Raw genomic sequence first — 230,686 nt, 5'->3', positions numbered from 1 at the left:
CACGCCCCGGCCGGGGACGGGCACCGGAGTGGTGACGACCTCGGCCGCCCCCACCGTCCAGGGCACCTCACGCCCCCGCAGCCTGCCGCCAGGCGCCCGGGTCGAGGCGGGCGGGTTCGCCTGGGTGACGCCTCGGGGGTGGCAGCGGGACGTGAAGACGGGGGCCGAGGTGCACTACACCTCGCCCGACGGCACCCAGGAGCTGGTCGCCAAGTCCTCGCTCGCGCGCGGCGACCTGATGGACACCTGGGAGACCTCCGAGCACAACGCCCGCCAGGGGCAGGACTACGTGAAGATCCGGCTGGAGGAGACGACGTTCAGGGGACGGCCCGCGGTCGTCTGGGAGTACACCTTCACCCTGCGCGGCACCCCCTGGCACGCCCGGCTGCTCGGCTTCGACGAGCGAGGGAAGTCGTACCAGATCAACACCTGGTACCAGCCGGGCGTGGAGGGTGACGCGCTCCGCACCTACGAGAGGGTCAAGGACGGCTTCACCGTGCTGTGAGCTACCGCTCGGCGGCCTCCGGCGCCGGACTCCGCGGCGCCACCCGCTGCTTCACGAAGGCCACGGCGACCACGAGCGCCGCGACGAGCAGCGACAGCAGGACGGTCGTACGGCCGCTGCTCTCGCCCTCGGTGTCGGTCAGCATGTAGCCGAGGACGAACACGATCAGCGCGGCCGCGGCCCAGGTCAGATACGGGTACAGCCACATCCGCACGACCAGCTTCTCCGGCGCCTCCCGCTGGATGATCTTCCGCATCCGCAGTTGCGAGAAGCAGATGACCAGCCACACGAACAGGGCGACCGCACCGCTGGAGTTGACGAGGAAGAGGAAGACCGAGTCGGGGAACTTGTAGTTGAAGAACACGGCCACGAACCCGAACACGACCGACGCGACGATCGCCGTCATCGGCACCCCGCGGGACGTCGTCCGGGCGAACGCCTTGGGCGCGTCACCGCGCTCACCGAGCGAGAAGGCCATCCGCGAGGCGGTGTAGAGGCCGGAGTTCAGACAGGACAGCACCGAGGTCAGCACGATGAAGTTCATGATCTGGCCGGCGTGCGCGATACCGAGGGAGTCGAGGGCGGCGACGTACGAGCCGTCCTTCTTGATCGAGGGGTCGTTCCACGGCAGCAGCGTCACGACGACGAAGATCGAGCCGAGGTAGAAGACACCGATCCGCCAGATGATGCTGTTGGTGGACTTGGTCACGGCCCGCTGCGGGTTCTCGGACTCGCCGGCCGCCAGCGTCGCGATCTCGCTGCCCATGAAGGAGAAGACGACGAGCAGCACGCCGGTCAGGATGGCGCCGGGCCCGTGGGGCAGGAACCCGCCCTCGCCCGTGAGGTTGGCCAGGCCCGCCTTGTCGCTGTCCACACCGGGCAGCACACCGAACACGGCCAGCCCGCCGACGACGATGAACGCGCCGATCGCCACGACCTTGATCCCGGCGAACCAGAACTCGAACTCGCCGTAGGAGCCCACGGAGACCAGGTTGGTGGCGGTCAGCACCACCATCACGATGAGCGCCCACGCCCACTGCGGTACGGCCGGGATCCACCCTTCGAGGATCGCGGCGCCGGCGGTGGCCTCCACGGCCAGCACGACGACCCAGAAGAACCAGTACAGCCAGCCGATGGAGAAGCCGGCCCACGGGCCGAGCGCACGGTCGGCGTGGGCGGAGAAGGAGCCCGAGGTGGGGTTGGCCGCGGACATCTCGCCCAGCATCCGCATCACCAGCACCACGAGCGTGCCGACGAGGGCGTACGAGAGCAGGATGCCGGGGCCCGCGGTGGCGATGCCGGAGCTGGATCCGACGAACAGCCCGGCGCCGATGACACCGCCGATGGCGATCATCGACAGATGACGGTTCTTCAGGCCCGCGTGGAGGCCTGAGCCGCCGGACGCCCCGGGGTCTCCGGGTCCGGCGGGGCCTTCAGGGCCGCGGTCGGCCTTCGTGAGGGTCGGCTGCGAAGTCATGGGGGTGGTTTTCCTTTGCGCCGTACAACAAGACGGTCCAGTGAAACGGAGGTAATTGGATTCGTGAACCTCTGAATCCAGATCGTTACTTGAGGTTTTCCTGAGGTTCCATGGTTCTGGCGTAGTTTCTATGGGTCGTCCACCCCGCGCTGCTGCCCCACGCCGCCCATGTCACACTCATCCCATGCGCGTGTATCTCGGCTCGGACCATGCCGGCTTCGAACTCAAGAACCACCTCGTCGAATGGCTGAAGGAGGCGGGCCACGAGCCCGTCGACTGCGGCCCCCACCTCTACGACGCCCAGGACGACTACCCGCCCTTCTGCCTCCGCGCGGCGGAGCGCACGGCCGCCGACCCCGAGGCCCTCGGCATCGTGATCGGCGGCTCCGGCAACGGCGAGCAGATCGCGGCGAACAAGGTGAAGGGCGTGCGCGCGGCCCTGGCGTGGAGCGAGGAGACCGCGTCCCTCGGCCGCCAGCACAACAACGCCAACGTCGTCGCCGTCGGCGCCCGGATGCACACCGCCGAGGAGGCGACGAAGTTCGTCGAGACCTTCCTCGGCACCCCGTTCTCGGGCGACGAGCGCCACATCCGCCGGATCGACATGCTGGCCGACTACGAGACGACCGGCGACCTCCCGCCGATCCCGGCCCACCACCCGCAGCAGGACTGACCCACCCCACCCGGCCCGGGCCGGAAGTCCCCGGCGGGACCGGCCGGAAGTCCCCGGCGGGACCGGCCGGAAGTCCCCGGCGGGACCGGAAAGGACACACTCGCCGTGCCAGAAGGGCACACCATCCACCGGCTGGCGCAGGACTACGCCGAGCGCTTCGCCGGCACCGCGCCCCGGGTGACCAGCCCCCAGGGGAAGTTCTCCGACGCCGCCCAGCTCCTGGACGGCGTCGGACTCACCCGCACCGAGGCCCACGGCAAGCACCTCTTCCTGGGCTTCCGGGACGGCGAGTGGGTCCACATCCACCTCGGCCTGTTCGGCAAGGTCGCCTTCGGCGACGCCCCGGCGCCCCCGCCCACCGACACCGTCCGGCTCCGCCTCGCCGGCCCCACCGGATACGTCGACCTGCGCGGCCCCACCACCTGCGCCCTGATCACGGACGCCGAGAAGCAGGCCGTGCACGCCCGCCTCGGCCCCGACCCGCTGCGCGCCGACGCCGACCCCGCCCGCGCCTGGGCCCGCATATCCCGCAGCCGGACCACGATCGCCGCGCTCCTGATGGACCAGAAGGTCATCGCCGGCGTCGGCAACGTCTACCGCGCCGAGGTCCTCTTCCGGCACGGCATCGACCCCTACCGCGCGGGCCGAGATATCACCGCCGCCGAGTGGGACGCGATCTGGCAGGACCTCGTCGCCCTCATGCGCGACGGCGTCCGCGACAACCGCATCGACACGGTCCGCCCCCAGCACACCCCCGAGGCCATGGGCCGCCCGCCCCGCGTCGACGACCACGGCGGCGAGGTGTACGTCTACCGGCGCGCCCACCAGCCCTGCCATCTGTGCGGCGGCGAGATCCGCACCGCCGAACTCGCCGCCCGCAACCTCTTCTGGTGCCCCTCCTGCCAACCGCCCGCCGGAGCCTAGAGGTTCAGAACCCGTGCGGCAGCCAGGGCGCCGCCGCCGACCCGAAGCCCACGGCCGCCGCCGCCAGCGCGCCCGGCCGCAGTTCCCGCACCCGGCCCGCCGCGGCCAGCGCCGTGAGGCTCACACCGCCGAGATAGGCCGACCCCAACTCCCGCACCGACAGGGCGAGATCGGGCGCGTCCGCGGTACGCGAGCACACCGCGCCCCGGCTGTCCCCGGCCAGCCGCCAACGCCCCTCGTTCCAGGGGCAGAAGGCGTCCTCCACCTCCAGCACCACGTCCACCGGCGCCTGGTAGGTGCGCGCCTCCAGCGCCGCGCCCACCTCCACCAGCCGTACGTGCAACGAGTCCCGCACCCGGAGCTGACAGCGCCGCACGTCCGACACCAGGTGCTGCCACGCCTCGTCCAGCGGCCGCCCCCGCAGCTTCAGCGAGGTCGTCAGATCGATCCCGAACAGGAACCGCCACAGCGCCGCCTCCGTCACCGGATCGACGCCCGCCAGATCCTGGAGCAGCACCCCGCCGTTGTGCCCGGAGTCGGTCCACTCCGGCCGCACCCGGAACCGGGCGTACCCGGTGACATCGCCGTCCCGCTCGGCGACCACGCACTGGAGCGCCGACGCGCCGTCCCGCTCCACCGTCGCCTCCAGCACCCCGAGCCCCTCCCAGCCCGGCCGCCGCGCCAGCATCCCGGGCCGCCCGGACACCGTCCGCGCGTACACCGCCTCGCAGGCGGCCAGCTCCTCGACGGGATCGGCGTACCGCAGCCGTACGCCGTCCGTCCCCTCCGGCACGGACAGCCGGACCCGGCTCGTGTCGATCTCGGCGTGCAGTCCGAACGTCGCCGCGCCGTACCCGAACCGCCCGTAGATCATGGGCTCGGAGGCGGTGAGGACCGCCAACGGCTCGCCCCACGCGCGTACGTCGTCCAGTTGCCGCCGCATCATCGCCGTGAGCAGCCCGCGCCGCCGGTGCGTCGCGCTCACCGAGACCATCGTCACCCCCGCCGCCGGCACGGACGCCCCGCCCGGCACCGTCAGCCGGAAGTCGAACGCCCCGGCGGTGCCCACGATCCGCTCGCCGTCCCACGCGCCGACCGACCGCCCGCAGGGGGTCAGCGTCCGCCACAGCTCCCGCTCCGCCGCGGACTCCGCGACGCCGCCGAAGGCCCGCAGCAGGGTGTCGTACCAGACGTCCCAGTCGTCCTGCCGCAGCGTCCGCACCTCGGCCCCGGGGACGGCCGCCCGTCCCGCCACCCGCTCCGCCGGCCGTACCGCCGGCCCCGTCGTCGTCGCACCAGTCGTCATGGATCCATGCCTAGCAGCACATTGCGGGACGAGCCAGCAAATTTCTCTCTCTCGGCGGCGCGAGCGCTTTCCTTGAAGTTCACTGAGAAGTCGAAGCTCCGAGGGGGGACAAGTGGGACCTCCCGTGCCAAGCGGCGGGTTGGATGGATAGGGTCCCGGACTAATGGCATCAGGACGACAGCGGCGCGCGGAAGCCGAGACGTCTACGGCCCGGTTGAAGCACTGGCTGCACCGGGTCCGCACCGGCCTGCGCAGAAGCGCCGTGGACTACTTCCGCGGCGACGGCTCGGACTGGATCGCGCTGGCCCTGCTGCTGCTCACCGTGCCGCTGATCGCCGCCACCACCCTCGCCAACTCGGTGTGGTGCTCCCCGGCCGCCCTGGTCCTGCCCATCGTCGCCGGCGGGCTGCTGCTGCGCCCGTCGAGCCTGCTCGGCCTGTACGCGGCGGCGGCCACCGCCCTGATCGTGGAGTCGGTGCAACTCGGCCCGTACACCGAAGGACCGTCGCGGGTGACACCCGGTGTCGTCCTGGTCGTCGCGGCATGCGGTTTCTTCGGTCTGCTCATCGCCCAGTTCCGCAGCCGGGTCGGCGTGCCCTGGCGGCGCGGCGGCACCATGCTCTTCGACCTGCGCGAGCGGATCCGGGTGCAGAGCAAGCTGCCCAAGCTGCCGCCGGGCTGGCACCGCGAGATGGCGCTGCGGCCCGCCGGCGGCCAGTCCTTCTCCGGTGACTTCGTCGTCGCGGCCCGCACCAACGGCGGACGCACCATGGAGGTCGTCCTCACCGACGTCTCCGGCAAGGGCATGGACGCGGGCTCCCGCGCCCTGCTGCTGTCCGGCGCCTTCGGCGGCCTGCTCGGCTCGCTCCCGCCGCACGCCTTCCTGCCCGCCGCCAACGGCTATCTGCTCCGCCAGGACTGGGACGAGGGCTTCGCGACCTCCATCCACCTCGTCCTCGACCTCGACTCCGGGGACTACGAGCTGTACTCCGCGGGCCATCCGCCGGGCCTCCAGCTCAGCGCCGGCAGCGGCCGGTGGGAGGAGAAGGCCGCCGAGGGCCCGCTGCTCGGGGTGTACGAGGGCGCGCAGTTCGACCCGGTGAAGGGCTCCCTACGCCCCGGTGACGTGCTGATGCTGTTCACCGACGGCCTGGTGGAGACCTCCGACCGGGACATCGTCGAGGGCATCGACCGGCTCACCGGCGAGGCCGACCGCTATGTCGCCGGCGGCTTCCAGGGCGCCGCCTGGCATCTCATCGAGGCCGTCGCCAAGGACGTCAACGACGACCGGGCCCTGCTGCTGGTCTGCCGCGAGGGCCCGACGTCCCAGCCGGCCCCGCTCGTCTGACTCCCGAGGGGACTGCGCATGCTCACCCTGCCCGAGGTCGAGGCCCTCGCCCGCACCGCCCACGAGGGCCAGACCGACAAGGCCGGCCGCCCCTACGCCGAGCACCTGCGGGCGGTCGCCGAGGGCGTACGGTCCCGGGGCGGCGACGACGACCAGATCGCCGCGGCCTGGCTGCACGACGCCGTCGAGGACGACGCCCTGAGCGCCGCCCGGCTGCGCGACGCGGCGCTGAGCGACCGTACGAAGGCGATCGTGCTGGCGGTCACCAAACGGGCCGGGGAGCCGCCCGAGGCGTACGCGGCGCGGATCCTGGCGACGCCGGGCGCCCTGCTGGTGAAGGAGGCCGACCTCGCCCACAACGCGGACCCGGCCCGCCTCGCGGTCCTGGACGAGCCGACCAGGAACCGGCTGACCGAGAAGTACGCCGGGATGCGCGCACTTCTCGGTCTGACGGGCTGAGCCGGGGCCGCGGGGATCAGGCGTCGACCTTGGCGCGCCGCTCCCGCTGTGTCCGCTCGTCCGCTCGCTCGCCTGCCCGTTCGCCGGCCCGTTCGCGTTCCCGGGCCAGCTCGGCCGCGTCCCGCCGGAAGGCCCACTTCATCCTCGGCTCCATGACGAACCGGAAGGCCCGCTGGACGGGCGGGGTGCACAGCAGGGTGACGGCGACGGCCACGGCGAGGCTCACCGCGATCTCACCGAGCGGCCCGTGCAGCCGCTCCTGGTCGAACCAGCCGCGGTAGTCGGCGCCCTTGAGCAGGAAGCCGTGCAGCAGATAGCCGTACAGGGTGCCCGCGCCGAGGGCCGTGCACCACAGGGTGCGGCCCGGGATCCAGGAGAAGAAGCAGGCGGTCAGCACCAGGGAGCAGCCGAACAGCGCGAGCTGCATGACAGGACCGGCCCACCAGGGCGCGCCCAGCTCCTGCGCGGAGTCGCGGTGGTAGAACCAGCCGCCGTTCATCCGCGGCACCGCCCAATAGGCGAAGGCCAGCGCGAAGGCGAACACCGGCACCGCCGCGATCCGCACCGAGCGGCGGCGCACCAGCCGGAAGTGCTCGGGCTTCAGGCACAGGCCGAGCACGAAGAACGGCAGGAACTGAAGGACGCGCTGGAGGTCGAGGTCGTCGCCGATGTCGGGGCTGACCGACGCCAGCATGGCGATGCCCATGGCCAGCGGCAGCGGATGCCGGACGGCCTTCCACACGGGCGTGGTGAGCCGCCAGATGAACAGCGCGATCAGGAACCAGGTCAGGTAGTACGGGTCCAGGAGGCTGAGTTCCTGGTCGGGGGAGTGGTCGACATAGCGCTTGAAGAGCGAGTAGCCGACCTCGAAGACCACGTACGGGACGGCGATCCCGGTCACCAGCCGTCTGATCCTGCCGGGGCTCGCGTCGAAACCGCGGGAGAAGAAGCCCGAGATGACGATGAACGCCGGCATGTGGAACGCGTAGACGAGCATGTACGCGGCCTGGAGGGCCCGGCTGTCGCCCTTGAGCGGCTCCCAGGAGTGGGCCACGGCCACCAGCACGATCGCCACGTACTTGGCGTTGTCGAAGAACGCGTCACGGCGCGGGCGGGGCAGGGGGGACGGAGCGGCGTGGAACATTTGAGGCACCCTAGCGTCGTCTGTGGCTATGCGTAAAACAGCCGAGGTCATTCCTGCTTTTGGGTGCGACTACCCCGGGATTAAAGGAAGTTGCCATCCTGTATGTCCGGATTCATCCAGACTAAAAGGTACATAACGGCCTCTGTGGAGGGGGTGTTCGTGAGCCCGCGACCGTAATTCGAATTCCCTGCGGGCACGTTGTGTGGAGATGGAAACGATCTCTCCCAATTTCCAGGCCGGGCCCGGTTTCGAATTGCCGTGCGGGGTACGCGTGCGCGTCACGGGACGCAATCATGTGTCAGGGGCCGCATAGGGAGGCCGTGTTGGTGGCACGATGGTCTCTGGCGGGGGTGCGCGGACTTGCGCCCCCGGGCCGGGAGTGCGGACCGACCGAGGGTGTGTGATCAGTGTGGCCATTTCACTGTCAGTGGTGCTGCTGTTGGCGATCATCCTGGTGGTCCTGATCCGGGGCGGGAGCATCAAGGCCGGCCCGGCCATCGTCGCCATCCTGTTCGGCTTCTTCCTCGCCTCGACCGGCATGGCCCCGTCGATCAACCGCTTCCTCGACTCCCTCGCGGACACGATCAACTCGATCAGCTTCTGACCGCGCCCGGGGACACCGTCCCGAGGAACGCCGTCCCGAGGAACGCCGAAGGCCCGAGCGGAGAAGACCTCCGCCCGGGCCCGGGCCATGGAGCGGGCGACGGGAATCGAACCCGCGTAGCTAGTTTGGAAGACTAGGGCTCTACCATTGAGCTACGCCCGCACAGGACGCGCCACGCGTCGGAGGACCGCGGCACTGCACGCATCGTAGCGGGTCGGCACCCCCGCCCGCACACCCCGTTTCGGCGCGCCCCCGCGTGCCCCCGTGCGCTGGTGGAAAGCGGCGGTCGGGCAGGGCCGCGAGCCTGTACCCTTCGTGTCGCACCAGACGGGGTGTGGCGCAGCTTGGTAGCGCGTCCGCTTTGGGAGCGGAAGGCCGTGGGTTCAAATCCCGCCACCCCGACCACCTGCGCGATCACACCGTGCGCCTGGCCGGTGATCGTCTTTGGGCGGCTCGTCGGCTGCGGTTACTATGCAAGCTGCGCGCCCGTGTGTCCGTGTCCGGCCTGATCGCCCCACGAACACCGGCGGGCGGCGAATCACCGGGCCTGTCAGGCTCCGGCGAACACCAAGATGTCAGCCACCAAGGAGACCGAACCGTGAAGAGCGCCGTGGAGACCCTGAACCCGACCCGGGTTCGGCTCACTGTCGAGGTGCCCTTCGAGGAGCTCAAGGACAGCCTCGACGCGGCGTACAAGAAGATCAACCAGCAGGTCACGGTGAAGGGCTTCCGCAAGGGCAAGATCCCCGCCCGGGTCATCGACCAGCGGTTCGGCCGCGGTGCGGTCCTGGAGGAGGCGGTCAACGACGCGCTTCCGAAGTTCTACACGGAGGCTGTCAACGAGGCGTCGATCGACGTCCTCGGCCAGCCCGAGGTCGACATCACCGAGCTGAAGGACGGCGAGACGCTGAACTTCACCGCCGAGGTCGACGTCCGCCCCGCCCTGGAGCTCCCGGAGGACTTCTCCTCCATCGAGGTCGAGGTCGACGCCGTGGAGGTGACCGACGAGGACATCGCGAAGTCGGTCGAGCAGCTCCGTGAGCGCTTCGCCTCCACCTCCCCGGTCGAGCGCGCCGCCGAGGACGGCGACGTCGTGACCGTGGACCTGGAGGCCAAGGTCGAGGGCGAGGTCCTGGAGGACGGCGTCGCCAGCGGCGTCTCCTACACCATCGGCTCCGGCGAGCTGCTCGACGGCATCGACGACGCCGTGAAGGGCCTGGAGGCCGGTGGCGAGGCCACCTTCACCTCCGAGCTGAAGGGCGGCTCCGCGGCGGGCAAGGAGGCCGAGGTCTCCGTCAAGGTCACCCAGGTCGCCGCGCGCGAACTGCCCGAGCTGGACGACGAGTTCGCGCAGCTCGCCTCCGAGTTCGACACCCTCGACGAGCTGAAGGCCGACAGCCGCAAGCGCCTCGAGAACATGAAGCAGTACGACCAGGCCACGCAGGCCCAGGAGCGCGTCCTGGAGAAGCTGCTGGAGCTCGTCGAGGTGCCCGTCCCCGAGAAGCTCCTCGAGGACGAGATCAACACCCGCAAGCACAACCTGGAGCACCACCAGCTCGGTCAGATGGGCCTGACGCTCGACAAGTACCTGGAGATCCAGGGCAAGTCGGCCGAGGAGTTCGAGACCGAGACCCGTGAGGCCGCGGTCAAGGGCATCAAGACCCAGTTCGTCCTCGACGAGCTGGTCAAGCGCGAGAAGCTGAACGTCAACCAGGAGGAGCTCACCGAGCACCTCATGCGCCGCGCCGCTTCCTCGGGCATGTCCCCCGACCAGTTCGCCCAGGCCGTCGTCGAGGGCGGCCAGGTTCCGCTGCTCGTCGGCGAGGTCGCCCGCGGCAAGGCGCTGGCGACCGTTGTCGAGGCCGCCACGGTCAAGGACACCAACGGCGAGATCGTCGACCTGGACGACGAGGAGGAGACGGAGGAGGCCGCCGAGGCCGCCACCGAGTCCGCCGACGCCGCCGAGGCCGGCTCGGCCGAGGAGAAGAACGAGGGCTGAGCCCTCGTATCCGACGCTTGTGCGACGGGCCCCGGAACCCAGTGTTCCGGGGCCCGTTCCCGTCCCCGGGCGCTACGCCCCCGGCGAACACCCACCTCTCCGGGATTCTCGGGAGGGACCCGCGCGTTAGGGTCCATGAGTACGAGGGCAGGGGAGTCCCCGTTGCCCCCGGCAGTACACGTGAGACGGCCCGGCGCCGTCGTAAGACGAGCAGGTGGATACGTGACGAATCTGATGCCCTCCGCCGCCGGCGAGCCTTCCATCGGTGGTGGCCTCGGCGACCAGGTCTACAACCGGCTGCTTGGCGAGCGGATCATCTTCCTCGGCCAGCCGGTCGACGACGACATCGCTAACAAGATCACCGCACAGCTTCTGCTCCTTGCCGCGGACCCGGACAAGGACATCTACCTGTACATCAACAGCCCCGGCGGTTCGATCACGGCCGGTATGGCGATCTACGACACCATGCAGTTCATCAAGAACGACGTGGTGACCATCGCCATGGGCCTCGCGGCCTCGATGGGTCAGTTCCTGCTCAGCGCGGGCACCCCCGGCAAGCGGTTCGCCCTGCCGAACGCCGAGATCCTGATCCACCAGCCGTCCGCCGGCCTGGCCGGCTCGGCCTCCGACATCAAGATCCACGCCGAGCGGCTGCTGCACACCAAGAAGCGCATGGCCGAGCTGACCTCGCAGCACACGGGTCAGTCGGTCGAGCAGATCACCCGCGACTCGGACCGCGACCGCTGGTTCGACGCGTTCGAGGCCAAGGAGTACGGCCTCATCGACGACGTCATCCCGACGGCCGCAGGCATGCCGGGCGGCGGCGGCACGGGCGCGGCGTAGCCCGACCGACGGCGCGGGTCCCTGCCGGGTGCGGGTGCGGGTGCGGGTGCCGCGGACGGGGCTGTGGCTCCGACCGGGTCCGTGGTTCCGACGGGGGTCACGGTTCCGACCGGGTCTGCGGTTCCGGCCGGGCCGACGGTCCCGACCGGGGTCATGCTCCGACCGGGCCGGCCAGGGCGACCGGGCTTGCGGTTCCTACGGGGCCGGCTGGGCCGACCGGTTCGGCCGGGCGACCCGGTTCCGGGCCGGATGCTCGGGTCGGGTCCTGGTGGGAACCACGTGGTTCCGGCAAGGGGCGGCGACGGCCCCGGCAGGCACTCGGTCCGGGAGCGAAGGCTCTCCTCAGGGTCTCGGCCCCCGGAAGCCGCGGCAGCCCGTAGGGCGACGCGGTCACCGGAAGCCGTACCGGTCCCGTCAGGGCCCGGCAGCCCCCGCCGGACCCGCCGGACCCCGCGAACCCCGTGAGGCCGCCGCAGGCGTCCGTCAGGGCCTTCAGGGCCCTCGTCGGAACCCGCGGGCCCCACAGGGCTCACGAGGCCCGGCAGAGGCCGCGAGGCCCCTACGGAGGTCCTACGGCCCTGGAGGCTCCACGGCCCCGGCGGAGCCGGACGCGATCCCGCGGAGGCCACGAGGCCGGCGGGGTTCGTCAGGGCTCCCGGAGCCGGACGGACCGGAAGTCGCGTGGGCCCGACCGACTGACCCCGTACCGCCGTCCGCCCCCGCCGTCGACCCGCCGCCCGCCCGTGATCGCAATCTCAAGCAGCCACCGCCCAGCCCTTCTCCAGGAGACACCGTGAACGACTTCCCCGGCAGCGGCCTCAACGCCCGTGCGGCGGCCGAGTACACCGGCCCCCGTGCCGAGTCCCGCTACGTCATCCCCCGCTTCGTCGAGCGCACCTCGCAGGGCATCCGTGAGTACGACCCGTACGCGAAGCTCTTCGAGGAGCGCGTGATCTTCCTCGGCGTGCAGATCGACGACGCCTCCGCCAACGACGTCATGGCACAGCTCCTGTGCCTGGAGTCGATGGACCCCGACCGGGACATCTCGGTCTACATCAACAGCCCCGGCGGCTCCTTCACGGCGCTGACCGCGATCTACGACACGATGCAGTTCGTGAAGCCCGACATCCAGACGGTCTGCATGGGCCAGGCGGCCTCCGCCGCCGCGATCCTGCTGGCCGCCGGTACGCCGGGCAAGCGCATGGCCCTGCCGAACGCGCGTGTGCTGATCCACCAGCCGTACAGCGAGACCGGCCGCGGTCAGGTCTCGGACCTGGAGATCGCCGCCAACGAGATCCTCCGGATGCGTGCCCAGCTCGAGGAGATGCTGGCCAAGCACTCCACCACGCCGATCGAGAAGATCCGCGAGGACATCGAGCGCGACAAGATCCTCACGGCCGAGGACGCGCTGTCGTACGGCCTGATCGACCAGATCATCTCCACCCGGAAGTTGAACAACGACTCTCTGCGTTGACGCGCGGGGCACTCTCGTCCGTACCCCTTGGCACGGTGTGACACGGTCCACGTGGAAGTGAACCGTGCCAAGGGGGGCCCGAACGGGGGTCCCGGCAAGGTACCGTCGGAATAAGGCAGCACCAGGAGCCGCTGGATTCGAAAGCGTCCAGTCGTCTCCCAGGCGAAGGGGAAGCACACCGTGGCACGCATCGGTGACGGCGGCGATCTGCTCAAGTGCTCGTTCTGCGGCAAGAGCCAGAAGCAGGTCAAGAAGCTCATCGCAGGGCCCGGTGTGTACATCTGCGACGAGTGCATCGATCTCTGTAACGAGATCATCGAGGAAGAACTCGCGGAGACCAGCGAGGTCCGCTGGGAGGAACTCCCGAAGCCGCGCGAGATCTACGAGTTCCTCGAGGGCTACGTGGTCGGCCAGGAGGCCGCCAAGAAGGCCCTGTCGGTGGCGGTGTACAACCACTACAAGCGCGTCCAGGCCGGCGAGAACGGCGGCGGCCAAAGCCGTGAGGACGCCATCGAGTTGGCCAAGTCCAACATCCTGCTGCTGGGCCCCACGGGCTCCGGCAAGACGCTCCTCGCGCAGACCCTCGCCCGCATGCTGAACGTGCCGTTCGCCATCGCGGACGCCACCGCCCTCACCGAGGCGGGGTACGTCGGCGAGGACGTCGAGAACATCCTGCTGAAGCTGATCCAGGCCGCCGACTACGACGTCAAGAAGGCCGAGACCGGGATCATCTACATCGACGAGATCGACAAGGTCGCCCGCAAGAGCGAGAACCCGTCGATCACGCGTGACGTGTCCGGCGAGGGTGTGCAGCAGGCGCTGCTGAAGATCCTTGAGGGCACCACGGCCTCCGTCCCGCCGCAGGGCGGCCGCAAGCACCCGCACCAGGAGTTCATCCAGATCGACACGACGAACGTGCTGTTCATCGTGGGCGGTGCGTTCTCCGGCCTGGAGAAGATCATCGAGACGCGGGCCGGCGCCAAGGGCATCGGCTTCGGCGCGACGATCCGCTCCAAGCGCGAGCTGGAGGCCAAGGACCAGTTCGAGGACGTCATGCCCGAGGACCTGGTCAAGTTCGGCATGATCCCCGAGTTCATCGGCCGGCTCCCGGTCATCACCTCGGTGCACAACCTGGACCGCGAGGCCCTGCTCCAGATCCTGATCGAGCCGCGCAACGCGCTGGTCAAGCAGTACCAGCGCCTCTTCGAACTCGACGGTGTGGAGCTGGACTTCGAGCGCGAGGCCCTGGAGGCCATCGCCGACCAGGCCATCCTCCGCCAGACCGGCGCGCGGGGTCTGCGCGCCATCATGGAGGAGGTGCTGATGTCGGTGATGTACGAGGTCCCGTCCCGCAAGGACGTGGCCCGGGTCGTCATCACGGCGGACGTCGTCCACTCCAACGTCAACCCGACCCTGATCCCCCGCGAACAGCGCGGCGGCCGCGGCCCGGGCGAGCAGAAGACGGCCTGATCGAAAAGCGGAACAGAGCACGACGGAGCGGAACAGAGCGAAGGGGCCCCGGTCGGACGACGACCGGGGCCCCTTCGTCACACCGGACGACGGAGTGTCACGCCTTGACGCGGACCTCGTCGCGGAGCTTCGCCGCGATCTCGGCGCTGGCCTCCAAGTCGACGGACTTGCCGGACAGTGCGTCGGCCATGTCGATGTGCATCACGATGCCCAGCGTGCTGTGGTCGCCCCAGATGCACACAGGAATGCTGATCTCGTTCGGCCCGGCCGGGGAGTCGGAGGACGACGGGGAGTCGTTCTTGATCTTCGTCTCTTGGCACTTGAGGATCGCGCCGTCGAGGCTGCTCGGGGTGTAAGCCTTGGGAGTGCCGACGAGTTCGCCCTCCTCCGGTTCCTCGGCGGCGCTCCGCTTCATCTCGGCGAACATCGCGTCGACGACCTTCTCGGGGTCCTCGATCTCGCCGTAGACGCCCATGAAGTTCAACATCTTCAAGGCGAGCGGGTTGTTCTTGTCACCGGCCTGGTAGCCCGCGTTGACGTCCTGGGGGTTCTTGACGCCGTGCTTCTCGGCGTCCTTGATGTCGTCCTGGTCGAAGCCGCCGCTGTCGGCACTGTCGGACTTCGTGTACTCGCCGAGCACCGTCGCCGGAGTCGTCAGCTTGTGCGGGCCGTCGTCCTTGAGGCTGCTTGCGCCCGTGCCGCCGGTGCCGCCGTTGAGGAGGAAGTAGCCGCCGACCGCGATCGCGGCGACGACCGCGACCGAGCCGAGGATGATGCCGGTCTTCTTCTTGCCGCCGCCCGGTGCCGGGGGCTGGGGCATGCCGTAGGGGGCCTGGCCGTACGGAGGCTGCTGGCCGTACGGGGGCTGCTGGCCGTAGGGGGCCTGCGGCGGGACGCCCTGCGGGGGCTGCTGCGGGTAGCCGTAGCCGGGCTGCGGGGCGGGAGGCTGCTGGGGGTAGCCGTAGCCGGGCTGCGGGGCCTGCGGCGGCTGGCCGTACGGGCCCGGCTGGCCGTACGGTCCGGGCTGCTGGGGCTGCCCGCCGTACGGGCCCGGCTGGTTGTGACTCATTTCTGGGTTCCCCTCCAGTGCTTATGTGATTTTCACATCCTGACCCAAGGGCAACGCCCCTGGAGCGGCGGGGCCCCTACCGTTACAGAGCAAACACGTTTCGGGACGGCGCCGTGACACCCCTAAACTGGGCCCGTGACCGAGAACGCTCAGCAGCAGCCATCAGCGCCCCACACCGAACTGCCGACCCAGTACGCGCCGGCCGACGTAGAGGGGCCGCTGTACGAGCGCTGGGTGGAGCGGGGTTACTTCGAGGCGGACGCGAAGAGCGACAAGCCTCCGTACACCATCGTCATCCCGCCGCCGAACGTCACGGGCAGCCTGCACCTGGGCCACGCCTTCGAGCACACCCTCATCGACGCCCTGACCCGCCGTAAGCGCATGCAGGGCTTCGAGACGCTCTGGCAGCCCGGCATGGACCACGCCGGCATCGCCACGCAGAACGTCGTCGAGCGCGAACTGGGCAAGGAGGGCAAGTCCCGCCACGACCTGGGCCGCGAGGCGTTCGTCGAGCGCGTCTGGCAGTGGAAGGGCGAGTCCGGCGGCCAGATCAGCGGCCAGATGCGCCGCCTCGGCGACGGCGTCGCCTGGTCCCGCGAGCGCTTCACCATGGACGAGGGCCTCTCCCAGGCCGTCCAGACCATCTTCAAGCGGCTCTACGACGACGAGTTGATCTACCGCGCCGAGCGCATCATCAACTGGTGCCCGCGCTGTCTCACCGCGATCTCGGACATCGAGGTCGAGTACCAGGACGACGACGGCGAGCTCGTCTCGATGAAGTACGGCGAGGGGGACGACACCATCGTCGTCGCCACCACCCGCGCCGAGACGATGCTCGGTGACACCGCCGTCGCCGTCCACCCCGACGACGAGCGCTACAAGCACCTGGTCGGCAAGGAGATCCGCCTCCCGCTGACCGACCGCTTCATCCCGGTCGTCGCCGACACGCACGTCGACCCCGAGTTCGGCACCGGCGCCGTCAAGGTGACCCCGGCCCACGACCCGAACGACTTCGAGATCGGCCAGCGCCACAACCTGCCGTCCCTCACCGTCATGGACGAGCACGCCGTCATCACCGCCCACGGCCCCTTCCAGGGCCTGGACCGGCTGGAGGCCCGCTCCGCCATCGTCGCCGCGCTGCGCGCCGAGGGCCGGATCGTCGCCGAGAAGCGGCCCTACGTCCACTCCGTCGGCCACTGCTCGCGCTGCAAGACCACCATCGAGCCGCGCCTGTCCATGCAGTGGTGGGTCAAGGTCGGCCCGCTGGCCAAGGCCGCCGGTGACGCCGTCCGCGACGGCCGGGTCAAGATCCACCCGCAGGAGATGGAGAAGCGGTACTTCGACTGGGTCGACAACCTCCACGACTGGTGCATCTCACGGCAGTTGTGGTGGGGCCACCGCATCCCCGTCTGGTACGGCCCGAACGGCGAGGTCGTCTGCGTCGGCCCCGACGACGAGGTCCCCACCGGCGAGGGCTGGCACCAGGACACCGACGTCCTCGACACCTGGTTCTCCTCCGGCCTGTGGCCGTTCTCCACGCTCGGCTGGCCCGAACAGACCGAGTCGCTCGCGAAGTTCTACCCGAACTCCGTCCTGGTCACCGGCTACGACATCCTCTTCTTCTGGGTCGCCCGGATGATGATGTTCGGCCTGTACGCGATGGACGGCACCCCGCCGTTCCACACCATCGCCCTGCACGGCATGGTCCGCGACCAGTTCGGCAAGAAGATGTCCAAGTCCTTCGGCAACGCGGTCAATCCGCTGGACTGGATGGACAAGTACGGCTCCGACGCGCTCCGTTTCACCCTTGCGCGCGGCGCCAACCCGGGCGTCGACGTCCCGATCGGCGAAGACTGGGTCCAGGGGTCCCGCAACTTTGCCAACAAGATCTGGAACGCCACCCGCTTCGCGCTGATGAACGGCGCGACGGTCGAGGGCCCGCTTCCGGAGCCGTCGGCGATGTCCGCCACGGACCGCTGGATCCTCTCCCGCCTCAACTCCGTCGTCGCCGAAGTCGACGCGCTCTACGAGGACTTCCAGTTCGCGAAGCTCTCCGACGCGCTGTTCCACTTCGCGTGGGACGAGGTCTTCGACTGGTACGTCGAGCTGTCCAAGACCACCTTCCAGGCGGGCGGCCCGGCGGCCGAGGTCAGCAAGCGCGTCCTGGGCGAGGTCCTCGACGTCACGCTGAAGCTGCTGCACCCGGTGGTCCCGTTCGTCACGGAGACGCTCTGGACGACCCTGACCGGCGGCGAGTCGATCGTCGTCGCCGAGTGGCCGACCGACTCGGGCTTCCGCGACACCGCCGCCGAGCGCGAGATCGAGAGCCTCCAGGCCGTCGTCACCGAGGTCCGCCGCTTCCGCGCCGACCAGGGCCTCCAGCCCGGCCAGCGGGTCCCGGCCCGCCTGGAGCTGGACGGCACGCCGTTCGCGGCGCACGAGGCGGCGATCCGCCAGCTCCTGCGCCTCCAGCCGGAGGGCGAGGCGTTCTCCGCCACCGCCACCCTGCCGGTCGCGGGCGCCACGGTCGCCCTCGACCTGTCCGGCACGATCGACGTCGCCGCGGAACGCAAGCGCCTGGCGAAGGACCTCGCGGCCGCCCAGAAGGAACGCCAGCAGGCCGAGGCCAAGCTCGGCAACGAGGCGTTCCTCGCCAAGGCCCCGGACAACGTGGTGGACAAGATCCGCGGCCGCCTGGCCAAGGCGGACGAGGACATCACCCGCATCGAAGCCCAACTGGACCGCCTGCCCCAGGCGTAACGGGCACTGACGCCTGACACGGCAAGTCGACAGCCGCCCGGCCGCGATCACGCGACCGGGCGGCTGCGCCCGTCCGAGGGAGGGAACGCATGCCGAGGCTGCTCGGCTTCTTCGACGACTTCGGTCACCCGGCCGAGTTGGCCACGGGCCCGCTGCGGTCCCACGTGCGGGCGTCCGGCGAACCGGACGAGGCGCGCATCGTGGAGTACCTGGACACGGGCCACCGCCTCACGCACTTCATGGAGGCGGGGTTCGACGTCCTCACGGGCGAGGCGCACCGGCACACCTCCGGCTGCTCGTCGCTCGTCACCGACGGCCTGTGGGTCTGGCGCGCGGACTTCGCGCACTATCTGGAGACGTACCACGTGCCCCTGCCCGCGGCCTTCACCGCCCGGGTCCGGCGGCTGGACCACCGGATGCCGGACCTGGTCGGCGCGGACTTCGCGCCGGTCCACGACGAACTCGTCCGGGCCTTCGGATGGACGGGGGTGGAGCCGTGGGACGTGACATCGGTGCGGCGACCGGAGCCGCGGGTCGTGGCGACGCGGGCCGAGTTCGTCGCGCGGGTCCGGCGGGAGCGGCCCGCCGGGCCTTGGGGGAAGGCGCCGCGCAAGCCCCGTAGGTGACGGGTTCCGGGGGCCTTTGACTACGTCTGTCGGTTCGGCTCCGTAGACTGGGGGCCGTGAGTGACAGCGACCCCTTCGACGAGATCGTCGCCGCCGAGACCGACCGTGATCCCGACCTCGCGGTGATCGAGGCCGGCAGCCGTACTCTGCGCACCCAGGGTGCCGGGCCGAGCGCGGAGGTTCCCGCGCGGCCCGCGGACCCCGAGGTGGACAAGGCCCTGCGCGAGGTCGAGACGGAGCTGGCCACCCGCTGGGGCGAGACCAAGCTGGAGCCCTCCGTCAGCCGGATCTCCGCGCTGATGGACGTCCTGGGCGACCCGCAGCGCTCGTACCCCTCCATCCACATCACCGGGACCAACGGCAAGACGTCCACGGCCCGCATGATCGAGGCCCTGCTCGGCGCCTTCGAGCTGCGCACCGGCCGGTACACCAGCCCGCACGTCCAGTCCGTCACCGAGCGCATCAGCCTGGACGGCGCCCCGATCTCCGCCGAGCGCTTCATCGAGACGTACCAGGACATCAAGCCGTACGTCGAGATGGTCGACGCGCAGCAGGAGTACCGGCTGTCGTTCTTCGAGGTGCTCACCGGCATGGCGTACGCCGCGTTCGCGGACGCCCCGGTGGACGTGGCCGTCGTGGAAGTCGGCATGGGCGGCTCCTGGGACGCCACCAACGTCATCGACGGCGACGTCGCCGTCGTCACGCCCATCGATCTCGACCACACCGACCGGCTGGGGGAGACCCCCGCCGAGATCGCGGGCGAGAAGGGCGGCGTCATCAAGCAGGGCGCGACCGTCATCCTGGCCCAGCAGCCGGTCGACGCGGCGCAGGTCCTGCTGAAGAAGGCCGTCGAGGTCGACGCCACCGTGGCCCGGGAGGGCCTGGAGTTCGGTGTGGTCGCCCGGCAGGTCGCCGTCGGCGGCCAGCTCGTCACCCTGCGCGGCCTCGGCGGCGAGTACCCCGAGGTGTATCTCCCCCTGCACGGCGCCCACCAGGCGCACAACGCGGCCGTCGCGCTGGCCGCCGTCGAGGCGTTCTTCGGCGTCGGCGCCCAGCGGGCCGAGCCGCTCGACCTCGACACCGTCCGCAAGGCGTTCGCGGCCGTGTCCTCGCCGGGCCGCCTGGAGGTCGTGCGCCGCTCGCCGACGATCGTGCTGGACGCCGCCCACAACCCGGCGGGCGCCCGGGTCACCGCCGACGCGGTGGGCGAGGCGTTCGATTTCAGCCGGCTGATCGGCGTGGTCGGCGCGAGCGGCGACAAGAACGTCCGAGGGCTCCTCGAAGCCTTCGAGCCGATCTTCGCGGAGGTCGTCGTCACCCAGAATTCCAGCCACCGCGCCATGGACGCGGACGAACTGGCCGCGATCGCCGTCGAGGTGTTCGGCGACGAGCGGGTCCAGGTCGAGCCGCGGCTGCCCGACGCTCTGGAGGCGGCGATCACGCTCGCCGAGGAGGAGGGCGAGTTCACCGGCGGCGGTGTGCTGGTCACCGGTTCCGTCATCACGGTCGGCGAGGCCCGGCTGCTCCTCGGGAAGGGCTGAGGCCCCGTCATGCGTACGCTCTGCTCCTCGACCCTGATCGGCGAGTTCTTCATCGTCGGCTTCGCCGGACTGGTCGCCATGAAGGACCCCGACCTCGCCATGTCCACGGTGTGGACGGTGTGCGGGATCGCGATGTTCGCCTGTGTGGTGCTGTGCGGGCTGGTCACCCGGCCCGGGGGCGTCGCCCTCGGCTGGGCGCTCCAGATCGCGCTGGTCGCGGCCGGGTTCTTCGTCCCGATGATGTTCATCGTGGGGCTGCTGTTCGCGGGCCTGTGGTGGGCGTCGGTGCACTACGGACGCAAGGTGGACGAGGCGAAGGCCCGCTTCGCGGCCCAGGCGGACACCGCGGACGCGGTGTGACGGAGGGCCCACCCGCCCGGTAGTCCGCCGGGGTTCCGCCCGGGTCCCGCCCGAGCCCTGCCCTGTGCTCCCGCCCGAGCCCTGCCCTGTGCTCCCGCCCGTGATCACGCCCTGTAATCTCGTCCCACCGCACCCCGGCAGTAGTGCACAACAGCAGTCGTAAGGAGCCCCTCGTGAGCCAGCGCACCCTCGTCCTCCTCAAGCCCGACGCCGTCCGTCGTGGCCTGACCGGCGAGATCATCAGCCGTATCGAGCGCAAGGCCGACTGGCGGATCACCGCGCTGGAACTGCGGACGCTGGACCAGGACACGCTGGAGCAGCACTACGGCGAGCACAAGGGCAAGCCCTTCTACGACCCGCTGGTGGAGTTCATGGCCTCCGGCCCCGTCGTCGCCCTGATCGTCGAGGGCGAGCGGGTCATCGAGGGCGTGCGCGCGCTGGCCGGTCCGACCGACCCGATCGCCGCCGCGCCGGGCTCGATCCGCGGCGACTTCGGTGTCATCGTCCGGGAGAACCTGATCCACGCCTCCGACTCCGAGGAGTCCGCCGAGCGCGAGGTCAAGATCTTCTTCCCGGGCCGCGCGTAGCCGACCGCGTGCCGCCGGGGCGCGGTGGGCAAAGTTTTCGTGGAGAATTCTGAGCCGTCGTCAGCTCGATCGTCCGCCTGACCAGGGACGGCCGTACCTTTTCGGCCGTCCTTCGGCATATGCGTGGCGATCGGGGGAACGCGTGCCCCCGATGGACCGTCTCCACAAGCGAGCCGGTGCCGCATCTGCTGACAATGGCGAAGACCCTCGCGCAGTGTTCGGGAAGGCGCGTCTACGATGTAACCCTTCACGTCACAGCACCCACCTCGCCGTCCTGAAAAAGCCGTCACACGCTCATGGGAAGGCCAGTCGAATCCTGATGGGGAACTCAATGTCGTTCATCGGCCGTGACATGGCTGTCGACCTCGGGACCGCCAACACGCTGGTGTACGTCAGGGGTCGCGGGATCGTACTCAACGAGCCGTCCGTCGTCGCGATCAACACCAACACCGGTGGCATCCTCGCGGTCGGCGCGGAGGCGAAGAAGATGATCGGGCGGACGCCGGGCAACATCGTCGCCGTGCGTCCGCTGAAGGACGGCGTCATCGCCGACTTCGAGATCACCGAGCGGATGCTCCGCTACTTCATTCTGAAGATCCACAAGCGGCGGTATCTCGCCCGGCCGCGGGTCGTCGTCTGTGTGCCCTCGGGCATCACGGGTGTCGAGCGCCGTGCCGTCATCGAGGCGTCGACCCAGGCCGGCGCCCGTCAGGTGCACATCATCGAGGAGCCCATGGCCGCGGCCATCGGCTCCGGCCTGCCGGTCCACGAGGCCACGGGCAACATGGTGGTGGACATCGGCGGCGGCACCACGGAGGTCGCGGTCATCTCGCTCGGCGGCATCGTGACCGCGCAGTCCATCCGCGTCGCGGGCGACGAACTGGACAACGCGATCATCCAGCACATCAAGAAGGAGTACAGCCTCCTTCTCGGTGAGCGGACGGCCGAGCAGATCAAGATCACGATCGGTTCGGCGTACGACCTCGACTCCGACGAGCACACCGAAATCCGCGGCCGGGACCTGGTCTCCGGACTGCCCAAGACGGTCGTGATCTCGGCCGCCGAGGTACGCAAGGCGATCGAGGAACCGGTCAACGCGATCGTCGACGCGGTGAAGACCACCCTCGACAAGTGCCCGCCGGAGCTGTCCGGCGACATCATGGACCGCGGAATCGTTCTGACCGGCGGCGGAGCCCTGCTGCGCGGACTGGACGAGCGGCTGCGCCGGGAGACCGGTATGCCGATCCACATCGCCGAGGACCCGCTGGACAGCGTGGCGCTCGGCTCCGGCAAGTGCGTCGAGGAGTTCGAGGCGCTCCAGCAGGTCCTGGACGCCGCGCCCCGCAGATGACGTAACACTTCGATTCCGCCGTACGGGACGATCTCCTCTCGTGCGGCGGATCGTCGATATCGAGGCATAAGCTCCGACAAAGCGCCCTTGGCCTTTCTGGCCAGGGGCTACCCGAATTCCACAGTCTGGTTCCTGTTTTCCTATCGAGGAAGGGCACGGCCGCCGCACGTGAGGGACACACGAGAGAGCCGGCTGCTCCTGGTGCTGCTGGTCGCCGTCGCGTTCGCGCTGATCACGGTCGACATCCGGGGCGGTGAGGACTCCCCGGTCGACGGCGCCCGCCAGGCCGCGGCCACCGTCTTCGGCCCGATCGAGGACGGAGTGGCCTCGGCGGTGAACCCCGTCGGCAACGCCGTCTCCGCCGTCCGCGAGTCCGGCGAGCGCCACGACCGGCTCGCCGCACTGGAGAAGGAGAACGCGGCCCTCAAGGCGAAGCTCGGCAGCGACGACCGCAACCGCAGCCGCCTCGCCCAGCTCGACAAGATGCTCAAGACCGCCGGCGCGGGCCAGTACGGCATCAAGGGCGCGCAGGTCATCGCGATAGGAGCGGCCCAGGGCTTCTCCTGGACGATCACCGTCGACGTCGGCGCCCGGGACGGCGTCAAGCGCGACATGACGGTCCTCAACGGCGACGGACTGGTCGGCCGGGTCACCACGGTCGGCCCGAACACCGCGACCGTACTGCTCGCCAACGACCCGGACTTCACCGTCGGCACCCGGATGGAGGGCTCCGACGAACTGGGCTTCGCCTCCGGCCAGGGCGACCAGCCGCTGCGGGTCGAACTGCTCAACGGCAAGGCGGACGTGAAGAAGGGCGACCGGCTCGTCACCTTCGGCTCGCAGGCCGACAAGCCGTTCGTGCCCGGCGTCCCGGTCGGCGTGGTCTCCCGGGTCGACCCCTCCGGCGGCGACCTCACCCGGACCCTCTACGTCACGCCGTACGTCAGCTTCACCAAGCTCGACGTCGTCGGGGTGGTCGTCCAGGCGCCCAAGAAGGACCCGCGTGACACCGTGCTCCCGGCCAAGCCCAAGCCGGTGCCCACCCCGACGGTCACCGTCACGGTGACCCCGAACGCCGACGGCCCGCAGCAGTAGGAGCTGACACACCCCATGCGCGTCAACCGGATCCTGCTCTCCGTCCCGTTGGTCGTCGTCGCCCTGGTGATCCAGGTGAGCGTGCTCGCCCGCCTCCATCTGCCCGGCGCCGTCCCCGACCTGCTGCTCCTCACCGTCCTCGGCCTCGCCATGGTCTACGGCCATGTCGGCGGCGCCCTCATCGGCTTCGGCGCCGGACTCCTCGCCGACCTCGCCCCGCCCGCCGACCACGCGGCCGGCCGCTACGCCCTGGTGCTCTGCGTCATCGGCTACCTCGCCGGGCTGATCAAACCGGAGAACGGCCAGATCAAGTCGGCCACCGGACCGATGCTGGTCGTGGTCGGCGCCGCCCTCGGCTCCACCCTGCTCTACGCGGGCGTGGGCGCCCTCGTCGGCGACACAGCCGCCCGCCATGTCGGCCTGACCGGGCTGCTGTTCACGGCCGCCCTGTACGACCTGCTGCTCGCCCCGTTCGTGGTGCCCGTCGTGATGTTCCTGGCCCGGCGCGCGGAGAACGACCCGCTCGCCGAGACCGGCTCCGCGTCCAAGGCGTCCGACCTCTCCTCCGGCTGGCTCTCCGCGGGCACCGGCCTGCGGATCGGCGGCCAGCGCGGCGGACTGAAGATGAAGGTCACCAAGGCGCGGGTGGCCCGGGCCGGCCGCATCAAGGGGGTCAAGCGGCTGTGACCGTACCGCGGCCGGACCTCACAGGTCCGTCGGATATGACACCTGAACAGATCCGAGAGGGGGAGACAGCCACACCATGACCAATATTCCCGAGACCGGAAGGACCCCAAGGGTCCAGACCCGGCTCGTCGTCATCCAGATCCTCGTCCTCTCCCTCCTCGGCACCCTGGGCGGACGCCTGTGGTACCTCCAGATCCGGGAGGGCGCGGAGTACGCCAAGGAGGCGTCGGGCAACCACGTCCAGCAGGTCGTCGAGCCCGCCGTGCGCGGCTCCATCCTGGACGCGCGCGGGGTGCCCCTCGCGGACAACGAGACGCGTCTGGTGGTCTCCGCCTCCCGCACCGACCTGCTGAAGCAGAAGGACGACGGCAAGGGCGTCCTGACCAAGCTCGCGGGCGTCCTCGGCATGGATCCGGACGAGGTGCTCCAGAAGGTCCGGCTGTGCGACGCCCAGACGCCCCAGCCCTGCTGGAACGGCTCGCCCTACCAGCCCATCCCCATCACCGACGAGGCCACCGCCAAGCAGGCCCTCCAGATCCGCGAGCGCGCCGAGGACTTCCCCGGCATCACCGCCGAACCGGAGGCCGTGCGCCGCTACACCGCCCCCGGCAAGTCCAACACCGCCCAGGTCCTCGGCTACCTCTCCCCGGTCACCGACGAGGAACTCACCAAGGCCCAGGACACCGACTCGCCCTATCTGCGCTCCGACCAGGTCGGCCGCTCCGGCCTGGAGCGCCAGTACGACAAGGAACTGCGCGGCAAGGCCGGCGTCACCCGCTACGAGGTCGACAACCTCGGCCGCGTCATCGGCCAGGCCGAGGCGGACGCCGCCGAGCCCGGCTCCAACCTCGTCACCAGCATCGACTCCCGCGTCCAGCGCGTCGCCGAGTACGAGCTGAACGAGGCGATGAAGGAAGCCCGCAAGCAGTGGGACCGCAACACCCACGAGAACTACAAGGCCGACTCCGGCGCCGTCGTCGTGATGGAGGCCAGGACCGGCCGGGTCGTCGCCATGGCGTCCAACCCGTCGTACGACCCCAACGCCTGGGTCGGCGGCATCTCCGCCAAGGACTACAAGAAGCTCACCGGCAAGAACTCCAACTACCCGCTGCTCAACCGGGCCATACAGGGTCAGGCCGCGCCCGGCTCGATCTTCAAGGTGGTCTCCACGGCCGCCGCGGTCGAGGCGGGGTACGAGTTCGACGGCCGCTACGACTGCTCCAGCTCCTACAGCGTCGGCGGCCAGGTCTTCAAGAACTTCGAGTCGGCGAACTACGGCCCGATCAGCCTCGGCCGCGCCCTGGAGGTCTCCTGCGACACCGTCTTCTACAGCCTCGCCCACCAGCAGTGGCAGAAGGACGGCGGCATCGACCCCAAGAAGAAGCCCAAGGACTACTTCTACAAGGCGGCCCACCAGTTCGGCCTCGGCAAGGAGACCGGCATCGACCTGCCCAACGAGGTCACCGGCCGGGTCCCCGACCGCGCCTGGAAGCAGTCGTACTGGAAGGCCAACAAGGACGCCTGGTGCAAGACCGGCAAGAAGGACGGCTCGTACGTCGAGCGGATCTCGTACGAGAACTGCCTCGAGGGCAACAAGATGCGCGCCGGTGACGAGATCAACTACTCCATCGGCCAGGGCGACACCCTGGTGACGCCGATCCAGATGGCCACCATCTACGCCGCCATCTCCAACGGCGGCACCCTGTACGACCCGACGGTCGGCAAGGCCGTCCTGAGCCCCGACGGCACGTCGGTCCGCGAGATCGCGCCCAAGGCGCACGGCAAACTGCCCGTCAGCAAGCAGACCCTGGCCAAGATGGACGAGGCCCTGGAGGGCGTGGCCACCCGCGGTACGGCCGCCTGGCGGTTCGGCGGCTGGCCGCAGGACAAGATCCCCATGCACGCCAAGACCGGTACCGCCGAGGTCTACGGCAAGCAGACGACGTCCTGGTTCGCCACGTACACCAAGGACTACGCGATCGTGATGACGATCTCCCAGGGCGGCACCGGATCCGGCGCCTCGGGCCCGGCCGTGCGCAACATCTACGACGCGCTGTACGGCATCGCCGACGACGGCACGATCGACAAGAAGAACGCCCTGCTGCCCACCCCCCAGAAGGGCCTGCCGAAGGTCCAGACGGACGGCACCATCAAGGCGCCCAAGGTCACCAAGGACCCGGCCAAGGAGCAGCGCCTCAGCCAGGAGGGCGTGCCCGACCCGGGCGCCTCGCAGCCCGCCGGGACCGTGGAGCAGACCGGCACCAGCAACCGCGACACCCGCCGCAGGCAGCGGCGCGGACGGCGGCAGCGGGACCGGGGAAGCCGGAGGATGTGCACATGACCGGCGCGAACGGCTTCTCCGTCTCCGGATACGGGCCCGAACGGGCCGGCTGGACCCGGGTCTTCGCCCGTGACTCGCTGGCCCGGCGGCTGGACTGGCCGATACTGCTGTCGGCGATCGCCCTGTCGCTGATCGGCTCGGTGCTGGTCTTCTCCGCGACCCGCAACCGCACCGAGATCAACCAGGGCGACCCGTACTTCTTCCTGGTACGGCATCTGCTGAACACCGGCATCGGCTTCGCCCTGATGATCGGCACCGTCTGGCTCGGCCACCGCACCCTGCGCAACGCGGTCCCGGTGCTGTACGGCCTGTCGGTGCTGCTGATCCTGCTGGTGCTCACCCCGCTCGGCTCCACCGTCAACGGCGCGCACTCCTGGATCCAGCTCGGCGGCGGCTTCTCGCTCCAGCCCTCCGAGTTCGTGAAGATCACGATCATCCTGGGCATGGCGATGCTGCTGGCCGCCCGGGTCGACGCGGGCGACAAGCCCTACCCGGACCACCGCACGGTCGTCCAGGCGCTCGGCCTCGCCGCCGTCCCCATGCTGATCGTGATGCTCATGCCCGACCTCGGGTCGGTCATGGTCATGGTGATGATCGTGCTGGGCGTGCTGCTGGCCTCCGGCGCCTCCAACCGCTGGATCTTCGGGCTCATCGGCGCGGGCGCGGCCGGCGCGGTCGCCGTCTGGCAGCTCCACATCCTGGACGACTACCAGATCGCCCGGTTCGCCGCCTTCGCCAACCCCAGCCTCGACCCGGCGGGCGTCGGCTACAACACCAACCAGGCGCGCATCGCGATCGGCTCCGGCGGGCTGACCGGCGCCGGCCTCTTCCACGGTTCGCAGACCACCGGCCAGTTCGTCCCCGAGCAGCAGACCGACTTCGTGTTCACGGTCGCGGGCGAGGAACTGGGCTTCGTCGGCGCGGGACTGATCGTCGTCCTGCTCGGCGTGGTCCTGTGGCGCGCCTGCCGGATCGCCCGCGAGACGACCGAGCTGTACGGCACGATCGTGGCCGCAGGCATCGTGGCGTGGTTCGCGTTCCAGTCGTTCGAGAACATCGGCATGACCCTCGGCATCATGCCGGTGACCGGTCTGCCGCTGCCGTTCGTCTCCTACGGCGGCTCGTCGATGTTCGCGGTGTGGGTGGCGGTGGGGCTGTTGCAGTCGATCCGCGTACAGCGGCCGATGTCGGCGTAGCGCCCGGGGCGCGGCGCGCGGACACAGCGAATAGTGGTCATTCGGGCCCGGCGGGCACTGCCCTCCGGGCCCGAGTGCGACTAGATTTTGTTCATGGCGGAGACGAAACGCGAGATCGAGCGCAAGTACGAATCCGAAGACAGCGGACTGCCCGACCTCACCGGAGTCCCCGGGGTCGCCGATGTCCTCGACAAGGGCACCGCGGAACTCGACGCGACCTACTACGACACCTCTGACCTGCGCCTGGCGGCGGCCTCCGTCACCCTGCGCCGCAGAACCGGCGGCTCCGACGCCGGCTGGCATCTGAAACTGCCCGTCGGACCCGGCGTCCGCGACGAGATCCGGGTCCCCCTCCAGGACGACCTGCCCGGGGAACTCGCCGGGCTCGTCCGCGCCCGGGTCCGCGAAGGACAGCTCGTGCCCGTGGTGCGCCTGCGCTCCGCACGGGACATCCACGACCTCGTGGACGCCGAGGGCCGCCCGCTCGCCGAGATCGGCGTCGACCGCGTCCACGCCGAACGCCTCTTCGGCGGCAAGGGCTCCACCCAGTGGACCGAGATCGAGGTCGAGCTGGCCGACGACCGTGACCCCGCCTTCCTCGACAAGGTCGAGAAACGCCTGCGGAAGGCCGGCGTACGCCCCTCGAAGTCCACCTCCAAGCTGGCGCGGGCGCTCGCCGAGACCAAGGGCGGCCACCCCAAGCGCCGGAAGGCGTCCCCCGGCGAGCCCGTCACCGCCGGCGACCACGTCCTCGCCTACATCCGCGCCCAGCGCGACGCGATCGTGGCCCTGGACCCCGCCGTACGCCTCGACACCGAGGAGTCCGTCCACGACATGCGGGTCGCCACCCGGCGGCTGCGCAGCACCTTCCGCTCCTTCCGCACGGTCCTCGACCGCGAGGTCACCGACCCGATCGCCGACGAACTGAAGTGGCTCGCCGGGGAACTGGGCGTCGGCCGCGACCAGGAGGTCCTGGCCGAACGCCTCGGCGCCGCCCTCGCCGACCTGCCCGGAGGGCTGGTCGACGGCCCGGTGACCGAGCGGCTGCACACCTGGGCCACGGCCGGCCTCGACGGCTCGCGCCGCCGGATGCTCGGCGCCCTGGACTCCCCGCGCTACCTCACCCTCCTGGACACCCTGGACGCGGTCGTCACCGCCCCGCCGCTGCGCAAGGCGGCCGCCGGGAAACCCGGCAAGGTGCTCCCCAAGGCCGTACGCAAGGACTTCGCGAAGGTGTCCGCGCTGGTCGAGGAGGCGATCGAGCAGCCGCCGGGAGCCGACCGCGACCTCGCCCTGCACGAGGCCCGCAAGAAGGCAAAGCGCACCCGCTACGCGGCCGAGGCCGCCACGCCCGCGCTCGGCGGCCCGGCCAAGGACCTGACCAAGTCCATGAAGTCGCTCCAGAGCCTCCTCGGCGACCACCAGGACAGCGTCATGGCCCGCACGACCCTGCGCGAACTCTCCGCGGTGGCCCACGCGGCGGGCGAGAACACCTTCACCTACGGACTGCTCTACGGCCGGGAGGAGCGCAGGTCGGCGGCGGTGGAGACCGACGTCCCGGACACCTGGAAGACGATCCGCGCGTCCATGGCGGTCTAGCCTTTCGGTGACCCGGCCGGGGGAGTGCTCCGGCCGGGTTAGGCTAGATGGTCACCCCTGTCAGCTCACGAAGGTAACGCCGCGATGTCTGTCGAGTCGGTCTTCCCGCAGCTCGAAGCCTTGCTCCCGCATGTGCAGAAGCCGATCCAGTACGTGGGCGGCGAGCTGAACTCCACGGTCAAGCCCTGGGAGTCCAGCGACGTCCGCTGGGCGCTGATGTACCCGGACGCCTACGAGGTCGGTCTGCCCAACCAGGGCGTCATGATCCTCTACGAGGTCCTCAACGAGCAGGAGGGCGTCCTCGCCGAGCGCACCTACAGCGTGTGGCCGGACCTGGAGGCGCTGATGCGGGAGCACGGCGTCCCGCAGTTCACGGTCGACAGCCACCGCCCGGTCAAGGCGTTCGACGTGTTCGGCCTGTCCTTCTCCACGGAGCTGGGCTACACCAACATGCTCACCGCCCTGGACCTGGCCGGCATCCCGCTGGAGTCCAAGGACCGCGGTCTGGACGACCCGATCGTCCTCGCCGGCGGCCACGCGGCCTTCAACCCGGAGCCGATCGCCGACTTCATCGACGCGGCGGTCATCGGCGACGGCGAGCAGGCCGTCCTCGACATGACCCGCATCATCAAGGAGTGGAAGGCCGAGGGCCGCCCCGGCGGCCGCGAGGAGGTGCTCCTGCGCCTCGCCAAGACGGGCGCGGTGTACATCCCCGCCTTCTACGACGTCGAGTACCTCCCCGACGGCCGGATCGCCCGTGTGGTCCCCAACCGCTCGGGCGTGCCGTGGCGGGTGTCCAAGCACACCGTCATGGACCTCGACGAATGGCCCTACCCCAAGCAGCCCCTCGTCCCGCTCGCCGAGACCGTCCACGAGCGCATGTCGGTGGAGATCTTCCGCGGCTGCACCCGCGGCTGCCGCTTCTGCCAGGCCGGCATGATCACCCGCCCGGTGCGCGAGCGGTCGATCACCGGCATCGGCGACATGGTCGACAAGGGCCTCAAGGCGACCGGCTTCGAGGAGGTCGGCCTGCTCTCCCTGTCCTCGGCGGACCACTCCGAGATCGGCGACATCGCCAAGGGCCTCGCGGACCGCTACACCGAGGACAAGATCGGCCTCTCGCTCCCCTCCACCCGCGTGGACGCCTTCAACGTCGACCTGGCGAACGAACTCACGCGCAACGGCCGCCGCTCCGGACTCACCTTCGCCCCCGAGGGCGGCTCCGAGCGCATGCGCAAGGTCATCAACAAGATGGTCTCCGAGGAGGACCTGATCCGCACGGTCGCCACCGCCTATGGCAACGGCTGGCGCCAGGTGAAGCTGTACTTCATGTGCGGTCTGCCGACCGAGACCGACGACGACGTCCTCCAGATCGCCGACATGGCGATGAACGTCATCCAGAAGGGCCGCGAGGTCTCCCGCTCCAACGACATCCGCTGCACGGTGTCGATCGGCGGCTTCGTGCCCAAGCCGCACACCCCCTTCCAGTGGGCGCCCCAGCTCTCCGCCGAGGAGACCGACGCCCGCCTGGAGAAGCTCCGCGACAAGATCCGCGGCGACAAGAAGTACGGCCGCTCCATCGGCTTCCGCTACCACGACGGCAAGCCCGGCATCGTCGAGGGCCTGCTCTCCCGCGGCGACCGCCGCATCGGCGCCGTCATCCGCGCGGTCTACGAGGACGGCGGCCGCTTCGACGGCTGGCGCGAGCACTTCTCCTACGACCGCTGGATGAGCTGCGCCGACAAGGCGCTGGCCGAGTTCGGCGTCGACGTCGACTGGTACACCACCCGTGAGCGCGGCTACGAGGAGGTCCTGCCCTGGGACCACCTGGACTCCGGCCTCGACAAGGACTGGCTCTGGGAGGACTGGCAGGACGCCCTCGACGAGACCGAGGTCGAGGACTGCCGCTGGACGCCGTGCTTCGACTGCGGGGTGTGCCCGGCGATGGACACCAGCATCCAGATCGGCCCCACGGGCAAGAAGCTGCTGCCGCTGACGGTGAAGCAGCCGGCGGGGAGCGGCGCGCACAGTCACTGAGGCGCACGGTCGTTGAGCTGATATCGAGCCCTCTTTCCCCGGATTCCGGTCGGGAAGGGGGCTCGGTGCATCCATCCGGGGTGGACCGGCGTCCTTACCGGCATGGACCTGGAGAAACGTCCCGTCGCCCCGGCGCAGCCGGAGGGGTGTCTCGTCGTGGCGATCCGGCTGCCGGTGCGGATCGTGGCGCTCGTGCTGGTGCTGCCCGTGCGGATGGCCTGGGACGCGCTCGTCGTCGCGGGCCGCTTCCTGCTGGACACGCTGCTGCGGCCGGTGGGCCGTGGGCTGCTGTGGCTGGGACTGTGGCTGGGGCGCGTGCTGTTCGTGTGGCCGCTGGTGGGGCTGTGGCGGTACGTCGTCGTCCCCGTCGGCACGGCGCTCGGCTGGCTCGGGAAGGTGCTGGTCGTCGTCCCTGCGGTCTGGCTCTACCGGGCCGTCCTGACCCCGCTCGGGCACGGGCTCGTCTGGCTCGGGCGGACCGGCTGGGCCGGCCTCGAATGGCTGGGCCTCGGCCTCTGGGCCGGGGTGCTCCGGCTGGCGCGCGGGATCGGGGCCGGACTCGCGTGGGTGTACGCGCGGCTGATGACGCCCTGCGGCCACGCCGTGCTCCGGCTGCTGCGGTACCTGGTCGTCGTACCGGCCGGATGGCTGTACGGCCGGGTCCTCGCGCCCGTCGGACGCGCGGCCGTGTGGTGTGTGGCGGCACTGGTGACCGGGGTCGGGCTGGCCCTGTACTGGACCTGCCGGGTGCTGTTCGTCCTGCCCGCGCTCGGCCTGTGGCGATGGGTGCTGGTGCCGGTCGGCCGGGCGGTCGTGGTCTGTGTGGGGGCGCTGGTCACGGGGGTGGGGCTGGCCCTGTACTGGACGTGCCGGGTGGTGTTCGTGTGGCCGGCGGTCGGGTTGTGGCGGTGGGTGCTGGTGCCCGTCGGGCGGGTTCTGGCGGTCGTCGTCCATGAGGTGGGGCAGGCGCTGGGGCACGCGTGGCGGATCGCCGGGCGGATCTCGCTCGCCTTCGGGCGGTTCCTCGCGACCCTCTTCCGGTGGCTCTTCGTGGACCCCGCGCGCTGGGTGTACCGCACGGTCCTCACGCCCGTCGGACACGTGGTGCGCGACGCCGTCCTGCGGCCCGCCGCCGAGGCCGCCCGGGCCGTGGGACGGGGCACCCGGCAGGCCCTGGCCACCGCCCGCGAAACGGTCCGGCAGGCCCGCGCCGACGTGCGACGGGCCCTCTTCGGAACACCCCGGGAGAGGGAGACCGTCGCCCGGCGGGAACTGGTGGACGCGCAAACGCGTACTCTAGAAAAGAGGACCGGGCGCGAAGCCTCCCCGCCGATGCGGGGGTGATCCCGACTGCACGACCCTGGGAAGGCGTCGGCGGGACTGCTCCCCGCCACCGCGGGGATCCGCGCCACTGTCCCGACCGCCGTAACACAAGGAGAAGTCCCCTGGGCAAGCGACAGCCCGAAGGCCCGCCGCCCGCACCCGCGGTGCAGCGCATCCGACTGCGCTACACCAAGCGCGGCCGCCTCCGGTTCACCAGCCACCGTGACTTCCAGCGTGCCTTCGAGCGCGCGTTGCGCCGTGCCGAGGTGCCGATGGCCTACTCGGCGGGGTTCACACCGCACCCGAAGGTGTCGTACGCCAATGCCGCACCCACCGGCACGGGCAGTGAGGCGGAGTACCTGGAGATCGCGCTCACCGCGGCGCGGGATCCGGAGAAGCTGAGAGCCCTGCTCGACGAGTCGCTGCCGACCGGGCTCGACATCGTGGACGCGGTCGAGGCCCGCACCTCGGGCCTCGCCGACCGGCTCACGGCCTCGGTGTGGGAGCTGCGGCTCGACGGGGTGGAGGCGGCCGACGCCGAGCGCGCCGTCCAGGCCTTCAACTCCGCCGAGTCCGTCGAGGTCCAGCGCATGACCAAGAACGGCGTGCGCACCTTCGACGCCCGCCCGGCGGTCGTCCGACTCGAAGCACGAACCGAAACACAGAGTGAAACGGCTGATAGGCCGACCGACCGGCCCTGTGCGATACTGCGGCTGGTTGTTCGGCACGTGACGCCTGCCGTACGACCCGACGACGTCCTGTCCGGTCTCCGCGCCGTGGCCGACCTGGCGCCGCCGGTCCCCGCAGCGGTGACCAGGCTGGCGCAGGGGCTGTTCGATGAAGAGACCGGCGCGGTGACCGACCCGCTCGCGCCCGACCGCGAGGCAGCCGGGGCCCCATCGGCCGATCCGACTGCCGCCGCGAAGGCGTCGGCGTAAGGAAGGCCCGCACCGGGACGGACGTCGTAGCGCCGCCCTCGTACTCGGGAGCCACCTGGGTCGGGCAGCGCACCCACCAGAAGACTTTCGCCAGGCCGTAGGCAACACGGCGTACGGAACCGGCGAGACAAGACACAGAGAGCTCCCGTGCGGCGGCCGCGCCCCGGACGGCGGCAGCGCGCAGGGCGCGCGAGCCGCGGACGTCAGCGGTGACCGATCCCCAGTGATCGGCACCGGACCAGCGCGGCGCCCGGGAGCCTGACGGGAGACACACCCGCATGCTCGAGCCGACCGAACCCGCCCAGGGTTCCGCAGACCAGAACGACACCCCCAGCGACACCCTGCCGCCGCGTCGCCGGCGCCGTGCCGCTTCCCGGCCCGCCGGCCCGCCGGCCGCCGGTGCCGAGGCGTCGACGGAGATCACCGCGCCGGCCATACCGGCCGCGGAGTCCGTCGAGGCCCTGGCGGAGGAGGACGCCGACCTCGCCGAGGGCGTCGAGGAAACCAAGATCGACGAGACCGTCGCCGACGCCGTCGAGGAGCCCGCGCCGCGTACCCGCCGTCGGGCCACCCGCCGGGCGTCCGCGCCGGCCGGGGCCCCCGCGGCGGCCGAGGCCGCCGAGACCGTCGTAGCGGCCGCCGCGCCCGTCGAGGCGAGCGCCGGGAGCCCGGCCGCCGAGGTGACCGACGAGGCCGAGGCCCCCGCCGAGGACGCCGCGCCGCGCCGTACCCGCCGCCGCGCCACCCGCCGCGTGTCCGCGCCGGCCGGGGCGCCCGAGGCCGCCGAGAGCGCCGAGGCCCCTGAGACCGCCGAGACCGTGGAGCCCGCGGCCGTCGAGGCCGTGGAGGCCGTCGAAGAGGCGCCCGCGCCGCGGACCCGTCGCCGGGCCACCCGCCGGGTGACCGCGGCCGCCGCCGAGGAGACCGCCGAGGCCGTGACGCCGGTGAGCATGGACGACACCGAGCAGACCGCCGCCGTCGAGGCCGTGCCGGCTGCCGAGGCCGTCGCCGACGAGCCCGCGCCGCGTACCCGCCGTCGCGCCAGCCGCCGGGCCTCCGCCCCCGCCGGTGCGCCCGCGGAGACCGAGGCCGCCGAGGCGCCCGCCGTCGCCGTGGAGCAGGCCCCCGAGACCCCCGAGGCCGCCGACGACGAGGACTCCGGTTCCCGCCGTCCGCGCCGCCGTGTCGTGCGCCGCGCCGCCGGCGGGTTCTCCGAGCCCGCGCGCGCCAAGGGCGGTGACGAGGGCGACTCCCCGCGTCGCCCGGCGCGTCCCGCCGTCGCCGTGTTCCAGGCGCCCGTGTTCGCCGAGCCGCAGTTCCAGACGCCGCAGCGGGCCGCCGCCGAGGCCGCGGCCGCCGTGGCCGAGGAGCCCGAGGAGCCCACCGAGGTCGAGGAGACCGAGGAGCCCGTGGCGGAGGAGCCGTCCGGCTCGCGCCGTCGCCGTCGCCGCCGGGGCGCCCCCGCCGCCGAGGAGACCGAGGCCCCCCGCCCCGCCGCTGCCGCGCCCGTCGCGGAGGAGGAGCCCGAGGCGGAGGAGGAGGCCGACGAGGCCGCCGAGGACGCCGTCGAGGGTGACGACGACGGCGAGGAGACCGGCTCGCGCCGCCGTCGCCGCCGCGGTGGCCGTCGCCGCCGCCGGGGCGAGTCCGCCGACGGTGACGCCGGGGACGACACCGACGAACTGGCCGCCGAGCAGGCGGAGCAGGACGCCGAGGACACCGCCGAGCAGGAGGACGAGGACGCCGAGGAGGAGGCGGCCGGCTCCACCGCGGGCAGCCGTCGTCGCCGGCGCCGTCGCCGCCGTGCCGGGGACGGTTCCACCGACGCCGAGGCCGGTGACGGCGACCCCGAGCGCACGGTCGTCAAGGTCCGTGAGCCGCGCAAGCCCTCCGAGCCGTCCGACGAGGTGCAGTCCATCAAGGGCTCGACCCGTCTGGAGGCCAAGAAGCAGCGCCGCCGCGAAGGCCGTGAGCAGGGCCGCCGGCGCGTCCCGATCATCACCGAGGCCGAGTTCCTGGCCCGCCGCGAGGCCGTCGAGCGGGTGATGGTCGTCCGCCAGAGCGGCGAGCGCACCCAGATCGGCGTCCTGGAGGACGGCGTGCTCGTCGAGCACTACGTCAACAAGGAGCAGTCGACCTCGTACGTCGGCAACGTCTACCTGGGCAAGGTCCAGAACGTGCTGCCGTCGATGGAGGCCGCGTTCATCGACATCGGCAAGGGGCGCAACGCCGTCCTGTACGCCGGTGAGGTCAACTTCGAGGCGCTCGGCATGGCCAACGGGCCGCGCCGTATCGAGTCCGCGCTGAAGTCCGGCCAGTCGGTGCTCGTCCAGGTCACCAAGGACCCCATCGGTCACAAGGGCGCCCGTCTGACCAGCCAGGTCTCCCTGCCGGGCCGCTACCTCGTGTACGTGCCCGAGGGCTCGATGACCGGCATCAGCCGCAAGCTGCCCGACACCGAGCGGGCCCGGCTGAAGACGATCCTCAAGAAGATCGTCCCCGAGGACGCGGGCGTCATCGTGCGCACCGCCGCCGAGGGCGCGAGCGAGGACGAGCTGCGCCGTGACGTCGAGCGGCTCCAGGCGCAGTGGGAGGAGATCCAGAAGAAGGCCAAGAGCGGCAACGCCCCGACGCTGCTCTACGGCGAGCCGGACATGACCGTCCGGGTGGTCCGCGACATCTTCAACGAGGACTTCTCCAAGGTCGTCGTCAGCGGCGACGAGGCGTGGTCGACCATCCACGGGTACGTCGCGCATGTCGCCCCCGACCTGGCCGAGCGGCTGTCGCGGTGGACCTCCGAGGTCGACGTCTTCGCCACCTACCGGATCGACGAGCAGCTCGCCAAGGCGCTGGACCGCAAGGTCTGGCTGCCGAGCGGCGGTTCGCTGGTGATCGACCGGACCGAGGCGATGGTCGTGGTCGACGTCAACACCGGCAAGTTCACCGGTCAGGGCGGCAACCTCGAGGAGACGGTCACCAGGAACAACCTGGAGGCGGCCGAGGAGATCGTGCGCCAGCTCCGGCTGCGCGACCTCGGCGGCATCATCGTCATCGACTTCATCGACATGGTCCTGGAGTCCAACCGCGATCTGGTGCTGCGGCGTCTGCTGGAGTGCCTGGGCCGGGACCGTACGAAGCACCAGGTGGCCGAGGTGACCTCGCTGGGCCTCGTGCAGATGACCCGCAAGCGGGTCGGCCAGGGTCTGCTGGAGTCGTTCTCCGAGACCTGTGTGCACTGCAACGGCCGTGGTGTCATCGTCCACATGGAGCAGCCGACGTCCCCCGGTGGCGGCGGCAAGCGCAAGAAGCGGGGCCGTGGCGGCGACGCGTCCGGCCACGACCACGAGCACGAGACGGTGACCGCCGACGTGACCGAGGCGGCCGTGGCCGTCGAGGACACCGACGCCGAGACCGAGGCGGAGGTCGCCGCGGAGGTGGCCGAGCCGGTCGCGCTCTCCGCGCCCGACTTCGCCCTGGACGAGGAGCTGTTCAGCAGCGTCGCCGAGGCGGAGGCCGCGGCCTCGCGCGGGCGGAGCCGTCGCCGGTCCGGCCGACGGGCGTCCGCTCCGGCGGGCGCGCCGCGGAGCGGCGGGTCGCGGCGGCAGAGCGGCGCCGAGGCGGCCACGGCCCAAGGGGTCGGCGCCGAGGCGGAGTCCGAGCGGCCGGTGCAGCCGGCCGACGCGGTCGCCGCGCACGCGGAGCCGGTCGCGGTGGAGGACCCGGTCGTCGAGGCGCCGGTCGCGTCCGAGGAGACGGCCGCCGTGGTCGAGGCCCCGGCCGTCGACGAGGCCGCCGCGCCCAAGGGGCGGACGCGTCGGCGTGCCACCCGGAAGGTGTCCGCGCCGGCCGGTTCGCCCGCCGGGGCGGAGGCCGCCGTCGTGACGGTCACCGAGCCCGTGGCCGCTCCGGTCGAGCAGGCCGAGGCCGCGCCCGAGCCGGTGGCCGTGGAGCCGGTCGCCGCCGAGCCGGTCGCCGAGAGCGCGGCCCCGGCCCGCCCGCGGCGCCGCGCCGTGCGCAAGGCCACCGCGCCGACCGCGTCGGAGGAGACGGCCGTCGTGGTCGTCCCGTCGGCGGAGGCGTCCGAGGCGTCCGAAGCACCGGTGGCCGACGTGGCCGAGGCACCCGAGGCCGAGGCACCGGTCGCCGACGAGCCGGAGGCCGCCGCTCCCGCCAAGAAGACCGCCGCGCGCAAGACGGCCAAGAAGGCCACGGCGAAGAAGGCCGCCACCAAGAAGACGGCGGCCAAGAAGACGACCGCGACCGCCGCGAAGAAGACCGTCGCCAAGAAGACGACGGCCAAGAAGGCGGCCAAGGCCACCACGGCGAAGAAGACGGTGGCGGCACAGCAGAGCGCGCCGTCCGTGTCGGCCTCCACGGAGGACTGACCCGGTCTCACCCCGACGGCGGCGCGGGCACCCGGATCCCACCGGGCGCCCGCGCCGCCGTCTGCGTGGGCCTGTGCCGGCTGCCACCCCCACGTACCCGCGTCGCCGTGCGTTCATCGTGGAGTTACTCTGTGTCTTGCTTGTGATGGAGCGCACCAGAGCCCTGGGTTTCTCTGTGGTAACACCCGCGAAAAATGCCGTCCCCGTGCTGGTAACGTGCAGTCTGGTCCCGGTGGCCAAAGACATGCACACCGTGACCACAGCCGATGAGCACCTCCGGCCCTCCGGACCGGGTACGGCTGACTTCCCGCCAGGAACCCTCGGGGGGCGGGCTCCTGCGTACAACCCGTCCACTCGCCCACAGGCGCCGGTGGACACAGGGATGCGGCCGTGCTGAGCATCGACATGGCCCTTCCCGACCCTGCATGACGTGGTGCGCCTTCGAGGTCGCCGTAGAGGAGGGGATGTCGATGACCGACGCCCATGAGTTCATACCGGCCGCCAGACCAGTGATCGCCGAGGAGGAGATCGAGGCCGCGGTGCGCGTGCTGCGCAGCGGCATGGTCGTCCAGGGCCCCGAGGTGGCCGCCTTCGAGGAGGAGTTCTCGGAGCTGGTCGACGGGCGCCACTGTGTCGCGGTCAACTCCGGCACCTCCGCCCTGCACCTGGCCCTGATGGCGCTGGACATCGGCCCGGGCGACGAGGTCATCGTGCCGTCGTTCTCCTTCGCCGCCTCCGCGAACGTCGTCCGGCTGGTCGGCGCCGACGTGGTCTTCGCCGACATCGATGCCGACACCTTCTGTCTGGACCCCGCCGCGGTCGAGGCGGCCATCACGCCGCGCACCGCCGCGATCATGCCGGTCCACCTCTACGGCCACCCGGCCGCGATGGACCGCATCATGGCCATCGCCGCCAAGCACGGGCTCGCCGTCGTCGAGGACGCCTGCCAGGCCCACGCGGCCGCGCTCAACGGCACCCCGGTCGGCGCCTTCGGTGCCGCCGGCACCTTCAGCTTCTACCCGACGAAGAACATGCACAGCCTCGAGGGCGGCATGATCTCCACCGGTGACGCCGAGGTCGCCCGCACCCTGCGCCTGCTGCGCAACCAGGGCATGGAGCAGCGCTACGCCAACGAGATCGTCGGCGCCAACGTCCGCATGACGGACGTCTCCGCCGCGATCGGCCGCGTCCAGCGCCGCAAGCTCGACGGCTGGACCGAGCAGCGCATCGCCAACGCCGCCTACCTCACCGAGCACATCAGCGCGCCGAACGTGGTCACGCCGAAGGTCGCCGAGGGCGCCCGGCACATCTACCACCAGTACACCGTGCGCATCCGCGGCGACCGCGACGCCGCCATGGCCCGCCTCACCGAGGCCGGCGTGGGCAACGCCGTGTACTACCCGACCCCCATCCACCGGCTGAAGCCGTACTGGGAGCCGGACCAGAAGGCCGGCCGCACCTGGGACCTGCCCGAGACGGAGCGCGCCGCCGCCGAGGTCGTGTCGCTGCCCGTCCACCCGGCGCTGTCCGCGCGGGACCTGGAGCGGATCGTCGCCGCCGTGAACGCGCTGGGGGAGCTGTGAGCACCGGTAAGCCGCTGCGGGCCGGACTCGTCGGCCTCGGTTCGATGGGGCGTCACCACGCCCGTGTCCTGTCGGGTCTGGAGGGCGTCGACCTGGTCGGCGTCGTCGACCCGATGGGCGACAAGTTCGGCGCCGCCCAGGGCGCGCCGATCCTGGACACCGTCGAGGAGCTGATCGCGCTCGGCGTGGACTACGCCGTCGTGGCCTGCCCCACCCATCTGCACGAGCAGGTCGGTCTGGCGCTCGCCGAGGCCGGCGTGTGCGCGCTCATCGAGAAGCCCGTCGCCGAGACCGTGGACGGCGCCCGCCGGCTCGTCGAGGCGTTCGAATCGCGTTCGCTGGTGGCCGGCGTCGGTCACATCGAGCGCTGCAACCCGGCGCTGCGCTCGCTGCGCACCCGGCTGGAGGCCGGTGAGCTGGGCGACGTCTACCAGGTCGTCACCCGCCGCCAGGGCCCCTTCCCGCACCGCATCGCGGACGTCGGCGTGGTCAAGGACCTCGCCACCCACGACATCGACCTCACCGGCTGGGTGACGGGCCGTGAGTACGTGTCCATCGCCGCGCACACCGTCTCCAAGAGCGGCCGCGTCCACGAGGACATGGTCTCCGCGGTCGGCCGCCTCGACGACGGCACCATGGTCAACCACCTGGTGAACTGGCTGAGCCCGCTCAAGGAGCGGTTCACCTCGGTCACCGGTGAGCGCGGCTGCTTCATCGCCGACACCCTCACCGCCGACCTGACCTTCCACTCCAACTCCGCGGTGACCACCGAGTGGGAGGCCCTCCAGGCGTTCCGCGGGGTCTCCGAGGGCGACATGATCCGCTACGCCATACCGAAGCGCGAGCCGCTGCTGGTCGAGCACGAACTGTTCCGGGACGCGGTGCTCGGCAAGGACGCCGACATCTGCACCCTGCGCCAGGGGATGCGTACGGTTCAGGTGGCGGCCGCTGTGCTGGAGTCGGCGACCCAGAACCGTAGCGTTTCCCTTCAGGTGGAGGATCTGGCAACTCATGGCTCTTGAGAACACGTCGGCGCGGAAGTCGGTGCGGGGACGCATCGTCATGCTGGTCGACAACGGGGTGAACGGCGACTCGCGCGTGCAGAAGGAAGCACGTTCGGCCGCCGCCGCCGGGTGGGACGTCGTCCTGCTCGGCAAGGCACGGGGGAAGCAGGAGACGACCTGGCAGATCGGTGAGGCGCAGGTGCGTCTGCTGCCGGTCCCCGGTCCGCTGCACCGCCGTCGCCACGAGTACCGCCGGGCCGTGCTGCGCTCGCCGCTGGCCTACAAGCCCGGCCCGCTGGCCGCGTACCGCCGGCAGAAGATCAAGGCGTGGCGTGCCGATCTCAACATCCGGCTGATCCTCGCCCAGCAGGAAGGCTCCTTCCTCACCAAGCTGCGGCTGGTGCTGCCCCGGCTGGCGTCCCGCTTCATCCAGAACTGGGTGAACCTGCGGGCCCGCAAGACCGCGAAGCTGGAGAAGAGCCGCAAGGAGATGGAAGGCCCGCTGGACCGGTTCACCACCGCGTTCTGGCACCGCACCATGGGCACCCGTAGCTGGCGCAGGCTCGACCCGCACCTGTGGGACATGGAGCTGGCGTACGGCAAGGTCATCGACGAGCTGGACCCGGACCTCATCCACGCCAACGACTTCCGGATGCTCGGCGTCGGCGCCCGCGCGACCCTGCGCGCCCGGGCCTGCGGCCGCAACGTGAAGCTGGTCTGGGACGCGCACGAGTTCCTGCCCGGCATCAAGCCGTGGAACCCGCACCCGCGCTGGCACCTCGCGCAGTGCGCGCACGAGCTGGAGTACTCGCGGTTCGCCGACGCCGTGACCACGGTGTCCGACACCCTCGCCGGGATGCTCCAGGAGCGGCACTCGCTCACGGAGCGCCCCGCCGTCGTGCTGAACGCGCCCGACGCCGAGGTCTCCCCGGAGCAGGCCGCCGAGCCGGTCCCGGACCTGCGCGAACTGTGCGGCATCGGCGCGGACGTGCCGCTGACCGTGTACAGCGGCGCCGCCGCCCCGCAGCGCGGCCTCGACATCATGGTCGAGTCGCTGCCGCAGCTCCCGGACGTGCACACCGCGTTCGTCGTGCTCAACACCGAGTCCGAGTACATGCGGACCCTGAGCGAGCGCGCCGAGGAACTGGGCGTCTCCGACCGGCTGCACATCCTGCCGTACGTGCCGCACTACCAGGTGGTGCGGTTCCTGGCGGCGGCGGACCTCGGGGTCATCCCGATCCACCACTGGCCGAACCACGAGATCGCCCTGATCACCAAGTTCTTCGAGTACTCGCACGCGCGGCTGCCGCTGATCGTCAGCGATGTGAAGACGATGGGCGAGATGGTCCAGCGCACCGGCCAGGGCGAGGTCTTCCGCGCCGAGGACGTCGAGGACTACGTACGGGCCGTGAAGTCGGTGCTCGGCGACGCCGACCGCTACCGCGGCGTCTACGACCGCGACGGACTGCTCGACGAGTGGACCTGGGAGGCCCAGGCCGAGCTGCTCGACAAGGTGTACACCCGGCTGGTTCCCGGCAGCGCGGTCCGTCCGGCCGAGCGCAGACCGGTGGAGGCGGGCGCATGAGCACCGCGCCGGACGTCAGCGTCGTCGTCGCGGTGTACAACACGATGCCCTACCTGACGGAGTGCCTGAACTCCCTGATCGGGCAGAGCATCGGCAGAGAGCGCCTGGAGGTCGTCGCGGTCGACGACGGCTCCACGGACGACAGCGGCCGCGAACTGGACCGGTTCGCGGCGCTGTACCCGGACACCGTCAAGGTGATCCACCAGCCCAACTCCGGCGGCCCGGCCGCGCCCAGCAACCGTGCGCTGGACGTGGCCACCGGCCGTTACGTGTACTTCATCGGCTCCGACGACTACCTCGGCGAGGAAGCGCTGGAGCGCATGGTGAAGTGCGCCGACGACAACGACGCGGACGTCGTCGTCGGCAAGATGGCCGGCACCAACGGCCGGTACGTGCACCAGGCGCTCTACAAGGAGAACGCCGAGCACGTCGGGCTGACCGACTCGGCGCTGCCCTTCACCCTCGCCAACACCAAGCTGTTCCGGCGCGAGCTGGTGGAGAAGCACCATCTGCGGTTCCCCGAGCATCTGCCGGTGGGCAGCGACCAGCCGTTCACCATCGAGGCGATCGTGCGCGCCCGGAAGGTGTCGGTGGTCGCCGACTACACCTGCTACTACGCGGTCAAGCGGGGCGACGCCAGCAACATCACCTACCGCGCCGACCATCTGGCGCGGCTGGCGGCGGCGGCCGAGATCATGGACTTCACGGCCGGTCTCATCGAGGCGGGCCCGGAGCGCGACGCGGTGCTGCGCCGGCACTTCACCTGGGAGCTGGCCAAGCTCGTCCAGGACGACTTCCCGTCCCTGGACCGGGAGTTGCAGCGCCAGTTGTGCGCGGGCATCGCCCGGCTGGCCGACCAGTACTTCACGGACGGCATCCGGGACGCCATGGACGTCAAGCGCCGGGTGCGGATCGCCCTCGCGCGCGCGGGCGCGATCGACGAGCTGGCCGAGGCGATCTCGTCGGAGAAGGAGTACGGGGCGCCCCCGTTCGTCCTCGACGGCGAGCGCGCCTACGCCCGTTACCCCGGCTTCCGTGACGCGCTCGTCGGGGTTCCCGACCGGGTGTACGAGCTGGTCGGGGAGAAGGTCCCGGGCCGTCTCGCGGCCGGCACCGAGCTGGTGGCGTCCGGCTGGGACCAGGAGGGCGAGGCCCTCGCCTACACCGCGTCCGTACGGCTGCCCGTCCTCGGTGACGTCGGCAGCGCGGTGCTGCGCCTCGCCAAGGGCGCGATGCCCGGTTCCGCGGACAAGGCGGGCGCGCGCCGGCTGAAGGACGATCACGAACTGCCTCCCGTGGTGGGCGAGATGACCCGGGAGACGGCACCCGACGGCACCGCGACCCTGCTGCACGCCCGGGTCCCGCTGGACCTCGTCACCGGCAAGCGGGGCGTGCGCGTGTACGTCGACGTGGCGGGTGAGACGTACGAGATACCCGTGCGCGGCAAGGGCCTGCCCATGCCGCTGGCCCGTCGGTGGGGCCGGGACGGCGACCCGTACCGGGCGTCGGCCGTGGTCAACCCGAAGGGGCGTGTGGTGATCGACACCGCCCGGCTGAATCCCCCGAAGAGGACGTTCGTCCGGCGGGCACTGGGGAGCCTCGCCCGGAAACTGAAGTCCCGTTCCAAAAGGAAGAAGTAGCGACCCTCCATGAACATCTGTGTAGTAGCGCTCGGCAAGATCGGGCTCCCGCTGGCGGTTCAGTTCGCCTCCAAGGGCCACCGGGTCATCGGCGCGGACGTGAACGAGAAGGTCGTCGAGCTGGTCAACGCCGGTGTCGAGCCGTTCCCCGGTGAGCACGACCTGGACGTCAAGCTGAAGCAGGCCGTCGACGCCGGTCTGCTCAGCGCGACCACGGACACCGCGTCCGCGGTCGCCGAGTCCGAGGCCGTCGTCGTGGTCGTCCCGCTGTTCGTGGACGCCGAGGGCACCCCCGACTTCGGCTGGATGGACGCCGCGACCAAGGCGATCGCCCAGGGCCTCAAGCCCGGCACGCTGGTCTCGTACGAGACGACGCTGCCGGTCGGCACCACCCGCACCCGCTGGGCGCCGATGCTGGCCGAGGGCTCCGGTCTGACCGCGGGCGAGGACTTCCACCTGGTGTTCTCCCCGGAGCGTGTCCTCACCGGCCGGGTCTTCGCCGACCTGCGCCGCTACCCCAAGCTGGTCGGCGGCGTCGACGAGGCGTCCACCGCCCGCGGTGTGGAGTTCTACGAGCAGGTCCTCGACTTCGACGAGCGCCCCGACCTGCCGCAGGCCAACGGTGTCTGGGACCTGGGCACGGCGGAGGCATCCGAGCTGGCCAAGCTCGCCGAGACCACCTACCGGGACGTCAACATCGGCCTGGCGAACCAGTTCGCCCGCTTCGCCGACCAGAACGACATCGACGTCAAGAAGGTCATCGAGGCCTGCAACTCGCAGCCGTACAGCCACATCCACCAGCCGGGCATCGCCGTCGGCGGGCACTGCATCCCGATCTACCCGCGGATGTACCTGTGGAACGACCCGGCGGCCACCGTCGTGCGCTCCGCCCGTGAGGCGAACGCCGCGATGCCGGAGTACGCGGTGGACCTGCTCGCCGCTGCCTACGGCGACCTGACCGGCGTCAACGTCCTGGTGCTGGGCGCCGCCTACCGCGGCGGCGTGAAGGAGACGGCGTTCTCGGGCGTCTTCCCGACCGTCGAGGCGCTCCGGGCGCGCGGCGCGGTGCCGTTCGTCTCCGACCCGATGTACACGGCCGAGGAGCTGGCCGCGCACGGCCTGCCGCCGCACGCCGGTGAGAAGGTCTCCGCGGCGATCCTCCAGGCCGACCACGCCGAGTACCGCACCCTGACCCCGGCGGACCTGCCGGACGTCACGGTCCTCGTCGACGGCCGCCGCACCACCGACCCGGAGGCATGGAAGGGCGTCCGGCGGGTGGTCATCGGCGGCTGACGCGGTATGACGTCGTAGGATGCGGCCCCGGCCTTCTCGGCCGGGGCCGTAGTCCGTTGTCCACCGTCCGTTGTCCGCCGTCCGTCACCGGGGGAGCCGCACGTGTCCGCTGCCGGAGCGCGCCGGGTGCGGGTCGCGCTGCCCCTGCTGGTCTGTGTCCTGTACGCCGTCCTCCAGTCGGCCTCCGGCGACCGGTGGACGCTGTTCCCGGACTCCTACCGGTACGCCCGCGCCGCCGAGCAGTACCTGGGCGCGTCCCGGGCGGAGGCGCACCGTACGGCGCTCGCCGCGTTCTGTGTGAGCCGGGCGCGGAAGGAGGCGCACGAGGCGCGGCTGCGGCCCACGGTGGTGACGACGAGCGGACGCTGGAGGCCGAGGCGGACCGCTCGTGCGTGCGCCGGTGGGCGGACGCCGAGGACATCACCACGGCCGACCCCCGCTACCAGGCCATCTTCTCCGCCCGCCCCGGCTATCCGCTGCTCGCGGTGCCCTTCGTCGGCGTGCTGGGCGTGCTGGACGGCCTGCGGCTGCTCGGCCTGCTCACGGCGGCGGGCGGCTCCCTGCTGGTCTTCGGCCTGCTGCGCCGGGGCGCCGGACTGACCCCTGCCGCCGCCCTCACCGGCCAGGTGGCCTTCCTCGTCACCCCGCTGGGCTGGTGGAGCGCGCAGGCCCTGGGCGAGGGGCTGTTCACGGTGTGCGTGCTCGGGGTGCTGTGGGGCGGCCTGGCGCTGCTGCGGGGCCGGGTCGGGCCCGGGGCCGTCGCCGGTGTGGCGCTCGCCTACGCGGTGGCCGCGGTGACCCGTTACTCGTCGGCCCTGGTGTTCGCCGCGTTCATGGCGGCAGCCGTGACGGGAACGCTGTGCCTCTCCCGCCACCGACGGCATCGGGGCGCGGCCGTGCTCGCGGGCCTCTCGGCGCTGACCGCGGTCCTGGTGGGGGTGGCGATGCGGGTCCTGTCCCTGCCGTCCTCGCAGACCACGCTCCAGGACACCTTCACACGCCACTTCACCGCCCCGGCGGTGCCCAACCCCTGGTCCCGGCTCTTCGGTCTGGCCGCCCGCTTCTGGCAGGACTGGTTCGCCCAGCAGGCGGCCATGCCGTACTTCCTGGCCCTCACCGCCGTCGCGGCCTGGACCCTGACCCGCCACGGCGACGGCCTCGGCCCCCTCGCCACGGCCACGGCCCTCACCGGAGCCTTCGTCCTCACCAACCACCCCCTCCCCTAGGAGGCGGACCGCCTCGGCGTCCTGATGTGGACACCGGTGATCCTGGGGGTGCCGGTGCTGGTGGAGCGGTACAGGGCCCAGCACCCGACGCCGGCAGCGGCAGGCACAGCGGCACCGGCCCCGGAACCACGCCCCGCCGACTAGGGCGGCGTCACGACACCGGCAGGGCCTCGTCCTTACGGTGCCGCGGCCGTTCGGGCACGCGGGGGCCCACGCGGCGCAGGAAGCGCTCCAGCGGATGCTCCACGCAGTGGTAGGCGAGACCCGCCAGCGCCAGGCTCACCCCCAGCACGAGCGCCCAGAAGACCGCCGTGTCGACGGTGCTGCCGGGGCGGCCGGTCACCTCCAGCAGAACCCGCAGCACGATCTCGTGGATCAGGTACCAGGCGAACGACCAGTTGCCGAGCCGGATCATCCACGAACCGCCGAGACCGGTGGTCCGGCGCTGGAGGTCGCTGTACGCGGCCGCGGAGACCAGCGCGGCGAAGAGCGGCGCCGACAGCAGGTGCGAAGCGCTGTACGCGCTGTTCCAGGCGGAGTCCGGGACGGCACGCGACCACGGGATGAGCGCCACCTGGAAGGCCACCACGAGCGCCACCGCGACCGGCAGGTTGACCGGCGGACGCCAGCCCCGCTTGACGGCGAGTCCGGCGGCGACACCGAGCACGAACTGGAGCATCCGGACCGGCGGGAAGTAGTCGAGGAACCAGCGGCGGGTCAGCAGGTCGGTGATCTCCGAGCCGGCCAGCCACACGGCGAGCGAGGCGGCGCACACGGTGATCGCCACCCACAGCCGACGGCGCGAGGTGCGCAGCAGCGGCAGCGCCATGAGCAGCGGGAACGTGGCGTAGAACCACGCCTCGTCACTGAGCGACCAGGCCGCCGGATTGCCGCCCTTCAGCAGCGCCTGCTCCGGGACCCAGGCGTTGACCAGCAGCAGCGTCGCGACGACGCCCTTGCGGGACCACTCCGTGCCCAGGGCGTGCCAGGCGGCGACGGAGGCGACCACCGACACGGCGAGCATCGGCCAGATCCGGGCGAAGCGACGCCACATGAACACCTTCGCGGGCACGCTCTTCCCGTCGTACGTCCACGCCAGGACGAACCCGGACAGGACGAAGAAGAACGTCACACCGCTGCGGCCGTACCAGGCCAGGTCGCTCAGCACCGGCAGGCGCCCGGCCTGACGGGAGAGGTGGTACAGGACGACGACCAGGGCCGCCCAGAACCGCAACCCGGTCAGCGACGGCAGACGGCCACGACCGGCCAGGCTCCCGGACGGCTCACCTGACTGACGGGCTATGCCCACTGCTCATCCATTCTTCGTGGTCCTCGGCGTGTGGTGCGGTGCCGGTCAGACGGCGCGTTCCGTCAGGACGCCGTCCTTCTCGTCGTACAGCTCGCCCGTCTGGGGGCATTCCCAGACGCCGGGCTCGTCGGTGTGCTCGGTGAGGCGGACGCCGGCGCGGCCGACCCAGCCGATGCGGCGGGCGGGGACGCCGACGACGAGGGCGAAGTCGGGGACGTCCTTGGTGACGACGGCGCCCGCGGCGATCATCGCCCAGCGGCCGATGGTGATCGGCGCGACGCACACGGCGCGGGCGCCGATCGACGCCCCGTCGGAGATCTTGACGCCGACGGCCTCCCAGTCGCCGCCGCGCTTCTGCTTGCCGTCGGGGTCCACGGAACGCGGGTTGTGGTCGTTGGTGAGGACGACCGCCGGGCCGATGAAGACACCGTCACCCAGCTCGGCGGGCTCGTAGACGAGCGCGTAGTTCTGGAGCTTGCAGTTGTCGCCCATCCGCACGCCCGAGCCGACGTACGCACCCCGGCCGATCACACACCCCTCACCGAGGCGCGCGCCCTCACGGATCTGCGCGAGGTCCCAGACACTGCTGCCGGCACCGATCTCGGCACTCCCGTCGACCTGCGCGCTGGGCTGGACCCTGTAGTTCACTTCTTCGCCTTCCGGTGTCTGGGTTCGCCCGGTGAGCATACGGGGCCCGGGGAATCGCGCGGAGGGGTGGCGGGGCGGAGGGGAATGCGGTGCGCGGCGCGGCGGCTGGGGCGGCTCGGGAACTTCGTCAACTGTCCATATCTGTGCGCCCGTTGTGGCGAATCTGTGATCCATGTCATGGGTTCCCAGTTGAACAATCTCTTGCATGTACGCGTCACCGTCGAGATGATCTTTGGCGTTTGTTTGTCGGTTCTTTCTTGACCAACGGGGCGAGGCTGAGTTCACGGTGGGGAAAACTTGGCGTTGGCGGCACAGTGCTGCCGCGGTGGTGTCGGGGGCGTTGATCGCCTGGGGGATCGGGGCCGGGGTCACGCCGGCCGCGGCCGCCGTGGCGTGTCCCTCGGGTGTCGAGTCGGACTTCAACGGTGACGGCTTACGCGACACCGTGATCGCCGACCCGGAGGCGGCCGACGCCGGCGTCGCCGAGGCGGGTGCCGTGTACGTCGTCTACGGCGGCGGCAAGGGACAGGTGACGCTCACCCAGTCCCTGGAGAACATCCCCGGCGTCCCCGAGCCGGGCGACCGGTACGGCTACGCGATGGCCGTCTACGACGCCGACCTCGACGGGTGCAGCGACCTCGTCCTCGGCTCGCCGTACGAGGACATCGGCACCAATCCCGACTCCGGCGCCGTCCATGTCGTCTTCGGCTCCACCAGCGGGATCAACGCGGGCACCAAGCCGGTCCGCGAGTTCTACCAGGGCGAGGGCAAGGCCCTCGGCGGCGGCCCCGAGGCCGACGACTGGGTCGGCTACGCCGTCGCGGCCGGCAAGACCTCGGCCGGTCAGCCGTACCTCATCATCGGCAGCCCCGGCGAGTCCCTCGGCACCATCGACGACGCGGGCGCCTTCTACTACGTCAGCGGCACCGCGATGACGGTGACCATGAACGGCCAGGACACCGAGACCGCGGGTGCCATCCCCGGCGCGGCCGAGCAGGACGACCGCTTCGGCTCCACCATCGCCGCCACCCCGACCCACTTCGCGGTCGGCGCCCCCGGCGAGGCCGTCGGCACCGTCCCGTTCGCGGGCGGCGTGGCCCTGTTCACCCACGCCCTCACCTCCGGCTACCCCAAGCCCACGGCCGGGATGGCGCAGGACCAGGACGTGATCGGCGGCGCCGAGGAGGTCGGCGACCAGTTCGGCGCCGCCCTCGCGATGGTCCCGTACCGCGCCTCCGGCGCCACCTCCACCACCGAGTCGCTCCTCGCCGTCGGCGTTCCCGGCGAGGACCTCTCGACCACCGTCGACGCGGGCGCCGTCCAGGTCTTCCGCGTCTCGGCCGCGGGCTCGTTCACCGAGACCGCCTGGATCGACCAGAACTCCGCCGACGTCGACCAGGAGTCCGATCCCGGCGACTTCTTCGGCAAGCGGCTCGCCGCCGTCAACACCTCCCCGAACGCCGTCTCCACGGGCACCACGACACGGCTCGCCATCGGCGTCCCCGGCGAGGAGTCCTCCGAGGAGCACGCGGAGAAGGGCGGCGTCCAGATCGTCCCGCTGGTCGGCCCGGCCGGCGCCTCCGACCAGTGGATCGACCCCGGCTACGGCGTCCCGGGCGTCCCGGCGCCGCGCCAGCTCGCCGGTCTCTCCCTGGCCGCGACCCCGTCCGTCCTCTACGTCGGCATGCCCTACGGCCCCGCCGAGGGCCGCGCGGTCCACGGCTTCCCGTGGAACGTCGCCTCCGGCGGCGCCCCGACGGTGACGTTCAAGCCCGGCGAGGGCGGCATCCCGGCGACCGGCGTCGCCTTCGGCGCGACCGTCCGCTGACGGACCGGACCCCGTACGGCATCGGCATCGGCCCGGCCCCCGACAAGAGGGGGCCGGTGGCCGTGCCGTGCCCCCGCCCTCGTGAGACAGACATGAACCGACTGGAGAGTGGACCCGTGTCCGCAGACAGACACAGACCGATACGGCGACCGATCCGGCGCGGCCTCGTGCTGCGTGCCGCCGTCGCCGCGGTCGTCACCGGCGCGGTGGTGGCCGGTGCGGCGGCCCTCCCGTACGGCGCCGGCCAGGACGGCCCCGCGCCGGTCGCCGCCGATCAGCCGCTGGTGACCGAGCAGCAGGCCCTCGCCGCCGCCAAGGACAGCGGCAAGCGCAAGGAGGTCGTCGGACTGCGCACCGAGCGCAGGGAGATCTTCGCCGAGCCCGACGGCACCTTCACCGCCCGCGAGTACACCGAACCCGTCCGTACCGTGCGGTCCGGCAAGTGGGTCGACGTGGACGCCACGCTGGTCGAGCACCCCGACGGCAGTTGGGGCCCGAAGGCCGCGACCGTCGACCTCGCCTTCTCCGGCGGTGAGGCGGGCGAGCCGTTCGTGACGATGCGGCGGGCGGGCCGGGAGTTCGCGCTGACCTGGCCGTACGGGGACCTGCCCGCACCGAAGGTCGACGGCGACACCGCCACCTACGCCGAGGTCCTGCCCGGCGTCGATCTGACCGTCCGTGCGGAGGCGGACGGGTTCGGTCATCTGCTGGTGGTCAAGACGCCCGAGGCGGCGGCGGATTCGCGGCTGGCCAAGGTCGATCTGGGGATGAATACGGACGGTCTGAAGGTCGCCGAGGATGCCACGGGCGCGATCGTCGCGGAGGACGCGGTGGTCGGCGGCACGGTGTTCGAGGCGGGCAAGCCGGCGATGTGGGACTCGGCCGCGGTCGAGGAGTCCGCTTCGAGGAAGCAGGGTCCGAAGGCCGTCGCCAAGGCGCTGAAGTCCGCCGCCGTCTCCACGACTTCCGGTCCCCAGGCCGCTCCGGAACCCGCCCTCGAAGGCCCGGGCGGCGGCGGCCGCGTGGCCCCCCTCGGCGTCGAGGTCGGCAAGGACAAGCTCACCCTCGTCCCCGATCAGAAGCTGCTCCAGGGCGAGGGCACGGTCTTCCCCGTCGTCATCGACCCGATCCAGCGCACCACTTCGCGTACTTCGTGGACCGGCGTCATGTCGGGGATGCCGAGCGAGCAGGACTGGAAGTACTCGGGCAGCGCGGGCGTCGGTAAGTGCCCGACGGACTACAACCCGGTGTCCTGCAATGGTGTCGGCGTGCGTCGCGTGATGTTCACGATGCCGCTGTCCTTCTACAAGGGGAAGCAGATCCTGGGCGCGACGTTCTCGGCGCGCGTCGAGCACATCTACAGCGCCTCCCCGACCGCCGAGCCCATCCAGCTCTACCGGATCGGCGGCGCCAACTACAGCCTCTCGTCGTCCAGCAACTGGTCGAACACCAAGGACGACTGGGACGACTACCTCCAGACCGTCGACAAGGCGATCTCGCCGACCTCCTGCTCCAGCCAGGCCAACCTGCACTTCGAGAGCGGCGCGAGCGGTGAGCTGACCAGTGAGATCAAGACGGCCGCGTCGGGCGGCTGGAACAGCATGACGCTGGGTCTGCGCGCCGCCGACGAGTCGCGGTTCGCGGAGTGGAAGCGGATCTGCGGCAACGCGTATCTGTCGGTGAAGTACAACAACCTCCCGCGCCAGATCAAGACGTCGGACATGTCCACGGACCCCGGCGGCGTCTGCAAGTGGGGCGCCAACCGGGCCACCACCGACGTGCCGCCGAAGCTCCAGGCCATCGCGAGCGACCCCGATCACGGCAACGGCCAGACCGACAAGGTCAAGGTCGAGTTCAAGGTCGAGTGGGGCGGGACCAAACCCGGTTCGTACACGTATCTCACCCCCGACTGGCTCTCCCCGACGACCGGCACCAAGTTCACGCACACCGTGAAGTCGTCGATCCCGCAGAACACCACCATCTACTGGAGCGCCCGCGCCTACGACGGTGACGGCTACGGCCCATGGAGCTACGACGGCGACACCCCGCAGCGCTGCGAGTTCACCTACGACAAGACCTGGCCGGGCAAGCCGCTCGTCCTGTCGAAGCAGTACCCGTCGGACACCGTCTACCACGACGGCGTCGGCACCTACGGCACCTTCTCCATCGCGCCGAACCCGAACGACTCCATCCCGGACACCGACGTCGTGAAGTACCAGTACTCCTTCAACGGCGCCGCGATGACCACCCTCACCCCGTCCAAGCCGGGCGGTTCGGTCTCCGTGCAGTGGATGCCGACCCGTGCCGGGCGCCAGGTGCTCGAAGTCGTCGCGATCGACAAGGCCACCCACGCCAGCAGCACCCTCTACGACTTCCTGGTCAGCGAGGGCAAGCCGGTCGTCGCCCAGTGGAACCTGGCCGACCCGGCCGGGGACACCGAGGCGCACGACGAGGGCGGCCAGTTCTCGGCGACCGCCGGTACCGCCGTCACCTTCGGTGCGGAGGGACCCGGCGGCAAGGTCGACAAGGCGGCGCGTTTCGACGGCAGTTCGGAGTCCTACCTCGACGCGAGCGAGACCGTGCTCGACACGTCGAAGAGCTTCAGCGTCAGCGCCTGGGTGCGGCCCACCTCGCTGGGCAGGAACATGGCGGTCGTCAGTCAGGACGGCACCGGCGAGCCCGGTTTCACCCTCGGCTACGACGCGTCCGCGGGGACCTGGAAGTTCTCCGTCCCGGTCGACGACGTGGACTCGCTCGGTGAGTGGAAGGCTGTCTCCACCGGCGTCACCCCGGTCAAGGACCAGTGGGTGCTGCTGACCGGCGTCTACGACGCCCAGAAGGCCGGCGGCCCGCAGCTCCAGCTCTACGTCAACAAGGACCTGAAGGGCTCGTCCGCCCGGCGTTCGGCCTGGAAGTCGTACGGTCCGCTCCAGATCGGCCGGTCCACGGCCAAGAGCGGCTACCGCGACCACTTCACCGGTGACCTCGCCGAGGTCCGCGTCTTCGACCGGGTCCTGCCGTCCACCCAGGTGGCCGAGCTGATGACGGTCAAGCCGCTGCGCAAGGGCTACTGGCAGCTCGACGACGCCACCGGCGGCGCCTCGGCGGACACCGGCGGCGGGCAGGCGCTGACCCTCGCGGGCAACGCCTCCATCTACCGCCCTGCCGACCCGCTGTTCGACACCGCCGCCCTGGTCGGCGACGGCAACCTGGTCCTGGACGGCGACGGGGACTACGCGTCCACCGCCACCGCCCCGGTCCCCGGCAACAGCAGCTTCACGGTGACCGCCCGCGCCCAGCTCACCTCGCTGGACCCGGAGAAGTCGCAGACGGTGCTGTCCCTGCCGGGCGCCAACGCCAACCGTCTCCAGGTGCGTTACCAGGCCGCCACCGGCCAGTGGGAGCTGGCGGTCGCCAAGACGGACGTCGCTGCACCCGAGATCGTCACCTTCACCGACGACCAGGCACTGCCCGACACCGGCGGCTCCGGGCAGCACCTCGCGGTGGTCTACGACGCCTTCGCCAACTCCCTCCGGCTGTACGTCGAGGGGCAGCTCGTCGCCGGTGCCTACGGCAAGGACACGACCCTGTGGTCCGCCACGGGCGGTCTCCAGGTGGGCCGTTCGCTGCGCGGCGCGAGCGAGTACTTCGCCGGCGCCATCGACGAGGTCCGCGTCTACAGCGGTGCGGCGGACGCGATCGCGGTGCAGCAGATGGCCGCACTGACGGCCGTACCGGACATGTGACGGATCGTCAATGAACAGGTGTGCCGGGCCCCTTCAAGGCCCGGCACATCTGTCCCCGCTCTCTCCCTCCCTCTCCTCACCTCCTCACCTCCTCTCCTCATCTCCTCCCTACGATCAGGAAGTTGACGGATGTTCCTCCGTGGCCGCTCATTGAGCCGCCGCATGCCCCGACCGGCGTTGGCCGCGACAGTGCTCGGGCTCACGCTCGCGCTGTCCGCGTCCTCGGTCCAGGCATTGGCGCTCGACGACGGGAACCGGGGCCGCACCAGCCGCCCCGGTGTCCAGGACGACGGGGATCCTGCCAAGGGGTCCTCGGCGAAAGCGAAGTCCCGCCCCTCCGACCCGGCGCGCAAGGCCGCGGTCAAGGGCCTCGACAAGGCGGTGTGGCCCAGGCAAGGCGGCACCGAACTGAAGATCGGCGCCACCGCGGAGGCCGGCGGCCTGCCGGTCACGGTCACCGAGGCTCAGACGAAGACGAAGACGAAGACGAAGGCAGGGACCAAGGCAAAGGCGGAGGCCAAGGCCGCGCAGCCGGTCGGCAAGGTCCGGGTCGACGTCCTCGACCCGGCCCGCGCCGCGAAGCTCGGCGCCGGCGCACTCCTCGGTGTCCAGCGCGCGGACGGCGCGGACCGGGCCGGCACGGTACGCCTGACCGTCGACTACTCGGAGTTCGCCGAGGGCTTCGGCGGCTCCTACGGCTCCCGTCTGCGGCTGGTCCGGCTCCCCGCCTGTGCCACGATCGCCCAGCCCGGCAGCAAGGACTGCCCCGAGCAGCCCAAGGTGCTGCCGACGGTCAACGACGTCGAGACGGGCACCCTCTCCGCCGACGTGACCGCCGCCCCGGCCTCCGCCGAGGGCGTCTCCACCATGGCGGGCGCCACGGCCTCCCTGGTCGCGGTCGCGGCCGGACCGTCCGGCGCGCAGGGCACCTACAAGGCGACGGCGCTCGCCCCCTCCTCCAGTTGGAGCGTCGCCACCTCCTCCGGCGCCTTCAACTGGAACTATCCTTTCCGTTCGGTGCCGACGCCGGGCGGTCTGACGCCGACCGTCGGCCTCGGCTACTCCTCCCAGTCGGCGGACGGCCGCACGTCGGCCACCAACAACCAGGGCTCCTGGATCGGTGAGGGCTTCTCCTACGACCCTGGTTACATCGAGCGCCGCTACAAGCCCTGTTCGGACGACGGCCACGACAACTCCGGTGAGCAATGCTGGGCGTTCGAGAACGCCACCGTCATGCTCAACGGCTCGGCCGGCGAACTGGTCAAGGACGACACCACCGGCAAATGGCACATGTCCTCCGACGACGGCTCCAAGGTCGAGCGGCTGACCGGTGCCACGAACGGCGACGAGGGCAGCGCCGACGACAAGGGCGAGCACTGGAAGATCACCACGTCCGACGGCACCGAGTACTGGTTCGGTCTCAACCGCCTCCCGGGCTGGGCGTCGGGCAACGAGGAGACCAACTCGGTCTGGACCGCCCCCGTGTTCGGCGACGACTCGGGCGAGCCCTGCTACAACTCGACCTTCACCAGCGCGCATTGCAAGCAGGCGTGGCGCTGGAGTCTGGACTACGTCAAGGACACGCACGGCAACGTGATGTCCTACTTCTACGACCGTGAGACCAACTTCTATGCCCTGAACGGCAAGACGGACGTCAACGGGACGTCGTACGACCGTGGCGGCTGGCTGAAGCGGATCGACTACGGTCAGCGTGACGGTCAGGTGTACGCGGCGAAGGCGCCGGCGCGGATCGTGTTCGACACGGCCGAACGCTGCCTGCCCACCGCGGACTTCGACTGTGCGGAGAGCAAGCGCACGAAGGCGAACGCCGCGAAGTGGCCGGACGTCCCGGTCGACCAGGAGTGCAAGTCCGGCACGAAGTGCACGTCGCCGGTGCAGACGTTCTTCACCACCAAGCGCCTCACCTCGGTCGTGACGCAGATGCGCAAGGACGCGACGTCCTACTCGGACGTGGACGCGTGGCTGTTCACACATCTCTTCACCGACAACGGCGACGACTCCAAGACGCTGTGGCTGTCGAAGATCGAGCACGAGGGCCGCGCGGGAACGCCGGCGGTGAAGCTGCCGTCCGTGGACCTGTTCGGCGAGCAGCTCGCCAACCGGGTCGACGCGATCGGCGACAACATCGCGCCGTTCCACCGCTTCCGTCTCTCGATGGTGCTCAGCGAGACGGGCGCGCAACTCGATGTCACGTACGCGGCCACCGACTGCACGAAGGCGAGCCTGCCCAAGCCGGGTGAGTCGACCAAGCGCTGCTATCCGGTGAAGTGGGCCCCGCCGGGCTATGTCGAGCCGATCACGGACTGGTTCCACAAGTACGTGGTGTCCGCGGTCATCGAGACGGACCGCACGGGCGGCAGCGACTCGATGGTCACCCGCTACGACTATCAGGGTGACGCGGCCTGGCGGAAGGCGAAGCCGGACGGCATCACCGACGCCAAGTACCTGACCTGGGGCGGCTGGCAGGGCTACGGCAAGGTCAAGGTCACCAGCGGCACCTCGGACGTCCAGAAGACCCGTGTCGACTACACGTTCATGCAGGGCATGGACGGCGACAAGGACCCCGACGGCGGCACCCGTTCGGTGAAGGTCAAGGACTCCACGGGCGCCGAGTACACCGACGACGAGGAGTTCACGGGGCACCAGCTCGAAGCCGCCACCTACGACGGCACCAAGCTGATCTCCAAGAGCATCCAGACCCCGTGGAAGCACTACTCCGCGACCCAGACGCGCAGTTGGGGCACCACCCGTGCGGTGATCGTCCGGGGCCAGACCGGCCGCGGCTTCAACCTCCAGTCGGACGGCAGTTGGCTGGAGACGAAGTCCACGACGTCGTACGACACGTCCAACGGCACCGGCCGGGTGCTGACGGTGGACGACCTGGGCGATGTCTCCACCGCCAAGGACGACACCTGCACCCGCACCACCTACGCGGACAACACGGCGAAGAACATCCTGTCGCTGCCCGCGCGCAGTGAGGCCGTGTCGGTCAAGTGCTCGGCCACGCCGGACCGCAAGACACAGGTCCTGGCGGACGAGCGCACCTCGTACGACAACCTCGCCTTCGGCGCCGCGCCCACCAAGGGTGACGCGACGAAGACCGAGCGGCTGACCTCGCACAACGGGACGACGGGCACGTACCAGGTCACCGGCGCCACCACGTACGACGCGTACGGCCGTCCGCTGACGCAGAAGGACGCCAAGCAGATCGGCACGACGGACGAGACCAAGACCGTCTACGCCGAGACCAACGGTCTGCTGACGAAGACGACGGTCACCAACGCCCTCGGCCACGCGACCGTCACCGACTACGCCCCCGCCTGGGGCATGTCCAAGGGCCAGACCGATCCGAACGGCAAGCGCACCGACCTCGCCTACGACGCGATGGGCCGCCTGACCTCGGTCTGGCTCCCGGACCGCGCGTCCACGCAGACGCCGAGCATCAAGTACGGGTACACCGTCCGCAAGGACAAGGTCACCTCGATCAAGACCGAGAAGATCGAGAACGACGGCTCCTACGGCGCCGAGTACCAGCTCTACGACAGCATGCTGCGCGCCCGCCAGATCCAGACCGAGGGCCCGGACGGCACCCGGATGGTCGCGGACACCTGGTACGACGGGACGGGCAACGTCCGCAAGACCAACGCCACGTACAACGCCTCCGGCGCGGCCTCGGACGAACTGCTGCTCGTCAGCAACGGCCAGGTCGGCGCGCAGAGTCTGCTGGAGTACGACGGCCTGGGCCGCACGACGGCCCAGATCTTCGCGGTCTCGGGCGCCGAGCAGTGGCGCACGAAGACCTCGTACGACGGTGAACTGACCCATGTCGACCCGCCGGTGGGCGGCGTGCCCACCACGACGGTCACGAACGGGCAGGGCAACGTCGCGGAGATCCGCCACTACCGCGGCTCCGCACCGGGCGTGGGCGTGCCCTACGACGCCACGAAGTACACGTACACCACCCGGGGCCTGCTGGAGACGGTCACCGACGCCAAGAACAACGTGTGGCGCTACGAGTACGACCAACTGGGCCGGCAGCGGAAGGCGGTCGATCCGGACGCGGGCACGTCACGCACCGAGTACGACGAGCTGGACCGCCCCGTCGCCGTGTGGGACGGCCGTGACAAGAAGACGTCCACGGTCTACGACAAGCTCGGCCGCGTGGTCTCCACCTGGCAGGGCGACGCAGGCACCGGCACCAGGCTGACCGAGACCCGGTACGACAAGGCGGGCTGGCTCGGCCAGGCGTACGGCTTCCTGAGCTACCTCTCGCCGACGGAGTACTTCGCCACCGCCGTCCAGTCGATGGACGAGTTCTACCGCCCGCTCAAGACCGCCTACCAGATCCCCGCCTCGCAGGGCTCCCTCGCCGGCACGCACGTCTACACCACGACGTACAACCGTGACGGCACCGTCCAGAGCGCCGGTCTGCCCGCGGTGGGGGGTCTGCCGGCGGAGGCCCTGACCTACACCTACGACGGCCTCCAGCGGCCGATGACGATGACGGGCTCCACGCCGTACGTCACGAACACCGTGTACTCCGGCAAGAGCCTCGTGCAGCAGCTCGAACTGTCCACGGGCAGCGGCAAGAAGGTCTGGCAGACCTACAACTACGAGAAGGGCACCGACCGGCTGACCCGTTCGGTGACCGACGTCTACGGCGCCACCGCCCCGGCGAAGGACGCGCGTTACTCCTACGACCAGGCGGGCAATGTCCTGTCTATCGCGGACACGGCGAACTCCGCCGTCCCGGACGTGCAGTGCTTCGCCTACGACGCCCGGCAGCGGCTCCAGGACGCCTGGACGCCGACCGCCACCGCGGCCGGTGCGGCCGGATCGGGTACTCGTGGCTCGACCGTGCCGGTGGAGGGCGGCGGTCCCACAGCCTGTGACTCCGCCGCCGGGACTAGCGCGCTCGGCGGACCGGCGCCGTACTGGAAGTCGTACGAGACGGACGCCATCGGCAATCGGGTCTCCGAGACCGTCCACGACACCGGCCTCGACACGGCGAAGAACATCACCCGCGGTTACGAGTACGGCGGTGCGGGCGTCAAGGGCGACGGCCCGCACCAGGTCACCAAGGTCACGGAGAAGACGCCCACCGGTGATCGGCAGTCGGCGTACGAGTACGACGACGCCGGGAACACCACCCGGCGCACGATCGGAGGCGACGCCCAGGACCTGCTCTGGAACGACCAGGGCAAGCTCAGCGAGGTCACCGAGGCGAGCGGCTCGAAGACGACGTACCTCTACGACGGCTCCGGCAACCGGCTCGTCCGCAAGGACCCCACCGGAACGACGGTCTACCTGCCCGGCACCGAGCTGAAACTGTCGGCCGACGGCACCAAGACGGAGGCGACCCGGTACTACGACTACGCCGGGCAGGCCGTCGCCGTCCGCACCACGGGCAAGGTCTCCTTCATCGCCTCCGACCACCACGGCACCGGCGAGCTGGCGATCGACTCCGCGACCGGCGCGGTCAGTCAGCGCCGCTTCGATCCCTTCGGAGTCGAGCGGGGCGCGAAGACCGGCGTCTGGCCGGGGGAGAAGGGCTACGTCGGCGGCACCGTCGACGCTTCCACCGGGCTGATCCATCTCGGGGCGCGTGAGTACGACGCCGCGATCGGCAAGTTCATCTCGGTCGACCCGGTCATCGACTACACCCAGCCCCAGCAGATCAACGGGTACGCGTACGCCAACAACTCCCCAGTCACGCACGCTGACCCGAGCGGCATGATCATTCCGGAGTGCCGGGAGGGGTTGATCGAGTGCCGCGGGGGTGTGCCGTACTTCCCGAAGACCGAGACCGAGAAGGCCCAGTCGGACGTCGATCAGGCATCCCGGAACGTCACCCAGGCTCAGGGCCAGCAGTCGGCGGCCAAGCAGCGCATCAAGTCGGCGGGTAAGGCCCTCGTCAAGATCGCCCGGGACATCCTCGGCGTGGACGCGGCCCTGGACTGCATCTCCACCGGTGACGTCGGTGCCTGCGGCGAGACCCTGCTCAACATCGCGGGCAGCTTCGCGGGCGGCCTGGCCGGCAAGATCCTCGCCAAGTACGGCGCCCCGTGGAACTGGGCCAAGGGCATCAAGCTGGCCAAGCGGGTCACCGGCCTGGTCGGGGATCTCATCGGCGGGGCCAAGTCCCTCTGGAAGGCGAACAAGGCGGTCGGCAAGGCCAGAGCCGGGCTCGCCAAGGCCACGGACAAACTGGCGGACGCCCGGAAGAAGGCGGCCGAGGCCCTCAAGAAACGCAAGAAGACCGCTGAGGAACCCGAGTGCCACAGCTTCCTGCCCGGCACGAAGGTCCTGCTCGCCGACGGCACCACCAAGCCCATCGAGAAGGTGAAGCCGGGCGACAAGGTCGTCACGACCGCCCGGAAGAGTTCCAAGACGACGGTCCGCGAGGTCGCCGGGACCATCGTCACCGAGGACGACAAGCACTTCTCGGACCTGACGGTGAAGGTCGCCTCGGGGCAGAAGGACACGCTCGTCGCCACGGTCACGCACCCCTTCTGGGTGGAGTCCGAGCAGGCGTGGATCAAGGCCGGTGACCTGAAGCCGGGCATGACCCTGCACACCCCGTCGGGCACCGAGGTCGAACTGGTCGCCAACCGCCACTTCGACCGGCACCAGCGCACCCACGACCTGACGATCACCGGGATCCACGCGTACTACGTCCTGGCCGGCGCCACGCCGCTGCTCGTGCACAACTGCGACGGCACCGCGACCGTCACCTGGGACGACGACGCCGGGCACGCCACGATCAAGGTGGAGCTGGACGACGGCCGCGCCCCGCTGGAGACCGAGCAGGTCATCGACGCCCCCGCGGGCGTGGAGGACTACACCGGCTACGACACGTCGGCGCAGGTGGTGAGCGAGGCGGCGGGGCCGAACACCAAGCAGCTCACGTTCCGGCTGCCCAACGCCCGTGGCGCCATCAAGGCCCAGCTCAAGTCCCTCAACGCGGATCTCGGTCCGTACAGCTACGGTTCCAACAGCTGTGTGACGTACTGCGTCGGCATTCTGCGGGAGGGCGGGGTCGACATACCCGCGGGCCGGGCCGGAGCTGCGAGACTCGCCCGTATGGCGAGAGAGATGGGGGGCTGATGCTCGACGGTGAGGAGCACGCCAACGCCGTGCTGGCCGAGATCCTGCTGAGCCGGAAGATCGGCGCGGCCCACGTGAAGCTCGTGGGCGACCTGATCTCGGTCACCGCTCAGCTCGACCTGGCCGCGCGGAGCCGCCGGCCCGGCCTCACGCTCGACGGGATCGTCGACTACGACGAGCGGGTCGGTCCGCTGGAGGAGGCGTACCGCGCCGCCTGGCGGGCGGTGGAAGCCGCGCCCGACCGGGAGCGGCGCGTGCCGGAGCTGGACCGGCTGGCCGGCGCGCTGAAGGCCGCGGTCGAGGGCGTCGCCGACTTCGCCCGGCAGCGCGGCGTGGAGGTGGGCCTGTACCGCTTCGGCGACCCCGAGCGGTAGGCAGGTCAGGCAGGTGCGCAGGGCCCGGTTTGATTCATCGAGCCGGGCCCCGTAGCCTTGACCGTCGGCGTGTTTCCTAGGCACGCCACATCCCCGTAAACCTCTTCCTCCTGGATGCCGGTTCCCGGTGACCGGGAGAGGTTGCCCGTGTTCGTCCCGGGTGACTGGACTGCGGGGGTGCCGTTCCCGAGCGAGAGAGTGAGATCCGCGTGTACGCCATCGTGCGCAGCGGTGGTCGCCAGCACAAGGTTGCTGTCGGCGACATCGTTGAGGTTGACAAGATTTCCACCGCCAAGGTTGGCGACACGGTCGAGCTCTCGACCCTGCTCGTTGTCGACGGCGACGCTGTGACCAGCGACCCGTGGGTGCTGGCCGGCATCAAGGTCCAGGCCGAGGTCGTGGACCACCACAAGGGTGTGAAGATCGACATCCTTCGCTACAAGAACAAGACCGGCTACCGCCGTCGTCAGGGCCACCGCCAGCAGTACACGGCGATCAAGGTCACTGAGATCCCCGCGGCTGCGAAGTAAGGGACTGAGGAGACATGGCACACAAGAAGGGCGCATCGTCCACCCGGAACGGTCGCGACTCGAATGCCCAGCGGCTCGGCGTGAAGCGCTTCGGCGGTCAGGTCGTCAACGCGGGTGAGATCCTGGTCCGCCAGCGTGGCACCCACTTCCACCCGGGCGCCGGCGTCGGCCGTGGCGGCGACGACACGCTGTTCGCGCTGCTGCCGGGCGCGGTGGAGTTCGGTACCCACCGTGGCCGCAAGGTCGTGAACATCGTTCCGGTCGCCTGAATCATCTGATTCACGGCTCGACCGAACACTTCGCGAGGCGGACCTCACTTCCCTTCCGGGAAGGCGGGTCCGCCTTTCGCGTGTTACGCAAGAGACAGTTCCATACATTTCGCAGTGCTGGAGGCACCCACCATGACCACCTTCGTGGACCGCGTCGAACTGCATGTCGCCGCGGGTAACGGAGGTCACGGCTGTGCCTCCGTCCACCGTGAGAAGTTCAAGCCGCTCGGCGGCCCCGACGGGGGCAACGGCGGCCGCGGCGGCGATGTGATCCTCACCGTCGACCAGTCGGTCACCACTCTGCTCGAGTACCACCACTCCCCGCACCGCAAGGCCACCAACGGCAAGCCGGGCGAGGGCGGCAACCGCTCCGGCAAGGACGGCCAGGACCTGGTGCTGCCCGTGCCGGACGGCACCGTCGTCCTGGACAGGGCCGGCAACGTGCTCGCCGACCTCGTCGGACACGGCACCTCCTTCGTCGCCGCCCAGGGCGGCCGCGGCGGTCTGGGCAACGCCGCGCTCGCCTCCGCCCGCCGCAAGGCGCCCGGTTTCGCGCTGCTCGGTGTGCCGGGCGACCTCCAGGACATCGTGCTGGAGCTGAAGACCGTCGCCGACGTGGCGCTGGTCGGATACCCGAGCGCCGGGAAGTCCTCCCTGATCTCGGTCCTCTCGGCCGCCAAGCCGAAGATCGCCGACTATCCGTTCACCACCCTCGTCCCCAACCTCGGCGTGGTCACCGCGGGCTCCACCGTCTACACCATCGCCGACGTCCCCGGGCTCATCCCGGGCGCCAGCCAGGGCAAGGGCCTCGGCCTGGAGTTCCTGCGGCACGTCGAGCGGTGCAGCGTCCTCGTGCACGTCCTGGACACCGCGACCCTGGAGTCCGACCGCGACCCCCTCTCCGACCTCGACATCATCGAGGCCGAGCTGCGCGAGTACGGCGGCCTCGACAACCGTCCCCGCATCGTCGTCCTGAACAAGATCGACGTGCCGGACGGCAAGGACCTCGCGGAGATGGTCCGCCCGGACCTGGAGGCCCGCGGCTACCGCGTCTTCGAGGTGTCCGCCGTGGCCCACACCGGGCTCAAGGAGCTGTCCTTCGCACTCGCCGACCTGGTCGCGAAGGCGCGGGCGGCCAAGCCCAAGGAGGAGGCGACCCGGATCGTCATCCGGCCCAAGGCCGTGGACGACGCCGGGTTCACCGTCACCCTGGAGGAGGACGGCCTGTTCCGGGTGCGGGGCGAGAAGCCCGAACGCTGGGTGCGCCAGACCGACTTCAACAACGACGAGGCCGTCGGCTATCTCGCCGACCGGCTCAACCGCCTCGGTGTGGAGGAGGAGTTGATGAAGGCGGGCGCCCGGGCCGGCGACGGCGTCGCGATCGGTCCCGAGGACAACGCGGTCGTCTTCGACTGGGAGCCGACCGTGATGGCCGGCGCCGAGATGCTCGGCCGCCGCGGTGAGGACCACCGCTTCGACGCCCCGCGCCCCGCGACCCAGCGGCGCCGCGACAAGCAGGCCGAACGCGACGAGGCGGCCCAGGAGTTCGAGGGCTTCGAGCCCTTCTGACCCGCCTCCACCGGTGCACTGAAGGACCCGTCGCGGGACCCCCGCGGCGGGTCCTTCTCCGATGTCCTCTTCCTTGTCATGTATGCGCGGCTCTGCGTTCAGCACCCTGACCGGATGCCCATGCCACCTTTCTTGCGTCCGAGTCGCTTGCGACGCAAGGGAGTTCACCGATGGCCGCCGGATCGAACCGCACCGCGTCCCCCGACCGCCGCCGTCTGCTCACCACCGGTGCCGCCGTGCTCGGTGCCGCCGCCTCCGCCCAGCTCTGGCTGCCCGCCACCGCCCGCGCCGCCGAAACCCCGCTGCCCGACGGCCTGTTCACGCTCGGCGTGGCATCCGGCGACCCGCTGCACGACGGGGTCGTGCTCTGGACCCGGCTGGCCCCCGACCCGCTGAACGGCGGCGGCATGCCCCACCGGACCGTGCCGGTCGAGTGGGAGGTCGCCATCGACTCCCGCTTCAGCACCGTGGTCCGCCGGGGCGTCGCCCAGGCCCGGCCCGAGTACGGGCACAGCGTCCATGTGGATGTACGGGGACTGCGCCCCGGCCGTGTCCACTGGTACCGCTTCCGGGCCGGCGGCCAGCTTTCCCGGGTGGGCCGCACCCGCACCGCGCCCCTGCCCCTCGGTATCCAGTCCCCGGTGCGGATCGCGCTCGCCTCCTGCCAGAACTGGCAGCACGGCCACTTCACCCCGTACGCCGACATGTACGCCCAGGACCCGGACGTCGTCGTCTTCGTCGGGGACTACGTCTACGAGTCGGCACCCTCCGCGACGGCCGTGCGCCGGCACGAGGGCCGCGGGGAGCCGTACACGCTCACCCAGTACCGCAACCGGTACGCGCAGTACCGCACCGACCCCGATCTCCAGCGGATGCACGCCCACGCCCCCTGGGTGGTCACCTTCGACGACCACGAGGTGGACAACGACTTCGCCGGCGAGATCCCGCAGGACCCGGGCAGCCAGCCGCACGACGCCTTCACTGCCCGGCTGACCGCGGCCTACCAGGCGTACTACGAGCACATGCCGGTGAGGGCGGCGCAGATCCCGAACGGTCCGCACATCCAGATGTACCGCAGATTCCGGTTCGGGCAGCTCGCCATGCTGAACGTGCTGGACACCCGGCAGTACCGCAGCGACCAGGCGGTGAGCCAGGAGGGCGCCCAGGAGCCCGGGCGCACCATGCTCGGCGCCCGGCAGAAGCGCTGGCTGCTCGACTCGCTGCACGGCTCGGGCACCCGCTGGAACCTGATCGCCTCCCAGATCATGATGGCCGAGACCGATCTGCTGCCCGGCCCGGGCAAGCGCTGGTACTACGACGCCTGGGACGGCTACCAGGCCGAGCGCAACGCGCTGCTCGGCGAGCTGGCCCGGGTCCGCAACCCCGTCGTCCTCAGCGGCGACCGGCATCTGACGATGATCAGCGATCTGAAGCGCGACTTCGCCGACCCCGCCTCCCGGGCCGTCGGCGCCGAGTTCGTCGGCACCTCGGTCTCCAGCGGCGGCGACCGGGACCAGGCCGCCTTCCACGCCCAGTGGGACCCGCTGAAGGCCGACAACCCGCACTGGAAGCTGATCGACGCCCACTGCGGCTACCACCTCTTCGACGTCCGCGAGGACGCCGTCGACGCGCGGGTACGGGTCGTGGACACCGTCCTGAAACCGCATGCGACCGCGCGCACGCTCGCGAGGCTGCGGGTGACGGACGGGAAACCCGGTGTCCGCAGGGTGTGAGGGTGCTGCGAAATTCTCGTAGGGAATTCAGAGGCCATTCCCAGGCCATTCCCAGCGTCCTCTGATTCTTATTCGAAACTTATCCGCAACGGCGTCGACATGCATTCGAGCGGTCGGCGCCGGGGGCCGGGACCCGGGCGGACCGGGGGCGATTCACCGGGACGGGGGCACAGGACCCCGCCGATCACGTGCGGTACGGGGCGTACCGTGACGCTCAGGCGTCACCCGTTCGCTGTGGAGTAACTCACAACAAGGTGAATGGGCGGTGGCGCCCACATATGCGGCGAAGGGCGCTCACCTTGCATCGCGGTAACCGCAAGTGGGACCATTTCCCCGTTCCCTGTCGCCCCAAGGTAGGTCTTCTGGTGTCCCAGCACATAGCCAAGCCCCGTACGACCGCAGTGATCCTGGCCGGCGGTACCGGTCAGCGTGTGGGTCTGTCGATCCCCAAGCAACTGCTGAAGATCGCAGGCAAGGCAGTCATCGAGCACACCCTGACCACCTTCGAGAAGGCCGACTCGGTCGACGACGTCATCGTCCTGATGGCCCCGGGCTATGTGCCCGACATCGAGAAGATCGTCGCCAAGGCGGGGTTCACCAAGGTCTCCCGGATCATCGAGGGCGGCACCACCCGGAACGAGACGACCGAGCGCGCCATCAGCGCGCTGGGCGAGGGCCTGGCCGAGGGCGAGGACCTCAACGTCCTCTTCCACGACGCCGTACGGCCCCTGCTGTCCCAGCGCGTCATCGACGACTGCGTGGCCGCGCTGGAGCGCTACGAGGCCGTCGACGTCGCCATTCCGTCCGCCGACACCATCATCGTCACCCGGACGCACGGCGGGGACGGTGAGTTCATCACCGAGATCCCGGACCGCTCCCGGCTGCGCCGCGGCCAGACCCCGCAGGCGTTCAAGCTGTCGACGATCCGCCGGGCCTACGAGGTCGCGGCCGGCGACCCCAACTTCCAGGCCACCGACGACTGCTCGGTCGTCCTCAGGTACCTGCCGGACGTCCCGATCCACGTGGTCGCGGGCGACGAGTACAACATGAAGGTCACCCAGCCGGTCGACGTCTTCATCGCCGACAAGCTGTTCCAGCTCGCCTCCACCGCCACCCCCGAGCCCTACGGCGAGGAGGTCTACCGCGAGCTGCTGACCGGCAAGACCGTCGTCGTCTTCGGCGGCTCCTACGGCATCGGCAAGGACATCGCCGAGCTGGCCGAGTCCTACGGCGCCACTGTCTACGCGCTGGGCCGCTCCACCACCGGCACGCACGTCGAGAACCCCGAGGAGGTCGACGACGCGCTGTCCAAGGCGTACAGCGAGACCGGCCGTATCGACTACGTCGTCAACACCGCCGGGGTGCTGCGCATCGGCAAGCTCGCCGAGACGGACAACGCGACCATCGAGGAAGCGCTGAAGGTCAATTACCTCGCGCCGGTGCAAATCGCCCGTTCGGCCTACAAGTACCTCGCCGAGACCAAGGGCCAGCTCCTGCTGTACACCTCCAGCAGCTACACCCGCGGCCGCGCCGAGTACAGCCTCTACTCCTCCACCAAGGCCGCCATGGTGAATCTCACCCAGGCGCTCTCCGACGAATGGGCCGGGGACGGCGTCCGGGTGAACTGCGTGAACCCGGAGCGCACCGCGACACCCATGCGGACCAAGGCGTTCGGACAGGAACCCGCGGGCAGCCTGCTCTCCTCCGAGGCGGTCGCCCGGACCTCCCTCGACGTGCTGCTCTCCGAGCTGACGGGCCATGTCATCGACGTCCGCCAGCAGGACCCGACCGCGCCCGCGGGCAAGGCCTCCGGCTTCGAGCAGGCGCTGGCCTCGGTGCTCGACCGTCAGGATGGCATGGCATAATCAACCTCAAAGGCCATTGAAATTCAGGCCCCTGTGGCTCCCTGTTTACGGAGAATTCACAGGGGCCTGAATCCGTAAAACTCCAGAAACCTTCACAAAGGATTTTCCGGACTTTTGGGCTTCTATGACCGGCACCCCTCCCAGAGCAGGTTTCTCCGTGATATCCACCGCTATTCGCGTGGCCCGGGTGGGCAGCGCGGCCGAGCTGGCCGCGGCGGTTCTCATGATGCTGGGCTACCCCTGCCTCATGCTGGCCGCGCTCGTCCCGAGCATCCCCGCCTTCGCCGCCGCGGCCGCCGTGACGTACCTGGCGGACCTCTACCTCCACCGCAAGGGCACCTACCTCCTCAGCCTGCTCAGCCGGCTCCGGGTCGGGCTGCCCATCCGGTTCCTGGTCCGTGAGCTGCTGCTGATCCTGCTCCTCGCCAGACTCGAACTCTCGGACGAGCCGGTCTTCTACGCGGCGATCGCCTGCTTCGCGCTGTTCTTCGGCCTCCAGGCCCCGCACGGCGCCCTGGTCACGCTGATCGGCAAGCGCCGCCAGATGCCGGTCGTCACCCGCAACGTCGACCTGGTCTCCCGGCTCACCGTGCCCGACGCCCCGCCGCGCCGGCTGATGACCCGGGCCGCCCTGAAGATGCTGCACCTGGACCTCGCCGCGGTGGTCGGCCTGCTCGTCTACGCGGCCACCGGCTCCGACGCCGCCGGCTACGCGGGCACGGCCGTCACCGTCGTCCTGGGCCTGCTCTACGTCGCCGCCCTGGTGCCGTACCTGCGCGCCCGCCGGCTGCCGCCCAGGCCCGACAAGGTGCTGGCCGTCGTGAGCACCTGGCTGCGCGAGTACCGCCCCGAGACCGTGCTCTACTTCTCCGGCTCCAAGGACTCCGCCTACCAGGTCAACATGTGGCTGGAGACGATGGAGCAGATCGACTCCCGGCCGCTGATCATCCTGCGCGAGCGCGCCGTCCTGGAGCGCATGGCCCCCACCACGGTCCCCGTCATCTGCGTGCCCGGAGGGGTGCACCTGATGAACATGGACCTGTCCACGGTGCGGGTCGCGCTGTACGCCGCGAACGTCGGCAAGAACATCCACCTGCTGCGCGTCCCCACCATGAAGCACGTCTTCATCGGCCACGGCGACAGCGACAAGCTCGCCAGCGTCAACCCGTTCAGCAAGGCGTACGACGAGGTGTGGACCGCCGGCCGGGCCGGCCGCGACCGCTACGCCATCGCCGACGTCGGTATCCGCGACGAGGACATCGTCGAGGTCGGCCGCCCCCAGCTCGCGCCGATCGAGACCTGGAGCGGCGCCCCCGGGGACCGCATCCCCACGATCCTGTACGCGCCCACCTGGGAGGGCTGGGACGACAACCCGGGCAACACCTCGATCCTGCTGGCCGGCGAGAACATCGTGAAGAAGCTGGTCGCCGCCGAGCCCCCGGTGCGGGTGCTCTACAAGCCGCACCCCTTCACCGGCACCCGCAGCGCCAAGGCCGGCGCCGCGCACCGCCGGATCACCGCCCTGATCAAGAAGGCCGCCGAGCAGCGCGCCGCCGACCCCCGCTTCACGGCCGACCCGGCCGGCCAGGCGAAGGCGGCGGCCGAGCTGACCCGGCTCAAGGCCCGCCTCGAAGAGCTGTCGCTGTCCTTCGACGAGAAGGCCGACGAAGCGGTGACCAGCCGCGACGGCATCGTCGACATGCGCAAGCACGAGGAGGCCGCCCGGCTGCGCGCCGAGTGGAACGCGGCGTACTGGCGGAGCTTCCCGTCCTTCGAGCACCGGGTGATCACCGGCGCCGAACCGCGGCTGTACGACTGCTTCAACGCCTCCGAGGGCATGGTCTCGGACATCTCCAGCGTGGTCTCCGACTTCATCGCCAGCGGCAAGCCGTACGCGGTCACCGACTCGGCGGAGCTGGGCGCGGAGGAGTTCCGGCGGCAGAACACCGCGGTGCGCGCGGCCGTGATCCTCGACAACACCGCCGAGGGGCTCGACCGGCTGCTGGACGCGGTGCGCGACCCGGCCGCCGACACGCTGGCCGAGGACCGCAGGGCGCTGAAGCAGTACCTGCTCGGCCCCGACGAGCCGACCTCCCTCCAGCAGTTCGACACCGCGATCGCCGACCTCGCGCTCAAGGCCGAGGCCCGCAACGTCGGCCAGGAGTCCCGGATCGCCGCCGCGGCGGAAGGCGCCCCCGAGAGCGCCCCCGAAGGCGGTACCGAAGGCGGCGCGGCGCTGGCGAACGAGGTGACGGCCGGCTGACCGGATGCTGACCGGATGACGGTCGCGTTACCGTCGCATTACCAAAGATTTGGCCCCCGGAGAATGCTCTCCGGGGGTCGAATCATTGGCGCACACTGTGATGTGCAACACGTGCGGCGGCCAGGGCAACCCGCTCAGGACCTCGACCGTCTGACCGGGTATCAAGAAACTTTCCTAGGGGGAAACGTTGCGTGCTGAGGGGGAGAAATGACCCTTGCGCAGCCTGACGTCACGGTCGTCATCGGGGCGTACGAAGCGATGCCGTACCTGGTCGAGTGCCTGGCCTCGATCGAGGCGCAGAGCATGGACCCGGACCGCATCGAGGTCATCGCCGTGGACGACGGCTCGCAGGACGGCACGGGGGAGTACCTGGAGGAGTTCGCCGCCCGCGCCCCCATGGCCGTCACCGTCATCCGCCAGGAGAACAGCGGCGGCCCCAGCGGCCCGCGCAACGTCGGCCTGGGCAAGGCCACGGGCCGTTTCGTCTTCTTCCTCGACGCCGACGACCGGCTCGGCCCCGAGGCCCTGGAGCGGATGGTCGCCATGGCCGACCGCAACGGCACGGACGTCGTCCTCGGCAAGGTGGAGGGCGTCAACCGCAACGCGCCCAAGTCCATGTGGGGCCGCAACCGCGAGCGTACGGACGTCTTCTCCTCCAACATCAAATTCACCCTGAGCGCCCAGAAGTTGTTCCGCCGGGAGCTGCTGGAGCGGCACGGCATGCGCTTCGACGAGTCGCTGTGGACCGGCGAGGACGCCCTGTTCACGATGGAGGCGTATCTGCGGGCCGACGGCGTCTCCATCGTCGCCGACCACACCTGCTACTACCTCGTCGGCCGTGACGACGGCAAGCATGTGACGAAGAGCGGCAGTTACACCCTGCGCTTCGACTCCGCGCGCGCCCTGATGGGGCTGCTGGAGCGGATGCTGCCGCCGGGACCCAAGCGGGACGTCCTGATGGTCCGTCCGTTCCTGGTCACCCTGCTGCCGCAGTTCGGGCCGGTCTTCCTCCGCCAGGACGAGACGATCCGGCGCACCAAGCTCGAACTGGCCGGGCCCCTGATGGACGCCCACTGGAACGAGGGCGTGGCCCAGCGGCTCAAGGTCCACGAACGGCTGCGGCTGGAACTGGTCGCGATGCAGCGTCCGGATCTGCTGGAGGACGTCATCCGGTTCATCGCGGACAAGCGGGAGCCCAAGCCCGTCCTCAAGAAGGGCGCCACCAAGCTCTACTTGGCCTACCCGCACTACCGCTCCCGCAAGGCGGGCGTCCCCGACCGCGTCTACCTCGCCGAACCCCGCGAGGCCAAGGCGTACCCGGGCTGGCGCGAGACCCCGGCGGAGACCTTCCTGCGCGCCGCGAACCGCAAGGTGCGGCGCAAGCTGCGCCGCATCAAGAAGCGCTTCACGGGGCCGCGCGGGACGGCGACCGTCTAGCCGTACAGCCGTCGGGCTCGGCTGTACGGCCGTCGGTCAGCTCACTTGGTGGGCTTCAGCGCCCGGCGGATCGGACCGCCCACCACGCGCCGGGCCCGGCGGTAGATCGAGGGCGCCGGGATGGCCATGGCGGCCTTCGCGGCCGCCTTCGCGCCGGCCCGCGACTTCGCCAGCTCCCGCCGCAACTGCGCGTTGTCCGCGTCCAGCGAGGTGATCTGCTGCTGGAGCCAGCCGAACCGGCTGGTCAGCGAGGCGAGATCGGCGTCGGTCCAGGGCCGGATGCCCGCCGGGAAGCGCAGGGAGCGGAGCTGCTTGTCGAAGGCCGCGCCGCCGTCGCCGTGGGTGAAGGTGTTCTCCAGGCCGTTCTTCTCCAGGAAGCCCATGAACCGGTCGAACCGCTCCCGGTGGTTGCCGTTCAGCGCGCTGAAGTCGGCCTCCTCGTACAGCCGCGCCGGATCGGTGTCCGCCGGCGCCTCGTTCAGCGGCCGGTGCGGGATCTCGAAGTAACGGCACAGCTCCAGCGTCCGCGAGTCACCGCACAGCACGGTCGCCGGCGTACCCGCCAGCAGCGCCGCGATGTTGCCGTGGATGCGCGAACCGAAGGAGAAGTCGTACCCCTTGAGATCGTCGATCCAGGTGACCGGGTCGATGTAGACGCGGGCCTTGCCCTCGCGGTACATCGGGTGGTCGGGGTGGGTCGGCATCTGCTTGACGCGGCCGGCCGGGGAGTTGACGTCCCGCCAGTGCAACTGCCGGGCGTCGGTGATGTTCTGGCCGATGAAGCACAGGTTCGGGTAGTGCTCATGGGTGCGCGTGATGATCGGCTTGAGCCCGCCGGAGCGGACCGCGGTGTGCGAGCCGTTGATCGCGATGCGCGACTCCGCGGTCAGCGCCTCCACCCGCTTCTCGACGCCGAGCCGGTCGCCGTGCATGAACAGCGACGGACAGCCGATGATCTCCACGTCCCGGAAGCCCATGTCGGTCAGGTACTTGGCCGTGAACTCGCCGCGCACCCCGATGGACGCGCTGTGGTCCAGCACCGCCGAGACGAACGCGCGCACCGTCGGCTCCATGGCCTTCAGCCGCGCCGGGTCGTTGTCCAGACCGGCCTGCGCGCCGACACCCAGCACCACGACCGGGATCTTCAGCTTGGAGATCAGCCGGGTCAGCCGCTGGAGCGGCAGCTCGAACGTCGGCCGGAAGGCGTTGGCCAGCGGGACGACGAAGGCGTCGTACTCCTCGTTGATCCGGCCCGCGGCACCGACCTCGGTGGCTATGCCGTTGGACACGACCTCCGTGCGGCCGGGCACGGTGAGGATCTTGTGTGCGGCATCACTGAAGATGAGGTTGCCGGAGTTGGTGGCGAAAACATCGCGGTGGAGGGCCTCCTCGACGGGAACCACGTCGAAGGGGCTCTTCCCCGATCTGAGGAGTAGGCGCTTCACAGGGCGAACTGTAAGGGACACGTACTTCAAAATAAATTTGGATGACCTTCAAACTCCATATGGAACCCTCACAACCTCTTTGCCGTACGCAACCTGTGAGCAAATGGTCACGAAAAGCGTGGTTCGCCCGTTGTCCGGGGACTGGAACCCGCGCGCGTCCCCAGGCCCCGTTCGCGTAGATTGCCAGGCAGTCGTGGACTAGCCGAGGGGCGAGGATCAAGGTGGCAGGGGCAAGGCAGGCCGTGGGCGAGGCCCGCAGGATCGTCGTCAAGGTGGGCTCCTCGTCGCTGACCACCGCCTCCGGCGGACTGGACGCCGACCGGGTCGACGCGCTCGTCGACGTCCTCGCCAAGAGCCGCAGCGGCGGCGAGCGGGAGATCGTCCTGGTCTCCTCCGGCGCCATCGCCGCCGGACTCGCCCCCCTCGGCCTGCGCCGCCGGCCCCGGGACCTCGCCCGTCAGCAGGCCGCCGCCAGCGTCGGCCAGGGACTCCTCGTCGCCCGCTACACCGCCTCCTTCGCCCGCTACTCCGTGCGCGTCGGACAGGTGCTGCTGACCAGCGACGACATGAGCCGCCGCGCCCACCACCGCAACGCCTCCCGCACCCTGGACAAGCTGCTCGCGATGGGCGCCTGCCCGGTCGTCAACGAGAACGACACGGTCGCCACCGACGAGATCCGCTTCGGCGACAACGACCGGCTCGCCGCCCTCGTCGCCCACCTCGTCCACGCCGACCTGCTCGTCCTGCTCTCCGACGTCGACGGCGTCTACGACGGCGACCCCGCGAAGCCGGGCACCTCCAGGATCGCCGAGGTGCACGGCCCCGAGGACCTCGCGCACGTCGAGATCGGCAGCGCCGGCAAGGCGGGCGTCGGCACCGGCGGCATGGTCACCAAGGTCGAGGCCGCCCGGATCGCGGCCGCCGCCGGCATCCCCGTGGTCCTCACCAGCGCCGTCCACGCGGCCGACGCCCTCGGCGGCAAGGACACCGGCACCTACTTCCACGCCACCGGCAAGCGCTCCGCCGACCGGCTGCTCTGGCTCCAGCACGCCTCCACCCCGCAGGGCTCGATCACCCTCGACGACGGCGCGGTACGGGCGGTCGTCGAGCGGCGCTCCTCACTGCTGCCGGCTGGGATCGCCGGCGTCGAGGGCGAGTTCAGCGCGGGCGACCCCGTCGAGCTGCGCGACACCGGCGGCCGGCCGGTGGCGCGGGGGCTCGTCAACTTCGACGCCCGCGAGATCCCCCGGCTGATCGGGAGGTCCACCCGGGAACTGGCCCGGGAACTGGGCGCGGAGTACGAGCGGGAGGTCGTCCACCGCGACGACCTGGTGATCCTGCACCCCTGAGGCCCCGTACACCTTTGGTACAGCCCCCGAGGACGTCGAACGGCTGTCTGCGGACGGGCTCGAACGGCCCGTACCGGTGGGGGACGTTCCGTGAAAGCGCCCCACGGAGCCTTGCGGCCTGCTCAACTTTGTCTCACGGAGTCGTTCCGCACGAGCGCTGGGTAAAGGAGGCCGTCGTGAGACGAGTGCGCCCTGGGGTGGCGGCGGCCCGTGGGAGTACCGGCGAGGAACGGGCCGCCCTGACCAGCGTGGCGGCCGGCGACCGCTACCGGGCCGGGGAACAGGAGACCGCCGAGGGCGGCACCCGCCCCGCCGACGCGCCCCGGCTGTGGCACGTGACCCTGAGCGTCTCCGGCGAGGAGGCCCCGCTCAAGGAGGTCCGGCGCGCGCTGGAACAGCTCGCCCACGATCACCCCTTCCTGCTGACCAGCCGCTACGCCCCCGACCACGCCGAGATCCGGTACTGGGAGGAGGCCCGCGATCTGCACGACGCGGCCGCGGTCGCCCTGCGGCTGTGGGGCGAGCACCGTCAGACGGCCGGACTGCCGCCCTGGGAGATCGTCGGCCTGGAGGTCATCGACCGCCAGACCTACCACCAGCGCATCGCGGAGGGCTACGGCCCGGCCCCGGCGACCCCGGTGGGCGTCCACCCGTTCTGACGCCCGGGAAGGCGGACCCCGAGGGATCGCGCGGAGGTCTCGGGGGTGTGCCTCGGGGCGTACCGCAGGGTGTGCCTGCGAACGGGTCTCGGAGTGTGACGCAGGGCGTGCCCGGGAGCGGGTCTCGGGGGCGCCTCGGGGTGTGCCCGGGAGCGGGTCTCGGGGTGTGTCTCGGGGTGTGGGATACGCGACAGCGCGTCTCCCACGGCGCACTACCCTTCCCGTATGACCACGCTCTCGCCGTACGACGCCATGTCCCCGGTCACCCAGGCCGCCTACCGCGCCAAGGCCGCCGCCGCCGATCTCGCGCCGCTGCCCCGGGCCGCCAAGGACGACGCGCTGCTCGCCATCGCGGACGCGCTGGAGGTCCGTACGAGCGACATCGTCGAGGCCAACGCGCGGGACATCGCCAAGGCCCGCGAGGCCGGCACCGCCGAGTCCGTCATCGACCGGCTGACCCTCACCCCGGAGCGGGTGCGGGCCATCGCCGCGGACGTCCGGGACGTCGTCGCGCTGCCCGACCCGGTCGGCGAGGTGGTCCGCGGCTCCACCCTCCCCAACGGCATCGACCTGCGCCAGGTCCGCGTCCCGCTCGGTGTCGTCGGCATCGTCTACGAGGCCCGCCCGAACGTCACCGTGGACGCCGCCGCCCTCTGCCTGAAGTCCGGCAACGCCGTCCTGCTGCGCGGCTCCGCCTCCGCCTACGAGTCGAACACCGCCCTCGTCCGGGTGATCCGCGACGCCGTCGGCGGCGCCGGGCTGCCCGCCGACGCCGTCCAGCTCGTACCCGGCGAGGGCCGCGAGTCCGTGCACGAGCTGATGCGCGCCCGGGGCCTGGTCGACGTCCTCATCCCGCGCGGCGGCGCCTCCCTCATCCGGACCGTCGTCATGGAGTCCAAGGTCCCCGTCATCGAGACCGGCACCGGCAACTGCCACGTCTACGTCGACGCGGCCGCCGACCTCGACATGGCCGTCGACATCCTGATCAACTCCAAGGCCCAGCGGGTCAGCGTCTGCAACGCCGCCGAGACCCTCCTGGTCCACCAGGACATCGCCCCCGAGTTCCTGCCGCGCGCCCTGGACGCGCTCGCCGAGGCCGGGGTCACCGTCCACGCCGACGAACGCGTCATGGCGTACGCCAAGGACTCCAAGGCGACCGTCGTCGAGGCCACCGCCGACGACTGGGAGACCGAGTACCTCTCCTACGACATCGCCGCTGCCGTCGTCGACTCCCTCGACAAGGCCGTCGAGCACATCCGGCTGTGGACCTCCGGGCACACCGAGGCCATCGTCACCGGCTCCCAGCAGGCGGCCCGCCGCTTCACCCAACTGGTCGACTCCACCACGGTGAGCGTGAACGCCTCCACCCGCTTCACCGACGGCGGCCAGTTCGGCTTCGGCGCGGAGATCGGCATCTCCACCCAGAAACTGCACGCCCGGGGCCCGATGGGCCTGCCGGAGCTGACCAGCACCAAGTACATCGTCACCGGCGACGGACACGTCCGCCGCTGACGGCTCGCGGCCCGAAAACGTCTCATCAGGCGGATGAATTTCCGTACTGTCTGCCCAAATTGACCCCCCAGGTCTACTCTGGATCCGTGCCGGAGGACGTGGGGGGTACGCCGTTCCCTGACGGCTGGGAGCCCGACGACGACCACGACCGCGGGGTGTCGGACGAAGAGTTCGCCTCCGTGGTCTTCGACGAGGACTTCGTACGGGCGGCCGTGGTGCACGAGCCGACCGCCGTCGAACGCCTCCTGGCCGCCGCCGAGGCGAGAGCCGAGGCGTCCGAGGCCGAGGCCCGAAGAGCCCGCGCCCGCGGCGACCACTACGACGACCCCTACGGGCACGGCGACTACGGCCACGACCCGGACCTCGACGAGCTGGACGACTCCGACGACCTCGACGGCCCCTACGGGTCCTCCGGGCCGTACGCCCGGCAGGTCCGCTGGCACCGCCCGGTCGCCTGGATGCTCGCCGTCGTCATGGGCGTCGGCATGGTCGCGCTCGCCTTCGCCGCCGTCTACCGGGGCGCCTCCTCGGGCAGCCGGGACCCGGTGCCGTCGCCCGCCTCCACCGGCCTGGAGAGCGGCCCGGGGACGGGCCCGGACATCGGCCCGGACACCGGCCTGGACGTCGGTCTCGACCAGGGGAGCGCCTTACCGCCGTCCGTGTCCGCCGACCACTCCCAGCCGCCCGTGTCCGCCGTCCCGCGGACCCCCTGATTCCCCGCCGGCTCCCGACCGACTCCTGGTGAGAACCTGTCAGAAGTTGTCGCGTGGCAGGGCGTTTACCCGGCCTCCGCGCGACCTACTCTGAAAGTATGGGCGGGCCTGGAGAGCCACCTGAGGGGCCACCCGAGGGCGCCCCCGGTAGTGGCGAGGACGAGTACCGATCCGTCGTCTTCGACGAGTCGTTCGTCCGTGCTGCCCGCCTCCAGGAGTACTCCGCGCAGGAGCGCATCGCCGACCACGCGCCCGCCGTCCGCCACCGCCCGCCGCTGCGCCGGGGCCTGACCCGGCAGGCCCTCCTGCTGGTCGTCCTGATCGCCCTAGCCTTCGGCACCGCCGTCTACATGGGCGTGCGCAACCCCTACCAGAACCCCGCCGCCCGCCGGCCGGCCGAACCCCTGCGGATGACGCTCGTCCCGCTCGCCCCGCAGGGAGCCGTACCCGGCGCCACCGACATCGAGGCGCTGTACGCGCACAGCCCGGCCGCCCACTACCGGATCGGCGCCGCCGGGATCGCCCTGCCGGGCTACCGGCGCACCGCGCACTTCTCCGACAGCGAGGTCTTCTCCGCGCTGAACAGCGCCAAGGAGTACCTGGTGCGCTCCTCCCTCTACCCGGAGGTGCTCACCGGACAGCAGGTGCAGCCGGTGCGCGGGCTGATCGACGGGGCGCAGCTCGAACAGTTCGACGAGAGCTTCGCGCATCCGGCCGCCGACGGGCGGCACGCCCCGACCGGCTGGCTGATCCGCTTCGACCCGGCTCGGGTCGCGCTGGCGGGCGAGCGGATCCGCGTCCAGGGCACCCTGGTGGCGGCCGAGGCCGACTCCGCCACCCTGGAGGTCACCGCCGACCACACCTTCGTCTACGCGCTGCGGCCGGCCGGGGCGGACACCGGGGCCCCGGCCTCCCTGTTCACGGTCCGCCGCGAGCTGCACTTCCGCTTCGACCGGGACGCCCTGCGCACCCATCAGCTCCAGCTCGTGACCGCCGCCGTCCAGGCCGGACCGCTGTCCTGCGCCGAGGACTCCGCCAACCATCTGCGGCCGCTGCTGGCCGGCCAGACCGCGAAGGAGGGCGGCCCGGCCGGCACCGACCCCTTCGCCACGGGCGGCGTCCCCGCGCTGTGCGGGGTGCTGGCGACGGGCGCGCAGCCCCGGGTGTGAGACCGGGGCGAGCGCGGGGCCGGGGTGGCCGGGTCGGCCCTCAGGGTCGGCCCTCGGTCCGTTCTCAGCTCTTGCCGGGTGCCTCCGTGTCCGACGGGCTGTCGTCGCCGTCCGAGCCGTTCCTCGGCCGGTCGTCCGTGGACGTCGAGCCGGTGAAGCCGCCGAAGCCCCGCCGCACCCGGCCGCCCAGGTCGCCCGCGCCGCCGGCTATGTCGGTGACCAGCTTCATCAGCGGGTCCTTGGAGTTCTTCACACTGCTCGTGTAGTGGGCGGCCGACTCCCGGAAGGAGTCCGAGACCGAGGCGTCCTTGTCCTCGCTGCGCCGCGGGTAGTGGCCGTCCATGATCCGCTGGTAGTCGCGGGACTGCGCCCACTTCCGCAGCTCGGCCGCCCGCACGGTGGTGAAGGGGTGCGTCCGGGGCAGGACGTTGAGGATCTTCAGCACGGAGTCGCGCAGGTCGCCGCCCGCCTCGTACTCGTCGGCCTGCTCCAGGAACGCGTCCACGTTCATCTCGTGCAGGTGGTTGCCGCCGGCGATCTTCATCAGGCCGCGCATCGAGGCCCGCGGGTCCTGGCCGACCAGCAGACCGGCACGGTCGGCGGACAGCTCCGACTTGCGGAACCACTCGCGCAGCGCCGTCACGATCGCCATGATCGCGATGGTGCCCAGCGGGATCCAGGCGACCCGGACCGCGAGGTTGGTCAGGAACAGCAGGATGGTGCGGTACACGGCGTGGCCCGACAGGGCGTGGCCCACCTCGTGACCGACGACCGCCCGCATCTCCTCCTCGTCGAGCAGCTCGACGAGCCCGGTGGTGACCACGATGATCGGCTCGTCCAGGCCGATGCACATCGCGTTGGGCTGCGGGTCCTGGTTGACGTACATCGGCGGGACCTTCTCCAGGTCCAGGATGTGACAGGCGTCCCGCAGCATGTCGTTGAGGTGCGCGAACTGCCGGTCCGAGACCCGCACCGAGTCGGACAGGAACAGCAGCCTCAGGCTGCGCTCGGGCAGCAGCCCGCTGAGCGCCTTGAACGCCGTGTCGAAACCGCTCAGCTTGCGCAGCGCCACCAGCGCCGAGCGGTCGGCGGGGTGCTCGTACGCACGCGAGGAGATGCCGGGGAAGCGCCGCCGCTGCCTGCTCGGCACGCTCCCGGAGCCGTTGTTCTCGCGGCTGTCGTCGGACATGGTCTTTCCCCCTGTGCGTCGGTGTGGCCCTGGCCGCACGCTCTCTTCTACGGCCTCTTTCTTTGCGGACCCTTGTGCGGTCCTTTGCGTCCCCGCAGCGGTGCCCGGCCCGGGCGGAGCTACCGTGGACGGGCACCACACCGTAAGGAGTCCCGCCCCATGAAGCACCACCCCGCCACCGCCTGGCTCACCGAGGCCGCCGGCGCCGCCCAGCAGCAGGGGGCGGGGAATCTGCTCCGCGTCATTCTGATCGTGATGGTCCTGGGCTCCGCCTTCACCGCGTGGTTCCTGTTGCGGGGATACAAGCGGAAGGACGACTGAGCCGTCGGGAAGGTTCCCGGCCCGTCCGTGCCGGCCGCCGGAGCAACCCGCGTCCCCAATGGCGGAGTCGGCGTGATCGCCGCGGAGCCGCCCGCTTACCATGGGCCGACATCTTCATCCCGCCCACACCGGATAGGTCCTGCCGACGATGAGCCTTCACAGTGCCGCCGCCCAACTGGTCACCCTCGCCGCCGAGGGCGAGGAGCACAGCGGCAATCACGCCAGCCTGAACCCCCTGGTCACCGGTGGCGGCGCGTTCATCATCCTGATGCTGCTGCTGTGGATCACCACCCGCTTCAACCGCGACCGCTGAGGCACCAGGTGGGCATACCGGAGCAGACCGGACGCTCGTCGGGCGGTGCCCTCAGGCGGGGCCGGTAGGGTCTGCACGCATGGGAGAGCAGGACATGCCTACCGGCCCGTCGAACCCGGGCAAACGCCGCCTCGGCGTCATGGGTGGCACATTCGATCCGATCCACCACGGACACCTCGTGGCGGCCAGTGAGGTCGCCGCGCAGTTCCACCTGGACGAGGTCGTGTTCGTGCCGACCGGCGAGCCCTGGCAGAAGAGCCACCGCCGCGTCTCCCCGGCCGAGGACCGCTATCTGATGACGGTCATCGCGACCGCCGAGAACCCGCAGTTCTCGGTGAGCCGCATCGACATCGACCGCGGCGGTCCCACCTACACCGTGGACACCCTGCGCGATCTGCGGGCCCTCAACCCCGAGACCGACCTGTTCTTCATCACCGGTGCCGACGCCCTGGGCCAGATCCTGACCTGGCGGGACAGCGAGGAGCTGTTCTCCCTGGCGCACTTCATCGGGGTCACCCGGCCGGGTCACCAGCTCACGGACCCCGGTCTGCCCGAGGGGGGCGTCTCGCTGGTCGAGGTGCCCGCCCTCGCCATCTCCTCGACCGACTGCCGCGCGAGAGTCGCCAAGGGCGACCCCATCTGGTACATGGTGCCGGACGGAGTCGTGCGTTACATCGACAAGCGCGAGCTGTACCGCGGCGAGTGAGCCGAGAGGGGTACCGGTGAACGACCGATACGACGCGGGGTACGGGGGCGACCCGTACCAGCTCGTCGGCTACGACGAGTACGGACAGCCGGTCTACCGGCAGGTCCCGGCCCAGCAGGTCCCGCAGCAGCAGCCCTACGACCCTTACGACGCTTACGGGCAGCAGGGCGGCCAGGGAGTCCAGAGCGGCCAGGGTGTCCAGGGCGGGCAGGGAGTCCAGAGCGGGCAGGGGTACGGGTACGACCCGTACGCCCAGGGCGGCCGGCCCCAGGGCGGACCGCAGGCGACCCCCTACGACCCGTACGACACCGGCCGGCAGCAGCCCGTCGCCGGATACGACACCGCGTACGACACCCCTTACGACACCGGGCGCCAGGCCACCTACGACCCGTACGCCACCGACACCGGTGCCGGTACGGGCGCGAGTACCGGCACGAGCACCGGCACCGACGCCCCGTACGACCCCTACGGGCAGACCGCCCACATCCCCCAGCAGGCCCGCCCGGCCGCGCCGGAGGAGACCGGCGAGCGCGGCGGACCGGCCGGGCGGACCCCTCCGCGGGACGCCGACAGCCCCCAACCGGACTACCACACCGAGCAGTTCGCGTTCGTGGAGGAGCCCGACGGCGACTCCGAGGACGTCATCGACTGGCTGAACTTCACCGAGAACCGCACCGAGCGCCGCGAGGAGGCCAAGCGCCGCGCCCGCGGCCGGCTGATCGCCCTCGTGGTCGTCATGGCCCTGGTCGCCGTCGGCGGCGTCGGCTGGCTCTGGTACGCCGGAAAGCTGCCCGGACTCTCGGAGTCCTCGGACACCGGGACGAAGACGGCGGCCGCGGGCGCCGCCCAGAAGCGGGACGTGGTCGTCGTCCATCTGCACGACACGGCCGGCGGCGACACCGCCACCGCGCTCCTGGTCGACAACACCACCACCCGGCAGGCCACCACCGTGCTGCTGCCCAACTCCCTGGTCCTGACCACCGACGACGGCACCACGACCACGCTCGCCAAGTCCGTGGACGACGACGGCTCCGACGGCACCCGCGCCGCCCTGGACGCCGTCCTCGGCACGGACATCGAGGGCACCTGGCGCCTCGACACCCCCTACCTCCAGAACCTCGTCGACCTGGTCGGCAACATCGAGGTGGACACCGACACCGACGTGCCCGACCCCAAGGCCAAGAAGGGCGAGGCCCCTCTTGTCCGCAAGGGCGAGGGGCAGACCCTCAGCGGCAAGATGGCCGTCGGCTACGCGACCTACCGTGCCCCCGGCGAGGCGCAGAACGCGCAGCTCGAACGGTTCGGGCAGGTCCTCCAGGGCGTCCTGCGCAAGATCTCCTCCGACCCGCAGGCCGCCATCGTCACCGTGCAGACGCTCGCCCAGATCCTCGACCCGTCGCTGACCGACAAGGACCTCGGCACCTTCCTCGCCGACCTCGCCGACCTCGCCAAGGGCGGCGACCACCAGACCGCCCTGCTGCCCGTCCAGGCCGACGGCACGCTCAGCACCGAGGGCAGCTCCGGTGTGGTGAAGGACGTCCTCGGCGGCACCGCGAAGAGCCCCGACAAGGACGCCGCCGTCAGCGTCTCCGTGCAGAACGCCACCGGCACCAAGTCCGACACCGAGGACGCGCGCGTGGTGCTGCTCAACGGCGGCTTCACCTTCCTGGACGCCGGCACGGCGGCCGCCGCCCGCACCACCTCCGAGGTGCGGTACGCGGACGCCGCGGGCAAGGAGAACGCCTCCGAGGTCGCCAAGACCCTGGGCCTGCCCGCCGGCGCGGTCAAGAAGGGCGAGGTGGGCGCGAACGCGGACGTGACGGTGGTCCTCGGCCAGGACTACGAGCCCTCGTCGTCGTAGCGGCGGGGCCCGGTGAGCCACAAACGCGTGGGGTGAGGTCGGCGGTCCGTGAGACCCTTGAGGTCAAACGACCGCCGACGGAAAGCCACGTAGTGACCGCCACCGACCGCTCCATCGAGCTGATCACCACCGCCGCGCAGGCGGCCGCCGACAAGCTCGCGCACGACATCATCGCCTACGACGTCAGCGACGTGCTGTCGATCACGGACGCCTTCCTGCTGGCCTCCGCGCCCAACGACCGCCAGGTCAAGTCGATCGTCGACGAGATCGAGGAGCGCCTCCTCAAGGACCTCGGCGCCAAGCCGGTACGCCGCGAGGGCGACCGCGACGCCCGCTGGATCCTGCTCGACTACGTCGACATCGTCGTCCACGTCCAGCACAGCGAGGAGCGCGTCTTCTACGCCCTGGAGCGGCTCTGGAAGGACTGCCCCGAGCTGGAACTGCCCGAGGACGCGAAGGCGACCCGCGGCAAGGCCGCCGAGCACGCCAAGCTCCAGGCCGAGGAGGACGACTCCGCCGGTTTCGAGGAGCTGCGGTGAGCGCCCCGGCGGACGGCGCCGGCCGCAGGCCGGGCCGGGGCCGTCGCGTCATCCTCTGGCGCCACGGCCAGACCGCGTGGAACGTGGAGCGGCGCTTCCAGGGCACCACGGACGTCCCGCTGACGGAGACCGGCGTGGCCCAGGCCCGCCGGGCCGCCCGGCTGCTGGCCTCCCTGCGACCCGACGCGATCGTCGCCTCCGACCTGTCGCGCGCCGCGGACACGGCCGCGGAGCTGGCCGCGCTGTCCGGCCTGGAGGTCAGCCACGACGAGGCCCTGCGCGAGACGTACGCGGGCGTGTGGCAGGGGCTCACGCACGAGGAGATCGTCGGCCGGTACGGCGAGGAGTACGCCGCGTGGAAGCGCGGTGAGCCGGTCCGCCGCGGCGGCGGCGAGCTGGAGACCGAGGTCGCCGACCGGGCGGCCCCGGTCGTGCTGCGGCACGCCGAGAAGCTGCCGGACGACGGCACGCTGGTCGTCGTCAGCCACGGCGGCACGATCCGCACCACCATCGGCCGGCTGCTCGGTCTGCGGCCGCACGACTGGGAGAGCCTCGGCGGCCTCTCCAACTGCTGCTGGTCGGTGCTGGGCGAGGGCGCCCGCGGCTGGCGGCTGCTGGAGCACAACGCCGGCACCCTGCCGGAGCCGGTGCTCGGCGACGACGACTGAGCGGTCCCGGCCGGTCCCGACGGGCCGGGACCCCGGATTTCACTTTCCGGCAGGTCGCAGGCTAAAGTTCTTCTTGTTCGCCCCGCCAGGCGGGAAGAACGCCTGGGGCTATAGCTCAGTTGGTAGAGCGCCTGCATGGCATGCAGGAGGTCAGGAGTTCAATTCTCCTTAGCTCCACTTGTGAAGATCCCGTCCCCTTGAGGGGGCGGGATCTTTCGTTGCCCCGAGACCGTCCCGGCGGGAGCGGCCGGCGGATCTTCCGCGGACTGTTCTGCCAACGGCTTGAGTCAGTTGGGCCCCAGAGGCGTATACCTCTTCGGAAGCGCTTCTCACATGCACGTTCGCCCTCGCAGCGGCGGCGGGGCCCGGTGCCGTGTCCGGACTGGTACTGAGGCGTCGCTGACCGTATCGGCCCGGCCGTGGCAGAATCAAACGGCCGGAAGGGGGCGCGACCCGACGGGAGGGAGTAAGCGATGCCTGCGAGCATCCTCGGAGAGGGCGGTCACCTCTCCGAAGCGGCGTTGACTCGGAACACGGCCACCCGCCTCTACTGCCCCTCCTGCGGTTCCGGCCATGTCGCCCAGGTCCTCGGGGACAACGGCGGCATCTCCTACGTGTGCACGGCCTGCGGCCACAGCTGGAGCTGATCGATGGGTGCACACAGGCGAAAGTGCGACTGGTGTGGCGGCGGCACTCCGATCGTGCGCGACATGGAACCCGTCAACCCCGACTACCAGTACTGGTGCGAGGAATGCGCCCGGGCGCTGATCATAAAAGGCGACCCCATCGAGACGTACCGCGAACTCGAGGGCGAACCGATCTACGGCCGGCTGCTCGAGGAGCACTGCACCCTGAAGCGGTTCTATTCGTTCGTCACGGCTTGACGTTTCCGTCAAATCGGACAGAACGGAAACGATTTGGTGGTCCACCCCGGGGACCGTGTAATGTTGGCGTCGCCGCCGGGGAAACCCGCCGGAACACCGCAAGGGGCTATAGCTCAGTTGGTAGAGCGCCTGCATGGCATGCAGGAGGTCAGGAGTTCAATTCTCCTTAGCTCCACAAACAGATCCCGTCCGATCGTCACGATCGGACGGGATCTTTGCATTCCGGATCTTTCACGTACGGGATCCTCCGCGCGCGGGATCTTCCGCGGAAACGCCTCAGGGGGCCGCCCGGTGTCGGGCGGCCCCTGAGGGTCCGTTCGGCGTCAGCGGCCCAGGGCGCGGCGGCCGCGGCCCTGGGAGAGCACCGGGAGGTTGCGGGACGGCGCCTGCGCGCGCGTGTCCTCCTCCAGCCGCAGCGCCAGCGCGGGGCAGCGGCGTACGGCGCGCAGCGCCTTCGCCTCGGCGTAGCGCGGCACCTTCGCCTGCGCGACGGTCGGGAAGCCGTCGGCGCCGAGCTGGAAGACCTCGGGCAGGATGTCCGCGCACAGACCGTGGCCGCGGCACAGCGTCCAGTCGACGAAGATCTTCTGGCGGCTGTCACCGTTCTCCTGCGGCGATGAACCGCTCGTGATGCCCGCGGGGGCCATGCCCTCCTCGAAGAGCGGCAGAACGCCCTCCACGGGCCGTCCGCAGCCGTTTCCGAGGACATGGGCGGCGAGGTCGTCGGTGAACGCCTTGATGGTCGACTCCAGGAACATCGCGGAGCCGTCCGGATGCGAGCACGCGCCGCGCCGCTTGACGTTCTTGGCGACCTGCTTGAGCGCCTCCAGGGCGGCCGGGCCGCCGCCGTTGATGATGTCCTCCATGCCGCGCGCGGCGGCCGGCAGACCGAGGTAGCAGGGACCGCACTGTCCCGCGCTCTCCTCGGCCAGCCACTGCGCCACCCGCAGCGACTCGCCGAGCGGGCAGGTCTCCTGACTGATCGGCAGGATCGCGCCCGCGCCGAGGGCGCCGCCCACGGCGTCCAGCGAATTGCGGGAGACGACCGCCTCGTTGACGGTCGCCGCGTCGATCCACTTGCCGTGGTAGCCGCCGGTCAGCACGCCCTGCGGGACCGGCGGGGCGCCGGCGAGCTGGAGCACGTAGCGCAGCGGTACGCCGGTGGGGACCTCGATCACCATGGGGCGGGCGACCGCGCCGGAGACGGTCAGCATGACGGTGCCGGGCTCGTCGTAGAGGCCGGTGTTGCCGTAGCGCTCCGGGCCGATGCGGGCGGCGATGGCGAGCTGGGCGAAGGTCTCGGCGTTGGACAGCAGGGTGGGGGCGCCGCCGACGCCGTTCTGCGAGGCGCTGACCTTGCGGCCGGGCGGGATGGCCGGGCCGCCGTCGATGGAGCGGATCAGCGACGCGGCCGCGCCGGTGACCATGCGGATCGGGTTGCGCTGGACGAACGCCTTCAGCGCCGAGCGGCGGCCGTTGCTCAGCCCGCGTTCGGCGAGGGCGGCCTCCATGGAGCGCTGGGTCGATTCGCGGGTGACCCCCACCACGAGCGTGCGGGCACCCAGCGCCTCCGCGACCAGCAGCGCGCCGTCCAGGATGAGATGCGGGGCACGGTTGATCATCACCGTGTCCTTGCGGCAGGCCGGTTCGTCCTCACTGCCGTTGACGACGACGACCGGCCGTACGCCCCGTTTGATCGCCGCGTCGGCGACCGAGCGGAGCTTCTTGTGGAAGGGGAAGCCCGCGCCGCCGCGGCCCTTGAGGTTGATGCGTTCGGAGAGCTGGGCGAGCTTCTCGCCGCCCATGGGTTCGAGCGGCCCGTGCACCTTCAGGTGCATGGGCAGGTCGAGTCTCTCCACAAGGTCGAAGCCGGACGTGAGCTGCGGAAGCCCGACCACGCGGACTTCCGGGACGTCGGGCAGGGCCTCGTTCACCTATAGCCTCCGGAAGGCGTGTTCCAAGGTTCGCCCGAACCCGGCGAGTCGTAGGACTGGCCGGGGGATGGTTCATTGGCGGGACCGCTGTTGTACGTGTCGTTCGAGTTGTACGCGCCGTACTGGGCGTTCGTCTCACCGGTGTTGTACACATCACCTCCCACGACCGGGATGGTGCCCGTATTGCCATAGACCGGGATGTTGAATCCCGTGTCCTGGAGCGGGTCGTAGACGGACCGGGGCGCCTCGCCGACCGGCGGCGGGGACGGGATCGGCCAGCTTCCCGAGGTGCTGCCGCCGTTGTCCACGCGCGGCATCGCCGCGGTGGCCTGCGTGTCGAACTGGGCGTTCATCTGGGCGGTCTGGTCGGCGCCGGCACCGGCTCCCGCGTACGGCTGCTGCGGGTTCGGAGTGTTGACGGCGCGGTAGGCGGCCGCGAAGCCGTTCGCGGACTCCGCGCCGGCCGGGTTGTCGAACAGCGGGGAGGCCGCCGGGCCGGAGCCGGCCGAGCGGCCGCTGCTCTCGTAGCCGGGCAGGGCGGAACTGCCGGAGCCGCCCCTCTCGGACTCGGACCTGCGCCCGGAGCCGCCGCCCTCGGCCCTACGCGCGCGTGACGCCTCCAGGCCGTCCATGGCGGAGCGCTCCGGGGAGCCGCCCAGGATGGTGTTGATGCGGTCCGCGAGCTGCCGCTTGACCGGGCGCGGGGCGGCGCGCAGCGCGAGGGCGCCCATCACGCCCACCAGGCACAGGCCGTACAGGATGAAGAAGATCGGCTTGGCGAGGCGACCCGCGTAGAGTCCGTGGATGAGCGCGGCGCACCAGGCCGGATAGGCCAGCATGTGCATCGCGCGCCAGCGGGCCGCGACCTCGGCCGGTGCGGCGAAGTGGTTGCGCAGCGCGCCCGTGATGCCCACGAAGATCATCAGCAGGCCGGCCAGGGAGCCCAGGCCGATCAGACCGCCGATGCCGGTGACCCCGAGCGAGAACGGGATGAGCGCCCCGATCAGTTCGGTGTGGTCCAGGGCGATCTTGGTGGTGATGTGCAGCAGCAGGAACGCGATCGACGCCACGGCGGTCGTCCGGTGGACCGCCTGGCCGATGATCCGCTGACGTGTGTTGAGGAAGATCCGGTCCTGGGCGAACAGACCCCAGATCACCGAACAGCTCAGTGAGACGAGGGACAGTACGCCCGCGCCGAAGTTCAGGAACGCCTGGAACTGGTCACCTCCGACCAGCACGATCACGGGTATGAGGACCAGGACGGCAGCCGACGCCACCCCGTAGGCCGACCGACCCGGCTTGGGGAGCGAGCTGTTGGTGCGAAGAGGGTTCATGGGGGCAACTCCGAGCAGTTTCGGGAAAGCGGTCCCGCTGCCGAACTCTAAGTGGCTCCATACCGGGGGGTACGAGGTTTGAGTTATTGCGTTGTTATCAAATGAAAACAGGGGCGTTCCGATGTCCCCTTAGTGGCTGTTACGCGAAGTAATCTTTGACCTTTGTTCAGCTTCGGCTCCGCCGGGTGTGCCCGTCGTCCGTGACAGATACGCACACGTGTGCCGGTCTGCTCAACGTGCGGGAAGTCCGTCGCGGCGCGATCGGGGGCTGCGGTACCCTAGCGCCATGCGTGCCGTACGCCTCCTGCTTAGCGAGCCGCGCTGACAGTCCCGAACCTCCGGTGAACCGACGTGAACCGGACGGCTCGGAATCGGCGCGGCGTCCCCTCCTGTGCGAGGGGATTTTTCGTTTCCGGATGACACAGCCGCTGGCAGAGACGATCGATGGAGCTTTGAGGACATGAGCGAGACGAACCCCGCTGCCACTGCCGAGGTGGCCGCGCCGCACCGCTACACGGCGGCCATGGCCGCCGAGATCGAGGCACGCTGGCAGGACTTCTGGGACGCCGAGGGCACCTACGCCGCCCCCAATCCCACGGGTGACCTGGCCGGCGACCCCGCGGTCGTCGCCCGCCCCGAGAAGTTCATCATGGACATGTTCCCGTACCCCTCCGGTGCGGGCCTGCACGTCGGCCACCCGCTGGGCTACATCGCGACCGACGTCTTCGCCCGCTACCAGCGGATGACCGGCCACAACGTCCTGCACACCCTGGGCTTCGACGCCTTCGGCCTGCCCGCCGAGCAGCACGCCGTACAGACCGGCGAGCACCCGCGCGTGACCACCGAAGCGGCCATCGCCAACATGAAGTCCCAGCTCCGCCGGCTGGGCCTGGGCCACGACAAGCGCCGCTCGTTCGCCACGATCGACCCGGACTACTACAAGTGGACCCAGTGGATCTTCCTGCAGATCTTCGACTCCTGGTACGACGACGAGGCGGACAAGGCCCGCCCGATCTCCGAGCTGATCGCCCAGTTCGAGTCCGGTGAGCGCGGTGTGCCCGGCGGCCGCCCCTGGAACGAACTGAGCGGCGCCGAGCGCGCCGACGTCCTGGGCGGCTACCGCCTGGCCTACGCCTCCGACTCGCCGGTCAACTGGTGCCCCGGCCTGGGCACCGTGCTGGCCAACGAGGAGGTCACCGCCGACGGCCGCTCCGAGCGCGGCAACTTCCCCGTCTTCAAGGCCAAGCTGCGCCAGTGGAACATGCGCATCACCGCCTACGCGGACCGCCTGCTCGACGACCTGGACGCGCTGGACTGGCCCGAGGCCATCAAGCTCCAGCAGCGCAACTGGATCGGCCGCTCCGAGGGCGCCCGGGTGCGCTTCCCGATCGACGGCGAGGACATCACCGTCTTCACCACCCGCCCCGACACCCTGTTCGGCGCGACCTACATGGTGCTGGCCCCCGAGCACCCGCTGGTCGACAAGTTCACCCCGGACACCTGGCCCGAGGGCACCCGCGACGCGTGGACGGGCGGGCACGCGAGCCCGGCCGAGGCCGTCGCCGCGTACCGCGCGCAGGCCGCGTCCAAGTCCGACGTCGAGCGGCAGGCCGAGGCCAAGGACAAGACCGGTGTCTTCATCGGCGCCCACGCCACCAACCCGGTCAACGGCGAGCGGATCCCGGTCTTCATCGCCGACTACGTCCTGATGGGCTACGGCACCGGCGCCATCATGGCCGTCCCGGCCGGCGACCAGCGCGACTTCGAGTTCGCCCGCGCCTTCGAGCTGCCGATCACCTGCATCGTCGAGACCACCGACGGCCGCGGCACGGACACCTCCACCTGGGAGAACGCCTTCGGGTCCTACGACGCGAAGATCATCAACTCCTCCAACGACGACATCTCCCTGGACGGCCTGGCCGTCGCCGACGCCAAGGCCCGTGTCACCGAGTGGCTGGAGCGCAAGGGCATCGGCGAGGGCACCGTCAACTTCCGGCTGCGCGACTGGCTGTTCAGCCGCCAGCGCTACTGGGGCGAGCCCTTCCCGATCGTCTACGACGAGGACGGCGTCGCCCACGCGCTGCCCGCGTCGATGCTGCCCCTGGAGCTGCCGGAGGTCGAGGACTACTCGCCGCGCACCTTCGACCCGGACGACGCCGACTCCCGCCCCGAGACCCCGCTCTCGCGCAACGAGGACTGGGTCCACGTCACCCTGGACCTGGGCGACGGCCCCAAGCGCTACCGGCGCGAGACCAACACCATGCCCAACTGGGCCGGTTCCTGCTGGTACGAACTGCGCTACCTGGACCCGCACAACAGCGAGCGCCTGGTCGACCCGGAGATCGAGCGCTACTGGATGGGCCCGCGCGAGGACGCGCCGCTCGGCGGTGTCGACCTGTACGTCGGCGGCGCCGAACACGCCGTGCTGCACCTGCTGTACGCGCGCTTCTGGTCCAAGGTGCTGTTCGACCTGGGCCACGTCTCGTCGGCCGAGCCGTTCCACAAGCTGTTCAACCAGGGCATGATCCAGGCCTACGTCTACCGCGACAGCCGGGGCTTCCCGGCGCCGGCCGCCGAGATCGAGGAGCGCGACGGCGGCTTCTGGTACGCGGGCGAGCCGGTCAGGCGCGAGATGGGCAAGATGGGCAAGTCCCTGAAGAACGCCGTGACCCCGGAGGCGATCTGCGCCGAGTACGGCGCGGACACCCTGCGCCTGTACGAGATGGCGATGGGCCCGCTGGACGTCTCGCGCCCCTGGGACACGCGCGCGGTCGTCGGCCAGTACCGGCTGCTCCAGCGGCTGTGGCGCAATGTCGTCGACGAGGCCACCGGCGAGGTCACCGTCGTCGACACCGAGCCCGACGAGACGACGCTGCGCGCCCTGCACAAGGCGATCGACGGAGTGCGCCAGGACCTGGAGGGCCTGCGCTTCAACACCGCCATCGCCAAGATCACCGAGCTGAACAACCACCTGACCAAGGCGGGCGCCCCGGTGCCGCGCACGGTCGCCGAGGACCTGGTGCTGCTGGTCGCGCCGCTGGCCCCGCACATCGCCGAGGAGCTGTGGCGCAAGCTGGGCCACACCGACTCGGTCGTCCACCAGGACCTGCCGGTCGCCGACCCGGCGTACGTCGTGGACGAGAGCGTGACCTGCGTCGTCCAGATCAAGGGCAAGGTCAAGGCGCGCCTGGAGGTGTCGCCCGCCATCTCCGACGAGGAGCTGGAGAAGGTGGCGCTGGCCGACGAGAACGTCGTCAAGGCGCTGGGCGGCGCGGGGATCCGCAAGGTGATCGTGCGGGCGCCGAAGCTGGTGAACATCGTGCCGGCGTGAGGTCAGTCGTCGTGCCGGCGTGAGGTCCGTCCTCCCGGGGCGCTCGGCGCCGGGCGTCCCCTAGGGGTCTGCTGAGGGCAGGTTCGGGGTTCTGGTGGAACTCCGGACCTGCCCCCTGCGTTTACGGTGGGAAGAGCGACGCGGACACGCGGCGCGAGGTGAGCGGCGCGAGGTGTGCCGCGGCAGGCCGGAGGAGGAGCCCGTGGAAGCGGTCGCCGCAGTGTTCGCCCTGCTCGTCGTACTGTTCCTGGTGCTCGGCGCCTACGCCACGGTGAAGGTGGTCGGCGCCGCCAAGCGCGGCGTGGACCGCACCCTCACCCAGGCCCGCCGCACGGTCGAGGACCACACCCTGCGCGCCAAGTCCTTCGCCCAGCCCGGACCGGCCGGCGAGGTCGCCCAGCTCCGCCTCAAGCTGCGCACCTCGATGCGCGCCACCCAGGAGGCCCTGCACGCGGGCGTCGCCGAGGACGAGTCGCTCAAGGAGTCCCTCGGCCTCTTCGAGCGCCTCAGCGCCCACGGCCAGGAGCTGGACGCCGAACTCAGACGCCTGGAGTCCGAGCCCGACCGTGCGACGCTCGCCGGGCGGATGCCGTCCCTGCGGGAGCGCACCGACCGGATCACCGAGTCCGCCGACGCGCTGCGCTGGGCCGCCCGCGACCGCGCCCGCCGCTTCGCGGAGGACGACCTGGACGCCCTCAGCGCCCAGATCGACGTCGAGGCCGGCGCCCTGCGGCACTGGACCACCACCGAGCCGCCGCGCACGGCCACCCCCTCGACACCGGGCACGCCGACGTCCACCACTGCCACGCCTCCGTGGCCGGAGGCCCCGCCCGCCTCGGCCGACGCCGCGGACCCGCGCCAGACCTGGCCCGAGACGCCCGGTGCGCGCACCGCCGGGGAGCCGACCCGGCCCGCCATCACCCCGCCGGGACCGCGCCCCACCTACCCCTGGCAGAAGAAGCCGCGCCCCGAGAGCACCACCTGAGGCGGGGCCATGATCCGGTCAAGGGCCTCCCGGATGAGAGGGGCCGGGCTGCGGTCCCGGAGCTACGCCAGGTAACCTCCAGCTCATGTCCCGCCATGTCGCGATCGTCACGGATTCCACGGCCTACCTGCCGCAGCGGACGATGGAGCGTCACGGCATCACCGCGGTGCCCCTGACCGTCGTCCTCGGCGACCAGGCCCTCGAAGAGGGCACCGAGATCTCGACCCGCTCCCTCGCCCAGGCGCTCCAGAAGCGACGCCCCGTCACCACCTCGCGCCCGAGCCCGCAGCGCTTCGCGGAGACCTACCGCAGGGTCGCCGAGTCCGGCGCGACCGGCATCGTCTCCCTCCATCTCTCCGCCGAACTGTCCGGCACGTACGACGCGGCCGTGGTCGCGGCCCGGGAGGCACCGGTGCCGGTGCGGGTGGTGGACACCGGCATGGTCGCGATGGCCCTCGGCTTCTGCGCGCTCGCCGCGGCCGAGGTGGCGGAGTCGGGCGGAACGGTCGACGAGGCGGTCACCGCCGCGGAGAAACGGGCCGCCGGCACCTCCGCCTACTTCTACGTCGACACCCTCGACTATCTGCGCCGCGGCGGCCGGATCGGCGCCGCCCAGGCCCTGTTGGGCTCCGCGCTCGCGGTGAAGCCGCTGCTCCAGCTCGACGGCGGCCGGATCGAGCTGCTGGAGAAGGTCCGGACGGCGTCGAGGGCGATCGCACGCCTGGAGGAGCTGGTGGCCGACCGGGCGGGGAGCGCCTCCGTCGACATCGCCGTGCACCATCTGGCGGCCCCGGAGCGGGCGTCCGCGCTCGCGGACCGGTTGCGGACGAGGGTGCCCGGCCTCGCGGACCTGCATGTGAGCGAGGTCGGCGCGGTGATCGGGGCGCACACGGGGCCGGGGTTGCTGGGGGCCGTGGTCTCGCCCCGGTGAGGTCGGGGGGGCGCGGGGGCGCGCGGGGTCGCAGGGGCGCCCCTTCACCCGTGGGGGTGGCGCGGTTGTCCACAACCGGGCGGTAATCCACGGGAATTGAGCAAGATCATCGCGATCTGGCGAAGTGTCCGATCCTCGGGGCATGGCACTTCGATCACGTACTCGCACCTCGTACCCGACCAGCGGACCCGGCCGTGGGGCCGGCTCCGACGGGCGGCCCCGTACTTCTGCGCGCCGCCTGAGCCTCCGCCGCCCGTCCGGCCCTGGACCCGGTCCCGGCCCTGGACTTGGACGTGGATCTGGACCTGGACTTGGACCCGGCCATGCCGGACACCGGCGGGCCTCGGCGGAGGAGCTGCGGCGGCGGGCGGCGGCACTCTTCGACGAACGGGCCGTGGACCGACGGGAGTCGGTGACGGGGCCGACGGTCGGGGGCGTTGGCGGTGCCGGGCTGACCGAGGCACCGGCGCGGGTCGCCGGGGGCGGTCTGCGGGAGCGGTTCGGGGCGGCGTTGCGGGAGCGGCTGCCGGTGTGGGTGCAGGCGCGGTGCGGTGTGGAGCGGCGGAGCGTGCTGGCGCTCACGGTGGTGCTGGTCGTCGCCGCGGGCTTCGCCGTGCAGCACTTCCGGTCCGGCCGGGCCGAGCCCGTGTCGGCACCGGAGGTGGTGCGGGCGGCGCCGTACGGGGAGGGGGAGCGTGAGGGGGCGGCGGCCGATCCGGATTCCCCGGGCGCCGGGTCCGCTCCCGCCGCCACTCCCGCGGCCGAGATCGTGGTGGACGTCAGCGGGAAGGTCCGCGAGCCCGGGATCCATCGGCTGCCGGCCGGTTCCCGGGTGGCCGACGCCCTGAGCGCGGCCGGCGGGGTGCGGCCGGGGACGAACACCGAGGGCCTCAACCAGGCGCGGGTCCTCGTGGACGGCGAACAGGTGGTGGTCGGTGGGTCGGCGCCGCCCGCTCCGGGCGCCGGGGGTGCCCCGGCCGGTGCTCCGGCGAACGCCCCGCCCGGTGTCCCGGCCGTGGTCTCGCTCAACACCGCCACCGTGGAGCAGCTCGACACGCTGCCGGGCGTGGGCCCCGTCCTGGCCCAGCACATCATCGACCACCGCACACGGAACGGCGGTTTCCGGTCGGTGGACGAACTGCGCGAGGTCAAGGGCATCGGTGCCCGGCGCTTCGCCGATCTGCGGAACCTCGTCCGGCCATGAGGGGCGAGGTGAGCGTCGGGAGGGTGCGTGCGGGGCCGCCCGGGTCCAGGGCCCGGCGGGCCGTGCACGCGGTGTCCGGGAAACGGCTGGGCGACGCGCATCCCCGGCAGGAGGGTCCGGCGGATCTGCGCCTGGTCCCGCCCGCGCTCGCGGCCTGGGCGACGGCGGCGCTCGCGCTGGACGCGTCCGTGGCGGTGGCGGTCGGCATCGCGCTGGTGTGTCTGATCGCGGCGGGGGTGCTGTCGGCCCGCGCAGGGGTGCTGCCGGCCCGTCGCCACTGGGCCGGGGCCACCCTCGCCGCCACCCTCCTCTGCGTCGGCGCGGCCGCCGTCTCCGCGGGGCTGCACGGTGCTGATGTGCGGCGGGGGCCGGTGCCGGGGCTGGTGCGGGAGTACGCGATCGTCACGGCCGAGGTCGAGATCGGGTCCGATCCGCGGCTGAGCCGCCCCAGGGTCAGAGGGGACCGCGTCACGTCCGCGGCGGTGCTGGTCCCCGGGATGGTCCGGCGCGTCGACGGGCGGGACGGCACGTCCGTGGCGACGCGGACCCCGGTGCTGATGATCGTGGACGCCGAGGAGGACGCGCGGGCGCAGGACGGGTCGCCGTGGCTCGGGCTGCTGCCGTCCACCCGGGTGCGGGTCACCGGGCGGCTGGCTCCCGCCACCGTCGGCGGGGACCGCATCGCCGGGGTGCTGCGGGTGCGGGACGGCGGGCCGCCCTCGGTCGTGGCGGAACCGTCCGCCGCCCAGCGGGTGGCCGGGCGGCTGCGGGCGGGGCTGCGGGAGGCCACCGACGGGCTTCCGGCGGACGCCAGGGCGCTGCTGCCCGGGCTGGTCGTCGGGGACACCGGGCGGGTCACGCCGGAGCTGGACGAGGCGTTCAAGGAGACGGACCTCGCCCACACGCTGGCCGTGTCGGGCAGCAATCTGACGATCATCCTCGCGCTGCTCCTCGGCCCGCCGGGACTGGCCCAGCGGGTCGAGCGGCGGGGGCCGGCGCCGCGCCTGGGCATCTCGCTGCGAGGGACCGCGCTGCTCGGCGGTGGCCTCACCCTCGGGTTCGTCGTCGTGTGCCGGCCCGACCCGAGCGTGCTGCGGGCGGCGGCCTGCGGAGCCGTCGTGCTGCTCGCCCTCGCCACCGGCCGCCGCAGATCGCTGCTGCCGGCGCTGGCGACGGCGGTGCTGCTCCTGGTGCTCTACGACCCCTGGCTGGCCCGGAGTTACGGGTTCCTGCTGTCGGTGCTGGCCACCGGGGCGCTGCTGACGGTGGCGCCGCGCTGGAGCGCCGGGCTGCGTCGGCGCGGGGTGCCGCCGAGGCTCGCGGAGGCGCTGGCGGCGGCGGGCGCGGCGCAGGCGCTGTGCGCGCCGGTGGTGGCGGTGCTGTCGGCGCGGGTGAGCCTGGTGGCGGTGCCGTGCAACCTCCTGGTGGAGTTCGCGGTGGCGCCGGCCACGGTGCTGGGCTTCGCCGCGCTGGTGACCGCGCCCATGGCGATGCCGGTCGCCAAGGCGCTGTCCTGGTGCGCGAGTTGGCCGGCAGGCTGGATCGCGGGCATCGCCCGGGCCGGGGCGGCGCTGCCGGGCGGAGGCGTGGACTGGCCGGGCGGCTGGACCGGCGCGCTGCTGCTCGCGCTCGCCACGGCGGCGGTGCTGCTCGTCGTGCGGCGGCTGCTGGGCCGGCCCTGGCTGTGCGCGGTCTGCGGGGTGCTGCTCGTGCTGGCGGTGGTGCAGCCGCCCCGGCTGACCCGGGTGCTCACGGGCTGGCCGCCACCGGGCTGGCGTCTGGCGATGTGCGACGTGGGTCAGGGCGACGCGACGGTTCTCGCGGCGGGCGGGGGCACCGGGGTCGTGGTGGACGCCGGGCCGGACCCGGCGCTGGCCGACCGCTGCCTGCGCACGCTCGGCATCACCAGGGTGCCGCTGGTCGTCCTCACCCACTTCCACGCCGACCATGTCGCCGGGCTGCCCGGGGTGCTGCGCGGGCGGGAGGTGGGGGCGATCGAGACCACCGGGTTCGAGGAGCCGGCGGGGCAGGTGGAGTTCGTGCGGCGGGAGGCGGCGGCGCGGAAGGTGCCGGTGGTGCGGGCGGTGGCGGGGGAGCGGCGCCGGGCCGGTCCCCTCGACTGGGAGGTGCTGTGGCCGCCGCCCCGGCCGACGCCGGAGCCCGAGGGACCCAACGACGCGAGCGTGGCGCTCGGGGTGCGGTCGGGCGGGCTGCGGATGCTGCTGCTCGGGGATCTGGAACCCCCGGCCCAGCGGGCGCTGGCGCGCTCGCCGGGGGCGGGGCGGTGGAGAGGGGTGGACGTGCTGAAGGTCGCCCATCACGGGTCGGCGTACCAGGATCCGGACCTGATACGCGCGGTGGCGCCCCGGGTGGCGCTGATCTCCTGCGGCGCGGACAACTCGTACGGTCACCCCGCTCCGAGCACGGTCGCGGCGTTGCGCGCGGGCGGTGCGAGGGTGCTGCGGACGGACCGGGACGGGGCGCTCGCGGTCGTGGGTGCGGGCGGTGCGCTGCGCGTGGCGCGAGACTGAGGGCATGGATTCCGTACAGGTCGATTCCCTTCGGCTCGACGCCCGTCTGGTCGACGCCTATCTGCGCCGCCTCGGGGCCGAGCAGCCCGCGTGGCCCACCGTCGACGTCCTGCGGGAGCTGCATCTGCGGCATCTGCGGGCCGTGCCCTTCGAGAATCTGTCGGTGCATCTGGGAGAGGAGATCGAGCTGGAGCCGGGGCGGCTGGTGGAGAAGATCGTCGACGGGCACCGGGGAGGGTTCTGTTACGAGCTGAACGGGGCGTTCGGGGCGCTGCTGACGGCGCTGGGTTTCGATGTGACGGTGCTCGCGGCGCGGGTGTACGGGGACCGGGGGGTGCTGGGCATCCCGTTCGACCATCTCGCGCTGCGGGTGCGGACGGTGGACGCCGGGGACTGGCTGGCGGACGTCGGGTTCGGGGCGCACAGCCACTATCCGCTCCGTTTCGAGGACCGGGGCGAGCAGGACGATCCTGGGGGCGTGTTCCGGATCGTCGAGGCCGGTCCCGACCAGGCCGGGGTGAAGGGCGGCGGCGGTCGGGCGGCGCGGCGGTCGGAGGCGGCCGACCTGGACGTCGTGCGCAACGGCTCGCGCGAGTACCGCCTTGAGGTGCGGCCCCGGACACTGCGCGACTTCGTCTCCGGTGCCTGGTGGCATCGCACCGCGCCGGGGTCGCACTTCACGAAGTCCCTGGTCTGCTCGCGGGTCACGGAGGACGGCGGGAGGGTCACGCTCAGCGGGCGGCGGCTCAAGGTGACGAGCGTCGGAGGGACCAGCGAGGAGAAGGAGTTGGGGACGGACGAGGAGGTGCTGGCGGTGTACCGGGAGCGGTTCGGGATCGAGCTGGGGGAGGTGCCGGAGGTGCGGGAGCGGCGGCCGGTGTGAGGCGGGAGGTGGGGCCCCGGCGTTGGCCTCGCGCGCGTACCGGAAAATGGGGCGCGTGAGCGATGTGAGACATGTGCTGGTGCTGCCGGACCGCGATGCCGCGCAGGAGGCGGCGGAGGCGCTCGGGGAGCGGTTCGGGGTGGCGGAGGAGCCGAGGATCGTCCGCGACGCCCTGGCCGGCGAGGACGACGCGGAGGACGCCCAGTGGCTGATCGTGCTGGCGGACGAGGAGAACCGGCTCGACGCGGCGGCGCTGGACGAGTTCGCGGCGGAGTGGGACGGCTGGCGGGAGGAGCCGTAGCCCCGGGCGCTGACCGTGGCTGACAGGGGACCCGGCTGTCAGTGGGGCGTGGGATGCTTTCGGGGATGGCCAGGAAGAGTGCGACCGAAGACCCCCTCGCCCCTCTGACGCTCGCCGTGGGGCAGGAGGAGCTGCTGCTCGACCGCGTTGTGCAGGAGGTGGTGGCCGCCGCCCGGGCCGCCGACGCCGACACGGACGTGCGTGATCTGACCCCGGACCAGTTGCAGCCCGGCACGCTCGCCGAGCTGACCAGCCCCTCGCTCTTCGCCGAGCGCAAGGTCGTCGTCGTACGGAACGCGCAGGATCTGTCGGCCGACACGATCAAGGACGTGAAGGCGTACCTGGGGGCGCCCGCCGAGGAGATCACGCTGGTGCTGCTGCACGCCGGCGGGGCCAAGGGGAAGGCGCTGCTGGACGCCGCGCGCAAGGCGGGGGCGCGGGAGCTGGCCTGCCCGAAGATGACCAAGCCGGCGGACCGGCTGGCGTTCGTGCGGCAGGAGTTCCGGGCCACCGGGCGGTCCGCCACACCGGAGGCGTGCCAGGCCCTGGTGGACGCGATCGGCAGCGATCTGCGGGAGCTGGCCTCGGCGGTGACGCAGTTGGTCGCCGACGTCGAGGGGACGATCGACGAGGCGGTGGTGGGCCGGTACTACACGGGCCGGGCCGAGGCGTCGAGCTTCACCGTCGCCGACCGGGCCGTGGAGGGGCGGGCGGCGGAGGCGCTGGAGGCGTTGCGCTGGTCGCTGGCCACCGGGGTCGCGCCCGTGCTGATCACCAGCGCGCTCGCGCAGGGCGTCCGGGCGATCGGCAAGCTGTCCTCCGCGCGCGGCGGCCGGCCCGCCGATCTCGCCCGCGAGCTGGGCATGCCGCCGTGGAAGATCGACCGGGTCAGACAGCAGATGCGGGGCTGGACCCCCGACGGCGTGGCCTACGCGCTGCGGGCCGTCGCCGAGGCGGACGCGGGCGTCAAGGGCGGCGGGGACGACCCGGAGTACGCCCTGGAGAAGGCGGTCGTGGCGGTCGCGAGGGCGGCCCGCTCCAGGGGCCGATAGGCCCCGCGAAGAGGACAATCGTGGGTGTCAGCCTCATCCACCCCCGTATGGGGAAAGGTGGCGATCGCCATGGCTGAACACCCGCACGCGGCTCTCGTGCGCAAGGGCTACGAGGCGTTCCAGCGCGGGGACATGGACACCCTGCGCTCGCTGATGACCGGGGACTGTACGCACCACGTTCCCGGCTCTCACCCGCTGTCGGGCGACTACAAGGGGATCGACGCGGTCCTCGGCGACTACTACGGCCGGCTCGCCGCGGAGACGGGCGGGTCGTTCCGGGTGGAGCTGCTCCATGTCTTCGTCGACGGGCGGGGGCACGCGATGACCGTGCACCGTTTCACCGCCGACCGGGGTGACCGGCACATCGACGAGAACGGAGGCATCGTGTTCCGGATCGTCGGCGACAAGATCAGTGACCTGGACGAGTGCGTCGAGGACATGGACCGGGCCGACGCGTTCTGGTCGTGAGGCCCATGCCGAAGGCCCCGGTCGTCACTCGCCCCGAGACGGGGTGTGGGACGGCCGGGGCCTTCGGTTCACGATGTCGGATCCGCGCCCGCGTGGCGAACGCAGGCCGCGCGCGGATCCTCGGGTGCCGGTCGGGAGCGGATGAGAGAGGGCCCGCTCTGGGTCCTTCCGGCGGTCAGATCAGGTAAGAGGTTCAGCCCTTGAGGGTCGCGACCTTGGAAGCCAGCGCCGACTTCTTGTTGGCGGCCTGGTTCTTGTGGATGACGCCCTTCGAGACGGCCTTGTCGAGCTGACGCGCGGCGACGCGCTGCAGCTCGGTGGCCTTCTCGACGTCACCCGCGGCAGCGGCCTCGCGGGCCTTGCGGATCGCGGTCTTCAGGGAGGACTTGACGGCCTTGTTGCGCAGCCGAGCCTTCTCGTTGGTCTTGATCCGCTTGATCTGGGACTTGATGTTCGCCACGAATGAGCCTTTGCAGGTTCAGGCACGGGACCGCTCGGGACCCGCGCCAGGTGATTTCTGAAGCGTGTCTCGCGCTGAGAGGGCATGAGACACAGCCCTCCACGTTACCAGCGGCCCGGAGGATGGCCCAAACCGGTCCCCGGTCGCCGCCCGTGGGACCATGGAACCTACGTATCGATCCGACCCGAGGCATAAGGCGCCTCAAGAGACAGGACCCTGCGTGCCCGCGACCCCTAAGAATGTGCCCGAACCGAGCCGTACCGACCCGGCTCTGATCCGCAATTTCTGCATCATCGCGCACATCGACCACGGCAAGTCCACGCTCGCCGACCGGATGCTCCAGCTCACCGGCGTGGTCGAGCAGCGGCAGATGCGTGCTCAGTACCTCGACCGCATGGACATCGAGCGTGAGCGCGGCATCACGATCAAGTCCCAGGCGGTGCGACTGCCGTGGGCTCCCACCCAGGACCCCGGCAACACGCACATCCTCAACATGATCGACACGCCGGGGCACGTCGACTTCACCTACGAGGTCTCGCGGTCGCTCGCGGCCTGTGAGGGGACCATCCTCCTCGTCGACGCCGCCCAGGGCATCGAGGCGCAGACCCTCGCCAACCTCTACCTGGCGATGGAGAACGACCTCACGATCATCCCCGTACTGAACAAGATCGACCTGCCGGCCGCGCAGCCCGAGAAGTTCGCGGAGGAGCTGGCCAACCTGGTCGGCTGCGACCCCGACGACGTGCTGCGGGTCTCCGCGAAGACCGGGGTCGGCGTGGACGCGCTGCTGGACCGGGCCGTCCGGGACATCCCGGCGCCGGTCGGCGTCAAGGACGCCCCCGCCCGCGCGATGATCTTCGACTCGGTCTACGACTCCTACCGGGGTGTGGTCACGTACGTCCGTGTCATCGACGGCCAGCTCAACAAGCGTGAGCGGATCCGGATGATGTCGACGAACGCCACCCACGAGCTGCTGGAGATCGGCACCAACTCGCCCGAGATGCTGGCCGCGGACGGCCTCGGCGTCGGCGAGGTGGGCTATCTGATCACCGGTGTGAAGGACGTCCGCCAGTCCAAGGTCGGTGACACCGTCACCAGCCAGGCCAAGGGCGCCACCGAGGCCCTCGGCGGGTACAAGGACCCCAAGCCGATGGTCTTCTCCGGCCTGTATCCGCTGGACGGCTCCGACTACCCCGAGCTGCGCGAGGCCCTCGACAAGCTCCAGCTCAACGACGCCGCGCTGGTCTACGAGCCGGAGACGTCCGCGGCCCTCGGCTTCGGCTTCCGCGTCGGCTTCCTCGGCCTGCTGCACCTCGACGTGATCCGGGAGCGGCTGGAGCGCGAGTTCGGCCTCGACCTGATCGCCACCGCGCCGAACGTGGTCTACCGCGTGGTGATGGAGGACGGCACCGAGCATGTCGTCACCAACCCGAGCGAGTTCCCCGAAGGCAAGATCAACGAGGTCTACGAGCCGGTGGTGCGGGCGACCATCCTGGCGCCGACCGAGTTCATCGGCTCGATCATGGAGCTGTGCCAGACCCGGCGCGGCACCCTGCTCGGCATGGACTACCTCTCCGAGGACCGGGTCGAGATCCGCTACACCCTGCCGCTCGCGGAGATCGTCTTCGACTTCTTCGACCAGCTCAAGTCCAAGACCCGCGGGTACGCGTCGCTGGACTACGAGCCCACCGGCGAGCAGACCTCCAGCCTGGTCAAGGTCGACATCCTGCTGCACGGCGACAAGGTGGACGCCTTCTCGGCGATCACCCACAAGGACGCCGCGTACGCGTACGGGGTGCGGCTCGTCGCCAAGCTGCGCGAGCTGATCCCGCGGCAGGCGTTCGAGGTGCCCATCCAGGCCGCCATCGGCTCCCGGGTGATCGCCCGCGAGACCATCCGCGCCATCCGCAAGGACGTCCTCGCCAAGTGCTACGGCGGTGACATCTCCCGGAAGCGGAAGCTGCTGGAGAAGCAGAAGGAAGGCAAGAAGCGGATGAAGATGGTGGGATCCGTGGAGGTTCCGCAGGAAGCCTTCATCGCCGTGCTGAGCAGCGACGACAGCGCGGGCTCCGGCAAGGGCAAGAAGTAGCCCCGCGGACACCGCCGTTCAGGGCCCGTCGCGTCGTGTCGCGGCGGGCCCTGCCGTGTACTGAGGGGAAAGTAACCCTCCGTGGCCCCTTACGCCGCGGGCGGTCGCCCTCTACTCTGATCCCTGCTCGGTAGTTACTCGTGAGTTAAACAACGGCCACGAGTGACGTAGTAGTTGTGAGTGAAAACAGCCGCATTGAGCCAGCCGCACCGTCGCGGGCCCCGGAGGATGTCGTGAGCGACACACAGACACTGATCGAGAACCGTCCGCCGTCCGTCGCGGGGCTCTTCCTGGAGCGCGTGTCGGTCACGCCCGACGCGGAGGCGTACCGGTATCCGGTCCCCGACCCGTCCGGCCAGGGCCCCGACGCCTGGGCGTCCCTGAGCTGGGGGCAGGCCGCCGAACGGGTCTTCGCGATCGCGGCCGGCCTCATCGAACTGGGTGTCCAGCCCGAACAGCGGGTGGCGCTGGCCGCCTCCACCCGCATCGAGTGGATCCTCGCCGACCTCGGCATCATGTGCGCCGGCGCGGCCACCACCACGGTGTACCCGCAGACCAACGCCGAGGAGTCGGCGTACATCCTCTCCGACTCCGAGAGCCGGGTGCTGATCGCGGAGGACGCCGCACAGCTCGCCAAGGCCGTCGAGAAGCGCGCCGAGCTGCCCGCCCTCACCCATGTCGTGGTGATCGACCCGGCCGGGGTGGAGAGCGACGACTTCGTCCTCACCCTCGACGAGCTGGAGAAGCGCGGCGCCGCCCGGCTGGAGCGGGACGCCCAGCTCATCAAGGAGCGGGTCGGCGCGATCACCAAGGACCAGCTCGCCACCCTCATCTACACCTCGGGCACCACCGGCCGCCCCAAGGGCGTACGGCTGCCGCACGACAACTGGTCGTACATGGCGAAGGCGATCGCCGCGACCGGGCTCGTCGGCGCGGACGACGTCCAGTACCTGTGGCTGCCGCTCGCGCACGTCTTCGGCAAGGTGCTCACCTCCGGCCAGATCGAGGTCGGGCACGTCACCGCCGTCGACGGCCGGGTCGACAAGATCATCGAGAATCTTCCGGTGGTCCAGCCGACCTACATGGCGGCCGTGCCGCGCATCTTCGAGAAGGTCTACAACGGGGTCGCGGCCAAGGCCCGGGCCGGCGGCGGCGCCAAGTACAAGATCTTCCAGTGGGCGGCGGAGGTCTCCCGCGAGTACGCCAAGGTCACCCAGGACAACTTCAAGCGCACCGGCAACCGCACGGCGCCGGTCGGGCTGACCGCGAAGCACAAGGTCGCCGACAAGCTCGTCTACGCGAAGATCCGCGAGGCGTTCGGCGGCAACCTGCGCGCCTGCATCTCCGGTTCCGCCGCCCTCGCGCCCGAGATCGGCTACTTCTTCGCCGGCGCCGGCATCCACATCCTGGAGGGCTACGGCCTCACCGAGTCCTCCGCGGCCTCCTTCGTGAACCCCGGCGAGGCGTACCGCACCGGCACGGTCGGCAAGCCGCTGCCCGGCACCGAGGTGCGCATCGCGGACGACGGCGAGATCCTGCTGCGCGGCCCCGGCATCATGGAGGGCTACCACGGGCTGCCCGACAAGACCGCCGAGGTGCTGGAGGCCGACGGCTGGTTCCACACCGGTGACATCGGCGAGCTGTCGCCCGACGGCTATCTGCGGATCACTGACCGCAAGAAGGACCTCATCAAGACGTCCGGCGGCAAGTACATCGCGCCCGCCGAGGTCGAGGGCCAGTTCAAGGCGGTGTGCCCGTACGTCTCCAACATCCTGGTGCACGGCGCCGACCGGAACTTCTGCACCGCGCTCATCGCGCTGGACGAGGTGTCCCTGCTGGACTGGGCCAAGGACAACGGCCTGGCGGGCAAGTCCTACGCCGAGGTCGTCGCGGCCCCGGCCACGATCGCGCTCGTCGAGGGGTATGTGCAGCAGCTCAACGAGGGTCTCCAGAAGTGGCAGACCATCAAGAAGTTCCGGCTCCTGCCCCGCGACCTCGACGTGGAGCACGGCGAGATCACTCCGAGCCTGAAGCTCAAGCGGCCGGTCGTGGAGCGCGAGTACAAGCACCTGATCGACGAGATGTACGCGGGCACCCGCGAGGCGTGACGCCTCACCCCAGAACGCCCCCCAAGGCGTAGGACGGACGGCTCCGGAAGGGCACTCGCCCCTTCCGGAGCCGCCGTGCGTCGGTCGTGTCCCGCCACACATGGGCGTTTGGCATAGTCCGGACGGGCGGAAGTCGGTGGGAGAGCGGTCGGTTCCGGTCAGGGTCGGGGCACTGTCCTCACTCATGGCGCCCCTCTTCGGTAACCCCTTGCTTATGGGTGGGGCCCGTCTGTCACTCTGGCGGCACTGACCGAGGCGTTGTCCTCCGACCGTGCCGGGAGCTGTGCATGGGGGCCATTCCGACCCAGCGGGAGTTCTCCCGTGCCGGGGACGCGCCGGCCCACGCCTTCCGGGCCATGCCGTCGCCGTACGCCGAGGTCACCCTGAACGGCGGCCCGCTCGCGCCCGGCGCCGCCCGGGACCTGGTCCGCGGCACCCTCGCCGACTGGGCCGGTCTCGGCCTGACCGGCGCCGGACGGCCCGTCGAGCGCCTCGCCGAGGACGCGATACTCGTCGTCTCCGAACTGGTCACCAACGCCGTCGTGCACGCCGGCACCGACATCACGCTGCTGTGCCGGCTGGACGAGGAGCCCGACGGGTGTGCCGTGGTGGTCGAGGTGTCCGACCGGCACCCCTCCCGCCCGCCCCGCGACAGCGGCCCCCACGACGGCGGTCCCGGGGCGGCGTACGAGATCCCGGAGTTCGGCCGGGGCCTGCGGCTGGTCGCGGCGCTGGCCGACGCCTGGGGCGTGACGTACCGCAGGGGGAGCAAGACGGTCTGGGCGCGGCTGGTGCCCACCGAGCCGTACGAGGACGTCGAGGGCGCCGATACCGGCGCCTTCGGGCTGCTCGAGGCCCTCGCCCCCGATCCGCAGCCCGCCGGGCCCGACGGCCGCGACTGGCTCAACCGCGGCGCCCTGTCCTTCCTCGCCGAGGCGTCCGACCTGCTTGCCGGGCAGCTCGACGAGGACCTGGTCGCCGCCCTCACCAGCCAGCTCCTCGTGCCCCGGCTCGCCGACTGGTGCGCGGTCTGGCTGGAGGACGAGCTGAGCGGCGGCCCGGGCGGCGAGTGGTCCGGCGGACCCGGACCCCGGCTGGCCCGGGTCTGGCACGGCAGCGAGCACCGCGTCGAGGAACTCCGCCGCGCCCTGGAGAAGGACCCGCTCCGCCCGCCCGAAACCCTCGGCTCCGGACCGACCCCCTTCGCCTGGCCCGCCGCCGCGCTCGGCCCGCACGGCACGGCCCTCGCCTACCGGCTGATCGCCGGCGGCCGCCCGCTGGGCACCCTGGTCATCGGCAGGACCGCCCCGGACGGCTTCCCCGACGAGGTCACCGGGCTGGTCGAGGACCTCGGCCGCCGGGTCGCGCTCGCCATCGGCGCGGCCCGCCAGTACGCCCGCCAGGCCACCATCAGCGCCGTCCTCCAGCGCGGCCTGCTGCCCGGCGCGGTCGCCGAGATCCCCGGCGTGCGCAGCGCCCTGGTCCATGAACCCCGCGAGCAGGGCGGGCCCAGCGGCGACTTCTACGACCTGTTCCCGGCCGGCGACGGACGCTGGTGCTTCGCCATCGGCGACGTCCAGGGCAAGGGCCCGGAGGCGGCCGTGGTGATCGGCCTGGCCCGCCCCTGGCTGCGGCTGCTGGCCCGCGAGGGCTACGGCGTCGCCGACGTCCTGGACCGCCTCAACCAGCTCCTCCTGGACGACGCGACCGAGGCCGCCGACGCGGCCGCCCGCGCCTTCGTCGGCCCCGGACCCGCCGACGGCCCCCAGACCCGCTTCCTGTCGCTCCTCTACGGCGAACTGGCCCCCTTCGAGGGCGGGGTGCGCTGCACCCTCGCCTCCGCCGGACACCCGCTGCCGCTGCTCCTGCGCCCCGACGGCTCCGTCGCCACGGTCGCCCGCCCGCAGACCCTCCTCGGGGTCGTCGAGGAGATCACGTACGGCTGCGACTGCGTGGAGCTGCGTTCCGGCGACAGCCTGCTGTGCGTCACCGACGGGGTGACCGAGCGCCGCTCGGGCTCCCGCCAGTTCGACGACGGCGACGGCCTCGCCGCCGCGCTTGCCGGGTGCACGGGGCTCGACGCGGACCTGATCGCCGAGCGGATCCGCCGTCTGGTGCACGACTTCGGGGAGCGGCCGCCGCAGGACGATCTGGCCCTGCTGGTCCTCCAGGCGGAGTAATCCCGCCGGTCCTGGACAATGGACCCCATGCCTTCCGCACTCCCCGACGGCGAGCCGGTCCCCGACGACGGCACGCTCCCGGCGTCCGCGCTCACCGGCGCCGCCGACCGCCCTCTCGGGTTCTACCTGCACGTTCCCTACTGCGCGACCCGCTGCGGGTACTGCGACTTCAACACCTACACCGCCACCGAGCTGCGCGGCACCGGCGGTGTCCTCGCCTCCCGCGACAACTACGCCGACACCCTCACCGACGAGATCCGCCTCGCCCGCAAGGTCCTCGGCGACGACCCCCGCGAGGTCCGCACGGTCTTCGTCGGCGGCGGTACGCCGACCCTGCTGGGCGCCTCCGACCTGGTGCGGATGCTGGGCGCGATCCGGGACGAGTTCGGGCTCGCGGCGGACGCCGAGGTGACGACGGAGGCGAACCCCGAGTCGGTCGACCCGGCGTATCTGGCGGCCCTGCGGGCGGGCGGCTTCAACCGGATCTCCTTCGGCATGCAGAGCGCCCGGCAGCACGTCCTGAAGGTCCTCGACCGCACCCACACCCCGGGCCGCCCCGAGCGGTGCGTGGCCGAGGCCCGCGCGGCCGGCTTCGAGCACGTCAACCTCGACCTGATCTACGGCACCCCGGGCGAGTCCGACGACGACTGGCGGGCCTCGCTCGACGCGGCGCTCGGCGCGGGCCCCGATCACATCAGCGCGTACGCCCTGATCGTGGAGGAGGGCACCCAGCTCGCCCGCCGCATCCGGCGCGGCGAGGTCCCCATGACCGACGACGACGTCCACGCCGACCGCTATCTGATCGCGGACGAGGTGATGTCGGCGGCGGGCTACGACTGGTACGAGGTCTCCAACTGGGCCACCTCGCCCGCGGCCCGCTGCCTGCACAACGAGCTGTACTGGCGTGGCGCCGACTGGTGGGGCGCGGGACCGGGCGCGCACTCCCACGTCGGCGGGGTGCGCTGGTGGAACGTCAAGCACCCGGGCGCCTACGCGGCGGCCCTCGCCGCGGGCCGCTCGCCCGGCGCGGGGCGCGAGCTGCTGTCGGACGAGGACCGGCGCGTCGAGCGGATCCTGCTGGAGCTGCGGCTGCGGGAGGGCGTCCCGCTGTCCCTGCTGCGCCCGGCGGGCCTGGAGGCGTCCCGGCGGGCCCTGTCCGAGGGACTGCTGGACCGGGCCCCGTACGACGACGGCCGCGCGGTCCTCACCGTGCGGGGGCGGCTGCTGGCGGACGCGGTCGTCAGGGACCTGGTGGACTGATCACTCCGGCGGGTGAATGCCTGCGGAACGGGGGTTCGGTCCCTCACCTGGTTCGTAGGCTGCCGCCGTATGTGAACGGTGGTGGAAACCGGAGGGCTGCGGAGATGACCGCTGTGGACGACCGACCGAGGACCACCGGCATCGTGAAGGTCTTCGAGAACCTCGACGTTCCCGAGGGCTTCAAGGTCGAGCTCCTCCGGGGGGTCATTGTGATGACGGCGGGGCCGGACGTGGCCCACAACGACATCGTGGAAGCGGTCCAGGACCAGATCCCCCGGCAGCGCTGGCGTCGGCTCCAGACCCAGGACATCGCCATTCTCGAGGAGACCAGTCAGCCGCAGCCTGACCTTGTCGTGCTTGAGCGAGGGGCCGGTCCCGGGCACGGAAGGCTGATGCCGTCCGAGGTCATCACCTTGCTCGTGGAAGTTGTCTCCAAGACGAGCATGGACCGGGACTACATGGTCAAGCGTTCGATCTATGCGGCGGCAAAGATCCCCGCGTACTTCATCATCGACCCCGTCATGGCCCAATGCGTGCTGCTCACCGAGCCCGTGGGACACGGAGAGGACGCGGACTACCGCCGACAGCGCATCACCAAGTTCGGTGACCTCACGCCAATGGAACCCCTCGACCTCGACCTCGACCTCGACACCAGCGAATTCGCCGCGTACGAGAACGTCAGGCCCCACCGCTACCCGTGACGAAATCGATCAGCTCCTCCACCCTCCCCAGCAGCTCCGGCTCCAGGTCCCGGTAGGACGTCACCCGGGCCAGGATCGCCTGCCACACCGCCCCCGTGTTCTCCGCCGGCCAGCCCAGCGCCCGGCACACGCCCGTCTTCCAGTCCTGCCCGTGCGGGACCCGCGGCCAGGCGTCGATGCCCAGTGCCGACGGCTTCACCGCCTCCCAGACGTCGATGTACGGATGCCCCACCACGAGCGCGTGCTCGCCGGTCACCGACCGGGCGATCCGCCACTCCTTGGAGCCCGGCACCAGATGGTCCACCAGCACGCCCAGCCGGGCGTCAGGGCCCGGGGCGAAGTCGGCGACGACCGCCGGGAGGCCGTCCACGCCCTCCAGGTACTCCACGACGACGCCCTCGATCCGCAGGTCGTCGCCCCACACCTTCTCCACCAGCTCGGCGTCGTGCCGGCCCTCCACGTAGATGCGCCCGGCGCGCGCGACCCGCGCCCGGGCGCCGGGGACGGCGACCGAACCGGAGGCGGTCCGGGAGGGCCGTACCGGAGCCGGGGCGGCGGGCCGTACGAGGGTGACGACCCGGCCCTCCAGCAGGAAGCCGCGCGGCTCCAGCGGGAACACCCGGTGCTTGCCGAAGCGGTCCTCCAGGGTCACCGTGCCCGCCTCGCAGCGGATCACCGCGCCGCAGAAACCGGTCCCGGGCTCCTCCACCACCAGGCCGGGCTCCGCCGGGACCTCGGGGACGGGCTTGGGCTTCTTCCAGGGAGGGGTCAGATCGGCGGAGTACTGGCGCATTCGGATGACGATAGGAGAAGCGCCGGCCCGATCGGTCCCGGATCAGCGCGACACGCCGAAACGCGCCGCCAGCGCCTCGCGCTGCGCCCGCACGAACGCCGCGTCCACCACCGCCCCGTGACCGGGCACGTACAGCGCGTCCTCGCCGCCGAGGTCGAGCAGCCGGTCCAGCGCGGCCGGCCAGTGCGAGGGCGCCGCGTCCGGCCCCGCCTGCGGTTCACCGGACTCCTCGACCAGGTCGCCGCAGAACACCACCTCGGGCGTACCGGACGCGCCGGGGACCAGGACCACCAGGTCGTGGGCGGTGTGGGCGGGGCCGACGTTCGCCAGCAGCACCTGCCGGGCGCCGCCCAGATCGAGGGTCCGCTCACCGCAGACGGCGTGATGGGGCCGCACCAGGACGTCCGCGGCCTCCGTCGCCGCGGCCTCGTCGAGCCCGTGACGCACCGCGTCCGCCCGCAGCTCCTCCGCCCGTACCGTCTCCAGACCCACCGCCCCGAAGATCTCCGCGCCCGCGAACGCCGCGGCGCCGAACACATGGTCGAAGTGCGGGTGGGTGAGCGCGAGATGGGTCACACGCCCGCCGGCCAGCTCCTCCGCCTCGGCCCGCAGCCGCGCCCCCTCCGCCACACTCGCCCCGGCGTCCACGAGCAGGGCCGAGCCCGCCCCGACGACCAGCCCCGCCGTGCAGTCCCAGCCCGGCAGCCGGCACCGCCCGACCCCCGCAGCGACCCGCTCCCACCCCAGCTCTTCCCAAGTCACCGTCATACCGCGACGCTAACGGTATGGCCGCCGGCCGCCGTCGACCTTGCCCCGGGTGTACCCCACCGCCGTACACTGGCGGGGGAACGCTGGCACTCGAACGGGAAGAGTGCCAGGCGAGGAGCCCGGGGGACCGGTGCACGACGTCTGGAGGTGGGCGCGATGCTGAGCGAGCGAAGGCTTCAGGTGCTGCGCGCCATCGTCCAGGACTACGTGGGCACCGAGGAACCCGTGGGCTCCAAGGCGCTCACCGAGCGCCACAACCTCGGCGTCTCCCCGGCCACCGTCCGCAACGACATGGCGGCCCTGGAGGAGGAGGGGTACATCGCCCAGCCGCACACCAGCGCGGGGCGCATCCCCACCGACAAGGGCTACCGGCTGTTCGTCGACAAACTGGCCGGCGTCAAACCGATGACCGCGCCCGAGCGGCGCGCCATCCAGAGCTTCCTCGACGGCGCCGTCGACCTCGACGACGTCGTGGCGCGCACGGTACGGCTGCTCGCCCAGCTCACCCGGCAGGTCGCCGTCGTGCAGTACCCCTCGCTGACCCGCTCCACCGTCCGCCACGTCGAGCTGCTGTCGCTCGCGCCCGCCCGGCTGATGCTGGTGCTGATCACGGACACCGGCCGGGTCGAGCAGCGGATGGTGGACTGCCCGGCGCCCTTCGGGGAGGCGTCGCTCGCGGATCTGCGGGCGCGGCTGAACAGCCGGGTCGCGGGCCGCCGGTTCACCGATGTGCCGCGGCTGGTCGAGGACCTGCCGGAGGCCTTCGAGGCCGACGACCGCGGCACCGTCTCGACCGTGCTCTCCACCCTGCTGGAGACGCTCGTCGAGGAGAACGAGGAGCGGCTGATGATCGGCGGCACCGCCAATCTCACCCGCTTCGGACATGACTTCCCTCTCACCATCCGGCCCGTCCTGGAAGCCCTTGAGGAGCATGTCGTTCTCCTCAAACTCCTGGGCGAGGCGGGAGATTCGGGCATGACCGTACGCATCGGTCACGAGAACGCCTACGAGGGACTCAACTCCACTTCGGTGGTCTCGGTCGGCTACGGTTCGGGCATTGAGGCAGTCGCCAAACTCGGCGTGGTCGGACCGACCCGCATGGATTACCCGGGAACGATGGGAGCGGTACGAGCGGTGGCACGGTACGTCGGACAGATCCTGGCGGAGTCCTGAGTGGCCACGGACTACTACGCCGTTCTCGGCGTGCGCCGTGACGCGTCGCAGGATGAGATCAAGAAGGCATTCCGCCGGCTCGCCCGCGAGCTGCACCCGGACGTCAACCCGGATCCGAAGACCCAGGAGCGGTTCAAGGAGATCAACGCCGCCTACGAGGTGCTCTCGGACCCGCAGAAGAAGCAGGTCTACGACCTCGGCGGCGACCCCCTCTCGCAGGCGGGCGGCGGCGGTGCGGGCGGCTTCGGCGCGGGTGGCTTCGGCAACTTCTCGGACATCATGGACGCCTTCTTCGGAACGGCCTCCCAGCGCGGCCCGCGGTCACGGACCCGGCGCGGCCAGGACGCGATGATCCGGCTGGAGGTGGACCTCGAGGAGGCCGCCTTCGGCACCACCAAGGACATCCAGGTCGACACCGCGATCGTCTGCGCCACGTGCAGCGGCGAGGGCGCGGCCCCCGGCACCACGGCGCAGACCTGCGACATGTGCCGCGGCCGCGGCGAGGTGTCCCAGGTGACCCGGTCCTTCCTGGGCCAGGTCATGACCTCCCGGCCCTGCCCCCAGTGCCAGGGCTTCGGCACCGTCGTCCCCACCCCGTGCCCGGAGTGCGCGGGCGACGGCCGGGTCCGCTCCCGCCGCACGCTCACGGTGAAGATCCCGGCCGGTGTCGACAACGGCACCCGGATCCAGCTCGCGGGCGAGGGCGAGGTCGGCCCCGGCGGCGGCCCCGCCGGCGACCTGTACGTGGAGATCCACGAACTGCCGCACGCGATGTTCCAGCGCCGCGGCGACGACCTGCACTGCACGGTCACCCTCCCGATGACGGCGGCGGCCCTCGGCACCAAGGTGCCGCTGGAGACGCTCGACGGTCTGGAGGAGGTCGACATCCGGCCCGGCACCCAGTCCGGCCAGTCGATCCCGCTGCACGGCCGGGGCGTCACGCATCTGCGCGGCGGCGGCCGCGGCGATCTCATCGTCCACGTCGAGGTGCAGACGCCGACCAAGCTCGACCCCGAGCAGGAGCGCCTGCTGCGGGAGCTGGCCAAGCTGCGCGGCGAGGAACGGCCCCTGGGCCAGTTCCAGCCCGGGCAGCAGGGTCTGTTCTCCCGGCTGAAGGACGCCTTCAACGGCCGCTGACGCAACGGGCCGAAGGACGCCTTCCACGGCGTCCGACGGCCCGGAAAGCGCCGTCATGGGGCGGCGCCGACCGCCGGGAAGGCCCGATTCGGACTTGTTCGGAGGACGTGACAACATGCCGTCATGTCCTCCGCACTGACCGATCTCTTCCCGTATCCGATCGTGCAGGCCCCCATGGCGGGCGGTGTCTCCGTCCCGCAGCTCGCCGCCGCCGTGTCCGAGGCCGGCGGGCTCGGGTTCCTCGCCGCCGGGTACAAGACGGCCGACGGCATGTACCAGGAGATCAAGCAGATCCGGGGGCTCACCGGCCGCCCCTTCGGCGTGAACCTGTTCATGCCGCAGCCGGAACACGCGGAGACCGGCGCGGTCGAGGTCTACGCCCATCAGCTCGCCGGCGAGGCCGCCTGGTACGAGACCGAACTCGGCGACCCGGACAGCGGCCGGGACGACGGCTACGACGCCAAGCTCGCGGTGCTCCTCGACGACCCGGTGCCGGTGGCGTCCTTCCACTTCGGCGTGCCCAGCGCGGAGGCGCTCGCCTCGCTGCGCCGGGCCGGGACGCTCACCCTGGTCACCGCCACCACCGCCGAGGAGGCCCTCGCCGTGGAGCGGGCGGGCGCGGACGCGGTCATCGTGCAGGGCCTGGAGGCCGGCGGCCACCAGGGCACCCACCGGGACATCCAGGAGAACGACGGCTCCGGCATCGGTCTGCTCGCCCTGATCGCCCAGGTCCGCGAGGCCGTGAGCCTGCCGCTGGTCGCCGCCGGAGGGCTGATGCGCGGCAGCCAGATCGCCGCGGTCCTCGCGGCGGGCGCGAGCGCGGCCCAACTGGGCACCGCCTTCCTCGCCACCCCCGAGTCGGGGGCGCACGCGGTCCACAAGCAGGCCCTCACCGACCCGCTGTACGTGCGCACCGAGCTGACCCGGGCCTTCTCGGGCCGTCCGGCCCGCGGGCTGGTCAACCGCTTCCTGCGCGAGCACGGCCCCTACGCCCCCGCCGCCTACCCCGAGGTGCACCACCTCACCGCGCCGCTGCGCAAGGCCGCCGCCAAGGCGGGCGATCCGCAGGGCATGGCGCTGTGGGCGGGACAGGGCCACCGGCTGGCCCGGGAGCTGCCGGCCGCGGAGCTGGTGGAGGTCCTGCTGGCCGAACTCTCGGACGCCGGGACAGCGTTGTCCGGCCGCCTCGACGGAGGTGAGGGCCGATGACCGCGCCGGTCTTCGTCGTTGACGAACTCCCCTCTGGAGGCGTCGAGTTCGTGCTCGACGGCGCCGAGGGGCGGCACGCCGTGTCGGTGAAGCGGCTGCGGGCGGGCGAGGCGGTCGTCCTCACCGACGGGGCCGGGCGCTGGGCGCCGGGCGAGGTGCTCGCCGCCGAGGGCAAGGACCGTCTCGTGGTGGCCCTGGAGGGCGTCGTCGAGGAGCCCGTCGAGACGCCCCGGATCACCGTCGTGCAGGCCCTGCCCAAGGGCGACCGGGGCGAGTTGGCCGTCGAGACGATGACCGAGACCGGCGTCGACGCGATCGTGCCGTGGGCCGCCGCCCGTTGCATCACCCAGTGGAAGGGTGAACGCGGGCTGAAGGCCCTCGCCAAGTGGCGGGCCACCGCCCGCGAGGCGGGCAAGCAGTCCCGCCGGGTGCGGTTCCCCGAGGTCGCCGACGCCGCGAACAGCCGCCAGGTCGCGGACCTGCTGGCGCGGGCCGACTTCGCCGCCGTCCTGCACGAGGACCGCGACTACGCCAGCGCGCCCCTGGCCACCGCCGAACTCCCCGCCGAGGGCGAGATCGTGCTCGTTGTCGGACCCGAAGGGGGCGTCTCGCCCGAGGAGTTGGCGCTCTTCGAGGCGGCGGGCGCACGGGCCCACCGGCTGGGCCGCAGTGTCCTGCGCACCTCCACCGCGGGCACCGCCGCCACCGCCCTCCTGCTGGGCCGCACGGGCCGCTGGTCCTGACGCCCGAGCCCACAACTCCGGGCGTGGGCAGGCGACTTCACTCTCCTGCCGACGCCTCGGCCACGGCCGCGATCAGCTCCCAGCCGTCCACCTCACCGCCGGACGCCAGCAGGCCCCGCCGTCCGGCCTCGTCCACCAGGGCGCGGACGACGCCGGGTTCATGGAGATTGAGGTGGTGGTCGCGGTCGCCCACGCCGCCGGAGTGCGTGTACCCGCCGTCACCGGCGTACCGGCCGGGACCGGCGAGGAAGACGATCCGGGTGTGCACCCCGTCGCGGTTCAGACCGAGCACCTCCGCGCAGGGCCGCTCCCGGTCGCCGTGCCGGTGACGGACCCTCCACAGATAACGGGTGTGCTCGTCCACGACGAGGGTGCGGATACGGCGGCTGTCACGCATGCCGGTCAGGCTAGGCCGCCGAACAGCCCTGTGGCGCGGCAATTTCGGGCGCTCCCCGGGGCCGTCGGTGGGGTGAGGGGCGGGACAGGTGTGCGTGCCGGGAGTGGCCGTATGCGCCCTACCGCGACCGGCGGGACGGTGGCAGGCTGCCCCGCATGGGGTCATCACCGTGGATCCGGCCGCGTCTGGCCGGGGTGTGCGCGCTCGCGGCCCTGGCCGTGGGCGGTCTGACGGCGTGCGAGCCCGGCGGGCTGAGCACCATGTCGGTGGCGTACACCACCGACGAGGCCGCGACCGCCGAGATCGAGCGGCGGGACGTGGACGTGCGCTGGCTGACCTGCACCGGCAAGTACGACGGGGACGCCGGGACCGAACGGATCGCGGCCGTCGACTGCACCGGCGAGACCGGCGACGGGCGGGACATCACCGTCACCGGCAAGGTCACCCGGGCCGTCAACGGCGCCTGTGTGCGCGGCGATCTGCGGGCGGACGTCGGCAAGAAGCAGATCTTCCGGGTCTCCGGGCTCGGCGACTGCGCGTCCGCGACACCCTCGCCGGTCGACCCGCCCGACACCGGCGGCTCCGGCGGCAGCGGCGGATCCGGGGCGCGGCCCACCGTCACCGTGACCGTCACCGAGACGGTGTGGTGCCGGTCCGGCACGGCGGGGTGCGGGCCGGTCGAAGGGAAGTGAGCGGCGCAGGAGGGGAAGTGAGCGGCGCAAAACGAGTGAAAGAGAACTGATCAAAACCCCTGACCTGCGGTCCCTTCGGTGCCTAAAGTGATCGGGTGACCCAGTCCGCGACGCCCGCCTCATACCTCAGATTCCCGCATCCGCACGGCGAGTTGGTGGCCTTCGCCGCCGAGGACGACGTGTGGCTGGCGCCCCTCGACGGGGGACGCGCCTGGCGGGTCAGCGCCGACAACGTGCCGGTCTCCCATCCCCGGATCTCCCCCGACGGCACCACCGTCGCCTGGACCTCCACCCGCGACGGCGCCGCCGAGGTCTACATCGCCCCGGTCGACGGCGGACCCTCCACCCGGCTCACCCACTCGGGCGCCGCCGGCACCCGGGTGCGCGGCTGGACCCCCGACGGCGAGGTCCTCGCCCTGAGCGCCCACGACCGGCCGAGCCTGCGCCACACCTGGGCCCGCGCCGTCCCGCTCGACGGCGGACCGGCCACCACCCTGCCGTACGGCCCGGTCGGCGCCGTCGCCCACGGCCCGCACACCGTGCTGCTGTCCGCGACGATGAGCCGCGAGGCCGCCCACTGGAAGCGCTACCGCGGCGGCACCGCCGGCAAGCTGTGGATCGACCGCGAGGGCGACGGACAGTTCACCCGGCTCCACGACGGCCTCGACGGGAACATCGAGTACCCCGTGTGGGTGGGCGAACGGATCGCCTTCCTCTCCGACCACGAGGGCACCGGCGCCCTCTACTCCTCCCTCGCCGACGGCTCCGACCTGCGCCGCCACACCCCGCTCGACGAGTTCTACGCCCGCCAGGCCGCCGGCGACGGCACCCGGATCGCGTACGCCCGCGCGGGCGAGCTGTGGATCCTGGACGACCTCGACGGCGCCGAGCCCCGTCGGCTCGACGTCCGGCTCGGCGGCCAGCGCACCGACCGCAGGCCCCGCCCGGTCGCCCCCGCCCGCTGGCTGGGCGGGGCCGCCCCGGACCACACCGCCCGCGGCAGCGCCGTCGAGGTGCGCGGCGCCGTCCACTGGATCACCCACCGCTCCGGGCCCGCCCGCGCCCTCGCCGCCGAGCCCGGCGTGCGCGCCCGGCTGCCGCGCACCTTCCGCACGGAGGGCGAGGAGTGGGTGGTGTGGGTGACGGACGCCGAGGGCGAGGACGCCCTGGAGTTCGCCCCGGCCACCGGGGCGGCCCCGGGCGCGAGCCCGCGCCGCCTCGCCGCCGGCCGGCTCGGCCGGGTCCTGGAGCTGGCCATGGCACCCGACGGCAGCCGGGCCGCCGTCGCCGCCCACGACGGCCGGCTGCTGCTCGTGGAACGCGAGAGCGGCGAGGTCCGCGAGGTCGACCGCAGCCCCGACGGCGAGGTCGCCGACCTGGTGTTCTCGCCCGACTCGGCCTGGCTCGCCTGGTCGCACCCCGGGCCGCGCCCGCTCGCCCAGCTCAAACTGGCCAACGTCACCGATCTGTCGGTCACCGAGGCCACCCCGCTGCGCTTCCGCGACTACGCGCCCGCCTTCACCCTCGACGGCAGGCATCTGGCGTTCCTGTCCACCCGCGCCTTCGACCCGGTCTACGACGAGCACGCCTTCGACCTCTCCTTCATCGAGGGCGCCCGCCCGCATCTGATCACCCTGGCCGCCACCACGCCCTCGCCGTTCGGCCCGCAGCGGCACGGCCGCCCCTTCGAGGCGCCCGACAAGGACGAGACACCCGACAGCGAGGGCACCCCGGCCACCCGGATCGACCTCGACGGCCTCGCCGACCGGATCGTGCCCTTCCCCGTCGAGGCCGGCCGCTACTCCTCCCTCGCCGCCGCCAAGGACGGCGTGCTGTGGCTGCGGCACCCGGTGCGCGGGGTGCTCGGCGCCTCCCGCGCCACCCCCGACGACCCCGACCCCAACACCGAGCTGGAGCGCTTCGACCTCGCCCAGCAGCGCCTGGACCATCTGGCCGCCGACGCCGACGGCTTCGAGGTCAGCGGCGACGGCAAGCGGCTGCTGCTGTGGGCCGACGGCAAGCTGAAGGTCGTCCCCAGCGACCGGCGCGCCTCCGGCGACGAGGACAGCGACGGCAACATCACCGTCGACCTCACCCGGATCCGGCAGAGCGTCGACCCGGCCGCCGAGTGGCGGCAGATGTACGACGAGAACGGCCGCATCATGCGGGACAACTACTGGCGGGCCGACCTCGGCGGCGTGGACTGGGACGCCGTCCTCGACCGCTACCGTCCGCTCCTGGACAAGGTCGCCACCCATGACGACCTCGTGGACCTCCTGTGGGAGGTGCACGGCGAACTGGGCACCTCGCACGCCTACGTCATCCCGCGCGGCGGCCACGGCGGCGGCGCCGGACAGGGGCTGCTCGGCGCCGACATCTCCCGTCACGAGGACGGCGGTTGGCGCATCGACCGGATCCTGCCCTCGGAGACCTCCGACCCCGACGCCCGCTCCCCGCTCGCCGCCCCCGGCGTCGCGGTGCGCGCCGGGGACGCGATCACCGCCGTCGCCGGGCATCCGGTGGACCCGGTCACCGGCCCCGGACCGCTGCTCGTCGGTACGGCGGGCAAGCCGGTGGAGCTGACCGTCTCGCCGTCCGGCGGCGGCGAGCCCCGGCACACGGTCGTCGTCCCGATCGCCGACGAGGAGGCGCTGCGCTACCACGCGTGGGTCGCCGACCGGCGGGCGTACGTCCACCAGGCGTCCGGCGGCCGGCTCGGCTATCTGCACGTGCCCGACATGCAGGCGCCCGGCTGGGCCCAGATCCACCGGGACCTGCGGATCGAGGTGGCCCGCGAAGGGCTCGTGGTCGACGTGCGGGAGAACCGGGGCGGGCACACCTCGCAGTTGGTGGTGGAGAAGCTGGCCCGGCGGATCGTCGGCTGGGACGTGCCGCGCGGCGTGCGGCCGTCCAGCTATCCGGAGGACGCGCCCCGGGGGCCGGTCGTCGCCGTCGCCAACGAGTTCTCCGGCTCCGACGGGGACATCGTGAACGCGGCGATCAAGGCGCTCGGCATCGGACCGGTGGTCGGCACCCGCACCTGGGGCGGGACCATCGGCATCGACAGCCGCTACCGGCTGGTCGACGGCACGCTCGTCACCCAGCCCAAGTACGCGATCTGGCTGGAGGGTTACGGCTGGGGCGTGGAGAACCACGGCGTCGACCCCGACGTCGAGGTGGTCTGCCGCCCCCAGGACCACGCGGCGGGCCGGGACGTCCAGCTCGACGAGGCGATCTCACTGGCACTGGCCGCCCTGGAGTCGACACCGGCGAAGACCCCGCCCACCGCTCCGTGACCGGCTCGCTACGATGCCCGAAAGAGATCACCGCTGTGGAGGAGGCCGTATGGCAGGCGAGCCGCAGGACGACTGTCTGTTCTGCAAGATCGTCGGGGGGCATGTCCCGGCGACGATCGTGCGGGAGACCGAGACGACCGTGGCGTTCCGGGACATCAACCCCCAGGCGCCCACCCATGTCCTGGTGATCCCCAAGGCGCACTACGAGAACGCCGCCGCCCTCGCCGCCGCCGAACCCGCGCTCGCCGCGGACGTGCTGCGCGAGGCCCAGGCCGTCGCCGACGAGGAGAAGCTGGAGAGCTACCGGACCGTCTTCAACACCGGCAGTGGCGCCGGCCAGACCGTCTGGCACGCCCATGCGCACGTCCTCGGCGGCCGCGGCCTCCAGTGGCCCCCCGGGTGAGGTGACGTGTCCGTACGCGAACTGGTGGTCCTCGGCACCGCCAGCCAGGTCCCGACCCGGCACCGCAACCACAACGGCTATCTGCTGCGCTGGGACGGCGAGGGCCTCCTCTTCGACCCGGGCGAGGGCACCCAGCGCCAGATGCTGCGGGCCGGGGTCGCCGCGCACGATCTGCACCGGATCTGTGTGACGCACTTCCACGGCGACCACTCCCTCGGCCTGGCCGGGGTGATCCAGCGGATCAACCTCGACCAGGTGCCGCACCCGGTCACCGCCCACTACCCGCGCTCGGGGCAGCGGTTCTTCGAGCGGCTGCGGTACTCCACCGCCTACCGCGAGACCGTCGGCGTCACCGAGGCCCCGGTCGACGCGGACGGCACCCTCGCCACCACGGCGTCTTACACCCTCGAAGCCCGTCTGCTCTCGCACCCCGTCGAGTCCTACGGCTACCGGGTCGTCGAGCCCGACGGGCGGCGCATGCTGCCCGAGCGGCTCGCCGCGCACGGCATCCGGGGCGCCGACGTCGGCCGTATCCAGCGCGAAGGCGTCCTCGACGGCGTCTCGCTGGACGACGTCAGCGAGACGCGGCGCGGACAGCGGTTCGCGTTCGTCATGGACACCCGGCTGTGCGACGGCGTGCACGCGCTGGCCGAGGGCGCCGACCTGCTCGTCATCGAGTCGACCTTCCTCGACGAGGACGAGCGGCTCGCCGTCGACCACGGACATCTGACGGCCGGACAGGCGGCGCGCGTCGCCCGGGACGCCGGGGTGCGGCACCTCGTCCTCACCCACTTCAGCCAGCGCTACACCGACCCCGAGGAGTTCGAGCGGCAGGCACGGGCCGCGGGCTTCGAGGGCGAGCTGACCGTGGCCCATGATCTGCTCCGGGTGCCGCTGCCGAAACGACGGTAAAACGGGCGTACGATTCTTTGATGCCCCTCCCCAAAGCCGAACTGCACCTGCATATCGAAGGAACCCTGGAGCCGGAGCTGGCTTTCGAGCTGGCCGCCCGCAACGGGGTGGAACTGCCCTACGCCGACACCGAGGCGCTCCGCGAGGCGTACCGGTTCGAGGACCTCCAGTCCTTCCTGAACCTGTACTACGAGCTGATGGCGGTGCTGCGCACCGAACAGGACTTCGAGGACCTCGCGGACGCCTATCTGGCCCGCGCGGCGGCGCAGGGCGTCCGGCACGCGGAGATCTTCTTCGACCCGCAGGCCCACCTCGCCCGGGGGATCGGCATGGGCACGGTGGTGGAGGGGCTGTGGCGGGCGCTGGGCCGCAGCGAGACCTCCCACGGCGTCTCGACCCGGCTGATCCTGTGCTTCCTGCGCGACGAGTCCGCCGAGTCGGCCCTGGAGACCCTGGCGGCGGCCGAGCCCTACCTCGACCGGATCACCGGGGTCGGACTGGACTCCGCCGAGGTCGGGCATCCCCCGGCGAAGTTCCGCGAGGTCTACGAGGCGGCCGCCGCGCTCGGTCTGCGGCGCGTGGCGCACGCGGGGGAGGAGGGGCCGCCCGCGTACATCACCGAGGCCCTGGACGTCCTCGGCGTCGAGCGCGTCGACCACGGACTGCGGTGCGTGGAGGACCCGGCGCTGGTCGAGCGGCTGGTGCGGGAGCGGATCCCGCTGACGCTGTGCCCGCTGTCCAACGTCCGGCTGCGCACCGTCGACACCCTCGCCGACCATCCGCTGCCGGCCATGCTCGACGCCGGGCTGCTGTGCACGCTCAACTCCGACGACCCGGCCTACTTCGGCGGGTACGCGGGCGACACCTTCGACGCCGTCCGCGCCACCCTCGGGCTGGACGAGGACCGGTTGCGCGAGCTGGCCCGCAACTCCTTCCTCGCCTCCTTCCTGGAGGACGACGAGGAGCGGCGGGCCCGGTATCTCGCCGAGGTGGACGCCTACACCTTCTGAGCGGCCTTTCGCAGGTCAGCCCTGGTGGATGCGGTCCACCAGGATGTCGATGACGAGCGGGGTGCGCGGCCCGAAGCTCAGCAGCACGCCGTCCTCCAGGTCGACGACCCTGCGGTTCATGCCCGCCGGGGTCTGCGCGATGCCGGGGACCTTGAGGAGGCCGTCGAGTCCGCCGACCGACTCCAGGCCCTTGGTCATCATCAGGATGACGTCCGGCTGTGCCGCGGCCAGCGCCTCGGTGGTGATCGGGGTGAAGGGCCGGTCCAGGCCCGCGTCCGTGCCGGCGTCGACCGCGCCCGCCGCCTCCAGCAGCGAGTCCGCGCCCGAGCCCTTGCCGCCGATCAGATAGACGGCCGCGCTGCCGCGCATGTAGAGGAAGGCCACCTTCGGCTTGCTGCCCGCCGGGACTCCGGCGCGGGCGGCGGCGAGTTCGCTGCTCATGCGCGCGTTGAGCGCCTTTCCGGCCGCGGGCACGCCGAGCGCCTCGGCGATCCGGGTGGTGCGGGTGGTGACGTCCGCGAGCTTGGTCGCCGGGTCGAGGACGACGACGGGGACACCGGCGTCCCGGATCTGGTCGACGGCCTCCTTGGGGCCGGTGTCCGTGTCGGCCAGCACCACCGTCGGCCGCAGCGACAGCACGTTCTCCGCGCTCACGTCGTGTGCCTTGGTGACCTGGGGGAGCTTCTTCGCCTCCTCGAAGGTGGCGGTGATGTCCCGGCCCACGACCCGGTCGCCGAGCCCGAGCGTGAACACGATCTCCGCGACTCCGCCGTTGAGCGGCAGGATGCGCGAGGCGTCGGTCACGGTCACTTTCCGGCCGTCGGAGGAGTCGACGGTCACCGGCAACTCCGGTGCGGGCGCCTTGCCTTCGAGCGGGACGAGGGTGTTCGCGGCGAGCTGTTTCCCGGCGGCGGCGGCCCGGGCGCTCGCGGACTCCGGGGTCGCCTCGGCGCCTCCCGGACCCTTGGTGGAGCCGCCGGCGCAGGCCCCGGTCAGCAGGGCGAGCGCCAGTCCGAGGACGGCGAGGCTCCTCCTCGGTCCACGCCCTGGCGGCCGGCCTCCCCGGGATGCGCGCATGGCTCGTTCCTTTCCGCTCGGCTGGCTCACGATGGAATATTAGTTTAGGTTAGGCTTCCCTTAGTGTCGCGTGGTGGGGGTTTTCCATGAAGGGGCCAAGTGGCCTGCGTGGTAACGGAGTTGCCTGTCTCCTCGCGGTCGCCTCGGCGTCCGCCCTGCTGCTCCCGGCGGCCGCGCCCGCGGTGGCGGCGGGCGGTTCGGCGACCGGCCCCGAGGGTCAGAAACTCACCGTCTCCGCCTCGTCCGGCCTCGACCCCGCCGGCCAGTCGGTCACCGTGACCGGCTCCGGCTACAACACGGAGAAGGGCATCTACGTCGCCTTCTGCGTGGACAACGGCGCCGGGAAGACACCCACGCCCTGTGTCGGCGGCGTCGACATGTCCGGCGAGTCGGGCGCCTCCGCCTGGATCTCCTCCAACCCGCCCTCCTACGGCAAGGGGCTGGCCAAGCCCTACGGCGGCAGCGCCCACAAGGGCACCTTCAGCGTGAAACTCACCGTGCGCGCCGAGGACGCCAACACCGACTGCACCGCGTCCGGGGTGACCTGCGCCGTCATCACCCGCAACGACCACACCCGGGGCGGGGACCAGAGCCAGACCGTGCGCATCCCGGTGACCTTCGCGTCGGGCGGCGCCTCGACGGGGACCGGTACGGGCGGGTCCGGCGCCTCGGCGACTCCGGGCGCGAGCACCACGGCCCCGGCGACCACGACCGGCGGCACCTCCTCGGCCGACACCACCGCCGACGGCTCCATGGCGAGCACCGGGTCCGGCCTCGCGCTGCCCGTCGGACTCACCGCCGCCGGACTGGTGGCGGCGGGCACGGGCGCCTGGTTCTGGGCACGCCGCCGCAGGACCGGATCCGCCGGGGCCTCGCGCACGAGCTGAGGCGGCCGCCTCCGACATCGACACCGGCGCGGACCGGCTGCTTTGCCGTGCGCCGACGCAACCTCACTTTCCAGAGGGAGAACTGAACATGGTGAAGAGACCCGGCGCCGTCGCCCTGGTGGCCGGCGCGCTGTTCGCGTTGAGTGCCCCGGCCGCGGTGGCCGGTCAGGAGTCGTCCGCACCGGTCTCCGGGGGCCGTGCGGACTGGACCCCGGCCGCCGGGGGCGTCTCGCTCGACGTCACCGCGCCCGCCGTGCCGACCGCGTCCGGCGGGGGTTCCTTCCCCGCTCTCGGGGGGACCGCCGATCCGCGGACCGGTGCCGCCGAGGTGGCGTTGGGCGGTGTCGCCCGCCTCGGTGAGCCGGGGCGGCAGCCGCTCGTCCTCGCCGGGCTGCGGCTGCGGCTCACCGGCGAGGAGGGCGCGCTGTACGCCCGTACGGTCGTCGACGGGCGGGCCCGGGAACTGGCCCTGGCCGAGGTCGCGGAGGTGAAACCCGCCGTACGGGCCACCGGGGTCACCTGGAGCGGACTGCGGGCCTCGCTCACCGAGGAGGGCGCGGCGCTGCTGTCCGACTGGGGCGGGGGCGGGTTCACGGCCGGGGACGCGTTCGGCGCGTTCGACGTGACGGTGGGGACGGAGCAGGGGGAATCCCCTGTGCCTCAGGCGTCGCCGAGCGCCGAGGCCGAGGAGCCGCCCGCTTCCGCGCCGCCGGACAAAGCCGAGGACGAAGGGAGCGGACCCGCCGCCGTCGCCGCCCGGCCCGTCCTCGCCGCGGGTGCCGAACAGAGCGTCACCGGTGCGGGGTTCGCGCCCGGGGCCGTCGTGCTCGTCGCGATCGACGGCGACACCCGGTACCAGGCGGTGGCGGACGCGGAGGGCCGGTTCGCGCGGGCCTTCCCGGTGTACGCCAACGCCGCCGAGGGCGAACACACCGTCGTCCTGACCGCCGTCGGCGGTGAGCAGTCCGTGGCCGAGGTCCGGTTCTCGGTCACCGCTGGCCCGAACTCCCTTGAACCGTAGTCGAGTTGGAGTTTTTGCACTCCGTTGACAAACGACCCGCATTCGTACTTAGGTTTGCCTTACCTAAGTTCGAACTGGCGAAGTTCGGACCCCCCGACCGGAAAGGTCTCGTCATGAGAGTCCCCACCCCCCGCACCGCCGCCCGTGCCGCGCTCGCCGTCGCCGCCTCCGCCGCGCTGACCCTGGGCCTCGCCGGTTCCGCCTCCGCGGCCACCGCGACCCGCACGATCACCGACGGCGGCACCACCTACAACCTGTCGCTCACCGCCCCCGACACCGCCTCCGCCGCGGGCCAGGTCATCACCGTCACCGGCTCCGGTTACAACAGCAGCCAGGGCATCTACGTGGGCCTGTGCGTGGTCGACGGCGTGCCGGGCGCCAACAAGCCGACCCCCTGTCTCGGCGGCCAGGACGAGAGCGGCTCCACCGGCGCCTCGCACTGGGTCAACAACGTCTTCGGCGGTCTGTTCGCCAACAGCTCCACCTTCGGCAGCGGCGGCACCTTCAGCGCCCAGATCTACGTCAAGGCCACCCTCGACGACGGCCGGGTCTGCGGCGAGGACGTGACCTGCGCGATCGTCACCCGCGCCGACCACTTCGACACCAACGACCGCAAGTACGACGTGCACGCCCCCATCACCTTCCAGTGACGGTCGGCGCAACGACCTTGCAGTGACGGCCTGTTGAACACCGGCCGGGCCGGACCTCGCGCGGCGGGGTCCGGCCCCCTCGGCGTTCGGCGGCGCGTCGCGCGCACGCGAGAAGTGAGGAACACTCCCATGCAGCACAGACGCCCGGCGGCGCTGCTCGGCGCCGCCGCCCTGGTGGCCGCCGCGGTCACGGCCGTCACGGTGGGTCCGGCCGCGCAGGCCGCCGACACGCCGAGGACCGCCCTCGGCGCGCACGGCCAGAAGCTCACCGTCTCCGCCTCCGCGAACCTCGACCCGGCCGGCGAGACCTTGCGGGTCACCGGCGAGGGGTACGACGTCACCAAGGGCGTCTATGTCGCCCTCTGCAAGGACAACGGCGACAACCGCATCCCCACGCCCTGCCTCGGTGGCGCCGACCAGACCGGCGGCAGCGGCGCCTCGAAGTGGATCGTCCCTGAGGGCTCCGCGGAGGCGCCCGCGGGCGTCGCCGAGGTCTGGGGTCCCGGCGGCACCTTCGACGTCGCCCTGGACGTCAAGGCGAAGGACAACGGCCTGGACTGCACCGAGGTCGCCTGCTCGATCGTCACCCGCGTCGACCACAACGGCACCGGCGACCGCTCCCAGGACGTCCGCATCCCCGTCGCCTTCGAGGGCCGGGAGCCCGGGGGCGGGGACGACGGCGGCCAGGGCGAGGAGGTCCCGCCGGGCACCGTCGGCTATGTCCGCTCGGCCGAGTTCACGGCCGCCGGGATGCCGCTGTCCCTGCTGCTGCACCCCGACTCGGGTCGCCTGTACGTCGGTTCGGGCAACACGGTCGACACCGGGTCCGTCAACGAGTCCGGCCTGTACGTCCTCGACCCCGCCGACGGCAAGGTGCTCTCCTACGTCCCGCAGGCGCCCGGCACCACCGGCGCCCTCGCCCAGCGCGTCGTCCAGCGGCTCGTCAAGGCGCTGCCCGGCGACGGTGTCGTCTTCCAGTACCCGGTGCGCGGCATCGGCGTCGCGAAGACCGGCGACACCGCCGCGACCGGCGTCTGGCCGGCCGGCGGCACCATCACCGGCACCGGGCCCGGCACCGCCGACCGGAGCGTGCTGATCGCCCAGGGCGCGGTGGTCTCCGAGGTCGAGTACGCCACCGGCAGGATCCTGCGCACGGTCACCCTGCCGAGCAGCGGCGGCCACCTCGGCGTGGACCCCGCCCGCCGTCTGGCGTGGGTCTCCGACACCGTGAACGGCAAGCTGTTCCGGGTGAGCACGGCCGGGGACACCGCCCTCGACCTCACCGCCACCCTCGACCTGGCGCAGGGCCAGTCGTACGTCACCGCCGTCGACCCGGCGACCGGCAACGTCTGGGCGGGGTCCGGCCATTCGGTGTTCGTCTTCGACAAGGACGGCAAGCCGCTGGCGGAGCTGAAGGGCACCGACATGCCCACGGCGATCGCCTTCGACCCCGGCACGCACCAGGCGTTCGTGCTGCGCGAGGACTACGGCAACGAGGAGGACGGTGCGGACCAGAAGGGTCTGCTGGAGGTGTACGACAGCGGCACGTTCCGGTCGGTGGCCACCCCGGCCGTGCTGCCCGGCAACCGCGTCAACGCCTACGCCGGCCTCGCGGTCGTCCCGGGCGGCGGCACGGTCTATCTGACGGACGGCGCCGAGAGCAAGGTCCTCGCCTACGAGCGGCGGGTCTCCCCGAAGGTCACCCAGACCCCCACCGACCGCACGGTGTTCGCCGGTGACGAGGTCACGTTCGTCGCGGCGGCCGAGGGCACCCCGACACCGACCCTGAGGTGGGAGGTCAGCCCCGACGGCGGCCAGACCTGGACCACCGTCGCGGGCGCCACGGGCAACACGTACTCCTTCACCGCGCGCGCCGCGCACGACGGTTACCGCTACCGGGTGGCCTTCACCAACACCTCGGGCACGACCCGCACGGCGGAGTTCACGCTCACGGTGAAGGAGGCCGGGAACGGCAACGGCGGCGGGAACGGGGGCGGTGACGGCGACGGCGACAAGGCGCCGTCCGGCACCAGGACCGTCACCGGTTCCCAGGGCCAGAAGCTCACCGTCACCCCGGTCAACAACCTCGCCACCGAGGACCAGGTCCTGAAGATCACCGGGTCCGGCTACGACGAGAAGAAGGGCATCTACGTCGCCCTGTGCGTCGACAACGGCGCCGGTCAACTGCCCACTCCCTGTGTCGGTGGCGTCGACATGACCGGTTCCTCGCACAGTTCGGCGTGGATCTCCTCCAACCCGCCCGACTACGGCGAGGAGTTGGCGACCCCGTACGGCGCGGGCGGCAGCTTCTCGGTCGAGCTGACCGTGGACGCCAAGGACGAGTTCACCGACTGCTTCAAGCAGACCTGCGTCCTGGCCACCCGTGCCGACCACACCCTGTCCGGCGACCGCTCCCAGGACGTGAAGGTCCCGGTCGGCTTCGTGGGCCAGCCCCCGGTGGACACGGACGACGGCGGCACGACGGGCGGCTCGACGGGCGGCGGTTCGACGGGCGGAACGGACGGCGGTACGAACGGCGGCTCGACCGGTTCCACCGGCGGCTCGGGAAGCACGGGCGGCGTGACCGGCACGGGAGGCACCGGGGGCACGACGACCACCGGCTCCTCCGGCAGCCTCGCCTCCACCGGTGCCGCCGTCGGCACGGTCGCGGGCCTGGCGCTCCTGCTCACGGCGGGCGGCTGGTACGTCCGCCGCCGGGCGCTCACCCGGTAGGACGTCCGGCCCCGGCCTCGGCTCCACTCCACGAGACCCCCCGCGCGGCTCCCGCGTGGGGGGTCTCGCCGTTGGCCCGTCCTTGACGACCCGTGTTCATGTATCTAACCTTCATTCTCATACATGGATGACATGACGTCCGGAGGGGGAGACAGCGTGGGCCTCGACACCGACACGGTCCGGCGGCTGCGGGAGGGCATGGCGCGAGGCGTCCTGTCCTTCCCGCTCACCAGCTTCCGCGCGGACGGCTCGCTCGACCCCGACGGCTTCCGCGCCCACCTCGCCGCACGGCTCGCCGCCGCACCCGGCGCCGTCTTCCCCGCCTGCGGCACCGGCGAGTTCTTCTCCCTCGACGAGGACGAGTACCGCCGGGTCGTACGGATCGCCGTCGAGGAGACCGCCGGCCGCGTCCCCGTCGTCGCCGGCACCGGCTACGGCTGGGCCCAGGCCCTGCGCTTCGCCCGGATCGCCGAGGAGGAGGGCGCCGACGCCCTGCTCGTCCTGCCGCACTACCTCGTCGCCGCCCCGCAGGACGGCCTCGTCGCCCAACTGGAGCGGATCGCGTCCGGCACCCGGCTGCCGCTCGTCGCCTACCAGCGCGGCCAGGTCGCCTTCACCCCCGACTCGCTGCGGCGCGTCGCCGCCCTGCCCGGTGTGATCGGCCTCAAGGACGGCCACAGCGACCTCGACCGCCTCCAGCGCCTCACCCTCGCCGCCCCCGAGGGCTTCCTCTTCTTCAACGGCGCCGCCACCGCCGAGATCCAGGCCCGCGCCTACGCCGCCGTCGGCGTCCCCGCCTACTCCTCGGCCGTGCACGCCTTCGCCCCCGAGATCGCCGACGCCTTCTTCACCGCCCTGACCGCGGACGACCGGGGCACGACCGACAAGCTCCTGCGCGACTTCTACGTCCCCTTCGTGGAGCTGCGCGACCGGATGCCGGGGTACTCGGTGTCCCTGGTGAAGGCCGCCGCCCGGCTGCGCGGCGCCCCCGTCGGCCCGGTCCGCGCCCCGCTCACCGACCCCGCGGCCGCCGACCTCGCCGAGCTGAGGACCCTGCTCACCGCCGGACTCGACCTCGTAGGAGCCGCCCTGTGACCGCCGCGCACCCGACTGCCGCGCACCTGACCGTCGCCGAGGTCCGGCTGACCCCGATCCTGGTCGCCGACCCGCCGCTGCTCAACACCCAGGGCGTGCACCAGCCGTACACCCCGCGGCTGATCGTCGAGGTGGTCACCGCCGACGGCACCACGGGCGTCGGCGAGACCTACGGCGACACCAAGTACCTCGAACTGGCGCGGCCGTTCGCCGAGCGCCTGAAGGGCCGTCAAGTCAGCGACCTGAACGGGCTGTTCACCCTCGCCGACGACCTCGCCGTCGACCGCTCCCGGATCTCCGGGCAGGTCGACGTGGGCGGACTGCGCGGCGTCCAGACCGCCGACAAGCTGCGGCTGTCCGTCGTCTCCGCCTTCGAGGTCGCCTGCCTCGACGCCCTCGGCAAGGCGCTCGGACTGCCCGTGCACGCGCTGCTCGGCGGCAAGGTGCGCGACAGCGTCGAGTACAGCGCGTACCTGTTCTACAAGTGGGCCGCCCACCCCGACGGCGTGCCGAGCGAGCCGGACGACTGGGGCGCCGCCCTCGACCCGGCCGGGATCGTCGCCCAGGCCCGCCGCTTCACCGAGCGCCACGGCTTCACCTCCTTCAAGCTCAAGGGCGGTGTGTTCCCGCCCGAGCAGGAGATCGCCGCCGTCCGCGCCCTCGCCGCCGCCTTCCCCGGACATCCGCTGCGGCTGGATCCCAACGGCGCCTGGAGCGTGGCGACTTCACTCGTCGTCGCCAAGGAACTCGGGGACGTCCTCGAATACTTGGAGGACCCCGCGCTCGGCACGCCCGCCATGGCCGAGGTCGCCGCCGGGACCGACGTACCGCTCGCCACCAACATGTGCGTGACGACGTTCGCCGAGATCCCGGAAGCCTTCACCCGGGGCGCCGTACAGGTCGTCCTCTCCGACCACCACTACTGGGGCGGACTGCGCAACACCCGGCAACTGGCCGCCGTCTGCGCCACGTTCGGCGTCGACGTGTCCATGCACTCCAACACCCACCTCGGCATCAGCCTCGCCGCGATGACCCACGTCGCCGCCACCGTCCCCGGCCTGCACCACGCCTGCGACTCCCACTACCCCTGGCAGTCGGAGGACGTGCTGACCGAGCGGATCGCCTTCGAGGGCGGCCGGGTGACCGTCTCCGACGCCCCCGGCCTCGGCGTCGAGCTGGACCGGGAGCGACTGGACCGGCTGCACCGGCGCTGGCTCGACGACGACGGCACCCTGCGCGACCGCGACGACACGGCGGCGATGCGCGTCGCCGACCCGGACTGGGTCACCCCGGCGGTCCCGCGCTGGTAGCCGCGCGGCCTGCTCTCCCTCCCTTCTCTCTCCCTTCCGGCACACGGGTGGTTCGCACGGGACGCACGGCCCGTTGTCGGTGGCGTGGTGCACACTGGCCAGAACCGCACCATGTCAGGGAGCGCCTCGTGACCGCGTCCACCGCGCCCATCGCGTCCGCCGGAGGGGAACCGCCCACCGGTGAGGGACCTCACCGCCGGATCCGCCGCGCCGCCGGGGTCGACCCCCTGGCCGGATTGCGCACCCCCGAGGACCCGCCGTGGGACGTCTACCTCACCGGCACCGTCTTCCTCGACATCGTCTTCACCGGCCTCGACTCCGCCCCGGTGCGCGGCACCGAGTCCTGGGCGCGCGGCATGGGGTCCAGCCCCGGCGGGGTCGCCAACATGGCCACCGCCCTGGCCCGCCTCGGCCTGCGCACCTCCCTCGCGGCCGCGTTCGGCGACGACCACTACGGCGAGTACTGCTGGGACGCGCTCGAACAGGGCGAGGGCATCGACCTGTCGACGTCCCGCACGGTCCCCGGCTGGCACTCCCCGGTCACCGTCTCCATGGCCTACGAGGGCGAGCGCACCATGGTCTCGCACGGCCACGAACCGCCCCCCGAGGAGCCCGCCCCGGCCTGTCCGCCGCCCGCCCGCGCCGCCGTGGCCGCCCTCGCGCCCGGCCGCACCGACCCGTGGATCGCCCAGGCCGCGAGCCGCGGCACCCGCGTCTTCGCCGACGTCGGCTGGGACGACACCGGCGCCTGGGACCTGGCCGGACTCGCCGACCTCGCGCACTGCGAGGCGTTCCTGCCGAACGCGCAGGAGGCCATGCGCTACACCGGCACCGACAACCCGCGCGCCGCCGCCCACGCCCTCACCGACCACGTACCGCTCGCGGTCGTCACCCTCGGCGCGGACGGCGCCTACGCCGTGGACGGCCGCACCGGCGAGACCGCCGAGGTCCCGGCGATCGCCGTCGAGGCCCTGGACCCCACCGGCGCGGGGGACGTCTTCGTGGCCGGTTTCGTCACCGGCACCCTGGCCGGCTGGCCGCTCGCCGACCGCCTCGCCTTCGCCGGGCTCACCGCCGCGCTCTCCGTCCAGGAGTTCGGCGGCTCCCTCTCCGCGCCCGGCTGGTCCGAGATCGCCGCCTGGTGGCGCAAGGTCCAGTCGGTCGAGGGCCAGGACCCCGAGGCCCTGCGCCGGTACGCGTTCCTGGACGGCCGGGTCCCGCCCGAGGAGACCAGCGCCTGGCCGCTGCGCCGGGCGGTCCCGACGATCGGCTTCCGCCGCTCGGCCTAGGCGCGCGCGTTTGACCTCACGAAAAGCCCTACGGCGTTGTCAGCCCCCTGGCGTACCCTGGAACACGCCAGGCCGCCCTCGTGGCAGGCGAGTCGCATCCGGGAGGACGTAGAGGCCCTCGGGCCGGCCTATGACTCAGACACCCACAGCTCAGACGCCCGCGCAGGGCAAGGCGAGAGCACAGTTCACCGTTCCCGCCCAGCACCCCATGGTGACCGTGCTGGGATCCGGAGACTCCCTCCTGCGCGTGATCGAGACGGCTTTCCCGGCGGCCGACATCCACGTCCGGGGCAATGAGATCAGCGCGGTCGGCGACCCGCGGGAAGTCGCCATGATCCAGCGCCTGTTCGACGAGATGATGCTGGTGCTCCGCACCGGGCAGCCGATGACGGAGGACGCAGTGGAACGCTCGATCGCCATGCTGCGGGCGAGTGAGAACGGGACGAGTGACGGCCGGGAGACCCCGGCCGAGGTACTGACACAGAACATCCTGTCCTCGCGCGGCCGCACCATCCGCCCCAAGACCCTCAACCAGAAGCGGTACGTCGACGCGATAGACAAGCACACCGTCGTCTTCGGCATCGGCCCCGCCGGCACCGGCAAGACGTACCTGGCGATGGCCAAGGCGGTCCAGGCCCTCCAGTCCAAGCAGGTCAACCGCATCATCCTGACCCGCCCCGCGGTCGAGGCCGGCGAACGCCTCGGCTTCCTCCCGGGCACCCTCTACGAGAAGATCGACCCCTACCTGCGCCCGCTCTACGACGCCCTGCACGACATGCTCGACCCCGACTCCATCCCCCGCCTGATGGCGGCGGGCACGATCGAGGTCGCCCCGCTGGCGTACATGCGCGGCCGGACGCTCAACGACGCGTTCATCATCCTGGACGAGGCGCAGAACACCAGCCCCGAGCAGATGAAGATGTTCCTCACCCGGCTCGGCTTCGACTCGAAGATCGTGATCACGGGTGATGTGACGCAGGTCGACCTGCCGGGCGGGACCAAGTCCGGGCTGCGCCAGGTGCAGGAGATCCTGGACGGCGTCGAGGACGTCCACTTCTCCCGCCTGTCGTCCCAGGACGTCGTACGGCACAAGCTGGTCGGCCGTATCGTCGACGCGTACGAGAAGTACGACAGCGAGAACGATACGGAGAACGGCACCCACCGGGGCGGCCGTTCCAAGCGGAAGTAGACAAGCCAGCACCATGTCGATCGACGTCAACAACGAGTCCGGAACCGAGGTCGACGAGCAGGCGATCCTCGACATCGCCCGCTACGCGCTCGCGCGGATGCGCATCCACCCGCTCTCCGAACTGTCGGTGATCGTCGTGGACGCCGACGCCATGGAGCAGCTCCACATCCAGTGGATGGACCTGCCGGGGCCGACGGACGTCATGTCGTTCCCGATGGACGAGCTGCGGCCGCCGTCGAAGGACGACGACGAGCCCCCGCAGGGGCTGCTCGGCGACATCGTGCTGTGCCCCGAGGTCGCGGCCAAGCAGGGGGCGGACGCGCCCACGCGGCACTCCATGGACGAGGAGCTCCAGCTCCTCACCGTCCACGGCGTGCTGCACCTGCTGGGCTACGACCACGAGGAGCCCGACGAGAAGGCCGAGATGTTCGGCCTCCAGGCGGCCATCGTGGACGGCTGGCGTGCGGAGAAGGGCCTGACCGGCCCGTCCCCGGCCCCGACCGTCTCATGAGCCCCGCCCTCGTCGGCGGCGCGATCGCCCTGGTCGTCGTCGCGTGGCTCGCCGCCTGCGCGGAGGCGGGCCTCGCGCGCGTCTCCAGCTTCCGCGCCGAGGAGGCCGTACGGTCCGGCCGGCGGGGCAGCGCCAAGCTCGCGCAGATCGCCGCCGACCCCACCCGCTATCTCAACGTGGCGCTGCTGGTCCGTGTCGCCTGCGAGATGGCGGCCGCCGCGCTGGTCACCTACGCGTGTCTGCGCGAGATCGACGACACCGCCCCGGCGCTGCTCGCCGCGATCGGCGTGATGGTCCTCGTGTCGTACGTCGCGGTCGGCGTCTCACCGCGCACCATCGGCCGCCAGCACCCCCTGAACACCGCGACGGCCGCCGCGTACGTGCTGCTGCCGCTGGCCAGGATCATGGGCCCGATCCCCTCGCTGCTCATCCTCATCGGCAACGCGCTCACCCCCGGCAAGGGCTTCCGGCGCGGCCCGTTCGCCTCCGAGGCCGAGCTGCGGGCGCTGGTCGACCTCGCCGAGAAGGAGTCGCTCATCGAGGACGAGGAGCGCCGGATGGTGCACTCCGTCTTCGAGCTGGGCGACACCCTCGTCCGCGAGGTGATGGTCCCGCGCACCGACCTGGTCGTCATCGAGCGCTACAAGACCATCCGCCAGGCCCTGACCCTCGCCCTGCGCTCCGGGTTCTCCCGGATACCCGTCACCGGGGAGAACGAGGACGACATCGTCGGGATCGTCTATCTGAAGGACCTGGTCCGCAAGACGCACATCAGCCGCGACGCCGAGTCGGACCTGGTGTCGACGGCGATGCGGCCCGCCGCGTTCGTCCCCGACACCAAGAACGCCGGCGACCTGCTGCGCGAGATGCAGCAGGAGCGCAATCACGTCGCGGTCGTCATCGACGAGTACGGCGGCACGGCCGGCATCGTCACCATCGAGGACATCCTGGAGGAGATCGTCGGCGAGATCACCGACGAGTACGACCGGGAGCTGCCGCCGGTGGAGGAGCTGGGCGACGACCGGTTCCGGGTCACCGCCCGCCTCGACATCACCGACCTCGGCGAGCTGTACGGCCTGGAGGAGTACGACGACGAGGACGTGGAGACCGTCGGCGGGCTCCTCGCCAAGGCCCTGGGCCGGGTGCCCATCGCCGGGGCGTCCAGCGTGGTCGACCTGCCCGACGGGCGGGTTCTGCGGCTGACCGCGGAGGCCGCCGCCGGCCGCCGCAACAAGATCGTCACGGTGCTGGTGGAGCCGGTCGCCCCGGCGGGCCCGCCCGGGGAGGGCGGACCGGAGTGACCCCCGACGAGCTGCGCGCCTGCTGTCTGTCCTTCAACGCGGTCGTGGAGGAGTTCCCGTTCCGCCCGGAGATCTCGGTCTTCAAGGTGCTGGGCAAGATGTTCGCGCTCAGCTCGACGGACGAGCGGCCCCTGAAGGTCAACCTCAAGTGCGACCCCGAGGACGCGGTCCGGCTGCGCGCCGAGCACCCCGGTCTGATCGCCCCCGGCTACCACATGAACAAACGCCACTGGAACACGGTGACGGTCGACGGCGGCCTGCCCGACCGGCTGGTCCGGGAGCTGATCGAGGACTCCTACGACCTGGTCGTGGCCGGGCTGCCGCGCGCCGAGCGGCTCCGCCTCGACCGGCCCTGAGCCGGTGACCCCGCGCCGGTGATCGTATGCTCGGCGCATGACCGACAGCAGCGCGCTCGACCCCGAGGACCGCAAGATCGTCACCCTGGCCCGTTCCGCGCGGGCCCGTAACGGCACGCCCGAGGGGGCGGCCGTACGCGACGAGACGGGGCGTACGTATGTCGCGGCCACCGTCGATCTGCCGTCGCTGAAGCTGAGCGCGCTGCGTACGGCCGTGGCGATGGCGGTGGCCTCGGGGGCCGGGTCGCTGGAGGCGGCGGCGGTGGTCACCGCGGCGGAGGGCGCCGACGAGGCGGACCTGGCCGCCGTACGCGACCTCGGCGGAGCGGGGACCCCGGTGCATCTCGCCGCGACGGACGGCACCGTACGCCGCACGGTGTCCGCGGGCTGACGCGGGCGTCCCGGCCGTCGGCACCAGGAAGCTGACGGTCCATCAGTTGGCATCGCCGTGTCCATTGACTTCTCCGGCGATCCGCACCTCAATGCCCCCTGTCGGCGCGGAAGAGCCGCCGCGCCCGCACCCCGGAGGAGGGGGCACACCCATGGGTCCGACACCCCGCACGTCCTGTAGTTCCCCGCGGTCCCGAAGACGGCGCTGGGCATCGCTGCTCGGCGCGACCGCGCTCGCGGTCACCGCGGGCGGAGCGCTGGCGGTCCCGGCCGGCGCCGCGGCCGTGAACGTCGACTTCCCCACGCACTGCGTCCCGCCGCCGATCGCGGGCATCCCGCCGATCGACGGCACCACCACCGCCAAGATCACGGTCGACGACGCCACCCCCCAGGTCGGCGACACCGTCACCGTCACCTACACGGTGGTCGCGCCCGCCGCCAGCAACCCCACCGACCTCGCCCTGCCGGCCGACATCATGACCCCGACGGGCAAGGTCACCCTCGGCGGCGCGCAGTCCGGCAGCGTCACCGTCACGGGACCCAAGAAGAACCCGCCGGTCCCCGGCAAGGGCGTCTTCCCGTCCTTCTCCATGACCGGCACCTTCACCGTCACCACGCCCGGCGCGATCACCCTCTCGCCCGGCGACTACAACATCCACACCAGCTACATCCTGGAACTGGACACCCCCTGCACGGTGACGAACCCGCCCGCCCCGGTGTCCGAGACGGTCACCGCCGCGGACAATCCGCCGGCCAACACCCGTGCCATCAGCCTGGGTTCGGCCTCCGGAGCGCCGGGCGCGAGTGTCGCCGTCACCGGCACCGGCTTCACGGCCGGCGCCACGGTCACCCTCGCCGGACGCTCCGGGGCCGCCCAGACCGCGGACACGGCGACCGTGACCGCGAACGCGCAGGGCGCCGTCTCGGGCTCGCTCGTCGTCAACGACCTCACCACGACCGGCGTGGTGGCGTACGAGGGCGGCGCGTGGAGCACGGACCTCGGCGCCGGGCCCGTCGCGTACGTCGTCATCGACGACCAGCCCGTCCCCGAGGGCAGTCAGAAGCTGACGACCACCGTGAAGGCCGGCACCCTGTCGATGTCCCAGGCCGGGGACGCCGTGGCGATGTCCGCGGTCGACTTCGGCTCCGGCGACGCCTCGACCGGGGACCTCAACGCGGTGACCGTCAAGGACTACCGCGGCGGACCCGCCGGCTGGTCCCTGACCGGCAAGGTCACCGACTTCACCGGCGCCGGCGCCAAGATCGACGCCGGCAAGCTGAGCTGGACGCCCGAGTGCACCACCAAGGCGGGCAGCCCCAGCACCTGCCGGGCCGGCTCGGCCGGGGCCGTCGGCAGCGCGGGAGCCACCCTGGCGTCCGCACCGGACGGCACGCTCACCGGCGGCGAGTTCACCGTCAAGGCCGGACTCTCCCTGGACGTACCGGCGTTCACGCCCCCGGGCACCTACGCCGGCGTCCTGACGCTCACGCTCACCTGATCCACGCTCTTCCCACGGTGGCGGGCGGCCGTCCCAGCGGCCCGCACCCGCCCGCCCACCGCGCCCTTCCGTCGCCTTCGTCGCCCGCGGGGGTCCGCACCCATGCTGCTGCGCAAGCCGTACGCCCTCCTCCTGCCGCTCCTCCTTCTGCTTCTTCCGCTGCTGTGCGCCGCACCGGCGCGTGCCGCCGACAACGGGAGCTGGTCCGTCTACCCGGCCTCCTCGGCCGTCTCCACCCGCCCGTACTTCTACGTCAGCGCCGATCCCGGCCAGACGATCGAGGACGAGGTCGTCGTCGCCAACAAGACCGACGCACCGCTCACCTTCCGGCTCTACGCCGCCGACGCCTACAACACCGCGCGGGACGGCGGCTTCGCCGTCCGGTCGGAGGGGGAGCGGATGCGGGGCGTCGGCGCGTGGGCGCGGCCCGCGAAGGACCGGGTCACCGTGCCGGGCCGCCGCACGGTCACCGTGCCGGTCACCATCGAGGTCCCCGAGGACGCCGAGCCCGGCGACCACCCCGGCGCGATCGTCGCCCTCGACGAGCGGATCGACCCGGGCGACGGCGCGGTCGCGCTCGGTGTACGGCGGGCCGTCGGCGCCCGCGTCTACCTCCAGGTCGGCGGGCCCACCCTGCCGGCGCTGGCCGTGGAGGACGTCCGCGTCTCCCACCGCCAGCCGCTCGTGCCCGGCCTCGGCGACAGCACGGCCACCGTCTCCTACACCCTGCACAACACCGGGAACGTCACTCTCGACCCCCAGGTGGAGCTGCGGGCGCGGGGGCTCTTCGGCCGCACCCTGCTGACCCGCGACCTGACGGAGATCCCCTCCGAGCTGCTCCCCGGCCAGCGCGTCCGCCTCACCGAACGCTGGCGGGACGCGCCCCAGCTCGACCACGCGGACGTGACGCTTACGGCGACCGCGCGGGACACCAGGGAGTCGGCGACCGTGTCCTTCCTGGCGGTGCCGTGGCTGGTGGCGGGGGTGCTGGTGGTGGGGGTCGGGGCGGGGGTGTGGTTCGCGGTGATCAGGCTGCGGGGCGGGAAAGTGCCCTGGAGGGCCTAGAGGGCGTCCGGGCCGCGCTCGCCGGTGCGGACCCGGACCACCGTCTCCACCGGCACGGCCCACACCTTCCCGTCGCCGATCTTCCCGGTACGCGCGGCGGTCACGATCGCGTCGATCACCGCGTCGGCGTCGGAGTCCTCCACGACGGCCTCGATCCGCACCTTGGGCACCAGGTCGACCTGGTACTCGGCGCCCCGGTACACCTCGGTGTGGCCGCGCTGTCGGCCGTAGCCGCTGGCCTCGGTCACGGTCAGACCGTGCACGCCCAGCTCCTGGAGTGCCGTCTTGACCTCGTCGAGGCGGTACGGCTTGACGATCGCGGTGACGAGCTTCATGGGTGCGGCCTGACCTTCCTGCGGGGCCCGGGACGCGGTGATCGTATGCGGTGGCGGCGCGCACCGTAAGATCACGGTCGCCCGCGGTCGGTCGTGGGGCCGCTCGTGTGTGCGGCAGGGCTTCGGGGATCAGGGACAATGGGCTCCATGAGCGTTCGTACCCAGTCATCCGAGCGGTCGGGCGAGACCGTCCACCGCGCCGGCTTCGCGTGCTTCGTGGGCCGCCCCAACGCGGGCAAGTCCACGCTGACGAACGCTCTGGTCGGGAAGAAGGTGGCGATCACCTCCAACCGTCCGCAGACCACGCGGCACACGGTGCGGGGCATCGTGCACCGGCCCGACGCGCAGCTCATCCTGGTGGACACCCCGGGGCTCCACAAGCCGCGCACGCTGCTCGGCGAGCGGCTGAACGACGTGGTGCGCACCACCTGGGCCGAGGTCGACGTGATCGGCTTCTGCCTGCCCGCCGACCAGAAGCTCGGGCCCGGTGACCGGTTCATCGCCAAGGAACTGGCCGGGATCAAGAAGACCCCGAAGGTCGCCGTCGTCACCAAGACCGACCTGGTCGACAGCAAGGCGCTCGCCGAGCAGCTCATCGCGATCGACCAGCTCGGGCGGGAGCTGGGCATCGAGTGGGCGGAGATCGTGCCGGTCTCGGCGCTCGGCGACCAGCAGGTGTCGCTCCTCGCCGACCTGCTGATCCCGATGCTGCCGGAGAGCCCGCCGCTGTACCCCGAGGGCGACCTCACCGACGAGCCCGAGCAGGTGATGGTCGCCGAGCTGATCCGCGAGGCGGCGCTGGAGGGTGTCCGGGACGAGCTGCCGCACTCCATCGCGGTGGTCGTCGAGGAGATGCTGCCCCGCGAGGACCGTCCGGCGGACCGGCCGCTGCTCGACATCCACGCCAACATCTACATCGAGCGCACCAGCCAGAAGGGCATCATCATCGGCCCGAAGGGGCGCCGCCTGAAGGACGTCGGCATCAAGTCCCGCCAGCAGATCGAGGCGCTGCTGGGAACCCCGGTCTTCCTCGACCTCCACGTCAAGGTCGCGAAGGACTGGCAGCGCGACCCGAAGCAACTCCGCAAGCTGGGCTTCTGACGACCCCGGCTACTTGAGGGAGGACGTGAAGGCGGCCCAGGCGCCGGGGGCGAGGCTCAGGGTGCGGTCCTGAGCGGGGGCCTGCTTGGAGTCGCGGACGTGGATGGCGTGGGGGCAGGCGGCGACCTCCACGCACTGGCCGCCGTCGCTGCCGCTGTAGGTCGACTTGAACCACTGAAGCGCTTCGGTGCTCATTGCTCTCCTAGCAGGCGGTCGAGCAGGCCCATGGAATCTTGGGTGTTCAGGGCCTGAGTCCGCAGCATCGCATACCGACGTGTTAACAGAGAGATGTCTTCGGGGTCGGCAACCCACTGGCTGCCGCGTTGCGACTCCGTGTAGGCGAGTTGCTGGTGGTCCGGAGTCTCAAGCAGGGTGAAAGGGCCGTCCAGACCGGCGTGAAAGGGGCTCTCGAACGGCAACACCTGGAGCGAGACACAAGGCAGTTCAGCCACTTCACGCAGGAACTGCATCTGGTTCCGCCGGATCTCCTCGGTGCCGATCCTCAAGCGCAGTGCAGCCTCCCACACCACGAAGCTCATCGTCGGTGGGTCCTTGCGGTGCAGGATCTCCTGACGTTCGAGTCGCAGCCGCAGCGCCGTCTCCAGCCCCTCCTCCACATATGCCGGGACCCGGTTTTGCAGCACTGCCCGTGCGTATGCCTCGTTCTGGAGCAGGCCAGAGATGACCACGGTGTCGTACCAGGACAGTGCAACAGCCACCTTCTCCTGGTCCATGTACTCCTCCGCCCACAGCGGGAACTGGTCCACCTCCGGCAGGTTGGACACCCCCGCCGCCAACATTCCCTTCGTGCCGAGCAGTTCGTCGCAGCGTTCCGCGATGTCCAGCTTGAGCGGCCGTCGGCCCTGCTCGATCGACGCGATCGTCTCCTCGTTCAGGTTCAGCTCGGCGCTCAGCTCAGGTTGGCTCATACCCGCCGCCCGCCGTGCCGCCGCCAGTTGACGGCCCAGCATCTTCATGGCCGACTGGTTCTTCCTCCGTGTAGGCGTCATGCCTGCTGAACTCCCCGTACTCATTCGCACACCACCCCGCACGACCCCGTACAAACCATCTGTACGGCATGACGTACTGCACCAGGCTAGTCACCCTGCGCGACATTCGTCCCGTGAATGAGCCCATTGATCTCCCCCACCCGCGCGACCGCTTCTACGGCCGTGCCCGCAGCAGCGTGCCCGCTGCCAGGCGGTTCGCTCACCGGTCTCTGGCCCACTGGGGGCTGGCCGCATGGGAGCGGAGCGCGGACGTGTCGCTGTGTGTGAGCGAGCTGGCCACCAACGCCCTGGTGCACGGGGTTCCCCCGGGGCGGGGTTTCCTGCTGCGGCTGACGTACGACCGGGTCCTCGTCCGGGTCGAGGTGCACGACAGCGGAACCGGGGTCCCGCAGATCACCGACGAACCGGACGAGGGCGGGCGCGGGCTGCTGCTCGTGTCGGCGCTGGCCGACAAATGGGGCGTGGGGGAGCGCAGTCCCGGCAAGGTCGTGTGGTGCGAGTTCGTGCTGCGTTGAGGGTCAGCGCTGCGCCCGCAGCACCTCCCGGAACCACGCGTACGACGCCTTAGGCGTCCTTCGCTGGGTCTCGAAGTCGACGTGGACCAGGCCGAAGCGGCGTTCGTAGCCTTCCGCCCATTCGAAGTTGTCGAGGAGGGACCAGGTGAAGTAGCCGCGGACGTCGACGCCCGCCGTGATCGCGTCATGGAGGGCGCGGAGGTGGGTGTCGAGGTAGGTGATGCGGGGCCGGTCGTCGAGGCCGGGGTAGGAGCAGCCGTTCTCAGTGATGATCACCGGGGGGAGGCGGTCGCCGTAGCGGGATTTGAAGGTGGTCAGGAGTTCCGTGAGGGCCTCGGGGACCACCGGCCAGCCGAAGTCCGTCGTGGGGACGCCCTCGATCTCGCGGACGGAGAAGGGGAGTTCGGCCGGCATGGTGATGCCGCCGAACTCGATCTCCGCGCCCTGCGGGGCGCCCACCCGGGTCGGGGCGTAGTAGTTGACGCCGTACCAGTCGAGGGGCTCCGCGATGACCTTGAGGTCGGCGGCAACGTCGTCCCCGGGCATCAACTCGCCCAGGCCCTCCGGGTATTCGCCGAGCAGGAGCGGTTCGGCGAAGAGGCGGTTCAGGAGGAGGTCGTAGAAGGCCGCCGCCTCCACGTCGGCGCTCTCCTCGGAAGCCGGCCAGGTCGGGCCGTGGCTGTTGGCGATGCCGATGTCGAAGGTGCCGGCCGCGCGCAGGGCCCGTACCGCGAGGCCGTGCGCGAGGAGTTGGTGGTGGGCGGCGGGGAGGGCGTCGAAGAGTAGTTGCCTCCCGGGCGCGTGCGTGCCCAGCGCGTGGCCCAACAGGGTGTGTTCGGCGGGCTCGTTGAGGGTGATCCAGCGCGTCACCCGGTCGCCGAGGCGGTCCACGACCTTCGCCACATGGTCGGCGAACCGCGACGCCGTGTCCCGTTCCAGCCAGTCCAGTTCGGCCGGCAGGTCCCAGTGGAAGAGGGTGGGCACCGGACGGACCCCGGCCGCCGCCAGCTCGTCCACCAGACGGTCGTAGAAGTCGAGGCCGCCGGGGGAGTTCACCCGCGGCCAGGAGATCGAGAAGCGGTACGCGTCCACGCCCAGGTCCGCGAGGAGCGCCACGTCCTCGCGGTAGCGGCGGACGTGGTCGCAGGCCACCGCCGCGGTGGAGCCGTCCTTCACCCGTCCCGGCTCGGCGGTGAAGGTGTCCCACACGGAGGGCCCGCGTTCGTCCACCGCGCCCTCGATCTGGTGCGCGGAGGTGGACACCCCCCACTGGAAGCCGGCCGGGAACCGGGGCATCGGGTTCGTCTCGTCGCGTGTGTCGGTCGCCATGGGCCGGATCATCCGTACCGGCCGGTAAGGAAGTCAACGGTCACGGCTCAAGACGTGGTCACGCCCCTTCCTTCAACACCCTCCGCACCAGGTCGCGTTGGGCCTCGGTGAGGCCGGGGTCCGCCGCGTGCACCGTGCGGCCGTCGACCGTGATCTCGTAGCTGAAGCCGTCCGGCACCCCGGCGGGGGGCCGGCCCCGGCCGGCGGACAGCGCCCGCTCGGCCAGGGCGTGCCACTCGGACGCGTCGGGCCGCCCCGAGGTGTCCACCTCGGCCTGCCGCTCGATGCCCGCGAACCCGCCTGTGCGCCTCACCTGAATCCGCATGGGTCTCTGTGTAGTACGGAACTACAGGATCCGCACCCCGACCCCTTCCCACGCCTTCTCGACGGCCCGGAGTTCGTCACCGCCGTCCCCGAAGCGTTCGCGCGCGGCCTTGACGGTGAGCCCGGCGAAGTCGGTGAACAGCGCCCGGGACGAGAGTTCGCCGCCGGTCAGCACGTCGTACCAGATCACGCCCGCCTTCTCCCAGGCGTGTCCGCCGAGGGCGGTCGCGACCAGGTAGAACGCGTGGTTGGGGATGCCCGAGTTGATGTGGACGCCGCCGTTGTCGCGGCCGGTGCGGACGTAGTCGTCCATGGTCGCCGGCTGCGGGTCCTTGCCGAGGACGTCGTCGTCGTACGCCGTGCCCGGGGCCTTCATCGAGCGCAGGGCGCTGCCGGTGACGGCCGGGGCGAGCAGTCCCGCGCCGATCAGCCAGTCGGCCTCGGCTGCGGTCTGGCCGAGCGAGTACTGCTTGATGAGCGAGCCGAAGACGTCCGACATCGACTCGTTGAGGGCGCCCGGCTGGCCGTAGTACGTCAGGTTGGCCGTGTACTGCGTGACGCCGTGGGTCAGTTCATGGCCGATGACGTCGATCGAGTTGGTGAAGTCGACGAAGATCTCGCCGTCGCCGTCCCCGAACACCATCTGCTCGCCGTTCCAGAAGGCGTTGTTGTACCCCTCGTCGTAGTGGACCGTGGCGTCCAGCGGCAGGCCGTCGTCGTCGATGGAGTGGCGCCGGTACGCCTTCAGGAACAGCTCGAAGGTGGCGCCGAGCCCGGCGTAGGCGCGGTTGACGGTGGCGTCCTGGCCGGGGTCCTCGCCCTCGGCGCGGACCTTGGTGCCGGGCAGGTCGGTGCCGTGTCCGGCGTCGTAGATCGTGCGCAGCGGCTGCTCGGAGGGTGCCTTGGCCACCGGGGCGGCCGCCAGGGCGAACTCGGTGGTCACCCGGCGCCTGGCGCGCAGCTCGCTGTCGCGCACCAGGGTGCGCTGGGCGGGACCGGAGAGTGCGGGGTCGTCGTTGCGCGCCAGCCTGTCCAGGACATGCGGCGGTACGACCGTGCAGAAGACGGGCTCGAAGCCCCCGTTCGTCGTCATGCCCGGCACCCTTGCACTGCGTCATGACGGTGTCACCACCCGCAACCATGATTGGTGAAAAACGGTGACAAACAGTGCTGATCCGACGGTTCGAGTGGTATGGCCCACGATTGGGGTGCTTTTCCTGGGACTGTCCCTGGCGGTCCCGCATACTGATACGGACCCACGCGACAGCAGCGGCTCGGCTAGGCTGCGGAGCACTATGCGTTTCGGGCTGCTTCTCCTTAGCTGCCGCGGCGAGGGCCTGTAGTCGAGGCCGACCCCCTCCCCGCGGTGCTTGGTGTTGCGCGTCGGCCGTCCTTCCGTCCGGACACTCCGGTCATCCCGAGGAGCCACCGCCCCATGGCGAACCGCCAGCAGCCCAGCACGATGCCGATCCACAAGTACGGACAGTACGACCAGGTCGACATCCCCGACCGCACCTGGCCGAACAACCGGATCACCGCCGCCCCCCGCTGGCTCTCCACCGATCTGCGGGACGGCAACCAGGCCCTGATCGACCCCATGTCGCCCGAGCGCAAGCGCCGGATGTTCGACCAACTGGTGGCGATGGGCTACAAGGAGATCGAGGTCGGCTTCCCCGCCTCCGGCCAGACCGACTTCGACTTCGTGCGCTCGATCATCGAGGAAGAGGGCGCGATCCCCGACGACGTCACGATCTCCGTACTGACCCAGGCCCGCGAGGACCTGATCGAGCGGACCGTGGAGTCCCTGAAGGGCGCCAAGCGGGCCACCGTGCACCTGTACAACGCGACCGCGCCGGTCTTCCGCCGGGTCGTCTTCCGCGGCTCCAAGGACGACATCAAGCAGATCGCCGTCGACGGCACCCGCCTGGTCATGGAGTACGCCGAGAAGCTGCTGGGCCCCGAGACCGAGTTCGGCTACCAGTACAGCCCCGAGATCTTCACCGACACCGAGCTGGACTTCGCGCTGGAGGTCTGCGAGGCGGTGATGGACGTCTACCAGCCCGGTCCGGGCCGCGAGATCATCCTGAACCTGCCGGCCACCGTCGAGCGCTCCACCCCCTCCACCCACGCCGACCGCTTCGAGTGGATGAGCCGCAACCTCTCGCGCCGCGAGTACGTGTGCGTGTCCGTCCACCCGCACAACGACCGCGGCACCGCCGTCGCCGCCGCCGAGCTGGCGCTGATGGCCGGCGCCGACCGCGTCGAGGGCTGCCTGTTCGGACAGGGCGAGCGCACCGGCAACGTCGACCTGGTCACCCTGGGCATGAACCTGTTCTCCCAGGGCGTCGACCCGCAGATCGACTTCTCCGACATCGACGAGATCCGTCGTACGTGGGAGTACTGCAACCAGATGCAGGTCCACCCCCGCCACCCCTACGTGGGCGACCTGGTCTACACGTCCTTCTCCGGCTCCCACCAGGACGCCATCAAGAAGGGCTTCGACGCCATGGAGGCCGACGCGGCCGCGAAGGGCGTCACCGTCGACGACATCGAGTGGGCGGTCCCCTACCTGCCGATCGACCCCAAGGACGTCGGCCGGTCCTACGAGGCCGTCATCCGCGTCAACTCGCAGTCCGGCAAGGGCGGTATCGCGTACGTCCTGAAGAACGACCACAAGCTGGACCTGCCACGCCGGATGCAGATCGAGTTCTCGAAGATCATCCAGGCCAAGACGGACGCCGAGGGCGGCGAGGTCACCGGCGCGGCCATCTGGTCCGTCTTCCAGGACGAGTACCTGCCGAACCCGGAGAACCCCTGGGGCCGTATCCAGGTCCGCACCGGCCAGTCGACCACCGACACCGACGGCGTGGACACCCTCACGGTCGAGGCCACGGTCGACGGCGTCGACACGGTCCTGTCCGGCACCGGCAACGGTCCTATCTCGGCCTTCTTCGACGCCCTGCAGTCCATCGGCATCGACGTACGCCTGCTGGACTACCAGGAGCACACCATGAGCGAGGGCGCCTCCGCGCAGGCCGCCTCGTACATCGAGTGCGCCATCGACGGCAAGGTCCTGTGGGGCATCGGCATCGACGCCAACACCACACGCGCCTCGCTGAAGGCGGTTGTCTCCGCCGTCAACCGCGCCACGCGCTGATCACTCCTCCCGGGAGTTCAGGAGCCCCGATCGCCGGGTACGGCGGCCGGGGCTCCGTCGTTTCTCGGCCACCCGTACGTGGAGGTCACGGAAAGGTCTCGTCCCAGGTGCTGACTACTCCTCCCGGATGTGGCTAACATCACGCAGACACGGCGATGTTGCCGTGGGGGCCTCGCTCACGCCCGCAAGGCGGTGGGGGAGTTACGGAGGTGCGACGTGCTGCCAGGACGGGGACGAGACGGCCGGGGCACCAGACATGCCCGCATCGTGGGCACCCGCACCGCGTGGACGCCGGTCGGGGACGGCGAGTTCTTCTGCCCCGGCTGCGGCGGCGACCGCAACTACCAGCGGCTGACCGGCCGGCGCCGCTTCACCTTCCTCGGCGTGCCCGTCCTGCCGCGCGGCGAGACCGGGCCCGTCGTGGAGTGCGCCGCCTGCCAGCAGCAGTACGGCACCGACGCCCTCGACCATCCGACCACCACCCGCTTCTCCGCGATGCTGCGCGACGCCGTGCACACCGTCGCCCTCGCGGTGCTCTCCGCCGACGACAGTTGCGCCCGGCAGGCGCTGGAGACGGCCGCGGGAGCGGTCCGCGCGGCCGGTCTCACCGACTGCACCCAGGAGCAGCTCGCCGCCCTCGTCGCGGCCCTCGCCTCCGACACCGGCCGCAGCTACGGCGACCCCTGCGGGCCGGGGCTCGCCATAGAGCTGCACGAGGCCCTCGACCCGCTCGCCCCGCACCTCGCCACCGTCGGCCGTGAGTCGATCCTCCTCCAGGGCGCCCGCATCGCCCTCGCCGACGGGCCCTACACACCCGCCGAGCGCGAGGTCCTGGCCACGGTGGGCGCCGCGCTGACCCTGCGGGCGGACGACGTGACCCGCCTGCTCGCGGCGGCGGCCGGCACGCCGTCCTGAACGCCCGTGGGTAACTCCCTTGTCTAGAGCTGCCGTTGGTAGGTCGGGTCGGTGTCGGAGTCGTAGACGAGGGTGCCTGCCTCGTCGTAGCCCCTGACGCGCGGGGCCAGCGTGACCTGGTGGTCCAGGGTGCCCGTGGCGACGAACCAGCCGTGGTCCAGGGCGGCCGGCACGGCGGGGCCGCCGCCGTAGGAGACGGTCACCTCGGCGACGGACGGTTCGACCGTGCCGATCGCGCCCCAGCGGAACGGGAGTTTCCAGTTGCCGTCGTCGAGCACCGACTGCCGGTACAGCTTGCCGCCGTTGATGTCGGGCACGACCTTGCCCACGTCCGGGCCGTTGGCGTCGGACGAGCTGACGTTGATGCCCGACGCGACGCCGTCCTCCAGGGTGCAGATCACCCGGGAGTCCGTCTGCCGCTCCCGCACGCCGACGACGTAGAGGCCGTCGCCCGGGGAGTTGGAGTCGCCGGTCTTCGGTATCGCCAGGACGATCCGGTAGTCCTCGGGCGCGCCGAGCAGATCGCGGTGGCCGCCCAGTGTCGTGCGCTCGGCCTTCAGGCACTTCGCCAGGCCGTCGGCCGCCTGCTCGAAGGTGATGCCGTCCACCAACTGCCCCGGCGTCGCCGGGCGGCCGGGACCGGCGGGCGCCGGGGACGCGGCCGGGGTCCTCGGCGCACTGACCGACGGCTTCGGGGCCGCCGTGTCCGCGCCGCGGTCCGTGCCCGCACCGGCCAGCGCGTACGCCCCCGCGGGCACCACGGCCAGCGTCACCAGCGCCGCGCCGACCGCCGCGACCCGGCGGCGCCGCTCGGCCAGCCCGCGCCGCCGGATCGCCGGGTACGGCGCCGGCGCCGGCCGGACCGTCTCGGCGTCCTCGCTCAGCAGCTCCCGCAGCCGCTCCTCGAAGCGCTCGTCTTCCCGCCCGTTCATCTGCCGCCTCCTTCCCGACCGGAGACCGTGCGGCTCGGCGCCAGTCCCGGATACGTACGCAACTTGGCCAGCCCCTTCGACGCCTGGCTCTTGACCGTGCCGGTGGAGCAGCCGAGCACCTCGGCCACCTCCGCCTCCGACAGGTCCTCCCAGTACCGCAGGACCACCACCGCCCGCTGCCGCGCGGGCAGCAGGGCGAGCCCCGCCATCAGCGAACCGCGCTCCGACAGCCGCCCGGCGGGATCGTCCTGCCCCACCCGCTCGGGCGGCGCGGCGGTCAGCGCCTCGGCGACCCGCCGCTTGCGGAACCGGTCGCTGTTGCACGTGACCAGCATCCGGCGGACGTACGCCTCCGGATTGTCACTGCGCGCGATCCGCCGCCACGACCGGTACGCCTTCGCGAGCGCGGTCTGCGTCAGATCCTCCGCGTGGTGGACGTCGCCGGTGAGCAGATAGGCGGTCCGGACCAACCGTGACCACCGCGCCCTGACGAACTCCTGGAACCGCTCCTCCAGTTCGACCTGCATGAACCCCCTCCTCGCCCTCCAGACCACGGTGGGGAGGGGATTGGTTGCCTGGGGGCGGGACGGATTGGAGTGGGGGTGCGGGTCGGTCGCCCGGGCGGGCGGGGACGGGCGGGGTGTTGTGGCTGCCGTGGGGGCGAGCCGGTTCGGGGCGGGATGCGGTGGCGGGAAGCCGGCCGGCCGCCGGTCGGTGCGGGTCGGTCGCCCGGGCGGGGCTGGCGGGTTCGAGGGGCGTGCCGAGGGCGCCCGCCCCGTGATCGGCTGCCCGGCGCGGCGCGGCGCGGCGGGGCGGGGCGGGTTGCGGCGGGGGTGGTGGCCTGCGGCCAGCGGGTGACCGGGACTTCTGGTGCTCCTGGGGCGTTCTGGCTGCCGCCGGGGGCGGGAACCGGTTGGCCGGGGTGGGGGACTGGTGGCCTTCGGTGGGTGCGCCCGGCGTCGGGTGTTCCGGCGGTCGAGGGGAACCGGTTGCCCGGGGTGGGTGGGGCAAGGTCGAATGGCCGGATGGAGAGCTACGACGGTCAGGGCGGCGCGGGCTGGGACCCCGCGGCGGACGGGGTGTTGCGGTTGCCGTCCGGGCGGTTGGTGCGGGGGAGGGGGGTGCGGCGGGGGATGGAAGCGGACGGGCCCCCGCCGACGTACGGGGTGTATCTGCTGGGGGCGGCGCCGCCCGAGGTGGCGTGGGAGGCCCGGTGGGTCCGGTGGCCGGACTTCTGGCTGCCGGTGGACCGGGACGACGCCCGGGCAGCCCTGGAGGAGGCGTGGCGCAGGGCCGCCGGTGAGCGGGTGGAGGTCGCCTGTGGTGGCGGTCGTGGCCGGACCGGGACCGCGCTGGCGTGTCTGGCGGTGCTCGACGGCGTCCCGGCCGCCGAGGCGGTCGCGTTCGTGCGACGGCACTACGACCGGCACGCCGTGGAGACTCCCTGGCAGCGGCGTTACGTACGGCGGTTCGGGCCGACACGCTGACCGGCACGGCGTTACGTGGCGGCGGTTCGCGTCGGCACGCCGACCGGCGCGGCGTCACATGCGGCGGTTGGGGCTGGCACGCTGACCGGCACGGCGTTACGTGGCGGTGGTTCGCGTCGGCACCTTGACCGGCACGGTGTCACGTGCGGCGGTTCGTTCCAGCACCTTGACCAGCGCGGCGTCACCTGCGGCGGTTCGCGTCGGCACGCTGATCGGCACGGCGTTACGTGGCGGCGGTTCGCGTCGGCACCTTGACCGGCACGGTGTCACGTGCGGTGGTTCGCGTCGGCGCCCTGACCGGTGCAGTGTCACGCGTGGGGGTTACAGGGCCAGTGACATGAGCAGGCGGTGTTCGCCGGGGCCGAAGTAGTCCAGGCGGGGGCCCTGGGGTTCCGGGACGAAGCCGAGGGAGCGGTAGAGGGCGACCGCCGAGTCGTTGCCGGGTTCCACGGAGAGCCACACCGAGTGGGTGCCCTTCGCGCGGAGCAGGCCCAGGATGCGGGTCATCAGCTCGCGGCCCAGCCCCTGTCGGCGCAGCTCGGGGGTGATGCCGAGGCTGAGGATCCAGCTCTGCGCGTCGTAGGGCGGCGTGGCCAGCACATAGCCGCGCAGATCCTTCGCGCTGTCCTCCACGACCAGCAGGAACTCCGGGAACGCGGTGAGCAGTTGGCGCAGCACGAAGAACGGGTAGGGGTCGGCGGGGAAGGCCGCCGCGTCGAGGCGGACGACATGGGAGAGATCGTCCTCGGTGACCGCTCTGATCCTCAGTGGCCCGCCCCCTGACCCCTGGCTGGACATCGGGCCGGACACCTGGCTCACGATCGAACCGGCGCCCGACAGAAAACGATCTCCCGGAAGAGGAGTCATGCCGTCCCCTTGTGAGTGTCGACCGAATTGCGGCTTTGTGTTATTTGCTGCTCGATCGCCCAATCATTACCCTGAGCGGAAGCGCCTTCAAGACCCCGTCAGGCTGCTACGCTTAACCATGACCTCCGGACCGCCAACCGCCGCCGATCGGACGCTGAATGCAGACGTACGGTGGGACGACTTTGATCCCCACCAGTACATCGGCCACAACTACCTCGTCATGCAGGCTGTCGACGAGGAGATCATCACTCTCGTACGCGATCATTTCAGTGATCATTTCGAGGGAGGTGATCGCGTTCCGCGCGGTATTGACGTAGGTGCCGGCCCGAATCTCTATCCGGCCTTCACGATGCTCCCCTGGTGCGAGAGCATCACCCTTCTGGAGCGTTCGGCGCAGAACCGCGGCTACCTCCTCGGACAGCGCGACTGGTACGACGCCCACTGGGACCCGTTCTGGAAGGTCCTGTGCGGCCGCAAGGGCTACGCGGACGTGGACAACCCCCGCGAGCGGTTCAAGAGGGTCGTCCAGGACCCGATCGCGGGCAGCGTGTTCGAGCTGGGCGCCGCGGAACCCGGCTGGGACGTCGGCACGATGTTCTTCGTCGCCGAATCCATCACCACCTCCCTCGAGGAATTCCAGAACGCCGTGCGCAGCTTTATGCACGCCCTCAAGCCCGGCGCTCCTTTCGCCACCGCATTCATGGAGCATTCCCAGGGATATCGCGTCGGCGATATCGAGTTCCCGGCCCGTGACATCGACAAGGAAGACGTCAGGACCGCACTCGGCGATCTCGTCGAACCCGGCGTGGACATTCAGCGCCTGAATACGAGCGATCTCGTTCGTGACGGATACACCGGAATGATCCTGGCGCGCGGCCGACGAAAAGAATGACGTCGTAACCGCTTTTCCATGGTGACGGGCCTGTGCGAGGGGAATGGGCATGCAGATCAAGCCGAGACAGAATCTGCTGGAGGTGTGGCAGGCCGTCGCCCGCCATTCCTTCGACGACGGTAAATGGGACTGGGGCGAATGGGGCGGCCGCAGCAGCGTCGCCGACGCCGAGCGACTGCTCTGCCTGCTCTATCCCGCCACCGAGATCGAACCGTTCCGGCTGGACGACCCCGACACCACCCAGCTCGACGTGGAAAGGGCCCTGCGGCACGCCGGTGACTCCAGCGAGATCCCCGCGAACCTGGTGGAGATCCTCGCCGACTTCATGGGGAAGCACCGCAGCCCGCAGAGCCCCACCTTCTCCGGCGGCTACTACTTCGCCGCCGAGGACCCGGAAGTCGAACTCACCCAGGAACAGCGCGACTTGGGAGTGGTCGACTCCTACTCCATGTCGATCACCCTGTGTCTGGCCACCCTCGGCTTCCTCAAGGTCTACCGCGGCAAGACCCAGCGGGCCTCCACCCTCGCCCGGATCGACAAGCTCCGCGAGGAGACCAGCGCCCGGCTGACCGCCGCCATGGTGAGCCTGCTGCGCTCCTTCACCGTCAACGTCGTCGACATCGGCTCCGACCAGGGTCAGGCGCTCGCCCGGCTGCTCGGCCGCGGCCGGCTCTCCGACCGCCAGGTCCTCCAGCGCTTCCAGGACCGCTTCAAATCGCTGCGCGCCCTCATCACCGAGAGCGTCACCCTCGGTCTCGACACCGATGTCACCGACCAACTCCGCAACGAGAACCGCCTGTTCGAGTGCGGCTGGGCCTGGAGCCTGGTGAAGGGCGCCCCCGAGGTCGAACTGGAGCCCGAGACCGCCGAACAGGTCGGCAAACAGCCCCAGGGCGCCGCCCGCGCCGTGCCCTACCTGTACTTCACCGTGGTCGCCCTCGACGGCATCCCCGACCTGTCCTCCGAGCGCACCCTCGTCCTCGGTCTGCTCAACGCCGAACAGCAGAAGCTCGCCGACGCCCTCCGGCTGCGCTGGGAGATCACCCAGCAGTACTGGTCCGCCATCGCCCGCTTCGACGGCGCCACCTGGCCGCTGGAGGAGATCCCCTGGCGCACCACCCTCCAGCAGTTGGAGTCGGAGTACTTCTCCCTCTCCGTGGCCTCCATCCTCGTCCACGACCTGGTCCGCCGCCGCGCCACCGACGACGACCTCACCCGCACCGTCGCCGTCATGGAACGCCTCGCCGAACGCGGCCGCATCACCAGCGGCACCACCCGCGACGACCCGGCGGTCGAACTGCACAACCCCGGCGTCACCCTCCCGCTGCTCGGCAGCGAGGAACTCGGCCCGGCCATGAAGTGGACCATGGGTGATTTCTCCGCGCAGTTGCTCAAGCGGACCATCCAACTCTGCTCGCTGTCCCGGAACATCGCCTCCCAGGACCGGCTGCTGCGGCTCGCCGAGGACATCCTCGACCACCTCTGGCAGCGCCGGGTCTCCGACGGCGACGGCGTCGGCCTCTGGGACAACGTGCACGCCGTCTACCCCGAATCACCGGTCCGCCAGGGCCCGTTGTCCTGGAGCATCACCGAGCGCGTCACCGAGTGCATGGTCGCCGCGCACGCCCTGTACGCCCAGGACCCGATCCGCAGCGCCGACATCTCCGCACTGGCCCAGGCGGCCCTCAGCGAGGCCGCCCACCTCTTCGGAAAAGAGCAGATGGAACAACCGGCCCCCACGCCCAAGAGCCCCCAGGGAGAAGAGTTCAAGGGCATCGAGGCCGACCTGCGCCGCGCCCGGCGGCTCGTCGACAAACAGCCCGGCACCGCCCACGCGCTGGCCCTCGGGGTCCTGATCCGGCTCGACACCCTGGCCCGCGCCCGGGGCGTCGGGCGGGGGGTGTGACCGGTGCTCGTCTTCGCCGCCTCCGACAAGGGAGGCACCGGCCGCTCGGTCACGAGCGCCAACCTCGCCTATCACCGCGCCCTGGACGGGGACGACGTCTGCTATCTGGACTTCGACTTCGGCTCGCCCACCGCGGCCGCCGTCTTCGACCTGCCCGACGTCCTCTCCGAGGCCGAGGGCCGCGGACTCCACTCCTACCTCAAGGGCAAGACCGGTGAACCGCTGCGGGTCGACGTGTGGGCCCGCACCGAACACCCCGTGCTGCGCAGCCGGCCCGGCGGCTCCGGCCGGCTGGTGCTGCTGCCCGGCGACCGCACCGGCGGCGAATTCGTCACCGACGAGGAGAACCTCCATCGCTGCGTCGATCTCGTCCTGCGGCTGAAGCGTGAATTCGACGTCATCATCATCGACCTGAGCGCCGGACGCAGTTACGCGATGGATCTCGCGCTGGCCGCCACCTCACCGCGCGGCGGCCTCGGCCGGCTGAAGAACCGCTGGCTCGTCTACCACCGCTGGACCCGCCAGCACGTCATGGCCGCGGCCGAACTCGTGTACGGGAAACAGGGAATCGTCCAGGCCGGTATCGCGATGGGACATCTGCCCGACGCGCTCAACGGTTCCATCCGCTTCGTACGGGCCGCCGTACCCGATCTCGAATCACCGCTGTGGTCACAGGTCTCGCCCGCCCAGTACGCGTGGATGCGGCAGTGCGACAAAGACCTCGAAGAACTCGCCGCGGGCCGCGGCATCGGCAAGACCCGGGTGCTGTCGTCCATTCCGCTGGAACCCGTCCTCCAGTGGCAGGAACGCCTCATCACCGACGACGACGTGCACGACCGGCGAATCGCCAACAACGAGACCTGGCAGGCCATGGGAGACCTCGCGCAACGGCTCACCGACGACAAGTTCTGGGGGCAGTTGTGAGCGGAACGGAAACGGTCTTCCGGGAGACCAGCGCCGAACCCCGCACGGAATCCGTGCCGTTCTCCCATCTCTCCCTGGAATTAGGCCACTTGTACATGGAGGACTTTGCCGAAGGGTCCTCCCGGCTGCGCCGGCACTTCGCCTCCGTACGCCCCTGGGTGGAGGCCGCCCGCGCCGGGACCGGCCCGCTGCCCGCCGGCCGGCGGCCCCGGATCAGCACCTGCTTCCTGATCGACGACTACTTCTCCCGGCTCTCCACCCCCGCCGAACTCATACCGCCACTGCTCGAAGCGGCCGCCGACGCCGGGCTCACCATCGACTACCTGGCCCGCGAGTCCGGCTGCGCGAACCCCTCACCCGTCACCGGCGCCCCGGCCCCCCGCGACCGCACCCCGCTCGCCGAGGCCGTGCTGCACCGGCTCGTCGAACTGCCGCCGCCCGGCAGCAACGGCTTCCGCCCGCCCGTCGGCCGCACCGGCTGGCTCACCAACGGCCGGCGCGCCCCCACCCAGCGCACCTCCGCCGCCCTCGACGCCAGCGGCGCCGTCTGGCAGCCGCCCGCCGAGACCGGCGCCCGCGGCCACTCCGTCTTCATGGACGTCGAACTGTGGAACGGCCCCGAGGACGAACGCCTCTGGTCCTGCGCCTTCCTCGCCTCCGTGTGGCAGCTCGTCCGCCTCGGACTGCTCCGCGACAACGGCCGCGCCGTCATGACCCCCGTCGACTGGTCCGACAAGGACTTCCCCGCCGACTGGGACGCCCTGCCGCCCGTGCTCAAGCTCAACGCCACGGCCGCGCCCTTCACCGCCTACGTCACGTGCAGCGTCCTGCCCGCCCGGTTCCTGCCCGTCGAGCACGCCGTACGCGTCATCCTCGACCAGGTCCACGTCGAGGCCGAGGCACTGGCGATGGTCGCCGAACGGGCCGCGGGCGAGGGCGTCACCGTGCCCACGGGCGTGGTCGACCGCACCTCCTACGTGTTCCCGCCGGGGCTGTGACATGACCGGCCTGGGCACCCCGGAGGGACCCGCCCTCGTCTGCGGCGAGGTGCGCACCTGTCTGCTGCCCACCCGCGACGCCGTGGACGAGCCGACCGCCGTCCAGCTCCTGCGGCTGCGCGCCGACGAACGCGTACGGGTCTCCCGGCACCCCAACCGGCACGCCGTCTCCCCGGACGTCCTCACCGGCGTCGACTGCCGGCTGCCCACCGCCACCGGCGCCCGGATCCGCGCCGTCGGCACCGTCACCGCCCACGCCGTCCTGGTCGAGGGACGGGTGCTCCAGTCCACGGCGTACTTCTCCGCCCCTACCGACGGCCCCGACCGGCGCCGCCCCTGGGGCTACTACCTGGTCCGCCCCGGCACCCTCGTCCCCGTCGGCAGACTCGCCGAGAAATCCGTCACCGAGGGCTTCCTCACCGGACACCAGCCCGGCGAACTCGACATCGGCTCCATCGCCGAGAGCCTCCTCGCCCGGATCTCCCGCACCCACCGCCTCCTCGACTACGACACCCCGCTCAACACCGCCGACACCGCGCTGCGCTGGACCGCGGCACCCGCCGCCGACGGGGAACCGGCGTCCCTGCGGTTCACCAAGGCCGACGACGGCCTGCGGATCGTCGAACTGCTCCTGCCGCGCGGCACCGAACCCGCCGTCGCCGCCGGGCTCTGCGAGGACCTCGCCCTGCACGACTGGCTGCTGACCACCGTCAACGACAAACTCGACGGCCTGCGGATCGGCACCGACGACGGCACCGCCGCCCTGAAGGTGCTGCGCCCGCTCGTCGACCATCTGCTCCACCTGTGGATGCCGCAGGCCCGCGTCGACCGCGCCCTGCGCACCACCTGGGAGGAACTGGAGAAGGACGCCGGCTACACCCGGCAGTGGAACACCCTGGCCCAGCGCATCCGCGACCAGCTCGCGCTGCGCAACCTCACCCGGCGCGACGCGCTCGCCGCGCCCTGACCGCACCAGCACGCACATCGGTTCACGCACGATCCCAACGGGGGGAGAAAGCGAGATGAACGCACCGACGAGTCCGATCAGTCCCTACACAGGTGCCCGGCACGTGACCCAGAAACTGCTGGTCACCGTGGTGGTCGGCGGCGCCGTCTATCTGCTCACCAATGTCGTCGGCGCCGACGAGGAAGGACCCTGGCAGCTCGTGCTGTCGGTCCTGTGCGGCGGCATCGTCCTGATCGTGCAGTTCCTGGTCTCCTTCGTGAACCAGATGCACGCCGTCAAGGACTCGGTGGACAAGCGCTTCGCCGACATCGGCAAGGCCACCAAGCTCTTCAACGAGGTGGAGAAACTCCGCGACGACGGCGTGCCCCGGCTCGCCGAGAACGCCACCAAGGTCGTCTCCGGAGGGCCGGAGATCCTCCACGAGTTCGCCCACGAGGAGATCAACCGGCTCGCCGGGGTGATGGAGGACCTCACCAGCCTCAGCGCCGAGTCCTCCGGCGAGAACCACGACTGGCTGATGACGCTCACCAAGTGCACCCGGCACAGCATCGACGCCATCAGCACCACCGTCGTCGACGACGGCTTCTGGTCCACCGAACCGGCCGGCCGCTATCTCACCGCCCAGCGCGAGGCCATCCTCGACCCGGCCCGGCGCATCCGGGTGCGGCGGCTGTTCATCGTCAAACGGCCCGAGGAGTTCGCCGCGCTCGTGCCCATCTGCACCGAGCAGCGGGACATGGGCATCGACGTCCGCGTCGTCGCCCTGGAGGAACTCCCGCCGTACTTCCGGCGCGGCAAGATGATCGACTTCATCGTCTTCGACGGAGCGCTGTCGTACGAGATCCACGCCGACCAGCTCAGCGTGAACTCCTCGACGACGATCAACGCCCGCGCGAACGAGGTGGACCCGCTCATCCGCCGCTTCAACCTGCTCTGGGAGGCCGCCGACCCGGCCCACTCCCCGAACGGCGTGCCGGGCCAGGTCCGCGCCCGCACCAACGGGACGGCACCGGACGGCGACTGATCACCGGCACGCCGGCGCGGGCACGGCCCCCTTCGGCGTGCCCGCCGCCAGCAGCAGCGGCGTCGCCCACAGCAGCACCGCCGCCAGGCCGATCGCCGTGCGCGGGCCGGTGAACGCGGCGAGGGCGCCCCACAGCGCCGTCAGCACCGCCACGGACGCCCGGCTCGCCACCGACCAGGCCGACAGCGTACGGGCCACCCGGTCCGTCGGGGTCAGCTCCAGCCGGGAGGTGGCCAGGACGGGATTGAAGACCGCCGAGAGGAAGATCAGACCGAACTCCACGGCCATCACCAGCGCCAGCCCGCCCGGCCCCGCCGACACGAACGCCAGCCCCACCGGCCACAGCGCCCGCAGCATGCCCGCGGTCCGCAGCACCCGGCGCCGCCCGAACCGTGCCACCAGCCGCGGGGCCAGCCGGGAGCCCAGCAGACCGCCGGCGCAGGGCACGGCGAAGGCCAGCGTGTACTGCCAGGGCGCGAAACCGAGCGGGCCCAGCATCAGCACCGCCAGCGGGGGAGCGGACGCCATGATCAGACCGTTCACCAGGACCGCGTTCAGGAACAGCGGGCGCAGCGCCCGGTGCGTGAGGAGATGGCGCCAGCCCGCGAACAGGTCCGCCGCGCGGAGCCGCTGCGCGGGGTCCTGCCGTACGGGCCTCGGCTCCCGGCCGCCGATCGCGCGCAGGCCCGCCGCCGAGAGCAGATAGCTGACCGCGTCCGCCGCGACCGTGAGCACCGGCCCGAACAGCGCCGTCAGGGCCCCGCCGAGCGGTGGGCCCAGCATGCTGGACGTCCACATCGTCGCCTCGAAGCGCCCGTTCGCCACGAGCAGGTCCCCCGGCGCCACCAGCCCCTTCAGGAACGCCCCGCTCGCCGCCGTGAACGCGATGTCCGCCGCCGCGACGACCGCCGACACCAGCAGGAGCTGCCAGAACCCGAGAGCGTCCAGCGCGTACGCGGCGGGCACGCTCAGCAGCGCCGCGCACCGCACCAGATCCGCCGCGATCATCACCGGCCGCTTGCGCCGGAACTCCACCCACGGCCCGAGCGGCACCGCCAGCAGCGCCCCCACCGCCGGGCCCACGGCCGCCAGCGCCGCCACCTCGGCCGGGCCCGCGTGCAGCACCACCACGGCGATCAGCGGAAACGCGCTGAACGCCAGCCAGGTCCCGAAGCTGCTCATGGCGTACGCCGCCCACAACCACCCGAACCCGCGCCCCAGCGCCCCGCGCACCACCGGGGGATCCTAAGGGCTGTCCGGTCAGGAGGGCCCACACCCCCTCCGCCGTAGGCGAGAATGAACCCATGAGCCAGCCCCGCACGCCCGTCCACGCCCCCGGAGGCGTCCGGTGAGCCTGTTCCGGGACGACGGCGTCGTGCTGCGCACCCAGAAGCTGGGCGAGGCCGACCGGATCATCACCCTGCTCACGCGCGGGCACGGGCGGGTGCGGGCCGTGGCTCGGGGGGTGCGGCGGACCAAGTCGAAGTTCGGGGCGCGGCTCGAACCGTTCTCCCACGTCGACGTGCAGTTCTTCTCCCGGGGCAGCGAGCTGGTCGGACGCGGACTGCCGCTGTGCACCCAGAGCGAGACCATCGCGCCGTACGGCGGCGGCATCGTCACCGACTACGCCCGCTACACCGCCGGCACCGCCATGCTGGAGACCGCCGAGCGCTTCACCGACCACGAGGGCGAGCCCGCCGTCCAGCAGTACCTGCTGCTGGTGGGCGCCCTGCGGACGCTGGCCCGGGGCGAGCACGCCCCCCACCTCGTCCTCGACGCGTTCCTGCTGCGCTCCCTCGCCGTCAACGGCTACGCGCCCAGCTTCGACGCCTGCGCGAAGTGCGGCATGCCCGGACCCAACCGGTTCTTCTCCGTCGCCTCCGGCGGCAGCGTCTGCGCCGACTGCCGGGTGGCCGGCAGCGTCGTACCCTCGCCGCAGACCCTCCTCCTGCTGGGCGCGCTGCTCACGGGAGACTGGGAGACCGCGGACGCGTGCGAGCCGCGGCATGTGCGGGAGGGCAGCGGGCTGGTCTCCGCCTACCTGCACTGGCATCTGGAGCGCGGCCTGCGCTCCCTGCGGTACGTAGAGAAATAGCAGCAGCACACACACGGCAAGCGACAGAGGAGACGAGAGGCACATGGTCGTACGCGGGTTCCTGGGGCGGCAGCGTCGGGAGTACAAGGCGCCGGAGCCGCACCCTTCCGGCGCCCGCGCGCCGAAGCTCCCCGGCGAGCTGGTGCCCGAGCACGTGGCGATCGTCATGGACGGCAACGGCCGCTGGGCGAAGGAGCGCGGGCTGCCCCGCACCGAGGGCCACAAGGTCGGCGCCGAGCGGGTCCTGGACGTGCTCCAGGGCTCGATCGAGATCGGTGTGCGCAACATCTCCCTGTACGCGTTCTCCACCGAGAACTGGAAGCGCTCGCCCGACGAGGTGCGCTTCCTGATGAACTTCAACCGCGACTTCATCCGCAAGACCCGCGACCAGCTCGACGAGCTGGGCATCCGGGTGCGCTGGGTGGGCCGGATGCCGAAGCTGTGGAAGTCGGTCGCCAAGGAGCTCCAGGTCGCCCAGGAGCAGACCAAGGGCAACGACCGCCTCACCCTGTACTTCTGCATGAACTACGGCGGCCGCGCCGAGATCGCCGACGCCGCGCAGGCGCTCGCCGAGGACGTGAAGGCGGGCCGCCTCGACCCGTCGAAGGTCAACGAGAAGACCCTCGCCAAGTACCTGTACTACCCGGACATGCCGGACGTCGACCTGTTCCTGCGCCCGAGCGGCGAGCAGCGCACCTCCAACTACCTGCTCTGGCAGAGCGCGTACGCCGAGATGGTCTTCCAGGACGTGCTGTGGCCGGACTTCGACCGCCGCGACCTGTGGCGGGCCTGTGTCGAGTTCGCCTCCCGCGACCGCCGCTTCGGCGGGGCCATCCCGAACGAGGAACTCCTCGCCATGGAGGGCTCGGCCCCCGACCCGTCCGCCGGCTCGTAGCCGCCCGGCGCGGGGACGGACGGACCGTTTCGCCGGATCCCCTCCCGACGCCGGACGCCCGCACTAGCATCGGGCCGGGGCCGCGCGAGGACGCCCGGCCCCACGCGTCGTCGGGGTGGGGGAACGTGCAGCGCTCAGTGGTTCGCTCGGTGGTCTTCGTGCACGGCACCGGGGTGCGGGAGGAGTCCTACGGCACCACGCTCGAGACCGTGAGATCCCGCCTGGCGGGCTTACGGCCCGGGATCGAGACCCGCGGCTGTTTCTGGGGACGCGAGGCCGGGGCGGACCTGGCCCTCGGCGGGGTCAGCATCCCCGGCTACACCGCGTCCGGCGGGGGCCGCGAAGAGGACGACGAGAAGGTGGCCGTCTGGGGCGTCCTCTACCGCGACCCCGGCTACGAACTGCGCCTGCTCGGCCTGCGCCCGGCCGCCCCCTCGGGAGACGGGCGGGGCCAGAGCCCGTCCCGGAAGCTCCTGGAACAGCTCACCGCGTACACCCCGCCCCCGCAGGTCAGGGCGGCCTTCGCGGAACACGGGCTGGACGACGCCCTCGACCGCGCCGTACGGGCCGTCGCCGGATCACCGGAACTGCGGGACGCCGCGGCCACCGCCGACGAGGGCGGCCACGAGCACCGGCACGCCTTCGCCCGGGCCGTCGTCGCCGCCACCCTCACCGACGCGGCGGACCGCGGCGCCGACGCCCTCGACGGCCTCCGGCGGGACGCCCTGCTCACCCTGCTCGCCGCGGACCTGCACAGCCAGGGCCGCACCCTGGCGGGAGCCGTCGCCAAGGCCGCCGCCACCCCCGCCCTGCGCGCCCTGACCTGGCACGCCAGGCGCCGCCGCGGCGCCCACACCGACGACCTGCTCCTGCCCGCCGTCGGCGACATCCTGCGCTACCAGGCCCGGGGCCACGAACTGCGCCGGCTGATCCGGCGCACCGTCGAACACGCCCCCGGCGACCGCGTCACCCTGATCGCCCACAGCCTCGGCGGGGTCGCCTGCGTCGACCTCCTGATCGAGGAGGAGACCGAGCGGGTCGACCAGTTGATCACCGTGGGCTCGCAGGCGCCCTACTTCTACGAGGCCGGCGCGCTGGTCTCCCTCCAGCACCCGCACCGCCCGCCCGCGCACTTCCCGCGCCGCTGGCTCAACCTCTACGACCCGCGCGACCTGCTCTCCTTCCGCGCGGCGCAGGTCTTCCCCGAGGTCGCCACCGACCACGAGGTCGACAACCGCCAGCCGTTCCCCTTCTCGCACAGCGCCTACTGGTCCAACCGCAAGGTCTGGGACGCCGTCGGCACATGGCTGGGCTGAACACCGTCGACGACCCGGCACGCGTCCACGCCGTGGTCGTCGGCATCGAGCGCTACCCCCGGCACTCCGGCTGGGACCTGCCCGGCGCGGTGGACGACGCCCTGCGCTTCCACAAGTGGCTGCGCAAGGGCGGGGTGCCGGAGGACAACATCCAGCTCCTGCTGGCCCCCGAGGAGGACAGCCGGCGCCGTCTGGAACCGCTGACCGGGTCCGGCGACCTCGTCTGGCGGCCCGTGTGGACCCGCGACGAGGTCATGGACGCCTTCACCGACGGCCTCGAAGGACGCACCGGCGACCTCCTCTACGTCTTCTGGGGCAGCCACGGCGTCCTCGGCCACGACGAGCGGCGGCTGCTGCTGTGCCCCGACGCCTCCCCGAAGGACAAGCGCTGCATCGACACGGCCAACCTCATGGAGTACCTCCAGCGCGACGACCTGGACGGCTTCGCACAGCAGGTGCTGCTCTTCGACGCGTGCGCCACCTTCCTGGAGCACCTCCACCAGCCGACGGGACCCGCCGTCGCCGCCTTTCCCACGGTCCGGCGCCGCACGGTCGGACAGTTCGCCCTGTGCGCGGCCGCCCCGGGCCAGGTCGCCGAGAACGACCCCGCCCTGCGCAGCGGTGTCTTCTCGCACGCCGTCATGGACTGGCTGGAGACGAACGCCGCCGATCTGCGCCCGGACCTGGCCGCGCTCCTCACCGACGTCCGCACCCGCATGCCCGGCATCCAGTCACCGGTCAGCATCGACGTCCGGACCCTCGACGGCTCCCGGGAACGCCTCACGGCACCCGGCCCCGCCCCGCTGCCCGCGTCGACCGGCCGCAGCCGGCTCGCGCTCGCCCTGCACGAGGCGTTCGGCGACGGCGACCTGCGCACCCGGTGCGTCGAGCACGTCACGGCGCACTGCCCGCGCGCGGGCCTCGGGGCCACCCCCTCCGACGACCGGATCGCCCACGTCCTGCTCACCGTCGAGCGGGCCATGGCCGCCGCCGTGGAGGTGGTCCGGCCCCGTGACCGGCAGGCCGCCGACCGGCTGCTCGCGCTGGGCCGCGCCGACAACGCCCCCGGCCTGCTCTCCCCGCTCGAACTCGCCTCGCTGCGCGAGATATTCGGCCGTGCTCCGGTGCTGCCCCCGATGGCCCGGGTGATCGCCGCCGTCCGCGCCGCCCAGCCCTTCGCGAGAGCCTGGCTGCCGCCCTCGGCGGAGGGCGAACCCGGCCCCACCCTCGACCAGCTCATGGCCTGCGCCGAGCACTTCGAGGCCCACACCGGCGGCCAGAGCGTGGCCCGCCCGGGACGCCAACTGGTGCCCGCGGTCGTCCGGTTCACCGAACTGCTCGCCGCGCTGCTGCCCGGCGCCCGCCGCGAACTGCACGAGTGGGGCGACCGGGTGGCCGACCGGCTCGGCGTCGACACGGGCGGCCTGGCCGAACGGCGTGCCGAGGCGCTGGCCTGGCCCGACTCGCTCGGCACGGGCTGCGGACACCCCCGGGTGCTGGCCCAGCTCGACGTGGCGCCACCGGAACGCACCGCCGCCCGGGGCGACCGGGACAGCGGCGAACGCTTCACCTGCGTGATGTGGGTCGACACGGGCTCGGACGGCCTCCGGCAGGCCGCCGAACAGAGCGGGGGCCCGCTCTCCGCACGGGACGTGGTGCGCCGCATCAAACGCACCGTGACGCTGCTGCGCGCGGCCACCGAGGAACCCCCGGTCGTGGAGATCCTGTTGCAGCCCGACGCCGTCCACCTCCCGGTGGACTTCTGGAACGGCGCCGACGACGAGGACGAACTGCCCCTCCTCCTGGGGGTGGAGTGGGCGACCGTCCTGCGCTGCGCGCCCCTGGCCTCCGAGGAGGTCGAGGAACGGCGCCGGTCGGAACTGCGGCGCCGCTGGGCGGCTCGGCACAATGACACCGTGGTCTATCTGGACGACCGGCACACCGAGGGATACGCCGCGTACGGCGCCCTGAAGACCAAGGCCGACGCCGCCCGTGCCGTCGTACGGGCCGGACCCGGCGGCCGGGACCGGCTGGTGCAGACGGCGCTCAAGCTCGGCTACCCGGTCGTGCTCTGGGACCGGAAGTCGCCGGGGCCGGTGCCGGACACCCACTTCGACCCCGTACGGCCGGCGGCGGCGGTCGACGGGCTCCCCGCGCGCGTGCAGTCCTACCGCGCCCGCGCCTGCGAGAACCCCGCCGCCCACACGATGTGCCCCGCCGTGCTGTTCGAGGCCGCCGACCGGCCCCTGCCCGAGGTGCTGCCCCTGACCGGCCCGACGGAGCCCACGGCACCCATTGCATCCTCCCCTTCCGCTCCCCCCGACCCCGCAGAGGCGAGTTCCTGATGACGCGACAGCAAGAGACGGAAGCCCCCACAGCGACCGGCTCCACCGCCGAGGACGAGGAGTGGCGGCTCTTCCGCGGGGACGGACGGCGGCGGGACGTCGCCCTGCCGCCCGCCCCGCCCTGGCGGCGCTTCGCCGAACCCTCGGAGGGAACGCGCGGCACCTCGCCGTACGTGATCGGGCGCGAGGAGACGGACGTCGTCAACGCGGCCGTCCATCTGCGCAGGCCCCTGCTCGTCACCGGCCATCCCGGCACCGGCAAGTCCTCGCTGGCGACCGCCGTCGCCCATGAACTGAACCTGGGCCCCGTCCTGCACTGGCCCGTCAACAGCCGGTCGACGCTCCAGGAGGCGCTGTACCGCTACGACGCCATCGGCAGGCTCCAGGAGAGCAATCTCGACCGTGAACCGGGCGAGACCCGCCCCGGCATCGGCTCCTTCCTCCGACTGGGGCCCGTGGGCACGGCGTTCGCTGCCACGGAGCGCCCCCGGGTCCTGCTCGTCGACGAGCTGGACAAGGGCGACCTCGACCTCCCGAACGACCTCCTCACGATCTTCGAGGAAGGCACCTTCGAGATCCCCGAACTGTCCAGGCTGCCCGAGGAACAGGCGCGGGTCGACGTCCTCACCGCCGACCCCCACGGCACGGCGCCGGTCACCCGGGGGATGGTCCGCTGCACCGAGTTCCCCGTCGTCGTCATCACCAGCAACGGCGAACGGGACTTCCCGCCGGCGTTCCGGCGCCGCTGCCTTCCCCTGCACCTCGGCGACCCGGACGAGACCCGTCTGCGCGAGATCATCGCGGGCCATCTCGGAGCGGACGCCCTCGCCGGGGCCGGTGACCTGGTGCAGGCGTTCCTGGCCCAGCGGGCCCTCGGGGAACTCGCCACCGACCAGCTCCTCAACGCGGTGTTCCTGCGCACCGGAGGGGCCCGGCTGGACGCCGAAGGGCTGCTGAAGACCGTACTGCACCGGCTCAACGCGGACGGCTGAGGCGTGTTCGAGGAGCTGTGCAGGATCCTCGGGGACGCCGGGCAGCCCATGGAGCCCGAGGACCTCCTCGACGTCCTCTGGCTCGCCGACCGGATCCCGTCCGGCCCGAAGGCACCACTGGCCGGCCACGCACCCCGCGCCGCGGACCCGCCCGCCCCCTCCACCGGCCCCACCCCGTCCGACACCCGGGCGGAGACCGGCACCCACGCCCGCACCGAGCCACCGGCGGAGACGACGGGACCCGCCGCGCGGCGGACGCCGTCGCACCTCCCCGTGGTCTCCGGACCCTTCGCGACCGAGGCGCCCGGGGAGGCCCTGTGGACGCCCGGCGCCCGCGCCCTCGGCCCGACCCTGCCCCTCGGCCGGGCCCTGCGCCCCCTCAAACGGCGGGTGCCGAGCCGACGGCACAGCGAACTCGACGAGGTCGCCACCGCCGACCTCCAGGCCGACACCCGCACCCCGCAGGTCGTCCTGCGCGGACGGCCCGAACGCTGGCTGCGGCTGGCCCTGATCATCGACGACGGCGTGTCCATGCTCCTCTGGGAACGCCAGTGCGCGGAGCTGAAGGCACTCCTGGAACGCAGCGGCGCCTTCCGCCAGGTGGACACCTACCAGATCCGGTACGGCGGTGACGGCGACGCGGGCGGCGGCGTCCGGCTGGGGCGGCCGTGGAGCCTCAGCCCGGAGACCCGCCCCGCCGACTCCGTCGCCGACGTCTCCGGACGGACCATGGTGCTCGTCGTGACCGACGGCGCCGCGGCCGCCTGGCGCGAGGGACGGCTGCGCCCCGTGCTCGAACGCTGGGCCCGCTGCGGACCCACCGCCATCGTCCACACCCTGCCCCGCCGCCTGTGGGCGGGCTCCGGGGTACGGGCCGACACCTGGCAGGTCACCTCCCCCCGGCCGGGCGCGCCCAACAGCGCCTGGACGGTACGGGACCCCGTGCTCCCGCCGAGCGTCGCCCCGCCCCCGCCGGTCCCGGTGCCCGTCCTGGACCTCACCCCCGGCGACTTCGCGGCCTGGGCCGCCGTCACCACCGTCGTCGGGCGTCCCGTACCGGTGCGGCTGTGGACACCGCAGCCGTCACGGCCGCCCGTCGAGGAGCCGGGCCGGGTCTCCGTCCGGGACTTCGGCCGCGCCGCCTCGCCCGAGGCGGTACGCCTGGCCGCGCACCTGGCGGCGATGGCCCCGGTCACCGTGCCCGTGATGCAGCTCGTCCACGCCTGCCTCGACCCGCGCCAGGGCACCGCCCCGCTGGCCGAGGTCGTCCTCGGGGGACTGGTGCAGCCCCTGCCGCCGTCGGGGGACGCGCGGTTCACCGGCCGCCACCGCCTCTTCGACTTCACGGCCGAGGCGAAGGACCTCCTCCTCGACGCCGTCCCCACCGCCGAACTCCTCGCGTGCAGCCGCCTGGTGGGGGAGCGCATCGAGTCCCTCCTCGGCCGCTCCTCGGACTTCGCGGCGTGGCCGCTGAGCGGAGAGGGGGCGGCGACGCCGTTCGCTCATCTGGGGCCGGCGTTGCAGGCGCGGTTGGGGGTGGCGGGGGACGCCGTCACCGAGGTGCGGCGGCTGTCGGGCGACAGACTCGCCGAGTCGCTGCGGCTGATGTACGACGCGCTGTCCTGGCATTCGCCCGGCTGGGCCGACGAGAGCGATCTGCCGCCCCTGCGGCTCGCCGGGTATCTGGACGGTACGGTCCTGCCGGACTGGGGTTTCGTCACGACGCTCGTGGATCTGGTCACCCGCTTCGAGCCCGCCCTGTTCGGTGACCTGTGGGACCGGCTGCGCGCCCAGTACGTCGAGGCGATGCTGCCGGGGTGCGACACGGAGGTCCGGCTCGCGTTCGACCGGTCGCGCATCGGGCTGCACCACGCGGACCTGCTGCTGCTGCACCTGCTGCTGTACATGCACACGAAGTCCGGCGCTGCGGAAATGGCGGAGGCGGAGATCGCCGAGGACCTGACGGCCTTCCTGGGCGCGCGAGGGCTCCGGCTCCAACGGGAGAGTCTGCGCGTACGCCATGACCTGATCTGGGACTTCGGCGGCGGCCACTGCATCGTGGAGATCCGACGGACCAGACTGCCCTTCGACTGGACGGGCGTCATGCACTTCGCGCGGTCCCTCGGCACGTCGGCGGCGGCCGTCGGGTTCTTCGTGGCCGTGGACGACAGCGTGCTCTCGGACGGACCCGTACGTCTGGAGGAATGCGTCGTCACCGACGCGGAGCCGACGGTCGGGGGGCCCGTCGTTGGCCTGCGTTTCCAGAACGGCCCCCAGCCCGCGAGTGTGGCCGCCCGGGTGTGCGTCGTCGTCGACGTCGTGGGGCAACACGTGTCGCGGGAAGCCCTGTGGGAGGTCCTCGACCACGCGGTGCGGGCGGCGGGTGTGTCCCGCGACGCGTGTCTCCGCCAGGACCGGGGGGACGGGGCGCTCGTCCTGCTGCCCCAGGGAGTGGACGAGTCCAGAGCCGTCCCCGGCTTCATCGACGGCCTCGCCCAGGGGCTGCGGGGACGCTCCATGCGCTTGCGGGTCGCGATGGACCGGGGCGTCGTGGAGGTGCGGCAGTTCGGCGTCATAGGCGATGTCGTGATCCGCGCGTCACGCCTCGCCGATTCGGCCCACCTGCGGGAGACGCGGTCCGCGTACGGGCTCCTCGTGTCGGATCCCCTCTACGAGGACGTCCACGCCCTGCGCGGCCGCTTCCGCCGTGTCCGGGTGGACTTCACGGACTACCGGGCCTGGGCCTGGCTTGAGGACGGCGACCACTCACCGCGCCTTCCCGACCCGTCCCGCTCGAACGCGGTCCTGGTCGGAGCCTCCGCCTACGCCGAGCTGCCCGACCTGCCGGCGGTCGACAGGGGGCTCCGTGACCTGATGTACCTGCTGACGGACCCGGAGAGCGGGGCCTTCTCCTCGGGGCGCACCACCGTGATGGCGAACCCGTCGAGCAGGGACGCGCTCCTGGTCGCGGTGCACCGCGCCGCGCAGGCGGCCGAGGACACACTGCTCGTGTACTTCGCCGGGCACAGCCTGTACGACTCGGTCTCGGGCGAGCTGAGTCTCGCCGTACGCGACACCCGGCCGAACTCGCCTTACACAGCCCTGCCGTTCGACGCCATCCGGCGCGAGCTGAACCACAGTGCGGCCCGCCACAAGATCGTCATTCTCGACTGCTGCTACAGCGGCGCGGCCGGGTCCACTTCTCTTCCCGGCGTCTTCAACATCCGGCCGGACTCCGACGAGGTCACGGTGCTCGCAGCGTCCGACCGGACCGCGATCGCCGCGCCGGGGGACAGGTACACGGCGTTCACCGGTGCGCTCGTCGATGTGCTGGCCAACGGTCTGGACGAGGGGCCGGACACCATCGACACGGAACTGCTGTACCAAGAAGCGCGCCGTCGGCTCGGGCCGCTTCCTCAGCCCATCCTCGCGAGCAATCGGCAGGTGGACCGGACCGTTGCCCTCGCCCGAAACCGCGCCCGCTAAGACGCCCCCGTCGCACAATCCGCACACGTCCCGAAGATCTCCACCGTATGCGCCACATTCACATACCCGTGCTCCGCCGCGATCGCCTCCGCCCACGTTTCGACCGCGGGCCCCTCGACCTCGACCGCCTTGCCGCAGGCACGGCAGACGAGGTGATGGTGGTGGTCGCCGGTGGAGCAGCGGCGGTAGACGGACTCGCCGTCGGAGGTGCGCAGGACGTCGACCTCGCCGGCGTCGGCGAGGGACTGGAGGGTGCGGTAGACCGTGGTGAGCCCGACCGAGTCGCCCTTGTGCTTGAGCATGTCGTGCAGGTCCTGCGCGCTGCGGAACTCGTCGACCTCGTCCAGGGCCGCCGCCACGGCGGCGCGCTGCCGGGTGGCGCGGCCCTTCACGGGCGGTCCAGCGGTCGTCACCGTTGCCTCCTCACGTCTGCGGCTTGCCGGGCCATTGTGCCAGCCCGGGCAGTGCGCGGTCAGACGCCGACCTCGTCGGAGGTCCCGCGGGTGGCGGGAATCGCGCACTCCGCGGGGTCCCCGGCGGGCTGGGCCGCGGCCAGTGCGCGGGCGCGGCGCCGGGCGAGCGGGGCGGCCAGCACGCTCAGCGCGATGAAGGCGGCGATGGTGAGGAGGACGATCGTCGCGCCGGGCGGCACGTCCTGATAGTAGGAGGTCACGGTGCCGCCGATGGTCACCGTGACGCCGATCGCCACGGCGAGGGCGAAGGTCGCGGCGAAGCTGCGGCTGAGCTGCTGGGCGGCGGCGACGGGGACGACCATCAGGGCGGACACCAGCAGCAGGCCGACGACGCGCATGGCGACGGTGACGGTCACCGCGGCGGTGATCGCGGTCAGCAGGTTGAGGGCGCGCACCGGCAGGCCGGTGACCCGGGCGAACTCCTCGTCCTGGCTGACGGCGAAGAGCTGGCGGCGCAGGCCGACGGTGACCAGGACCACGAAGGCCGCGAGCAGGCAGATCGCCGTCACGTCGGACTCGGACACCGTCGAGAGGGAGCCGAAGAGGTACGAGGTGAGGTTGGCGTTGGAGCCGCCGGGGGCGAGGTTGATGAACATGACGCCGCCGGCCATGCCGCCGTAGAAGAGCATGGCGAGGGCGATGTCGCCGCGGGTTCTGCCGTACCAGCGGATGAGTTCCATGGTGACCGCGCCGAGGACGGAGACGGCGGTGGCCATCCAGACCGGGGACGCGGAGAGCAGGAAGCCGAGGCCGACGCCGGTCATGGCGACATGGCCGATGCCGTCGCCCATCAGGGCCTGGCGGCGCTGGACGAGGTAGATGCCGACGGCGGGGGCGGTGATGCCGACCAGGACGGCGGCGAGCAGCGCCCGCTGCATGAAGGCGTAGTCGAGGATGTCCATCAGCTCAGCAGTCCCGTGCGGATCGGTTCGGCGCCCGCGGGTGCGTGCGGGTGTACGTGGTCGTGGCCGGGCAGGGCGTGCTGGCCGACGGCCGGGGTGGGCGGGCCGTCGTGCAGCACACAGCCGTCGCGCAGGACGACCGCCCGGTCGATGAGGGGCTCCAGGGGGCCCAGTTCGTGCAGGACGAGGAGGACCGTCGTACCGGCGGCGACCTGCTCGCGCAGGGTGTGCGCCAGGACCTCCTGGCTGGCCAGGTCGACGCCGGCCATCGGCTCGTCCATGATCAGCAGCTCGGGTTCGGCGGCGAGGGCGCGGGCGATCAGCACCCGCTGGTGCTGGCCGCCGGAGAGGGCGTCGACGTTGTCCTTGGCGCGGTCGGCCATCCCGACCAGTTCCAGGGCGTGGGCGACGGCCTCCCGGTCGGCCTTGCGGAAGACACCGAAGCGGGTGCGGGAGAGGCGGCCGGAGGCGACGACCTCGGTGACCGTCGCCGGGACTCCGCCGGCGGCGGTGGTGCGCTGGGGGACGTAGCCGACCCGCGCCCAGTCCCGGAACCGGCGGCGGTCGGTGCCGAAGAGTTCGATCTCGCCCGCGCCGATCGCCACCTGGCCGATGACGCTGCGGACGGCCGTCGACTTGCCCGAGCCGTTCGCGCCGAGCAGGGCGACGACCTCACCGCGGTGCACGGTGAGGTCGATGCCCCGCAGGACGGGGCGCGAGCCCAGGTCGGCGCGGACTCCGCGCAGGGCTATGACGGCCTCGGCTTTCGCGTCCATGACGCCCTCCGTGAAGATCATTTGGTTCCCAGGGCCGTCTGGAGTGCCTTGAGGTTCGCCTGCTGGACCGAGAAGTAGTCCTTGCCGCGGGAGGCGTCGGTGATGCCCTCGATCGGGTCGAGGACGTCCGTGGTGAGTCCGGCGTCGGCGGCGAGGGTCTTCGCGGTCTTGTCGCTGACGAGCGTCTCGTAGAACACGGTCGTGACGCCGTCGGCCTTCGCCATCTTCTCAAGTTCCTTGACGCGCGCGGCGCTGGGCTCCGACTCGGGGTCGAGGCCGTTGATGGCCTCCTCGGTCAGGCCGTAGCGTTCGGCGAGGTAGCCGAAGGCGGCGTGGGTGGTGAGGAAGACCTTCGTCTTGGTGTTCTTCAGCCCGGTCTCGAACTCGGTGTTGAGGTCGTCGAGCTTCTTCACCAGGGCCGCGGTGTTCTTCGCGTAGTCGGCCGCGTGGTCCGGGTCGGCCTTCTGGAACGCCTTGCCGACGCCCTCGGCGACCTCGGCGTAGCGCACCGGGTCCAGCCAGATGTGGGGGTCGAGGCCGCCCGCCTCCTCGTGCTCGTGGTCGTCGTGGCCCTCGGCCTCGTCCGCGTGGTCGTCGTCGTGCTCGGCCGCGTGGCCGCCGACCTCGTCGCCGTGCTTCTCCAGGGTGGTGAGGGTGGCGGCGTCGATCTTGGTCTTGATCTCGGACTGGGCCACCGCGTCGTCCACGGAGGGCTGGAGGTTCTTGAGGTAGAGCACCGCGTCGGACTCCTGGAGCTGAGCGGTCTGCTTCGCGCTGATCTCCAGGTCGTGCGGCTCCTGGCCGGGCTCGGTCAGGCTGGTGACGTTCACATGGGCGCCGCCGATCTGCTCGGCGAGGAAGGCCATCGGGTAGAACGACGCGACGACGTCGAACTTCTCGGTGTTGCCGGCCGCGTTCGCGCCCGAGCAGGCGCTGAGGGTGCCCAGGCCGAGGGCGGTGACCGCCGCCACGGCGATCCCGGATATGTGCTGTCGTCGTACGTTCATGACAGTCATTTTCAACAAATATGGAAACCGTTGTCAACAAGCTCTTCATGACCACTTCAAGGGGTGCCGAGTTGGTCGAGGGGGAGCACCCGCCGGTACCCTGGGGCATTCGCTGGAAGCATCTCGCTTCGTCGCCCGTCGTCGTTATGAAGAGAGCACCGTGGCCGCCGACAAGATCGACACCATCGTCAGCCTGAGCAAGCGCCGTGGCTTCGTATTCCCCTGTAGTGAGATCTACGGCGGCCAGAAGGCCGCCTGGGACTACGGACCGCTGGGTGTCGAGCTCAAGGAGAACCTGAAGCGCCAGTGGTGGCGCTACATGGTGACGTCGCGCGAGGACGTGGTCGGTCTCGACTCGTCCGTCATCCTGGCCCCCGAGGTCTGGGTCGCCTCCGGCCATGTCGCCACCTTCTCGGACCCGCTGACCGAGTGCACCTCCTGCCACAAGCGGTTCCGCGCGGACCACCTGGAGGAGGCGTACGAGGCCAAGCACCACCGCGCCCCGGAGAACGGCCTCGCGGACATCAACTGCCCCAACTGCGGCAACAAGGGCCAGTTCACCGAGCCCAAGCAGTTCTCGGGTCTGCTCTCCACCCACCTCGGCCCGACCCAGGACACCGGCTCCATCGCCTACCTGCGCCCCGAGACCGCCCAGGGCATCTTCACCAACTTCGCCAACGTGCAGGTCGCCGCGCGCAAGAAGCCGCCGTTCGGCATCGCCCAGATGGGCAAGTCCTTCCGCAACGAGATCACGCCCGGCAACTTCATCTTCCGCACCCGCGAGTTCGAGCAGATGGAGATGGAGTTCTTCGTCAAGCCGGGCGAGGACGAGAAGTGGCAGGAGTACTGGATGGAGCAGCGCTGGAACTGGTACACCGGTCTCGGCATGCGCGAGGAGAACATGCGGTGGTACGAGCACCCGCAGGAGAAGCTCTCCCACTACTCCAAGCGCACCGCCGACATCGAGTACCGCTTCCAGTTCGGCGGCAACGAGTGGGGTGAGCTGGAGGGCGTCGCGAACCGCACCGACTACGACCTCGGCGCGCACTCCAAGGCCTCCGGCCAGGACCTCGTCTTCTACGACCAGGACGCCCAGGAGCGCTGGACCCCCTACGTCATCGAGCCCGCCGCCGGTGTCGGCCGCGCCATGCTCGCCTTCCTCCTCGACGCCTACGTCGAGGACGAGGCCCCCAACGCCAAGGGCAAGATGGAGAAGCGCACGGTGCTGCGCCTCGACCACCGCCTCGCCCCGGTGAAGGTCGCGGTCCTGCCGCTGTCGCGCAACGCGGACCTGTCCCCGAAGGCCAAGGGTCTCGCCGCGGCGCTGCGCCAGCACTGGAACATCGAGTTCGACGACGCCGGCGCCATCGGCCGCCGCTACCGCCGTCAGGACGAGATCGGTACGCCGTACTGCGTCACCGTCGACTTCGACACGCTCGACGACAACGCGGTGACCGTGCGCGAGCGCGACTCGATGAAGCAGGAGCGCGTGTCCCTCGACCAGATCGAGGGCTACCTGGCCGCCCGCCTGGTCGGCGCCTAGCCGCCCTCGGACCCTGTGGCCTTAGCTGCCCTCGGACCCTGTTGTACGAAGCCCACCCGCGGGCCGGTTCTGCCGGCCCGCGGGTGGGCTTTTCGCTGCCCGGCGACCGGGTGCTGACAAGTATGGACTGACAGATATGGACTGACAGATATTGAAATCTGTCAGTCGTCATGTCATGGTGGAGGCATGACGATGCACACCCGTTCCCTCGGCACCACCGGCCCCCAGGTCTCCGCCCTCGGTCTCGGCTGCATGGGCATGACCGCGCTCTACGGCGACGCGGACCCCTCCGAGTCCATCGCCACCGTCCACGCCGCGCTCGAAGCCGGCGTGACCCTGCTCGACACCGGCGACTTCTACGGCATGGGCAGCAACGAGCTGCTGATCGGCGAAGCCCTGCGCACCGCGCCCCCGGCCCGCCGCGAACAGGCCCTGGTCAGTGTGAAGTTCGGCGCCCTGCGTGACCCCGCCGGCAACTGGACCGGCTACGACGGCCGCCCCGCCGCCGTCAAGAACTTCGCCGCCTACTCCCTCCAGCGCCTCGGCGTCGACCACATCGACGTCTACCGCCTCGCCCGGCTCGACCCGGCCGTCCCGATCGAGGAGACCGTCGGCGCCGTCGCCGAACTGGTCGAGCAGGGGTACGTCCGCCACATCGGCCTCAGCGAGGTCGGCGCCGACACCATCCGCCGCGCCGCCGCCACGGCCCCGATCACCGACCTCCAGATCGAGTACTCGCTGATCTCCCGCGGCATCGAGCGGGCCGTCCTGCCCACCACCCGTGAACTGGGCATCGCGATCACCGCGTACGGCGTCCTCTCCCGCGGTCTGATCTCCGGCCACTTCTCCGCCGACCGGCAGCTCCCCGCGACCGACTTCCGGGCTCACGCACCCCGCTTCCAGGGCGAGAACCTCCGGCACAACCTGGGCCTCGTCGAGGAGCTGCGGAAGATCGCCGAGCACAAGGGCGTCTCCGTCGCGCAGATCGCCATCGCCTGGGTGCTCGCCCAGGGCCGGGACATCGTGCCGCTGGTCGGCGCCCGCACCCGGGAGCGGCTCGCGGAGTCCCTCGGCGCGCTGGACGTCACCCTGGACGCGGCCGACCTCGCCGCGATCGAGCGGGCCGTGCCCCCCACCGCGGCCGCCGGCGACCGCTACCCGGCCGCCCAGATGGCCCACCTCGAACCCTGACCGCCCGCCGGGTACGGTCTCCCTCATGGCACCGACCAGCGAGACCCTGACCGCCGAGCGCATCCTCGAAGCCACCGAGGAGGTACTGCGCCGGCACGGCCCCGCCAAGGCCACCGTGGTGGACGTGGCCCGCGCGCTCGGCGTCAGCCACGGCAGCGTGTACCGCCACTTCCGGACGAAGGCGGCGCTGCGGGAGGCGGTGACCAAGCGCTGGCTGGACCGTACGTCCGAGGCGCTCGCCGGGATCGCCGCCGACTCCGGCCGCGCCCCCGAGGCCCGGCTGCGGGACTGGCTCGCCGCGCTGTTCGAGGCCAAGCGGCGCAAGGCGGGCGACGACCCCGAACTGTTCGCCACCTACATGGTGCTGACCGGCGAGAGCGGCACGGCGGTCGGCGAGCACATCGCCGATCTGACCGGCCAGCTCACGGCGATCGTCGCGGCCGGCGTGGCCGACGGCTCCTTCGCCGCCCCCGACCCGGCCGCCGCCGCCCGCGCCGTCTTCCAGGCCACCGGCCGCTTCCACGACCCCGGCTACTTCCGGGAGTGGGAACTGCCGGGCGCGGACGACGACTTCACGGCGGTGACGGACCTGCTGCTCCAGGGGCTGCGCAGGATCTAGGGGGTGGTTTTGCCCTCCGTGGGGTCGACCGTCGCCTGGTGGGCCTCGGCCAGGTGCTCGGCCGCCTTCAGCCAGGGCAGGAACTGCGCTCCTCTGCGCCAGCCGCAGGTGTCGCACCTGATCGTGCGCTGCACCCCTGCCCGCCGTACCCGGACCACGTGTTCGCGTCCGTGCTGGTCCCAGCGGCTCACCTTGCTCGTCGTGATCTGAAGCATGACGCCTCCCGCGTCGACTGCGGAGAACAGCAAGGAGTGTGCAGCAAGGCGAAGATCAACGGGGGGTTCGGCGGGAGGAGTTAACAGGGCGGGGCGGCGGGGCCGGGTCGTGGGATCGCGGGGGCCCGGTTCAGTATCCGCACAGATCCGTCAGCCGGCCCGGGTCCAGCACCACCAACTGCCGGTAGCCCGTGGCGAGTAGGCCCTCCGCGCGCAGGGCGGCCAGTGCCCGTTCCGTCGTCGACACCGACACTCCGGCCAGACTGCCGAGCGCGCGCTGGCTCAGCGACAGTTCGAGGAGCAGCGAACCGTCGGGCCGCCGTCTGCCGTACTCCGCCGCGAGTTCGTACAGCACCCGGGCGAGCCGGCGGCGCGCGTCGCAGCCGCTGGTCTCTATCCGCCGCTGGGTCGCCGACCGCAGCTTGCGCGCCACACTGCGCAGCACCTGCAACTGGGCCGCCGGATGCGAGTGCAGGAACGCGATGAACGACGCCGGGGCGATCCGCAGCGCGACCACCGGGCCCGCGGCCCGCACGGTCGCCGAGCGCGGACTGCCGTCCAGCACCGCCAGTTCCCCGACCACCTCGCCCGCCGCGCGGATCGCCAGCGCCGAGCCCTCGCCGTCCTCCGTCTCCCCGACGATCAGCACCAGCCCGTCGAGCAGCATGTACACCGCGTCGCCGACCGCCCCGGCCGTCATCAGCACGTCCTGGTCGGCGTACCGGCGCCGGGTGCCAAGCCGCAGCAGCGCGTCCCGGTCCACCGCGTCCAGGGTGTCCAGCAGACTCCCGGCGGCCCAGGCAGGCGCGTCCGTCCGCCTGATCGGCCTCATGGGCCGCCCCCTTTCCCCAGGGCACGTCATTGTGCACGTCCATGACCACGCGTGCCGGTTTTCCGGCTTTCTCCTCGACTCGCCCCCCGTCCGGGCCGCCCGGCCGCCAGGATGTCGGCGACGACAGGACCCAGGAGGAGCGGATGACGAGCGACGAGCACGAACAGACCTGGGACGACGGCCGGTTGACCGAGGACGACGTCATCGAGGCGGCCGACGGCACCGGTTACACCTCGGTGTCCGAGTACGTCTCCGGTGAGAACGGCTACGAGCCCGACGACACCGGGGACTTGGGGGACACCTCGGGCTGGTGACCGTAGTCCCGGGCCGCCCGTCCTCCCCCGGGGTCCGTGACCGGACGGACGGGCGGCCGCAGGTTCCCCCATCGCGGGGACCGGCTCGCCCCCACGTCCACGAGAGTAGGCGGGGGCCGCCCGCCGGACTCCTTCCTGTGCGGGAGTCTCGGGCACCCCGGCCGACGTGCTTTCCCTCAACTCCCCTCACTCGGGGCTTGGTTCACCCCATCCGTCGCGGCACAGGAGATGGCGGTCCCCGGCAGTAGCACCGCGGCCTGCCGGCACGAGCCGCCCCCATCCCGGGTCCTACTCTCGCCGTCGTCCAACGGGCTGGAGTCTCACCAGCAGACTGGCTCCGCGTCGCCCCCTACGCACGACGGGCAGGGGCGCTTGAACGTGAAGCCGCACAGGTCGCATCCGGCGAACCCACAGCACCCGTCGCACCAGATGGCACGGTGCCCGGAACAAGTCCCGCAGAGGTCACCGAAGTTCCAGAGCGACCAACGCGGTACCCCGCCTGTCCGACCCGCGCGGGGCTTCGGGTGAAACGGGGCCTCCCCTTGCAGGGGCTTACGGAGCCTTGCCACTCGACGGGCAGCGATACGAGGGTGCTCAGGCGCCGTGGTCATTCGAACGCCTCAGCGACCAGCTCCGGCCCTTCCTCAGCGTCGTCCTCGTCATCCTCTGTGCCGCCGACTCCCAGACGGGCACCACGGCTCCCAGCGACCCGCAAGGCGTCGCCCAGACACTCCGTCAACTGCCGTGCGAGATACCGCATTTCGAGTTCCGTGGCGCGGGGATTACTCAGGAGTTCATGCGCATGGAGAAGCACCTTCTCCCCGATGTCGAGTTGCGTGGCTTCCATGTCATCCGCCAGACGGCTGAGCACGCCTCCGGAATCGTCACTCCGGAGCAAGCATTCCTTGCCGTCCGTCGTCTTCCACGGCAATACACGAACCACATTCCGCTTGCCCACGTCTTTCCCTCCACCCTCTCCGTGTTGCACTCAAGGTAGAGGAGGGTTTGAAGCGGCCCGAGAATAATTCCCGTTGTCGCCTAAAGATCACGCAAGAGAGACTGCACACGTGCGGCAAGATACTCTCGGGCTTCGTCGCCATAGATTGCGAAACCCGCGTACATGTCGAAGACTTCCCGGTACTGTGCTACGTCGCGGCCGTCCTGAAAAACGATTCTTCCTGTGAAGGTCTCGGCGGTCGCCAGGCGATCGTCGTAGACAGTGAAGGTGTTCAACGGTCCACGCGGAATATTCGTACCGTCCGGAACTATGCCGATCCTGATGTTCGGCAGCCGGGAAAGAGATGTGAGCCGATCAATCTGCACTGCCATCGCCGAGGGGGGAACGATGGCCCACCTGATTGCCTGTTCAGTGAGCAAGAAGGTGAACCGCTTTGACGTGTCGTACAAGACAGATTGGCGTTCCAACTTACGGGCGACGGTTTTGGAAGTGTCCCCTGGAGCATGGGTGAGACTGGCCCTCACATACTCAGGAGTAGCCAAAAGTCCAGTCAGCATGGACGGCAAGAAGTAGCGCATTTCCGTTGACTCGGATTCCAGTGCAGCCAGCTCCGCTTGCCGTTTCTCAAGGCCCCTGCGCCAAGAGGAACGCTTGTCCTGCCACTCGGTGTTGGCCATCCTGGCCAGTGCCATCACCTCGCTGACAAGTTCCGGAGGTGCCTCCACGGCTCGCAATATGCGTTCGACGTCTATGAGCGAAGCCGTCGTTTTTCCCGTCTCGATCTTGCTGATTTTCGACTGACTCATGGCGCAACGCTTGGCGAGCCGGTCCCCAGTGAGACCGGCTCGCTTTCGCAAGTCGCGCAGAGTTTCAGCTAGGTCGGCCTTCGACCGGCCCAACTGTTCTGGCTCAAGTGTCACCCGCGCTCTTTCGTGTACTCGCTGAACGGTATTGCTGCGGCGAGAGCCGTGCGTTTCCAGGAGCGGAACTTTTCCACGTCGCCCTCGTGGATTTCACGGCCGATCTGAGTTCCGTCCGGCCGAAAGTTCAGATGGACAACGGTGGACTCGTCGAACATCCACCAATCTTGTCCGGAAACGGGAAGGCCGTAGTCTTCGTGCGTGACATCGAGGATTCGAATGTCTTCGCCCGCCGCGATGTTGCCAGGGATTCCCCATGCGAATTGGTACCGCTGGTAGTCCGTGAGTGGTTGCCGCACGACGCGTACCCGCCCGATCTTCTTGCCTGCTTCGCGATACTCCCTGACGCGCGTGTGCCACTTTGTGTTGTGGTCAGCGGGTTTGTCTTCGCCTCGCAGAAAGCGAGCCACGTTCTCACTCTCGCGCGGCATGGTGTAGGTCGGTTGGGCCTCAAAGCGCCATGCATCGTATTGGAATGCGTCGAACACCTTCCGCCACTCACCATCCGAGAGCACGCACAGCCTCCCTGAGAATGTGCTCAGGAATCTCTACGAGTCCTTCGCCGTCCGGCACCGTGAAGCCCCCGTAGGCGTCTCCCTGAACCACGAACGTGCCGTGCTCCGTGGCGTACACGTTGGGGCAGTCGTCGTCATCACAGTTCGGTCCGTTGACCGTTCCTGTGAGACGGGTAAGGCGTTCTCGGCCTGCCATCGTGGGCCCCTTCCGACCGGGCGCTTCCCGACCCTTGGGGACGACGCTAGGCAGACCGAGGGGACGTGTCTATTGATCAGAAACTCATGGGGTTCTCGTCCAGGACGTAGCGGACGTGTGGGCCGCCGAAGTAGCCGCGGACGATGTGCGGCTGGCGCTGGCGTCTGCGGAAGAAGCGGCGGGTCTCGGCGGCGAGTTCGGCCTGGTTCCGGGCTCGGTGCTGCTTGGGCAGGCTGTGCTTGAGGTCGGCGTTGACGAGTTCGTCGGGGTTGAGCTCGGGCGAGTACGGGGGCAGGAAGTGCAGCTCGACGTCGTCGGGGTGGGCTGCGAGCCAGTCGCGGACCTTCTTCGAGCGGTGGGCGGAGTGCCCGTCGACCACGAGATGGACCTTGTGGTCGAAGTGGCCGGCGAGCCGGTCCAGGAAGCGGCACATCACCTCGGCGGTGAAACTCTCGGTGAAGACCATGAAGTGCATCCGGCCCTTGGTGCTGATCGCCGACATCGCGTTCACCGAGAACCGGTTCCCGGCCCGTCGCACGACGGGGGTCTTGCCCTTCTCTCCCCAGGTGCGGCCTGTGACCTGGTCGGAGCGGATGCCGACCTGGTCGGCGAAGAGAATCTCCCCACCGTCCTCCTTCGCCCTCGCCCGGATCTTGGGCCAGGTCTCGGCGTGCCAGCGCCGGACGGCCTCGGGGTCCTGCTCGACGGCCCTCTTGTCCGGGCGCTGGAAGGAAAGACCCCACCGCTTCAGGTACTTGCCCACCCCCGGTTCGGTCAGCCGTACCCGGTACAGCTTCGCGATCAGGTCACCGATCAGCCGCCGCGTCCACAACTGCCCACTCAGCCCCACGTCACAGGGCCGGTGATCGAGGACCGCCTGCCGCACAGCGGCCTGCTCGGCCTCCCCGAGCACCTGGTGCACCCCGACCGGCTTACCACGCGGCCGCATCACCAGAGCCTCCCGACCGCCGGCCAGCCACTTCGCCCACCAGATGTCGACGGCCTTCAGCGACACCCCGAACACCGCCGCCACGTCCTCACGGTCCCGCCCCGCCACCAACGCGGCCACCGCCCGCAGCCGCAGGGCCTCCTGCGCCGACGGCGACAGATGCCGCGCGTCCCCCACCAGATCGCTCACACCCCTCCAACGACCCAGAACCCAAACCGTTTCGGATCAATATGACGGAACACGACTATTCGTGTCTTGGAATAAACGATCTTCGACGCGCGTGTTGCTCGTAGTCGTCCAGGGCTTGCCGGGCAAGGGGCTGCATCTGTTCGGGCGGGCCCTCCGCGCCGCTGGACTCTGCGCTGGTCTCAAGGTCGCGCATCGCGGTGTGCGGCGCGGACAAGTACCGGGAAAGGCTGGAGCGGTTGTACGCGCTGTTCAACTAGGGCTGCGACAGCAGATCGCTGATGCAGACAGGGACGAACCGCACGGCCTCCCCGTCGGCGGGCTTCACCGGCCGGCCCCGGTCGTCGAAGACCACCGTGTCGCCCGGGTGCAGGAGAAGCTCCTTCAAGGGGCGGACGGACGGGACGAATCCGTCCTTGTCCGAGTGGTCTCTGTCGTCCGTCGTGGTGGTGAGGTCTTCGAGGTCGACGGGAATGCAACGGCTCACGGGCACCTGCCTGCCCCAGGACACGCTGATGCCGTCCGCGCGCAATTGCCGCTTCAGATCGCTCAGGGCCACGGCGTCCATCTCCGCCTTCTTGAGAGTGAGCGTGACACTGCCGTCGCGGTGGCGTTCCACCGCGTACGCCGTCGACCCGGCCGGCGAGCCCGGCGCGGCCACCACCGCGAGCCCCGCCACGACACAGGCGGCCAGGGCGACGGCGATCCGCCGGGGTGTGATCAGCCGTCGCGCCCCTGTGTCCGGCGCCGCGCCGTCCCGCAGGCCGATCTCCTTCTTCAGCTCGTCCAGCAGCCGGTCCTCGAACGTGGTCCGCGTGTTCATGCCTCTCCCCTCATGACGTACAGCGGCGACGCGTCCCGCGTCCCGTCCGTGTGCTGTGCCTCCGTGCGGTCCGCGTCCGCGCGCAGCGCCTTGCGCGCCCGGTGCAGCCGGACCCGCGCCGTGACCTGGCGGATGCCGAGCGCGGCGGCCGCCTCCGTGACGGTGAGCTGGTCCACGGCGATCAGTTCCATGACGGCGCGTTCGCCCTCAGGCAGCCGGGCGAGCGCGGCCAGGGCGCGCCGTCCCGGGCTCTCCGCGTCGAGCTTGTCCTCCAGCCGGACGATGTCGTCGGGCTCCAGCAGCCGCCGCCCGGAGAAGCGCCGGTTCCGTTCGGCCTCCCGGGCGGCCCGGCGGCGCTCCGTCGACACGACGTTGCGCGCGATGCCGTACAGCCAGGCGGTCTCGCTGCCGAGCCGGGGCCGGTAGGTGTGGGCGGAGTCGAGGACGGCGAGGAAGATCTCCGCCGTCAGGTCGGCGGCGGTGTGCGGATCGTCGACCCGCCGCGCCACGAACCGGGTCACCGCGTCCACATGGCGCCGGTAGAACTCCTCGAACAGCCGCGGATCACGCACCGCCGCGGCGGGCCCGCCGCGTATCCGTTCCGCACCCTCCACAGGCGTCTCCCCTCTCCTCGGGCTTCACCTCTTCTTGGGCCCGGACGGCTCAAGCGTTACAGAGCACGCGCTCAAGTCACTTGCAGGGGAGGGGATTTGAAATGTTTCGCGGGAGCGGTGGGCATGCTACGTTCGACAACGAGTCTGGTGTCAGACGGACTCGGCCGATTTCCTCGGCGCACGCGTCGGTTGACGCGGGGGCGGGACGGGGGACATGTCATCTGCCTGCGCGGGTGGCCGGTCGGGGCTGTCGTACGCTCGCCGGTCGCCTTCTTCAGTGGAAGGAAGCTCGGTGAGCGCCAATCAGAAGAGGCTCGTCGCCTTCGTGTTCTGTGTTCTGGTCTCGCTGGTCCTGGGTCTGGTCTCGGGGCTGACGGCGGCCGTGCTGGGGGCGTCCGCGCTGGCCTCGGTCTCGGCGGGCGGGGGTGCCGTGGTGGCCCTGCTCGGCATCGGCGTCGCGGCGCTGGCCCTCTTCGACTTCACCGACACCCGGCAGGCACCGGTACAGGTACGGGGACAGGCGCGGTCGTTCAGCCGGTGACGCCCGCCGGCTCCCGTACGTCCGTCTCCGCGGCCAGTCGGGACGCCGTGCGTTCCGCGGTGCGGCGGCCCCAGGGGCCCGTCGTCAGGACGCCGACGGTGAGGACCAGGGCGCCGCAGGCGGTGAGGATCCACCAGCCGGGGACGGCGGCGGAGACGAAGGTCTCGCGGTACGCCGACGTCGTCACGCCCGCCGCCAGGACCGCGCCGACCACCGCGACGCCCAGGGTCTGGCCGAGCTGCCGGCTGGTGGAGGCGACCGCCGCCGCCACGCCCGCCTGGCTGCGGGGCATCCCGGAGACCGCCGTGTTGGTGATCGGCGCGTTCACGAAACCGAAGCCGATGCCGAACAGCACATAGCCGAGGAACAGCGTGACGTTCGAGGTCTCCGCGTCGAAGGCGGCGAAGAGCAGCGCGCTCGCCGTCATCGCGGACCCCGCGATCGCGAGGGGCAGCCGTGGCCCACGGGTGCCGACCAGGCGTCCGGACAGCGGCGCGCACAGGAAGGTCGGCACCGCCATGGGCAGCATCCACAGGCCGGCGTGCAGGGCGTCCAGTCCCCGTACGTTCTGGAGGTACAGCGTGGACAGGAAGAGGAAGCCGCCCAGCCCGGCGAACGCGCTGACCGCGACCACCGTCGCCCCGCTGAACGGCGCCGAGCGGAAGAAGCGCAGGTCGATGAGGGGTTCGGCGCGGCGTGGCTCGTACCGCAGGAGTCCGATCAGCGCGGCCAGGGCGACCGCCGCGAAGGGCCCGCTGGTCGAGACGCCGTCCTCCGGCGCCTCGATGATCGCGTACGTCAGGGAGCCGAAGAGCGCGATGACCAGGAGCTGTCCGACCGGGTCGGGGCGGCGCGGCCGGGGCGCGCGGGACTCGGGGACGAAGCGGAGGGTGAGCAGCAGCGCGGCGAGGCCGACCGGGAGGTTGAGCCAGAAGATCGAGCGCCAGCCCACCGACTCCACCAGCAGCCCGCCCACCAGCGGGCCCGCGGCCATCGAGATGCCGACGACCGCGCCCCACACCCCGATCGCGCGGGCGCGTTCGCGCGGGTCGGTGAAGGTGTTGGTGATGATCGACATGGCGACCGGGTTCAGCATGGAGCCGCCGACCGCCTGCACCATCCGCGCCGCGATCAGCAGCTCCAGGTTCGGCGCCAGCGAGCACAGCAGGGAGCCGGCCGCGAACACCACCAGGCCCGCCATGAAGACCTTCCGGCGCCCGATCCGGTCGGCGGTGGACCCGGCCAGCATCAGCAGCGTGGCCAGGACGAGGGTGTAGGCGTCGATCGTCCACTGGAGCCCGGCCGTCGTGGCGTGCAGATCGCGCTCCATGGAGGGGAGGGCGACATTGAGGACGGTGTTGTCGAGGCTCACGATCAGCAGGCTCATACAGCAGATCGCGAGGACCAGCATCCGGCGGCGGGGGCTGAGCTCGGGCATGCGGTTCATCGTACGCCGGGTTCAATAGTGCGTCTAACTAATGGTTGTTACATGATCATGTCGGGCGCCCCTCATTGCCCGTCGCCCGATGCGCGACAATGGGGCAATGCCCACGACCGCGCCCACGAGCACCCGGACCCTCCGGGTCGGCCCGCACAGCGTCCAGCCGCCCGTCGTACTGGCCCCCATGGCCGGTATCACCAACGCCCCCTTCCGCACCCTGTGCCGGGAGTTCAGCGGCGGCAAGGGCCTCTTCGTGAGCGAGATGATCACGACCCGGGCGCTGGTCGAGCGCAACGACAAGACCATGCAGCTCATCCACTTCGACGCCACCGAGCGCCCGCGCTCGATCCAGCTCTACGGCGTCGACCCCGCGACCGTCGGCAAGGCCGTCCGCATGATCGCGGAGGAGGACCTCGCCGATCACATCGACCTGAACTTCGGCTGCCCCGTCCCCAAGGTCACCCGCAAGGGCGGCGGCTCCGCGCTCCCCTACAAGCGCCACCTGCTCCGCGCGATCCTGCGGGAGGCCGTGAGCGGCGCCGGGGACCTTCCGGTGACCATGAAGATGCGCAAGGGCATCGACGACGACCACATCACCTACCTCGACGCGGGCCGGATCGCCGTCGAGGAGGGCGTCACCGCGATCGCGCTGCACGGACGCACCGCCGCCCAGCACTACGGCGGCACCGCCGACTGGGACGCCATCGCCCGGCTCAAGGAGCACGTCCCCGAGATCCCCGTGCTCGGCAACGGCGACATCTGGTCCGCCGAGGACGCGCTGCGGATGGTGCGCGAGACCGGGTGCGACGGCGTGGTGGTCGGACGCGGCTGCCTCGGGCGGCCGTGGCTCTTCGCCGACCTGGTCGCGGCCTTCGAAGGCCGCCCCGAGGACATCGCGCGGCCCTCGCTGCGGGAGGTCGCCGACGTCATGGTGCGCCACGCCCGTCTCCTCGGGGAGTGGATCGGCGACGAGTCCAAGGGTGTCGTCGACTTCCGTAAGCACGTCGCCTGGTACCTCAAGGGCTTCGCGGTCGGGTCGGAGATGCGCAAGCGGCTCGCCATCACCTCATCCCTGGAGGAACTCCGGTCCGGGCTCGACGAGTTGGACCTCGACCAGGCGTGGCCCACGGGCGCGGACGGGCCCCGCGGCCGGACGTCCGGCAACAACCGGGTGGTGCTGCCGGACGGCTGGCTGAAGGACCCCTACGACTGCGCGGGCGTCGGCGAGGACGCGGAACTGGACACGTCCGGCGGCTGAACCGCCGCGTGGCGGTGGGCGGTTCGGCCGGTCGGTCGATCAGCCCGTGGTGGGGTGCGGGGTCGAGCCGTACGCCGTCAGGAAGCGGTCGCGGAACGAACTCATCTTCCACACCGGGGCGTCGTGGGCCGGCTTCAGCCCGTCCGTCCAGTTCCAGCCGGCGATCTTGTCGAGGACCTTCGGGTCCTTGGCGACGATCGAGATCGGCACGTCCCGGCTGGCGTTCTGGCCGCTGACCCGGGAGATGGGCTGGTGGTCGCCGAGGAAGACCAGGACCGTGTCGTCGGTGCCGTAGCGCTCCAGCCACTCGGTGAGCGCGGTCACCGAGTACTGCACCGACTTGCCGTACTCCTCACGGGACTTGGTGGAGTCGGCGATGACGTCCGGCGCCTTCTTGCCGGCCTCCTGGATGGCGTCGAAGACCGAGCCGTCCCCGAGTTCGTCCCAGCCGACCATCGTCGGGATCGGCGCCCACGGCTGGTGGCTGGAGGTCAGGATGATCTCCGACATCAGCGGCTTGTCGCGCTCCTTGCCGTGCTCCAGCTTCTGGAACGCCTCCAGCGCGTACTGGTCCGGCATGGTCGACCAACTGAACTTCGGTCCCTGGTAGCCCATCTGGAAGGCGTTGTAGACCTTGTCGAGGCCGTAGAACTCCGCCTCCGGCCATGCCTTCTGCACCCCGGGCATGACGCCGACCGTGTCCCAGTCGCCGGTCTTCTGGAACGCCTTGGTGAGGGAGAGGTGGTCGCTCGCCATCACGGTGCGGTAGCGCTGCTGGTTGTCCACCCACAGGCCGGACAGGGTGGTGGAGTGCCCGAGCCAACTGCTGCCGCCGTACGTCGCCGAGGTCAGCCAGCCGCTCTTGGCGTGGAAGCCGGCCTTGGCGAGGGCGGCGGTGCGGGTCTCCAGGGTGGCGTCGACGCCGGGGGCGATGATCGGGTCCTCCACGGCGCTGCGGCCGTAGCTCTCGATGAAGGCGAAGATCATGTCCTTGCCGCGCAGGTCGGGCACGAGCTGGTCGGGCGGGGTGTTGCCGAAGGTGTCGCTGCGGGCGACCTTCGCGAACTCGGCCTCGTCGCGCAGCGTGTCGCGCACCTGCCGCACCTCGGAGGTGACCCGGTTCGCGACGCGGTCGGAGGCGACCGGGATCCCGGCGTACTGGAGACCGAGCACGGAGCAGGCGATCCACGCGGTGCCCGCGATCAGCGTCCCCTGGGTCGAGCGGCGGGGGTGGCGCGCGAGGATGTTGCCCAGCCGGACGGTCGCCAGCGCCATCAGACCCAGCACCAGGACGACCAGCAGGACGACCCCGATCGCCGCGAGCGCCGCGACGGTCCCGCCCATCGAGTCGGCGAGGTAGGACTGGGCGTCGTCCAACAGCCCCCAGTCGAGCACCAGGTTGAAGTCCCGCCCCAGGTACTCCAAGAACCCGATGTCCAGCAGATTGAGCACGGTCAACGCCCCGAGCAGCGTCCCGGCCCCCGCGGCCACCGCGATCCGCGTCCGCCGCGGCAGGGCCAGCAGCACGGCCGCCCCGATGATCGCCTCCCCGGGTATCCGGGTGAACCGGTTCATCTGAAGCGCGGCCATCCGATTGGGCAACAACAACGCCCCGACCACCAGCACGAGCGCCAGGACGGTCACCCCCCACCACACGCCTCGCGCAACCCGCGGATACCGCCCCCGCCAGCCGCGCGGCACGCCGGCTTCGGCCTCGGCGCCACCGGCATCGACATCCGCCGGGCCGACGGCCGACTCGTCCCCGGGCTCCTCGGCCACAGCCTCGCCGGCCGTCGCGGGGGACGCCTCGGACGCAGGCACCGTTTCCGAGGCGGACTCCGCCTTTTTCCCCTCGGCGTCCCCCTCGCCGACAGGCGCCTCGCCCTCGGGTTCACCGGCCCCCGTCGGCACCTCCCCGACCACCCCGTCGGCTTCCTCGACCTCGACGGCGTCCTCCGCCCCCGCCGGATCCGGCGTCCCCTTCGCGGGGTCCAGCGGCTCAGGGGCGTGGGGTGAGGGAGAGCGTGTGGAGACAGGCACCCGAGGGTCCTTCCGTGCGAAGCCCGGTGGTTCGGTGGGGCCGACGTCGGTCGTCGGATCCGCCTCAGTTTCGTACGGCCTGCTCCCGGCCCGTGTTCAGCCCCCCGCCCCACTCCTCGGCAAACTCCGCGCAAAGGGGGCGCTACGCCCCGCCCACCGCCGTGAGCAGCGCCAACGGTGCCGCCGCCGCCCGGGACTCCCGTACGCACGCGTGCGGGTAGGGCACCGGCTCCGCGTGGGTGTCGCGGCCGTAGCCGGCGAGGACCTCCGGCAGCCGGTGCCCGGTGGCCGTCGCCGCGTCGACCATCGCGTGGGCGACCGTACGCGCCTCGTCGTGCAGGCCGTAGCGCGCGAGCCCCAGCGTGATCAGCGCGTTGTCGTGCGGCCAGACCGAACCCCGGTGGTACGACAGCGGGTGGTACGCCGGCTGCCCGGCGGCCAGCGTGCGCACCCCCCACCCCGAGAAGAAGTCCGGTTCGAGGAGTCTGCGGCCCACGACCTCCCCGTACTCCTTGTCCAGCAGCCCCGACCACAGCAGATGCCCGGCGTCGGAGGCCAGCGCGTCGACCTGGCGGCCCTCGCCGTCCAGCGCGAGCGCCGGGAAGGACCGGTCCCGCATCCAGAAGTCCCGCTGGAACCGGTCCCGCAGATCCGCCGCCGCCTGTTCGAGCAGCGCGGCGTACGTCTCGTCGTCCCACACCGTGCGCGACAGCCACGCCGTGCGGCGCAGCGCGTCGTAGGCGTACCCCTGGGCCCCCGCCGCCACGACCGCTCCGGTGGCGCGGGTGCCGTCCGCGGAGCAGATGGCGCCGGGGGAGTCCTTCCAGTTCTGGTTGGCGAGGCCGCCCTGGTCGGCGCGGTAGACGAGGTACCCGCGCGAGGTCAGCCCGCCGTGGTCGAGCATCCAGCCGACGGCCGCGCGGGCGTGGGACTCCAGTCGGCGGGCCGTCCCCGAGTCCCCGGTCCGCTCGACGTACGCCCCGAGCAGCACCAGGAACAGCGGTGTCGCGTCCACCGAGCCGTAGTAGCGGCCGTACGGCACCTGCCCGAAGTGGGCCAGCTCCCCGTGCCGCACCTCGTGGACGATCTTGCCGGGCTGGGACACCGCCCGCGGCCCGGTCTCGGTGGCCTGGGTCGCGGCGAGCGCCGGGAGCGTGGCGGCGGCGAGCCCGGGCCGGTAGGGGAGGGCGAAGAGGGAGGTGAGGAGGGCGTCCCGGCCGAGCAGGGTCAGGAACCAGGGTGCCCCGGCCGCCGGCACCCGGAGTTCCTCACCGTCCGGACCCGTCGCGTGGACCTGGAGCGCGGCCAGATCCGCGAGCCCTCGAACACATGCGGACGCGAGTTCGGGCCACACCGTAGGAAAAGCCACCCCTTCCACGAACTCGTTCTCCTGCGCAAGTAGCTTTTCGGCCACTGTCGCGGGGGAGCGCGGCACCCGCAGTGCCCGCTTCTCCCCGTGCGGCCTGGCCATCACGCGCAGGACGAGTTCGGCGCTGCCGTGGGGTTCGATCTCCAGCTTCCAGACCAGCCGCCGGGCGCCGGTCCCGGTCTCCTCGACGGCGTCCGGGGCGGGCTCGGCCGTCACCGTCGTACAGGACGTCCACTCACCGCGCCGGTAGGAGAACTCCACGCCGTCGTCGAGCACCTGGCGCCCGCGCACCGCGCCCGTCTTGGCGTACGTACGGTGGTCGGAGCGCAGCTCGAACTGGTCGGCGAAGTCGGCGTCGACCGTGACCGCGAGCCGGACCGTCGTCGCGGCCGGACGGTTGCCGACCACCCGCAGCGACTCCACGAACGAGCTGTCGCCGACCGCCTGCTCACGGAAGACCGTGCAGGCCGACGGCTCGTTGCGCCCGCCGCGCGGCACGAGCACGCACCGCGCGGTGTCCCCGTCCCCGACCGGCGCGAGCGTCTCCGGTACGGCGCCGTCGACCGTGAGCTGCCAGCGGCTGAGGTGGCGGGCGTCCCGTACGAACAGCCCCTCGGGGAAGGAGCCCGTACCCCGTACGCCGCTGATGTCCCCGCGGTCGTCCACGGCGGCGAACGTCCCGCCGTGCACGAGCAGATGATGCCGGTCCGTCATCCCCGGTCCCCTCCCTTGAAAACCGTGCTGGTGGTGGTTGTGCTGTCCTGGTGCAGGAGGTCGAGCGTGAGCGCGGCCGTCCAGCCGAAGCCCGTGGTGCCGCAGCCCTCGCCGGTGTACGGATCGACGTACTCGGCGAAGTCCGAGGTGAGCGCGGTGTCCAGCACCGCCTCGCGCAGCGCGTCCGCCTCGGCCGGCCGGCCGTGCAGCCGCAGCCCGCGCTCGATCAGCCAGCCGGTGTTGAACCAGGCCGGGCCGCGCCAGTAGCGGTGCGGGTCGAACGCCTCACCGAGCAGGTCGTAACTGGGCACGAGCCGGGTCGTCGTCCCGAGCCCGAAGTGCGGGCCGCGCAGCGTCCGTACGACGGCGGAGACCACCTCGCGCGCCAGGCCGGGCAGGATCAGCGGGACCAGCCCGGAGACCCCCCGCTCCCCGACGAGCGTGCCGCCGCGCACGTCCCGGCACAGGAACAGACCCCGCTCCGGGTCCCACAGCCGGTCCACCAGCGCGGCCGTCAGCCGCTCCGCGCGCGCGTGCCGGGCGGTGGCCTGCGCCCCCAGCTCGTGCGCGATCCGCGCGAGGGCGTGCTCGGAGGCGATCAGCAGCGCGTTGAAGGAGGGGTCCTCGACGGCGAACTCCCCGCCGCCGTCGGCGTACCCGCCGTCCCGGTAGCCGGCCGCGAGCCGCACGTACCGCCCGTAGTCCAGGTCCGTCGGCCGGTCCTCGGCCGCCCCGTGGTCGAGGTCGGCGCGGCGGAAGGAGCGGGCCGGGGCCGGGGTGACCCGGGCGAGCGGGGCGTCCCACGCGGGCGCGTTGTCCATCCCCTGCTCCCACGGGTGGACGACCGACACCAGCCCGCCGCCGCCCAGGTCCCGCCGGTGCAGCAGATAGCGGTGCCAGGCGGCCAGCCGCGGGTAGACCCGGGCGAGGAAGCCGCGCGCGCGGGACAGCTCCGGGTCGGCGCGGTGCACCAGCCAGGCCGCCAGCGCGTGCACCGGTGGCTGCACGATGCCGGAGGTCTGTACGGTGCGCGGGGCGCCCGCAGCGCGCCCCGCGGTCGAGGAGCGCCAGAAATCGGGGCTCGGGAAGTACGCGTCGAGCGGTACGGAGGGGTTGAACACGATGTGCGGGACGCGTCCGTCGCCCCACTGGGCGGCCAGCAGCGTCTCCAGTTCCGTCTGGGCCCGGCGCGGCGAGACGTGCCGCAGCCCGATCGCGATGAACGCGGAGTCCCAGGACCACTGGTGCGGGTACAGACCCAGGGAGGGCACCGTGGAGGTGCCGGTCCAGTTGCGCTCCAGCACCTCCTCCGCCCCGCGGCGCAGGACGCTCCGGCCGGTGGTCCGCGCGTCGCCGCCCGGGGCCCTGACGTGCGGCGACCCCGGCGGAGCCGCCGGGTCGTATACGACGGTGCACTCCGCCGGGCGGGCGATGAGCTGGGTGGTCCGATCCACTCGGGGCTCCCCGAAGACGACAGAGCCGCTGGGTTCGGCAGCGGCTACCGTAGGGTTACGTCTATTTAACACGCAAAACTCAATATGTAATGCAAGCTTGAGAAACACAAGGGGGTGCGCATGACGGGACGCGGTCAGGCCAGCGCCGGAGATCTGCTCGAACTGGTCCGCACGGGACGCGCGACGACCCGCGGTGCCCTCCAGCAGGTGACCGGCATGTCCAGAGCGACCGTCGGACAGCGCCTGGAGCGGCTCTTCCGCGCCGGCTGGCTGCGCGAGGGCGCCGGCGGCCCGGTCGACTCCCCGCTCGGCGGCCGTCCCTCCATCACGCTGGAGTTCGACGACGCGCACGCCGTGGTGCTCGCCGCCGACCTGGACACCCGGCACGCCCGCGCGGCCGTCCTGACGCTCACCGGCGAGATCCTCGCCGAGCACTCCGGCACGCTGGTCGTCGAGGACGGCCCGGACACCGTGCTCGGCGAACTGGGCGGCTGGTTCGCCGAACTGCTGGTCAAGGCGGGCCACGGCGCCGAGGAGGTCTGCGGCATCGGCCTCGCCGTCCCCGGCCCGGTCGACAGCGAGACCGGCCTCGTCGTCCAGCCGCCGATCATGCCCGGCTGGGACGGCTACGACATCCGCGGCCGGCTCGCGCGGGCCTTCGCCGAGCGCACCGGCCGCCCGGGCACGGTCCCGGTCCTGGTCGACAACGACGCCAACCTCATGGCGTACGGCGAACAGCGCACCGGCCACCGCGACTGCTCGGCGTTCGTGCTGGTCAAGGTCTCCACCGGCATCGGCGCCGGGGTCGTGGTCGACGGCTCGATCTTCCGGGGTGTCGACGGCGGCGCCGGGGACATCGGCCACATCCGGATCCCCGAGGGCGCGGAGTCGCTCTGCCGCTGCGGGTCGTACGGCTGTCTCGCCGCCGTCGCCAGCGGTGGCGCGGTGGCCCGCAGGCTCGCCGAGGCCGGGGTGCGGGCGGCCTCCGGCTCGGACGTACGGGACCTGCTCGCCTCGGGGCACCCGGAGGCGGCCGCGCTGGCCCGCGAGGCCGGGCGGCTGGTCGGGGACGTGCTGGCGACGGTCGTCACGCTGCTCAACCCCGGGGTGCTGATGATCGCCGGGGACCTGGCCGGGACCCCCTTCCTCACCGGTGTGCGCGAACTGCTCTACCAGCGGGCGCTGCCGCGCTCCACGGCCCGGCTGGACGTGGTGACGTCCACGCTGGGGGAGCGGGCCGGACTGGTGGGCGCGGGCGCGCTGGTGGTGGAGCACCTGTACGCGCCGGAGCGGGTGGAGGAGCGGTTGCTGGCCCTGGGGGTCTGAGGGACCCTGTGTGGCAGGCGCGTTTCCTCCGGAGAGACGTGCTGTGACCTGTCTCGGGACCCGTCCGCATGGTGACATCGCGGCCCTCGCTGAAGCGTGATTCTCGCCACCCCTGAGGGGTGCTGTGCTCAGATGAGCGGATCATGAGCGACTGCACAACATCAAGGGGTGGCACTGAGTGCCACCCCTTGATCGTTCATCGATCGAACTCAGATGTACCCTTGGTCTGCTCATGTGAGCAGCCTGGGGGCGGTTTGACGGTCTGTGTCTTCAAGAAGTGAAAACATCAGCGGCCCTGCGCTTGCCAAGCTTTGACTTTCGATCCGGTGGCGGACGACTGGTTACAGGCGCATGACGCGTAAGTGGACGTACCCAGGTGCCTTCGATCTGGGTATGTTCCTCGCCGTCAGGGCAGCCACCGCGTCCTCGAGGAGTCGAGACCCGTGTCGGAAAACAAAGATCTCCAGGTAGCCGAGCCGGCCACGAGCGTTGAGGGCGTGAAGTTCGTTTACGACTTCACCGAGGGCAACAAGGACCTCAAGGACCTCCTCGGTGGCAAGGGCGCCAACCTCGCCGAGATGACCAACCTGGGCCTTCCCGTCCCTCCGGGATTCACGATCACCACCGAGGCCTGCAAGGTCTACCTCGACAGCGGCGAGGAGCCGGCGGCACTGCGTGACGAGGTGAGTGCGCACCTCGACGCGCTGGAGCGGCGCATGGGCAAGAAGCTCGGCCAGGCCGACGACCCGCTGCTGGTCTCCGTCCGCTCGGGCGCCAAGTTCTCCATGCCCGGCATGATGGACACCGTCCTCAACATCGGCCTCTCCGACAAGTCGGTCCAGGGCCTGGCCGTCCAGGCCGGCGACGACCGCTTCGCCTGGGACTCCTACCGCCGTCTCATCCAGATGTTCGGCAAGACCGTCCTCGGCGTCGACGGCGAACTCTTCGAGGACGCCCTCGAAGCCGCGAAGACCGCCAAGAAGGTCACCGTCGACACCGAGCTGGAGGCCGCCGACCTCAAGAAGCTGGTCACCCGCTTCAAGAGGATCGTCAAGACCGAGGCCGGCCGGGACTTCCCGCAGGACCCGCGCGAGCAGATGGACCTCGCCGTCAAGGCCGTCTTCGACTCCTGGAACGGCGACCGCGCCAAGCTCTACCGCCGCCAGGAGCGCATCCCGCACGACCTCGGCACCGCCGTCAACGTCTGCTCGATGGTCTTCGGCAACCTCGGCCCCGACTCCGGCACCGGCGTCGCCTTCACCCGCGACCCCGCCTCCGGCCACCAGGGCGTCTACGGCGACTACCTCCAGAACGCCCAGGGCGAGGACGTCGTCGCCGGCATCCGCAACACCGTCCCGCTCGCCGAGCTGGAGAAGATCGACAAGAAGTCCTACGACCAGCTCCTCCAGATCATGGAGACGCTGGAGAACCACTACAAGGACCTCTGCGACATCGAGTTCACCATCGAGCGCGGCCAGCTCTGGATGCTCCAGACCCGGGTCGGCAAGCGGACCGCGGGCGCGGCCTTCCGTATCGCCACCCAGCTCGTCGACCAGGGCCTGATCGACGAGACCGAGGCGCTCCAGCGCGTCACCGGCGCCCAGCTCGCGCAGCTCATGTTCCCCCGCTTCGACGAGGACGCGAAGGTGGAGAAGGTCGGCCGGGGCATCGCGGCGTCGCCGGGCGCGGCGGTCGGCAAGGCGGTCTTCGACTCGTACACCGCCGTCAAGTGGTCCCGCTCGGGCGAGAAGGTCATCCTGGTCCGCCGGGAGACCAACCCCGACGACCTCGACGGCATGATCGCGGCCGAGGGCATCCTGACCTCCCGCGGCGGCAAGACCTCCCACGCGGCCGTCGTGGCGCGCGGCATGGGCAAGACCTGTGTGTGCGGCGCCGAGGAGCTGGAGGTCGACACCAAGCGCCGCCGGATGACGGTGCCGGGCGGCCATGTGGTGGAGGAGGGCGACGTCATCTCGATCGACGGCTCCTCCGGCAAGGTCTACCTGGGCGAGGTCCCGGTCGTCCCGTCCCCCGTCGTGGAGTACTTCGAGGGCCGGATGCACGCCGGCGCGGACGACGCCGACGAACTGGTCGAGGCCGTCCACCGCATCATGGCGTTCGCCGACCGCAAGCGCCGCCTGCGGGTGCGCGCCAACGCCGACAACGCCGAGGACGCGCTGCGCGCCCGTCGCTTCGGCGCCCAGGGCATCGGCCTGTGCCGCACCGAGCACATGTTCCTCGGCGACCGGCGCGAGCTGGTGGAGCGCCTGATCCTGGCGGACACGGAGACCGAGCGCGAGGAGTCCCTCAAGCAGCTCCTGCCGCTCCAGAAGAAGGACTTCGTCGAGCTGTTCGAGGCGATGGACGGCCTCCCGGTCACGATCCGTCTCCTCGACCCGCCGCTGCACGAGTTCCTCCCGGACATCACCGAACTGTCGGTCCGCGTGGCGCTGGCGGAGGCCCGCAAGGACTCCAACGAGAACGACCTGCGCCTCCTCCAGGCGGTGCACCGCCTCCATGAGCAGAACCCGATGCTCGGCCTGCGCGGCGTACGCCTCGGCCTGGTCATCCCCGGCCTGTTCACCATGCAGGTCCGCGCGATCGCCGAGGCGGCCGCCGAGCGCAAGAACGCCAAGGGCGACCCGCGCGCGGAGATCATGATCCCGCTCGTCGGCACGGTCCAGGAGCTGGAGATCGTGCGCGACGAGGCCGACGAGGTCATCGCCGAGGTCGAGGCGGCGACGGGCGTGGCCCTGAAGCTGTCGATCGGCACGATGATCGAACTCCCGCGCGCCGCGCTGACCGCCGGTCAGATCGCGGAGGCGGCGGAGTTCTTCTCCTTCGGCACGAACGACCTCACCCAGACGGTGTGGGGCTTCAGCCGGGACGACGTGGAAGCCTCCTTCTTCACCGCCTACCTGGAGAAGGGCATCTTCGGCGTCTCCCCCTTCGAGACCATCGACAAGGACGGCGTCGGCTCCCTCGTCGCCGCGGCGGCGAAGGCGGGGCGCGAGACCCGCCCCGACTTGAAGCTCGGCGTCTGCGGCGAGCACGGCGGCGACCCGGAGTCCGTCCACTTCTTCCACGAGGTCGGCCTCGACTACGTCTCCTGCTCCCCGTTCCGCATCCCGGTCGCCCGCCTCGAAGCGGGCCGGGCGGCGACCCAGTCCCAGGGCAGCGACCACCGCTGACCTGCCCGTGAACGGGCGGGACCTTGTCGGTCCCCGCCCCCTTGACCCGGAGAACGGGCGGGACCCTGCTGCTTCCCGCCCCCTTGATCCCTGAGAACGGGCGGGAGCCTGTCGGTCCCCACCCCCTTGACCCGGAGCCGCCGCCGGTCCCCGACCCTCACCGATCGCCGACGGCTCCGGCACGCAAGACGAGGGCGACACCCTGTGCGGGGGTGTCGCCCTCTGTGCGTTTCGGGCCTTGTGGTTTTCGGCGGGGGTGGCTGGAAGTCGATCGCCTGATGTGGTGGTGATGGGGCAGGCAGATCGTTTCTCTCTGTTTTGGTGCCGTTACAGTCCGTGATGACTCGGTGGCTGTGGGAGCCGCTGGTGCATCGCGGAGGTTTGGCATGAAGAGGGTAGTGCTCGGCGTGGCCGCGCTCAGTCTGGTGTTCGGGGCGGCGGTGGCGGCGTTTGCTTCGCCGCAGAAGGCGAAGATTCCCGATCTCCTCTCCCGTGGAGTCGAGTTCACGGACGCCAGCTACCGGTTCAACCGTCCTGGGGTCAACCACGGGGCGTTCGAGTGGCAAGGACTCCTCAAGGACGCGTTGCCCGACGACCGGCACAACGTCTATGTCGACGTAAAGATCGAAGGGCACAACTGGGTTCGCTACTACGGCAAGCAGGGGCGTTCCGTCCTGCTGCACAAGTCCAACTGGGACGGAGCGCAACGCTACACGGGGGACGCGCGGCTCCGGGTGTGCCGCGACCGGGGCAGCCTGCGTCCCGACAACTGCGCGCCGCTCCAGATCCTGTCGTACGACTGGGACCACGCCTGAGATCGTCCGTGCTCTGAGCCCAGGTGCGTGCGCCTGGGCTCGTGCTCTTGATAGGGGAACAAGATCAGTACGTCAGAAGTCTTGTCCGCCAAGGGAGTCGATCTCTTCTACGGCGACACCCCGGCCGTCCGGGACGCGGAGATCTCCCTGCGGCGAGGAGAGGTCGCGGCGATCACCGGCCAGAGCGGGTCCGGCAAGTCCTCGTTGCTCTACTGTCTGGCAGGCGTGCTGCCGGTTGCGCGTGGCGAGGTCTGCTTCGAGGGCCGCGCACTTGGCGCGCTCGGTGACGACGAACTCAGCACGCTCCGTCGTGAGCGGTTCGGCTTCGTGTTCCAGTACGGCGAGTTGCTGCCCGAGCTGACCGTCGAGGAGAACACGGCGCTGCCGCTCTGGCTGGCCGGCCGACGCAAGCCCGAGGCGCTGGCGGCGGCCGGTGACATTCTCGGTCGGCTCGGCCTGGCGGATCTGCGCGAGCGGCGCCCCTCGCAGGTGTCGGGCGGCCAGAGTCAACGTGTGGCGGTCGCAAGGGCGTTGGTGCACAAGCCCGCCGTGGTGTTCGCCGACGAGCCGACCGGCTCGCTCGACAGCGGAAATGCCACCGCCGTGCTCGAGGAGTTTCTCCTCCTGGCGCGATCGCAAGGAACCGCGGTGGTCCTTGTCACCCATGACGCACAGGTGGCAGCCCAGGCGGACCATCGCTACACGATGCGCGACGGGATCCTCACCGCTCAGGTGCGGGAGGCGTCATGAGGGAACTCCTGCTCGGCCTGCGGCTGTTGCTGGGCAGCGGGCGGGGCAACCGGGTGCGTTTCCTGCTCATGACGGCGGGCAGTGCGATCGGGGTGTGCTGTCTGGCCGTCGTCCTGGCGATTCCCGGCATTCTGGCCGCCCAGGATGCTCGCAAAGCCGCTCGTGAGCCCGACTGCTCGAACGGCCGCGGCGCCTGTCTCTCGACCTCCGGCGAGGGGCGTGCGCTTCTACGAGTGGATCCCTACGGCTCCGAGGCCCTGACCCGGATCTTCGTCGCCGAGGGAAATACGCCGATCGACCCGCCCCCTGGCCTGGACCGGCTGCCCGGCCCACGTGAGGTCTATGTGTCCCCTCGGCTGCACACGCTCAGCGCACTCGATCGGGACCTGGCCCGTCTCCTGCCGGGCAAGGAAGAGGGGCTCATCTCGGCCCAGGGGCTGGCGCACCCCGACGAGCTGTACGCCTACATCGGCGGAAGCCGTGAGGAGCTGAGGGACGGCGGGCATCTGTCCGCCTTCGGCGGGAGATCCGCGCGCTACCCCACGGTGGAGCCCTCCACCCTCGACATCCTGCGCTTCACCCTGGCCGGCGTCGTGCTGCTTCCCCTGGCCGTCTTCCTCTCCGTCTGCGCTCGGCTCTCCGCCGCTTCCCGGATGAGGCGGTTGGCCGCGCTGCGCCTGCTCGGGCTGAGCAGGAAGGGCACACAGCGGGTCAACGCGGCCGAGACCGTGGCCGCCGCCGTCCTGGGCTCCGCGCTGGGCCTAGGCGCCTACTGGGTCGTCAATCAGTTGGTCTCGCGCACGGGACTGCCCGGATTCAAGTGGTACCCGGCCGACGGCTCGCTGTCCGGATACCCGCTTCTCGTCTGCCTGGTGGGCTGTCCGACGCTGGCCTGGTTCGTCGGCCGGATCGGGGCGAGGAAGGCCGCCGCCAACCCGTTGGCCGTACGACGTAGCGCCATGGAGGAGCCGCCCCGGCTGTGGGGGCTGTTGCCGCTGGTGCCGGGGCTGACCATCGTCATCGGGTACTGCGTGGCGGGCGCCACCGGTAACGTCCCGACGGACACAGCGCTTTCCTCGATCCTGATGCCACTGGCGGTCGTACTGGTCGGCACGGGGCTGGTGCTGTCGCTTCCGCTGCTTTCCCGGTTCTTGGCCCGGAACGTGGCCCGCACCACCGGATCGCTGCCGCTGCGCCTGGCCATGCGCCGCAACGAGGTGGAACCGGGCGGGGCTGTGCGTGTGGCGACCGGGCTGGTGCTGCTGGTCTTCGCCGCCTCCCTCACCCAGGGAGTACTCATCGAACTGGACCAGGTGTCCAAGAACAATGCGCCGGTCCAGCTCTACACGATGTCCCTGCGTGCCGTTCCCCAGGAGGACGAGCGGGCCATGACCGAGGTGCCGGGGGTTCTGGGGCACGCTGTGCTGACGCGATCGTGGACCGACCCGGAGAGCGAGGTCTTCCGGCCGAGCACCGAGGTCGTGGTCGCCACGTGCGGGCAGTTGCGGAAGATGGCGTCGTCCGTTGAGAACTGCGTCGATGGACAACTTGCGCGGCTGAGCGTTCCGGACCGCGCGGGTGCGGAGATCGGTGAAACCGGCAGCCGATTCCCCCTGCACCTGCAGAACTCCGCAGGGGAGCTCGAAACCGTTGTGGTTCGGATGCCACGTCGGATCATTCAGTACCAGGATGACTCGCTGACGCAGTTGGCCGGCAGTGGCGCGGTTCTGATCCCGCCGTCATCTTTGCCCGTCGGCTATCGCCCCCAAGACGATGCCACCTTGGCCCTCATGAGCCGCTCCGACCCCGAGACCGTGGTCTCCGTGCTCGCCGGCATCGCAGATGTCGACCCCACGATCGAGGTCGACACGAACGGTGTCGACGCCGCGGCTCTTGAGCAGATCACCGTCATCAAGACGCTCCTCGCCGTGGGCATGGTGCTCGGGCTCGTCATCGGGGTCGCCGCCTACCTCGTCGCCGCCACCGACCGGGCCGTGGAACGCCGGCCGCAGGTCACCGCGTTGGCGCTGCTCGGGGCCAAGCCCCGGACCCTGCGGGCCGTCCAGGTCGCTCAGGTCGTCCTGCCGCTGGCCCTCGGGCTCGTGCTCGCCGTGACGACCGGGAAACTGGCCGAGTCCAGCTACCTGGTGACCGGAGGCGGGGCGATCTTCTGGGACGGCGCCGGGATTCCATTGCTGCTTGCGTGTGCCCTGGGCGTGGTGGTGATCGCCACCCTCGGATCCCTGCCGTTGGTCGGGCGGCGTATCGACCCGGAGTTGATCCGTCGGGACTGATGGTTGGGGGGCGGGGCGGAGATCGCCGCTGGCTCTGATCCGGGGTCAGGCAGGTGCGTCGGTGGGGATCGGACGTCAGCGCGATCGTTCGTTGAAGTCCCTGATCAGAGAAGGTAGTTCGAGGAGGCTCTCCACTCGGAAGGTGGGGAGCTTCTCGGCTTCCTCGGTTTGCCATTGGATCGTTGCCCAGGGGCCACGGCGGATCAGCGCGGTGTGCATGCCGGCGGCGACGGCCGGTCGGAGGTCGTTGTCGATGCGGTCGCCGACGTAGAGGATCTCGTCGTGGGCGAACGGGCTGGCCTCGGCGACGCGCTCGAAGAAGAGTGGGTCGGGTTTGCTGGCGCCCCAGTCGTCGGAGGTGGCGATCAAGTCCACTTCCTTCGAGAAGAGTTCGCGGAGGATCGACCCGGCGCGGACGGTCTGGTTGCCGGCGATGCCGAGCCACAGACCGTCCGCCCGCAGCGCCGCGAAGGTGTCGCGTACGTCGGGGTACAGGTCGGACTCCCCGAAGGTCTCCGGCTTACCGGCCTCCGCCCGCCGCTCGCGCTCCGGGTACAGGTCGAAGCCCGGCCGGAACTCCTGGAACGTCTCGCGGTAGTCCCGTCCCTGGGCGATGACCGCGCCGAACATGGCCGCGAACGTGTGACGCGGTACGCCGAGCCAGTCGGCCCAGGCGCCGTATTCGCGCGTCTCGTCCACGAGGCACTCGCCGACGTCGAAAACCACTGCACGAATCATGGTCGCAGCGTAACCGGGTGCGCGTCGGTAGGGTCCGGGGCATGAGTGATGCGTGGCGGAGAGATCGGATCGGGAGTGCTCTGCGGGGGGAGAATCCTGCTGTGGTGCGGCGGTTGGGGGACGGGTTTGCTGTGATGGGGGACGTGCAGTTTTTGCCCGGGTATTCCGTCCTGTTGGTGGATGAGCCTGGGGTGGGGCGGCTGTCCGAGTTGTCGCGGGGGAAGCGGTTGGGGTTTCTGGGGGACATGGATCGGCTGGGGGAGGCCGTCGAGCGGGCCTGTCGGCGGGTCGAGTCGGGGTTTCGGCGGGTCAATCTGGAGATCCTCGGGAACACCGATCCGTTTCTGCACGCGCACGTGTGGCCGCGGTTCGACTGGGAGCCCGAGGATCTCGTGGGGCGGCCGGTGTGGCTGTATCCGCCCGAGCGGTGGAGTGATCCGGAGTTCGCCCTCGGGCCGCGGCACGACGTGCTGCGCGCCGCCATCGGGGAGGAACTCGACCGGCTGACCTGAGAGTTGCTTCGGGAGTTACTCGCAGGCCGTGCCGTCTCCGTCGCGGTCGAGGTGGCGGCCGTAGCCGGGGTCGCCCGCGTGCAGCGGGGCCGCGCCTGCCGCCCTCGCCGCCGAGCAGTTCGCGTAATAGGCGGAGCCGCCGCCCGAGCCGCCCGAGCTGCCTGAGCCGCCGGAGCTGCTTGAGCCGCCTGAGCCGCCTGAGCCGCTCGTGTCCGAGCGAGCTGCCGGCTTCGCCGTCACCGTCTTCGTCACGCGGACCGTTTCCGTCGCCGTCACCGTCGTCGCCGGTTCCGGGGTGGGCGGTGGGGCGGTCTCCGTTTCCGTCGCGGTGACCGTCACCGTCGGGCGGGGCTTCGCCGCGGCCGGTTCGGTGGTGTTCTCGCCGTCGCCGCCTATGCCGACGCCGATGAAGAGGGCCAGCGCCAGGGCGGGCAGGACGTACCGCTTCCGGGCCCAGCGGGGAGCGGCCGGGCCCGGAGCGGGGGGAGGAGTGGTGGCGTACGGGTTGCTCATGTCGTCCCCTGAGGTGTCGATGCGAGGAGGACGACGTTATGGGGGCTTTCGGAGATGTGGAGGAGATGTGTTCATTCTGTGACCACCGCCTCCACCGCCTCCACCGCCTCCACCGCCTCCACCGTCTCAGGCGCTACGCGCGGAACGGGCCCGTCACCTCGTACGTGATCCCGCCCGACGAACTCCCGCTGGTCCCCCGCTGACTGGAGAAGTACAGCCGCGTGCCGTCGGGGGAGAAGGCCGGGCCCGTGATCTCCGAGGACGACTGGCCGTCGATGCGCAGGAAGGGGGCTACCACGTCGTTCGGAGTGATGATGCAGATCTCCATGTTGCCGCCGTCCTCGGCCACGAACAGGTCGCCGGAGGACGAGCCCGTGACGTTGTCGACGCCGGTCAGCGGGGCCGCGCCGCCGGTCACCAGCGAGTCGTCGTAGGCGAGTTCGATGGTCTGGGCGGCCGCGTTGTACTGCCAGACGCGGTTGTCGCCCTTCGTCGTGAACCAGCAGGTGTTGTCGGCGTAGTGGCAGCCCTCGCCGCCGTTGAAGCGCTTCGCGCCGGACACCTGGTTGCGGGTCGCGGTGGCGCCGGTCGGGTCGGGGACCGTCGCCCAGGTGACCGGGCCGCTCGTGCCGCTGCCGGCGACCAGTACCTCCAGCGTGCCGGAGGACAGATTGCCCCAAGTCGTGGGCCGGAAGCGGTAGAAGCAGCCGTTCGTCTCGTCCTCCGTCAGGTAGATCACCTTGCGGACCGGGTCGGCGGCCGCCGCCTCGTGCTTGAAACGGCCCAGCGCGTCCCGGCGGACGGCGGCCTGCACACCCCAGGGATCCGTCTCGTAGACATAGCCGCGGTCCACCTCCTCGCACGACAGCCAGGTGTTCCACGGGGTTTTGCCGCCCGCGCAGTTCTGCCGGGTGGAGGAGAGGATGCGGTACGCCCCCGTGATCGCGCCCGCCGCCGAGAACCGCACCGCGCTCGCCCCGCCCGACGGGTTGATCTCCGAGTTGGAGACGTAGATCCAGCCCGTGCCGTCCGCGTAACAGGCGCCGCCGTCCGGGGCGTTGTGCCAGGTGTACGACGTCCCCGACACCGTCTGGCCGGAACGGGCGACGACCCGGCTGCTGAAGCCCGCGGGCAGCCGGATGCCGTTGGCGTTCGGTGAACCGAGGGCCCCGTACGGGCCGGTGCCCGGCTGGGCCGGGGCGGCGTACGCGGCGCCGCGCCAGAGGGTGCCGCCGAGGACGGCCGCGGAGCCGCCGATCGCGGCCGTGCGCAGGAAGGTACGACGTTCCACGCTCACTCCCGAGGGTGTGTGAACGGCCCGGCGACGGTCGGCGCCGGGGTCGTGCGCTGCCGAACGCTAGAAGTGCCGGGTGGCGGGGCCATGGACGGGCCGTGACCGGGAGATGCGCGGTGTGTGACTGGCGGTGTGTGACCGGCGGTGGAGCCGCCCCCCCCCGAGAAGGATCAGCGGAAGTAGTCGTAGCTCGGGCCCGGGGTGCCCTCGCCCTCCCCGTACGACCGCCCCTGGTCCGACCCGTAGACGGACCCGTAGCCGGGCCCGTAGTCCGACCCGTAGACGGACCCGTAGTCCTGCGCGTACTCCTCCGCGTACCGCTGCGCGAAGTCCTCCGGCATCGGGGTGGTGTCCAGGTAGAACCACTCCGCCGTGGGGCCGGGGGCTCCCGCGGATGTCGATGCCGATGCCGATGCGGGTACGGACACCGGTCGGCGGGGCAGCGGGTCGAGCCGCGCTGCGGCTCGGGCGGAAGCCTCGTCCGGGACGCTCTCCGGTTCCCGGTCCGCCTCCGTCGGCAGCCGTTTCGCCGGTCCCGGCATCAGAAGCTCCACCCGTAGGCCCTTGCCGCGCTGCTGGGCGGTGAACTCCTCCACCTGGCTGCGGCAGGCGTGGTCGAGGTGGGTCACCCCGGTGAGGTCGAGCCGGATGCGCGGCTTGCCCGCCTCGGCGGCCGCCTCCAGGGCCTCGATGACCTGCGGCAGCCGCAGGAAGGTCGCGTTGCCCGCCATGACGACCTTCGCCGTGTCCTCTTCGACGTGCTGCCGGATCACGGTCTGCGACATCCGCACCGCGGCCAGCACGATGCCCGCCGCCAGTCCGAACAGCACGCCCTCCAGCAGGGCGGTCGCCACGATGACCAGCGTCGTCAGCGTCATGACCGCGAACTCGCCCCGGTCCTGCCGCCACATCTTCGGGAACTCCTCCGGTGCGAACAGCTTCCAGCCGCTGTGCACGAGCACGCCCGCGAGGACCGAGATCGGGATCAGGGCGAGGACCTGGGGGAGGAGCAGGGCGAAGGCCAGCAGCCACAGGCCGTGCAGGGTGCGGGAGAGCCGGGTCTTCGCGCCCGCCTGGACGTTCGCCGAACTACGGGCCACCACCGCCGTGATGGGCAGCGCGCCGAGCAGACCCGCGATCGTGTTGCCGGCGCCCTGGGCGATCAGCTCGGGGTTGTAGCGGGTGCGCGGTCCGTCGTGCATACGGTCCACCGCGGCCGCCGTGAACAGCGACTCCGCGGAGGCGATCACCGTGAAGGTGAGGATCGCCGTGATGATGCCGACGTCCGCGAGCCCCGCGAACTGCGCCGGCCCCGGCATGTCGACGCTGGCGAGCAGATTGCCCACCTGGAGCGTCTTCACCTCGACGCCCGGGAGCGCGGCGACCGCGATGCCGATGCCGACGGCGACCAGCGCGGCCGGGACCTTGCGGACAGGGCCCGGCACCTTCTTCCACAGGAAGCTCAGGACGACCGTGACGGTGCCGAGGCCGGCCGCGATCAGCGCCTGCGGGTCGGCGAACGTGTCCGCGAGCAGCCCGGGGACACCGGCCATGTTCTCCAGCGGGGTGCCGGGCGCCTTCGCGTCCATCGCCGGGTACGCCTGGCTGAACATCAGCGGCAGCCCGATCCCGGCCAGCATGCCCTGGACGACGGCCAGGGAGATCGCCTGGAAGAACCGGCCCAGGCGCACCAGGCCGAGGACGATCTGGAGCAGGCCCGAGAAGAGCACGATCACCCCGAGCATGGCCACGCCGTACTCCAGCACGGTCTCCGCGACCAGCGCGGCGAGACCGGCGGCCGGGCCGCTCACCTGGAGCGTGCTGCCCCGGGCGGCGCCCACCACCAGACCGCCGATGACACCCGAGATGATGCCCAGTTCGGCGGGGACACCGGAGGCGACGGCCACCCCGATGCACAGGGGGAGGGCGACCAGGAAGACGACGAGGGACGCGGTGATCTCGGTGGCCAGGTCGCCCTTGGGGACCGTCTTGGGCGCGCGGGACGAAGGCGGCGGTGAGGACGCCATGTCGCTGACGTCCATGACCTCCATGACCTCCATGGCATCCATCGCGTCCATGTCGTCCCAGCCACGCGTCGCGTACCCCTCCGACGCCCTCGGCGGATCGCTCACCGTCGGCGCGTCCGTCGGCCGCGGCGGGAACGGCAGCCCACCCGCCTCCCGGAACGTACGCCCCGGACCCGGGCTCGAACCCGGACCGGAACCCGGACCCGGACCACCGGGACCCCCCGCTCCACCCCGCCCCCGCGCGTGCCGCGCATGCGTCCCGCTCATGCCGCGTGCACCCGGAACAGGCCGTCCTCGTCCAGCTCCTGCACCCGGCCGGTGTCCACCTCGTAGTACCAGCCGTGCAGCCGCAGCCGTCCCGTGTCCAGCCGGCGCCGCGCGGACGGGTAACTCCGCAGCGCGGCCAACTGGTTGACGACATTGAGCTGGGAGACGTCCGGGAGGCGCGGATCCGCCACGTCCCCGTCCAGTACGGGTGCCAGCCGGGGGCGGGCCAGTTGCAGCCACGCGTCCACCCCGGGCAGGGCGGACAGGTCGTCGCCGGACTTGAGGGCGCCCATCGCGCCGCAGTGGGAGTGGCCGCACACCACGATGTCCTGAACGCCGAGCACCTCCAGCGCGTACTCGATGGTGGCGGCCTCGCCCGAGGCGCCCTGGCCGCCGTGCGGTGGAACGATGTTTCCCGCGTTGCGCAGCTCGAATATCTCGCCGGGTCGCGCGCCCGTTATCAGGGCTGGAATCACCCGGGAGTCCGAGCAGGTGATGAACAATGCCTCGGGATATTGGCCTTCGGCCAGCCGCTGATATTCGCCGCTTTCGAAGTCGACCCGTCGTTTGAACGAGCGGGCGCGATCCAGCAGGGCTTTCATGCAGTCCTCCCAGGTCAGGGCTGGTGTGTCAGGGGATTCGACCAGTCCTTCATCACCGTAGAGGAGCCATTGCCAGGCGAAGGTTAGAGGAACACTAAACGGCCGACAAGAAAGGGACATTTTTTGATCGGCGCTGAGCTTCTGCTCACATCGCATGACTTCCGTACGGTGTTCTGATGACCATTCTTGTAGCGTGACGAGTCCATGGAGCACGCGAATTCGGTTTACGGGACACGGGAGAGACGGGAAAGCATGGGCGTACGAGTCCTGCTCATCGAGGACGATCAGACGATCGCCGAACCGCTCGTCGAGGGCCTCGGCCACTTCGGGCTCACGGTGCACCACGTCCGCACCGGCCACGAGGGACTGAGGGGGCCGTACGGCGATGTCGTACTGCTCGACCTGGGGTTGCCCGATCTGGACGGCATCGACGTCTGCCGGGGGATCCGGCGGACCTCCGACGTCCCCATCATCATCCTCAGCGCGCGGGGGGAGGAGGCCGACCGTGTGCTCGGCCTCGAACTGGGCGCCGACGACTATCTGGCGAAGCCGTTCAGCATGCGTGAGCTGGTGGCCCGGGTGCGCGCGGTCACCCGACGGACCCAACGCGGGTTCAGCGAGAGGGAGTTCGGAGGCGAGCAGGAGCCGGCGCCCGGCCCGCCCCGGACGGCGAGCCACTCGCCCCAGCCCGCGCCCCACCCGCCCGAGCCGCCCAACTCGCCCCACCCGCCCGAGCCGGCCCCGACCACCGCCGCCGCCCCCGGCCCCCTCGTCGTCGACCGCCGAACCCGCCACGTGTGGGTCGGGGACGCGGCCGTGACCCTGACGCCCAAGGAGTTCGAGCTGCTCGCGCTGCTCGCCGAGGACCCGGGGGCGGTCTACTCGCGGCAGCAGATACTCGACCGGGTGTGGGACCCGCACTTCCAGGGCCCGACCAAGACGCTCGACGTCCATGTGGCCACCCTGCGGCGGAAGTTGGGCAACCCGGCCTGGATCCAGACCCTGCGCGGCGTCGGCTTCCGACTGGCGGTGCACACCGCGTCGCCGGGCGCTCCCGCGCCGCCCCCGCCCCCGCCCCCGTCTCCGTCCCCACCCTCGTCTCCGTCCCCGCCGCCTCCGCCGTACCCCCCGGCCCACCACTCCTTCGCGTACGACGAACACCCGTACCCCTACCCCTACGAGCCGGCGGCCCACCGGTGACCCGTCGTCTGCTGCTCAGCTATCTCACCCTCGCCGCGCTGCTGCTGGTCTGTCTGGAGTTCCCGCTCGGGTTCCTCTACTCGCGCGGCGAGCGCGAGCGGGTGATCAACGCGGCGAAGGACGAGGCGGAGTCGGTGTCGGCGTACGCCGCGCTGTCGATCGCGGCGGGGCGGGCCGCGCAGGACCTGCCGGAACGGGCCGCGCACTGCGCCGCGCGCATCGGCGGCAAGGTGCTGATCGTGGACGGCTCCGGCGCGCTGTTGGCGACCTCGCATCCGCTCACCGAGCGGGAGGAGGACAGCCTCGCCTCCTGGCCGGGCATCGCCGCCGCCCTGCGCGGCACCGCCACCGAGGACGTCCGTACCTCCACCATCGGCGGGGTGGAGTACCTCGCGGTGGCCACCCCGGTGCGGCACGGCGCCGAGGGGCAGGGGGCGGTCCGGATCACGGTGCCGACCCGGATGGTGTCCGAACGGGTGCACCACGTCTGGCTGTTGCTGGCGCTCGGTGGTCTCGCGGCGCTGGCCGCGGTCGCCGCGCTCGGCTTCGTGATCGCCCGCTGGACCGGTCGCCCGATCCGTGAACTGGAGCACGCGACGAAGGAGTTGGCGGTGGGCGGCACCGCCGTACCGGTGGCGATCACCAAGGGTCCGCCCGAAGTGCGCAGTCTGGCGGCGACGTTCAACCGCACCGCCGCCCGGCTGGAACATCTCCTCTCCTCCCAGCGGGCCTTCGCCGGTGAGGCGTCCCACCAGTTGAAGACACCGCTCGCGGCGCTGCGGCTGCGTCTGGAGAACCTGGAGAACGACATCGCCGAGCGCGGGCGGGGTTCGCTCGCCGCCGCGCTCACCGAGACCGACCGGCTGGCCCGGATGGTCGAGGGGCTGCTGGCGATGGCACGGCTGGACGAGAGCGCCGCCGAACGCGAGCGGGTCGACCTGGGGCAGGTGTGCGCCGAACGCCACCACGCCTGGAGCCCGTTGTTCGAGCGGCACGGGGTGTGGCTCGTCCTGGCCGGGGACGCCGAGGGCGAGGTGATGGCGCTGCCGGGCGCCGTGGAGCAGATCCTCGACAACCTGCTCTCCAACGCCCTGCGGGTGTCGCCCCCGGGAACCACGGTCACCATCGCGCCCCGCCCGTACCCCGCGCACGAACGCCGTTTCCCGCATCGCGCGTCCGGGCCCGGCCGGGTCGAGCTGCATGTCGTCGACGAGGGCCCCGGGATGAGCGAGGAGCAGCGCCGCCGCGCCTTCGACCGCTTCTGGCGTGCCCCGGACGCCCCCAAGGGCGGTACCGGACTGGGCCTGGCCCTGGTCCAGCGGCTGGCCCACGCGAGCGGCGGGGAGGCCCTGCTGCGGGGGGCGCCGACCGGCGGCCTGGACGCGGTGGTCACCCTCCCGACGGCCGGCCCCCGGCACCCCGCCCCGCCCGTCAGGCCACCCGCACCTCATACGTGGCGATGCGTACCGACTCGTCGTCCAGGCAGACCCCGCTCACGAGATCGAAGCGCTGCTTGAGGAGCGGCGAGGCGACGAAGGGGCGGCCCCGGTGGGTGCCGGTGAGGCCCCGGGAGAGGACCGCCGCGCCGCCGAACGGGTCGCGGTTGTCGACGGCGTAGAGGTCGCCGGCGCGGTCGCGGAACAGGGCGGCCTGGCGGCCGTCCGGCAGCAGGGCGGCCACGCCGCGGCCCGGGGTGAGCGAGGTCAGGTCGCAGATGGTCAACCAGTCCTCGTCCAGCCGGAGCTGGATCTTCAGGTCGGTGGTCTCGGGTGCCAGGGTCATCGCTGGGCGCTCCCTTCCAGGGGACGGTGGCCGATGGACAGCAGCGGCAGGTCGGGCTTGATCTGGTCGCGCTCCGGGACGAAGCCGACGACCGGGTCGGGGGTGTCCGGCGCGTTCACGAAGGACACGAACCGGGCGAGCTTCTCTGGGTCGTTGATGGTGGTCGCCCATTCGTCGGCGTAGTGCGCCACGTGGTCCTTCATCAGGGACTCCAGCTCCTCGCAGATGCCGAGGGAGTCCTCCACCACCACGTCGCGGACATGGTCGAGGCCGCCGGGGATCCGGTCCAGCCAGGTCGAGGTGCGCTCCAGGCGGTCGGCGGTGCGGATGTAGAACATCAGGAACCGGTCGATCAGACGCACCAGTTCGGCGTCGGACAGGTCCTGCGCCAGCAGGTCCGCGTGGCGCGGGGTCGCGCCGCCGTTGCCGCCGACGTAGAGGTTCCAGCCGTTGGAGGTGGCGATCACGCCGAAGTCCTTCGACTGGGCCTCGGCGCACTCCCGGGCGCAGCCCGACACCGCGGACTTGAGCTTGTGCGGCGAGCGCAGTCCCCGGTAGCGCAGCTCCAGGTCGATCGCCATCCGGACCGAGTCCTGGACGCCGTAGCGGCACCAGGTCTGGCCCACGCAGGACTTCACCGTGCGCAGCGACTTTCCGTAGGCGTGGCCGGACTCGAAGCCGGCGTCCACCAACCGGGTCCAGATCAGCGGGAGTTGTTCGACGCGCGCGCCGAACATGTCGATCCGCTGACCGCCGGTGATCTTCGTGTAGAGCCCGAAGTCGCGGGCGATCTCACCGATCACGATGAGGCCCTCGGGGGTGATCTCGCCGCCGGGGATCCGCGGGACGACCGAATAGGAGCCGTTCTTCTGGAGGTTGGCGAGGAAGTGGTCGTTGGTCTCCTGGAGGGCCGCCTGCTCGCCGTCCAGGACATAGCCGCTGGCGCCGATCGTCGGGGCCAGGGAGGCGATGATCGAGGCGACGGCCGGCTTGCAGACGTCGCAGCCGTCGCCGCCCCGGGCGTCCTCGCGGCCGTAGCGGTCCAGGAGGTCCTGGTAGGTGTTGACGCGCAGGGCGAGGACGATCTCGTACAGCTCCTCGCGGGTCTGGCCGAAGCAGCCGCACAGGCCCTTGTCGACCTCGACGCCGCTCGCCTCCAGCTCGGCGGTGACGAGCTGGCCCAGCACCTTGACGCAACTGCCGCACCCCGTACCGGCCTTGGTGCACTTCTTGACCTCGGGCACGGTGGTGCAGGAGTGCTCGGTCACCGCGCCGCGGATCGCGCCCTTGGACACGTTGTGGCAGGAGCAGATGATCGCTTCGTCGGGCAGCGCGGACGGGCCGAGCTGCGCCCCGCCGCTCGCACCGGCCGGCAGCACCAGCGACTCGGGCGCGATCGGCGGGACCGAGCCGGTCAGGGCGCGCAGGGTGCCGTACGCGTCGGCGTCGCCGACCAGGATGCCGCCGAGCAGGGTGCCGTCGCGGCCGATGACCAGCTTCTTGTACAGGCCGGAGCGGGAGTCGGAGTAGACGACGTCGAGGCAGTCCTCGGTGGTGCCGTGCGCGTCGCCGAAGGAGGCCACGTCCACGCCGAGCAGCTTCAGCTTGGTGGAGAGGTCGGCGCCCGTGAAGGACGCCTCGTCGGCGGCGATGGTGGCGGCCGCCGTCTCGGCCTGCTCGTAGCCGGGGGCCACCAGGCCGTACACCCGGCCGTCCGCGGCCAGCGCGCACTCGCCGATCGCGAAGACGTGCGGGTCGGAGACCGTCCGGCAGCGCTCGTCGACCGTGATGCCGCCGCGCTCGCCCACCGTGAGGCCGCAGTCGCGGGCCAGTTGGTCGCGGGGGCGGACACCCGCGCTGAACACCACCATGTCCGTGGCGAGTTCGGAGCCGTCGGACAGCTTCATGCCGGTGACCGCGCCGGCCTCGTCGGTGACGATCTCCTGGGTGCCGACCCCGGTGTGGACGCTCAGGCCCATCTCCTCGATGGTCCGCAGCAGTGCGGCGCCGCCGCCGTCGTCGACCTGGACGGGCATCAGCCGGGGCGCGAACTCCACGATGTGGGCGGTCAGTCCGAGCCCCTTGAGGGCGCCCGCCGCCTCCAGGCCGAGGAGTCCGCCGCCGACCACGGCACCGGTGGTGGCCCGGGTCCGCGCATACTCCTCGATGGCGAGGAGGTCGTCGATCGTGCGGTAGACGAAGCAGCCCTCGGCGTCCTTGTTCGGCACCGGCGGCACGAACGGGTACGAGCCGGTGGCCAGGACGAGGACGTCGTAGCCGACGACGAGCCCGGAGCGCGCGGTCACCGTGCGCGCCGCGCGGTCCACGGACAATGCCGGGTCCCCGACGCGGAGTTCGATGCCGTGCTCGCGGATGAACTCCAGGTCGGTCAGGGAGAGGTCCTCGGCGGTCTTCCCCGAGAAGTACGAGGTCAGCGCGACCCGGTCGTAGGCGGGGCGCGGCTCCTCGCACAGCACGACCACGCGGTGGGTGGCGGTCAGGCCGCGCTCGGCGAGCGCTTCGAGGAAGCGCTGGCCGACCATGCCGTGGCCGACGAGCACGATCGTGGGGGTGGGCCCCGGGGTGGCGGTCATCAGGAGCCTCCGTCGTTGGTGAGCAGGTGGAGCAGGGGGCCGCCGTCGGAGGGGAGCGGCTCTGCTCCCTCCCAGGCGCGGGCGAGCGCGCCGACGGTGCCGAGTTCGCCGACGAGAACCCCGCCGACCAGGCGGTCGTCGCGGACGACGACCTTGCGGTAGGTGCCGCGGGTGGCGTCGGCGAGCTGGACGACGTCGTCACCCGGGAGGGGTTCCGTCTCGCCGAACGCGGCGAGGTCGAAGGGGTTGTCGAAGGGCCCGTGCCCGGTGAGGGTGAGCCGGGTGAGCGAACGGGTGCCGGTGTAGCGGGCGTTCGCGTCCCCCGCGAGCGACTCGGCGAGCACATCGGCCTGTTCGAGGGCCGGTGTGGCCAGTCCGTACACGGTCCCGGCGTGCTGGGCGCAGTCGCCGATCGCCCGGATGCGCGGGTCGGAGGTGCGCAGTTCGTCGTCGACCAGGACGCCCTTGTGCACGGCGAGCCCGGCGGCCTTGGCGAGTCCGGCGCGGGGTGAGACCCCGCAGGCCAGGACCACCAGGTCGGCGTCGAGGGCGTAGCCGTCGGCCATCTCCACCGAGCGGACCGCGCCGCCCGCGCAGCGCACGTCCCGCACCCGGCACTCGGTGTGGACCTCGACGCCGAGGCCGGTGAGGTGCCGGCGCACCAGCCGCGAGGCGGCCGGGTCGAGCTGGCGCTCCATGAGCCGCTCGGCCTGCTGGGCGAGGACGACCTGTGCCCCGCGCAGGGCGAGCGCCCGGGCCGCGGAGACCCCGAGCAGCCCGCCGCCGATGACCACGGCCCGCACCCCGGGCCGTACGGCCTTGGACAGGCCCAGGCAGTCGTCCATGGTGCGGAAGGCGTGGACGCCCTCGGGCAGCACGTGGTCGGGGGTGAACAGACCGCGCAGCGGCGGCAGCACCGGGTTGGAGCCGGTGGCCAGGACCAGCGTGTCGTATGCGATCTCCGAGCCGTCGGCGCAGACCAGGGCCCGCCGGTCGCGGTGGATCCCGGTGACCCGGGCGCGCAGCGGTCCGGCGGCAGGCAGGGGCAGCGCGATCACCTCGGGGGCGTACCGGCCGGCCAGCACCTCGGCGAGCAGGACCCGGTTGTACGGGCGGTGCTCCTCGTCGCCGACGAGCAGCGCGGGCACGCCCAGCTCGCCGAGCCGGCGGGCGAGTCGTACGCCCGCGAGGCCGGCGCCGAGCACCACCACACGCGAATTCGAGGTCATGTCCAGGAGCGTGCGGGGTGGACGTTACCCGGTGGCATCACGGTTGTTTCCCGCGAGGAACGCTGCCCTCAGCGGCGGCGGGCGCGGGATGTGAGGGTCCGGCCACCTCAGAAGATCCTCAGGTGCGTGGCATATGCATACACCGGGGCCGTAGGGTCCGCTCATGCCCGACATAGCCCTGACCACCGTCATCGCCCTCTGCCTCGCCGCGCTGGCGGCCGGCTGGATCGACGCGGTGGTGGGCGGCGGCGGGCTGCTGCTCCTGCCGGCGCTGCTCCTCGGCCTGCCCGCCGGCACCCCGGCCGCGTTCGCGCTCGGCACCAACAAGGCGGTCGCGATCGTCGGCACCTCGGGCGCCGCCGTGACCTACGCGCGCCGGGCGCCTGTCGATGTGCGCACCGCCGTCCGGATCGGGCTCGCGGCGCTGGCCGGCTCCTCGGCGGGGGCCTTCTTCGCGGCCGGGATGAGCACCGAGGTCCTCAAGCCGGTGATCATGGTCGTGCTGCTGGCGGTGGCCGCGTTCGTCATCCTGCGGCCCGCCTTCGGCACCGCCCCCGCGACCGGCCCGGCGGGCCCGCGCCGCATCCTCGCGGCGATCGCCCTCGCGGGCCTCGGTATCGGCTTCTACGACGGTCTCGTCGGCCCCGGCACCGGCACGTTCCTGGTCCTCGCGCTCACCGCCGTCCTCCACCTCGACCTGGTGAACGCCTCGGCCACCGCCAAGATCGTCAACTGCTGCACCAACGCCGGCGCGCTCGCCACCTTCGCCTGGCAGGGCACCGTGCTGTGGCAACTGGCCGCGCTGATGGCGGTGTTCAACCTCGCGGGCGGCACGCTCGGCGCCCGCACGGCACTGAAGAAGGGCAGCGGCTTCGTCCGGGTCGTCCTGCTGGCGGTGGTCTTCGCGCTGGTGGGGAACCTGGCCTACGAGCAGTGGCTCGCCTAGGAACTCCGCTTCGGCCGGCTGCCGGTGAGGTGGGCGAAGACGACCACGTTGCCCTGGTAGCCGGTCGCCTTCGAGTAGCGGCCGCCGCAGGTGATCACCCGGAGTTCGGGGCGGGCCGCCGGGCCGTAGACCTTCTCGTCGGGGAAGTGCCGGGCGTCGTAGACCTCGACGGCGTCCACCGTGAACACGGCGACGGTGCCGTCCCGCCGGTCCACCTCGACCGTGCCGCCCCTGCGCAGCGCGCCCAGGCCGTAGAAGACGGCGGGGCCCTCGGCGGTGTCGACATGGCCCGCGACGATCGCGGTGCCCCGCTCGCCCGGGGTGGTCCCGGCCTCGTACCAGCCGGCGAGGTCCCCGCGGTCGGCGGGCGGCGCGGCGAGACCGCCGGACGGGGTGAGGCCCAGGCCGGTGAGCGGGGCGTCGACCCCCAGCGAGGGGATGCGGACCCGGTCGGGCGCGGCGGGCGGCAGGGCGGGCGCGGCCGGTATCTCGTGGCCGTGCGGGGCGGCCGAGCGGGACTGGGCGGCGGTCGGCTGCGGCGGGGCGGTCGCCCGCGCGCCGCCGTGCAGCAGCCACACGCTCGCGCCGAGGGCGAGCGCGGTCACGGCCGCTATCGCGGTGTCGCCGACCCTGCGCATACGCACCCCCCTCTGAGCGAACGGCCTGAACGGCGTGAACGGGCCCCGCGCCCCCTCCGGGTCGCGAGGGGCGTCGGACCCGGAGGGGGAGGGGACATGCGGTACCGGCGGACGGACAGCGGAGGGTGTCCGTCAGATCCCGTCGCCTCTCGCCCGGCGATGCAGGAGCCAGGTACCGCCCGCGGCGGCGACGGCGAGAGCCGCCACGCCTGCCGCGGTCTGCACGGGGTCGCGGCCGACTGCGCCACCGACCCCCGTCTTCACACTGCCGTGCGGATGCGCCGACCGCCGGGCCGAGGCCAGCGTCACCACCAGGTCCCCGGTGAGCCGACGGCCCCCGTCGGAGCACCGCGCGACGATCTCGTACGTCCCCGGATACGCGCTCGGCGGCACCCGGAACCCGCCACCTGCCGTGCCTCCGGGGGCACCGGACGCGCCGGACGCGCCGGGCGCCTCGGGCGTGAGGGTGAACCGTCCGGCGCCCACCGCGCCCGCGTCCCCGGCGGCCTTTCCGTCGGGGCCGCACGCCGTGGTGCGCACCGAGACCCGCTCGCCGGGCACCACGCCGACGGGGCGCACCTCCAGTTCCGCGACGCCGGTGTCCGCGGCGTGCGAGGGTGCCGCGAGCCCGCCCGCGGCGACGGCGACGACGGCGAGCGCGCCACCGGTCAGCAGCCGTGCGGTAGGTCGCATCTCTGCTCCTTCGGGCGTCTCGGGTCACGTCCCTGCTTCTTCGAGGTAAGTCCGCGGGCGGCGAGCGCGCTTCCTGAGGCCGCGTCAGGAATGGGGCGAACGGGTGTCGCCCGTCCCGGCGAACGGCCCGCCCGGCCCCCTGTTTCAGCAGGTCACCGCCGTGCGCACGGGGTGCTGGAGAGACGGGTGGAAAAGCCTGCGGGGAGCGGGTGAACGGGTGACCGGGGGAGGGGGCCGGACGGTGCTCCGGGACGCGTGTCAGCGGTGGGCGAGCCAGTCGCCGCCGCCGATGCGGTTCCCGTCGGCGCGCAGTCCGGCGGCCACGGCGGGGGCGGCGAGGTAGACCCAGGCGGGCACGGGGGCCTCGGTGCCGGTGCCGGTGCCGTGGCCGGTGCCCGTGCCCGTGCCGGTCGTGGCACTGCTGACGGTCACCTCGCACACCACCCGCTCGTACAGGCTGTACGGGTCGCCCGGCCGGTATTCCTCCAGCCGGTCCAGCTCGGCGAGCAGCCGCGCGTACGCCTCCGGGCGGGCGGTGACCAGCGTCCCGGCGACCGTGCCGCCGGGCTCCTCCACGGCGTAGGGGTAGCCGGGGCCGTCGTACAGGACCGCGCCGGTCAGCAGGGCGGGCTCCTCTCGGAGGGTGCGGCCGCGCAGGAAGAGGCCGTGGTTGACCTCGCCGGGGCGGAGCGTGCCGTAGACGAAGAACGGCAGGCCGGGGGCGGGCGGTGTGGTCGGGATGCGCACGGAAACGATTCTCTCCCCTCACGTCACCGGCACGTAGGCGGTATGGACATGACTTGTCATGCCCTCTTAAATCGCAGGGCGAGTTCAGCACGCGCTCAGCACGGCCTCAGTACGACCTCAGTGCCACCCCCACACGCGCCCCCACGGCGCCTTCCCGAGGAGACCGAGCAGTCTGATGAGTCGGATACGGCAGCACGTCCGAGGTTCCCGTCTCGCCACCGCCGGCATCGCCGCCACCGCGGCGACCCTGCTGGCCGCCGCACTCTCCCCGGCCGCCGGTGCGGCCGACAGACCCACCCGCGCCACCGCGCTGGACCACGCGGCCGCGGCCCTCGCCGACCATGCCACGAGCCTGGGCCTCACCGGCACCCAGGACACCGCGGTGCGGGACGTCGTCATCGACAAGAACGGCGCCCAGCACGTCCGCTACGACCGCACCTACCGCCAACTGCCCGTCCTGGGCGGCGACTTCGTGGTCCATCTGGCCCCCGACGGCAGCTACCGCAACGCGGACCGGGCGACCCGGGCCGCGATCTCGCTGCCCGGCATCACCCCGAAGGTGTCCGCGCCCAAGGCCGCCGACACCGCGGTGAACGCCCTGCGCGCGTCCCACCTCGGCGAGACCCTGAAGCAGGTCAAGGCCAAGCCGGAGCTGGTCGTCGACGCCCTGCACGGCACCCCGAAGCTGGCCTGGCGGACCAACGCGGTGGCCCTGGACTCGCTGGGCAACCCGGTCGCCCGCACCGTCATCACCGACGCGCGCACCGGCGCCCAGATCGACGCCTGGGACGCCATCGAGACGGCGAGCGGCGACGGTTCGTCGCTCTACGGCGGCACGGTCCCGCTGGAGACCACCCTCTCCGGCTCCACCTACCAGCTCAAGGACCCGACCCGCGGCAACACCTACACCGGCGACGCGGCCAACAAGACCGACCTGTGCATCTTCGGCATCTGCATCAGCCGCGCCCCGGCGACGCTCTTCACCGACGCCGACAACCACTGGGGCACGGGCACCGGTGCGGACCGCTCCACGGCCGCCGTCGACGCCCAGTACGGCACCGACAAGACCTGGGACTACTACAAGAACGTCCACGGCCGCAACGGCATCGGCAACGACGGCAAGGGCTCCTACAACCGCGTCCACTACGGCAGCAACTACAACAACGCCTTCTGGGACGACAGTTGCTTCTGCATGACCTACGGCGACGGCGACGGCTCGGTCTTCGGACCGCTGGTCTCCCTCGACGTGGCCGGCCACGAGATGTCCCACGGCGTCACCTCGAAGACCGCCAGGCTGACCTACTCGGGCGAGTCCGGCGGCCTGAACGAGGCCACCTCCGACATCTTCGGCAGCCTCGTGGAGTTCTACGCCGGCAACTCCTCCGACGCCGGTGACTACCTCATCGGCGAGAAGATCGTCCGCTCGGGCTTCGGCCGGGACGCGCTGCGCTACATGGACAAGCCGAGCAAGGACGGCAGCTCCGCCGACTACTGGAGCAGTTCGGTCGGCAACCTCGACGTCCACTACTCCTCCGGCGTCGCCAACCACTTCGCCTACCTCCTCGCGGAGGGCAGCGGCACCAAGACCATCAACGGCGTCACCTACGACTCCCCGACCTCCAACGGCTCCACGGTCACCGGCATCGGCCGGGACAAGCTCGGCGCCATCTGGTACCGCGCCCTGACGGTCTACATGACGTCCTCCACCAAGTACGCCGGCGCCCGCACCGCCACCCTCAACGCGGCCCGCGACCTCTACGGCGCCGACAGCACGGAGTACGACACGGTCGCGGCGGCCTGGAGCGCGGTCAACGTCAACTGACGCCTCCCGCAACCGCCTTCGGCCCGGCCGCGCCGACCCCTTCCGGCCTCTCCACCCGCTCCACCCGCTCCACCCGCACCGCGCACACCTTGAACTCCGGCATGCGGGAGGTCGGGTCGAGGGCCGGGTTGGTCAGGGTGTTGGCGCGGCCCTCGCCCGGCCAGTGGAAGGGCATGAAGACCGTGTCCGGGCGGATGCCGGTGGTGATGCGGGCCGGGGCGACGGCCCGGCCGCGGCGGGACACCACCGCCAGCGGGTCGCCCTCGGCCGCGCCGAGACGCGCCGCGAGGCGGGGGTGGAGTTCGACGAAGGGACCGGGCGCGGCGGCGTTCAGCTCGTCCACCCGGCGGGTCTGGGCGCCGGACTGGTACTGCGCGACGACCCGCCCGGTGGTGAGCAGCACGGGGTAGTCGGCGTCGGGTTCCTCCGCCGCGGGCCGGTGCGTCACCGCCGCGAACCTGGCCCGGCCGTCGGGTGTGGCGAACCGGTCGAGGAAGAGACGGGGGGTTCCGGGGTGGGACGGCACCGGGCCGGTGCCCTGTGCGGGGCCGTCGCCGCCGTCCAACGGCGCCGGGTCGGTGTCGCGCGCGGGGTCGTCCCAGGCGTCCTCGACACCCGCTTCGCCGCCACCCGGTGCCGGGCACGGCCAGAACACCCCGTTCTCCGCCGCCAGCCGGGCGTACGTGATGCCGGAGTAGTCCGCGATGCCGCCCGCGCTGGCGCGGCGCAGTTCCTCGAAGACCTCCTCGGGGTCGGTCGGGAAGCCCTTCTCCACGCCCAGCCGGGCCGCGAGTTCGTGCAGTACCTCCAGGTCGCTGCGGATGCCGTCCGGCGGGGTGAGCGCCTGCCGCCGTAGCAGGACCCGCCCCTCCAGGCTGGTCGTGGTGCCGCTCTCCTCCGCCCACTGGGTCACCGGCAGGACGACGTCCGCGAGGGCCGCCGTCTCCGACAGGACGACGTCACAGACGGCGAGGAAGTCGAGCGACCGCAGCCGCTCCTCCACATGCGCGGCGCGCGGCGCGGACACCACCGGGTTGGACCCCATCAGCAGCAGCGAGCGGACGTCCCCGCCCAGCGCGTCCAGCAACTCGTAGGCGCTGCGCCCCGGTCCGGGCAGGCTGTCCGGGTCCACGCCCCAGACCTCCGCCACATGCCGCCGCGCCGCCGGATCGTCCAGCTTGCGGTAGCCGGGCAACTGGTCGGCCTTCTGGCCGTGTTCACGGCCGCCCTGCCCGTTGCCCTGCCCGGTGAGACAGCCGTAGCCGCTCAGCGGGCGGCCCGCCCGGCCGGTGGCCAGACACAGGTCGATCCACGCGCCGACCGTGTCCGTCCCCTTGGACTGCTGCTCGGGCCCGCGCGCGGTGAGCACCATCGCCGCCTCGGGCTCGCAGAACATCCGGACGGCCTGCCGGAGTTGTGGAACGGACACCCCCGTGATCCGTTCCACCTGCTCCGGCCAGTGCGCCATCGCCGCCGCCCGCGCCTCCTCCCAGCCCGTGGTGCGCTCCCGCACGAACTCCTCGTCGACCCGCCCTTCGGCGACGACCAGGTGCAACAGCCCGAGCGCCAGCGCCAGATCGGTGCCGGGCCGGGGCGCCAGATGCAGGTCCGCCTGCTCGGCGGTCTTCGTCCGGCGCGGGTCGACGACGATCAACGTGCCGCCGTTCTCCCGCAGTTCGCTGAAGAAGCGCAGCGACGGCGGCATGGTCTCGGCGAGGTTGGAGCCGACGAGGATCACACAGCCCGTCCTCGGGATGTCCTCCAGCGGGAACGGCAGCCCCCGGTCGAGCCCGAACGCCTTGATGCCGCCCGCCGCCGCGGAGGACATGCAGAAGCGGCCGTTGTAGTCGATCTGCGAGGTGCCGAGCACGACCCGGGCGAACTTGCCCAGCGCGTACGCCTTCTCGTTGGTGAGCCCGCCGCCGCCGAACACGCCGAGCGCGTCCGGCCCGTGTACGTCCCGGATCCCGGCCAGGCGTCCGGCGATCAGATCGAGCGCCTCGTCCCAGCCGGACGGCACCAGCGCGCCGCCCGACCGCACCAACGGCGAGGTCAGCCGCACCCGGGAGGAGAGCACCGCGGGCGCGGTCCGGCCCTTGCCGCACAGCGCGCCCCGGTTCACCGGGAAGTCCGCGCGCTCGACCACCTCGACGCCCCCCGTGGGCAGGGGCGACAGGGCCATCCCGCACTGCAGGGCGCAGTACGGGCAGTGGGTGGGCGTCGAGGTGGTCCGCATGCCGTTCAGCGTGCGTCGGCCGTGTTACGTGCCGTGCGGTCTCCTGTTACGGCGATGTGGTGGTGCCCTCCCTCCGGACCCTCGGCGCACGTGAGGCCAACGTGAGGCCCGCGTGAGGCGCACCCGCTCCCGAGGACTACCCGGCGGTCGACGCCGCGAGCGCCCGCCGCACCCCCGGCTCCCGGGGCCCCAGGAACGTCGGGTCGGGCTCGAACACCGCGTCCAGCGCCGCCTTGCCCGCCGCGAGGATCTCCCGGGCGCCGCCGTAGTACCAGGTCGCGTCGTGTTTGGCGTCGACCCCGACGCCGTACGAGCGCACGCCCGCCGCCTCGCACAGCGCCACCGCCCGCCGGATGTGGAAGCCCTGGCTGATCAGGACCGCCTCGTCGACACCGAAGATCTTCTTGGCGCGCACACAGGAGTCCCAGGTGTCGAAGCCCGCGTAGTCGCTGACGATCCGCGCGTCCGGCACGCCGTGCCGCGTGAGGTAGGCGCGCATCGCGTCGGGCTCGTCGTAGTCCTTGCGGCTGTTGTCGCCGGTGACGAGCACGACCTTCACCCGCCCCTCGTCGTACAGCTTCGCCGCCGCGTCCAGCCGGTGCGCGAGGTACGGCGACGGTTCGCCGTCCCACAGGCCCGCGCCGAAGACCACGGCGACCTCGGTGCGCGGCGCGTCGGCGGTGGTGCCGAGGCGGTCCGCCGTGGACACGAACAGCCAGGTGGCCGGAAGCAGCGCGAGCACGCAGACGCCCATCGCGGCCTGTACCAGCCGCCGCCGTCCGGCACGCGTGCGTGGCAGCCGCGGTCGACGGATGTTCATACGGTGTGCTCCCCGGGTCGACAACCCCTCCGGCCCGACAAGACGTGCCGCGCGCCGATCCGGTTCGCTCCCGGCCGCGGGGCGTACCTCACAGCGGCCGCGCGGGCGCCGTGAACCCGGGGAAAACAGCCGTGACGGTCAGGCAACGGCGGCGCAACCTCGCGCCGTCACGATCGTTCCATGACGGCGTCGCCCTCCCCGAACGACGAGCCCGAGCACCACGAGCCGAGGCACCACGTGCCACGGCACCACGAGCCACGGCACCACGAGCCCGCACCCCACCTCGACAGTACGGCGCACCTCATGAACCGGATCAGCACCCAGCTCACCACCCAGCTCGGCCTCGTCCGGCCCGACGGACGGCGCCGCCCCGGCCCGCCCGCGCTGGTCGTCGTCGCCCACGGCAGCCGCGACCCGCGCGCCCTGGAGACCGTCCGCGCCCTGCTCGACCGGGTCCGCGCACAGCGCCCCGGCCTGCCGGTGCACCTCGGCCACATCGAGCTGAACGAACCGCTGCTGACGGACACCCTGGCCGCCCTCGACGCCCGCCGCACCCCGGACGCCGTCCTGGTGCCGCTGCTGCTGGCCCGCGGCTACCACGTCAGACGGGACATCCCCGAGACGGCCGCGCGGGCGCGGGTACGCACGCGTGTGGCGGCCCCGCTGGGCCCGCACCCGCTCCTGGCCGACGCCCTGCACGCGCGTCTGACGGAGGCGGGCTGGCGCGCCCCCGCGACCGCCGCGGAGCGCCGCGCGAGCGCGGTGGTCCTCGCGGCGGCGGGCTCCCGCGACCCGGACTCGGCGGTCGACGCGCGCCGCACGGCCGCGCTCCTGGCGGAGCGGCTGGGCGTGCCCGTGGTCCCCGCGTTCGCCTCCACGGCGGCCCCCACGGTTCCCGAGGCGCTGCGCGCCCTGGCCGCGCGCGGCCGCGACCGGGTGGCGGTGGCCTCCTGCTTCACGGCTCCCGGCCGGTTCGCGACGGAGTGCGCGCAGGCGGCCCCCGGCATCGTCTCGGCCCCCCTGGGCACCCACCCGGCGATGGCCCACCTGCTCCTGCACCGCTACGACGAGGCCCTCCAGGTCCACAGCAACGCCGCGTGACCCGGCACCCGGCGGGGCGTCAGGGCCGGGAGCGCCGGGAGTGCACCGATTGTCAGCGGTGCCGCTTAGTGTCGAGTCATGCCCTACGACCCGCAGTCGACAGAACGCTGGGCGCCGGAGCCCGACAAGCGCCCGGGCCGGACCGCCTTCCAACGGGACCGCGCGCGTGTCCTGCATTCCTCGGCGCTCAGACGGCTCGCGGGCAAGACCCAGGTGGTCACCCCGGGGGAGCGCAGCCAGGTGTGGGACGCCACCCCGCGCACCCGGCTCACCCACTCCCTGGAGTGCGCGCAGGTCGGCCGTGAGCTGGGCGCGGCCCTCGGCTGCGACCCGGACCTGGTGGAGGCCGCCTGCCTCTCGCACGACCTCGGCCATCCGCCCTTCGGCCACAACGGCGAACAGGCGCTGAACGACTTCGCGCGCGACTGCGGCGGCTTCGAGGGCAACGCCCAGTCGCTGCGGCTGCTCACCCGGATCGAGCCCAAGCGCTTCACCGACGAGGGCTCCGTCGGCCTCAACCTCACCCGCGCCACCCTGGACGCCGCCACCAAGTACCCGTGGCCGCGCGGCGCCCACCCCAGGGACCCGGCGTCCCCCAAGTTCGGTGTCTACGACGACGACCGGCCGGTCTTCGACTGGGTCCGCGAGGGCGCCCCGGGCACCCGTACCTGTTTCGAGGCGCAGGTCATGGACTGGGCGGACGACGTGGCGTACTCGGTGCACGACGTGGAGGACGGCCTGCACGCCGGTCACATCGACCCGATCGTGCTGCACGCCGAGCCGGAGCGGCAGGACGTCTTCCGGGTCGCGATCGGCCGGTACGTGCCGGCGGACACCGACCCGGCCGAACTGGCCGCCGCCCTGGACCGCCTCCAGGACGAGCCCTGGTGGCCGCACGGCTACGACGGCACGGCGGGCGCCCAGGCCCGGCTGAAGGACGCGACGAGTCAGCTCATCGGCCGCTTCTGTCTGGCCGCGGAGGGCGCCACCCGCGCGCGGTTCGGCAGCGGCCCCCTCACCCGCTACGACGCCGAGCTGGTCGTCCCGCACGGGACGCGCCTGGAGTGCGCGGTGCTCAAGGCGGTCGCCGACCGGTACGTGATGCAGCGCGCGGAGCAGGAGCTGCTCCGCGCCGACCAGCGGGTGGTCATCTCCGAGCTGGCCGAGGCGCTCACCGCCCGCGCGCCCGACGGTCTGGACCCGCAGTTCCGGGCGCTGTTCGACGCGGCGCCCGACGACCGGGCGCGCAAGCGGGTGATCGTCGACCAGATCTCCTCGCTCACCGACGCGTCCGCGCGTTCGCTGCACACGCGTCTGACGGGCCATTTGTGATGACGGGTTATTTGTGAACGAACCAGATCGAGTGCGCCCAAACGGGCCCGAACCACAACCTTCCGTGGCCTGATCGGACCCGTCCCCCTTCCCCCATCACGCTCCGTGCGGGACGCTCGCATCTGGCGGTTCGCACAGTGTCATCCGGGGGACACCCCCCGGACTCCCGTTTGGAGGCATCACGTGGTCGACGCGGATCAGACGTTCGTCATCGTCGGAGGAGGTTTGGCCGGCGCGAAGGCGGCCGAGACGCTGCGGGCGGAGGGCTTCACCGGCCGCGTGATACTGATCTGCGACGAACGCGACCAGCCCTACGAGCGCCCCGCGCTCTCCAAGGGCTTCCTGCTCGGCAAGGAGTCCCGCGACAGCGTCTTCGTGCACGAGCCCGCCTGGTACGCGCGCAACGACATCGAACTGCACCTGGGCCAGAGCGTCGACGCGATCGACCGCACGGCGCGGACCGTCCGCTTCGGCGACGACGGCACCCTCGTCCACTACGACAAGCTGCTCCTGGCCACCGGCGCCGAGCCGCGCCGCCTCGACATCCCCGGCACCGACCTCGCGGGCGTCCACCATCTGCGCCGGCTCGCGCACGCCGAGCGCCTCAAGGGCGTCCTGGCCGCCCTGGGCCGGGACAACGGCCATCTGGTGATCGCCGGCGCCGGCTGGATCGGCCTGGAGGTCGCGGCCGCGGCCCGCGAGTACGGCGCCGAGGTCACCGTCATCGAGCCCGCCGCGACCCCGCTGCACGGCGTCCTCGGCCCCGAGCTGGGCAACGTCTTCGCGGAACTCCACCGCGAGCACGGCGTCCGCTTCCACTTCGGCGCGCAGCTCACCGAGATCGTCGGCCAGGACGGCATGGTCCTGGCCGCCCGCACCGACGACGGCGAGGAGCACCCGGCGCACGACGTCCTCGCCGCGATCGGCGCCGCCCCGCGCACCGCCCTCGCCGAGGCCGCCGGGCTCACCCTGGCCGAGCGCGCGCACGGCGGCGGCATCGCGGTCGACGAACGGCTGCGCACCTCCGACCCCGACATCCACGCCGCCGGTGACGTCGCCTCCTTCCCGCACGGCCTCTTCGACACCCGGCTGCGCGTGGAGCACTGGGCGAACGCGCTGAACGGCGGCCCGGCCGCGGCCCGCGCCATGCTCGGCAAGGACGTCACCTACGACCGCGTGCCCTACTTCTTCACCGACCAGTACGACCTGGGCATGGAGTACAGCGGCTGGGCCCCGCCGGGGTCGTACGACGAGGTCGTGATCCGCGGTGACGCGGGCAAGCGGGAGTTCATCGCGTTCTGGGTGAAGGAGGGCCGCGTCCTGGCCGGAATGAACGTCAACGTGTGGGACGTCACAGAGACCGTCCAGAAGCTGATCGCCTCGCGCACCCCGGTGAACACGGAGGAACTGGCGGATCCGCACGTTCCGCTCGAAAGCCTCGCAACCTGAGTGTCAGAGCATCCCCGGCCCCGGCTCCCGGGGGCAACCCCCGGACCCCCGGCCGAGGAGCGGTCGGCTCGCTCAGGAGTGTCGGCGCGGCCCCGTAGACTCACCTCGTGGCAGGACGGATCAACGACGAGGACGTGAAGGCGGTACGGGACGCGGTCCCGATCGACGCCGTGGTGTCCGAGTACCTCCAGCTACGCAACGCGGGCGGCGGCAACCTCAAGGGCCTGTGCCCCTTCCACGACGAGAAATCGCCGTCCTTCCAGGTCAGCCCCAGCAAGGGACTCTTCCACTGCTTCGGCTGCCAGGAGGGCGGCGACACCCTCACCTTCGTGATGAAGGTCGACCACCTCACCTTCTCCGAGGCCGTCGAGCGCCTCGCCGCCCAGGCCGGCATCACCCTGCGCTACGAGGAGGGCGGCTACAACCCCTCCCACCAGCGCGGCGAACGCATCCGCCTGGTCGAGGCCCACAAGATCGCCGCCGAGTGGTACGCGGAACAGCTCGCCGTCAGCCCCGAGGCCGACACCGGCCGGATCTTCCTCGCCGAACGCGGCTTCGACCAGGCCGCCGCCGTCCACTTCGGCGTCGGCTACAGCCCGCAAGGGTGGGACCACCTCACCCGCTTCCTGCGCGGCAAGGGCTTCACCGACAAGGAGATCCTGCTCTCCGGGCTCGCCCAGGAGGGCCGCCGCGGCCCCATCGACCGCTTCCGCGGCCGGCTGATGTGGCCCATCCGCGACATCGGCGGCGAGGTCGTCGGCTTCGGCGCCCGCAAGCTCTACGAGGCGGACAACGGCCCGAAGTACCTCAACACACCCGACACGGCGATCTACAAGAAGTCCCAGGTGCTGTACGGCATCGACCTGGCCAAGAAGGACATCGCCAAGGCCAGCCGCGCCGTCGTCGTCGAGGGCTACACCGACGTCATGGCCTGCCATCTCGCCGGGGTCACGACCGCCATCGCCACCTGCGGCACCGCGTTCGGCGGCGACCACATCAAGATCCTCCGCCGGCTGCTGATGGACAACGGCAGCGCCCGCGTGATCTTCACCTTCGACGGTGACGCGGCCGGCCAGAAGGCCGCCCTGCGCGCCTTCGAGGACGACCAGAAGTTCGCCGCCGAGACCTACATCGCCATCGCCCCCGACGGCATGGACCCCTGCGACCTGCGCCTCGCCAAGGGCGACGAGGCGGTCGCCGACCTGGTCGAACCCCGCACCCCGCTCTTCGAGTTCGCGCTGCGCCAGATCGTCGTCCGCTACGACCTCGACACCCCCGCGGGCCGCGCCGCCGCCCTGGACGAGGCGGCGCCCATCGTCGCCCGCATCAAGAACAGCGGCGCCCAGCACGAGGTCGCCGTGCAGCTCGCCGGCATGCTCGGCATCCTCGACACCCAGTTCGTCGTCAAGCGGGTCTCCCAGCTCGCCCGCTGGGCCCGCGACCGCGGCGGCAAGGGCCCGGCCGCCCCCGGCAACCGCGCGCCCCAGCCCTACGAGGCCGCGCCCCGCCCCGCCGGCGGCCCCGCCCTCACCCTGCGCAACCCCGTCTACGCCACCGAACGCGAACTCCTCAAGCTCGCCCTCCAGCGCCCCGAACTGGTCTCCCCGGCCTTCGACGCGTACGGCGTCGACGAGTTCACCGCCGCCCCCTACGCCGCCGTACGCCAGACCGTCCTGGACGCGGGCGGCGCCGAATGGGGCACCCAGGACGCCCAGGAGTATCTGGTCCGGGTCCGCGAGGCCGCCCCCGACGACACGGTCCGCGCCATGGTCACCGAACTCGCCGTCGAGCCGATCATGCGCCGCACCGTCGACGAGGTGTACGCCGGCACGGTCCTCGTCCAGGTCCGCCGCCGCGCCGTCGAACGCCGCGTCCGTGACGTCCAGTCCCAGCTCGCCCGGCTCGCCGCCGGCGGCGACCAGGCCCAACTGGCCGCCGTACAGAACGAACTGTGGATCCTCCAGCAGTACGACCAGGCCCTGCGCGAGCACGGAGCCGCCGCTCTCTGAGCGTGACGGGCCACCGGGGTCACCGGCCCGTCACGAGGCGGATGCAAAAAGTCACCGCACGCCCCTCGTGGCGGCGATGTGTCGTACCCCACACTGGGTTCCGGTGCCTGAGTCCTCGGAGCGCGGCCGATCCCTGACGGACGCGGCGTGGTCGCCGACTCCGCCCGAGTACCGCTGCTGCTCACCTCAGCAGCGATCATCCTGGAGGTCGCCCCGGTGCAGACCCAGACCCTGACCCAGACCGCCGGCACCGCCGAGCGCACGAGCGGCGCCGGCCCGGCCGACGGCGCGGAGCCCGACGCCGAGCCCGGCGTCCGGGTGGCGGCGGTGCCCCCGCAGGGCCGCGCCCCGCACCACCCGGAAGGGGACCCGGAGACCGGCCCCGACACGAGCGGCCCCGACACCGAGTTGGAGCCGCCCGCCCACCTGCCGGCGGAGGCCGCCGAGGACCCGGAGCCCGTGGAGGCGCGGCCCGCCCGCGCCACCGAGAACGGCAGCCCGTCCTCCGACCTGTTCCGCCAGTACCTGCGGGAGATCGGCCGGATCCCGCTGCTCACCGCGGCCGAGGAGGTCGAACTGGCCCGCCGGGTCGAGGCCGGCCTGTTCGCCGAGGAGAAGCTCGGCAGCACCCCCGACCTGGACAGCCAGCTCGCCGTCGACCTCGACCGCCTTGTGGTGCGGGGCCGGATGGCCAAGCGCCGCCTGATCGAGGCCAACCTGCGGCTCGTCGTCTCCGTCGCCAAGCGGTACGTCGGCCGCGGCCTGACCATGCTCGACCTGGTCCAGGAGGGCAACCTCGGGCTGATCCGCGCCGTCGAGAAGTTCGACTACGCCCGCGGCTACAAGTTCTCCACGTACGCCACCTGGTGGATCCGCCAGGCCATGTCCCGGGCGCTGGCCGACCAGGCCCGCACCATCCGCGTCCCGGTCCATGTCGTCGAGCTGATCAACCGTGTCGTCCGCGTCCAGCGCCGCATGCTCCAGGAACGCGGCTACGAACCGACCGCCGAGGAGGTCGCCGACCAGCTCGACCTGGCCCCGGAGCGCGTCGGCGAGGTGCTGCGGCTCGCCCAGGAACCGGTGTCCCTGCACGCCCCGGTGGGCGAGGAGGACGACGTGGCCCTCGGCGACCTCATCGAGGACGGCGACGCGGCGAGCCCCGTGGAGTCCGCCGCGTTCCTCCTCCTGAGGGAGCACCTGGAGGCCGTGCTCTCCACCCTCGGCGAGCGCGAGCGCAAGGTCGTCCAGCTCCGGTACGGGCTGGTCGACGGGCGCGCGCGCACGCTGGAGGAGATCGGGCGCATCTTCGGTGTGACGCGGGAGCGGATCCGGCAGATCGAGTCCAAGACGCTCAATAAGCTTCGCGATCATGCGTTTGCGGATCAGCTTCGGGGCTATCTGGATTGACGCCGTCTGCGGGCAGTGGGGGCTGATCGCGCAGTTCCCCGCGCCCCTTGAGGGCGTTGAGCTGCACGTACCTCAGGGGCGCGGGGAACTGCGCGACCGGCCATCCACCGGCCCGCGGTCAGTCCACTTCGGCCACCGCCTGGGCGAACTGGGCCTGGTACAGGCGCGCATACGCCCCGCCCGCCGCGAGCAGCTCCCCGTGCGCGCCCTGTTCCACGATCGAACCGTTCTCCATCACCAGGATCGTGTCCGCGTCCCGGATCGTGGAGAGCCGGTGGGCGATGACGAACGACGTGCGGCCGTGCGCGAGTTTCGCCATCGCCTTCTGGATCAGCACCTCCGTACGGGTGTCGACCGAGCTGGTCGCCTCGTCCAGGACCAGGATCACCGGGTCGGACAGGAACGCCCGCGCGATGGTGATGAGCTGCTTCTCACCGGCGCTGACCCCGCTGCCCTCGTCGTCGATCACGGTGTCGTAGCCGTCGGGCAGGGTACGAATGAACCGGTCGGCGTGGGCCGCCCGCGCCGCCTCCTCGATCTCGTCCCGGCTCACCTCGCGCGCCGCGCCGTACGCGATGTTCTCCGCGATGGTGCCGCCGAACAGCCAGGTGTCCTGGAGCACCATGCCGATCCCGGCCCGCAGGTCGTCCCGGGTCATCGACGCGATGTCCACGCCGTCGAGGGTGATCCGGCCGCCGGACACGTCGTAGAACCGCATCAGCAGGTTGACCAGGGTGGTCTTGCCGGCGCCCGTGGGGCCGACGATCGCCACCGTGTGGCCCGGTTCCACGGCCAGCGACAGGCTCTCGATCAGCGGCTTGTCGGGGTCGTAGCGGAAGGACACGTCCTCCAGCGCCACCCGCCCGCGCAGTTCGGCGGGGCGCTGTGCCGGGACCGGGTCGGCCTGCTGCTCCTCCGCGTCCAGCAGTTCGAAGATCCGCTCCGCCGAGGCGACGCCGGACTGCACCAGGTTCGCCATCGACGCGACCTGCGTCAGCGGCATGGAGAACTGGCGGGAGTACTGGATGAACGCCTGCACGTCACCGATGGACAGCGAGCCGGACGCGACCCGCAAACCGCCGACGACCGCCACCAGCACGTAGTTGATGTTCGACACGAACATCATCAGCGGCTGCATCACGCCGCTGTTGAACTGCGCCCGGAACCCGGCCTCGTACAGCGCGTCGTTCTGCTCGGCGAACTGCCGCGCCGACTCGTCCTGGCGGCCGAACACCTTCACCAGGGTGTGCCCGGTGTACATCTCCTCGATGTGGGCGTTGAGCTTGCCGGTGGAGCGCCACTGCTGCACGAAGTGCGGCTGCGACCGCTTGCCGACCCGGGTGGCGACGACCGCCGACAGCGGCACGGTCACCAGCGCGACCAGCGCGAGCAGCCAGGACACCCAGAACATCATCGCCAGCACGCCGATCACGGTGAGCAGCGAGTTGATGAGCTGACCCAGCGACTGCTGGAGGGTCTGCCCGATGTTGTCGATGTCGTTGGTCGCCCGGGACAGCACCTCGCCGCGCTGGCGCTTGTCGAAGTACGACAGCGGCAGCCGCGACAGTTTCGTCTGCACGTCCTCGCGCATCCGGAACATGGTGCGGTTGACGGCCCGGTTGACCAGCCGCGTCGCGACGGCCATGAGCAGACCGGCGACGAGGAACACCCCGAGCGCGAACAGCAGGACCTCGCCGACCTGGCCGAAGTCGATGCCCCGGCCGGGGGTGAAGTCGGTGCTCCTGAGCATGTCGGCGACCTTGCCGTCACCGCTCTCGCGCATCGAGTCGAGGACCTGCTCCTTGCTGGCGCCGGCCGGCATCTCGCGGCCGACGATCCCGGCGAAGACCAGGTCGGTGGCCTTGCCGAGGATCTTCGGCCCGATCACGTTCAGGCCGACGCTGAGCACGACGCAGACCAGCATCGCGTAGAGGGTGAGCCGTTCCGGCTTGAACTGGGCGAGCAGCCTCCTGCCGGACACCTTGAAGTCCAGCGAGCGGCTGTCGGGGCCGGTGCCGGCCATCATGCGCCCCATGGGCCCGGCCATCAGGCGGCCTCCGCTTCCGTGAGCTGGGAGAGCACGATCTCCCGGTAGGTCTCGTTGCCGGCCATCAGTTCGTGATGGGTGCCGGTGCCGACGACCCGGCCCTCGTCGAGGACGACGATCCGGTCGGCGTCGCGGATGGTCGCCACCCGCTGGGCGACGATCACCACGGTGGCCTCGGCGGTCTCCCGGCCGAGCGCCGCGCGCAGGGCCGCGTCGGTGGCGTAGTCGAGGGCGGAGAAGGAGTCGTCGAAGAGGTAGATCTCCGGCCGCTGCACCAGGGTGCGGGCGATCGCGAGCCGCTGCCGCTGACCGCCGGAGACATTGGTGCCGCCCTGGGCGATGGGGGAGTCGAGGCCGTTCTCGAGGCCGCTCACGAACTCCCTGGCCTGTGCCACCTCCAGCGCCTGCCACAGCTCCTCGTCGGTGGCGTCCGGGTTGCCGTAGCGCAGGTTGGTGGCGACGGTGCCGGCGAACAGGTACGGCTTCTGCGGGACGAGTCCGACGGTCCTGGCCAGGACCACGGGGTCGATGTCGGCGACGGCGACCCCGTCGACGAGGACCTCGCCGTCGGTGGCGTCGAAGAGCCGCGGGACCAGGCCGAGCAGGGTGGACTTGCCGCTGCCGGTGGAGCCGATGACGGCGGTCGTCTCACCGGGCCGCGCCACCAGGTCGACGGTCTTGAGGACGGGCTCCTCGGCACCCGGGTAGCGGAACCCGGCGCCCCGGATCTCCAGATGCCCGTGCCGGCGCAGCTCGCGCACCGCGGCCACCGGCGGGACCACCGAGGACTCGGTCTCCAGCACCTCCTGGACGCGCTCGGCGCACACCTCCGCGCGCGGCACCATCATGAACATGAAGGTGGCCATCATCACGGACATCACGATCTGCATCAGATAGGCGAGGAACGCGGTCAGATCGCCGATCTGCATCCCTCCGCTGTCGATGCGGTGGGCGCCGAACCAGACCACGGCGATCGAGGACACGTTCACCGTGGTCATGACCACCGGGAACATGAAGGCCAGCAGGTTGCCGGTCTTCAGGGAGATGTCGGTCAGATCCCTGTTGGCCTCGCGGAACCGCTCCTCCTCGTAGCCGTCGCGGACGAAGGCGCGGATCACCCGGTTGCCGGTGATCTGCTCGCGCAGCACCCGGTTCACGGTGTCCAGCCGCACCTGCATCGACCGGAACAGCGGCCGCAGCCGACGCACGATCAGCGTCACGCAGATGCCGAGCACCGGGACCACGGCGACCAGCACCGCCGACAGCGGCACGTCCAGGCCGAGCGCCATGACGATGCCGCCCACGCACATGATGGGCGCCGACACCATCAGGGTGAACGTCATCAGGGCCAGCATCTGGACCTGCTGCACGTCGTTGGTGGTCCGCGTGATCAGCGAGGGCGCGCCGAAGTGCCCGACCTCCCGGGCCGAGAAGGACTGCACCCGGTCGAAGACGGCCGCGCGGATGTCCCGGCCGAGCGCGGAGGCGGTTCTCGCCCCGTAGTACACGGCGCCGATGTTGCACACGACCTGCGCCAGCGAGATGGCGATCATCAGACCGCCGAAGGACAGGATGTAACCGGTGTCCCCCTCGACGACACCCTCGTCGATGATGTGCGCGTTCAGCGTGGGCAGGTACAGGGAGGCGCAGGTCTGCAGGAACTGGAGCAGCACCAGCAGGGCGATGGGTTTCTGGTAGGGCCTGAGATAGGTCCGCAGTAGTCGTATGAGCACGCAACGTCTCTCGGAGTCGGCGGGGAGGGGCGGGCGAGGGACATTGGTTGCCCCTGGCCCCTATCGTGGAACACTCCCCCCGCGTTACCTCAACCGATTAATCCGAGAGCGGTGCGCCGACCGTCGGTTTTCCTGCCGGACCGCTCCGGTTTCCTGCCGGACCGCTCCGGTTTCCTGCCGGACCGCTCCGGTTTCCTGCCGGACCGCTCCGGTTTCCTGCCGGACCGCTCCGGTTTCCTGCCGGAACGCACCGGTCTACTGCCGGAACGTGCCGGTCTACTGCCTGAACGCGCCGGGGTGGGTCTGCTCCCGCACCGACACGTACTGCTGACGCACGGCCTGCCCCACGGCCAGCTCCTCGCCCGGATCGAACACCTGAGCGGCCGGTCCCTGCCAGAGCGGCGGGGTCCGCGGGTCCAGCGTGCCCTGCTTCGCCCCGAGCGCCCACGCGGCCTGCCGCGCCGCCCCGATCGCCGCGTAGTCGGCGGGCTGCGGTACGACGATCTGCGCGCCGAACAGCGGAGGCGCCGCCGCCTGCACGGCCGGCAGCTCCGCCGCCGCGCCCAGCAGGAACACCCGCCGTACGTCCACCCCGCGCCCGCGCAGTACGTCCAGCGCGTCCGCGAGCCCGCACAGCATGCCCTCGAACGCGGCCCGCGCGAAGTGCTCGGGCTTCATGGACTCGCGCCGCAGGCCCATCAGGGTGCCGGCGGTGTGCGGCAGGTTCGGCGTCCGCTCGCCCTCCAGATAGGGGAGCAGGACCAGCCCGTGCGAGCCCGGCGTCGACTTCATCGCCAGCTCGGAGAGGGTCTCCAGATCGGGCGCGCCGAGCAGCTCGGCGGCGCCGCGCAGGGTCCGTACCGCGTTGAGGGTGGTGACGACGGGCAGATGCATGCCCGTCGCGTCCGCCAGCGAGGTGATCATGCCGCTCTGGTCCACGAGCGCCTCGCGGTGCACGGCCATCACCGAGCCGGAGGCGCCCAGGGACACCACCGCGTCCCCGAGGCCGATGCCGAGACCGAACGCGGCGGCCATGGTCTCGCCGGTGCCCGCCGAGATCAGCAGCCCCTCCGGGGTCGTACCGGCCGCGTCGGAGGGGCCGATCACCTCCGGCAGCAGGGCCTGGTGACCGAGCGCCAGCTCCACGAGGTCGGGACGGTAGCCGCCGGTGGCGGCGGACCAGTAGCCGGTGCCCGAGGCGCCGCCCCGGTCGGTGGTTCTGCGGACCGGCCGCCCGAGGAGCTGCCAGACCAGCCAGTCGTGCGCCTGGAGCAGGACGGCGGTGCGCAGCGCGGCCTCGGGTTCGTTCTTCGCGAGCCAGCGCAGCTTGGTCACCGGCTGCGCGGCCTGCGGCACACAGCCGACGGCCTGCGCCCATGCCTCGCGGCCGCCGAGCGCGTCGATCAGATCGGCGGCCGCGACCTGCGCCCGCTTGTCCCCGCCGACCATCGCGGGCCGCACGGTGGTGCCCTGCGCGTCGAGCGGCACGAGCGCGTTCTGCTGCGAGGAGACCCCGATGGCCTGGACGCCTTCGAGCAGCCCCCCGCCGGCGGCCTCACCGAGGGACAGCAGCCAGGCCTGCGGATCGACGTCGCTCGGCCGTGCCCCACCCGCCGGACCGTCGATCGGATGCGGTGCGTAGCCCTGCCTGAGCACGGCGCCGGAGTCGGCGTCGCAGACGACGATACGAGTGAAATCGGGCGAACTGTCCAACCCGGCGACTATCCCCATGGCCAAAATTCTGCCGCACGGCACGGGGTGAACGTGCCGGGC

Annotated in this window: 188 protein-coding genes and 4 tRNA genes (1 of these 192 running past the window's edge); 133 read left to right on the top strand and 59 right to left on the bottom strand. The window is 71.5% G+C overall.

Annotated elements, in window-relative coordinates; translation table 11 throughout:
- Nucleotides 1–505, top strand: the end of a protein-coding gene (locus tag AFM16_RS39990; RefSeq protein WP_370628033.1) for a serine/threonine-protein kinase. 2,225 nt of this gene lie to the left of the window's left edge; the window shows 505 of its 2,730 coding nt (coding positions 2,226–2,730); the start codon falls outside the window, past its left edge; its stop codon occupies nt 503–505.
- 1 nt (nt 506) lies between these two features.
- Here the strand turns inward: AFM16_RS39990 and AFM16_RS13890 are convergent, their stop codons facing one another.
- Nucleotides 507–1,982 (bottom strand): amino acid permease, encoded by a 1,476-nt coding sequence (locus tag AFM16_RS13890; RefSeq protein ID WP_078633492.1) that lies wholly within the window; start codon nt 1,980–1,982, stop codon nt 507–509.
- A gap of 184 nt (nt 1,983–2,166) precedes the next feature.
- Here AFM16_RS13890 and AFM16_RS13885 point away from each other — a divergent pair, with 184 nt between their 5' ends.
- Together AFM16_RS13885 and AFM16_RS13880 are read left to right on the top strand one after the other, a co-directional pair.
- A complete protein-coding gene (locus AFM16_RS13885; RefSeq protein ID WP_078633491.1) occupies nt 2,167–2,655 on the top strand; it encodes a ribose-5-phosphate isomerase in 489 nt (162 codons plus the stop codon).
- Nucleotides 2,656–2,760: 105 nt separating this feature from the next.
- A complete protein-coding gene (locus tag AFM16_RS13880) occupies nt 2,761–3,579 on the top strand; it encodes an Fpg/Nei family DNA glycosylase (protein ID WP_030779507.1) in 819 nt (272 codons plus the stop codon).
- A 4-nt stretch (nt 3,580–3,583) separates the two neighbouring features.
- Here AFM16_RS13880 and AFM16_RS13875 read toward each other — a convergent pair whose 3' ends face one another.
- Entirely contained in the window at nt 3,584–4,885 is a 1,302-nt protein-coding gene (locus AFM16_RS13875) for a GNAT family N-acetyltransferase (protein ID WP_078633490.1), read from the bottom strand.
- Between the two features lie 163 nt (nt 4,886–5,048).
- Here AFM16_RS13875 and AFM16_RS13870 point away from each other — a divergent pair, with 163 nt between their 5' ends.
- Both AFM16_RS13870 and AFM16_RS13865 read left to right on the top strand, forming a co-directional pair.
- Complete coding sequence (locus AFM16_RS13870) at nt 5,049–6,233, top strand: PP2C family protein-serine/threonine phosphatase (RefSeq protein WP_030779499.1); 1,185 nt, start codon at nt 5,049–5,051, stop codon at nt 6,231–6,233.
- An 18-nt stretch (nt 6,234–6,251) separates the two neighbouring features.
- The gene (locus AFM16_RS13865; protein ID WP_078633489.1) at nt 6,252–6,692 is read left to right on the top strand and encodes an HD domain-containing protein; all 441 of its coding nucleotides are present in this window, start codon (nt 6,252–6,254) and stop codon (nt 6,690–6,692) included.
- 16 nt (nt 6,693–6,708) lie between these two features.
- Here the strand turns inward: AFM16_RS13865 and AFM16_RS13860 are convergent, their stop codons facing one another.
- Nucleotides 6,709–7,836 (bottom strand): acyltransferase family protein, encoded by a 1,128-nt coding sequence (locus tag AFM16_RS13860; protein ID WP_078633488.1) that lies wholly within the window; start codon nt 7,834–7,836, stop codon nt 6,709–6,711.
- A 409-nt stretch (nt 7,837–8,245) separates the two neighbouring features.
- Here AFM16_RS13860 and AFM16_RS13855 point away from each other — a divergent pair, with 409 nt between their 5' ends.
- Entirely contained in the window at nt 8,246–8,440 is a 195-nt protein-coding gene (locus tag AFM16_RS13855; protein WP_030779494.1) for a hypothetical protein, read from the top strand.
- A gap of 88 nt (nt 8,441–8,528) precedes the next feature.
- On the opposite strand, the gene AFM16_RS13850 is transcribed toward AFM16_RS13855, so the two are convergent.
- Nucleotides 8,529–8,602: transfer RNA gene (locus AFM16_RS13850), tRNA-Gly, on the bottom strand.
- Nucleotides 8,603–8,768: 166 nt separating this feature from the next.
- On the opposite strand from AFM16_RS13850, the gene AFM16_RS13845 reads away from it, so the two are divergent.
- The 5 genes from AFM16_RS13845 to clpX all read left to right on the top strand — a co-directional run bounded on the left by AFM16_RS13845 (nt 8,769) and on the right by clpX (nt 14,226).
- Nucleotides 8,769–8,845 (top strand) — tRNA-Pro (locus AFM16_RS13845).
- A 193-nt stretch (nt 8,846–9,038) separates the two neighbouring features.
- Entirely contained in the window at nt 9,039–10,439 is a 1,401-nt protein-coding gene (gene tig / locus AFM16_RS13840; RefSeq protein ID WP_030779492.1) for a trigger factor, read from the top strand.
- 234 nt (nt 10,440–10,673) lie between these two features.
- Nucleotides 10,674–11,282, top strand: coding sequence for an ATP-dependent Clp protease proteolytic subunit (locus AFM16_RS13835; RefSeq protein WP_030779489.1), 609 nt, complete (start codon nt 10,674–10,676; stop codon nt 11,280–11,282).
- Between the two features lie 793 nt (nt 11,283–12,075).
- Nucleotides 12,076–12,756 (top strand): ATP-dependent Clp protease proteolytic subunit, encoded by a 681-nt coding sequence (locus tag AFM16_RS13830; protein WP_030779485.1) that lies wholly within the window; start codon nt 12,076–12,078, stop codon nt 12,754–12,756.
- 180 nt (nt 12,757–12,936) lie between these two features.
- Complete coding sequence (gene clpX / locus AFM16_RS13825; RefSeq protein ID WP_030779483.1) at nt 12,937–14,226, top strand: ATP-dependent Clp protease ATP-binding subunit ClpX; 1,290 nt, start codon at nt 12,937–12,939, stop codon at nt 14,224–14,226.
- 97 nt (nt 14,227–14,323) lie between these two features.
- On the opposite strand, the gene AFM16_RS13820 is transcribed toward clpX, so the two are convergent.
- Nucleotides 14,324–15,295, bottom strand: coding sequence for a hypothetical protein (locus AFM16_RS13820; RefSeq protein WP_078633486.1), 972 nt, complete (start codon nt 15,293–15,295; stop codon nt 14,324–14,326).
- A gap of 135 nt (nt 15,296–15,430) precedes the next feature.
- Between AFM16_RS13820 and AFM16_RS13815 the strand changes: the two genes are divergently transcribed.
- The 21 genes from AFM16_RS13815 (at nt 15,431) to AFM16_RS13715 (ending at nt 46,452) form a co-directional block, all read left to right on the top strand.
- Nucleotides 15,431–18,055, top strand: a complete 2,625-nt coding sequence (locus tag AFM16_RS13815) for a valine--tRNA ligase (RefSeq protein ID WP_078633485.1) — start codon at nt 15,431–15,433, stop codon at nt 18,053–18,055.
- Nucleotides 18,056–18,144: 89 nt separating this feature from the next.
- Nucleotides 18,145–18,681: a hypothetical protein gene (locus AFM16_RS13810; protein WP_078633484.1), complete on the top strand. Its 537-nt coding sequence runs from the start codon at nt 18,145–18,147 to the stop codon at nt 18,679–18,681.
- A 56-nt stretch (nt 18,682–18,737) separates the two neighbouring features.
- Nucleotides 18,738–20,222, top strand: coding sequence for a bifunctional tetrahydrofolate synthase/dihydrofolate synthase (gene folC / locus AFM16_RS13805; RefSeq protein ID WP_078633483.1), 1,485 nt, complete (start codon nt 18,738–18,740; stop codon nt 20,220–20,222).
- A 9-nt stretch (nt 20,223–20,231) separates the two neighbouring features.
- Nucleotides 20,232–20,582, top strand: coding sequence for a DUF4233 domain-containing protein (locus AFM16_RS13800; protein WP_030779472.1), 351 nt, complete (start codon nt 20,232–20,234; stop codon nt 20,580–20,582).
- Between the two features lie 173 nt (nt 20,583–20,755).
- Complete coding sequence (gene ndk, locus AFM16_RS13795) at nt 20,756–21,169, top strand: nucleoside-diphosphate kinase (protein WP_030779469.1); 414 nt, start codon at nt 20,756–20,758, stop codon at nt 21,167–21,169.
- 331 nt (nt 21,170–21,500) lie between these two features.
- The gene (locus tag AFM16_RS13790; protein WP_030779466.1) at nt 21,501–22,520 is read left to right on the top strand and encodes a rod shape-determining protein; all 1,020 of its coding nucleotides are present in this window, start codon (nt 21,501–21,503) and stop codon (nt 22,518–22,520) included.
- A gap of 168 nt (nt 22,521–22,688) precedes the next feature.
- On the top strand, nt 22,689–23,615 hold the full coding sequence (mreC, locus tag AFM16_RS13785; RefSeq protein ID WP_030779462.1) for a rod shape-determining protein MreC: 927 nt from the start codon (nt 22,689–22,691) through the stop codon (nt 23,613–23,615).
- A 15-nt stretch (nt 23,616–23,630) separates the two neighbouring features.
- Nucleotides 23,631–24,302, top strand: coding sequence for a rod shape-determining protein MreD (gene mreD / locus AFM16_RS13780; RefSeq protein WP_030779459.1), 672 nt, complete (start codon nt 23,631–23,633; stop codon nt 24,300–24,302).
- Between the two features lie 76 nt (nt 24,303–24,378).
- Entirely contained in the window at nt 24,379–26,643 is a 2,265-nt protein-coding gene (mrdA, locus tag AFM16_RS13775; RefSeq protein ID WP_078633482.1) for a penicillin-binding protein 2, read from the top strand.
- Complete coding sequence (rodA, locus tag AFM16_RS13770) at nt 26,640–27,839, top strand: rod shape-determining protein RodA (RefSeq protein WP_030779454.1); 1,200 nt, start codon at nt 26,640–26,642, stop codon at nt 27,837–27,839. Before mrdA ends, rodA begins: the two co-directional genes overlap by 4 nt.
- 93 nt (nt 27,840–27,932) lie before the next feature.
- Complete coding sequence (locus tag AFM16_RS13765; protein WP_078633481.1) at nt 27,933–29,438, top strand: CYTH and CHAD domain-containing protein; 1,506 nt, start codon at nt 27,933–27,935, stop codon at nt 29,436–29,438.
- 84 nt (nt 29,439–29,522) lie between these two features.
- A complete protein-coding gene (locus AFM16_RS13760) occupies nt 29,523–31,475 on the top strand; it encodes a TIGR03960 family B12-binding radical SAM protein (RefSeq protein WP_030779449.1) in 1,953 nt (650 codons plus the stop codon).
- A 102-nt stretch (nt 31,476–31,577) separates the two neighbouring features.
- Nucleotides 31,578–32,819, top strand: a complete 1,242-nt coding sequence (locus AFM16_RS13755; protein WP_078633480.1) for a hypothetical protein — start codon at nt 31,578–31,580, stop codon at nt 32,817–32,819.
- A 143-nt stretch (nt 32,820–32,962) separates the two neighbouring features.
- Nucleotides 32,963–33,736 (top strand): TIGR03936 family radical SAM-associated protein, encoded by a 774-nt coding sequence (locus AFM16_RS13750; protein WP_078633479.1) that lies wholly within the window; start codon nt 32,963–32,965, stop codon nt 33,734–33,736.
- A gap of 278 nt (nt 33,737–34,014) precedes the next feature.
- The gene (locus tag AFM16_RS13745; RefSeq protein ID WP_078633478.1) at nt 34,015–38,121 is read left to right on the top strand and encodes an Rne/Rng family ribonuclease; all 4,107 of its coding nucleotides are present in this window, start codon (nt 34,015–34,017) and stop codon (nt 38,119–38,121) included.
- A 470-nt stretch (nt 38,122–38,591) separates the two neighbouring features.
- The gene (locus AFM16_RS13740) at nt 38,592–39,704 is read left to right on the top strand and encodes a DegT/DnrJ/EryC1/StrS family aminotransferase (protein WP_030779438.1); all 1,113 of its coding nucleotides are present in this window, start codon (nt 38,592–38,594) and stop codon (nt 39,702–39,704) included.
- On the top strand, nt 39,701–40,726 hold the full coding sequence (locus AFM16_RS13735) for a Gfo/Idh/MocA family protein (protein WP_030779435.1): 1,026 nt from the start codon (nt 39,701–39,703) through the stop codon (nt 40,724–40,726). The genes AFM16_RS13740 and AFM16_RS13735 overlap by 4 nt, the downstream gene beginning before the upstream one ends.
- Nucleotides 40,716–42,293 carry a glycosyltransferase family 4 protein gene (locus tag AFM16_RS13730; RefSeq protein ID WP_209313223.1) on the top strand — a complete coding sequence of 526 codons (1,578 nt, stop codon included), beginning with the start codon at nt 40,716–40,718 and terminating at the stop codon, nt 42,291–42,293. The genes AFM16_RS13735 and AFM16_RS13730 overlap by 11 nt, the downstream gene beginning before the upstream one ends.
- Nucleotides 42,290–43,933 (top strand): glycosyltransferase family 2 protein, encoded by a 1,644-nt coding sequence (locus AFM16_RS13725; RefSeq protein ID WP_030779430.1) that lies wholly within the window; start codon nt 42,290–42,292, stop codon nt 43,931–43,933. Before AFM16_RS13730 ends, AFM16_RS13725 begins: the two co-directional genes overlap by 4 nt.
- A gap of 9 nt (nt 43,934–43,942) precedes the next feature.
- Nucleotides 43,943–45,226 (top strand): nucleotide sugar dehydrogenase, encoded by a 1,284-nt coding sequence (locus tag AFM16_RS13720; RefSeq protein WP_078633477.1) that lies wholly within the window; start codon nt 43,943–43,945, stop codon nt 45,224–45,226.
- 392 nt (nt 45,227–45,618) lie between these two features.
- Nucleotides 45,619–46,452: a hypothetical protein gene (locus AFM16_RS13715; protein WP_078633476.1), complete on the top strand. Its 834-nt coding sequence runs from the start codon at nt 45,619–45,621 to the stop codon at nt 46,450–46,452.
- A 151-nt stretch (nt 46,453–46,603) separates the two neighbouring features.
- Here AFM16_RS13715 and AFM16_RS13710 read toward each other — a convergent pair whose 3' ends face one another.
- Entirely contained in the window at nt 46,604–47,761 is a 1,158-nt protein-coding gene (locus tag AFM16_RS13710; RefSeq protein ID WP_078633475.1) for an acyltransferase family protein, read from the bottom strand.
- Between the two features lie 45 nt (nt 47,762–47,806).
- Nucleotides 47,807–48,409 (bottom strand): acyltransferase, encoded by a 603-nt coding sequence (locus AFM16_RS13705; RefSeq protein ID WP_078633474.1) that lies wholly within the window; start codon nt 48,407–48,409, stop codon nt 47,807–47,809.
- A gap of 340 nt (nt 48,410–48,749) precedes the next feature.
- Here AFM16_RS13705 and AFM16_RS40460 point away from each other — a divergent pair, with 340 nt between their 5' ends.
- From AFM16_RS40460 to AFM16_RS13650, 11 genes are all read left to right on the top strand, one after another.
- Nucleotides 48,750–50,237: an FG-GAP repeat domain-containing protein gene (locus AFM16_RS40460; protein WP_280921796.1), complete on the top strand. Its 1,488-nt coding sequence runs from the start codon at nt 48,750–48,752 to the stop codon at nt 50,235–50,237.
- A gap of 116 nt (nt 50,238–50,353) precedes the next feature.
- Nucleotides 50,354–53,983: a LamG domain-containing protein gene (locus AFM16_RS13695; protein WP_143648356.1), complete on the top strand. Its 3,630-nt coding sequence runs from the start codon at nt 50,354–50,356 to the stop codon at nt 53,981–53,983.
- 162 nt (nt 53,984–54,145) lie between these two features.
- A complete protein-coding gene (locus AFM16_RS13690) occupies nt 54,146–61,111 on the top strand; it encodes an RHS repeat-associated core domain-containing protein (protein ID WP_209313222.1) in 6,966 nt (2,321 codons plus the stop codon).
- Nucleotides 61,111–61,485, top strand: coding sequence for a hypothetical protein (locus AFM16_RS13685; RefSeq protein WP_078633472.1), 375 nt, complete (start codon nt 61,111–61,113; stop codon nt 61,483–61,485). The genes AFM16_RS13690 and AFM16_RS13685 overlap by 1 nt, the downstream gene beginning before the upstream one ends.
- A gap of 209 nt (nt 61,486–61,694) precedes the next feature.
- Complete coding sequence (gene rplU / locus AFM16_RS13680; RefSeq protein ID WP_007381993.1) at nt 61,695–62,015, top strand: 50S ribosomal protein L21; 321 nt, start codon at nt 61,695–61,697, stop codon at nt 62,013–62,015.
- 14 nt (nt 62,016–62,029) lie between these two features.
- Nucleotides 62,030–62,284 (top strand): 50S ribosomal protein L27, encoded by a 255-nt coding sequence (gene rpmA / locus AFM16_RS13675; RefSeq protein ID WP_030779398.1) that lies wholly within the window; start codon nt 62,030–62,032, stop codon nt 62,282–62,284.
- A 132-nt stretch (nt 62,285–62,416) separates the two neighbouring features.
- Nucleotides 62,417–63,853 carry a GTPase ObgE gene (gene obgE, locus AFM16_RS13670; RefSeq protein ID WP_030779396.1) on the top strand — a complete coding sequence of 479 codons (1,437 nt, stop codon included), beginning with the start codon at nt 62,417–62,419 and terminating at the stop codon, nt 63,851–63,853.
- A gap of 170 nt (nt 63,854–64,023) precedes the next feature.
- Entirely contained in the window at nt 64,024–65,586 is a 1,563-nt protein-coding gene (locus AFM16_RS13665; protein WP_078633471.1) for an alkaline phosphatase D family protein, read from the top strand.
- A gap of 365 nt (nt 65,587–65,951) precedes the next feature.
- Nucleotides 65,952–67,451, top strand: a complete 1,500-nt coding sequence (locus AFM16_RS13660) for a bifunctional cytidylyltransferase/SDR family oxidoreductase (protein ID WP_078633470.1) — start codon at nt 65,952–65,954, stop codon at nt 67,449–67,451.
- A gap of 157 nt (nt 67,452–67,608) precedes the next feature.
- The gene (locus AFM16_RS13655) at nt 67,609–69,714 is read left to right on the top strand and encodes a CDP-glycerol glycerophosphotransferase family protein (RefSeq protein ID WP_245177692.1); all 2,106 of its coding nucleotides are present in this window, start codon (nt 67,609–67,611) and stop codon (nt 69,712–69,714) included.
- A 207-nt stretch (nt 69,715–69,921) separates the two neighbouring features.
- A complete protein-coding gene (locus AFM16_RS13650) occupies nt 69,922–71,151 on the top strand; it encodes a glycosyltransferase family 2 protein (RefSeq protein WP_030779384.1) in 1,230 nt (409 codons plus the stop codon).
- A gap of 41 nt (nt 71,152–71,192) precedes the next feature.
- Here the strand turns inward: AFM16_RS13650 and AFM16_RS13645 are convergent, their stop codons facing one another.
- The gene (locus AFM16_RS13645; RefSeq protein ID WP_030779381.1) at nt 71,193–72,596 is read right to left on the bottom strand and encodes a polysaccharide pyruvyl transferase family protein; all 1,404 of its coding nucleotides are present in this window, start codon (nt 72,594–72,596) and stop codon (nt 71,193–71,195) included.
- A 242-nt stretch (nt 72,597–72,838) separates the two neighbouring features.
- Here AFM16_RS13645 and proB point away from each other — a divergent pair, with 242 nt between their 5' ends.
- From proB to AFM16_RS13620, 5 genes are all read left to right on the top strand, one after another.
- Nucleotides 72,839–73,945 carry a glutamate 5-kinase gene (gene proB, locus AFM16_RS13640; RefSeq protein ID WP_030779378.1) on the top strand — a complete coding sequence of 369 codons (1,107 nt, stop codon included), beginning with the start codon at nt 72,839–72,841 and terminating at the stop codon, nt 73,943–73,945.
- A 185-nt stretch (nt 73,946–74,130) separates the two neighbouring features.
- Nucleotides 74,131–74,604: a DUF8830 family protein gene (locus AFM16_RS13635; RefSeq protein WP_030779376.1), complete on the top strand. Its 474-nt coding sequence runs from the start codon at nt 74,131–74,133 to the stop codon at nt 74,602–74,604.
- A 225-nt stretch (nt 74,605–74,829) separates the two neighbouring features.
- Entirely contained in the window at nt 74,830–76,116 is a 1,287-nt protein-coding gene (locus AFM16_RS13630; protein ID WP_030779373.1) for a glutamate-5-semialdehyde dehydrogenase, read from the top strand.
- An 86-nt stretch (nt 76,117–76,202) separates the two neighbouring features.
- Nucleotides 76,203–76,829, top strand: coding sequence for an SCO2584 family spore wall biosynthesis protein (locus tag AFM16_RS13625; RefSeq protein WP_030779370.1), 627 nt, complete (start codon nt 76,203–76,205; stop codon nt 76,827–76,829).
- Nucleotides 76,830–76,927: 98 nt separating this feature from the next.
- Nucleotides 76,928–77,998 carry an SCO2583 family membrane protein gene (locus tag AFM16_RS13620; protein ID WP_078633467.1) on the top strand — a complete coding sequence of 357 codons (1,071 nt, stop codon included), beginning with the start codon at nt 76,928–76,930 and terminating at the stop codon, nt 77,996–77,998.
- A 64-nt stretch (nt 77,999–78,062) separates the two neighbouring features.
- Here the strand turns inward: AFM16_RS13620 and AFM16_RS13615 are convergent, their stop codons facing one another.
- Nucleotides 78,063–79,187, bottom strand: coding sequence for a M48 family metallopeptidase (locus tag AFM16_RS13615; RefSeq protein WP_030779364.1), 1,125 nt, complete (start codon nt 79,185–79,187; stop codon nt 78,063–78,065).
- 159 nt (nt 79,188–79,346) lie between these two features.
- Between AFM16_RS13615 and AFM16_RS39355 the strand changes: the two genes are divergently transcribed.
- From AFM16_RS39355 to AFM16_RS13580, 10 genes are all read left to right on the top strand, one after another.
- Nucleotides 79,347–79,508 (top strand): hypothetical protein, encoded by a 162-nt coding sequence (locus tag AFM16_RS39355; RefSeq protein WP_030779361.1) that lies wholly within the window; start codon nt 79,347–79,349, stop codon nt 79,506–79,508.
- Nucleotides 79,509–79,656: 148 nt separating this feature from the next.
- On the top strand, nt 79,657–79,821 hold the full coding sequence (locus AFM16_RS39350; RefSeq protein WP_030779358.1) for a hypothetical protein: 165 nt from the start codon (nt 79,657–79,659) through the stop codon (nt 79,819–79,821).
- Nucleotides 79,822–79,900: 79 nt separating this feature from the next.
- Entirely contained in the window at nt 79,901–80,527 is a 627-nt protein-coding gene (gene nadD, locus AFM16_RS13610) for a nicotinate-nucleotide adenylyltransferase (protein ID WP_030779356.1), read from the top strand.
- Between the two features lie 16 nt (nt 80,528–80,543).
- A complete protein-coding gene (locus AFM16_RS13605) occupies nt 80,544–82,388 on the top strand; it encodes an LCP family protein (protein ID WP_078633466.1) in 1,845 nt (614 codons plus the stop codon).
- Between the two features lie 92 nt (nt 82,389–82,480).
- Entirely contained in the window at nt 82,481–82,927 is a 447-nt protein-coding gene (rsfS, locus tag AFM16_RS13600; protein ID WP_030779352.1) for a ribosome silencing factor, read from the top strand.
- Nucleotides 82,924–83,595: a histidine phosphatase family protein gene (locus tag AFM16_RS13595; RefSeq protein ID WP_030779350.1), complete on the top strand. Its 672-nt coding sequence runs from the start codon at nt 82,924–82,926 to the stop codon at nt 83,593–83,595. Before rsfS ends, AFM16_RS13595 begins: the two co-directional genes overlap by 4 nt.
- Nucleotides 83,596–83,699: 104 nt before the next feature.
- Nucleotides 83,700–83,772: transfer RNA gene (locus AFM16_RS13590), tRNA-Ala, on the top strand.
- 296 nt (nt 83,773–84,068) lie between these two features.
- A complete protein-coding gene (locus tag AFM16_RS38520) occupies nt 84,069–84,242 on the top strand; it encodes a hypothetical protein (protein WP_107419081.1) in 174 nt (57 codons plus the stop codon).
- 3 nt (nt 84,243–84,245) lie between these two features.
- Nucleotides 84,246–84,479 (top strand): hypothetical protein, encoded by a 234-nt coding sequence (locus tag AFM16_RS13585; RefSeq protein WP_030779348.1) that lies wholly within the window; start codon nt 84,246–84,248, stop codon nt 84,477–84,479.
- A gap of 102 nt (nt 84,480–84,581) precedes the next feature.
- Nucleotides 84,582–84,654 (top strand) — tRNA-Ala (locus AFM16_RS13580).
- A gap of 148 nt (nt 84,655–84,802) precedes the next feature.
- Here the strand turns inward: AFM16_RS13580 and AFM16_RS13575 are convergent.
- A complete protein-coding gene (locus AFM16_RS13575; protein ID WP_078633465.1) occupies nt 84,803–86,413 on the bottom strand; it encodes an NADH-quinone oxidoreductase subunit NuoF family protein in 1,611 nt (536 codons plus the stop codon).
- Nucleotides 86,410–87,747 carry a ferric reductase-like transmembrane domain-containing protein gene (locus AFM16_RS13570; protein WP_179123274.1) on the bottom strand — a complete coding sequence of 446 codons (1,338 nt, stop codon included), beginning with the start codon at nt 87,745–87,747 and terminating at the stop codon, nt 86,410–86,412. The genes AFM16_RS13575 and AFM16_RS13570 overlap by 4 nt, the downstream gene beginning before the upstream one ends.
- Nucleotides 87,748–88,207: 460 nt before the next feature.
- Between AFM16_RS13570 and leuS the strand changes: the two genes are divergently transcribed.
- From leuS to AFM16_RS13525, 9 genes are all read left to right on the top strand, one after another.
- Nucleotides 88,208–91,078, top strand: a complete 2,871-nt coding sequence (gene leuS / locus AFM16_RS13565) for a leucine--tRNA ligase (protein WP_078633464.1) — start codon at nt 88,208–88,210, stop codon at nt 91,076–91,078.
- A gap of 202 nt (nt 91,079–91,280) precedes the next feature.
- Nucleotides 91,281–92,063 (top strand): hypothetical protein, encoded by a 783-nt coding sequence (locus AFM16_RS13560; RefSeq protein ID WP_078633463.1) that lies wholly within the window; start codon nt 91,281–91,283, stop codon nt 92,061–92,063.
- 85 nt (nt 92,064–92,148) lie between these two features.
- Nucleotides 92,149–92,994, top strand: coding sequence for a DegV family protein (locus tag AFM16_RS13555; protein ID WP_078633462.1), 846 nt, complete (start codon nt 92,149–92,151; stop codon nt 92,992–92,994).
- Between the two features lie 142 nt (nt 92,995–93,136).
- Nucleotides 93,137–94,198 carry a ComEA family DNA-binding protein gene (locus tag AFM16_RS13550; protein ID WP_107419080.1) on the top strand — a complete coding sequence of 354 codons (1,062 nt, stop codon included), beginning with the start codon at nt 93,137–93,139 and terminating at the stop codon, nt 94,196–94,198.
- Entirely contained in the window at nt 94,195–96,729 is a 2,535-nt protein-coding gene (locus AFM16_RS13545) for a ComEC/Rec2 family competence protein (protein WP_078633460.1), read from the top strand. The genes AFM16_RS13550 and AFM16_RS13545 overlap by 4 nt, the downstream gene beginning before the upstream one ends.
- 4 nt (nt 96,730–96,733) lie before the next feature.
- Nucleotides 96,734–97,612 (top strand): arylamine N-acetyltransferase family protein, encoded by an 879-nt coding sequence (locus AFM16_RS13540; RefSeq protein WP_030779325.1) that lies wholly within the window; start codon nt 96,734–96,736, stop codon nt 97,610–97,612.
- A 55-nt stretch (nt 97,613–97,667) separates the two neighbouring features.
- Nucleotides 97,668–97,913 carry a hypothetical protein gene (locus AFM16_RS13535; RefSeq protein WP_078633459.1) on the top strand — a complete coding sequence of 82 codons (246 nt, stop codon included), beginning with the start codon at nt 97,668–97,670 and terminating at the stop codon, nt 97,911–97,913.
- A gap of 65 nt (nt 97,914–97,978) precedes the next feature.
- Nucleotides 97,979–98,965: a DNA polymerase III subunit delta gene (gene holA / locus AFM16_RS13530; RefSeq protein WP_179123273.1), complete on the top strand. Its 987-nt coding sequence runs from the start codon at nt 97,979–97,981 to the stop codon at nt 98,963–98,965.
- Between the two features lie 69 nt (nt 98,966–99,034).
- Complete coding sequence (locus AFM16_RS13525; protein WP_078636936.1) at nt 99,035–99,433, top strand: nuclear transport factor 2 family protein; 399 nt, start codon at nt 99,035–99,037, stop codon at nt 99,431–99,433.
- Between the two features lie 193 nt (nt 99,434–99,626).
- Here AFM16_RS13525 and rpsT read toward each other — a convergent pair whose 3' ends face one another.
- Entirely contained in the window at nt 99,627–99,893 is a 267-nt protein-coding gene (gene rpsT / locus AFM16_RS13520; protein ID WP_030779316.1) for a 30S ribosomal protein S20, read from the bottom strand.
- A gap of 220 nt (nt 99,894–100,113) precedes the next feature.
- On the opposite strand from rpsT, the gene lepA reads away from it, so the two are divergent.
- The 5 genes from lepA (at nt 100,114) to AFM16_RS13495 (ending at nt 108,231) form a co-directional block, all read left to right on the top strand.
- Complete coding sequence (gene lepA, locus AFM16_RS13515; RefSeq protein ID WP_030779313.1) at nt 100,114–101,982, top strand: translation elongation factor 4; 1,869 nt, start codon at nt 100,114–100,116, stop codon at nt 101,980–101,982.
- Between the two features lie 233 nt (nt 101,983–102,215).
- A complete protein-coding gene (locus tag AFM16_RS13510) occupies nt 102,216–104,090 on the top strand; it encodes an AMP-dependent synthetase/ligase (protein ID WP_078633458.1) in 1,875 nt (624 codons plus the stop codon).
- Nucleotides 104,091–104,377: 287 nt separating this feature from the next.
- Nucleotides 104,378–106,270: a SpoIIE family protein phosphatase gene (locus AFM16_RS13505; RefSeq protein WP_078633457.1), complete on the top strand. Its 1,893-nt coding sequence runs from the start codon at nt 104,378–104,380 to the stop codon at nt 106,268–106,270.
- Nucleotides 106,271–106,297: 27 nt separating this feature from the next.
- Nucleotides 106,298–107,530, top strand: a complete 1,233-nt coding sequence (hemW, locus tag AFM16_RS13500; protein WP_078636935.1) for a radical SAM family heme chaperone HemW — start codon at nt 106,298–106,300, stop codon at nt 107,528–107,530.
- A 104-nt stretch (nt 107,531–107,634) separates the two neighbouring features.
- Nucleotides 107,635–108,231 carry a Uma2 family endonuclease gene (locus AFM16_RS13495; RefSeq protein WP_078633456.1) on the top strand — a complete coding sequence of 199 codons (597 nt, stop codon included), beginning with the start codon at nt 107,635–107,637 and terminating at the stop codon, nt 108,229–108,231.
- Here the strand turns inward: AFM16_RS13495 and AFM16_RS13490 are convergent.
- Nucleotides 108,209–109,024 (bottom strand): DUF3097 domain-containing protein, encoded by an 816-nt coding sequence (locus AFM16_RS13490; RefSeq protein WP_078633455.1) that lies wholly within the window; start codon nt 109,022–109,024, stop codon nt 108,209–108,211. The genes AFM16_RS13495 and AFM16_RS13490 overlap by 23 nt on opposite strands.
- A gap of 42 nt (nt 109,025–109,066) precedes the next feature.
- The gene (locus AFM16_RS13485; RefSeq protein WP_078633454.1) at nt 109,067–109,792 is read right to left on the bottom strand and encodes an MBL fold metallo-hydrolase; all 726 of its coding nucleotides are present in this window, start codon (nt 109,790–109,792) and stop codon (nt 109,067–109,069) included.
- A gap of 156 nt (nt 109,793–109,948) precedes the next feature.
- Here AFM16_RS13485 and hrcA point away from each other — a divergent pair, with 156 nt between their 5' ends.
- The 4 genes from hrcA to AFM16_RS13465 all read left to right on the top strand — a co-directional run bounded on the left by hrcA (nt 109,949) and on the right by AFM16_RS13465 (nt 114,054).
- A complete protein-coding gene (hrcA, locus tag AFM16_RS13480; protein WP_078636934.1) occupies nt 109,949–110,965 on the top strand; it encodes a heat-inducible transcriptional repressor HrcA in 1,017 nt (338 codons plus the stop codon).
- Nucleotides 110,966–112,102 (top strand): molecular chaperone DnaJ, encoded by a 1,137-nt coding sequence (dnaJ, locus tag AFM16_RS13475; RefSeq protein ID WP_030779289.1) that lies wholly within the window; start codon nt 110,966–110,968, stop codon nt 112,100–112,102.
- Nucleotides 112,103–112,225: 123 nt separating this feature from the next.
- Nucleotides 112,226–113,311: a nitronate monooxygenase gene (locus AFM16_RS13470; protein WP_030779286.1), complete on the top strand. Its 1,086-nt coding sequence runs from the start codon at nt 112,226–112,228 to the stop codon at nt 113,309–113,311.
- Nucleotides 113,308–114,054: a 16S rRNA (uracil(1498)-N(3))-methyltransferase gene (locus tag AFM16_RS13465; RefSeq protein WP_078633453.1), complete on the top strand. Its 747-nt coding sequence runs from the start codon at nt 113,308–113,310 to the stop codon at nt 114,052–114,054. Before AFM16_RS13470 ends, AFM16_RS13465 begins: the two co-directional genes overlap by 4 nt.
- Nucleotides 114,055–114,091: 37 nt before the next feature.
- Here AFM16_RS13465 and AFM16_RS13460 read toward each other — a convergent pair whose 3' ends face one another.
- Nucleotides 114,092–114,451, bottom strand: a complete 360-nt coding sequence (locus tag AFM16_RS13460; protein ID WP_078633452.1) for a hypothetical protein — start codon at nt 114,449–114,451, stop codon at nt 114,092–114,094.
- 155 nt (nt 114,452–114,606) lie between these two features.
- Between AFM16_RS13460 and AFM16_RS13455 the strand changes: the two genes are divergently transcribed.
- The 5 genes from AFM16_RS13455 (at nt 114,607) to AFM16_RS13435 (ending at nt 120,764) form a co-directional block, all read left to right on the top strand.
- On the top strand, nt 114,607–115,143 hold the full coding sequence (locus AFM16_RS13455; RefSeq protein ID WP_051780018.1) for a hypothetical protein: 537 nt from the start codon (nt 114,607–114,609) through the stop codon (nt 115,141–115,143).
- Nucleotides 115,144–115,238: 95 nt separating this feature from the next.
- Nucleotides 115,239–118,439, top strand: a complete 3,201-nt coding sequence (locus AFM16_RS13450; RefSeq protein WP_078633451.1) for a S41 family peptidase — start codon at nt 115,239–115,241, stop codon at nt 118,437–118,439.
- Between the two features lie 49 nt (nt 118,440–118,488).
- On the top strand, nt 118,489–118,842 hold the full coding sequence (locus AFM16_RS13445) for a histidine triad nucleotide-binding protein (protein ID WP_030779272.1): 354 nt from the start codon (nt 118,489–118,491) through the stop codon (nt 118,840–118,842).
- Nucleotides 118,843–118,848: 6 nt separating this feature from the next.
- Entirely contained in the window at nt 118,849–119,754 is a 906-nt protein-coding gene (locus tag AFM16_RS13440) for a ribonuclease Z (protein ID WP_078633450.1), read from the top strand.
- 20 nt (nt 119,755–119,774) lie between these two features.
- A complete protein-coding gene (locus AFM16_RS13435; RefSeq protein WP_078633449.1) occupies nt 119,775–120,764 on the top strand; it encodes an adenosine deaminase in 990 nt (329 codons plus the stop codon).
- 15 nt (nt 120,765–120,779) lie between these two features.
- Here AFM16_RS13435 and AFM16_RS13430 read toward each other — a convergent pair whose 3' ends face one another.
- On the bottom strand, nt 120,780–121,841 hold the full coding sequence (locus tag AFM16_RS13430; protein ID WP_030779263.1) for a heme/hemin ABC transporter substrate-binding protein: 1,062 nt from the start codon (nt 121,839–121,841) through the stop codon (nt 120,780–120,782).
- A gap of 86 nt (nt 121,842–121,927) precedes the next feature.
- Here AFM16_RS13430 and AFM16_RS13425 point away from each other — a divergent pair, with 86 nt between their 5' ends.
- The 14 genes from AFM16_RS13425 to AFM16_RS13360 all read left to right on the top strand — a co-directional run bounded on the left by AFM16_RS13425 (nt 121,928) and on the right by AFM16_RS13360 (nt 137,137).
- The gene (locus AFM16_RS13425; RefSeq protein WP_078633448.1) at nt 121,928–122,728 is read left to right on the top strand and encodes a hypothetical protein; all 801 of its coding nucleotides are present in this window, start codon (nt 121,928–121,930) and stop codon (nt 122,726–122,728) included.
- 88 nt (nt 122,729–122,816) lie between these two features.
- Nucleotides 122,817–123,749: an HtaA domain-containing protein gene (locus tag AFM16_RS13420; RefSeq protein ID WP_078633447.1), complete on the top strand. Its 933-nt coding sequence runs from the start codon at nt 122,817–122,819 to the stop codon at nt 123,747–123,749.
- A gap of 113 nt (nt 123,750–123,862) precedes the next feature.
- Nucleotides 123,863–124,399 (top strand): hypothetical protein, encoded by a 537-nt coding sequence (locus AFM16_RS13415; protein WP_030779254.1) that lies wholly within the window; start codon nt 123,863–123,865, stop codon nt 124,397–124,399.
- Nucleotides 124,400–124,528: 129 nt separating this feature from the next.
- Nucleotides 124,529–127,132 (top strand): immunoglobulin I-set domain protein, encoded by a 2,604-nt coding sequence (locus AFM16_RS13410; RefSeq protein ID WP_078633446.1) that lies wholly within the window; start codon nt 124,529–124,531, stop codon nt 127,130–127,132.
- A gap of 123 nt (nt 127,133–127,255) precedes the next feature.
- Entirely contained in the window at nt 127,256–128,227 is a 972-nt protein-coding gene (locus AFM16_RS13405; RefSeq protein WP_078633445.1) for a 5-dehydro-4-deoxyglucarate dehydratase, read from the top strand.
- Nucleotides 128,228–128,253: 26 nt separating this feature from the next.
- Nucleotides 128,254–129,537 (top strand): glucarate dehydratase family protein, encoded by a 1,284-nt coding sequence (locus AFM16_RS13400; protein ID WP_179123372.1) that lies wholly within the window; start codon nt 128,254–128,256, stop codon nt 129,535–129,537.
- Between the two features lie 128 nt (nt 129,538–129,665).
- Nucleotides 129,666–130,826: a carbohydrate kinase family protein gene (locus tag AFM16_RS13395; protein ID WP_030779242.1), complete on the top strand. Its 1,161-nt coding sequence runs from the start codon at nt 129,666–129,668 to the stop codon at nt 130,824–130,826.
- A gap of 130 nt (nt 130,827–130,956) precedes the next feature.
- Entirely contained in the window at nt 130,957–132,015 is a 1,059-nt protein-coding gene (locus AFM16_RS13390; protein ID WP_078633443.1) for a PhoH family protein, read from the top strand.
- Between the two features lie 13 nt (nt 132,016–132,028).
- A complete protein-coding gene (gene ybeY / locus AFM16_RS13385) occupies nt 132,029–132,526 on the top strand; it encodes an rRNA maturation RNase YbeY (RefSeq protein WP_030779236.1) in 498 nt (165 codons plus the stop codon).
- Nucleotides 132,523–133,827, top strand: a complete 1,305-nt coding sequence (locus tag AFM16_RS13380) for a hemolysin family protein (RefSeq protein WP_030779233.1) — start codon at nt 132,523–132,525, stop codon at nt 133,825–133,827. The genes ybeY and AFM16_RS13380 overlap by 4 nt, the downstream gene beginning before the upstream one ends.
- Nucleotides 133,824–134,183 carry an MmcQ/YjbR family DNA-binding protein gene (locus AFM16_RS13375; protein WP_030779231.1) on the top strand — a complete coding sequence of 120 codons (360 nt, stop codon included), beginning with the start codon at nt 133,824–133,826 and terminating at the stop codon, nt 134,181–134,183. Before AFM16_RS13380 ends, AFM16_RS13375 begins: the two co-directional genes overlap by 4 nt.
- A 37-nt stretch (nt 134,184–134,220) precedes the next feature.
- Nucleotides 134,221–134,574, top strand: coding sequence for a cytidine deaminase-like protein (locus AFM16_RS13370; RefSeq protein ID WP_078633442.1), 354 nt, complete (start codon nt 134,221–134,223; stop codon nt 134,572–134,574).
- Between the two features lie 151 nt (nt 134,575–134,725).
- Nucleotides 134,726–136,072: a WxL domain-containing protein gene (locus tag AFM16_RS13365; protein ID WP_179123272.1), complete on the top strand. Its 1,347-nt coding sequence runs from the start codon at nt 134,726–134,728 to the stop codon at nt 136,070–136,072.
- Between the two features lie 108 nt (nt 136,073–136,180).
- Nucleotides 136,181–137,137 (top strand): WxL protein peptidoglycan domain-containing protein, encoded by a 957-nt coding sequence (locus tag AFM16_RS13360; RefSeq protein ID WP_245177970.1) that lies wholly within the window; start codon nt 136,181–136,183, stop codon nt 137,135–137,137.
- Here the strand turns inward: AFM16_RS13360 and AFM16_RS13355 are convergent.
- Nucleotides 137,134–137,472 (bottom strand): P-II family nitrogen regulator, encoded by a 339-nt coding sequence (locus AFM16_RS13355; protein ID WP_030779219.1) that lies wholly within the window; start codon nt 137,470–137,472, stop codon nt 137,134–137,136. The two genes, AFM16_RS13360 and AFM16_RS13355, sit on opposite strands and share 4 nt — an antisense overlap.
- Nucleotides 137,473–137,619: 147 nt before the next feature.
- On the opposite strand from AFM16_RS13355, the gene era reads away from it, so the two are divergent.
- Nucleotides 137,620–138,573 (top strand): GTPase Era, encoded by a 954-nt coding sequence (gene era, locus AFM16_RS13350; RefSeq protein WP_078636932.1) that lies wholly within the window; start codon nt 137,620–137,622, stop codon nt 138,571–138,573.
- Nucleotides 138,574–138,582: 9 nt separating this feature from the next.
- On the opposite strand, the gene AFM16_RS13345 is transcribed toward era, so the two are convergent.
- Nucleotides 138,583–138,768 carry a DUF397 domain-containing protein gene (locus tag AFM16_RS13345; RefSeq protein WP_078633440.1) on the bottom strand — a complete coding sequence of 62 codons (186 nt, stop codon included), beginning with the start codon at nt 138,766–138,768 and terminating at the stop codon, nt 138,583–138,585.
- Entirely contained in the window at nt 138,765–139,550 is a 786-nt protein-coding gene (locus tag AFM16_RS13340; protein ID WP_107419077.1) for a helix-turn-helix domain-containing protein, read from the bottom strand. The genes AFM16_RS13345 and AFM16_RS13340 overlap by 4 nt, the downstream gene beginning before the upstream one ends.
- Nucleotides 139,551–139,696: 146 nt before the next feature.
- Between AFM16_RS13340 and AFM16_RS13335 the strand changes: the two genes are divergently transcribed.
- Complete coding sequence (locus AFM16_RS13335; RefSeq protein ID WP_078636931.1) at nt 139,697–140,098, top strand: ATP-binding protein; 402 nt, start codon at nt 139,697–139,699, stop codon at nt 140,096–140,098.
- A gap of 3 nt (nt 140,099–140,101) precedes the next feature.
- On the opposite strand, the gene AFM16_RS13330 is transcribed toward AFM16_RS13335, so the two are convergent.
- The 3 genes from AFM16_RS13330 to AFM16_RS13320 are packed head-to-tail and all read right to left on the bottom strand — an operon-like array spanning nt 140,102 to nt 142,844.
- On the bottom strand, nt 140,102–141,427 hold the full coding sequence (locus AFM16_RS13330; protein WP_078633438.1) for a GH1 family beta-glucosidase: 1,326 nt from the start codon (nt 141,425–141,427) through the stop codon (nt 140,102–140,104).
- A 58-nt stretch (nt 141,428–141,485) separates the two neighbouring features.
- Complete coding sequence (locus AFM16_RS13325; protein ID WP_030779203.1) at nt 141,486–141,752, bottom strand: protealysin inhibitor emfourin; 267 nt, start codon at nt 141,750–141,752, stop codon at nt 141,486–141,488.
- 21 nt (nt 141,753–141,773) lie between these two features.
- Nucleotides 141,774–142,844 (bottom strand): M4 family metallopeptidase, encoded by a 1,071-nt coding sequence (locus AFM16_RS13320; protein WP_030779201.1) that lies wholly within the window; start codon nt 142,842–142,844, stop codon nt 141,774–141,776.
- Nucleotides 142,845–143,186: 342 nt separating this feature from the next.
- Between AFM16_RS13320 and leuA the strand changes: the two genes are divergently transcribed.
- The gene (gene leuA / locus AFM16_RS13310) at nt 143,187–144,908 is read left to right on the top strand and encodes a 2-isopropylmalate synthase (protein WP_030779199.1); all 1,722 of its coding nucleotides are present in this window, start codon (nt 143,187–143,189) and stop codon (nt 144,906–144,908) included.
- 216 nt (nt 144,909–145,124) lie between these two features.
- Nucleotides 145,125–145,823 carry a TerB family tellurite resistance protein gene (locus AFM16_RS13305; protein ID WP_030779195.1) on the top strand — a complete coding sequence of 233 codons (699 nt, stop codon included), beginning with the start codon at nt 145,125–145,127 and terminating at the stop codon, nt 145,821–145,823.
- 23 nt (nt 145,824–145,846) lie between these two features.
- Here the strand turns inward: AFM16_RS13305 and AFM16_RS13300 are convergent, their stop codons facing one another.
- Together AFM16_RS13300 and AFM16_RS13295 are read right to left on the bottom strand one after the other, a co-directional pair.
- A complete protein-coding gene (locus AFM16_RS13300) occupies nt 145,847–146,755 on the bottom strand; it encodes a hypothetical protein (RefSeq protein WP_078633437.1) in 909 nt (302 codons plus the stop codon).
- The gene (locus tag AFM16_RS13295) at nt 146,752–147,282 is read right to left on the bottom strand and encodes a SigE family RNA polymerase sigma factor (RefSeq protein ID WP_037874395.1); all 531 of its coding nucleotides are present in this window, start codon (nt 147,280–147,282) and stop codon (nt 146,752–146,754) included. Before AFM16_RS13295 ends, AFM16_RS13300 begins: the two co-directional genes overlap by 4 nt.
- 498 nt (nt 147,283–147,780) lie before the next feature.
- On the opposite strand from AFM16_RS13295, the gene AFM16_RS13290 reads away from it, so the two are divergent.
- Entirely contained in the window at nt 147,781–148,242 is a 462-nt protein-coding gene (locus AFM16_RS13290; protein ID WP_078633436.1) for a protein-tyrosine phosphatase family protein, read from the top strand.
- 321 nt (nt 148,243–148,563) lie between these two features.
- On the opposite strand, the gene AFM16_RS13285 is transcribed toward AFM16_RS13290, so the two are convergent.
- Nucleotides 148,564–149,109, bottom strand: a complete 546-nt coding sequence (locus AFM16_RS13285; protein WP_030779183.1) for a GNAT family N-acetyltransferase — start codon at nt 149,107–149,109, stop codon at nt 148,564–148,566.
- Nucleotides 149,110–149,227: 118 nt separating this feature from the next.
- Between AFM16_RS13285 and AFM16_RS13280 the strand changes: the two genes are divergently transcribed.
- The 6 genes from AFM16_RS13280 (at nt 149,228) to AFM16_RS13255 (ending at nt 155,820) form a co-directional block, all read left to right on the top strand.
- On the top strand, nt 149,228–150,001 hold the full coding sequence (locus AFM16_RS13280; protein WP_051780014.1) for an SCO2525 family SAM-dependent methyltransferase: 774 nt from the start codon (nt 149,228–149,230) through the stop codon (nt 149,999–150,001).
- A 49-nt stretch (nt 150,002–150,050) separates the two neighbouring features.
- A complete protein-coding gene (locus AFM16_RS13275) occupies nt 150,051–151,907 on the top strand; it encodes an SCO2524 family protein (RefSeq protein ID WP_030779178.1) in 1,857 nt (618 codons plus the stop codon).
- Nucleotides 151,908–151,910: 3 nt separating this feature from the next.
- Nucleotides 151,911–152,831 (top strand): SCO2523 family variant P-loop protein, encoded by a 921-nt coding sequence (locus AFM16_RS13270; protein ID WP_030779176.1) that lies wholly within the window; start codon nt 151,911–151,913, stop codon nt 152,829–152,831.
- Complete coding sequence (locus tag AFM16_RS13265; RefSeq protein ID WP_078633434.1) at nt 152,828–153,829, top strand: SCO2522 family protein; 1,002 nt, start codon at nt 152,828–152,830, stop codon at nt 153,827–153,829. The genes AFM16_RS13270 and AFM16_RS13265 overlap by 4 nt, the downstream gene beginning before the upstream one ends.
- Nucleotide 153,830: 1 nt before the next feature.
- Nucleotides 153,831–154,796 carry an SCO2521 family protein gene (locus AFM16_RS13260; RefSeq protein WP_078633433.1) on the top strand — a complete coding sequence of 322 codons (966 nt, stop codon included), beginning with the start codon at nt 153,831–153,833 and terminating at the stop codon, nt 154,794–154,796.
- A gap of 103 nt (nt 154,797–154,899) precedes the next feature.
- Nucleotides 154,900–155,820: a hypothetical protein gene (locus tag AFM16_RS13255; protein ID WP_245177688.1), complete on the top strand. Its 921-nt coding sequence runs from the start codon at nt 154,900–154,902 to the stop codon at nt 155,818–155,820.
- On the opposite strand, the gene AFM16_RS13250 is transcribed toward AFM16_RS13255, so the two are convergent.
- The gene (locus AFM16_RS13250; RefSeq protein ID WP_078636930.1) at nt 155,821–157,002 is read right to left on the bottom strand and encodes an MFS transporter; all 1,182 of its coding nucleotides are present in this window, start codon (nt 157,000–157,002) and stop codon (nt 155,821–155,823) included.
- Nucleotides 157,003–157,168: 166 nt separating this feature from the next.
- On the opposite strand from AFM16_RS13250, the gene recO reads away from it, so the two are divergent.
- The 6 genes from recO (at nt 157,169) to AFM16_RS13220 (ending at nt 166,949) form a co-directional block, all read left to right on the top strand.
- Entirely contained in the window at nt 157,169–157,915 is a 747-nt protein-coding gene (recO, locus tag AFM16_RS13245) for a DNA repair protein RecO (protein ID WP_030779161.1), read from the top strand.
- Between the two features lie 43 nt (nt 157,916–157,958).
- Nucleotides 157,959–158,810 carry an isoprenyl transferase gene (locus AFM16_RS13240; RefSeq protein WP_078633432.1) on the top strand — a complete coding sequence of 284 codons (852 nt, stop codon included), beginning with the start codon at nt 157,959–157,961 and terminating at the stop codon, nt 158,808–158,810.
- A 125-nt stretch (nt 158,811–158,935) separates the two neighbouring features.
- Nucleotides 158,936–160,126, top strand: a complete 1,191-nt coding sequence (locus AFM16_RS13235) for a lipase family protein (protein ID WP_143648353.1) — start codon at nt 158,936–158,938, stop codon at nt 160,124–160,126.
- Complete coding sequence (locus AFM16_RS13230; protein WP_078633430.1) at nt 160,114–162,471, top strand: VMAP-C domain-containing protein; 2,358 nt, start codon at nt 160,114–160,116, stop codon at nt 162,469–162,471. The genes AFM16_RS13235 and AFM16_RS13230 overlap by 13 nt, the downstream gene beginning before the upstream one ends.
- Entirely contained in the window at nt 162,471–163,463 is a 993-nt protein-coding gene (locus AFM16_RS13225) for an AAA family ATPase (RefSeq protein ID WP_078633429.1), read from the top strand. The genes AFM16_RS13230 and AFM16_RS13225 overlap by 1 nt, the downstream gene beginning before the upstream one ends.
- A gap of 3 nt (nt 163,464–163,466) precedes the next feature.
- The gene (locus AFM16_RS13220; protein ID WP_078633428.1) at nt 163,467–166,949 is read left to right on the top strand and encodes a caspase, EACC1-associated type; all 3,483 of its coding nucleotides are present in this window, start codon (nt 163,467–163,469) and stop codon (nt 166,947–166,949) included.
- Here the strand turns inward: AFM16_RS13220 and AFM16_RS13215 are convergent.
- The 4 genes from AFM16_RS13215 to AFM16_RS13200 are packed head-to-tail and all read right to left on the bottom strand — an operon-like array spanning nt 166,946 to nt 170,107.
- Nucleotides 166,946–167,362, bottom strand: coding sequence for a Fur family transcriptional regulator (locus AFM16_RS13215; RefSeq protein WP_078633427.1), 417 nt, complete (start codon nt 167,360–167,362; stop codon nt 166,946–166,948). The two genes, AFM16_RS13220 and AFM16_RS13215, sit on opposite strands and share 4 nt — an antisense overlap.
- A gap of 59 nt (nt 167,363–167,421) precedes the next feature.
- Nucleotides 167,422–168,324 carry a metal ABC transporter permease gene (locus AFM16_RS13210; RefSeq protein WP_030779142.1) on the bottom strand — a complete coding sequence of 301 codons (903 nt, stop codon included), beginning with the start codon at nt 168,322–168,324 and terminating at the stop codon, nt 167,422–167,424.
- Nucleotides 168,324–169,100 carry a metal ABC transporter ATP-binding protein gene (locus tag AFM16_RS13205; RefSeq protein WP_078636929.1) on the bottom strand — a complete coding sequence of 259 codons (777 nt, stop codon included), beginning with the start codon at nt 169,098–169,100 and terminating at the stop codon, nt 168,324–168,326. The genes AFM16_RS13210 and AFM16_RS13205 overlap by 1 nt, the downstream gene beginning before the upstream one ends.
- Nucleotides 169,101–169,117: 17 nt before the next feature.
- On the bottom strand, nt 169,118–170,107 hold the full coding sequence (locus AFM16_RS13200; protein WP_030779138.1) for a zinc ABC transporter substrate-binding protein: 990 nt from the start codon (nt 170,105–170,107) through the stop codon (nt 169,118–169,120).
- A gap of 160 nt (nt 170,108–170,267) precedes the next feature.
- On the opposite strand from AFM16_RS13200, the gene AFM16_RS13195 reads away from it, so the two are divergent.
- The 3 genes from AFM16_RS13195 (at nt 170,268) to AFM16_RS13185 (ending at nt 173,460) form a co-directional block, all read left to right on the top strand.
- Nucleotides 170,268–171,650, top strand: coding sequence for a glycine--tRNA ligase (locus AFM16_RS13195; protein WP_030779136.1), 1,383 nt, complete (start codon nt 170,268–170,270; stop codon nt 171,648–171,650).
- A gap of 186 nt (nt 171,651–171,836) precedes the next feature.
- Nucleotides 171,837–172,841: an aldo/keto reductase gene (locus AFM16_RS13190; protein ID WP_078633426.1), complete on the top strand. Its 1,005-nt coding sequence runs from the start codon at nt 171,837–171,839 to the stop codon at nt 172,839–172,841.
- A 25-nt stretch (nt 172,842–172,866) separates the two neighbouring features.
- Nucleotides 172,867–173,460 carry a TetR/AcrR family transcriptional regulator gene (locus AFM16_RS13185; RefSeq protein ID WP_078633425.1) on the top strand — a complete coding sequence of 198 codons (594 nt, stop codon included), beginning with the start codon at nt 172,867–172,869 and terminating at the stop codon, nt 173,458–173,460.
- Here the strand turns inward: AFM16_RS13185 and AFM16_RS13180 are convergent.
- Together AFM16_RS13180 and AFM16_RS13175 are read right to left on the bottom strand one after the other, a co-directional pair.
- On the bottom strand, nt 173,457–173,675 hold the full coding sequence (locus AFM16_RS13180) for a hypothetical protein (protein WP_030779120.1): 219 nt from the start codon (nt 173,673–173,675) through the stop codon (nt 173,457–173,459). The genes AFM16_RS13185 and AFM16_RS13180 overlap by 4 nt on opposite strands.
- Before the next feature lie 130 nt (nt 173,676–173,805).
- Nucleotides 173,806–174,507, bottom strand: a complete 702-nt coding sequence (locus AFM16_RS13175) for a Crp/Fnr family transcriptional regulator (RefSeq protein ID WP_030779117.1) — start codon at nt 174,505–174,507, stop codon at nt 173,806–173,808.
- A gap of 143 nt (nt 174,508–174,650) precedes the next feature.
- Between AFM16_RS13175 and AFM16_RS39345 the strand changes: the two genes are divergently transcribed.
- Nucleotides 174,651–174,821, top strand: coding sequence for a hypothetical protein (locus tag AFM16_RS39345; RefSeq protein ID WP_167797185.1), 171 nt, complete (start codon nt 174,651–174,653; stop codon nt 174,819–174,821).
- 607 nt (nt 174,822–175,428) lie between these two features.
- Here the strand turns inward: AFM16_RS39345 and AFM16_RS13165 are convergent.
- The 7 genes from AFM16_RS13165 to AFM16_RS13135 all read right to left on the bottom strand — a co-directional run bounded on the left by AFM16_RS13165 (nt 175,429) and on the right by AFM16_RS13135 (nt 179,982).
- Nucleotides 175,429–175,779 (bottom strand): hypothetical protein, encoded by a 351-nt coding sequence (locus AFM16_RS13165; RefSeq protein ID WP_107419075.1) that lies wholly within the window; start codon nt 175,777–175,779, stop codon nt 175,429–175,431.
- An 80-nt stretch (nt 175,780–175,859) separates the two neighbouring features.
- Entirely contained in the window at nt 175,860–176,699 is an 840-nt protein-coding gene (locus AFM16_RS13160) for a helix-turn-helix domain-containing protein (RefSeq protein ID WP_030779112.1), read from the bottom strand.
- On the bottom strand, nt 176,696–177,214 hold the full coding sequence (locus AFM16_RS13155; protein WP_037874386.1) for a DUF6879 family protein: 519 nt from the start codon (nt 177,212–177,214) through the stop codon (nt 176,696–176,698). The genes AFM16_RS13160 and AFM16_RS13155 overlap by 4 nt, the downstream gene beginning before the upstream one ends.
- Nucleotides 177,198–177,410, bottom strand: a complete 213-nt coding sequence (locus AFM16_RS13150) for a hypothetical protein (RefSeq protein WP_078633422.1) — start codon at nt 177,408–177,410, stop codon at nt 177,198–177,200. The genes AFM16_RS13155 and AFM16_RS13150 overlap by 17 nt, the downstream gene beginning before the upstream one ends.
- 76 nt (nt 177,411–177,486) lie before the next feature.
- Entirely contained in the window at nt 177,487–178,548 is a 1,062-nt protein-coding gene (locus AFM16_RS13145; protein WP_209313206.1) for an IS630 family transposase, read from the bottom strand.
- A 253-nt stretch (nt 178,549–178,801) separates the two neighbouring features.
- Nucleotides 178,802–179,368 (bottom strand): hypothetical protein, encoded by a 567-nt coding sequence (locus AFM16_RS13140; protein WP_078633421.1) that lies wholly within the window; start codon nt 179,366–179,368, stop codon nt 178,802–178,804.
- Complete coding sequence (locus tag AFM16_RS13135) at nt 179,365–179,982, bottom strand: RNA polymerase sigma factor (protein ID WP_078633420.1); 618 nt, start codon at nt 179,980–179,982, stop codon at nt 179,365–179,367. Before AFM16_RS13135 ends, AFM16_RS13140 begins: the two co-directional genes overlap by 4 nt.
- Before the next feature lie 292 nt (nt 179,983–180,274).
- On the opposite strand from AFM16_RS13135, the gene AFM16_RS13130 reads away from it, so the two are divergent.
- Nucleotides 180,275–180,523 (top strand): hypothetical protein, encoded by a 249-nt coding sequence (locus AFM16_RS13130; RefSeq protein ID WP_078633419.1) that lies wholly within the window; start codon nt 180,275–180,277, stop codon nt 180,521–180,523.
- Here the strand turns inward: AFM16_RS13130 and AFM16_RS13125 are convergent.
- Nucleotides 180,513–181,961, bottom strand: a complete 1,449-nt coding sequence (locus tag AFM16_RS13125) for an MFS transporter (RefSeq protein WP_078636928.1) — start codon at nt 181,959–181,961, stop codon at nt 180,513–180,515. The two genes, AFM16_RS13130 and AFM16_RS13125, sit on opposite strands and share 11 nt — an antisense overlap.
- 106 nt (nt 181,962–182,067) lie before the next feature.
- On the opposite strand from AFM16_RS13125, the gene dusB reads away from it, so the two are divergent.
- Entirely contained in the window at nt 182,068–183,222 is a 1,155-nt protein-coding gene (dusB, locus tag AFM16_RS13120; RefSeq protein WP_078633418.1) for a tRNA dihydrouridine synthase DusB, read from the top strand.
- Between the two features lie 39 nt (nt 183,223–183,261).
- On the opposite strand, the gene AFM16_RS13115 is transcribed toward dusB, so the two are convergent.
- The 3 genes from AFM16_RS13115 to AFM16_RS13105 form a co-directional block, all read right to left on the bottom strand.
- A complete protein-coding gene (locus AFM16_RS13115; protein ID WP_078633417.1) occupies nt 183,262–185,262 on the bottom strand; it encodes a CDP-alcohol phosphatidyltransferase in 2,001 nt (666 codons plus the stop codon).
- 142 nt (nt 185,263–185,404) lie between these two features.
- Nucleotides 185,405–187,345 (bottom strand): amylo-alpha-1,6-glucosidase, encoded by a 1,941-nt coding sequence (locus tag AFM16_RS13110; RefSeq protein ID WP_078633416.1) that lies wholly within the window; start codon nt 187,343–187,345, stop codon nt 185,405–185,407.
- The gene (locus tag AFM16_RS13105) at nt 187,342–188,799 is read right to left on the bottom strand and encodes an amylo-alpha-1,6-glucosidase (RefSeq protein ID WP_078633415.1); all 1,458 of its coding nucleotides are present in this window, start codon (nt 188,797–188,799) and stop codon (nt 187,342–187,344) included. The genes AFM16_RS13110 and AFM16_RS13105 overlap by 4 nt, the downstream gene beginning before the upstream one ends.
- 120 nt (nt 188,800–188,919) lie before the next feature.
- Here AFM16_RS13105 and AFM16_RS13100 point away from each other — a divergent pair, with 120 nt between their 5' ends.
- The 5 genes from AFM16_RS13100 (at nt 188,920) to AFM16_RS13080 (ending at nt 197,175) form a co-directional block, all read left to right on the top strand.
- Entirely contained in the window at nt 188,920–190,125 is a 1,206-nt protein-coding gene (locus tag AFM16_RS13100; protein ID WP_078633414.1) for an ROK family protein, read from the top strand.
- A gap of 443 nt (nt 190,126–190,568) precedes the next feature.
- Nucleotides 190,569–193,316, top strand: a complete 2,748-nt coding sequence (gene ppdK, locus AFM16_RS13095) for a pyruvate, phosphate dikinase (RefSeq protein ID WP_030779072.1) — start codon at nt 190,569–190,571, stop codon at nt 193,314–193,316.
- 386 nt (nt 193,317–193,702) lie between these two features.
- Nucleotides 193,703–194,131 carry a hypothetical protein gene (locus AFM16_RS39975; protein ID WP_245177687.1) on the top strand — a complete coding sequence of 143 codons (429 nt, stop codon included), beginning with the start codon at nt 193,703–193,705 and terminating at the stop codon, nt 194,129–194,131.
- An 81-nt stretch (nt 194,132–194,212) separates the two neighbouring features.
- Nucleotides 194,213–194,881, top strand: a complete 669-nt coding sequence (locus AFM16_RS13085; RefSeq protein ID WP_245177686.1) for an ABC transporter ATP-binding protein — start codon at nt 194,213–194,215, stop codon at nt 194,879–194,881.
- The gene (locus tag AFM16_RS13080) at nt 194,878–197,175 is read left to right on the top strand and encodes an FtsX-like permease family protein (protein ID WP_078633412.1); all 2,298 of its coding nucleotides are present in this window, start codon (nt 194,878–194,880) and stop codon (nt 197,173–197,175) included. The genes AFM16_RS13085 and AFM16_RS13080 overlap by 4 nt, the downstream gene beginning before the upstream one ends.
- 75 nt (nt 197,176–197,250) lie before the next feature.
- Here AFM16_RS13080 and AFM16_RS13075 read toward each other — a convergent pair whose 3' ends face one another.
- Nucleotides 197,251–197,913, bottom strand: coding sequence for an HAD family hydrolase (locus AFM16_RS13075; RefSeq protein WP_179123271.1), 663 nt, complete (start codon nt 197,911–197,913; stop codon nt 197,251–197,253).
- A 41-nt stretch (nt 197,914–197,954) separates the two neighbouring features.
- Here AFM16_RS13075 and AFM16_RS13070 point away from each other — a divergent pair, with 41 nt between their 5' ends.
- Entirely contained in the window at nt 197,955–198,425 is a 471-nt protein-coding gene (locus AFM16_RS13070) for an HIT family protein (RefSeq protein ID WP_078636926.1), read from the top strand.
- A 15-nt stretch (nt 198,426–198,440) separates the two neighbouring features.
- Here the strand turns inward: AFM16_RS13070 and AFM16_RS13065 are convergent, their stop codons facing one another.
- The 4 genes from AFM16_RS13065 to AFM16_RS13050 form a co-directional block, all read right to left on the bottom strand.
- Complete coding sequence (locus tag AFM16_RS13065) at nt 198,441–198,938, bottom strand: excalibur calcium-binding domain-containing protein (RefSeq protein ID WP_078633410.1); 498 nt, start codon at nt 198,936–198,938, stop codon at nt 198,441–198,443.
- A gap of 133 nt (nt 198,939–199,071) precedes the next feature.
- Nucleotides 199,072–200,229, bottom strand: a complete 1,158-nt coding sequence (locus tag AFM16_RS13060) for an alkaline phosphatase PhoX (protein ID WP_078633409.1) — start codon at nt 200,227–200,229, stop codon at nt 199,072–199,074.
- A 173-nt stretch (nt 200,230–200,402) separates the two neighbouring features.
- Nucleotides 200,403–202,259, bottom strand: coding sequence for a SulP family inorganic anion transporter (locus AFM16_RS13055; protein ID WP_245177969.1), 1,857 nt, complete (start codon nt 202,257–202,259; stop codon nt 200,403–200,405).
- Between the two features lie 263 nt (nt 202,260–202,522).
- The gene (locus AFM16_RS13050) at nt 202,523–203,128 is read right to left on the bottom strand and encodes a carbonic anhydrase (protein ID WP_030779048.1); all 606 of its coding nucleotides are present in this window, start codon (nt 203,126–203,128) and stop codon (nt 202,523–202,525) included.
- A gap of 252 nt (nt 203,129–203,380) precedes the next feature.
- Between AFM16_RS13050 and AFM16_RS13045 the strand changes: the two genes are divergently transcribed.
- Together AFM16_RS13045 and AFM16_RS13040 are read left to right on the top strand one after the other, a co-directional pair.
- The gene (locus AFM16_RS13045) at nt 203,381–204,328 is read left to right on the top strand and encodes a response regulator transcription factor (RefSeq protein ID WP_078633408.1); all 948 of its coding nucleotides are present in this window, start codon (nt 203,381–203,383) and stop codon (nt 204,326–204,328) included.
- Nucleotides 204,325–205,845 carry a sensor histidine kinase gene (locus AFM16_RS13040; RefSeq protein ID WP_078633407.1) on the top strand — a complete coding sequence of 507 codons (1,521 nt, stop codon included), beginning with the start codon at nt 204,325–204,327 and terminating at the stop codon, nt 205,843–205,845. Before AFM16_RS13045 ends, AFM16_RS13040 begins: the two co-directional genes overlap by 4 nt.
- Here AFM16_RS13040 and nirD read toward each other — a convergent pair.
- The 3 genes from nirD to AFM16_RS13025 are packed head-to-tail and all read right to left on the bottom strand — an operon-like array spanning nt 205,760 to nt 209,933.
- A complete protein-coding gene (gene nirD, locus AFM16_RS13035) occupies nt 205,760–206,110 on the bottom strand; it encodes a nitrite reductase small subunit NirD (RefSeq protein WP_030796277.1) in 351 nt (116 codons plus the stop codon). The genes AFM16_RS13040 and nirD overlap by 86 nt on opposite strands.
- A complete protein-coding gene (gene nirB, locus AFM16_RS13030) occupies nt 206,107–208,704 on the bottom strand; it encodes a nitrite reductase large subunit NirB (RefSeq protein WP_030796275.1) in 2,598 nt (865 codons plus the stop codon). Before nirB ends, nirD begins: the two co-directional genes overlap by 4 nt.
- Nucleotides 208,704–209,933 carry an NAD(P)/FAD-dependent oxidoreductase gene (locus AFM16_RS13025; RefSeq protein ID WP_078633406.1) on the bottom strand — a complete coding sequence of 410 codons (1,230 nt, stop codon included), beginning with the start codon at nt 209,931–209,933 and terminating at the stop codon, nt 208,704–208,706. Before AFM16_RS13025 ends, nirB begins: the two co-directional genes overlap by 1 nt.
- Nucleotides 209,934–210,096: 163 nt before the next feature.
- On the opposite strand from AFM16_RS13025, the gene AFM16_RS13020 reads away from it, so the two are divergent.
- Entirely contained in the window at nt 210,097–210,879 is a 783-nt protein-coding gene (locus AFM16_RS13020; RefSeq protein ID WP_078633405.1) for a sulfite exporter TauE/SafE family protein, read from the top strand.
- Here the strand turns inward: AFM16_RS13020 and AFM16_RS13015 are convergent.
- From AFM16_RS13015 to AFM16_RS13005, 3 genes are all read right to left on the bottom strand, one after another.
- Nucleotides 210,876–211,517, bottom strand: coding sequence for a class F sortase (locus AFM16_RS13015; protein ID WP_078633404.1), 642 nt, complete (start codon nt 211,515–211,517; stop codon nt 210,876–210,878). The two genes, AFM16_RS13020 and AFM16_RS13015, sit on opposite strands and share 4 nt — an antisense overlap.
- Nucleotides 211,518–211,649: 132 nt before the next feature.
- Complete coding sequence (locus AFM16_RS13010) at nt 211,650–212,210, bottom strand: GVDTG sorting domain-containing protein (protein ID WP_078633403.1); 561 nt, start codon at nt 212,208–212,210, stop codon at nt 211,650–211,652.
- Nucleotides 212,211–212,468: 258 nt separating this feature from the next.
- Entirely contained in the window at nt 212,469–212,957 is a 489-nt protein-coding gene (locus tag AFM16_RS13005; RefSeq protein ID WP_245177685.1) for a gamma-glutamylcyclotransferase family protein, read from the bottom strand.
- A gap of 175 nt (nt 212,958–213,132) precedes the next feature.
- Here AFM16_RS13005 and AFM16_RS13000 point away from each other — a divergent pair, with 175 nt between their 5' ends.
- On the top strand, nt 213,133–214,779 hold the full coding sequence (locus AFM16_RS13000; RefSeq protein ID WP_078633402.1) for a M4 family metallopeptidase: 1,647 nt from the start codon (nt 213,133–213,135) through the stop codon (nt 214,777–214,779).
- Here AFM16_RS13000 and AFM16_RS12995 read toward each other — a convergent pair.
- The gene (locus AFM16_RS12995) at nt 214,772–217,015 is read right to left on the bottom strand and encodes a molybdopterin oxidoreductase family protein (RefSeq protein WP_078633401.1); all 2,244 of its coding nucleotides are present in this window, start codon (nt 217,013–217,015) and stop codon (nt 214,772–214,774) included. The genes AFM16_RS13000 and AFM16_RS12995 overlap by 8 nt on opposite strands.
- A gap of 136 nt (nt 217,016–217,151) precedes the next feature.
- The gene (locus AFM16_RS12990) at nt 217,152–217,835 is read right to left on the bottom strand and encodes a SanA/YdcF family protein (protein WP_030796260.1); all 684 of its coding nucleotides are present in this window, start codon (nt 217,833–217,835) and stop codon (nt 217,152–217,154) included.
- Between the two features lie 180 nt (nt 217,836–218,015).
- Between AFM16_RS12990 and AFM16_RS12985 the strand changes: the two genes are divergently transcribed.
- The 5 genes from AFM16_RS12985 to AFM16_RS12965 all read left to right on the top strand — a co-directional run bounded on the left by AFM16_RS12985 (nt 218,016) and on the right by AFM16_RS12965 (nt 225,133).
- A complete protein-coding gene (locus AFM16_RS12985; protein ID WP_078633400.1) occupies nt 218,016–218,936 on the top strand; it encodes a sirohydrochlorin chelatase in 921 nt (306 codons plus the stop codon).
- 78 nt (nt 218,937–219,014) lie between these two features.
- Nucleotides 219,015–220,268: a deoxyguanosinetriphosphate triphosphohydrolase gene (locus tag AFM16_RS12980; RefSeq protein WP_030796256.1), complete on the top strand. Its 1,254-nt coding sequence runs from the start codon at nt 219,015–219,017 to the stop codon at nt 220,266–220,268.
- A gap of 183 nt (nt 220,269–220,451) precedes the next feature.
- Nucleotides 220,452–221,717, top strand: coding sequence for an NAD(P)/FAD-dependent oxidoreductase (locus AFM16_RS12975; protein ID WP_078633399.1), 1,266 nt, complete (start codon nt 220,452–220,454; stop codon nt 221,715–221,717).
- A gap of 107 nt (nt 221,718–221,824) precedes the next feature.
- The gene (gene dnaG / locus AFM16_RS12970; RefSeq protein WP_030796252.1) at nt 221,825–223,726 is read left to right on the top strand and encodes a DNA primase; all 1,902 of its coding nucleotides are present in this window, start codon (nt 221,825–221,827) and stop codon (nt 223,724–223,726) included.
- Between the two features lie 147 nt (nt 223,727–223,873).
- Nucleotides 223,874–225,133: an RNA polymerase sigma factor gene (locus AFM16_RS12965; RefSeq protein WP_078633398.1), complete on the top strand. Its 1,260-nt coding sequence runs from the start codon at nt 223,874–223,876 to the stop codon at nt 225,131–225,133.
- A 118-nt stretch (nt 225,134–225,251) separates the two neighbouring features.
- Here AFM16_RS12965 and AFM16_RS12960 read toward each other — a convergent pair whose 3' ends face one another.
- From AFM16_RS12960 to AFM16_RS12950, 3 genes are all read right to left on the bottom strand, one after another.
- Nucleotides 225,252–227,180: an ABC transporter ATP-binding protein gene (locus AFM16_RS12960; protein WP_078633397.1), complete on the bottom strand. Its 1,929-nt coding sequence runs from the start codon at nt 227,178–227,180 to the stop codon at nt 225,252–225,254.
- Nucleotides 227,180–228,913, bottom strand: coding sequence for an ABC transporter ATP-binding protein (locus tag AFM16_RS12955; protein ID WP_078633396.1), 1,734 nt, complete (start codon nt 228,911–228,913; stop codon nt 227,180–227,182). Before AFM16_RS12955 ends, AFM16_RS12960 begins: the two co-directional genes overlap by 1 nt.
- A gap of 276 nt (nt 228,914–229,189) precedes the next feature.
- Entirely contained in the window at nt 229,190–230,644 is a 1,455-nt protein-coding gene (locus AFM16_RS12950) for an FGGY family carbohydrate kinase (protein ID WP_078633395.1), read from the bottom strand.
- Between the last annotated feature and the right edge of the window lie 42 nt (nt 230,645–230,686).

It is taken from the genome of Streptomyces antibioticus (genome assembly GCF_002019855.1).
In the GTDB taxonomy this organism is placed as follows: Bacteria; Actinomycetota; Actinomycetes; order Streptomycetales; family Streptomycetaceae; genus Streptomyces; species Streptomyces antibioticus_B.
This window is presented reverse-complemented; position numbering and strand designations above follow the sequence as displayed.

What these genes read in the sequence shown, in the direction of transcription:
- nirB (WP_030796275.1), bottom strand. Translation starts at nt 208,704, where the DNA reads ATGACCGCCACCCCGGGGCCCACCCCCACGATCGTGCTCGTCGGCCAC.
- AFM16_RS13410 (WP_078633446.1), top strand. Translation starts at nt 124,529, where the DNA reads ATGCAGCACAGACGCCCGGCGGCGCTGCTCGGCGCCGCCGCCCTGGTG.
- AFM16_RS13540 (WP_030779325.1), top strand. Translation starts at nt 96,734, where the DNA reads ATGGATTCCGTACAGGTCGATTCCCTTCGGCTCGACGCCCGTCTGGTC.
- AFM16_RS13765 (WP_078633481.1), top strand. Translation starts at nt 27,933, where the DNA reads ATGGCGGAGACGAAACGCGAGATCGAGCGCAAGTACGAATCCGAAGAC.
- AFM16_RS13435 (WP_078633449.1), top strand. Translation starts at nt 119,775, where the DNA reads ATGCCCCTCCCCAAAGCCGAACTGCACCTGCATATCGAAGGAACCCTG.
- AFM16_RS13185 (WP_078633425.1), top strand. Translation starts at nt 172,867, where the DNA reads ATGGCACCGACCAGCGAGACCCTGACCGCCGAGCGCATCCTCGAAGCC.
- AFM16_RS13050 (WP_030779048.1), bottom strand. Translation starts at nt 203,128, where the DNA reads ATGAAAGCCCTGCTGGATCGCGCCCGCTCGTTCAAACGACGGGTCGAC.
- AFM16_RS13550 (WP_107419080.1), top strand. Translation starts at nt 93,137, where the DNA reads ATGGCACTTCGATCACGTACTCGCACCTCGTACCCGACCAGCGGACCC.
- AFM16_RS39350 (WP_030779358.1), top strand. Translation starts at nt 79,657, where the DNA reads ATGAGCCTTCACAGTGCCGCCGCCCAACTGGTCACCCTCGCCGCCGAG.
- AFM16_RS13175 (WP_030779117.1), bottom strand. Translation starts at nt 174,507, where the DNA reads ATGAGGCCGATCAGGCGGACGGACGCGCCTGCCTGGGCCGCCGGGAGT.
- AFM16_RS13455 (WP_051780018.1), top strand. Translation starts at nt 114,607, where the DNA reads ATGGGGTCATCACCGTGGATCCGGCCGCGTCTGGCCGGGGTGTGCGCG.
- AFM16_RS13365 (WP_179123272.1), top strand. Translation starts at nt 134,726, where the DNA reads ATGGGTCCGACACCCCGCACGTCCTGTAGTTCCCCGCGGTCCCGAAGA.
- AFM16_RS13665 (WP_078633471.1), top strand. Translation starts at nt 64,024, where the DNA reads ATGGCCGCCGGATCGAACCGCACCGCGTCCCCCGACCGCCGCCGTCTG.
- AFM16_RS13180 (WP_030779120.1), bottom strand. Translation starts at nt 173,675, where the DNA reads ATGCTTCAGATCACGACGAGCAAGGTGAGCCGCTGGGACCAGCACGGA.
- AFM16_RS13340 (WP_107419077.1), bottom strand. Translation starts at nt 139,550, where the DNA reads ATGAAGATGCTGGGCCGTCAACTGGCGGCGGCACGGCGGGCGGCGGGT.
- AFM16_RS13465 (WP_078633453.1), top strand. Translation starts at nt 113,308, where the DNA reads ATGACCGCGCCGGTCTTCGTCGTTGACGAACTCCCCTCTGGAGGCGTC.
- AFM16_RS13545 (WP_078633460.1), top strand. Translation starts at nt 94,195, where the DNA reads ATGAGGGGCGAGGTGAGCGTCGGGAGGGTGCGTGCGGGGCCGCCCGGG.
- AFM16_RS13070 (WP_078636926.1), top strand. Translation starts at nt 197,955, where the DNA reads ATGAGTGATGCGTGGCGGAGAGATCGGATCGGGAGTGCTCTGCGGGGG.
- AFM16_RS12950 (WP_078633395.1), bottom strand. Translation starts at nt 230,644, where the DNA reads ATGGGGATAGTCGCCGGGTTGGACAGTTCGCCCGATTTCACTCGTATC.
- AFM16_RS13210 (WP_030779142.1), bottom strand. Translation starts at nt 168,324, where the DNA reads ATGGACATCCTCGACTACGCCTTCATGCAGCGGGCGCTGCTCGCCGCC.
- AFM16_RS13685 (WP_078633472.1), top strand. Translation starts at nt 61,111, where the DNA reads ATGCTCGACGGTGAGGAGCACGCCAACGCCGTGCTGGCCGAGATCCTG.
- AFM16_RS13065 (WP_078633410.1), bottom strand. Translation starts at nt 198,938, where the DNA reads ATGAGCAACCCGTACGCCACCACTCCTCCCCCCGCTCCGGGCCCGGCC.
- AFM16_RS13100 (WP_078633414.1), top strand. Translation starts at nt 188,920, where the DNA reads ATGACGGGACGCGGTCAGGCCAGCGCCGGAGATCTGCTCGAACTGGTC.
- leuS (WP_078633464.1), top strand. Translation starts at nt 88,208, where the DNA reads ATGAGCGAGACGAACCCCGCTGCCACTGCCGAGGTGGCCGCGCCGCAC.
- AFM16_RS13745 (WP_078633478.1), top strand. Translation starts at nt 34,015, where the DNA reads ATGCTCGAGCCGACCGAACCCGCCCAGGGTTCCGCAGACCAGAACGAC.
- AFM16_RS13730 (WP_209313223.1), top strand. Translation starts at nt 40,716, where the DNA reads ATGGCTCTTGAGAACACGTCGGCGCGGAAGTCGGTGCGGGGACGCATC.
- AFM16_RS13755 (WP_078633480.1), top strand. Translation starts at nt 31,578, where the DNA reads ATGGACCTGGAGAAACGTCCCGTCGCCCCGGCGCAGCCGGAGGGGTGT.
- AFM16_RS13000 (WP_078633402.1), top strand. Translation starts at nt 213,133, where the DNA reads ATGAGTCGGATACGGCAGCACGTCCGAGGTTCCCGTCTCGCCACCGCC.
- AFM16_RS12995 (WP_078633401.1), bottom strand. Translation starts at nt 217,015, where the DNA reads ATGCGGACCACCTCGACGCCCACCCACTGCCCGTACTGCGCCCTGCAG.
- AFM16_RS13390 (WP_078633443.1), top strand. Translation starts at nt 130,957, where the DNA reads ATGACTCAGACACCCACAGCTCAGACGCCCGCGCAGGGCAAGGCGAGA.
- AFM16_RS13430 (WP_030779263.1), bottom strand. Translation starts at nt 121,841, where the DNA reads ATGCGCGCATCCCGGGGAGGCCGGCCGCCAGGGCGTGGACCGAGGAGG.
- AFM16_RS13525 (WP_078636936.1), top strand. Translation starts at nt 99,035, where the DNA reads ATGGCTGAACACCCGCACGCGGCTCTCGTGCGCAAGGGCTACGAGGCG.
- AFM16_RS13010 (WP_078633403.1), bottom strand. Translation starts at nt 212,210, where the DNA reads ATGCGACCTACCGCACGGCTGCTGACCGGTGGCGCGCTCGCCGTCGTC.
- AFM16_RS13320 (WP_030779201.1), bottom strand. Translation starts at nt 142,844, where the DNA reads ATGACGACGAACGGGGGCTTCGAGCCCGTCTTCTGCACGGTCGTACCG.
- AFM16_RS13790 (WP_030779466.1), top strand. Translation starts at nt 21,501, where the DNA reads ATGTCGTTCATCGGCCGTGACATGGCTGTCGACCTCGGGACCGCCAAC.
- AFM16_RS13150 (WP_078633422.1), bottom strand. Translation starts at nt 177,410, where the DNA reads ATGGCAGGCCGAGAACGCCTTACCCGTCTCACAGGAACGGTCAACGGA.
- AFM16_RS13380 (WP_030779233.1), top strand. Translation starts at nt 132,523, where the DNA reads ATGAGCCCCGCCCTCGTCGGCGGCGCGATCGCCCTGGTCGTCGTCGCG.
- AFM16_RS13205 (WP_078636929.1), bottom strand. Translation starts at nt 169,100, where the DNA reads ATGGACGCGAAAGCCGAGGCCGTCATAGCCCTGCGCGGAGTCCGCGCC.
- AFM16_RS13370 (WP_078633442.1), top strand. Translation starts at nt 134,221, where the DNA reads ATGACCGACAGCAGCGCGCTCGACCCCGAGGACCGCAAGATCGTCACC.
- AFM16_RS13325 (WP_030779203.1), bottom strand. Translation starts at nt 141,752, where the DNA reads ATGCGGATTCAGGTGAGGCGCACAGGCGGGTTCGCGGGCATCGAGCGG.
- AFM16_RS13445 (WP_030779272.1), top strand. Translation starts at nt 118,489, where the DNA reads ATGGCAGGCGAGCCGCAGGACGACTGTCTGTTCTGCAAGATCGTCGGG.
- rpmA (WP_030779398.1), top strand. Translation starts at nt 62,030, where the DNA reads ATGGCACACAAGAAGGGCGCATCGTCCACCCGGAACGGTCGCGACTCG.
- holA (WP_179123273.1), top strand. Translation starts at nt 97,979, where the DNA reads ATGGCCAGGAAGAGTGCGACCGAAGACCCCCTCGCCCCTCTGACGCTC.
- AFM16_RS13740 (WP_030779438.1), top strand. Translation starts at nt 38,592, where the DNA reads ATGACCGACGCCCATGAGTTCATACCGGCCGCCAGACCAGTGATCGCC.
- AFM16_RS13810 (WP_078633484.1), top strand. Translation starts at nt 18,145, where the DNA reads ATGCCGAGGCTGCTCGGCTTCTTCGACGACTTCGGTCACCCGGCCGAG.
- AFM16_RS13280 (WP_051780014.1), top strand. Translation starts at nt 149,228, where the DNA reads ATGACCTCCGGACCGCCAACCGCCGCCGATCGGACGCTGAATGCAGAC.
- obgE (WP_030779396.1), top strand. Translation starts at nt 62,417, where the DNA reads ATGACCACCTTCGTGGACCGCGTCGAACTGCATGTCGCCGCGGGTAAC.
- nadD (WP_030779356.1), top strand. Translation starts at nt 79,901, where the DNA reads ATGGGAGAGCAGGACATGCCTACCGGCCCGTCGAACCCGGGCAAACGC.
- AFM16_RS13585 (WP_030779348.1), top strand. Translation starts at nt 84,246, where the DNA reads ATGGGTGCACACAGGCGAAAGTGCGACTGGTGTGGCGGCGGCACTCCG.
- AFM16_RS13230 (WP_078633430.1), top strand. Translation starts at nt 160,114, where the DNA reads ATGGCTGGGCTGAACACCGTCGACGACCCGGCACGCGTCCACGCCGTG.
- AFM16_RS13470 (WP_030779286.1), top strand. Translation starts at nt 112,226, where the DNA reads ATGTCCTCCGCACTGACCGATCTCTTCCCGTATCCGATCGTGCAGGCC.
- ybeY (WP_030779236.1), top strand. Translation starts at nt 132,029, where the DNA reads ATGTCGATCGACGTCAACAACGAGTCCGGAACCGAGGTCGACGAGCAG.
- AFM16_RS13650 (WP_030779384.1), top strand. Translation starts at nt 69,922, where the DNA reads ATGACCCTTGCGCAGCCTGACGTCACGGTCGTCATCGGGGCGTACGAA.
- rodA (WP_030779454.1), top strand. Translation starts at nt 26,640, where the DNA reads ATGACCGGCGCGAACGGCTTCTCCGTCTCCGGATACGGGCCCGAACGG.
- AFM16_RS13250 (WP_078636930.1), bottom strand. Translation starts at nt 157,002, where the DNA reads ATGAGCAGCTTCGGGACCTGGCTGGCGTTCAGCGCGTTTCCGCTGATC.
- AFM16_RS13405 (WP_078633445.1), top strand. Translation starts at nt 127,256, where the DNA reads ATGGATGACATGACGTCCGGAGGGGGAGACAGCGTGGGCCTCGACACC.
- AFM16_RS13025 (WP_078633406.1), bottom strand. Translation starts at nt 209,933, where the DNA reads ATGACCTCGAATTCGCGTGTGGTGGTGCTCGGCGCCGGCCTCGCGGGC.
- AFM16_RS13415 (WP_030779254.1), top strand. Translation starts at nt 123,863, where the DNA reads ATGAGAGTCCCCACCCCCCGCACCGCCGCCCGTGCCGCGCTCGCCGTC.
- AFM16_RS13860 (WP_078633488.1), bottom strand. Translation starts at nt 7,836, where the DNA reads ATGTTCCACGCCGCTCCGTCCCCCCTGCCCCGCCCGCGCCGTGACGCG.
- AFM16_RS13285 (WP_030779183.1), bottom strand. Translation starts at nt 149,109, where the DNA reads ATGACTCCTCTTCCGGGAGATCGTTTTCTGTCGGGCGCCGGTTCGATC.
- AFM16_RS12960 (WP_078633397.1), bottom strand. Translation starts at nt 227,180, where the DNA reads ATGGCCGGGCCCATGGGGCGCATGATGGCCGGCACCGGCCCCGACAGC.
- AFM16_RS38520 (WP_107419081.1), top strand. Translation starts at nt 84,069, where the DNA reads ATGCCTGCGAGCATCCTCGGAGAGGGCGGTCACCTCTCCGAAGCGGCG.
- AFM16_RS12985 (WP_078633400.1), top strand. Translation starts at nt 218,016, where the DNA reads ATGACGGCGTCGCCCTCCCCGAACGACGAGCCCGAGCACCACGAGCCG.
- dusB (WP_078633418.1), top strand. Translation starts at nt 182,068, where the DNA reads ATGCCCACGACCGCGCCCACGAGCACCCGGACCCTCCGGGTCGGCCCG.
- AFM16_RS13460 (WP_078633452.1), bottom strand. Translation starts at nt 114,451, where the DNA reads ATGCGTGACAGCCGCCGTATCCGCACCCTCGTCGTGGACGAGCACACC.
- AFM16_RS13200 (WP_030779138.1), bottom strand. Translation starts at nt 170,107, where the DNA reads ATGAACGTACGACGACAGCACATATCCGGGATCGCCGTGGCGGCGGTC.
- AFM16_RS13190 (WP_078633426.1), top strand. Translation starts at nt 171,837, where the DNA reads ATGACGATGCACACCCGTTCCCTCGGCACCACCGGCCCCCAGGTCTCC.
- nirD (WP_030796277.1), bottom strand. Translation starts at nt 206,110, where the DNA reads ATGACCCTGGCACCCGAGACCACCGACCTGAAGATCCAGCTCCGGCTG.
- AFM16_RS13835 (WP_030779489.1), top strand. Translation starts at nt 10,674, where the DNA reads ATGCCCTCCGCCGCCGGCGAGCCTTCCATCGGTGGTGGCCTCGGCGAC.
- AFM16_RS13240 (WP_078633432.1), top strand. Translation starts at nt 157,959, where the DNA reads ATGGTCGTACGCGGGTTCCTGGGGCGGCAGCGTCGGGAGTACAAGGCG.
- AFM16_RS13495 (WP_078633456.1), top strand. Translation starts at nt 107,635, where the DNA reads ATGACCGCTGTGGACGACCGACCGAGGACCACCGGCATCGTGAAGGTC.
- AFM16_RS13570 (WP_179123274.1), bottom strand. Translation starts at nt 87,747, where the DNA reads ATGAACCCTCTTCGCACCAACAGCTCGCTCCCCAAGCCGGGTCGGTCG.
- AFM16_RS13420 (WP_078633447.1), top strand. Translation starts at nt 122,817, where the DNA reads ATGGTGAAGAGACCCGGCGCCGTCGCCCTGGTGGCCGGCGCGCTGTTC.
- AFM16_RS13290 (WP_078633436.1), top strand. Translation starts at nt 147,781, where the DNA reads ATGGAGAGCTACGACGGTCAGGGCGGCGCGGGCTGGGACCCCGCGGCG.
- AFM16_RS13300 (WP_078633437.1), bottom strand. Translation starts at nt 146,755, where the DNA reads ATGAACGGGCGGGAAGACGAGCGCTTCGAGGAGCGGCTGCGGGAGCTG.
- AFM16_RS13275 (WP_030779178.1), top strand. Translation starts at nt 150,051, where the DNA reads ATGCAGATCAAGCCGAGACAGAATCTGCTGGAGGTGTGGCAGGCCGTC.
- AFM16_RS13870 (WP_030779499.1), top strand. Translation starts at nt 5,049, where the DNA reads ATGGCATCAGGACGACAGCGGCGCGCGGAAGCCGAGACGTCTACGGCC.
- AFM16_RS39355 (WP_030779361.1), top strand. Translation starts at nt 79,347, where the DNA reads ATGAAGCACCACCCCGCCACCGCCTGGCTCACCGAGGCCGCCGGCGCC.
- AFM16_RS13080 (WP_078633412.1), top strand. Translation starts at nt 194,878, where the DNA reads ATGAGGGAACTCCTGCTCGGCCTGCGGCTGTTGCTGGGCAGCGGGCGG.
- leuA (WP_030779199.1), top strand. Translation starts at nt 143,187, where the DNA reads ATGGCGAACCGCCAGCAGCCCAGCACGATGCCGATCCACAAGTACGGA.
- AFM16_RS13110 (WP_078633416.1), bottom strand. Translation starts at nt 187,345, where the DNA reads ATGACGGACCGGCATCATCTGCTCGTGCACGGCGGGACGTTCGCCGCC.
- AFM16_RS13020 (WP_078633405.1), top strand. Translation starts at nt 210,097, where the DNA reads ATGCCCGACATAGCCCTGACCACCGTCATCGCCCTCTGCCTCGCCGCG.
- AFM16_RS13490 (WP_078633455.1), bottom strand. Translation starts at nt 109,024, where the DNA reads ATGCGCCAGTACTCCGCCGATCTGACCCCTCCCTGGAAGAAGCCCAAG.
- AFM16_RS13505 (WP_078633457.1), top strand. Translation starts at nt 104,378, where the DNA reads ATGGGGGCCATTCCGACCCAGCGGGAGTTCTCCCGTGCCGGGGACGCG.
- AFM16_RS12990 (WP_030796260.1), bottom strand. Translation starts at nt 217,835, where the DNA reads ATGAACATCCGTCGACCGCGGCTGCCACGCACGCGTGCCGGACGGCGG.
- AFM16_RS13015 (WP_078633404.1), bottom strand. Translation starts at nt 211,517, where the DNA reads ATGCGCAGGGTCGGCGACACCGCGATAGCGGCCGTGACCGCGCTCGCC.
- AFM16_RS13800 (WP_030779472.1), top strand. Translation starts at nt 20,232, where the DNA reads ATGCGTACGCTCTGCTCCTCGACCCTGATCGGCGAGTTCTTCATCGTC.
- AFM16_RS13125 (WP_078636928.1), bottom strand. Translation starts at nt 181,961, where the DNA reads ATGCCCGAGCTCAGCCCCCGCCGCCGGATGCTGGTCCTCGCGATCTGC.
- hrcA (WP_078636934.1), top strand. Translation starts at nt 109,949, where the DNA reads ATGCTGAGCGAGCGAAGGCTTCAGGTGCTGCGCGCCATCGTCCAGGAC.
- AFM16_RS12980 (WP_030796256.1), top strand. Translation starts at nt 219,015, where the DNA reads ATGCCCTACGACCCGCAGTCGACAGAACGCTGGGCGCCGGAGCCCGAC.
- AFM16_RS13425 (WP_078633448.1), top strand. Translation starts at nt 121,928, where the DNA reads ATGAAGGGGCCAAGTGGCCTGCGTGGTAACGGAGTTGCCTGTCTCCTC.
- AFM16_RS13260 (WP_078633433.1), top strand. Translation starts at nt 153,831, where the DNA reads ATGACCGGCCTGGGCACCCCGGAGGGACCCGCCCTCGTCTGCGGCGAG.
- AFM16_RS13485 (WP_078633454.1), bottom strand. Translation starts at nt 109,792, where the DNA reads ATGACGGTGACTTGGGAAGAGCTGGGGTGGGAGCGGGTCGCTGCGGGG.
- AFM16_RS13330 (WP_078633438.1), bottom strand. Translation starts at nt 141,427, where the DNA reads ATGGCGACCGACACACGCGACGAGACGAACCCGATGCCCCGGTTCCCG.
- AFM16_RS13885 (WP_078633491.1), top strand. Translation starts at nt 2,167, where the DNA reads ATGCGCGTGTATCTCGGCTCGGACCATGCCGGCTTCGAACTCAAGAAC.
- AFM16_RS13295 (WP_037874395.1), bottom strand. Translation starts at nt 147,282, where the DNA reads ATGCAGGTCGAACTGGAGGAGCGGTTCCAGGAGTTCGTCAGGGCGCGG.
- mreD (WP_030779459.1), top strand. Translation starts at nt 23,631, where the DNA reads ATGCGCGTCAACCGGATCCTGCTCTCCGTCCCGTTGGTCGTCGTCGCC.
- AFM16_RS13620 (WP_078633467.1), top strand. Translation starts at nt 76,928, where the DNA reads ATGGGCGGGCCTGGAGAGCCACCTGAGGGGCCACCCGAGGGCGCCCCC.
- era (WP_078636932.1), top strand. Translation starts at nt 137,620, where the DNA reads ATGAGCGTTCGTACCCAGTCATCCGAGCGGTCGGGCGAGACCGTCCAC.
- AFM16_RS13820 (WP_078633486.1), bottom strand. Translation starts at nt 15,295, where the DNA reads ATGAGTCACAACCAGCCGGGCCCGTACGGCGGGCAGCCCCAGCAGCCC.
- AFM16_RS13630 (WP_030779373.1), top strand. Translation starts at nt 74,830, where the DNA reads ATGACCACGCTCTCGCCGTACGACGCCATGTCCCCGGTCACCCAGGCC.
- AFM16_RS13055 (WP_245177969.1), bottom strand. Translation starts at nt 202,259, where the DNA reads ATGGCGTCCTCACCGCCGCCTTCGTCCCGCGCGCCCAAGACGGTCCCC.
- AFM16_RS39345 (WP_167797185.1), top strand. Translation starts at nt 174,651, where the DNA reads ATGACGAGCGACGAGCACGAACAGACCTGGGACGACGGCCGGTTGACC.
- AFM16_RS13045 (WP_078633408.1), top strand. Translation starts at nt 203,381, where the DNA reads ATGGGCGTACGAGTCCTGCTCATCGAGGACGATCAGACGATCGCCGAA.
- hemW (WP_078636935.1), top strand. Translation starts at nt 106,298, where the DNA reads ATGCCTTCCGCACTCCCCGACGGCGAGCCGGTCCCCGACGACGGCACG.
- AFM16_RS13720 (WP_078633477.1), top strand. Translation starts at nt 43,943, where the DNA reads ATGAACATCTGTGTAGTAGCGCTCGGCAAGATCGGGCTCCCGCTGGCG.
- AFM16_RS13345 (WP_078633440.1), bottom strand. Translation starts at nt 138,768, where the DNA reads ATGAGCACCGAAGCGCTTCAGTGGTTCAAGTCGACCTACAGCGGCAGC.
- AFM16_RS39975 (WP_245177687.1), top strand. Translation starts at nt 193,703, where the DNA reads ATGAAGAGGGTAGTGCTCGGCGTGGCCGCGCTCAGTCTGGTGTTCGGG.
- AFM16_RS13355 (WP_030779219.1), bottom strand. Translation starts at nt 137,472, where the DNA reads ATGAAGCTCGTCACCGCGATCGTCAAGCCGTACCGCCTCGACGAGGTC.
- AFM16_RS13690 (WP_209313222.1), top strand. Translation starts at nt 54,146, where the DNA reads ATGCCCCGACCGGCGTTGGCCGCGACAGTGCTCGGGCTCACGCTCGCG.
- AFM16_RS13890 (WP_078633492.1), bottom strand. Translation starts at nt 1,982, where the DNA reads ATGACTTCGCAGCCGACCCTCACGAAGGCCGACCGCGGCCCTGAAGGC.
- AFM16_RS13140 (WP_078633421.1), bottom strand. Translation starts at nt 179,368, where the DNA reads ATGAACACGCGGACCACGTTCGAGGACCGGCTGCTGGACGAGCTGAAG.
- AFM16_RS13225 (WP_078633429.1), top strand. Translation starts at nt 162,471, where the DNA reads ATGACGCGACAGCAAGAGACGGAAGCCCCCACAGCGACCGGCTCCACC.
- AFM16_RS13760 (WP_030779449.1), top strand. Translation starts at nt 29,523, where the DNA reads ATGTCTGTCGAGTCGGTCTTCCCGCAGCTCGAAGCCTTGCTCCCGCAT.
- AFM16_RS13555 (WP_078633462.1), top strand. Translation starts at nt 92,149, where the DNA reads ATGTCCCGCCATGTCGCGATCGTCACGGATTCCACGGCCTACCTGCCG.
- AFM16_RS13075 (WP_179123271.1), bottom strand. Translation starts at nt 197,913, where the DNA reads ATGATTCGTGCAGTGGTTTTCGACGTCGGCGAGTGCCTCGTGGACGAG.
- AFM16_RS13615 (WP_030779364.1), bottom strand. Translation starts at nt 79,187, where the DNA reads ATGTCCGACGACAGCCGCGAGAACAACGGCTCCGGGAGCGTGCCGAGC.
- AFM16_RS13725 (WP_030779430.1), top strand. Translation starts at nt 42,290, where the DNA reads ATGAGCACCGCGCCGGACGTCAGCGTCGTCGTCGCGGTGTACAACACG.
- AFM16_RS13865 (WP_078633489.1), top strand. Translation starts at nt 6,252, where the DNA reads ATGCTCACCCTGCCCGAGGTCGAGGCCCTCGCCCGCACCGCCCACGAG.
- AFM16_RS13875 (WP_078633490.1), bottom strand. Translation starts at nt 4,885, where the DNA reads ATGACGACTGGTGCGACGACGACGGGGCCGGCGGTACGGCCGGCGGAG.
- mrdA (WP_078633482.1), top strand. Translation starts at nt 24,379, where the DNA reads ATGACCAATATTCCCGAGACCGGAAGGACCCCAAGGGTCCAGACCCGG.